General features: G+C 71.4%; 189 protein-coding genes, 4 tRNA genes, 1 rRNA gene, 1 other RNA gene and 6 pseudogenes (2 of these 201 running past the window's edge). 69 read left to right on the forward strand and 132 right to left on the reverse strand.

What is annotated here, in order from left to right; all coding sequences use genetic code 11:
- From ACZZ9K_RS04305 to otsA, 14 genes and pseudogenes are all read right to left on the reverse strand, one after another.
- Window positions 1-586: ribosomal RNA gene (locus tag ACZZ9K_RS04305) — 16S ribosomal RNA — on the reverse strand; it reaches 936 nt to the left of the window's first position.
- A 520-nt stretch (window positions 587-1,106) separates the two neighbouring features.
- Window positions 1,107-1,878: pseudogene (locus tag ACZZ9K_RS04310) on the reverse strand (fumarylacetoacetate hydrolase family protein).
- Window positions 1,879-1,908: 30 nt separating this feature from the next.
- A complete protein-coding gene (locus tag ACZZ9K_RS04315; protein WP_027466537.1) occupies window positions 1,909-3,018 on the reverse strand; it encodes a branched-chain amino acid aminotransferase in 1,110 nt (369 codons plus the stop codon).
- Between the two features lie 15 nt (window positions 3,019-3,033).
- Window positions 3,034-4,107 (reverse strand): 3-isopropylmalate dehydrogenase, encoded by a 1,074-nt coding sequence (locus ACZZ9K_RS04320; RefSeq protein ID WP_214525475.1) that lies wholly within the window; start codon window positions 4,105-4,107, stop codon window positions 3,034-3,036.
- 13 nt (window positions 4,108-4,120) lie between these two features.
- Window positions 4,121-5,710: a phosphoglycerate dehydrogenase gene (serA, locus tag ACZZ9K_RS04325; RefSeq protein ID WP_027466535.1), complete on the reverse strand. Its 1,590-nt coding sequence runs from the start codon at window positions 5,708-5,710 to the stop codon at window positions 4,121-4,123.
- Between the two features lie 157 nt (window positions 5,711-5,867).
- Window positions 5,868-6,206 carry a hypothetical protein gene (locus ACZZ9K_RS04330; RefSeq protein ID WP_463443405.1) on the reverse strand — a complete coding sequence of 113 codons (339 nt, stop codon included), beginning with the start codon at window positions 6,204-6,206 and terminating at the stop codon, window positions 5,868-5,870.
- Window positions 6,207-6,247: 41 nt separating this feature from the next.
- Window positions 6,248-6,712, reverse strand: a complete 465-nt coding sequence (locus tag ACZZ9K_RS04335) for a hypothetical protein (RefSeq protein ID WP_027466533.1) — start codon at window positions 6,710-6,712, stop codon at window positions 6,248-6,250.
- Between the two features lie 59 nt (window positions 6,713-6,771).
- Window positions 6,772-7,962 carry a mannitol-1-phosphate 5-dehydrogenase gene (locus tag ACZZ9K_RS04340; protein WP_111056057.1) on the reverse strand — a complete coding sequence of 397 codons (1,191 nt, stop codon included), beginning with the start codon at window positions 7,960-7,962 and terminating at the stop codon, window positions 6,772-6,774.
- Window positions 7,963-8,171: 209 nt separating this feature from the next.
- Window positions 8,172-9,197: a ketol-acid reductoisomerase gene (gene ilvC / locus ACZZ9K_RS04345; RefSeq protein ID WP_027466530.1), complete on the reverse strand. Its 1,026-nt coding sequence runs from the start codon at window positions 9,195-9,197 to the stop codon at window positions 8,172-8,174.
- 71 nt (window positions 9,198-9,268) lie between these two features.
- Window positions 9,269-9,769 (reverse strand): acetolactate synthase small subunit, encoded by a 501-nt coding sequence (gene ilvN, locus ACZZ9K_RS04350; protein WP_017888842.1) that lies wholly within the window; start codon window positions 9,767-9,769, stop codon window positions 9,269-9,271.
- The gene (locus ACZZ9K_RS04355) at window positions 9,766-11,589 is read right to left on the reverse strand and encodes an acetolactate synthase large subunit (protein WP_027466529.1); all 1,824 of its coding nucleotides are present in this window, start codon (window positions 11,587-11,589) and stop codon (window positions 9,766-9,768) included. Before ACZZ9K_RS04355 ends, ilvN begins: the two co-directional genes overlap by 4 nt.
- 45 nt (window positions 11,590-11,634) lie before the next feature.
- Window positions 11,635-13,329, reverse strand: a complete 1,695-nt coding sequence (gene ilvD / locus ACZZ9K_RS04360; protein WP_463443406.1) for a dihydroxy-acid dehydratase — start codon at window positions 13,327-13,329, stop codon at window positions 11,635-11,637.
- A gap of 70 nt (window positions 13,330-13,399) precedes the next feature.
- Entirely contained in the window at window positions 13,400-14,182 is a 783-nt protein-coding gene (otsB, locus tag ACZZ9K_RS04365; protein ID WP_027466527.1) for a trehalose-phosphatase, read from the reverse strand.
- The gene (otsA, locus tag ACZZ9K_RS04370) at window positions 14,175-15,767 is read right to left on the reverse strand and encodes an alpha,alpha-trehalose-phosphate synthase (UDP-forming) (RefSeq protein WP_071246399.1); all 1,593 of its coding nucleotides are present in this window, start codon (window positions 15,765-15,767) and stop codon (window positions 14,175-14,177) included. The genes otsB and otsA overlap by 8 nt, the downstream gene beginning before the upstream one ends.
- Before the next feature lie 235 nt (window positions 15,768-16,002).
- On the opposite strand from otsA, the gene ACZZ9K_RS04375 reads away from it, so the two are divergent.
- Together ACZZ9K_RS04375 and ACZZ9K_RS04380 are read left to right on the forward strand one after the other, a co-directional pair.
- Complete coding sequence (locus ACZZ9K_RS04375) at window positions 16,003-18,756, forward strand: hypothetical protein (RefSeq protein ID WP_463443407.1); 2,754 nt, start codon at window positions 16,003-16,005, stop codon at window positions 18,754-18,756.
- A gap of 99 nt (window positions 18,757-18,855) precedes the next feature.
- A complete protein-coding gene (locus tag ACZZ9K_RS04380; RefSeq protein WP_138803707.1) occupies window positions 18,856-19,827 on the forward strand; it encodes a magnesium transporter CorA family protein in 972 nt (323 codons plus the stop codon).
- A 45-nt stretch (window positions 19,828-19,872) separates the two neighbouring features.
- On the opposite strand, the gene ACZZ9K_RS04385 is transcribed toward ACZZ9K_RS04380, so the two are convergent.
- Window positions 19,873-21,024 carry an SLC13 family permease gene (locus ACZZ9K_RS04385; RefSeq protein WP_111056266.1) on the reverse strand — a complete coding sequence of 384 codons (1,152 nt, stop codon included), beginning with the start codon at window positions 21,022-21,024 and terminating at the stop codon, window positions 19,873-19,875.
- Window positions 21,025-21,117: 93 nt separating this feature from the next.
- On the opposite strand from ACZZ9K_RS04385, the gene ACZZ9K_RS04390 reads away from it, so the two are divergent.
- Window positions 21,118-21,306: a hypothetical protein gene (locus ACZZ9K_RS04390; protein ID WP_027466522.1), complete on the forward strand. Its 189-nt coding sequence runs from the start codon at window positions 21,118-21,120 to the stop codon at window positions 21,304-21,306.
- Between the two features lie 124 nt (window positions 21,307-21,430).
- On the opposite strand, the gene ACZZ9K_RS04395 is transcribed toward ACZZ9K_RS04390, so the two are convergent.
- Window positions 21,431-22,594, reverse strand: coding sequence for a mechanosensitive ion channel family protein (locus ACZZ9K_RS04395; protein ID WP_463443408.1), 1,164 nt, complete (start codon window positions 22,592-22,594; stop codon window positions 21,431-21,433).
- 138 nt (window positions 22,595-22,732) lie between these two features.
- Between ACZZ9K_RS04395 and ACZZ9K_RS04400 the strand changes: the two genes are divergently transcribed.
- Together ACZZ9K_RS04400 and ACZZ9K_RS04405 are read left to right on the forward strand one after the other, a co-directional pair.
- Entirely contained in the window at window positions 22,733-24,265 is a 1,533-nt protein-coding gene (locus tag ACZZ9K_RS04400) for an amino acid permease (protein WP_463443409.1), read from the forward strand.
- Between the two features lie 76 nt (window positions 24,266-24,341).
- Window positions 24,342-24,641 (forward strand): hypothetical protein, encoded by a 300-nt coding sequence (locus ACZZ9K_RS04405; protein ID WP_138803709.1) that lies wholly within the window; start codon window positions 24,342-24,344, stop codon window positions 24,639-24,641.
- A 79-nt stretch (window positions 24,642-24,720) separates the two neighbouring features.
- Here ACZZ9K_RS04405 and ACZZ9K_RS04410 read toward each other — a convergent pair whose 3' ends face one another.
- The 7 genes from ACZZ9K_RS04410 to ACZZ9K_RS04440 all read right to left on the reverse strand — a co-directional run bounded on the left by ACZZ9K_RS04410 (window position 24,721) and on the right by ACZZ9K_RS04440 (window position 29,741).
- On the reverse strand, window positions 24,721-25,377 hold the full coding sequence (locus ACZZ9K_RS04410; protein ID WP_463443410.1) for a PepSY domain-containing protein: 657 nt from the start codon (window positions 25,375-25,377) through the stop codon (window positions 24,721-24,723).
- Window positions 25,378-25,426: 49 nt separating this feature from the next.
- On the reverse strand, window positions 25,427-26,827 hold the full coding sequence (locus tag ACZZ9K_RS04415; RefSeq protein WP_463443411.1) for a sensor histidine kinase: 1,401 nt from the start codon (window positions 26,825-26,827) through the stop codon (window positions 25,427-25,429).
- Window positions 26,820-27,497: a response regulator transcription factor gene (locus ACZZ9K_RS04420; protein WP_110865386.1), complete on the reverse strand. Its 678-nt coding sequence runs from the start codon at window positions 27,495-27,497 to the stop codon at window positions 26,820-26,822. The genes ACZZ9K_RS04415 and ACZZ9K_RS04420 overlap by 8 nt, the downstream gene beginning before the upstream one ends.
- 48 nt (window positions 27,498-27,545) lie before the next feature.
- The gene (locus tag ACZZ9K_RS04425; protein WP_027466517.1) at window positions 27,546-27,758 is read right to left on the reverse strand and encodes an SCO4848 family membrane protein; all 213 of its coding nucleotides are present in this window, start codon (window positions 27,756-27,758) and stop codon (window positions 27,546-27,548) included.
- 161 nt (window positions 27,759-27,919) lie between these two features.
- On the reverse strand, window positions 27,920-28,846 hold the full coding sequence (locus tag ACZZ9K_RS04430; protein WP_463443412.1) for a hypothetical protein: 927 nt from the start codon (window positions 28,844-28,846) through the stop codon (window positions 27,920-27,922).
- The gene (locus ACZZ9K_RS04435; RefSeq protein WP_027466515.1) at window positions 28,843-29,304 is read right to left on the reverse strand and encodes an ImmA/IrrE family metallo-endopeptidase; all 462 of its coding nucleotides are present in this window, start codon (window positions 29,302-29,304) and stop codon (window positions 28,843-28,845) included. Before ACZZ9K_RS04435 ends, ACZZ9K_RS04430 begins: the two co-directional genes overlap by 4 nt.
- Window positions 29,301-29,741 carry a hypothetical protein gene (locus tag ACZZ9K_RS04440; RefSeq protein WP_051596928.1) on the reverse strand — a complete coding sequence of 147 codons (441 nt, stop codon included), beginning with the start codon at window positions 29,739-29,741 and terminating at the stop codon, window positions 29,301-29,303. The genes ACZZ9K_RS04435 and ACZZ9K_RS04440 overlap by 4 nt, the downstream gene beginning before the upstream one ends.
- Before the next feature lie 101 nt (window positions 29,742-29,842).
- On the opposite strand from ACZZ9K_RS04440, the gene ACZZ9K_RS04445 reads away from it, so the two are divergent.
- Window positions 29,843-30,493, forward strand: a complete 651-nt coding sequence (locus ACZZ9K_RS04445; protein WP_463443413.1) for a YigZ family protein — start codon at window positions 29,843-29,845, stop codon at window positions 30,491-30,493.
- Between the two features lie 105 nt (window positions 30,494-30,598).
- Here the strand turns inward: ACZZ9K_RS04445 and ACZZ9K_RS04450 are convergent.
- Window positions 30,599-30,671: transfer RNA gene (locus tag ACZZ9K_RS04450), tRNA-Lys, on the reverse strand.
- Between the two features lie 95 nt (window positions 30,672-30,766).
- Between ACZZ9K_RS04450 and bcp the strand changes: the two genes are divergently transcribed.
- Window positions 30,767-31,237 (forward strand): thioredoxin-dependent thiol peroxidase, encoded by a 471-nt coding sequence (gene bcp, locus ACZZ9K_RS04455; protein WP_111029495.1) that lies wholly within the window; start codon window positions 30,767-30,769, stop codon window positions 31,235-31,237.
- A gap of 79 nt (window positions 31,238-31,316) precedes the next feature.
- Here bcp and ACZZ9K_RS04460 read toward each other — a convergent pair whose 3' ends face one another.
- On the reverse strand, window positions 31,317-31,748 hold the full coding sequence (locus ACZZ9K_RS04460; protein ID WP_138803715.1) for a hypothetical protein: 432 nt from the start codon (window positions 31,746-31,748) through the stop codon (window positions 31,317-31,319).
- A gap of 261 nt (window positions 31,749-32,009) precedes the next feature.
- Here ACZZ9K_RS04460 and ACZZ9K_RS04465 point away from each other — a divergent pair, with 261 nt between their 5' ends.
- Window positions 32,010-32,258, forward strand: coding sequence for a WhiB family transcriptional regulator (locus ACZZ9K_RS04465; protein WP_017888820.1), 249 nt, complete (start codon window positions 32,010-32,012; stop codon window positions 32,256-32,258).
- 168 nt (window positions 32,259-32,426) lie between these two features.
- Here the strand turns inward: ACZZ9K_RS04465 and ACZZ9K_RS04470 are convergent, their stop codons facing one another.
- Window positions 32,427-33,926: a sensor histidine kinase gene (locus ACZZ9K_RS04470; RefSeq protein ID WP_138803716.1), complete on the reverse strand. Its 1,500-nt coding sequence runs from the start codon at window positions 33,924-33,926 to the stop codon at window positions 32,427-32,429.
- A 118-nt stretch (window positions 33,927-34,044) separates the two neighbouring features.
- Between ACZZ9K_RS04470 and ACZZ9K_RS04475 the strand changes: the two genes are divergently transcribed.
- A complete protein-coding gene (locus ACZZ9K_RS04475; RefSeq protein WP_138803717.1) occupies window positions 34,045-34,485 on the forward strand; it encodes an Rv3235 family protein in 441 nt (146 codons plus the stop codon).
- A gap of 68 nt (window positions 34,486-34,553) precedes the next feature.
- Here ACZZ9K_RS04475 and secA read toward each other — a convergent pair whose 3' ends face one another.
- From secA to mtrA, 6 genes are all read right to left on the reverse strand, one after another.
- Window positions 34,554-37,334 carry a preprotein translocase subunit SecA gene (gene secA / locus ACZZ9K_RS04480; RefSeq protein ID WP_138803718.1) on the reverse strand — a complete coding sequence of 927 codons (2,781 nt, stop codon included), beginning with the start codon at window positions 37,332-37,334 and terminating at the stop codon, window positions 34,554-34,556.
- A gap of 170 nt (window positions 37,335-37,504) precedes the next feature.
- Window positions 37,505-38,221: a ribosome hibernation-promoting factor, HPF/YfiA family gene (gene hpf / locus ACZZ9K_RS04485; protein ID WP_138803719.1), complete on the reverse strand. Its 717-nt coding sequence runs from the start codon at window positions 38,219-38,221 to the stop codon at window positions 37,505-37,507.
- A 158-nt stretch (window positions 38,222-38,379) separates the two neighbouring features.
- Window positions 38,380-39,042, reverse strand: coding sequence for a ComF family protein (locus ACZZ9K_RS04490; RefSeq protein ID WP_259409845.1), 663 nt, complete (start codon window positions 39,040-39,042; stop codon window positions 38,380-38,382).
- Between the two features lie 97 nt (window positions 39,043-39,139).
- Complete coding sequence (locus ACZZ9K_RS04495) at window positions 39,140-40,822, reverse strand: GerMN domain-containing protein (protein ID WP_138803721.1); 1,683 nt, start codon at window positions 40,820-40,822, stop codon at window positions 39,140-39,142.
- Window positions 40,822-42,579, reverse strand: a complete 1,758-nt coding sequence (gene mtrB / locus ACZZ9K_RS04500) for an MtrAB system histidine kinase MtrB (RefSeq protein ID WP_260678885.1) — start codon at window positions 42,577-42,579, stop codon at window positions 40,822-40,824. The genes ACZZ9K_RS04495 and mtrB overlap by 1 nt, the downstream gene beginning before the upstream one ends.
- A 5-nt stretch (window positions 42,580-42,584) precedes the next feature.
- On the reverse strand, window positions 42,585-43,259 hold the full coding sequence (gene mtrA / locus ACZZ9K_RS04505; protein ID WP_017888813.1) for an MtrAB system response regulator MtrA: 675 nt from the start codon (window positions 43,257-43,259) through the stop codon (window positions 42,585-42,587).
- A gap of 317 nt (window positions 43,260-43,576) precedes the next feature.
- Between mtrA and ACZZ9K_RS04510 the strand changes: the two genes are divergently transcribed.
- The 5 genes and pseudogenes from ACZZ9K_RS04510 to ACZZ9K_RS04530 all read left to right on the forward strand — a co-directional run bounded on the left by ACZZ9K_RS04510 (window position 43,577) and on the right by ACZZ9K_RS04530 (window position 49,049).
- The gene (locus ACZZ9K_RS04510; protein WP_463443414.1) at window positions 43,577-44,785 is read left to right on the forward strand and encodes a glycerophosphoryl diester phosphodiesterase membrane domain-containing protein; all 1,209 of its coding nucleotides are present in this window, start codon (window positions 43,577-43,579) and stop codon (window positions 44,783-44,785) included.
- Window positions 44,782-45,423, forward strand: a complete 642-nt coding sequence (locus ACZZ9K_RS04515) for a DUF4129 domain-containing protein (protein ID WP_463443415.1) — start codon at window positions 44,782-44,784, stop codon at window positions 45,421-45,423. The genes ACZZ9K_RS04510 and ACZZ9K_RS04515 overlap by 4 nt, the downstream gene beginning before the upstream one ends.
- Window positions 45,420-46,139: pseudogene (locus ACZZ9K_RS04520) on the forward strand (DUF4350 domain-containing protein); the annotation flags it as partial. The gene ACZZ9K_RS04515 and the pseudogene ACZZ9K_RS04520, both read left to right, overlap by 4 nt.
- 550 nt (window positions 46,140-46,689) lie before the next feature.
- A complete protein-coding gene (locus ACZZ9K_RS04525) occupies window positions 46,690-47,697 on the forward strand; it encodes an AAA family ATPase (RefSeq protein ID WP_463444734.1) in 1,008 nt (335 codons plus the stop codon).
- A complete protein-coding gene (locus ACZZ9K_RS04530) occupies window positions 47,697-49,049 on the forward strand; it encodes a DUF58 domain-containing protein (protein ID WP_463443416.1) in 1,353 nt (450 codons plus the stop codon). Before ACZZ9K_RS04525 ends, ACZZ9K_RS04530 begins: the two co-directional genes overlap by 1 nt.
- A 13-nt stretch (window positions 49,050-49,062) precedes the next feature.
- Here ACZZ9K_RS04530 and ACZZ9K_RS04535 read toward each other — a convergent pair whose 3' ends face one another.
- A complete protein-coding gene (locus tag ACZZ9K_RS04535) occupies window positions 49,063-50,061 on the reverse strand; it encodes a stage II sporulation protein M (protein ID WP_463443417.1) in 999 nt (332 codons plus the stop codon).
- A 42-nt stretch (window positions 50,062-50,103) separates the two neighbouring features.
- Between ACZZ9K_RS04535 and ACZZ9K_RS04540 the strand changes: the two genes are divergently transcribed.
- Window positions 50,104-50,973: an RDD family protein gene (locus ACZZ9K_RS04540; RefSeq protein ID WP_463443418.1), complete on the forward strand. Its 870-nt coding sequence runs from the start codon at window positions 50,104-50,106 to the stop codon at window positions 50,971-50,973.
- A 151-nt stretch (window positions 50,974-51,124) separates the two neighbouring features.
- On the opposite strand, the gene ahcY is transcribed toward ACZZ9K_RS04540, so the two are convergent.
- Both ahcY and ACZZ9K_RS04550 read right to left on the reverse strand, forming a co-directional pair.
- Window positions 51,125-52,603, reverse strand: coding sequence for an adenosylhomocysteinase (ahcY, locus tag ACZZ9K_RS04545; RefSeq protein WP_463443419.1), 1,479 nt, complete (start codon window positions 52,601-52,603; stop codon window positions 51,125-51,127).
- Window positions 52,604-52,706: 103 nt separating this feature from the next.
- Complete coding sequence (locus ACZZ9K_RS04550) at window positions 52,707-52,922, reverse strand: DUF3499 family protein (protein WP_027466499.1); 216 nt, start codon at window positions 52,920-52,922, stop codon at window positions 52,707-52,709.
- A gap of 59 nt (window positions 52,923-52,981) precedes the next feature.
- Here ACZZ9K_RS04550 and ACZZ9K_RS04555 point away from each other — a divergent pair, with 59 nt between their 5' ends.
- Window positions 52,982-53,422 (forward strand): metallopeptidase family protein, encoded by a 441-nt coding sequence (locus ACZZ9K_RS04555; RefSeq protein WP_071405768.1) that lies wholly within the window; start codon window positions 52,982-52,984, stop codon window positions 53,420-53,422.
- A 34-nt stretch (window positions 53,423-53,456) separates the two neighbouring features.
- On the opposite strand, the gene ACZZ9K_RS04560 is transcribed toward ACZZ9K_RS04555, so the two are convergent.
- From ACZZ9K_RS04560 to manA, 5 genes are all read right to left on the reverse strand, one after another.
- Window positions 53,457-54,860 carry a DUF5719 family protein gene (locus tag ACZZ9K_RS04560; RefSeq protein WP_463443420.1) on the reverse strand — a complete coding sequence of 468 codons (1,404 nt, stop codon included), beginning with the start codon at window positions 54,858-54,860 and terminating at the stop codon, window positions 53,457-53,459.
- Complete coding sequence (locus tag ACZZ9K_RS04565) at window positions 54,857-57,694, reverse strand: glycosyltransferase (protein ID WP_463443421.1); 2,838 nt, start codon at window positions 57,692-57,694, stop codon at window positions 54,857-54,859. Before ACZZ9K_RS04565 ends, ACZZ9K_RS04560 begins: the two co-directional genes overlap by 4 nt.
- Window positions 57,695-57,872: 178 nt before the next feature.
- Window positions 57,873-58,205 (reverse strand): WhiB family transcriptional regulator, encoded by a 333-nt coding sequence (locus ACZZ9K_RS04570; RefSeq protein WP_081827389.1) that lies wholly within the window; start codon window positions 58,203-58,205, stop codon window positions 57,873-57,875.
- 188 nt (window positions 58,206-58,393) lie between these two features.
- Window positions 58,394-59,356, reverse strand: a complete 963-nt coding sequence (gene galE, locus ACZZ9K_RS04575) for a UDP-glucose 4-epimerase GalE (protein WP_463443422.1) — start codon at window positions 59,354-59,356, stop codon at window positions 58,394-58,396.
- 55 nt (window positions 59,357-59,411) lie between these two features.
- Window positions 59,412-60,620 carry a mannose-6-phosphate isomerase, class I gene (manA, locus tag ACZZ9K_RS04580; RefSeq protein WP_463443423.1) on the reverse strand — a complete coding sequence of 403 codons (1,209 nt, stop codon included), beginning with the start codon at window positions 60,618-60,620 and terminating at the stop codon, window positions 59,412-59,414.
- 45 nt (window positions 60,621-60,665) lie between these two features.
- Here manA and ACZZ9K_RS04585 point away from each other — a divergent pair, with 45 nt between their 5' ends.
- Window positions 60,666-62,810, forward strand: coding sequence for an acyltransferase family protein (locus ACZZ9K_RS04585; RefSeq protein ID WP_463443424.1), 2,145 nt, complete (start codon window positions 60,666-60,668; stop codon window positions 62,808-62,810).
- A 17-nt stretch (window positions 62,811-62,827) separates the two neighbouring features.
- Window positions 62,828-64,207: an O-antigen ligase family protein gene (locus ACZZ9K_RS04590; RefSeq protein ID WP_463443425.1), complete on the forward strand. Its 1,380-nt coding sequence runs from the start codon at window positions 62,828-62,830 to the stop codon at window positions 64,205-64,207.
- Window positions 64,208-64,225: 18 nt separating this feature from the next.
- Here ACZZ9K_RS04590 and ACZZ9K_RS04595 read toward each other — a convergent pair whose 3' ends face one another.
- Window positions 64,226-65,617 carry a hypothetical protein gene (locus tag ACZZ9K_RS04595; protein WP_463443426.1) on the reverse strand — a complete coding sequence of 464 codons (1,392 nt, stop codon included), beginning with the start codon at window positions 65,615-65,617 and terminating at the stop codon, window positions 64,226-64,228.
- 91 nt (window positions 65,618-65,708) lie between these two features.
- Here ACZZ9K_RS04595 and ACZZ9K_RS04600 point away from each other — a divergent pair, with 91 nt between their 5' ends.
- The gene (locus ACZZ9K_RS04600; protein WP_138803737.1) at window positions 65,709-67,010 is read left to right on the forward strand and encodes an O-antigen ligase family protein; all 1,302 of its coding nucleotides are present in this window, start codon (window positions 65,709-65,711) and stop codon (window positions 67,008-67,010) included.
- A gap of 122 nt (window positions 67,011-67,132) precedes the next feature.
- On the opposite strand, the gene ACZZ9K_RS04605 is transcribed toward ACZZ9K_RS04600, so the two are convergent.
- A complete protein-coding gene (locus ACZZ9K_RS04605; protein WP_463443427.1) occupies window positions 67,133-69,844 on the reverse strand; it encodes a glycosyltransferase in 2,712 nt (903 codons plus the stop codon).
- Here ACZZ9K_RS04605 and ACZZ9K_RS04610 point away from each other — a divergent pair.
- Entirely contained in the window at window positions 69,767-71,083 is a 1,317-nt protein-coding gene (locus ACZZ9K_RS04610; RefSeq protein ID WP_395876667.1) for a glycosyltransferase family protein, read from the forward strand. The genes ACZZ9K_RS04605 and ACZZ9K_RS04610 overlap by 78 nt on opposite strands.
- Window positions 71,084-71,278: 195 nt before the next feature.
- Here ACZZ9K_RS04610 and ACZZ9K_RS04615 read toward each other — a convergent pair whose 3' ends face one another.
- Window positions 71,279-73,792 carry a hypothetical protein gene (locus ACZZ9K_RS04615; RefSeq protein WP_463443428.1) on the reverse strand — a complete coding sequence of 838 codons (2,514 nt, stop codon included), beginning with the start codon at window positions 73,790-73,792 and terminating at the stop codon, window positions 71,279-71,281.
- Complete coding sequence (locus ACZZ9K_RS04620) at window positions 73,792-74,358, reverse strand: hypothetical protein (RefSeq protein WP_463443429.1); 567 nt, start codon at window positions 74,356-74,358, stop codon at window positions 73,792-73,794. The genes ACZZ9K_RS04615 and ACZZ9K_RS04620 overlap by 1 nt, the downstream gene beginning before the upstream one ends.
- A gap of 207 nt (window positions 74,359-74,565) precedes the next feature.
- On the opposite strand from ACZZ9K_RS04620, the gene ACZZ9K_RS04625 reads away from it, so the two are divergent.
- From ACZZ9K_RS04625 to ACZZ9K_RS04650, 6 genes are all read left to right on the forward strand, one after another.
- Window positions 74,566-75,465, forward strand: coding sequence for an ABC transporter permease (locus ACZZ9K_RS04625; RefSeq protein ID WP_138803742.1), 900 nt, complete (start codon window positions 74,566-74,568; stop codon window positions 75,463-75,465).
- Between the two features lie 3 nt (window positions 75,466-75,468).
- Window positions 75,469-76,698, forward strand: coding sequence for an ABC transporter ATP-binding protein (locus tag ACZZ9K_RS04630; protein WP_463443430.1), 1,230 nt, complete (start codon window positions 75,469-75,471; stop codon window positions 76,696-76,698).
- Entirely contained in the window at window positions 76,617-77,732 is a 1,116-nt protein-coding gene (locus tag ACZZ9K_RS04635; RefSeq protein WP_463443431.1) for a glycosyltransferase family 2 protein, read from the forward strand. The genes ACZZ9K_RS04630 and ACZZ9K_RS04635 overlap by 82 nt, the downstream gene beginning before the upstream one ends.
- A 74-nt stretch (window positions 77,733-77,806) precedes the next feature.
- On the forward strand, window positions 77,807-78,958 hold the full coding sequence (locus ACZZ9K_RS04640) for a glycosyltransferase family 4 protein (RefSeq protein WP_463443432.1): 1,152 nt from the start codon (window positions 77,807-77,809) through the stop codon (window positions 78,956-78,958).
- Complete coding sequence (locus tag ACZZ9K_RS04645; protein ID WP_463443433.1) at window positions 78,955-79,809, forward strand: glycosyltransferase family 2 protein; 855 nt, start codon at window positions 78,955-78,957, stop codon at window positions 79,807-79,809. Before ACZZ9K_RS04640 ends, ACZZ9K_RS04645 begins: the two co-directional genes overlap by 4 nt.
- 69 nt (window positions 79,810-79,878) lie before the next feature.
- Window positions 79,879-80,958 (forward strand): hypothetical protein, encoded by a 1,080-nt coding sequence (locus ACZZ9K_RS04650; RefSeq protein ID WP_138803746.1) that lies wholly within the window; start codon window positions 79,879-79,881, stop codon window positions 80,956-80,958.
- A 31-nt stretch (window positions 80,959-80,989) separates the two neighbouring features.
- Here ACZZ9K_RS04650 and ACZZ9K_RS04655 read toward each other — a convergent pair whose 3' ends face one another.
- The 3 genes from ACZZ9K_RS04655 to ACZZ9K_RS04665 form a co-directional block, all read right to left on the reverse strand.
- Window positions 80,990-82,720: a glycosyltransferase family protein gene (locus ACZZ9K_RS04655; RefSeq protein WP_143882756.1), complete on the reverse strand. Its 1,731-nt coding sequence runs from the start codon at window positions 82,718-82,720 to the stop codon at window positions 80,990-80,992.
- A 118-nt stretch (window positions 82,721-82,838) separates the two neighbouring features.
- Window positions 82,839-83,702, reverse strand: coding sequence for a glucose-1-phosphate thymidylyltransferase RfbA (gene rfbA, locus ACZZ9K_RS04660; protein WP_138803748.1), 864 nt, complete (start codon window positions 83,700-83,702; stop codon window positions 82,839-82,841).
- A gap of 11 nt (window positions 83,703-83,713) precedes the next feature.
- Window positions 83,714-84,322, reverse strand: coding sequence for a dTDP-4-dehydrorhamnose 3,5-epimerase family protein (locus ACZZ9K_RS04665; protein ID WP_138803749.1), 609 nt, complete (start codon window positions 84,320-84,322; stop codon window positions 83,714-83,716).
- A 129-nt stretch (window positions 84,323-84,451) separates the two neighbouring features.
- Here ACZZ9K_RS04665 and ACZZ9K_RS04670 point away from each other — a divergent pair, with 129 nt between their 5' ends.
- The 5 genes from ACZZ9K_RS04670 (at window position 84,452) to ACZZ9K_RS04690 (ending at window position 91,555) form a co-directional block, all read left to right on the forward strand.
- Window positions 84,452-85,393 (forward strand): glycosyltransferase family 2 protein, encoded by a 942-nt coding sequence (locus tag ACZZ9K_RS04670; protein WP_138803750.1) that lies wholly within the window; start codon window positions 84,452-84,454, stop codon window positions 85,391-85,393.
- Window positions 85,383-88,376, forward strand: a complete 2,994-nt coding sequence (locus tag ACZZ9K_RS04675) for a hypothetical protein (protein WP_463443434.1) — start codon at window positions 85,383-85,385, stop codon at window positions 88,374-88,376. Before ACZZ9K_RS04670 ends, ACZZ9K_RS04675 begins: the two co-directional genes overlap by 11 nt.
- Window positions 88,373-89,359 carry a dTDP-glucose 4,6-dehydratase gene (gene rfbB / locus ACZZ9K_RS04680; protein ID WP_138803752.1) on the forward strand — a complete coding sequence of 329 codons (987 nt, stop codon included), beginning with the start codon at window positions 88,373-88,375 and terminating at the stop codon, window positions 89,357-89,359. Before ACZZ9K_RS04675 ends, rfbB begins: the two co-directional genes overlap by 4 nt.
- 11 nt (window positions 89,360-89,370) lie before the next feature.
- Window positions 89,371-90,222 carry a dTDP-4-dehydrorhamnose reductase gene (rfbD, locus tag ACZZ9K_RS04685; RefSeq protein ID WP_138803753.1) on the forward strand — a complete coding sequence of 284 codons (852 nt, stop codon included), beginning with the start codon at window positions 89,371-89,373 and terminating at the stop codon, window positions 90,220-90,222.
- A 190-nt stretch (window positions 90,223-90,412) separates the two neighbouring features.
- Entirely contained in the window at window positions 90,413-91,555 is a 1,143-nt protein-coding gene (locus ACZZ9K_RS04690; RefSeq protein WP_463443435.1) for a glycosyltransferase family 4 protein, read from the forward strand.
- A 13-nt stretch (window positions 91,556-91,568) separates the two neighbouring features.
- Here the strand turns inward: ACZZ9K_RS04690 and ACZZ9K_RS04695 are convergent, their stop codons facing one another.
- The 6 genes from ACZZ9K_RS04695 to ACZZ9K_RS04720 form a co-directional block, all read right to left on the reverse strand.
- Entirely contained in the window at window positions 91,569-92,336 is a 768-nt protein-coding gene (locus tag ACZZ9K_RS04695; RefSeq protein ID WP_138803755.1) for a glycoside hydrolase family 16 protein, read from the reverse strand.
- A 227-nt stretch (window positions 92,337-92,563) separates the two neighbouring features.
- Window positions 92,564-92,836: a hypothetical protein gene (locus ACZZ9K_RS04700; RefSeq protein WP_463443436.1), complete on the reverse strand. Its 273-nt coding sequence runs from the start codon at window positions 92,834-92,836 to the stop codon at window positions 92,564-92,566.
- 47 nt (window positions 92,837-92,883) lie between these two features.
- Window positions 92,884-93,396 carry a 5-(carboxyamino)imidazole ribonucleotide mutase gene (purE, locus tag ACZZ9K_RS04705; RefSeq protein WP_138803757.1) on the reverse strand — a complete coding sequence of 171 codons (513 nt, stop codon included), beginning with the start codon at window positions 93,394-93,396 and terminating at the stop codon, window positions 92,884-92,886.
- Between the two features lie 9 nt (window positions 93,397-93,405).
- The gene (locus ACZZ9K_RS04710) at window positions 93,406-94,521 is read right to left on the reverse strand and encodes a glycosyltransferase family protein (protein WP_463443437.1); all 1,116 of its coding nucleotides are present in this window, start codon (window positions 94,519-94,521) and stop codon (window positions 93,406-93,408) included.
- Between the two features lie 78 nt (window positions 94,522-94,599).
- Entirely contained in the window at window positions 94,600-96,255 is a 1,656-nt protein-coding gene (locus ACZZ9K_RS04715) for a glycoside hydrolase family 6 protein (RefSeq protein WP_463443438.1), read from the reverse strand.
- A 205-nt stretch (window positions 96,256-96,460) separates the two neighbouring features.
- On the reverse strand, window positions 96,461-97,597 hold the full coding sequence (locus tag ACZZ9K_RS04720; protein WP_463443439.1) for a 5-(carboxyamino)imidazole ribonucleotide synthase: 1,137 nt from the start codon (window positions 97,595-97,597) through the stop codon (window positions 96,461-96,463).
- Between the two features lie 113 nt (window positions 97,598-97,710).
- Here ACZZ9K_RS04720 and ACZZ9K_RS04725 point away from each other — a divergent pair, with 113 nt between their 5' ends.
- On the forward strand, window positions 97,711-98,181 hold the full coding sequence (locus ACZZ9K_RS04725) for a GtrA family protein (protein ID WP_463443440.1): 471 nt from the start codon (window positions 97,711-97,713) through the stop codon (window positions 98,179-98,181).
- A gap of 10 nt (window positions 98,182-98,191) precedes the next feature.
- A complete protein-coding gene (locus ACZZ9K_RS04730) occupies window positions 98,192-99,763 on the forward strand; it encodes a DUF2142 domain-containing protein (protein ID WP_463443441.1) in 1,572 nt (523 codons plus the stop codon).
- 179 nt (window positions 99,764-99,942) lie between these two features.
- On the opposite strand, the gene ACZZ9K_RS04735 is transcribed toward ACZZ9K_RS04730, so the two are convergent.
- On the reverse strand, window positions 99,943-100,974 hold the full coding sequence (locus ACZZ9K_RS04735) for a lysylphosphatidylglycerol synthase domain-containing protein (RefSeq protein ID WP_138803763.1): 1,032 nt from the start codon (window positions 100,972-100,974) through the stop codon (window positions 99,943-99,945).
- 105 nt (window positions 100,975-101,079) lie between these two features.
- On the opposite strand from ACZZ9K_RS04735, the gene ACZZ9K_RS04740 reads away from it, so the two are divergent.
- Window positions 101,080-102,318, forward strand: a complete 1,239-nt coding sequence (locus ACZZ9K_RS04740; RefSeq protein ID WP_463443442.1) for an acyltransferase family protein — start codon at window positions 101,080-101,082, stop codon at window positions 102,316-102,318.
- Window positions 102,319-102,344: 26 nt separating this feature from the next.
- On the opposite strand, the gene ACZZ9K_RS04745 is transcribed toward ACZZ9K_RS04740, so the two are convergent.
- Window positions 102,345-102,599 (reverse strand): hypothetical protein, encoded by a 255-nt coding sequence (locus ACZZ9K_RS04745; RefSeq protein ID WP_463444766.1) that lies wholly within the window; start codon window positions 102,597-102,599, stop codon window positions 102,345-102,347.
- A 148-nt stretch (window positions 102,600-102,747) separates the two neighbouring features.
- On the opposite strand from ACZZ9K_RS04745, the pseudogene ACZZ9K_RS04750 reads away from it, so the two are divergent.
- A pseudogene (locus ACZZ9K_RS04750) lies at window positions 102,748-103,385 on the forward strand (GH25 family lysozyme).
- A gap of 12 nt (window positions 103,386-103,397) precedes the next feature.
- Here the strand turns inward: ACZZ9K_RS04750 and ACZZ9K_RS04755 are convergent.
- On the reverse strand, window positions 103,398-104,621 hold the full coding sequence (locus tag ACZZ9K_RS04755) for a polysaccharide pyruvyl transferase family protein (protein WP_185974249.1): 1,224 nt from the start codon (window positions 104,619-104,621) through the stop codon (window positions 103,398-103,400).
- Window positions 104,622-104,669: 48 nt separating this feature from the next.
- Here ACZZ9K_RS04755 and ACZZ9K_RS04760 point away from each other — a divergent pair, with 48 nt between their 5' ends.
- Window positions 104,670-105,857, forward strand: a complete 1,188-nt coding sequence (locus ACZZ9K_RS04760; RefSeq protein WP_463443443.1) for a glycosyltransferase — start codon at window positions 104,670-104,672, stop codon at window positions 105,855-105,857.
- A gap of 73 nt (window positions 105,858-105,930) precedes the next feature.
- Here ACZZ9K_RS04760 and ACZZ9K_RS04765 read toward each other — a convergent pair whose 3' ends face one another.
- The 3 genes from ACZZ9K_RS04765 to ACZZ9K_RS04775 all read right to left on the reverse strand — a co-directional run bounded on the left by ACZZ9K_RS04765 (window position 105,931) and on the right by ACZZ9K_RS04775 (window position 108,663).
- On the reverse strand, window positions 105,931-107,238 hold the full coding sequence (locus ACZZ9K_RS04765) for a UDP-glucose dehydrogenase family protein (RefSeq protein WP_463443444.1): 1,308 nt from the start codon (window positions 107,236-107,238) through the stop codon (window positions 105,931-105,933).
- 71 nt (window positions 107,239-107,309) lie between these two features.
- Window positions 107,310-107,858, reverse strand: coding sequence for a PH domain-containing protein (locus ACZZ9K_RS04770; RefSeq protein WP_071244247.1), 549 nt, complete (start codon window positions 107,856-107,858; stop codon window positions 107,310-107,312).
- A gap of 4 nt (window positions 107,859-107,862) precedes the next feature.
- Window positions 107,863-108,663 (reverse strand): biotin--[acetyl-CoA-carboxylase] ligase, encoded by an 801-nt coding sequence (locus tag ACZZ9K_RS04775; protein ID WP_463443445.1) that lies wholly within the window; start codon window positions 108,661-108,663, stop codon window positions 107,863-107,865.
- Window positions 108,664-108,737: 74 nt separating this feature from the next.
- Here ACZZ9K_RS04775 and ACZZ9K_RS04780 point away from each other — a divergent pair.
- Together ACZZ9K_RS04780 and ACZZ9K_RS04785 are read left to right on the forward strand one after the other, a co-directional pair.
- Window positions 108,738-110,332: pseudogene (locus tag ACZZ9K_RS04780) on the forward strand (acyl-CoA carboxylase subunit beta).
- Window positions 110,332-110,586, forward strand: coding sequence for an acyl-CoA carboxylase subunit epsilon (locus tag ACZZ9K_RS04785; protein WP_051596908.1), 255 nt, complete (start codon window positions 110,332-110,334; stop codon window positions 110,584-110,586). The pseudogene ACZZ9K_RS04780 and the gene ACZZ9K_RS04785 overlap by 1 nt, the downstream one beginning before the upstream one ends.
- A gap of 635 nt (window positions 110,587-111,221) precedes the next feature.
- On the opposite strand, the gene ACZZ9K_RS04790 is transcribed toward ACZZ9K_RS04785, so the two are convergent.
- From ACZZ9K_RS04790 to ACZZ9K_RS04805, 4 genes are all read right to left on the reverse strand, one after another.
- Window positions 111,222-112,298: a hypothetical protein gene (locus ACZZ9K_RS04790; RefSeq protein WP_463443446.1), complete on the reverse strand. Its 1,077-nt coding sequence runs from the start codon at window positions 112,296-112,298 to the stop codon at window positions 111,222-111,224.
- Window positions 112,268-113,521, reverse strand: coding sequence for a sensor histidine kinase (locus tag ACZZ9K_RS04795; RefSeq protein WP_463443447.1), 1,254 nt, complete (start codon window positions 113,519-113,521; stop codon window positions 112,268-112,270). Before ACZZ9K_RS04795 ends, ACZZ9K_RS04790 begins: the two co-directional genes overlap by 31 nt.
- 5 nt (window positions 113,522-113,526) lie before the next feature.
- Window positions 113,527-114,246, reverse strand: coding sequence for a response regulator transcription factor (locus ACZZ9K_RS04800; protein ID WP_017888757.1), 720 nt, complete (start codon window positions 114,244-114,246; stop codon window positions 113,527-113,529).
- A gap of 176 nt (window positions 114,247-114,422) precedes the next feature.
- Window positions 114,423-115,682 (reverse strand): class I SAM-dependent RNA methyltransferase, encoded by a 1,260-nt coding sequence (locus tag ACZZ9K_RS04805; protein ID WP_463443448.1) that lies wholly within the window; start codon window positions 115,680-115,682, stop codon window positions 114,423-114,425.
- 14 nt (window positions 115,683-115,696) lie between these two features.
- Between ACZZ9K_RS04805 and ACZZ9K_RS04810 the strand changes: the two genes are divergently transcribed.
- A complete protein-coding gene (locus ACZZ9K_RS04810; protein ID WP_463443449.1) occupies window positions 115,697-116,476 on the forward strand; it encodes a Maf family protein in 780 nt (259 codons plus the stop codon).
- Window positions 116,477-116,555: 79 nt separating this feature from the next.
- A complete protein-coding gene (locus ACZZ9K_RS04815; protein WP_138803773.1) occupies window positions 116,556-118,343 on the forward strand; it encodes an acetyl/propionyl/methylcrotonyl-CoA carboxylase subunit alpha in 1,788 nt (595 codons plus the stop codon).
- Window positions 118,344-118,431: 88 nt separating this feature from the next.
- Here ACZZ9K_RS04815 and ACZZ9K_RS04820 read toward each other — a convergent pair whose 3' ends face one another.
- The 15 genes from ACZZ9K_RS04820 to ACZZ9K_RS04890 form a co-directional block, all read right to left on the reverse strand.
- On the reverse strand, window positions 118,432-119,358 hold the full coding sequence (locus ACZZ9K_RS04820; RefSeq protein ID WP_463443450.1) for a hypothetical protein: 927 nt from the start codon (window positions 119,356-119,358) through the stop codon (window positions 118,432-118,434).
- Window positions 119,359-119,530: 172 nt separating this feature from the next.
- Window positions 119,531-121,195, reverse strand: coding sequence for a phospho-sugar mutase (locus ACZZ9K_RS04825; RefSeq protein ID WP_463443451.1), 1,665 nt, complete (start codon window positions 121,193-121,195; stop codon window positions 119,531-119,533).
- Window positions 121,192-122,034: a purine-nucleoside phosphorylase gene (locus ACZZ9K_RS04830; RefSeq protein ID WP_027466461.1), complete on the reverse strand. Its 843-nt coding sequence runs from the start codon at window positions 122,032-122,034 to the stop codon at window positions 121,192-121,194. Before ACZZ9K_RS04830 ends, ACZZ9K_RS04825 begins: the two co-directional genes overlap by 4 nt.
- A gap of 53 nt (window positions 122,035-122,087) precedes the next feature.
- Window positions 122,088-122,810 carry a PTS sugar transporter subunit IIA gene (locus tag ACZZ9K_RS04835; RefSeq protein WP_463443452.1) on the reverse strand — a complete coding sequence of 241 codons (723 nt, stop codon included), beginning with the start codon at window positions 122,808-122,810 and terminating at the stop codon, window positions 122,088-122,090.
- 3 nt (window positions 122,811-122,813) lie between these two features.
- Window positions 122,814-123,926 carry an adenosine deaminase gene (locus tag ACZZ9K_RS04840; protein WP_071244264.1) on the reverse strand — a complete coding sequence of 371 codons (1,113 nt, stop codon included), beginning with the start codon at window positions 123,924-123,926 and terminating at the stop codon, window positions 122,814-122,816.
- Window positions 123,927-124,046: 120 nt separating this feature from the next.
- Window positions 124,047-125,345 (reverse strand): thymidine phosphorylase, encoded by a 1,299-nt coding sequence (locus ACZZ9K_RS04845; RefSeq protein WP_463443453.1) that lies wholly within the window; start codon window positions 125,343-125,345, stop codon window positions 124,047-124,049.
- A gap of 1 nt (window position 125,346) precedes the next feature.
- On the reverse strand, window positions 125,347-125,829 hold the full coding sequence (locus ACZZ9K_RS04850; RefSeq protein ID WP_138803778.1) for a cytidine deaminase: 483 nt from the start codon (window positions 125,827-125,829) through the stop codon (window positions 125,347-125,349).
- Between the two features lie 19 nt (window positions 125,830-125,848).
- Window positions 125,849-127,138 carry an ABC transporter permease gene (locus tag ACZZ9K_RS04855; RefSeq protein ID WP_111056109.1) on the reverse strand — a complete coding sequence of 430 codons (1,290 nt, stop codon included), beginning with the start codon at window positions 127,136-127,138 and terminating at the stop codon, window positions 125,849-125,851.
- Window positions 127,135-128,502, reverse strand: coding sequence for an ABC transporter permease (locus ACZZ9K_RS04860; RefSeq protein WP_173034510.1), 1,368 nt, complete (start codon window positions 128,500-128,502; stop codon window positions 127,135-127,137). The genes ACZZ9K_RS04855 and ACZZ9K_RS04860 overlap by 4 nt, the downstream gene beginning before the upstream one ends.
- Window positions 128,499-130,019 carry an ABC transporter ATP-binding protein gene (locus ACZZ9K_RS04865; protein WP_138803779.1) on the reverse strand — a complete coding sequence of 507 codons (1,521 nt, stop codon included), beginning with the start codon at window positions 130,017-130,019 and terminating at the stop codon, window positions 128,499-128,501. Before ACZZ9K_RS04865 ends, ACZZ9K_RS04860 begins: the two co-directional genes overlap by 4 nt.
- A gap of 141 nt (window positions 130,020-130,160) precedes the next feature.
- Window positions 130,161-131,225, reverse strand: coding sequence for a BMP family lipoprotein (locus tag ACZZ9K_RS04870; protein WP_027466452.1), 1,065 nt, complete (start codon window positions 131,223-131,225; stop codon window positions 130,161-130,163).
- 234 nt (window positions 131,226-131,459) lie between these two features.
- The gene (locus tag ACZZ9K_RS04875) at window positions 131,460-131,927 is read right to left on the reverse strand and encodes a hypothetical protein (protein ID WP_463443454.1); all 468 of its coding nucleotides are present in this window, start codon (window positions 131,925-131,927) and stop codon (window positions 131,460-131,462) included.
- A gap of 38 nt (window positions 131,928-131,965) precedes the next feature.
- Window positions 131,966-132,463 (reverse strand): hypothetical protein, encoded by a 498-nt coding sequence (locus tag ACZZ9K_RS04880; RefSeq protein ID WP_463443455.1) that lies wholly within the window; start codon window positions 132,461-132,463, stop codon window positions 131,966-131,968.
- A gap of 25 nt (window positions 132,464-132,488) precedes the next feature.
- Window positions 132,489-134,411, reverse strand: coding sequence for an alpha/beta hydrolase (locus tag ACZZ9K_RS04885; protein WP_463443456.1), 1,923 nt, complete (start codon window positions 134,409-134,411; stop codon window positions 132,489-132,491).
- A gap of 72 nt (window positions 134,412-134,483) precedes the next feature.
- Entirely contained in the window at window positions 134,484-135,599 is a 1,116-nt protein-coding gene (locus ACZZ9K_RS04890; protein WP_463443457.1) for a mannose-1-phosphate guanylyltransferase, read from the reverse strand.
- A 154-nt stretch (window positions 135,600-135,753) separates the two neighbouring features.
- Here ACZZ9K_RS04890 and ACZZ9K_RS04895 point away from each other — a divergent pair, with 154 nt between their 5' ends.
- The 6 genes from ACZZ9K_RS04895 to ACZZ9K_RS04920 all read left to right on the forward strand — a co-directional run bounded on the left by ACZZ9K_RS04895 (window position 135,754) and on the right by ACZZ9K_RS04920 (window position 141,286).
- Complete coding sequence (locus tag ACZZ9K_RS04895; protein ID WP_231495703.1) at window positions 135,754-136,989, forward strand: glycosyltransferase family 4 protein; 1,236 nt, start codon at window positions 135,754-135,756, stop codon at window positions 136,987-136,989.
- Between the two features lie 78 nt (window positions 136,990-137,067).
- Window positions 137,068-137,517, forward strand: coding sequence for a succinate dehydrogenase, cytochrome b556 subunit (sdhC, locus tag ACZZ9K_RS04900; RefSeq protein WP_017888739.1), 450 nt, complete (start codon window positions 137,068-137,070; stop codon window positions 137,515-137,517).
- Window positions 137,518-137,528: 11 nt separating this feature from the next.
- A complete protein-coding gene (gene sdhD, locus ACZZ9K_RS04905; RefSeq protein ID WP_071406401.1) occupies window positions 137,529-137,975 on the forward strand; it encodes a succinate dehydrogenase, hydrophobic membrane anchor protein in 447 nt (148 codons plus the stop codon).
- 49 nt (window positions 137,976-138,024) lie between these two features.
- Window positions 138,025-139,818: a succinate dehydrogenase flavoprotein subunit gene (gene sdhA / locus ACZZ9K_RS04910; RefSeq protein ID WP_027466445.1), complete on the forward strand. Its 1,794-nt coding sequence runs from the start codon at window positions 138,025-138,027 to the stop codon at window positions 139,816-139,818.
- 1 nt (window position 139,819) lies between these two features.
- Complete coding sequence (locus tag ACZZ9K_RS04915) at window positions 139,820-140,593, forward strand: succinate dehydrogenase iron-sulfur subunit (protein WP_071244286.1); 774 nt, start codon at window positions 139,820-139,822, stop codon at window positions 140,591-140,593.
- Between the two features lie 51 nt (window positions 140,594-140,644).
- Complete coding sequence (locus ACZZ9K_RS04920) at window positions 140,645-141,286, forward strand: TNT domain-containing protein (RefSeq protein ID WP_463443458.1); 642 nt, start codon at window positions 140,645-140,647, stop codon at window positions 141,284-141,286.
- A gap of 67 nt (window positions 141,287-141,353) precedes the next feature.
- Here the strand turns inward: ACZZ9K_RS04920 and ACZZ9K_RS04925 are convergent, their stop codons facing one another.
- From ACZZ9K_RS04925 to ptsP, 9 genes are all read right to left on the reverse strand, one after another.
- Entirely contained in the window at window positions 141,354-142,100 is a 747-nt protein-coding gene (locus ACZZ9K_RS04925) for a DUF805 domain-containing protein (RefSeq protein ID WP_463443459.1), read from the reverse strand.
- Window positions 142,097-142,621, reverse strand: coding sequence for a DUF805 domain-containing protein (locus ACZZ9K_RS04930; RefSeq protein ID WP_463443460.1), 525 nt, complete (start codon window positions 142,619-142,621; stop codon window positions 142,097-142,099). Before ACZZ9K_RS04930 ends, ACZZ9K_RS04925 begins: the two co-directional genes overlap by 4 nt.
- The gene (locus ACZZ9K_RS04935) at window positions 142,618-143,202 is read right to left on the reverse strand and encodes a DUF805 domain-containing protein (RefSeq protein WP_138803784.1); all 585 of its coding nucleotides are present in this window, start codon (window positions 143,200-143,202) and stop codon (window positions 142,618-142,620) included. The genes ACZZ9K_RS04930 and ACZZ9K_RS04935 overlap by 4 nt, the downstream gene beginning before the upstream one ends.
- Before the next feature lie 82 nt (window positions 143,203-143,284).
- Window positions 143,285-143,770 carry a DUF805 domain-containing protein gene (locus ACZZ9K_RS04940; RefSeq protein WP_463443461.1) on the reverse strand — a complete coding sequence of 162 codons (486 nt, stop codon included), beginning with the start codon at window positions 143,768-143,770 and terminating at the stop codon, window positions 143,285-143,287.
- Between the two features lie 121 nt (window positions 143,771-143,891).
- Entirely contained in the window at window positions 143,892-144,824 is a 933-nt protein-coding gene (locus tag ACZZ9K_RS04945) for an NADP-dependent oxidoreductase (RefSeq protein ID WP_138803786.1), read from the reverse strand.
- 90 nt (window positions 144,825-144,914) lie between these two features.
- Complete coding sequence (locus tag ACZZ9K_RS04950) at window positions 144,915-146,072, reverse strand: mannitol-1-phosphate 5-dehydrogenase (RefSeq protein WP_463443462.1); 1,158 nt, start codon at window positions 146,070-146,072, stop codon at window positions 144,915-144,917.
- A complete protein-coding gene (locus ACZZ9K_RS04955) occupies window positions 146,069-146,506 on the reverse strand; it encodes a PTS sugar transporter subunit IIA (protein WP_071244331.1) in 438 nt (145 codons plus the stop codon). Before ACZZ9K_RS04955 ends, ACZZ9K_RS04950 begins: the two co-directional genes overlap by 4 nt.
- Window positions 146,507-146,594: 88 nt before the next feature.
- Complete coding sequence (locus ACZZ9K_RS04960) at window positions 146,595-148,142, reverse strand: PTS mannitol transporter subunit IICB (RefSeq protein WP_027466425.1); 1,548 nt, start codon at window positions 148,140-148,142, stop codon at window positions 146,595-146,597.
- A gap of 68 nt (window positions 148,143-148,210) precedes the next feature.
- Window positions 148,211-149,869: a phosphoenolpyruvate--protein phosphotransferase gene (ptsP, locus tag ACZZ9K_RS04965; protein ID WP_463443463.1), complete on the reverse strand. Its 1,659-nt coding sequence runs from the start codon at window positions 149,867-149,869 to the stop codon at window positions 148,211-148,213.
- A 251-nt stretch (window positions 149,870-150,120) separates the two neighbouring features.
- Between ptsP and ACZZ9K_RS04970 the strand changes: the two genes are divergently transcribed.
- On the forward strand, window positions 150,121-150,891 hold the full coding sequence (locus ACZZ9K_RS04970; protein WP_027466423.1) for a DeoR/GlpR family DNA-binding transcription regulator: 771 nt from the start codon (window positions 150,121-150,123) through the stop codon (window positions 150,889-150,891).
- A 69-nt stretch (window positions 150,892-150,960) separates the two neighbouring features.
- Complete coding sequence (locus ACZZ9K_RS04975) at window positions 150,961-151,233, forward strand: HPr family phosphocarrier protein (protein WP_022905912.1); 273 nt, start codon at window positions 150,961-150,963, stop codon at window positions 151,231-151,233.
- 92 nt (window positions 151,234-151,325) lie between these two features.
- On the opposite strand, the gene ACZZ9K_RS04980 is transcribed toward ACZZ9K_RS04975, so the two are convergent.
- Window positions 151,326-151,658 carry a hypothetical protein gene (locus ACZZ9K_RS04980; RefSeq protein WP_463443464.1) on the reverse strand — a complete coding sequence of 111 codons (333 nt, stop codon included), beginning with the start codon at window positions 151,656-151,658 and terminating at the stop codon, window positions 151,326-151,328.
- 52 nt (window positions 151,659-151,710) lie between these two features.
- Between ACZZ9K_RS04980 and ACZZ9K_RS04985 the strand changes: the two genes are divergently transcribed.
- The 8 genes and pseudogenes from ACZZ9K_RS04985 to ACZZ9K_RS05020 all read left to right on the forward strand — a co-directional run bounded on the left by ACZZ9K_RS04985 (window position 151,711) and on the right by ACZZ9K_RS05020 (window position 159,948).
- A complete protein-coding gene (locus ACZZ9K_RS04985; RefSeq protein WP_138803790.1) occupies window positions 151,711-152,553 on the forward strand; it encodes an exodeoxyribonuclease III in 843 nt (280 codons plus the stop codon).
- Window positions 152,554-152,594: 41 nt separating this feature from the next.
- Complete coding sequence (gene trpS, locus ACZZ9K_RS04990; protein WP_071244338.1) at window positions 152,595-153,605, forward strand: tryptophan--tRNA ligase; 1,011 nt, start codon at window positions 152,595-152,597, stop codon at window positions 153,603-153,605.
- Between the two features lie 2 nt (window positions 153,606-153,607).
- Window positions 153,608-154,162: a GNAT family N-acetyltransferase gene (locus ACZZ9K_RS04995; RefSeq protein ID WP_463443465.1), complete on the forward strand. Its 555-nt coding sequence runs from the start codon at window positions 153,608-153,610 to the stop codon at window positions 154,160-154,162.
- A gap of 91 nt (window positions 154,163-154,253) precedes the next feature.
- Window positions 154,254-155,342, forward strand: coding sequence for a bifunctional diaminohydroxyphosphoribosylaminopyrimidine deaminase/5-amino-6-(5-phosphoribosylamino)uracil reductase RibD (gene ribD, locus ACZZ9K_RS05000; protein ID WP_463444735.1), 1,089 nt, complete (start codon window positions 154,254-154,256; stop codon window positions 155,340-155,342).
- Window positions 155,343-155,371: 29 nt separating this feature from the next.
- Window positions 155,372-156,001 (forward strand): annotated as a pseudogene (ribA, locus tag ACZZ9K_RS05005) (GTP cyclohydrolase II); the annotation flags it as partial.
- Between the two features lie 220 nt (window positions 156,002-156,221).
- Entirely contained in the window at window positions 156,222-157,601 is a 1,380-nt protein-coding gene (locus ACZZ9K_RS05010) for an MFS transporter (protein ID WP_138803794.1), read from the forward strand.
- 270 nt (window positions 157,602-157,871) lie between these two features.
- On the forward strand, window positions 157,872-158,087 hold the full coding sequence (locus tag ACZZ9K_RS05015) for a hypothetical protein (RefSeq protein ID WP_027466417.1): 216 nt from the start codon (window positions 157,872-157,874) through the stop codon (window positions 158,085-158,087).
- 7 nt (window positions 158,088-158,094) lie between these two features.
- Window positions 158,095-159,948, forward strand: coding sequence for an ABC transporter ATP-binding protein (locus ACZZ9K_RS05020; RefSeq protein ID WP_463443466.1), 1,854 nt, complete (start codon window positions 158,095-158,097; stop codon window positions 159,946-159,948).
- 47 nt (window positions 159,949-159,995) lie between these two features.
- Here ACZZ9K_RS05020 and ACZZ9K_RS05025 read toward each other — a convergent pair whose 3' ends face one another.
- The 16 genes and pseudogenes from ACZZ9K_RS05025 to ACZZ9K_RS05100 all read right to left on the reverse strand — a co-directional run bounded on the left by ACZZ9K_RS05025 (window position 159,996) and on the right by ACZZ9K_RS05100 (window position 174,643).
- A complete protein-coding gene (locus ACZZ9K_RS05025) occupies window positions 159,996-161,510 on the reverse strand; it encodes an NAD-dependent succinate-semialdehyde dehydrogenase (RefSeq protein ID WP_463443467.1) in 1,515 nt (504 codons plus the stop codon).
- Complete coding sequence (locus ACZZ9K_RS05030) at window positions 161,507-162,127, reverse strand: isochorismatase family protein (protein WP_463443468.1); 621 nt, start codon at window positions 162,125-162,127, stop codon at window positions 161,507-161,509. The genes ACZZ9K_RS05025 and ACZZ9K_RS05030 overlap by 4 nt, the downstream gene beginning before the upstream one ends.
- A 23-nt stretch (window positions 162,128-162,150) precedes the next feature.
- Complete coding sequence (gene dacB, locus ACZZ9K_RS05035; protein ID WP_463443469.1) at window positions 162,151-163,659, reverse strand: D-alanyl-D-alanine carboxypeptidase/D-alanyl-D-alanine endopeptidase; 1,509 nt, start codon at window positions 163,657-163,659, stop codon at window positions 162,151-162,153.
- A gap of 73 nt (window positions 163,660-163,732) precedes the next feature.
- A complete protein-coding gene (locus tag ACZZ9K_RS05040; protein ID WP_463443470.1) occupies window positions 163,733-164,728 on the reverse strand; it encodes a Gfo/Idh/MocA family protein in 996 nt (331 codons plus the stop codon).
- Window positions 164,729-164,780: 52 nt separating this feature from the next.
- Window positions 164,781-165,221 carry a BLUF domain-containing protein gene (locus tag ACZZ9K_RS05045; RefSeq protein WP_463443471.1) on the reverse strand — a complete coding sequence of 147 codons (441 nt, stop codon included), beginning with the start codon at window positions 165,219-165,221 and terminating at the stop codon, window positions 164,781-164,783.
- Window positions 165,222-165,410: 189 nt separating this feature from the next.
- A complete protein-coding gene (locus ACZZ9K_RS05050) occupies window positions 165,411-166,208 on the reverse strand; it encodes a glycoside hydrolase family 16 protein (RefSeq protein WP_463443472.1) in 798 nt (265 codons plus the stop codon).
- 181 nt (window positions 166,209-166,389) lie between these two features.
- Window positions 166,390-166,462 (reverse strand) — tRNA-Thr (locus tag ACZZ9K_RS05055).
- Between the two features lie 44 nt (window positions 166,463-166,506).
- Window positions 166,507-167,142 (reverse strand): TetR/AcrR family transcriptional regulator, encoded by a 636-nt coding sequence (locus tag ACZZ9K_RS05060; RefSeq protein WP_138803799.1) that lies wholly within the window; start codon window positions 167,140-167,142, stop codon window positions 166,507-166,509.
- A gap of 24 nt (window positions 167,143-167,166) precedes the next feature.
- Entirely contained in the window at window positions 167,167-168,309 is a 1,143-nt protein-coding gene (locus tag ACZZ9K_RS05065) for a DNA polymerase III subunit delta' (protein ID WP_027466411.1), read from the reverse strand.
- A gap of 25 nt (window positions 168,310-168,334) precedes the next feature.
- Window positions 168,335-168,971 (reverse strand): annotated as a pseudogene (tmk, locus tag ACZZ9K_RS05070) (dTMP kinase).
- A complete protein-coding gene (topA, locus tag ACZZ9K_RS05075; protein WP_463443473.1) occupies window positions 168,968-171,787 on the reverse strand; it encodes a type I DNA topoisomerase in 2,820 nt (939 codons plus the stop codon). Before topA ends, tmk begins: the two are co-directional and overlap by 4 nt.
- Complete coding sequence (locus ACZZ9K_RS05080) at window positions 171,763-172,242, reverse strand: hypothetical protein (protein ID WP_138803802.1); 480 nt, start codon at window positions 172,240-172,242, stop codon at window positions 171,763-171,765. Before ACZZ9K_RS05080 ends, topA begins: the two co-directional genes overlap by 25 nt.
- A gap of 1 nt (window position 172,243) precedes the next feature.
- Window positions 172,244-172,549 (reverse strand): TadE family type IV pilus minor pilin, encoded by a 306-nt coding sequence (locus ACZZ9K_RS05085; protein ID WP_463443474.1) that lies wholly within the window; start codon window positions 172,547-172,549, stop codon window positions 172,244-172,246.
- A 10-nt stretch (window positions 172,550-172,559) separates the two neighbouring features.
- Window positions 172,560-172,799, reverse strand: a complete 240-nt coding sequence (locus ACZZ9K_RS05090; protein ID WP_463443475.1) for a DUF4244 domain-containing protein — start codon at window positions 172,797-172,799, stop codon at window positions 172,560-172,562.
- An 84-nt stretch (window positions 172,800-172,883) separates the two neighbouring features.
- Complete coding sequence (locus tag ACZZ9K_RS05095; protein ID WP_185974197.1) at window positions 172,884-173,717, reverse strand: type II secretion system F family protein; 834 nt, start codon at window positions 173,715-173,717, stop codon at window positions 172,884-172,886.
- Entirely contained in the window at window positions 173,714-174,643 is a 930-nt protein-coding gene (locus ACZZ9K_RS05100) for a CpaF family protein (protein ID WP_463443476.1), read from the reverse strand. The genes ACZZ9K_RS05095 and ACZZ9K_RS05100 overlap by 4 nt, the downstream gene beginning before the upstream one ends.
- Window positions 174,644-175,430: 787 nt before the next feature.
- Between ACZZ9K_RS05100 and acs the strand changes: the two genes are divergently transcribed.
- Window positions 175,431-177,383 carry an acetate--CoA ligase gene (acs, locus tag ACZZ9K_RS05105; RefSeq protein ID WP_463443477.1) on the forward strand — a complete coding sequence of 651 codons (1,953 nt, stop codon included), beginning with the start codon at window positions 175,431-175,433 and terminating at the stop codon, window positions 177,381-177,383.
- Window positions 177,384-177,463: 80 nt separating this feature from the next.
- Here the strand turns inward: acs and ACZZ9K_RS05110 are convergent, their stop codons facing one another.
- Both ACZZ9K_RS05110 and ACZZ9K_RS05115 read right to left on the reverse strand, forming a co-directional pair.
- Window positions 177,464-177,925: a RidA family protein gene (locus tag ACZZ9K_RS05110; protein ID WP_138803817.1), complete on the reverse strand. Its 462-nt coding sequence runs from the start codon at window positions 177,923-177,925 to the stop codon at window positions 177,464-177,466.
- Window positions 177,922-178,080: a DUF4177 domain-containing protein gene (locus ACZZ9K_RS05115; RefSeq protein WP_017888699.1), complete on the reverse strand. Its 159-nt coding sequence runs from the start codon at window positions 178,078-178,080 to the stop codon at window positions 177,922-177,924. The genes ACZZ9K_RS05110 and ACZZ9K_RS05115 overlap by 4 nt, the downstream gene beginning before the upstream one ends.
- Before the next feature lie 50 nt (window positions 178,081-178,130).
- On the opposite strand from ACZZ9K_RS05115, the gene ACZZ9K_RS05120 reads away from it, so the two are divergent.
- The 5 genes from ACZZ9K_RS05120 to ACZZ9K_RS05140 all read left to right on the forward strand — a co-directional run bounded on the left by ACZZ9K_RS05120 (window position 178,131) and on the right by ACZZ9K_RS05140 (window position 183,618).
- A complete protein-coding gene (locus ACZZ9K_RS05120; protein WP_463443478.1) occupies window positions 178,131-180,695 on the forward strand; it encodes a transglycosylase domain-containing protein in 2,565 nt (854 codons plus the stop codon).
- The gene (locus ACZZ9K_RS05125; protein WP_418515574.1) at window positions 180,692-181,648 is read left to right on the forward strand and encodes a metallophosphoesterase; all 957 of its coding nucleotides are present in this window, start codon (window positions 180,692-180,694) and stop codon (window positions 181,646-181,648) included. Before ACZZ9K_RS05120 ends, ACZZ9K_RS05125 begins: the two co-directional genes overlap by 4 nt.
- 93 nt (window positions 181,649-181,741) lie before the next feature.
- Window positions 181,742-181,815 (forward strand) — tRNA-Pro (locus ACZZ9K_RS05130).
- Window positions 181,816-181,969: 154 nt separating this feature from the next.
- Window positions 181,970-183,004 (forward strand): sensor histidine kinase, encoded by a 1,035-nt coding sequence (locus ACZZ9K_RS05135; RefSeq protein ID WP_463443479.1) that lies wholly within the window; start codon window positions 181,970-181,972, stop codon window positions 183,002-183,004.
- Window positions 183,001-183,618: a response regulator transcription factor gene (locus ACZZ9K_RS05140; protein ID WP_463443480.1), complete on the forward strand. Its 618-nt coding sequence runs from the start codon at window positions 183,001-183,003 to the stop codon at window positions 183,616-183,618. Before ACZZ9K_RS05135 ends, ACZZ9K_RS05140 begins: the two co-directional genes overlap by 4 nt.
- A gap of 88 nt (window positions 183,619-183,706) precedes the next feature.
- Here ACZZ9K_RS05140 and ACZZ9K_RS05145 read toward each other — a convergent pair whose 3' ends face one another.
- The 13 genes from ACZZ9K_RS05145 to ffs form a co-directional block, all read right to left on the reverse strand.
- Window positions 183,707-184,756 (reverse strand): LLM class flavin-dependent oxidoreductase, encoded by a 1,050-nt coding sequence (locus ACZZ9K_RS05145; RefSeq protein ID WP_463443481.1) that lies wholly within the window; start codon window positions 184,754-184,756, stop codon window positions 183,707-183,709.
- Between the two features lie 120 nt (window positions 184,757-184,876).
- Entirely contained in the window at window positions 184,877-185,503 is a 627-nt protein-coding gene (locus tag ACZZ9K_RS05150) for a thymidine kinase (RefSeq protein ID WP_138803823.1), read from the reverse strand.
- A complete protein-coding gene (locus tag ACZZ9K_RS05155) occupies window positions 185,503-186,204 on the reverse strand; it encodes a response regulator transcription factor (RefSeq protein WP_035808846.1) in 702 nt (233 codons plus the stop codon). The genes ACZZ9K_RS05150 and ACZZ9K_RS05155 overlap by 1 nt, the downstream gene beginning before the upstream one ends.
- Window positions 186,191-187,375 (reverse strand): hypothetical protein, encoded by a 1,185-nt coding sequence (locus ACZZ9K_RS05160; protein WP_463443482.1) that lies wholly within the window; start codon window positions 187,373-187,375, stop codon window positions 186,191-186,193. Before ACZZ9K_RS05160 ends, ACZZ9K_RS05155 begins: the two co-directional genes overlap by 14 nt.
- Window positions 187,372-188,592 carry a sensor histidine kinase gene (locus ACZZ9K_RS05165; RefSeq protein WP_463443483.1) on the reverse strand — a complete coding sequence of 407 codons (1,221 nt, stop codon included), beginning with the start codon at window positions 188,590-188,592 and terminating at the stop codon, window positions 187,372-187,374. The genes ACZZ9K_RS05160 and ACZZ9K_RS05165 overlap by 4 nt, the downstream gene beginning before the upstream one ends.
- A 170-nt stretch (window positions 188,593-188,762) precedes the next feature.
- The gene (locus ACZZ9K_RS05170) at window positions 188,763-189,881 is read right to left on the reverse strand and encodes an Rv2578c family radical SAM protein (RefSeq protein WP_463443484.1); all 1,119 of its coding nucleotides are present in this window, start codon (window positions 189,879-189,881) and stop codon (window positions 188,763-188,765) included.
- A 58-nt stretch (window positions 189,882-189,939) separates the two neighbouring features.
- A complete protein-coding gene (locus ACZZ9K_RS05175) occupies window positions 189,940-191,427 on the reverse strand; it encodes a malate:quinone oxidoreductase (RefSeq protein WP_463443485.1) in 1,488 nt (495 codons plus the stop codon).
- A gap of 96 nt (window positions 191,428-191,523) precedes the next feature.
- Window positions 191,524-192,576 carry an aspartate-semialdehyde dehydrogenase gene (locus tag ACZZ9K_RS05180; protein ID WP_071405015.1) on the reverse strand — a complete coding sequence of 351 codons (1,053 nt, stop codon included), beginning with the start codon at window positions 192,574-192,576 and terminating at the stop codon, window positions 191,524-191,526.
- A gap of 43 nt (window positions 192,577-192,619) precedes the next feature.
- Window positions 192,620-193,885 carry an aspartate kinase gene (locus tag ACZZ9K_RS05185; RefSeq protein ID WP_017888681.1) on the reverse strand — a complete coding sequence of 422 codons (1,266 nt, stop codon included), beginning with the start codon at window positions 193,883-193,885 and terminating at the stop codon, window positions 192,620-192,622.
- Window positions 193,886-194,001: 116 nt separating this feature from the next.
- The gene (gene recR, locus ACZZ9K_RS05190; RefSeq protein WP_017888680.1) at window positions 194,002-194,601 is read right to left on the reverse strand and encodes a recombination mediator RecR; all 600 of its coding nucleotides are present in this window, start codon (window positions 194,599-194,601) and stop codon (window positions 194,002-194,004) included.
- Complete coding sequence (locus tag ACZZ9K_RS05195; protein WP_463443486.1) at window positions 194,601-197,384, reverse strand: DNA polymerase III subunit gamma and tau; 2,784 nt, start codon at window positions 197,382-197,384, stop codon at window positions 194,601-194,603. Before ACZZ9K_RS05195 ends, recR begins: the two co-directional genes overlap by 1 nt.
- Window positions 197,385-197,548: 164 nt before the next feature.
- Entirely contained in the window at window positions 197,549-205,150 is a 7,602-nt protein-coding gene (locus tag ACZZ9K_RS05200; RefSeq protein WP_463443487.1) for a choice-of-anchor G family protein, read from the reverse strand.
- Window positions 205,151-205,383: 233 nt separating this feature from the next.
- Window positions 205,384-205,480, reverse strand: an RNA gene (gene ffs, locus ACZZ9K_RS05205) — signal recognition particle sRNA small type.
- Between the two features lie 37 nt (window positions 205,481-205,517).
- On the opposite strand from ffs, the gene ACZZ9K_RS05210 reads away from it, so the two are divergent.
- Window positions 205,518-206,192 carry an SDR family oxidoreductase gene (locus ACZZ9K_RS05210; RefSeq protein ID WP_463443488.1) on the forward strand — a complete coding sequence of 225 codons (675 nt, stop codon included), beginning with the start codon at window positions 205,518-205,520 and terminating at the stop codon, window positions 206,190-206,192.
- A gap of 542 nt (window positions 206,193-206,734) precedes the next feature.
- Here ACZZ9K_RS05210 and ACZZ9K_RS05215 read toward each other — a convergent pair.
- Window positions 206,735-207,931: an acetate/propionate family kinase gene (locus ACZZ9K_RS05215; RefSeq protein ID WP_027466390.1), complete on the reverse strand. Its 1,197-nt coding sequence runs from the start codon at window positions 207,929-207,931 to the stop codon at window positions 206,735-206,737.
- Between the two features lie 49 nt (window positions 207,932-207,980).
- Window positions 207,981-210,089, reverse strand: a complete 2,109-nt coding sequence (gene pta, locus ACZZ9K_RS05220) for a phosphate acetyltransferase (protein WP_071405020.1) — start codon at window positions 210,087-210,089, stop codon at window positions 207,981-207,983.
- A gap of 121 nt (window positions 210,090-210,210) precedes the next feature.
- Between pta and ACZZ9K_RS05225 the strand changes: the two genes are divergently transcribed.
- A tRNA-Ser gene (locus ACZZ9K_RS05225) sits at window positions 210,211-210,295 on the forward strand.
- A gap of 1,029 nt (window positions 210,296-211,324) precedes the next feature.
- Here the strand turns inward: ACZZ9K_RS05225 and ACZZ9K_RS05230 are convergent.
- On the reverse strand, window positions 211,325-213,370 hold the full coding sequence (locus ACZZ9K_RS05230; RefSeq protein ID WP_463443489.1) for a helicase HerA-like domain-containing protein: 2,046 nt from the start codon (window positions 213,368-213,370) through the stop codon (window positions 211,325-211,327).
- A 41-nt stretch (window positions 213,371-213,411) separates the two neighbouring features.
- Complete coding sequence (locus ACZZ9K_RS05235; protein ID WP_111056161.1) at window positions 213,412-214,668, reverse strand: multidrug effflux MFS transporter; 1,257 nt, start codon at window positions 214,666-214,668, stop codon at window positions 213,412-213,414.
- A gap of 226 nt (window positions 214,669-214,894) precedes the next feature.
- On the opposite strand from ACZZ9K_RS05235, the gene ACZZ9K_RS05240 reads away from it, so the two are divergent.
- A complete protein-coding gene (locus tag ACZZ9K_RS05240; RefSeq protein WP_138803833.1) occupies window positions 214,895-215,476 on the forward strand; it encodes a TetR/AcrR family transcriptional regulator in 582 nt (193 codons plus the stop codon).
- A 153-nt stretch (window positions 215,477-215,629) separates the two neighbouring features.
- Here ACZZ9K_RS05240 and ACZZ9K_RS05245 read toward each other — a convergent pair whose 3' ends face one another.
- From ACZZ9K_RS05245 to ACZZ9K_RS05265, 5 genes are all read right to left on the reverse strand, one after another.
- Window positions 215,630-216,232, reverse strand: coding sequence for a substrate-binding domain-containing protein (locus tag ACZZ9K_RS05245; protein ID WP_463443490.1), 603 nt, complete (start codon window positions 216,230-216,232; stop codon window positions 215,630-215,632).
- 1 nt (window position 216,233) lies between these two features.
- Complete coding sequence (locus ACZZ9K_RS05250; protein ID WP_463443491.1) at window positions 216,234-217,676, reverse strand: MFS transporter; 1,443 nt, start codon at window positions 217,674-217,676, stop codon at window positions 216,234-216,236.
- Between the two features lie 55 nt (window positions 217,677-217,731).
- Window positions 217,732-218,877 carry a cystathionine gamma-synthase gene (locus tag ACZZ9K_RS05255; RefSeq protein ID WP_463443492.1) on the reverse strand — a complete coding sequence of 382 codons (1,146 nt, stop codon included), beginning with the start codon at window positions 218,875-218,877 and terminating at the stop codon, window positions 217,732-217,734.
- A gap of 13 nt (window positions 218,878-218,890) precedes the next feature.
- Window positions 218,891-220,255 (reverse strand): cystathionine beta-synthase, encoded by a 1,365-nt coding sequence (locus ACZZ9K_RS05260; RefSeq protein ID WP_027466384.1) that lies wholly within the window; start codon window positions 220,253-220,255, stop codon window positions 218,891-218,893.
- Window positions 220,256-220,422: 167 nt separating this feature from the next.
- Window positions 220,423-222,297, reverse strand: coding sequence for an ABC transporter ATP-binding protein (locus tag ACZZ9K_RS05265; protein WP_214560276.1), 1,875 nt, complete (start codon window positions 222,295-222,297; stop codon window positions 220,423-220,425).
- A gap of 126 nt (window positions 222,298-222,423) precedes the next feature.
- On the opposite strand from ACZZ9K_RS05265, the gene ACZZ9K_RS05270 reads away from it, so the two are divergent.
- Together ACZZ9K_RS05270 and ACZZ9K_RS05275 are read left to right on the forward strand one after the other, a co-directional pair.
- Complete coding sequence (locus ACZZ9K_RS05270) at window positions 222,424-223,848, forward strand: amino acid permease (protein ID WP_463443493.1); 1,425 nt, start codon at window positions 222,424-222,426, stop codon at window positions 223,846-223,848.
- Between the two features lie 191 nt (window positions 223,849-224,039).
- A complete protein-coding gene (locus ACZZ9K_RS05275; protein WP_463443494.1) occupies window positions 224,040-224,966 on the forward strand; it encodes a hypothetical protein in 927 nt (308 codons plus the stop codon).
- A gap of 145 nt (window positions 224,967-225,111) precedes the next feature.
- Here the strand turns inward: ACZZ9K_RS05275 and rplL are convergent, their stop codons facing one another.
- From rplL to ACZZ9K_RS05295, 4 genes are all read right to left on the reverse strand, one after another.
- Complete coding sequence (gene rplL, locus ACZZ9K_RS05280; RefSeq protein WP_027466380.1) at window positions 225,112-225,495, reverse strand: 50S ribosomal protein L7/L12; 384 nt, start codon at window positions 225,493-225,495, stop codon at window positions 225,112-225,114.
- 51 nt (window positions 225,496-225,546) lie between these two features.
- Window positions 225,547-226,062 (reverse strand): 50S ribosomal protein L10, encoded by a 516-nt coding sequence (gene rplJ / locus ACZZ9K_RS05285; RefSeq protein WP_017888663.1) that lies wholly within the window; start codon window positions 226,060-226,062, stop codon window positions 225,547-225,549.
- Between the two features lie 279 nt (window positions 226,063-226,341).
- Window positions 226,342-227,856, reverse strand: a complete 1,515-nt coding sequence (locus tag ACZZ9K_RS05290; RefSeq protein WP_463443495.1) for a sensor histidine kinase — start codon at window positions 227,854-227,856, stop codon at window positions 226,342-226,344.
- Complete coding sequence (locus ACZZ9K_RS05295) at window positions 227,853-228,593, reverse strand: response regulator transcription factor (RefSeq protein WP_138803839.1); 741 nt, start codon at window positions 228,591-228,593, stop codon at window positions 227,853-227,855. The genes ACZZ9K_RS05290 and ACZZ9K_RS05295 overlap by 4 nt, the downstream gene beginning before the upstream one ends.
- A gap of 103 nt (window positions 228,594-228,696) precedes the next feature.
- Here ACZZ9K_RS05295 and ACZZ9K_RS05300 point away from each other — a divergent pair, with 103 nt between their 5' ends.
- The gene (locus tag ACZZ9K_RS05300) at window positions 228,697-229,731 is read left to right on the forward strand and encodes an acyl-CoA dehydrogenase (protein WP_463443496.1); all 1,035 of its coding nucleotides are present in this window, start codon (window positions 228,697-228,699) and stop codon (window positions 229,729-229,731) included.
- On the forward strand, window positions 229,728-230,686 hold the 5' portion of the coding sequence (locus ACZZ9K_RS05305) for a PIG-L family deacetylase (protein ID WP_463443497.1). It continues 397 nt past the right edge of the window; 959 of the gene's 1,356 nt are visible here — the first part of the coding sequence; its start codon is at window positions 229,728-229,730; its stop codon lies beyond the right edge, outside the window. The genes ACZZ9K_RS05300 and ACZZ9K_RS05305 overlap by 4 nt, the downstream gene beginning before the upstream one ends.

A 230,686-nucleotide genomic window follows, 5' to 3' on the forward strand; every position in this document is an offset into this window, starting at 1 on the left:
TTTCACAGCAGACGCGACAAACCGCCTACGAGCTCTTTACGCCCAATAATTCCGGACAACGCTTGCACCCTACGTATTACCGCGGCTGCTGGCACGTAGTTAGCCGGTGCTTTTTCTGCAGGTACCGTCACTTTCGCTTCTTCCCTACTAAAAGAGGTTTACAACCCGAAGGCCGTCATCCCTCACGCGGCGTTGCTGCATCAGGCTTTCGCCCATTGTGCAATATTCCCCACTGCTGCCTCCCGTAGGAGTCTGGGCCGTGTCTCAGTCCCAGTGTGGCCGGTCACCCTCTCAGGCCGGCTACCCGTCGTCGCCTTGGTGAGCCATTACCTCACCAACAAGCTGATAGGCCGCGAGTCCATCCCCAACCAAAAAATCTTTCCACCACCAGACCATGCGGCCAGTGATCATATCCAGTATTAGACGTCGTTTCCAACGCTTATCCCAGAGTCAGGGGCAGGTTACTCACGTGTTACTCACCCGTTCGCCACTAATCCACCCAGCAAGCTGGGCATCATCGTTCGACTTGCATGTGTTAAGCACGCCGCCAGCGTTCGTCCTGAGCCAGGATCAAACTCTCCGTAAAAAAATACAGACCCAACACCCGAAGGCATCAGACCGAGTTGATTCTGACTGTTGACTGTCTACTGACAATCTTCAATCCAAAAGGAATTGCTTCATGACCCGGTCAGCAAGCCGACCAGGCACGAGGTCAATCAATAAATTGGCATTGACAATGTGCACGCTGTTGAGTTCTCAAGGACCAGACGCACTCCCCGCTCGACCCATCACAGGTTCCGCCAGAGAGGCATTCGTCTTGTACAACATCCTGTGCGCACAACCAAAGGTCGTGGTTCCGAGGAGTTGGTTGCCTGAGCGGGACCCCGTCCGGACTGCATCTCCAGGTGTTCAACCCGTTGATCGTCTCGGCCGTTCCGTTCTCCGCCTCAGCGGCAACGAGTGATTACTTTACGCAGAGGTGAACGGCAGCGCCAAGCCGGGCCACATCCCGGGCGTGTCGCCATCTGCGCCGCGCCTGGGCACTGCCCCGAGAACGACGAACGGCCCGCTCCCCACCTGGGGGAACGGGCCGTTCGGCAGCGCTGTCAGTGCCGGGCGATGACGGGGTTCTTGAGCGAACCGATGCCCGAGATGGTGATCTCGACGATCTCGCCGTCGCGGATCTGTCCGACACCGGCCGGGGTCCCGGTCAGGATGACGTCGCCGGGCAGGAGCGTCCAGATCGAGGACACGAAGCTCGACGAGCGACGGGATGTCGTGCACCATCTCGTTCGTCGAGGCCGCCTGCCGGAGGTCACCGTCGACGCGCGTCTCGATGCGGATGTCCGACGGGTCGATCTCGGTCTCGATCACGGGGCCGAGCGGGCAGAACGTGTCGAACCCCTTCGCCCGGGTCCACTGGCCGTCGCGCGCCTGCAAGTCACGGGCGGTCACGTCGTTGGCGATCGTGTAGCCGAGGATGACGCTCGCGAAGTCCTCGCGCCGGACGTTCTTCGCGAGTGAGCCGATCACGATGGCGAGTTCGCCCTCGTGGTCGACGCGTCCGATGTCGGCGGGGAGGCGGATGGGTTCGTCCGGACCGATCACCGAGGTGTTCGGCTTGAGGAACACCACCGGGTCGTCGCCGGCGCGCTCGTCCATCTCCGAGGCGTGCTCCGAGTAGTTGAGCCCGACGCCGATGACCTTCGAGCGCGGGATGACGGGGGCGAGGAGCTTGGCGTCGGCGAGGGCCACGCGCTCCCCCGTGGTCTCGAACCCCTGGTACATCGGGTCTCCCGCGAGCACCACCAGAGCCCGCTCGTCGAGGATGCCGTACCGGGGGTCTTCACCCTTGCTGCTGAACCGTGCGATCTTCACCGTTCGACCCTACCCACGCCCGCGGGTCGATCAGGACGCGTCGGTCAGCTTGGTCATCCACCCGTGCGGGTCGGGACGACGGCCGTACTGGATGTCGGTGAGCTCGTCGCGCAGGGACATCGTGAGCTCCCCCGCCCCGACGGTCGGCGAACCGATCGTGAAGCCGTCGCCCCGGAGTTCGGCGATCGGGGTCACCACGGCGGCGGTGCCGCACGCGAAGGCCTCGGTGATCGAACCGTCGGCGACGCCGTCACGCCACTCGTCGAGGGTCACCCGGCGCTTCTCGACGGTCAGGCCGCGGTCCTCGGCCAGCTGCAGGATCGAGTCACGCGTGATCCCCTCGAGGATCGAGTCGGAGTCGGGCGTGACGAGGGTGCCGTCGGACTTGACCAGGACGACGTTCATCCCGCCGAGCTCTTCGAGGTACTTGCCCTCCACCGAGTCGAGGAACATCACCTGCTGGCAGCCGTGCTCGTAGGCCTCTTGCTGGGGCAGCAGCGACGAGGCGTAGTTGCCGCCGGTCTTCGCCGCACCGGTCCCGCCCTTGCCGGCACGGGCGTACTGCGTCGACAGCCAGATCGACACCGGCTTCGGGCCCGAGGTGAAGTACGCACCGGCCGGGCTCGCGATGCAGTGGTACGCGACGGCCTGTGCCGCCCGGACCCCGAGGAACGACTCCGTCGCGATCATGAACGGCCGCAGGTACAGGCTGGTCTCGGGCGCCGAGGGCACCCAGTCGACGTCGGTCTGCACCAACTGCCGGATCGACTCGACGAACGCCTCGACCGGGAGCTCCGGCAGAGCGAGCCGTCGGGCGGACCGCTGGAACCGCCGGGCGTTGGCGTCCGGTCGGAACGACCACACCGAGCCGTCCGCGTGCCGGTAGGCCTTGAGCCCCTCGAAGATCTCCTGGGCGTAGTGCAGGACACTCGCGCTGGGGTCGAGGGACAGCGGCCCGTACGGGTGGATCGACGCGCTGTGCCAGCCGTCGTCGAGCGTCCACTCGACCGTCGCCATGTGGTCGGTGAAGTGCTTGCCGAAGCCCGGGTCGGCGAGGATCTGCTCACGCTCGGCGGCCGCGCGGCGGTCGGCGGACGGGGTGCTGGCGAACTCGAGTCCGAAGGCGGTGTCGGTGCTCATGGGGAGGACTCCTTCTCAGGCGGTGGTGGTGCGTGCCGTGGCCGCGGCGGCGATCGCGTCGCCGATCTCGGCCGTGCGACGCGGCGTGGTGCCCCGGTCGGCGAGGTCGGACTCCACCGCAGCCGTCACCGCGGCCGCCAGGTCACCGCGACCGATGTGGTCGAGCAACAGGGCGACGGAACGGATCGCGGCGGTGGGGTCGGCCAGCTGCTGACCTGCGATGTCCGGCGCGGAACCGTGGACCGGCTCGAACATGCTGGGGAAGGTGCCGTCCGGGTTGATGTTGCCCGAGGCCGCCAGACCGATGCCGCCGCTGATCGCGCCGGCCAGGTCGGTGATGATGTCGCCGAACAGGTTGTCGGTGACGATGACGTCGAACCGTGCGGGGTCGCGCACCATGTGGATGGTGACCGCGTCCACGTGCTGGTAGTCGACCGTGACGTCCGGGTACTCGGCGCCGACTGCCGCGACGGTGCGCTGCCAGAGGGCTCCGGCGTGCACCAGGACGTTGCTCTTGTGCACGAGGGTCAGGTGCCGGCGCGGGCGTCGGTCCGCCAGCGCGAAGGCGTACCGCACGACCCGCTCGACACCGAAGGCGGTGTTCAACGAGACCTCGGTCGCGATCTCGTGCGGGGTACCGGTCCGGATGGCACCGCCGTTGCCGACGTAGGGCCCCTCGGTGCCTTCGCGCACGACCACGAAGTCGACCTCGCCGGGGTCGGCGAGCGGCGTCGGGACGGCCGGGTGCACCGTCGTCGGCCGGAGGTTCACGTAGTGGTCGAACGCGAAGCGGAGCTTGAGGAGCAGCCCGCGCTCGATGATGCCCCCGGCGAGCCGCGGGTCACGAGGGTCACCGCCGACCGCTCCGAGCAGGATCGCGTCGTGCTGCGCGATCGCTGCCATGTCGTCGTCGGTCAGGATGTCGCCGGTCTCCAGGTACCGTGCGGCGCCGAGGGAGAACGGGGTCTCCTGCACCACGAGGTCGTCCGGCAGGACCGCGTGCAGGACCTTCAGGGCCTCGTCGACGACCTCGGGGCCGATGCCGTCACCACGGATGACCGCGAGTCGGATCGTCTGCGCGCTGCTCATGTCCGCCACTCCCCTAGAGCGTGATGTCGATCTCGCGGAGCGAGGACGCGTCGATCGCCGAGCGGACGTGCTCGAGGATCTCGGCCGGCACGGGCGAGTCGACCGTCAGGACGCTCAGCGCCTGGCCACCGGCGGCTTCGCGCGAGATCTGCATCGCGGCGATGTTGATGCCGGCCTGGCCGAACTCCTTGCCGTAGACCGCGACGATGCCCGGACGGTCGGTGTACTCCATCACGACGTGGTGCCGGTCGAGCGGCACCTCGACGTCGTGCCCGTTGATCTCGACGAGCTTCTCGACCTGCTTCGGGCCGGTGAGCGTGCCGGACACGCTGATCGCCGGGCCGTCGGACTGGGCGCCGCGGATCGTCAGCACGTTGCGGTACTCGGGGCTGTCGGTCTCGGTGATGAGGCGGACGGTGACCCCGCGCTGCTCGGCGATGAGCGGGGCGTTGACGTACGAGACCTGGTCGCTCACGACGTCGGTGAAGACACCCTTGAGCGCCGCGAGCTTCAGCACGCTGACGTCGTACTCGGCGAGCTCGCCGTGCACCTCGACGTCGATGCTCGTCACCGGCGAGGTCGCCAGGGCGGTGAAGACCTGGCCGAGCTTCTCGACGAGCGGGATGCCGGGGCGCACGTACGGGTCGATGACCCCTCCGGCGACGTTGACCGCGTCGGGTACGAGCTCGCCGCCGAGGGCGAGACGGACCGACTTGGCGACCGAGACGCCTGCCTTCTCCTGCGCTTCGTCGGTGGAGGCACCGAGGTGCGGCGTCACGACGACGTTCGGGAGCGCCAGGAGCGGCGAGTCCTTCGGGGGCTCGGCGACGAAGACGTCGAGGCCGGCGCCGGCGATGGTGTTCGCCGTGAGTGCACGGTGCAGGGCGTCCTCGTCGATCAGGCCGCCGCGGGCCACGTTCACGACGAACGCGGTCGGCTTCATCAGGGCGAACTGGGCGTCCGAGATCATGCCGAGGGTCTCCGGCGTCCTCGGCATGTGGATCGTGGTGAAGTCGGCCCGGCGCAGCAGGTCGTCGAGGGAGACGAGCTCGACCCCGAGCTGCTGCGCACGTGCCGTGGTGACGTACGGGTCGTACGCGATGACCGTCACGCCGAAGGCCTGCAGCCGCTGGGTGATGAGCGCGCCGATGCGGCCAAGGCCGATGATGCCGACGGTCTTCTCGTAGAGCTCGACACCGGTGTACGACGAGCGCTTCCACGCACCGGCGGCCAGCGAGGCGTGGGCGGCCGGGATGTGCCGCGCGAGCGACAGGATGTGCCCGACCGTGAGCTCCGCCGCCGAGATGATGTTCGAGGTCGGGGCGTTCACCACCATCACGCCGGCGGTCGTCGCCGCCTTGATGTCGACGTTGTCGAGGCCGACGCCGGCACGGGCGACGACCTTGAGGCTCGGTGCCGCGGCGATCGCCTCGGCGTCGATCTTGGTGGCGGACCGCACGAGGACGGCGTGCGCGTCGGACAGCGCCGCCAGGAGCGCCGGACGGTCGGTGCCGTCCACGTTCCGGATCTCGAAGTCGGGCCCGAGGGCGTCGACCGTTGCGGGCGAGAGTTCTTCGGCGATCAGGACGACCGGCTTCGACACAGCAGCTGTTTCCTCACTCGAGACGGTTGGTATCCCACCATGCTATCGACGCGAGCCGGTGGTGACGACCGCGGGAGCGGTCCTGTGGAGAACCACACGACGGCCGGGAGGCGCGGGGCGGGGCCGCACCGTGCCTCCTGGCCGTGGGCGGGGCGCGTCAGAAGTCCAGCAGCGTCGGGACGAACAGCTGGAGGTCGAGCCAGAGGGCGCCGGCACCGGCGAACGCGACCACGAACACCGCGATCGTGACGGGCAGGCTCGCGCGCCGGGTGACGACGATCGCCGCGACGAACGCGACCGGCGCGATGAGGATGTCGAGCACGAGCCACAGCCAAGGGGTGCTGGTCTGCAGCGAGTCGCCACCCGAGGTCGTCTGGAGGAACGCGTTGAAGGCGTCCACCCGCTGGTTGATCTGCGTCAGGTTGCCGACGGCCTGCACCGTCATGTACGCGAACAGCGCCGCGAACACGACCCAGACCACGATCTTCGCGACCACGGGGGCACTGTTCCGGCGGGTCGCCGCCGGCACCGCCCCGGTCACCCGAAGCTCCGCGTCAGGAGGAACGGCCAGGGGAAGAGCACGACGGCGCCGAGGAGCATCCAGAGCAGGCGGGTCCGCGTGCGGCTGCTGCGCGCTGCCCAGAGCACCACCGTGAACCAGAGTGCCGGCGCGAGGATCGCGAGGAAGCGGAGCACCTCGACGAAGAGCGTGAGGACGGTGTCGACGCCGGAGACGTACGCGGTCGACGCGGTGAGGAGCCAGGCCACCGTGTAGAGCAGGTAGAGGCCACCGAAGACGCCGAACCCGACGAGCGCGCCGGAGGTCTCGGGTGCTTCGGGGTCACGGGCTCCGCGGTCACGCACCGCCACCGGGTTGTGCGCCGCGTCGACGTGGGTGGCGTCGTCCGCGTCACCCCAGCTGAGGGCGGCGTCGTCGGTGTCGACGGCGTTCGGCACGTCCGGGTCGATCGACCCGTCTGGTGGGGATGCTGCCGTGGTCATGCCCCGATTCTACGAGGGACACGACCCCGGGGAGACCAGCGACGGCCGGGAGGTCGACGTCAGACGTCGGCCGGCTGCGTCGCGAGGACCTCGGCGACGACGTCGCGGACCGCAGGGAAGAGCGGGTGGCTCTCCATCAGGCCTGTGAGGATCTCGGTGAGCGCGTGCGCGGTCGCCCCGGAGCGCAGGAGTGCGTGCAGCTCGATCGACTCCGGGTCGTTCTCGTCGTCGAACGCGAGCGCCGCGCGGACCGCGCCGAGCAGGTGTTCGACGGGCAGGCCTCGCTCGGCGAGCTGCGACGCCGGGCCGACGAAGCGTTCACGACGGCCGAGCTTGCGGAGCGGGTTGCGGCCGACGCGTGCCGTGGAGTCCGGCAGGTGCGGGTTCGCGATGCGGGAGAGGTTCGCGGCGACGTAGCGCGCGTGGTCCTCGGGGTCGAAGCCGTGCTTCGCGATCAGCAGTGCGGTGGTCTCGGCGAGCACCCCGTCGACCTCGGCGCGGACGGCGTCGTCCTCGAGGGCTTCGCGGATGAGCCGGATGCCCCGCACGTAGCCGTGGTAGGCGGCGGTGGCGTGCGCCGTGTTGACCGTGTAGAGCTTCCGCTCGACGAACGGCTGCAGGTCGTCGACCCAGGTGACGCCCTCGATCGTCGGCGGTTCGGCGTCGGAGCCGAGGAACGGGGTGCGCTCGATGACCCACTCGTAGAACGGTTCGAGCACGACGTCGAGGCCGCCGGACTGCCCGAGCACACCGGACTGGTCCGGGACGATGCGGTCGATCGCGCAGTTCGCGAAGACGGCGGCGATGTCGCGGTCTTCGAGGATGGGGGCGCGGCGGATGCTGGCGTGCAGGGAGTCGGTCGCGTTGAACGCGTTCTCGCAGGCCACGATCGTGACGTCACCGCGCTCGAGCGGGCGTGCCGCGAGCCCTTCGGCGATGAGCGGCGCGACGAGCGGGAGCGTGCGTGCGCCCACGGCGGTGGTCACCACGTCGGCCTCGGCGATGGCCTGCACCACACGCTCGCGGTCGGTCTTGCTGCTGAGCGCACGGAACCCGTAGACGAGGTGCTCGACCGGCATCTCGCCGACCTCGTGCACCACGAACCGGCCGGCTTCGTTGAGGGCCGAAACCACGCGTTCGTCGACGTCGACGAAGGTGAGCTCGTAGCCGCTCGCCACGAGGAACTGGCCCACGAACCCACGCCCGATCTTGCCGGCGCCGATGTGGACCGCTCGCTTCGTCACCGCCATCGAACGATCATCCCATGCTGGTCGGGGCGGTCCTGACCGCGAGTGCGCAGCAGGGCCGACGGGTGTCGGGAATCGTCCGCGCGCACGGCGGAGGGACGCCGGTCCGCGGCGTCGGGGCTGGAGAAGAGCTGCTGCATAACGTTCGGGTCACATCGCGAGGCGGCGGTGCAGGTGCACCGCCGCCTCGACGTCGAGTGGTTCTCGGAAGACTACCGTGCGGCCGAGCCGTCCACGTAGTCGCCGTCGTTCTGCTTCCACGCGAAGAGCGCGCGGAGCTCACGGCCGGTGGCCTCGATCGGGTGGCCCTCGCCCTTGGCACGGAGCGCCTTGAACTCCGGAGCGCCGGCGTCCTGGTCCTCGATGAAGCGCTTCGCGAAGGCACCGTTCTGGATGTCCGCGAGCACCGCCTTCATGTTCTCCTTGACGTCCGGCGAGATCACGCGCGGGCCGGAGACGTAGTCACCGAACTCGGCGGTGTCGGAGATCGACCAGCGCTGCTTGGTGAGGCCGCCCTCCCAGATGAGGTCGACGATGAGCTTGAGCTCGTGCAGGACCTCGAAGTAGGCGATCTGCGGCTGGTAGCCCGCCTCGACCAGGGTCTCGAAGCCGTACTGGATGAGCTGCGAGGTACCACCGCAGAGGACGGCCTGCTCGCCGAACAGGTCGGTCTCGGTCTCCTCGGTGAAGGTCGTCTTGATGCCGCCGGAGCGGAGGCCACCGATGGCCTTGGAGTACGACCACGCGAGGTCCCAGGCGGAACCGGACGCGTCGACCTCGACGGCGACGATCACGGGGACGCCACGGCCGGCCTCGTACTCGCGGCGGACGGTGTGCCCCGGGCCCTTCGGCGCGACGAGCGACACGTCGACGCCCTCGGGCGCCTCGATGTAGCCGAAGCGGATGTTGAAGCCGTGGCCGAAGACGAGCGTCGCGCCCGGCTTGAGGTTCGGGCGGATGTCCTCGGCGTAGACGATGCGCTGGACCTGGTCCGGCGCGAGGATGACGACGACGTCGGCCCAGGCGGTGGCGTCGCCCGGGGTGTGGACCTCGAAGCCCGCCTCTTCGGCCTTCTGCCGGCTCTTCGAGCCCTCCTGCAGGCCGATCTTCACCTCGACACCCGAGTCACGGAGGTTGAGGGCGTGGGCGTGGCCCTGCGAGCCGTAGCCGATGACGGCGACCTTCTTGCCCTGGATGAGCGTCAGGTCGGCGTCGGCGTCGTACACGATGTCAGTCACGAGGGTGTGTCTCCTTGGTTCTGTGGTCTGTGCCGGGCACCATCGGCGCCAGGGAAGGGTGTGACGGGCGCTCAGCGCACCCGGTCGGTGATGCTCTTCGGTCCGCGGCCCATGCCGAGGAGGCCCGCGCGGGCGAGCTCCTTGACGCCGTAGGGCTCGAGCACACGGAGGATCGCCTGGATCTTGCCGGGGTCGCCGGTCACCTCGACGATCAGGGAGTCGGTCGCCACGTCGACGACCTGGGCACGGAACAGGTTCACTGCTTCGAGCACCGCCGAGCGCGTCTGGTTGTCGACGCGCACCTTCACGAGCATGTGCTCGCGCTGGACCGACTGCGAGAAGTCCAGTTCGACGATCTTGATGACGTTCACCAGCTTGTTGAGCTGCTTCGTCACCTGTTCCAGGGGGAGGTCCTCGACGTCGACGACGACCGTGATCCGGCTGAGGCCGTCCACCTCGGTGTTGCCGACGGCGAGCGACTCGATGTTGAACCCGCGCCGGGCGAAGAGTCCGGCGACACGGGTCAGCAGACCGGGTTTGTCCTCCACGAGGAGGGAGAGGACGTGGCTCATGCGGTTTCTCCCGTCATGTCGGCGTCCTCGTCGTCCCAGGTGGGCGCGAGTGCCTGGGCGTACTCGATGGACGAGTTGCTGACGCCCTGCGGGACCATCGGCCAGACCATCGAGTCACGGCTCACGACGAAGTCGATCACCACCGGGCGGTCGTTGGTCGCCAGGGCGAGCTCGATCGCGGCGTCGACCTCGTCGGCCTTCTCGACGCGGATGCCGAGGGCACCGTAGGCGTCGGCCAGCTTCACGAAGTCCGGGACGCGGCGCGAGGCGTGCCCCGTCTCGAGGTCGGTGAAGGAGTGCCGGCCGTCGTAGAACAGCGTCTGCCACTGCCGGACCATGCCGAGCGACGAGTTGTTGATGATCGCGACCTTGATCGGGATGTCGTTGATGACGCAGGTCGCGAGCTCCTGGTTGGTCATCTGGAAGCAGCCATCGCCGTCGATCGCCCAGACCACGCGGTCCGGCTGTGCGACCTTCGCACCCATCGCCGCGGGGACCGAGTAGCCCATGGTGCCGGCGCCACCGGAGTTGAGCCAGGCGTTTGGCCGCTCGTACTTGATGAACTGCGCGGACCACATCTGGTGCTGGCCGACACCGGAGGCGTAGACGGCCTCGGGACCGGAGAGCTCACCGATGCGCTTGATGATGCCCTGCGGCGCGAGGAGTCCGTCGGTCGGCTCGGCGTACCCGAGCGGGAAGTCGGTCTTGAGCTGGTGGAGCTTCGCCCACCACTCGTCGGTCGACGCGCGGTCCTCGACGGCGATGCCGCCCCAGGCGTCGAGCAGGTCGACCAGGACCTCGCGGGCGTCACCGACGATCGGGACGTCGGCGAAGCGGATCTTCGAGATCTCGGCCGGGTCGATGTCGACGTGCACGACCTTGGCGTCCGGCGCGAACTCGTCGGCCTTGCCGGTCACGCGGTCGTCGAAGCGGGCACCGAGGGCGACGATGAGGTCGCTGTCCTGCAGGCCGAGCACCGCGGGCACCGTGCCGTGCATGCCGGGCATGCCGAGGTGCTGCGGGTGCGAGTCCGGGAACGCGCCGCGCGCCATCAGGGTCGTGACGACCGGCGCACCGGTCGCCTCGGCGAAGCGGAGCAGCTCGGCGGTCGCGCGGGAACGGATGACCCCGCCGCCGACGTAGAGCACCGGTCGCTTCGACTCGGACAGCAGCTGCGCGGCCGCGGTGATCTGCTTGCCGTGCGCCTTGGTCACCGGGCGGTAACCGGGCAGGTCGATCTTGGGCGGCCACACGTACGGCGCCGACTTCTGCTGGGCGTCCTTCGTGATGTCCACCAGCACGGGACCGGGCCGACCGGTCGTCGCGATGAGGTGCGCCGCGGCGAGGGTCGCCGGCACGTCGGCCGGGTCGGTCACCAGGAACGAGTGCTTCGTGATGGGCATCGTGATGCCGACGATGTCGGCTTCCTGGAACGCGTCGGTGCCCATCAGCGTCGAGAACACCTGACCGGTGATCGCGATGAACGGCACCGAGTCCATGTAGGCGTCGGCGATGGCCGTGACGAGGTTCGTCGCGCCGGGGCCGGACGTCGCGATGGCGACGCCGACCTTGCCGGACGACGAGGCGTAGCCCTCGGCGGCGTGGCCGGCGCCCTGCTCGTGACGGACGAGGATGTGGCGGATCGTGGTCGACGCCATCAGTTCGTCGTAGAACGGGATGATCGCGCCGCCCGGCAAGCCGAAGACGTCGGTGATCCCGAGGTGCTCGAGCGTCCGGAGGACGGCTCCCGAGCCGGTCAGGATCTCCGGCGACCGGCGTGCACCGGCGGCCGCGGACAACGGAGTTGCTTCCGTGGGCATGAGTGGTCCTTGCCTGAGTGGTGGCGGTGGTGCGGGTGTCGGACGCTAGCCCGTGACCGCGCCCTGGGCGGCGGACTTGACGAGCTTGGCGTACTTCGCGAGGACTCCGCGGGTGTAGCGCGGGGGCAGCGGGGCCCAGCCGTCACGGCGGGCCTCCAGCTCGGCCGGGTCGACCAGTAGGTCGAGCGAGCGAGCCGCGATGTCGACACGGATGCGGTCGCCATCACGAACGAAAGCGACTGGACCTGCGTCCACTGCTTCCGGTGCGATGTGGCCGATGCACAGGCCGGTTGTGCCGCCTGAGAATCGACCGTCGGTCAAGAGTAGTACATCCTTGCCGAGGCCCGCGCCCTTGATGGCCGCGGTGATGGCGAGCATCTCGCGCATGCCCGGGCCGCCCTTGGGGCCCTCGTAGCGGATGACGACGACGTCGCCCTTCTGGATGCGTCCCTCGGTCAGGGCGTCCATCGCCGCACGTTCGCGGTCGAACACGCGGGCGGGGCCCTCGAAGACGGAGGCGTCGAAGCCCGCGGTCTTCACCACGGCACCCTCGGGGGCGAAGGAGCCCTGCAGGACGGTCAGTCCACCGGTCTCGTGGATCGGGTTGTCGAGCGTGCGGAAGACCTCGCCGTCGAGTGCCGGCGGGTCGATCTCGGCCAGGTTCTCGGCGACGGTCTTGCCCGTCACGGTCATGCACTCGCCGTGCAGCAAGCCCGCGTCGAGCAGCGCCTTCATGATCACCGGGATGCCGCCGTTGCGGTCGACGTCGACCATGACGTACTTGCCGAAGGGCTTCATGTCGGCCAGGTGCGGGACCTTGGAACCGATGCGGTTGAAGTCGTCCAGAGACAGCTCGACCTCGGCCTCGTAGGCGATCGCGAGCAGGTGCAGGATGACGTTGGTGGAGCCGCCGAGGGCCATCGCGACGGCGATCGCGTTCTCGAAGGCTTCCTTGGTGAGGATCTGGCGGGCGGTGATGCCGTGCTCGAGCATGTTCACCACGGCCTCGCCGGAGCGGTGCGCGTAGTAGTCGCGGCGACGGTCGGCGCTCGGCGGGGCGGCGGACCCCGGCAGTGACATGCCGAGGGCCTCGGCCACACTCGCCATCGTGTTGGCGGTGTACATGCCACCGCAGGCACCTTCACCCGGGACGATGGCGCACTCGATCTTCTTGAGCTCTTCCTCGCTCATGGTGCCGGCCTTGCAGGCGCCGACGCCCTCGAAGGAGTCGATGATCGTGACTTCCTTCATCGTGCCGTCGGCCTGCTTCACGTAGCCCGGCATGACCGAACCCGCGTAGAGGAACACGCTCGCCAGGTCGAGGCGCGCCGCGGCCATCAGCATGCCGGGCAGCGACTTGTCACAGCCGGCGAGCAGGACGGTGCCGTCAAGGCGTTCGGCGTTGACGACGGTCTCGACGCTGTCCGCGATGACCTCACGCGAGACGAGGGAGAAGTGCATGCCCTCGTGGCCCATCGAGATGCCGTCCGAGACGGAGATGGTGCCGAACTGGAGCGGGTAGCCGCCACCGGAGTGCACGCCCTCCTTCGCACCCTGTGCGAGGCGGTCGAGCGAGAGGTTGCACGGCGTGATCTCGTTCCACGAGGACGCGATGCCGATCTGCGGCTTGCTCCAGTCCTCGTCTCCCATACCGACGGCCCGCAGCATGCCACGCGAGGTGGTTGCTTCGATCCCGTCGGTGACGACCCGGCTGCGCGGCTTGACGTCGATATCAGGCATGGGATGAGTCTAGGACGCTTTGGGATACCAGCCGTGCACCCCCGTGCATTCTCATGCTCCGGGACCGTGATCAGCGGGTGGCGCGGAGCCTCGCCAGCTGCTTCAGGACCCCGGTCAGAGCCGCGGGGTCGGCGATGCGGTACCCGGCCCGGGTCTGGCCCGGCCCGACCTTCACCCCGACGTCGCCGTCGCCGAGCACGCGGAAGGCGTCCTCGTCGGTGACGTCGTCGCCGGCGAAGAACACCGCGTCGGCGCCGTGCAACTCGCGGAGCCGGGCGATCGCGTCGCCCTTCGTGACGTGGCGCACCGCGAACTCGACGATGTCCTTGCCACCGCGCTCGAGCACCTCGGGGTCGGCCTCGTGCGCCGCACGGCTCGCCGCCGCGTTCGCCTCGGCAGCGACCTCGGCGGACACTCGGCGCGTGTGCACCCCGTGCCCCGCGGGCTTGTGCTCGATGACGACGCCCGGGAACCGTTCGCCGACCGCGTCGAGCGCAGCGCCGATCCGTGCCACACGACCGACCTCGTCATCCGACAGCGCGGCCTCGTCGTGGCCGTCCACGCGCCACTCGACGCCGTGCGAGCCGACGAGCGCCATGTCCTCGGGTGCATGGGTCACCGCGGCCAGGCTGCCGAGCGGACGCCCGGACACGAGCACCACCTCGGTGTCCTTCGCGCGGTGCAGGGTCAGGACCGCGGCCCACGAGCCGGGCAGCGCCCCGACCTGCGAGGGGTCGTCGGCGAAGGGGGCCAGCGTGCCGTCGAAGTCGAGGGCGACGATCAGTCGCGGCGCAGCCGCGAGCGTCTCGAGGGCCGCGTCGATGGCGGTCTGGTCGGTGGTGGTCTCAGTCATCACGTGCCTCCCGGGTGTCCTCGGCAGCCCTGGCGGACTGGGCGTCCTGGTCGAAGATCGACATGTTGTCGGTCTGCGCCTCACGGTGCTGCTCGCGCGGGTCGGCGGCGGACGGGTCGATCTGGGCGTTCCGCGGCGCGTGCCGGTCGAGCGCCTCGAGGAACGAGCGCGACCAGCGCGCCACGTCGTTGTCGCGGACGCGCTTGCGGAGCGCGCGCATGCGCGTCGACCGCTCGCGACGCGGCATCTGGATGGCACGCTCGATCGAGTCCTTGAGCGCCCCGATGTCGTGCGGGTTCACGATCACGGCCTGCTTGAGCTCGTCGGCGGCACCCGCGAACTCGGACAGGATGAGCACCCCGTCGTTGTCGAAGCGGGCGGCGACGTACTCCTTCGCGACGAGGTTCATGCCGTCGCGCAGTGCGGTGACGAGCATGATGTCGGCGGCCAGGTACAGCGCCACCATCTCCTCGCGCGGGTAGCCGTGGTGCAGGTACGAGATCGGCTGGTGGCCGATGACGCCGAGGTCGCCGTTGATGCGGCCGACGCTCAGCTCGATCTCGTCGCGGAGTGCCGCGTACGAGTCGACACGCTCGCGACTCGGGCTCGCGACCTGGATGAGGGTGGCGTCCTCGACCGCGATGCGGCCGTCCTCCACCAGCTCGCCGAAGGCCTTGATGCGGTGGCGGATGCCCTTGGTGTAGTCGAGCCGGTCGACACCGAGCAGCACCGTCTTCGGGTTGCCCAGGCTCTCGCGGATCTCGCGTGCACGCTCCTGCACCTCGGGCTTCCGGGCGATCGCCTCGAAGCTCTCGGCGTCGATGGAGATCGGGAAGTGCCGGGCCTCGACGTGGCGGACCGTGATGCCCTTGCGGCTGCGCGGGGCTGCCGGGTCGTCCACCGGGACGTCGATCGTGGTGCCCTTGGTCGTGTAGCCCTTGATGTGCCGCACCGCACGCAGGAAGTCGCTGGCGTCGTCGTGGCGCTGGAAGCCGATGACGTCGGCGCCGAGCAGCCCGTCGAGGATCTGCGCACGCCACGGCAGCTGCGCGTAGATGCCGACCGGCGGGAACGGGATGTGGTTGAAGAAGCCGATGGTCAGGTCGGGACGCTTCGCACGGAGCAGGGCCGGCACGAGCTGCAGCTGGTAGTCCTGCACCCAGACGATGCCGTCCTGCTCGACGATCTCGGCGATCTGCGTGGCGAAGCGCTCGTTCACCCGCTTGTACGCGTTCCACCAGTCGCGGTGGTAGCTCGGGTGCTCGATGACGTCGTGGTACAGCGGCCAGAGCGTGTCGTTGCTGAAGCCCTCGTAGTACTCCTCGACGTCGTCGTCGGAGAGCGGGACGGGGACGATGTGGATGCCCTCGTTGTCGAACGGCGCGACCTCGACCTCGGCCTGCCCCACCCAGCCGACCCAGGCGCCGTCGTTCGCGCGCATCACGGGTTCGAGGGCGGTGACGAGGCCGCCCGGCGAGTGCCGCCAGCCCTCGTTGCCGTCCTGGTCGACGACGCGGTCCACCGGGAGTCGGTTGGAGGCGACGACGAACGAGTAGCGGGTCTGTTCGGTGCGGTCTGCAGGCATGGGGTGGTGTGATCTCCGTTCCGCCCGGCCGGGGCCGGGTGCGTCGGTGCGTCGTGCGTCGGGTGCGACGGGTGCGACGGCCGGCGTGGTGCGCCGGGCGCGATGCCGAAGTTACCAGCGTGGGGACAGCGTATTCACGGCGGATCGGCGGTTCCGCTACGCTGCAGGCACGTGTCGGGGGGACACGGGTGCTGGAGTGCGGCGCCGGCCTCCCGGTCGGAGAGGACCCCCAGTCGTGAGCGAGAACCCGCCCAACCAGCCCGTCCCGCCGTCGCAGCCTGGTCCCGGCCAGTCCGGTTCCGGCCAGCCCGGTCCCGGCCAGTACGCTCCCGGCCAGCCCGCCGGGAACGGCCAGCCCGCCTGGCAGCAGCAGCCTGGAGGCCCGCAGCAGTGGTCGGGTCAGCCCGCCCCCGCCGCACAGCCGTCCGATGCGTTCGGCCGCTTCCTGCGCTCCGTGTCCGGTCGCGACTGGCTGGCGGCCGTGCTCGCCGCCGTCGGCGGTTGGGTCGCGGCGTACGTCGTCGCGGGACTCTCACTGCTCATCACCGTGGGCCTGCTCGCATCCGGCGGCAGCGGTTCGGCAGCTCCGTCCACCGGGTCCGGCACCGACCTCGGCGCGGGCTCGGCCCCCGACGTGGAGTCACTGCTCTCCGGCGTGAGCGTCCTGCTCGGTGCGCCGGCGCAGCTCGTGGCCCTCGCCGACCTCGGCCGTCTGCACCTGTCCGGGTCCATCGGGTTCCTCGGTTCCGGTTCGGGCTCGCTCGCCGTGGTGCCCGCGCTGGTGCTCGCCGCGCAGGTCGTCGTGGCCGTCGTGCTCACCCGCCGGATCCGCACGCGTGGCCTCGGTCGCACGCAGGTGCTCGTCACCGCGGTGGTCTCCGGCCTCGTGACCACCGTGCTCACGAACGTCGCGGCCGCCCTGTTCGCGATCCGGTTCCCGTCGGTGTCCGGCGCGGTCATCGAGCCGGTGCACGCCGTCGGTGTCGGGAGCATCCTCGGCGCGTTCGTCATCGGTGCCCTGGCCGCGCTCCTCGCCCGGCCCTCCGTCCTCGCTGGTGGCAACGTCTTCGCCGCCCGGCTGCTCGGCACACTGCGTGTCGCCGCGTCGCAGCTCACGGTCCTCGTCGTGCTGGTCGCACTCGTCGTCCTCGTCGTCGCCGTCATCGCCCAGCCGTCCTTCGGCTCCGCGTTGCCGCTGCTGCTCGGCAACGTCGCGGTCGGGCTGACCGCGCTCGGGTTCTTCGGTGGTGTGGGGACCTCCGGCTTCGGGTCCGCCAGCGACACCGCCTCGGTGTTCGGCGGGGCCGGCGGCTGGACCTGGTTGGTCGTGCTGTTCGTCGTCGTCACCTCGGTCGTGGCCGGGCTCGCACTCGCCGTCCGCCGCAACGACCGGATCCGCACCACCCTCGACTGGGTCGTCACGCCGCTGGTGTGGTTCGCACTCGGTCTGCTCTTCTTCGTCCTCGGCACCGGCGTCGCCTCGTACCAGGTGAGCAGCACGAACTCCGTGGACGCATCGGGGTCGATCGGCGTCGCGCCGTGGACGCCGATCGTCTTCGCTCTGTGGGGCGGCGCGATCGAGGTCGTCGCCCGGTACCTCGCTCCGGTGCTCCTGCCCCGCCTCGGTGGTGCCGTGGTGCTCCGGACGTCGCGTCTGGTCGGTGCGGACCCCCGCCCCGTCGTGCCGCAGGCGTTCCCGGCCGGGCCCGTCGCCGGTCCGGGTGCCCCCGTGGCGCCCACCGCTTCGGTCGACCCGGCCGCTCCCGGTGCTCCCGCCGCGCCGAGCGCGCCGGTCGCCGCCGACGCTCCGGCCGCCGCCGCGTGGAACACTCCCCCGGCCGCCGGCCAGCAGGCACCGTACCCGCCGGCCGGGCCCGGCCAGGAGCCCGCGGACGGCGTGCAGTCGATCTCCGGTGCGCAGCCGTCGTACGGGTCGCAGCCGCCCTACGGCACGCAGCCCCCGTACGGCGCACAACCCGCCTACGGGTCGCAGCCGTTCATCGGCGGTGGTGCCCCAGCTCCGGCACCGATGTCCCCGCGGTCCAAGAAGATCCTGGTCCGTTCGCTCATCGCCGGCGGCGCCGTGATCGTCGTCGTCATCGCCGGCGCGGTCACGACGAGCGTCCTCCGCGCCAACGTGTGGGGTCCGGCCCCGACCGTCAAGTCCTACGTGCAGGCCATCGCCAGCGGTGACGCCGACACCGCCGCCGACCTGAGCGAGGTCCCCGACGACGCCGCGATGCTCGACTCGAAGGTGCTCGGGAGCGCGAAGGACCGCCCGTCGAACATCCGCGTCGGCCGGGTCGCCCGGACCGGTGACACCGCGATCGCCACCCTGAGCTACACGCAGGACGGCAAGAACCGCTCCGGCCAGGTGTCGTTGCGGCGCACGGGCACCTCGTTCCTGGTGAAGGACGAGTGGCGTGTCACGCAGCCGCTCGCCCAGCAGGTCACCCTGACGGCCTCCGACGTGCTCGAGGGTGCACCCGTGACCGTCGGCGGCAAGGAGATCGGGAAGATCAGCGAGGGCAAGTTCACGTCCCTCGCCTACCCCGGCACCTACCAGGTCTCGGTCGGCGGGACGAAGTACTTCACCGGCGGCACCGAGAAGGTCTCCGTGGGCGCGGCCACGTCCGGCTACGTCGACTTCGCACCGAAGGCGACCAAGGCACTCGAGCAGGACGCCGAGCAGTACGTGACCGATCTGATCGACGACTGCGCCGAGAAGACCGAGCTCCGGGCCCTGAGCGGTTGCCCCTGGTACGGGCCCTACGACGCCGACGGCGGCGTGCAGTACGACGTCACGTCGATGCCCGAGCTGGAGGTCGAGGCGTCCCGCGCCGGCACCGTGATGGTGACGAGCACGAAGGACGGGAGCGTCTCGTACAGCTACACCTCGTACCTCGGCGACAAGAAGCGCGGCGAGGACTCGTTCGATGTGAACCAGTACCTGAAGGTGGAGGACGGCAAGCTCGTCTCCGCCTACTGAGCAGGAGCCGGCTGAGCAGGAGCCGGCTCAGCGGCTCCGCAGCACCACGACGGCCGACCCGGGATCTCCCGGGTCGGCCGTCTCAGTAGGCTGACGAGCATGGTCAGGACACGGGCGTGGTGCAAGGGCGACACGGTCGAGCGGGACTTCCCCGTCGACCGGATCTCCGACCTCGTCGCCGATCCGGACACCTTCGTCTGGATCGACTACACCGACCCGACGTCGGCCGACCTCGAGCAGATCGAGGAGGAGCTCGGCATCCACGCGCTCGCGGTCGAGGACGCCGTCGAGCACGGACAGCGGCCGAAGCTCGACCGGTACCGGGACAGTCTGTTCCTGGTCGTCTACGACGTGGGCGGCACGGACGACGAGGGCGACCTGATCACGCACGAGGTCAAGGCCTTCGTCACCGAACGAGCGCTCGTCACGATCCACGGGTCCGACGTCGACACCACCCCGATGGAACACCGGCTCACCGCGAACTCCGACATCGCCGAACACGGCGTGCCCTGGCTCGTCTGGGCGCTGCTCGACGCCGTCGTCGATCGGGCCACCGACACCGTCGAGGACCTGGAGCGGCAGATCGACGCGCTCGAGGACGACCTGTTCGAGCCGGGCGACCCCCGCGAGCAGCAGATCCAGCGGCGGTCGTTCCGGCTCCGCAAGACCCTCGGGGTGCTCCGGCGGCTGGTCGTCCCGACGCGGGACAGCGTCGCCTCGTTGCTGCACGGTGACGCGGAGACGATCTCGAACGGCATCCGGCCGTACTTCCGCGACGTCGAGGACCACCTGGTCTCGATCGCCGACTCGGTCGAACAGCTCCGCGACACGGTGTCGAGCGTGCTCGACACGACCCTGAACCTGGCGTCGAACCGGCAGAACACCGTCATGAAGAAGGTCACGAGCTGGGCGGCGATCATCGCGATCCCGACGGGGGTGACGAGTTTCTTCGGGCAGAACGTCGAGTTCCCGGGCGAGGGTGCCTGGAGCGGGCTCTGGGCGTCGCTCGCGATCATCACCGCGTCGTCGCTCGTGCTCTACCGCGTCTTCAAGACCCGCGACTGGCTCTGACCACGGACGGCTCCGGCACCCGAACGGTCCGAGGCCCCGCCGACGTCAGAGCGCGAGTGCCAGGACCCCGGCGACGACGGTGAGCGGCGCGACGACGCACCCGAGCGCCATGTACCGGCCCCACGACAGGTGCACGCCCTCGGCCGACAGCCGTGCGTGCCACAGGAGCGTCGCGAGCGACGCCCACGGCGTGATGAGACAGCCGGCGTTCACGCCGATGAGCAGCGCCGCGTACCGCACTGCCTCGTGCCCGGCGGCCGGTTCGAGCACCAGGTACGCCGGCAGGTTGTCGATGCCGTTCGCCGCGACTGCGCCCGCACCGCCGAGCAGCAGCAGCGGGCCGGTCCCGGTGCCGCCCTGCAGCGCGTGCACGATCGGGTCGGTGATGCCCGTCGTGTGCAGCGCCTCGACCACCACGAAGAGCCCGGCGGCGAACAGCAGGGTCGACCACGGCACGCGGGACACCCGGAGCTCGGACGGGGAACGGAACGCCGCGACCACGACGAGCACCACGGCGGCCAGGACCGCAGCGATCCACACGGTCACCCCGGCCGTCAGGGCGACGACGAGCGCGACGAGCACGGCGGAGGCGGCCCAGAAGAACACGGGGTCGCTCGGCGTGCGGACGGACACCGGCGAGTAGCGGCCGAACAGCTTGCCCCGGAACACCACGAGCAGGACGACGCACGGCACGACCACCCCGGCGACCGCGGGCCAGGCCATCAGCCCGGCGAACGGCAGCGGGCCGCCGAGCCCCATCCGGTCGACGGCGAGCAGGTTCGTCAGGTTCGACACCGGCAGCAGCAGCGAGGCGGTGTTCGCAAGCCAGACCGTGGTCAGGGCGAACGGCATCGGGGGCAGGCCCACACGCCGTGCGAGCGAGATGACGATGGGGGTGAGGAGCACCGCGGTGGTGTCGATCGACAGGAAGACGGTGCAGAGCACGGCGAGCACGACGACCGCACCCCAGAGCCCGATGGTGCGTCCGCCACCGACCCGGGCGGCGACGTCGGCGAGGCGGTCGAACACCCCGGCGTCCGCGGCCAGCTCGGCGACGATGGTCAGTCCGAGCACGAACCCGAGGACCGGCAGGACCCGGTCGGCGAGCACGGCGAGGTCGTCGAGGGGCAGCAGCCCGAACACGACGCAGACCGCGCCGACCACGAGCAGGGCCGCTCCGATGACCGCTTGACGCACGAACACTCCTCCGTCGGACACCGCGGCAGGGTGACCGGCGGCGCTCCAATGTACGGGCCGGTAGCGTTGTCAGCACGACGACAGGAGGCCTCTGTGCGCAAGTTCATGTTCAACGGTGCGGTGTGGAGTTCGCTCATCAGCGGCTACAGCGTGCTGCAGACCACCCGCCAGGGACCGCGTGACTGGCGGCTCGCGCTGACCTGGGTCGCGTGGCTCGCCACGACGATCGTGGCGATCGGCACGGTCGTCGAGGACGACCGCGCGGTCAAGGCGCGCCAGTAGGACCAGACGCGGCAGGCGGTCGCAGACACGACCGACCTCGAGACCGGGAGGCACGGTGCCAGCTGGCACCGTGCCTCCCGTTCGTCGTCCTGGCCGTGCAGGGCACGCCGATCCGGTCAGCGGGTCAGCGCTCGGACTCCGGGATGCCGGAGGTCTGGATCGGTCCGGTGAAGAGCGCACCGCGCTCGTCGTCGCCGAACAGCTGCGAATCCCCCTCTGCCGGGCGTCCGCGTCGCCGCGGCGCCGTCGCGCTCGGCTCGGTGAGCTGTACCCGCTGGACCGGCAGGGCGTCCGGGTGGGTGCGTTGGATCCACTCGACCATCTCCTCGCGGACGTAGCAGCGGAGGTCGAACAGGCCACCGGCGTCGGGTGCGGTCACGAGGATGCGGACCCGGACGAGTCCCCCGACGGCGTCCGTGACCTGGAGCACCTTGACCCGGCGGTCCCAGATCGTCGAGGTGTCGAGGATCCGGTCGAGCTCCGCGCGCATGTCGGCCGGGCTCACCCGCCAGTCGAGGTCGAACTCCACGGCGCCGAGCAGTTCGCTGCCGGTCCGCGTCCAGTTCTCGAACGGCGTGCTCGTGAAGTACGTCGACGGCAGCACGAACCGACGGTCGTCCCACAGGTGGACCACGACGTAGGTCAGGGTGATCTCCTCGATCCGGCCCCACTGCTGCTCGACCACGACGACGTCGTCCACCCGGATCGACCCGGAGAACGCCAGCTGCATGCCGGCGAACACGTTGCCGAGCGTGGACTGCGCGGCGAGGCCCGCGACCACTGAGATGAGGCCGGCGCTGGCGAGCACGCTCGCGCCGGCCGCCTCGACCCCGTCGAAGGTCAGCAGGATCGCGCCGACCGCGATGATGACGAGCACGGCGACGGTGAGCCGCCGGATGATGAGCACCTGGGTGCGGATGCGACGCGCCTGCCGGTTGTCGGGCACGTCGATGCGGAAGCGGTGCAGCCCGAGGTCCTCGAGGAAGATCGCGACCTGGCACGCGAGCCAGCACCCGGTCGCGATCGTGACGATGAGGAAGGCGTGCGCGACCTCGTCGCGCCACGGGTAGGCGTCGGGGTTCCGCGGGATGCTCGACGTGAACGCGATCCAGAGCAGGACCACCAGCAGCACGGTGCGGAACGGGTGCTTCGTCCGTCGCGAGAGCACGCCGGCCCAGCGTTCCCGGCGCGCGATCGCCCGGAGGACCAGGTGCAGGACGAGGGCGACGACGGCGGTGACGAGCAGGGCGAACCCGATCGCGACGAGGAGTCGGAGGAGGATGTCCATCCCTCCATGCAAGCAACGGACGACGGTCGTCGTTCAGGTTCGGGCCGCCGTCGGCTGTGCGGACGTTCAGCAGCTGCGGTTCGCCCGAACCGGGGTTTGCGTGACGGCCCGGTCCGGTGCGCATGTAGGTTCTCTCGCATGACAGCGCAGAACGACACGGGTGGCAACCGAGCGCCGGCGAACGACTTCTCGCACGAGCAGGAGGGCTACCAGCACGGTCTGAAGCCCCGGCAACTGCAGATGATCGCGATCGGCGGCGCGATCGGCACCGGCCTCTTCCTCGGTGCCGGTGGACGCCTGCACACCGCGGGCCCCGCGCTCGCGCTGACCTACCTGGTCGCCGGGATCTTCGCCTTCTTCATCCTGCGGGCCCTGGGCGAGCTGGTGCTGCACCGCCCGTCCTCGGGGTCGTTCATCTCGTACGCCCGTGAGTTCTACGGCGAGAAGTTCGCGTACGCCGCGGGCTGGATGTACTTCCTGAACTGGGCGATGACCTCGATCGTCGACACCACCGCGGTCGCGATCTACCTGCAGTACTGGTCGGCCTTCACCGCCGCACCGCAGTGGCTGCTGGCGCTGATCGCCCTGATCGTCGTCCTCGCGGCGAACATGGTCGCCGTGAAGGTGTTCGGCGAGCTCGAGTTCTGGTTCGCCCTGATCAAGGTCGCCGCGCTCGTGGCGTTCCTCGTCGTCGCGATCATCTGGCTCGTCTTCGCGTTCCCGGTCGAGGCCGGCGGCGAGGCCGTCCGGACCGGCTTCTCGATCTGGGGCGACAACGGCGGACTGTTCCCGAACGGGCTGCTCCCCGCGGTCATCGTGATCCAGGGGGTCGTCTTCGCCTACGCCGCGATCGAACTCGTCGGCACGGCATCGGGTGAGACGCAGAACGCCGAGAAGGTCATCCCGCGCGCGATCAACTCGGTCGTCTTCCGCATCGCGGTCTTCTACGTCGGGTCGATCGTCCTGCTCTCCCTGCTGCTGCCGTACACGGCCTACAAGGAGGGCGAGAGCCCCTTCGTGACGTTCTTCTCGTCGCTCGGCAACCCGCACGTCGGCGCGATCGTCGGCGGCATCATGAACTTCGTCGTGCTCACCGCTGCTCTGTCATCCCTGAACGCCGGCCTGTACTCCACCGGACGTGCGCTCCACTCGATGGGGATGAACGGTTCGGCGCCGAAGTGGACCACGAAGATGTCGAAGGGCGGCGTCCCCTACGCCGGCATCCTGCTCACCGCGGCGTTCACCGTCGCGGGCGTCGTGTTGAACTACTTCGTGCCGAGCCAGGCGTTCGAGATCGCGCTGAACATCGCCAGCCTCGGCATCATCACCGCGTGGGGCACGATCATCCTGTGCCAGATGCGGCTGCGCCAGTGGGCCAAGCAGGGGCTCGCGAAGGAACCCTCGTTCAAGCTCCCCGGGGCGCCGGTCACCGCCTGGCTCACCCTGGCGTTCCTCGCCTCGGTCATCGTCCTGATGGCGATCGACTACCCCGTCGGCACGTACACGATCGCGTCGCTCGTCATCATCATCCCGCTGCTCGTCGTCGGCTGGTTCCTGCAGCGTGACCGCATCCTGCGCATCGCCGCCCTGCGCGAGGGCGTCACGGGTCCCTACCCGATCGGTGTCCGCAACCCCGCCGCCTCGGTGCGACGCGACGACGACGGGAGCTAGCGCTCCGCTTGTCCCCGGAACGCAAGGCCCCAGCGCCGAACACGAGCGGTCCGGCACCCGTCGCTACCATCAGCGGGTGCCGGACCGCTCTCCTTCTCCCACCCTCGACCTGCAGCTCAGCTGGCGAGGTGCCTACGGACGCCTCCGGGTGTTCGCGGATCGTCTCGAGGCCGAGACCGACTACCAGCGCGAGACGCGGACGACGGTGCCGATGGACGCGGTGCAGGGGTGGCGCCTCGGGCCGTGCGACGAGGACGCCGTCTGCGTCGAGTTCCTCGCCGGGCAGGACACCTACCGGGTGCTGCTCGACACCCCGGACGAGCAGCTCGCTGCGCTCGCGATCCGGAAGGTGCTCGGCCCGCCGCTGGAGTCCTGAGGACGCCGGTGCCGACCTCCCGGGTGCCGGGTGCCCGGCTGCCCGGGTCGCCGGGTGCCCGGGTGCCCGGGTGCCCGGGTCAGTCGTCGGTGTCGACGCGATCGGTGACGACGTCACCGGAGCCGGCGTCGATGCGCACGCTGTGCTTCGTGCCGGAGGAGTCGAGCACGTCGCCCTCCCAGACGACCGTGCCGACGTGGTCGTCGAGTCCGAGTTCGGTCACGGTCCCCGCGTGCAGGTCCTGGAAGGCGTCGACGGCCTGCTTGACGCTCAGGTCGGCGGCGGCGACGAAGCGCTCGTGCTTGGCCTTGTCGTCCGCGTCGGCGGCCTCGGTCTGCGGGGTGCCGGCGACCGAGGTGCCGTCGGCGTTCGTGTGCACCTCGTGCTCGGTGCCGTCCTTCGTCACGACCAGGACCTCGTAGGTGGAGGCACCCTGCTCCTGCTCGACCGAGATGACGGTGCCCGAGCCGACCTCGCCGCGTGCGGTGGCGACCGCTGCGAGCAGGGCCGTGTTCGAGCCGGTGGACGCGGCGCCGGACGCACCGGACGACGACGAACCGGAGCCCGACGAGTCCGTCGCCGACGAGCCGACCGAGCCGGAGCCGGCCGAGCCGGTGTCGTCGTCGGAGTCGTCGCTGGCGCAACCGGTGAGTGCGAGCGCCGCGACGATCGGCAGGGCGGCGAACGCGGCGATGCGGCGGGCGGAGGGCTTCTGGTGCTGGGTGCGGAAGTTCATGTGGACGAGCATCGCGTCGGGGTGCTGAAGCAGCCCTGAAGCCACCTGTTCAGCCGCCGAGTGCGATGCGGACGACGAACCGCGCGCCGCCGAGCGGGGACGTGACCACGGTCGTGTCGCCGCCGTGCGCCCGCACGGCGTCACGGACGATGGCGAGGCCGAGCCCCGCTCCACCGGCGTCCCGGCTGCGGGCCTCGTCGAGACGGACGAACCGCTCGAAGACGCGCTCGCGCTCGTCCTCGGGGACGCCGGTGCCGTCGTCGTCGACCGTGAGCACCGCGGACCCGTCGTGCTCGGTGAGCGACACGGCGACGCGTGCGCTCGCGTGCCGGACGGCGTTGTCGACGAGGTTCCGGACCACCCCTGCCAGCACGCGCTCGTCGCCGAGGACCCGCGCTGCCGAGATCGCCGAACCGTCCACCCGGACCGCCGGGGCGTCGCCGTCCCGCGCGGGTGAGTCACCGGCCGTCGAACGTGCTCGCGCGCGGGCCACCGCGTCCAACGCCAGGTCGTCGAGGTCGACGGGGCGCCGCGTGCGGATCCCGCCCTCGTCGAGGCGGGAGAGCTCGAGCAGCCCGGTGACCAGGTCCTGCAGGCGCACCGCCTCGGACCGGACGACGTCGGCGAGGTCGGCCGCCTCGGTCCGCTCCGGGTGCGCGACGGCGACCTCGGCGTGCTGCCGGATCGACGCGATCGGCGACCGGAGTTCGTGGGAGGCGTCGGACACGAAGCGCCGCTGGCTCTCGGCGGACCGTTCGAGACGGTCGAGCATCGCGTTCATGGTGCTCGCGAGCCGGGCGACCTCGTCGCCGGTGTCCGGCACGTCGACCCGGGCGTCGGGACGGGCCGCTCGGATCGTCTCCACCTCGGTGCGCATCCGCTCCACGGGCCGCAGCGAGCGCCCGGTGACGGCCCAGGTGACCGCGACGAGCACGAGCACCAGCACGGGCACCCCGACGGCGAGGAGCACGACGGCGGTGCGGACCGCGGTGTCGGCCTGGTCGAGCGTGGCACCGTAGACGAGCGTCGCCTCACCGCCGCCGGGCAGGTCCACGTCGTCCGCCACGAGCAACCAGCGTTCGCCGTCGTGGGTCCACCGGGACTCGTCGGCGGTGGGCAGGGCACCGCCGTCGGCGTCCTCGCCGTGCGCCAGGACCGCCCCGCCGTCGCCGATCACCTGCACCAGGACGTCCTCGTAGCCCGTCACCGCGGCCGCACCGTCCGCCTCGACCCGGGAGGACACCTGCTCGAGACCGGCCTCGGCCGAGGTGCGCACACCGTCGAGCAGCACGAGCCGCAGCACGACGACGAACGCGACGGCGCCGATGACCAGGGCCGCGAGGACGACGACCCCGGCGCCGAGGGTGGTGCGAGCCCGGACCGACCGGGGGCGCCGTGGCCTGCTTCGTGCGGCCCCGCTCGCACGGGGGTTGTCCGGCCGCTCAGCCACCGTCGGCCGCCAAGCGGTACCCGGCGCCACGGACCGTCTCGATCGCGGCACGCCCGAACGGCCGGTCGAGCTTCCGGCGGAGGTGCCCGACGTACACCTCGACGATGTTCGGGTCGCCCTCGAAGTCGACGTCCCAGACGTTCTCGATGACGTCGCGCTTCGACCGGACCTGCCCCGGGTGCCGTGCGAGGTACTCGAGCACGGCGAACTCGCGGCTGGTCAACTCGACGGGGGTCTCGCCCCGGGCCACGGTGCGCGCCGCGGGGTCGACCACCAGGTCGCCGAGGGTCAGCACGGTGGGGCGCTCGCGGGCACCCCGTCGGACGAGCGCCCGGAGCCGTGCGACGAGCACCGGGTGCGAGAACGGCTTGGTGACGTAGTCGTCGGCCCCCGCGTCGAGCGCCTCGACCTGGTCCCACTCGCCGTCCTTGGCGGTCAGCATGAGCACGGGGGTCCAGTCGCCGTCGGCGCGGAGCTGCGCGCACACGGCCCAGCCGCTCAGGCCGGGCATCATCAGGTCGAGCACGATCGCGTCGTAGCGGAACTCACGCGCGTGCCACAGACCGTCCACGCCGTCGTTCGCGACGTCGACCGCCCACCCCTCGGCCTCGAGGCCGCGGCGCACCCCGTCGGCGAGCCGGACCTCGTCGTCGACCACCAGCACACGCATGGGGTCGATCCTGCCGTGCCCCGCTGAAGCAGGGCTGAAGCGGCCGGCTCAGACCAGCAGCAGGATCCCTGCGATCACGGACGCGACCGCGATCGCGAGCGCGATGAGCAGGAGCACGAGGTGCACCGTGTAGAACGTCGTCGGCTTGCCGGCGGCGTCGCGGGCACGGGAGTCCTTCGCGACGCGCTGGAAGAAGCGCGGCCAGGTGACGACGTTGAAGACGGCGCCGATGAACAGGACGACTGCGGCGAAGACGAGCACGGGACGATCCTACTGACCACCGGGCGGGTGGTGCTGGTCCGGCGATGCCGGGCGGGTGGTGCTCGGCCGCCCCCAACGCGGCCGAGTCCCGACCCGGCAGGCCACAGGATCTGTAGCACCTGCTACAGACTGTACACGGCCTGTCCGGCAGCGTCGAGGGACTACGCCGTCTCGAGGGCCGCCTCGGCGTCGGCGAGGGCGGCACGCTCGGCGTCGGACAGTGACGCCCGCGCACCCCGGACGCCGTCGTTGATCTCGACGATGCGGCGGCTGAGCCGGGTCGCGGGGTCCTCGGTCGGCGGGTAGGCGTTGTCCACCCCGACCCGTCCGTGCAGCGGCGCCAGCCGGCGCAGCGCTTCGTCCACGCGGCGGGCCCGGCGTCGGCGGGAGATCCGGTGGCCGACGACGAGCAGCAGCATGCCGGACGCCACGCACAGCACGGCTCCCGGCGTGGTGACGTCGTACGGCAGCGAGAGCGCGTGCGTGACGTCCAGGTCACCGGCGACGTGGGCGACGTCCATCACGACGACCACGACCATGCGGACGACCCCGAGCACCCCACCGAGGACGAGGACCCACAGGCCCACCAGGTCGGTGGTCGTCCGGGCTTCGCGGAGCCGGAGCACGCAGATGAACCCCGTCGCGCCGAGCGCGACGCCGAGGTAGACGGTCTGCGCGATCGAGTAGACGGTGGCCGCCGGGTGGGAGCCGGCGTCGAGCATGAAGGTCGTCGTGGTCTCGGGCTTGTCGAGCACGGTGAACGCGACGACGACCACCACGACGACCACGGCGAAGGACACCACGACCGCGTTCCGGAGCCAGGGTCGCGCCGCGCCGACCGCCTTCGCCACGCCCCACAGCAGCGTGCTCGTGCCGGCCACCATGAGGCAGTCGCTGATGACGGTCACGACGTTGTACCCACCGAGCAGCGGGTCGAGCCACCGGTACAGCGGGTCGACGTTCGTCACGATGGTGGCGGCGAAGAGCAGGAACGTGAACGCCAGCGTTCGGTCCTGCCCACGTTGCAGGACCAACAGCACGATCGTCCCGACGATGAGCAGCACCGCCTGGACGACGGCGATGATCACCCGAAGACCCCTCGGAAGGCGCTCGGGCGGCCGCGGTGCTGGCGGATCACGGTGGCCAGGCGGTCGGCGAAGACCTCGGCCTCGTGCTCGTACGTGTTCGAGAACATGCCACGGGCCAGCGCACGCTCGACCTTGTACTCGGGCAGGTCGGGGATGACGTCACGGATGTACGCGCTCTGCGGGGCGTGCTCCTGGTGCCGGTGCAGGACGTGCCCGAGCTCGTGGCCGATGACGAACGACCGGAACGTCGGCGAGGCCGTCGGCGAGATCATCACGAGGTGCGCGTGCTCGAGCGTGGCCACGAAGCCGCACACGGGCTCGGCGGCCAGGAACGACTCCTCACGCACGACGATCGGCTTGCCGACGACGTCTGCGGCGGCGGCGACGGCCTGGTCGACGTCCGACCACCCCTCGGCGGCACCACGAGCCCAGAACGCCTCGACGAGGGCATCGGTCATGCGACGCTCCCCCGCTGCGATTCCTCCTCGAGCACCTCGGCGATGCGCCGCAGCGCGTCGGGTGAGAGTTCACCGGGGAAGGTCCGGGCCGCGAAGCCGCTCACGCGGGCGGACCGCAGGGACCGGACGAGGGCGAGCTGGGCACCGATCCGTTCCGGCACCTCGCTGTCCTCGAGCAGGAAGCGTTCGTCGACCTCGAAGTACCCGGCCAGCAGGCGCAGGAGCTCGGTGTCGCGGTTGCGGCGGCCGTCGCCGGAGAGCATGTAGGTCCACTTCGCCCGGGACAGCGACCCACCGTGGGCCGCGACGTACTCCTCGATCGAGGAGAACGGCACCGGGGCGCCGCGCTGGGACTCCTCGAAGTCGAGGAGCAGGTTGAGGCGGCGCGCGAGCTCGGCGGCGTCGAGCGCCCCGCCCTTCAGATCACCCGTGTCCATGTCGGACTCCTCCCCAGCCGTGTCCGCGCGAGGTGTGGGTCCGGCGCGTGGACGCCATGCTAGCGCGGGCGCCCGGCACGCGCGCCGCTACCCTCGTGGGCATGCCCCGCCGCTTCCCCGCCACCGTCGCGGCACCGGTCGAGCACGAGATCGTGATCACGAAGTCACGCTTCATCACCACCGTCGCGCCGGTCTCCGGCGTCGAGGACGCCGACCGCGTGATCGCCGAGGTCCGCCGGCGGTACTGGGACGCCCGGCACAACTGCACGGCGATGGTCACCGGCGTGCTCGGGGACCAGGCCCGTTCATCGGACGACGGGGAACCCTCCGGCACCGCGGGCGTCCCGATGCTCGAGGTCCTGCGACGCCGCGGTCTGACGGACGTCGTCGCGGTCGTCACGCGGTACTTCGGCGGGGTGAAGCTCGGTGCCGGCGGACTGGTCCGGGCCTACTCGACCTCGGTGTCCGAGACGCTCGACACGGCGGTCCTCGTCCGCCGCGAGGCCCTGACGCAGGTGCGCTTCGACGTCGACCACGCCGACGCCGGGCGGCTCGACAACGTGCTGCGCGACTGGGTCCGGCACCACCACGCGACGCTCGGCCCGACCGAGTACGGGCAGGCGGCGACCTTCGAGGTGTGGGTCCCCCACGAGGCGCTCGGCGCCCTGACCGCCGACCTCGCCGCCGCGTCGGCCGGTTCGCTCGAACCCGTCGTCGGCGAGGAGCGGATCGTCGACGTCCCCGCCGACTGAATCCGCGGTTCCTGCACACCTCGGGCGTGTCTCCGCTTCGGCGTGGAAACCTGCCCGGAACGCACGAACGCCCCGACTCGATGAGCCGGGGCGTTCGTCCTGCGGTGCACCCCCTCGGACTTGAACCGAGAACCCACTGATTAAGAGTCAGTTGCTCTGCCAATTGAGCTAGAGGTGCATGTTCCGGCTTCCGTGCCGCAACGGGAATCAACAATAGCATGGGTTTCGCGCGCCCACGACCACTCGTGGGCGCACGACGCGAACAGGAGCACCATGACCGACCGTCTCGTCCCCGGCGACACCGCCCCCGACTTCACGCTGCCCGACCAGGACGGTGTGGAGCACTCGCTCGCTGCCCTCCGCGGCAAGAAGGTCATCGTGTACTTCTACCCGGCGGCGTCCACCCCGGGCTGCACCACCGAGGCCTGCGACTTCCGCGACAACATGTCGTCGCTGCAGGCCGCCGGCTACGAGGTCCTCGGCGTCTCGAAGGACGAGCAGGCGAAGCTCAAGACGTTCCAGCACGAGCAGGCGCTGACCTTCCCGCTGCTGAGCGACCCCGACCTCGCCGTGCACAAGGCCTACGCGGCCTGGGGCGAGAAGAACAACTACGGCAAGATCGTCACCGGCACGATCCGGTCCACGATCGTGGTCGACGAGGACGGCGCCGTGCAGCTGCCGCTCTACAACGTCAAGGCGACCGGTCACGTCGCGAGCCTGCGGAAGAAGCTCGGCCTGGTCTGAGGACCGGCCACGCACCGGAGGCCCGGTGCCGGTTCCGAGAACCGGCACCGGGCCTCCAGCGTGTGGCGGACCAGACCGTCTACTCGGCCGGACGCGCGAGCGCGGCCGTCACCGACCGCGACAGCACCAGCGTGATGCCGAGCAGGGCCGGGACGAGCAGCAACCAGCCGACCGCGGCGACCCGGAAGACGCCCTGGAACGCCCCGATGGCGATGGCGCCCTGCAGCACCTGCCAGACGATGATCCCGGAGCGCACCCATGCCCGGCCCTGCCACAGGCCGTTCAGCAGCGCACCGAGCCAGAGCGCGGCGATGGCGACGAGGATCGTGAGGGCGATGCCGGAGGCGATGCTCGTGGCCGGGGCGACGAGCAGTTCGACCACCAGGACGACCGTCACCACCACCAGCGCGAGGAACTCGAGGCCGACCACGGCGAGCAACCCCAGCATCGCCGGCGACCGGCGCGCGACGGGTGCGGAGGGATCGGTGTCGTTCGGGGTGTCGTCGTGCACAGTGATCCTCCAGCATCGGAACCCTTGATTTGGCCCTACCAGTATGGAACGATATTGGAGGTCGTTTGGACGGCACGATGTGGTGTGCGTCTCCCGTGGTTCATCGCTCCTCCCCCGAGCGTCTCGCGGGCGTCAGACACGCTTCCTGCGGACTCCTCCCCACAGTTGTCCCCTCCATGCCGCATGCATGGTCAGCGTTCCGATCCCCCGAACCACGGCCCCGGCCTGCCGTTCGAGCATCGACATCAAGGAGCACCACACATGGACTGGCGTGACAAGGCTGCCTGCCTCACCGCAGACCCCGAGCTCTTCTTCCCCGTCGGGAACACCGGGCCCGCCGTCGACCAGATCGAGAAGGCCAAGTCGGTCTGTGCGCGTTGCACGGTCACCGAGATGTGCCTGCAGTACGCACTCGAGAACAACCAGGACTCGGGTGTCTGGGGTGGTCTCAGCGAGGACGAGCGTCGTGCGCTGAAGCGCCGCGCCGCCCGCGCTCGCCGCGCGTCCTGACCCCGGTCGTCTGACACCACGACGCCCGTCGTCCCCTCGGGGGCGGCGGGCGTCGTCGTGCGCGCGGGCGGGTTCTGCAAAACACCGGTGTTCACGCATCGAACACCGGAATGCGGGTGTTCGACCGGCGAACACCGGTGTTTTGCGAACTCGAACCGCCGGGCGGCGTCAGGCGGGGGCGGTCAACCAGCGGAACGGGATGGTGATCGTCACCTCGGTGCCGCTGCCCGTCAGGGTGTGCCAGTCGATGGTGCCGCCGAGCTCGCCCTGGATGAGCGTGCGGACGATCTGCGTGCCGAGGCCCGAGCCGACCTTGCCCTCGGGGAGCCCCACACCGTTGTCGCGGACCTCGATCTCCAGGTGGTCGTCGAAGCGGCGGGCGACGATCTCGACCTCGCCGTCACGGCCGTCCAGCCCGTGCTCGACGGCGTTCGTCACGAGCTCGGTGAGGCCGAGGGCGAGCGGCGTCGCGGCCTCGGACGGCAGCACCCCGAACTCGCCGGTCTTCTTCGGGTGCACGGTGGTGTTGTGCGACGCAGCGACCTCGGTGACGAGCTTGAGCACCGAGTCGAACACCTCGTCGAAGTCCACCGTCTGGCTGAGGCCGCTCGACAGGGTGTCGTGCACGACGGCGATGGCGGCGACGCGGCGCATCGCGTTCTGCAGCGAGGTCCGCGCTTCGTCCGAGTGCGTGCGACGCGCCTGGATCCGCAGCAGGGACGCCACCGTCTGCAGGTTGTTCTTCACGCGGTGGTGGATCTCGCGGATCGTGGCGTCCTTGGTAATGAGCTCGCGCTCCTGGTGCCGCAGCTCGGACACGTCGCGGCAGAGCACGATGGCACCGATGCGCTCACCGTGGTCGCGGAGCGGGATCGAGCGGAGCGACACCGTGACGCCCTTCGACTCGATGTCCGCCCGCCACGGTGCACGACCGGTGACGACGAGTGGCAGGGACTCGTCCACGTCGAGCTGGGCGCCGATGAGTTCGGTGGTGACCTCGGCGAGGGACTTCCGCTCGAGTTCCCCCTCGAAGCCCATGCGGTTGAACGCGCTCAGGCCGTTCGGGCTCGCGAACGTGACGATGCCGGCGGTGTCGAGGCGCAGCAGGCCGTCGCTGGCGCGGGGCGCACCACGACGCGGGCCCGCCGGTGCACCGAGGTCGGGGAAGTCACCGGTGGCGATCATGCCGAACAGGTCGTTCGCGCTCGCGGTGAAGTTGAGCTCCTGGCGGCTCGGGGTCCGCATCTCGTCCTGGTTGGAGTGCCGGGTGACGACGGCGATCGGCCGCTCGGTGGTCTCGGCGCTCTTCGGGCTCAGGCGGCGGAGCACCGGGATCGCGCGGACGCGGGTCGGGGTGTCCTCGTACCAGTCCGGCTCGGCCGAGTCGACGACCCGGGACCCTGCGAAGCTCTCGGTCACCTGGCCGCGCCACTCCTCGCGGATCTCCTGCCCGACGATGTCGCGGTAGAACAGCGTCGCCGCGGAGCTCGGCCGGGCATGCGCGACGGCCACGAACGAGCCGTCCTCGGCAGTCGGGACCCAGAGCACCATGTCGGCGAACGACAGGTCGGCGAGGAGCTGCCAGTCCCCCACGAGCAGGTGGAGCCACTCCACGTCTGCTTCCGAGGAACGGCCTTGCGCGAGGACGAGGTCACTGAGGGTCGACACCCCGCCAGTCTAGGTCCGCCGCCTTGTGGAGAACGTCGCCCTCTCCACAGGGCAGACCGGTTCGTATTTCGTATGTCGCACGCCCCCTACGCTCGCTCCAACGACGGAAGGGGCAGGGGTGGCAGAGCAGGCACGCCGCATCGATCACCAGACGACGACGGCGTACCCACCGCCACTGCGGATCGTCGAACCGCTGCCGGAGCCTGCCGCGGCCACCGGTCCCCCGGACCCGGCGACGACCGCACGAGCGCTCGGGCTCTGCGTCGCCGAGGTGCTCACCGGCGCGCGGGAGGTCGACAGCATCGCCCGGTGGATCAGCGACGACGTGCAGCGGCACCTGCAGCAGCGGGCCGCGGTGGCAGCGCACGCCCGGGGCTCAGGTCGGCGGGCACGCGGGCGCCCGGTGCTCCGGGTCGGCAGCGTCCTGGTCTGCCGCCCCGCGGCGGGCGTCGCCGAGGCGACGGTGGTCGTGCACACGCGCAGCCACGCGCGAGCGGTCGCCATGCGGCTCGAAGAGCGACACGGGCGCTGGCAGGCGACCGCGATCGGGGTCCTGTAGCCGGGTGGCGGACGGACAGGAGGCACGGTGCCAGCGGCACCGTGCCTCCTGTCCGTCCTGTGTGGACGCTAGTTCTTCTTGGCCGCCTGGCGACGCTCGGCGCGGTTGCTCGCCGCGGCCTGACCGGAGGCCGTGGCCGCGTTGCCGAACGCGGAGCCCTGCTCCGGCTCGGCGGCCGCTTCGGCCTCGGCCTGGGCGCGCTGCGCACGAGCGGTCGCGGCCTGCTCGAGGCGCCCCTTCTCGTCACGGACCTCGACCTCACCGTCGATCGACGGTGCCGAGTACTCGAGGCCGGAGACCTCGTCCTCGCCGAGACCCTTGGCCTCGATCACCGCGTTCTCGCCGTCGGACTGCACCTGGACCTCGAGGTTGAAGAGGTAGCCGACGGACTCTTCGCGAATCTGTCCCATCATCGTCTGGAACAGGGCGTAGCCCTCGCGCTGGTACTCGACCAGCGGGTCGCGCTGCGCCATCGCGCGGAGGCCGATGCCGTCCTTCAGGTAGTCCATCTCGTACAGGTGGTCGCGCCAGCGGCGGTCGATCACCGAGAGCACCACGCGACGCTCGAGCTCACGCATCGCCTCGTCGCCGAGGAGCTCCTCACGCTGCTGGTAGGCCAGCTTGGCGTCCGAGAGGATCTCGCGGGCCAGGAAGTCACGCGACGCCTTGCCCTTCGAGCCGGCCTCGGTGATGACCTCGTCGATGGAGATCGAGATCGGGTAGAGCGTGCCGAGCTCGGTCCACATGGCGTCGAGGTCCCAGTCGTCCGGGGAGCCTTCGCCGGTGTGGCTGTCGATCACGTCGTCGATGACGGCCTTGAGGAACGACTGCGCACGGTCGTGCAGGTCGTCGCCCTCGAGGATGTGGCGGCGGTCGCTGTAGATCGCCTCGCGCTGGCGGTTCAGGACGTCGTCGTACTTCAGGACGTTCTTGCGGATCTCGGCGTTGCGGCCCTCGACCTGCGCCTGGGCGGACCGGATCGCACGGCCGACGAGCTTGTTCTCGATCGCCAGGTCGTCCGGCACGTTCGAGCGGCCCATCAGGCTCTCGGCGGCACCGGAGTTGAACAGGCGCATCAGGTCGTCGGTCAGCGACAGGTAGAAGCGGCTCTCGCCCGGGTCACCCTGACGGCCGGAACGACCGCGCAGCTGGTTGTCGATGCGGCGCGACTCGTGGCGCTCGGTGCCGAGCACGTACAGGCCGCCGACGGCGCGGACCTTGTCGCCCTCTTCCTCGACCTCGGCCTTGACGCGGGCGAACACGTCGTCCCACTCGGCCTCGTACTCGTCCGGGGTCTCGGTCGGCGACAGGCCCTTGGCGTGCATCTCCTGCACGGCGAGGAACTCCGCGTTGCCACCGAGCATGATGTCGGTACCACGACCGGCCATGTTCGTCGCGACGGTCACGGCGCCGAAGCGGCCGGCCTGGGCGACGATCGCGGCTTCACGTGCGTGGTTCTTCGCGTTGAGGACCTCGTGCTTGACGCCCTGCTTGGCGAGGAGCTTCGACAGGTACTCGGACTTCTCGACGCTCGTGGTGCCGACGAGGACGGGCTGGCCCTTCTCGTGGCGCTCCGCGATGTCCTCGGCGACCTGCTCGAACTTCGCCTTCTCGTTCTTGTAGACGAGGTCCGTCTGGTCGATGCGCTGCATCGGCTTGTTCGTCGGGATGGGGACGACGCCGAGCTTGTAGGTCGACATGAACTCGGCCGCCTCGGTCTCGGCGGTACCGGTCATGCCGGAGAGCTTCTGGTAGAGGCGGAAGTAGTTCTGCAGCGTGACGGTGGCGAGGGTCTGGTTCTCGGCCTTGACCTCGACACCTTCCTTCGCCTCGATCGCCTGGTGGATGCCCTCGTTGTAGCGGCGGCCCATCAGGATGCGGCCGGTGTGCTCGTCGACGATGAGCACCTCGCCGTTCATCACGACGTAGTCCTTGTCCTTCTTGAACAGGGCGACGGCCTTGATGGAGTTGTTCAGGAACGAGATGAGCGGGGTGTTCGCCGACTCGTACAGGTTCTCGATGCCGAGGTAGTCCTCGACCTTCTCGATGCCGGGCTCGAGGACACCGACGGTGCGCTTCTTCTCGTCGACCTCGTAGTCCTCGCCCGGGGTGAGGCGCTTGGCGATCGAGGCGAACTCGGTGAACCAGCGGTTGGCCTCGCCCGAGGACGGACCGGAGATGATGAGCGGCGTGCGGGCCTCGTCGATGAGGATCGAGTCGACCTCGTCCACGACGGCGAAGAAGTGGCCGCGCTGCACCATGTCGGAGGCCTGCCACGCCATGTTGTCGCGCAGGTAGTCGAAGCCGAACTCGTTGTTCGTGCCGTACGTGATGTCGGCGGCGTACTGCTCGCGGCGCTCGGCCGGGCTCTGGTTCGCGATGATGCAGCCGGTGGTCATGCCGAGCGCGCGGAAGACGCGGCCCATGATCTCGGACTGGTACGACGCCAGGTAGTCGTTGACCGTGATGACGTGCACGCCACGCGACGGGATCGCGTTGAGGTAGGCGGCGGTCGTCGCGACGAGGGTCTTGCCCTCACCGGTCTTCATCTCGGCGATGTTGCCGAGGTGCAGGGCCGCGCCACCCATGAGCTGCACGTCGAAGTGCCGCATGCCCAGGGTCCGCTTCGCGGCTTCACGCACGGCGGCGAACGCCTCGGGCAGGAGGTCGTCGAGGGTCTCGCCGTTGGCGTACCGCTCGCGCAGCTCCTTGGTCTCGTCGTGGAGTTCCTCGTCGGTGAGGCTCGAGAAGTCGTCCTCGAGGTCGTTGATGGCCGAGGCGTACGCCTTCAGCCGGCGGAGGGTTCGTCCTTCGCCGATGCGGAGGACCTTCTCCAGCACGTTTGCCACGTGAACTCCTTACGAGGTCGTCGCGCGCGACCTGCACGCCCGATCGACCAGTCATGCTAGCAACCCGCGAACGCACGGCGCTGTGAGCGACGCGGCTCTCGCGGACACGGGTGTGCGCGGCCCGCGAACGGACCGCGCACACGGTGCGGGACCGGAGGCCCCGCATGGGATCAGGCGATCGCGGCTGCGCGCTCCGCCTCGGTGTCCGTGTCGACCGCGGCCGGCGCCTGGCCGGCGGGCACCTCGTCGATGCCGATCACGCCGTAGTCCCAGCCCTTGCGTCGGTACACGACACTCGGACGGCGGGTCTCGGCGTCGAGGAACAGGTAGAAGTCGTGCCCGACGAGCTCCATGTAGTACAGGGCGTCGTCGACCGTCATCGGGGCGGCCTCGAAGACCTTGTGCCGGATGACGACCGGGCTGTAGACCTCGTTCTCGTCCTCGGCGGTCTCCTGGTCGACGACCGGGACGGCACCGGTCGCGACGTCCTCGATGAGCTTGCCGTCGGCCGGGACGACACCCATGCCGTCGAAGCCGCTGCCGGCGGCCTCGGCGACCGAGGTGGGGCGGTGCCGGCCGTGGTGCACCTTGCGGCGGTCACGCGCCCGACGGAGGCGTTCCATGATCCGCGCGAAGGCGAGGTCGAAGGCGGCGTACTTGTCCGACGCCGCGGACTCGGCCCGTACGAGCGGCCCCGGTCCGATCAGCGTGAGCTCCACGCGGTCCTCGCCCTGGCTGCCGCTCGACTTCTCGTGGTGGCGGCTGATGCGCACCTCGAAGGCGAGGGCGCGGTCGGCGAGCACGTCGATCTTCTCGGACTTCTGTTCGACGTAGGTGCGGAAACGGTCGGTGACCCCGACGTTCCGGCCCGTGATCGTCACGTCCATGTGGCGGCTCCCATCCAGTGTCGGCGCGTCGCCTCCGTCCGGCGACCCGAACGCCTTGTCGCGAGGCTAGACCCGGCGCACCCTCGGCGTCACGGGGAGGCGGCGAGTCCGTCGGACACTCACCGGACACACAGCGGCCACCGGGTGTTCACCGAGCATCAGTCGTCGACGCTCGCCACGGCGACGCAGCGCGCCACCCGCCCGCCCGCTGCCCGCACGGCACGGACGCCCTCAGCCATCGTCACGCCCGTGGTGACGACGTCGTCCACGAGCACGACGTCGCGGCCGTCGACACCGGTCGCACGCAGGGTCCCGACGGTCGCGGCGACGCGTTCCACCGCCGACCGCTCCTTCTGCCCGGGTCCGGATCGCCGGCGTCCGGCAGGGGTGCGGACGAGGCGCCCCGTGTGCCGGACACCACCACGGGCGAGCAGCAGCACCACCGGGTCGAACCCACGCCGTCGGGCACCCGCCCGGGACGGCGGCACCCGGAGCACCACGGTGCCGTCCGGGGCCGCGGCGAGCGCCGCACGGACGAGTGCACCGAAGCGGACGCCGAGCGGACGGGCGACGTCGACCCGGCCCCGGAGCTTGAGTTCGAGGACCAGGGTGCGGACCAGCCCCTCGTACTCGAAGGCCGCGTCGAGCCGGACACCTGCGACCAGCCGGACCCGCCGGGGCCGTGCGGCGAGCGCCGCGCGGCACGGTGGGCAGAGCGCGCGGTCCGGGCGTCCGCAGCCCAGGCAGGTGACGGGCAGGACGAGCCCGAGCACGGCGAGCAGGGCGTCGCGCCACGGGGTGGGGGCGTCATCAGGGGGCATGCCCACGACCGTGGCGGTGACCGGACGACGGCGGTGGGCCGGTGCGCCGGACGGTGGACGGGCCTCCAGGCCGGGTGGGGTGTGGAGGACCGTCGTCTCAGCGCTGGACGCCGAGCACGTCGGCGGTGACGCCCGTCGTGTCCCAGCCGCCCCCGGTGGACTGCAGGACGTCGCCGTTCGACATCCGGAGCAGCAGCGCGCCGCCGCTGCCCCCGCTGATGGCGGTGGCGCGCCCGTCGGGCTTCGGCAGGGTGCTCGACTTGCCGCCGATGGTGGTGCGGACGATGTTCGGACCGGTGGGCGTCTGCCCGACCGAGGCGACGTCGGTGTCGTTCACCCACGTGGCGTCGACCGCGGTACCGCTGGCGGCCTGCACCCGGACCGGGGCGCCGAACGAGGTCGGTGAGCGGTCGGTCCCGCGGATGATCGCCATCACGTACAGGCCGGGGCCGTCCGCGGTCTCGATGAGTGCGAGCGCCCTGGTCGAGTCGCGGGACACCTGGAACGACACGAGGTCGCCGCGCGGCAGGGTGGTGCGGACCTGGTGGGGGTCGCCACCGAGACCGTACGCGGTGATGTGTCGGGTGTCGGACCGCTGCCCCGCCCAGACGAAGCCGAGGTCGTCGACGGCGGGGGCGATGAGGTCGTCGCGGGCATCGACGCGCAGACGGTCCTTGCCGCGCACGACGACGACGCCGTCCCGGTTGCCGACGGCCGCGGTGGTGCCGGACGCCGACAGGGCGATCGAGGTCGGGTCGAGGCCGGCGATGGCGTCCCCGACGCCGCTGCCGAGTTCGGCGACCTTGCCGGTGCCGGAGGCGGCGTAGCCGACGACACCGTCCTCGTCGACCAGGGGTCGGGGGTCGACGTCGGGGTTCAGCTGGGCGTCCGCTCCCCCGGAGTCCGGCACCGACAGCGTCGCGCCCTCGATCGTCATCGAGACCGAGGAGATGGTGGCGACCGAGGCGAGGGACTTGCTGAGCTGTTCGCGCATCCGGACCCTGTCGACGGTGCTCGCGCGCAGGGCGTCGCTCGACAGGTCGACCAGGGCGGTGCCGCTGTCGATCGTCACCGCGTTGAGGGACAGCTGGGTGCCCTCCGGGAACGACGAGACGACGGCGCCCTTCAGCCAGTCGGCGGGGCCGGCGAGCAGGGCGCTGGCGATGCGCGTGCTCGTGGAGGAGCGTGCGAGGAACCAGCGCTGGTCGGGCACGAGGAAGCGGTAGGTCGGGTCGTAGAAGTACAGCGCGTGCGACTGGAACACCGACTCGAAGCTGACCGGCGACAGGATGATGCCGTCCGGGGCGTAGGCGATGCGCCACTCGCCGTCCTCGCGGACGAACTGGAACGTCAGCGTCGACGAGGTCGGGCGGACCGCCTGGGTGTACTCCCCGTCGGAGTCCACCGTGGCGCTGGCGGTCATCGTGTAGGTGAGCTCGCGGTCGTCGGCGCGCTCGACGGTGCCGCTGCCGTCCCGGATCGTGACGCCCTGCCGCGGGTTCCACCGCTGGGCGAAGTCGGCGGCCAGGAACTGCCGGGCGATCGCGTAGTTGTCCTGGGCACCGGTGGCTGCGGCGATGAACCCGCGGAGGATCGCCGTCTGGTCGGACCCGGTGATCGGTTTGTCCGGCCGGAAGTCGACGCCCGAGAGCGACTCGTCCTTGATCGTCTGCCCGGTGCGCACGGCACCGTCGGTCGGGATGGCCGCGCAGGCGGTGACCGCGAACAGGCTGACCGCGGCGAGCGCGACGGCGAGGACGTGGCGGATCCGGTGGCGCATCAGGACTCCTCTCGCACGGCGCGGGGGCCGTCGTACGACTCGTCGAGCTCGGGCAGCGGGATGGCCGAGGTGGCGGTGGTGCCCTGCTCGTTGCGGGGCAGGGTGAGCACGAAGGTCGATCCCTCGCCCGGTCGGGACCACACGTCGATGCGCCCGCCGTGGAGCTTCGCGTCGCCGAGGCTGATCGCGAGGCCGAGCCCGGTGCCGCCGATGGTGCGCTTCCGGCTCGGGTCGGCCCGCCAGAAGCGGTCGAACACCCGTGCGGCGTCCTCCGGCGGCATGCCGACGCCCTGGTCGCGGACGGCGATGGCGACGGTGCGTGCGTCGCTGTCGACGACGACCTGCACGGGCTTTGCGTCGCCGTGCTCGATGGCGTTGCCGACGAGGTTGCGCAGGATGCGGCGGACGCGCTTGGCGTCGAGCCGCATCGTGGTGTGGCCGCCGGGGGTCGCCAGCTGCAGCTCGACGCCGGCGCGTTCGGCGAGCGGACGGAACTCGTCGACGATGTCCGCGGCGAGGGACGCCGGGACGACGGGTGCGGTGTCGAGCTGCACCGCCTGGGCGTCGTACCGCGAGATCTCGAGCAGGTCGGCGAGGAGCATCTCGAAGCGCTCCACCTGGGCGTGCAGGAGTTCGGCGGACCGGCCGACCGACGGTTCGAACGCGTGCCGGGAGTCGTAGAGCATGTCGCCGGCGAGCCGGATCGTGGTGAGCGGGGTGCGGAGCTCGTGCGACACGTCGGACACGAACCGCTGCTGCACGCGGGAGAGCTCGGCGAGCTGGGTGATCTGGCGGCTGACCGCCTCGGCCATCCCGTTGAAGCTCCGCGCCAGGGTCGCCAGGTCGTCCTGGCCGCGCACCGGGATGCGTTCGTCGAGGCGTCCGGCGGCGATCTTCCGGCTCGTCTCGGCGGCACCGCGGATCGGCACGACGACGAGCCGGACGACGAGCGAGGTGACGAGGGCGATGAGCACCATGAGCGCCACACCGCCGATGGAGAGCGTCTGGGAGACGAAGTCCAGGGTCTGCTGCGCGTCGGAGAGGTCGTAGACCAGGTAGAGCTCGTACTGGCCGGCGCTCGGGATCTGCAGCGTGGACCCGACGGCGAGCCCCGGCACCCGGCGCCCGTCGTCGTCGAGTTCGACGGGCTGCAGGCTCAGCCGACCGGTGTTCTGCGCGACCTCCTTGCGCAGGGCATCGGTGATCACCGCGTCCGGGAAGCCCTGGCTGGCGATGGTCTGCAGCGTCTGCGGGGTGGACTGGTCCGGGCTCCGCTCGATCGCGATGCTCGTGCCACCCGGGCTCGTCGTGTTCGACAGGATCGCCTGCCGTGCCTCGTTCTGCAGCGTCTCGAGCTCGGACTGGTTGTTGTCCTCGCCCGCGGTCGCCGCGTCGAAGATCCCCTGGGCGACGATGGTGGCCCGGGCCGACTCCGACTCGATCTGGTCACGGCGCTGCGAGTAGACGTTCGTCGAGATGCTCACCATGACCGCGGTGCCGATGATCCCCACCGCGAGCCCCGTCGTCATCACGGTGATGGCGACCGAGCGGAACATGAGCGAGCGCCGCCACAGGTACGCGATCGGACGCCAGGCGCGTCGGAGCCAGCGCCGCATCCGGCGGCGGCTGCGGTCGACGACGCCGATCGAGACGGTGGCACCGCCGGCCCCACCGGCGCCGCTGGCCCGGCCGGCCCGGTTGGCCCCGCCGGCCCGGCCCGAGCGTGCCGAGCCCGACGGGCGCGTCGAGGGCGGCACGGTGCTCAGGCTCCTCCGGCGCGGTACCCGACGCCGCGGACCGTGGTGACGGTCTTCGGGTTGTCCGGGTCGTGCTCGATCTTCGCGCGGAGCCGCTGCACGTGCACGTTCACCAGGCGGGTGTCCGCCTTGTAGTGGTAGCCCCAGACCTGCTCGAGCAGCATCTCGCGGGTGAACACCTGGTTCGGCTTCTCGGCGAGCGCCCGGAGCAGGTCGAACTCGAGCGGCGTGAGCGCGATCACGGTGTCACCGCGGCGCACCTCGTGCCCGGCGACGTCGACCGTGACGTCGCCGACGTGCAGCACGGTGGCGTCGGACGCGCTCGGACGCAGGCGGGTCCGGATGCGGGCGACGAGCTCCTTCGGGTTGAAGGGCTTCACGACGTAGTCGTCCGCACCGTTCTCGAGCCCGAGGACGACGTCGGCGGTGTCGCTCTTCGCCGTGAGCATGATGATCGGCGTGCCGCTCTCGGCACGGATGCGCTTGCACACCTCGATGCCGTCGATGCCGGGCAGCATGACGTCGAGCAGGACGAGGTCCGGCTTGGTGGCGTGGAACGCGTCGACGGCGTCGTTGCCGTCGGCGCTGAACTCGGGTTCGTACCCCTCGGAGCGGAGCACGATGCCGATCATCTCGGAGAGGGCCTGGTCGTCGTCGACGACGAGGATGCGCGGTGTCATGTGATCTGGACTCCGGGTGGCGTGCGGGTGCCGTGGTCGGCACGTGTCCCCACACGATAGCCGAGGCCCCGCCGCGCCGGGTTTTCCGCCAGGATGGAGGTGGACCGTGCATCGCTCGCTCGGTCCGACACGACGAGGGGGCTGGAGTCATGTCCGATTGGCACACACCGGGCGGTGGGCAGCAGGGTGCGCCGACGCCGCCGGCGTCCGGACCAGGACCCCTGTCTGGAGGCCCGCCCCGCTTCTCCGTGCCGCCGCCGCCCGCCCCGGGGCCGGGTCCAGGGCGACCGGGCGGCCCGTCCGGCGGCTCGCGTCCGGTGATCCCCCTGCGCCCGCTCGGCCTCGGTGACGTCCTGGCCGGCGCGTTCACGGTCTTCCGCCGGAACGCCCGCGTGCTGCTGCTCTGGAGCGTGCTGCTGAGCGGTGTGCTCGGCCTGCTCTCGACGCTGGCCAGCACATTCGGGCAGCAGGCGCTGCAGTCGCGGATGTTCTCGGCCCTCGACGGCGGCAGCGGTGCCGACTCGGTGGTCGCGGGCACGCTGACGCTCACGGCACTGCTCTCGGTCGTGCTGCCGTTCCTCGCCTACCTCGGTCGCGGGTTCCTGGTGGCGCCGGTCGCCGCGGACACCGGGCAGCGGGTGCTCGGCCGTCGAGCCACGTTCCGGGGGCTGTGGGCGCTGCTCGCCGGCCGCCGGTGGTCCGTCGTCGCGTGGATGCTCGTGCAGATCGGGGCTGGCGTGGTCCTCGCGATCCTGGCCGGGCTCGTGTTCTTCGGGGTGTTCGCGGCCATGGGTGCCGCCGACTCCGGCGCCGGGTGGTTCGTGCTGGCGCTCGTGCTGTTCGTGCTCGGGATCGGTGTCGTCGTCGTGTGGCTCGCCACGCGCTTCGTGCTCACCGTCCCGACCATCGCCCTCGAGGGCCGGCCGGTCTTCGCCGCTGCCGCCCAGTCGTGGCGCCTGACCCGCGGGGCCTTCTGGCGGACCTTCGGCATCCTGCTGCTCGTGCAGCTCATGTTCGGGTTCGCCGCGTCCATCGCGTCCATCCCGCTCACCATCGGGGCCGTGCTCATCGGGGGCACCTTCGACCCCCTCGGGCAGACGGGCGGCACGTCGGGTGCGGGTACCGGTGCGGTCATCGCCATCGTCGTCGGGAGCCTGCTCGCGATCGCGGTGCAGTGCATCACCGACGTGCTGAGCGCGTCGATCACCACGTTCCTCGCCATCGACCGGCGGATCCGCACCGAGGCGCTCGACCAGCGGATCGCGTCGCACCTCGACTCGGGGCAGCCGACCGACCCGTTCGCGCCGTCCGAGCCCGTCGCACGCCCACCGTGGCCGCCGCAGCAGCAGTGGGGTGGCCAGCAGTGGCAGGCGCAGCAGCAACCGTGGCCAGCGCAGCAGTGGCCCGGGCAGCAGCAGCCCTGGCAGCCCGGTCAGCAGCAACAGCAGCAGCCCTGGCAGCCCGGTCAGCAGCAGCAGCCGTGGCAGCAGGGTCCGGGCCAGGCACCGCCGATCGGCTCCGCGTGACGGCGGTCGACCCGGACGAGGCGCGTCGCCTGCTCGAGCGCGAACTCGACCGGTCCGCCTACGACGGTGCCCAGGCGACGTGGTGGGACCGTGCCTCGCGCTCCTTCCTCGACTGGCTCGGGTCGCTCCGCGCTGACGGCATCGACTCCCCCGCTGCGGCCCGCACGGCGCTGGTGATCGCGATCGTGGTCCTCGTCGCGGTCGTCGTGCTCGTCGTCGTCGCCCGCGGACTCCCCCGCCGGCGCGCTCGGGCCGGTGACGGTGAGACCGGCGGGGTGTTCGACGCCGACGACCTGCGCTCCGCCCGGGAACTCCTCGAGGCGGCCCAGGGCGCGGTCCGCCGCGCCGACTGGTCTGCAGCGGTGCTCGACGGGTTCCGCGCGATCGCCAGGGGCCTCGGCGAGCGCGACCTGGTGCCCGACGTGCCCGGAGCCACCGCGCGGACGATCGCCGCACGGGGTGCCGTGCCGTTCCCCGCGTCGGCCGGTGCACTCGACGCGGCAGCGACCGCGTTCGACGCGGTCCGGTACCTCGGTGGCGAGGCCGACGAGGCCGCGGCCCTCCGCGTGCTCGACACCGAGCGCTCTGTCCGGCAGGCCCGCCCCGCCCGGGCCGAGGGACCGGTGGTACCGGCATGACGACCGACACCGCCACGCGGACGAGCACCAGGCCGACTCCGGCTCCGGTTCCGGTTCCGGTTCCGGTTCCGGTTCCGGCCGAGGGACGCCGGTTCCGCGTCGTGTTCTGGGTCGCCATCGTCCTGGTCGGCGTCCTGCTCGCCGCCCTGACCGCCCTCGTGCAGGGCACCGACCCGGACGCACCGCGCGCGCTCGACCCGGCCTCGACGACGGCCAGTGGTTCGGCCGCCCTGGTCCGGGTGCTCGAGCAGCGGGGCACCGCGGTCTCCGTCACCGACACCGTCGACGGCGTCGGGGGGATCGACGGCGGCACGGTGTTCATCGACGACGCCGACGGGGCGCTCGACCCCGACGTCGCGGAACGCATCGCCCGCACGGCGCGGCACGTCGTGGTCGTCGGCACGAGCGGCGCCGGACTCGAGGCGCTGCTCGGGTTCCCGGTCGACCCGGCCGTCCAGGTCGACGGTGACGCCACCGTCTCGACGGCCTCGTGCGGGATCCCGGCGGCGGCCTCGGCTGCCCGCGTCACCACCGCCGGCTCCGGGTACAGCGTGGACGACGACGCCGCCGAACGGTGCGCGCCGACGGGTGACGGCGGCTCGCGCGTCTGGGGACTCGTGCGCACCGCGACGCCGGGCGGCGACGTCACCCTGCTCGGCACGACCTCGGCGTTCCGGAACGACACGATCGCCACCGCCGGGAACGCCGCGCTCGCCCTCGGGCTGCTCGGCGCCGACGAGCGGCTCGTCTGGTACACCCCGGCCGTCGGCACCCCCGACGCCGCCCCGACCCTCGGCGAGCTCGCCCCGCCGTGGGTCCCGAGCGCCCTCGCACTGCTCGCCCTCGTCGCCGTCGCGGCCGGCGTCTGGCGGGGCCGACGGCTCGGCCCGCTCGTCGTCGAGCGGTTGCCCGTCGTCGTCCGTGCAGCCGAGACCACCGAGGGGCGTGCCCGGATGTACGCCCGCACCCGTGACCGCACCCACGCCCTCGACACCCTGCGCGTCGCCGCCGTCCGCCGCATCGGCCGGATGCTCGGACTCCCCGATCGGCCCACGTCGACGAGGTCGTCCGGGCCGCGGCCCAGGCCACCGGCATCCCGCACACCGGTGTCGGTGCCGTGCTCGTCGGCGGGACCACCGACGACGACCGTGCACTCGTCGACGGCACCGCTGCGCTCGACGACCTCGAACGCGCCGTGCGCCGGGCGACCTCCGGCGACCGACCGACCTCTGACCCCGACCGACCAGGAGCACGACCGTGACCGACCTGCCCCCTGCCACCACCGAGCACACCGCGCCGGAGCACGACCCCACGACCGCGGCCGGCTCCGACCTGCGCGACGCGTTCGGCCGGGTCCGCACCGAGGTCGCGAAGGCCGTCGTCGGCCAGGAGGGCGCGGTCTCCGGCATGATCGTCGGACTCCTCGCGCAGGGGCACGTGCTGCTCGAGGGCGTCCCCGGTGTTGCGAAGACCCTGCTCGTCCGCAGCCTCGCCGCCGCGATGACGCTCGACACGAAGCGGATCCAGTTCACACCGGACCTGATGCCCGGCGACGTCACCGGATCGCTCGTCTACGACGCCTCGACCGGCACGTTCCCGTTCCGCGAGGGTCCCGTCTTCACGAACGTCCTGCTCGCCGACGAGGTCAACCGCACGCCGCCGAAGACCCAGTCGGCGCTGCTCGAGGCGATGGAGGAACGCCAGGTGAGCGTCGACGGTGACGCCCGGGCGCTGCCGGACCCGTTCTTCGTCGCCGCGACGATGAACCCGATCGAGTTCGAGGGCACGTACACGCTGCCCGAGGCGCAGCTCGACCGGTTCCTGATGAAGCTCACGCTCGACATCCCACCGCGCGACGTCGAGTGGCAGGTGCTCCGTCGCCACGCCGACGGGTTCGTGCCGCGCGACGTCAGGTCGGCCGGCATCACCCCCGTGGTCGGCGTCGACGAGGTGGTCCGTGCACAGCGTGACGTGCGCGCCGTCGGCGCTCGCGACGACGTGCTCGCCTACATCGTCGACCTCGCCCGGGCCACCCGGCAGGCACCGTCCGTCCGCGTCGGTGTCAGCCCCCGCGGTGCGACGGCACTGCTCGCGGCCGCCAAGGCCTGGGCCTGGCTCACCGGCTACGACGCGATCACCCCGGACCACGTGCAGGCCATGACCCTGCCGGTCTGGCGGCACCGCCTGCGGGTCGCCGCCGACGCCGAGCTCGAGGGCGTCGGCGCCGACGGCGTGCTCCAGCAGGTGCTCGAGCAGGTGCGGGTGCCGATCTAGTGGCGGTCTCCGGCCGGTTCGTCGCGCTCCTCGCCGTCGCCCTCGTGCCCACCGTGCTGCTCGGCAGCGGGTGGGCCGGTCTCGCGTGGGTCGGGGTGGTGCTGCTCGCCGCGGCGCTCGACGTCGTGCTCGCCGCCGACCTGCGACGGGTCCGCGTGGAGCGGCGGATGCCCCGGCTCGCTCGACGCGACAGCACCGCGGACGGCACACTCGTGCTCGCCAACGACGGCTCCCGGACCGTCCGCGGTGTGGTCCGCGACATGTGGGAGCCGTCGGCCGGCCACCGTCCCCGCCGGATCCGGATGGCGGTCCCCGCCGGGGAGCGACGGACGGCCCGGATGCGCTTCACACCGTTCCGTCGTGGTCGACGCCGCACCACCGGGGTCGCCGTGCGGTCCTTCGGTCCCCTGGGCCTCGCCGCACGGCAGCGGGTCGTCGCGGCACCGGGCGAACTCGTCGTGACACCGCCGTTCCGCTCGCGGCGGCACCTGCCGTCACGGTTGGCACGGCTGCGCGAGCTCGACGGCGAGACCACGCTGCAGCTCCGCGGGCACGGCACCGAGTTCGACTCGCTGCGCGACTACGTGCGCGGTGACGACGTGCGGTCCATCGACTGGCGCGCCACCGCGCGACGGCAGGACCTCGTCGTCCGCACCTGGCGGCCGGAACGCGACCGGCGCGTCGTCGTCGTGGTCGACGCGGGCCGGGCGGGTGCCGGCCGGGTCGCCGACGAACCCCGACTCGACACGTTCATCGAGTCGGCGCTGCTCCTCGGCGCCCTCGCGGCAGCCGCCGGTGACCGCGTCGACCTGGTGGTGCTCGACGACACGGCACACGACCGGGTGCACGGCGCCACCCGCACCGACGTCGTGCAGCGTTTCGGCGAGGCGCTCGCGATGGCCGAACCCGGGCTCGCCGCGACCGACTGGGCATCCGTGCCCGCACTCGTCGACTCGATCACGACCTCGCGCGCCCTGGTCGTGCTCGCCTCGAGCCTCGACTCCGTCGGTGCCTCGGGCGACCTGCTCGCCGTGCTCCCCCGGCTGTCCCGACGGCACGCGGTCGTCCTGACGAGCATCGAGGACCCGGCCGTCCAGCGGATGGCGCGCGGCGGGGTGGACCCGGCCACGGCGATCCGGACCACTCGAGGCGGACGGGTGCCGGGCCTCCCGACCGGCGCGGAGCGCGACGTCTACCGACGCGCCGCTGCCGAACGCACCCTGCTCGACGCGGACGGTGCGGCGGACGTCGCACGGCGCTCCGGCGCCGAGGTCGTGCGCGGCGCACCGGCGGACGTCCCGCCGCTCGTCGCGGACGCGTACATCCGGGCGAAGGCCACCGGCCGGCTCTGAACCGGGACGGACGCTAGCCGGCCACCAGGGCGGTGGAGCCGCGCTCGAACTCCTCGAGGTCGCCGCGCTCCCCCGCTCGGTACGCGCGGCCGCCGAGCACCCACTGGTAGGCGAGCACCGCGACCAGGGCGAGGGTACCGATGCCGATCCTGATCGGCCACGGCCAGTCCTGCCGCGTCACCACGCCCTCGACGATGCCGGACAGCAGCAGGGTCAGGGTCAGGCCGATCGCGATGGTGATGAGTGCACGGCCGTCCTCGGCGAGGGCCTGGGCGCGGGTGCGTCCGGGCCCCGGTGCCACCCACGACCAGAAGATCATCAGCCCCGCACCGCCGGCAAGGAACACCGAGTAGAGCTCGAGCTGCCCGTGCGGGGAGATGTAGAGGAAGAAGTCGGCCAGGCGCCCCTGGGAGTGCATGATCGCCGCGGAGACCCCGAGGCTGACGGCGTTCTGCATGATCGAGAACGGCACGAAGACGCCGGTGATGCCGAACGCCACCATCGTCGCGGCGATGTAGGCGTTGTTCGTCCAGACCTGCGCGGTGAAGGCCCCGAGGCCACGGTCGGAGTAGTAGTCGACGAAGTCCTGCGTGGCGTACCGGCGCAGGGCCTCGTCGCTGCCGAACGTCGCCGTCGCACCGGGGGTGGTGGTGATCCAGACGGCGACGATCGCCGCGATCGCCACCGTCGCGAGCGCGACCCAGATGGTCACCCAGCGGATCCGGTAGAGCGCCGCGGGCAGCTGCCGCGTGAAGAACAGGGCGACGGCGGTCAGCGGGTCGACGGGGGTCCCGGTGAACCGCAGGCGGGCGCGGAACAGCGTCAGCGAGAGCCGGTCGCCGGCCACGGTGCGCGGTGCGGCGCCCCGGATGCGGGCGAGGTCGGTCGCGGCCTCCTGGTAGCCGGCGACGAGCCGGTCGACGTCCGCACCGGACCGGTGCCGGGCACGCGCCAGACGGTCGAGCTCCTGCCACCGGTCACGGTGCACCTCGGTGTAGGCATCCAGGTCCACGTGTTCCCCCTCAGGTCGCGCGATCTCCGACAGAATGATCCCATGCCGAAGCCCCGCACGCCGCGTGACCTCGCCGACGCCCGGTTCTCGCGCGACCTCGACGAGACCGCCGACGAGCTGGTGGTGGGCGAAGGCGTCGCGCTCGACGTCCAGCCCGCCGGACTCGTGCTGCGGCTCGCGGCCGCGCTGCTGGACGGCCTGTGCGTCCTCGTCCTGTTCGTGCTCGCGCTGTTCGGTGTCTCGCGGCTCTGGCCCAGGGGCATCGACCCGGCCTGGGGCGCAGCGCTCGGCATCGTGCTGCTCGTCGTCGTGCTGGTGCTGGTGCCCGCGGCGGTCGAGACCGTGACGAAGGGACGGAGCGTCGGACGGTTCGCCACCGGCACCCGGGTCGTCCGGCTCGACGGCGGCGCGATCGGGTTCCGGCACGCCTTCACCCGAGCGCTCGTCGGCCTGTTCGAGCTCTGGATGACGTTCGGCTCGGTCGCCCTGCTCGTCGCGCTGTTCGGCAGTCGGCCCCGGCGCCTCGGAGACCTGCTCGCGGGCACGATCGTGCAACACGAGCGCCTGCCGAAGCAGCGGGACCCCGAGGTGCTGCTGCCCCCGGAGCTGACGGCGTGGGCCGTCGTCGCGGACGTCTCGGCGCTGCCGCAGCGGTTGGAGAACCGCCTGGGGGCGTTCTTCCGCGGGGCTGCTCTGATGCGCCCCGAACTGCGCGAGGCCGCGGCGCAGACCCTGGCGGCCGAGGTGTCCGCGTTCGCGCACCCCGTGCCGCCCGTCCCGCCCGAGGTCTTCCTGGCCGGGGTCGTCGTGCTGCGGCGCCGACGGGACGTCCGGGCGCTGGGTGCCCGCGCAGAACTGCTCACCGCCGCGGGTGCGACGGCGGCGGCGCCCCCGCCGGGCTTCCCGCGCTGACGCGCGGTGCGGCGGCGCCGGCGCGCGGCGCCGGCGCGCGGCGCGCGGCGCCTGCGGCTCGCAAAACACCGGTGTTCGCAGGCTGAACACCCGCGCGCAGGGGTTCAACGTGCGAACACCGGTGTCTTGCGGAAGCGCAGGAACGCCGCGCTCAGTAGCGGTAGTGGTCCGGCTTGAAGGGACCCTCGACGGGGACGCCGATGTACGCCGCCTGCTCCGGACGCAGGGACGTCAGCTGCACCCCGAGGGCGTCGAGGTGCAGCCGCGCGACCTTCTCGTCCAGGTGCTTCGGCAGCACGTACACGCCGGTCGGGTACTCCTCGCGCCGGGTGTGCAGCTCGATCTGCGCCAGCACCTGGTTCGTGAACGAGTTGCTCATCACGAACGACGGGTGCCCGGTCGCGTTGCCGAGGTTCATGAGCCGCCCCTCGGACAGCACCAGGATCGACCGCCCGGTCGGCAGCCGCCACTCGTGCACCTGCGGCTTGATCTCGACCTTCGAGACGCCGGGCAGCGCCTCGAGCCCGGCCATGTCGATCTCGTTGTCGAAGTGCCCCACGTTCGCGACGATCGCCAGGTGCTTCAGCCCGAGCATCTCGTCGACCCCGACGACGCCCAGGTTGCCGGTGCACGTGATGACCATGTCGACGGTGTCGACGACGTCCGCCAGGCGCGCGACCTGGTAGCCGTCCATCGCCGCCTGCAGCGCGCAGATCGGGTCGACCTCGCTGACGATGACCCGGGCGCCCTGCCCGCGGAGCGCCTCGGCCGCACCCTTGCCGACGTCGCCGTAGCCGACGACGAAGGCGACCTTGCCGCCGATGAGCACGTCGGTGGCGCGGTTCAAGCCGTCGGGCAGCGAGTGCCGGATGCCGTACTTGTTGTCGAACTTCGACTTCGTCACGGAGTCGTTGACGTTGATCGCCGGGAACTTCAGCTCGCCGTTCCGGAACAGCTCGTACAGGCGGTGCACGCCCGTGGTGGTCTCCTCGGTGACGCCCTGGACGTCGGCCGCGATGCGGGTCCAGCGGTCCGACGACGTCTCGAGCGACCGCGCGACGGTGTCGAGCACGATCTTCCACTCGGTGCTCGCGTCCGGCTCGGCGACCGGAGCAGCACCGGCCGCCTCGGCGTCGGCACCGGTGTGCACGAGCATCGTGGCGTCGCCGCCGTCGTCCAGGATCAGGTTCGGCCCGGTCCAGTCGGCGCCGGCCGCGGCGGCCTCGTCGCTCCAGTCGAAGATGCAGCTGGTGCACCACCAGTACTCCTCGAGCGTCTCGCCCTTCCACGCGAACACCGGGACACCGGCGGGGGCGTCCGGGCTGCCGGTGGGTCCGACGGCGACGGCGGCGGCGGCCTCGTCCTGGGTGGAGAAGATGTTGCAGCTGGCCCATCGCACCTGCGCGCCGAGGGCGACGAGCGTCTCGATGAGCACCGCGGTCTGCACCGTCATGTGCAGGGACCCGGCGATGCGCGCGCCGGCGAGCGGTTGCGACGCCGCGAACTCGTCACGCAGGGACATCAGGCCCGGCATCTCGTTCTCGGCGAGGCGGATCTGGTGCCGGCCCGCCTCGGCGAGGGACAGGTCGGCGACGCGGAACGCAGCAGCGGTGCGGGTTTCGGTGGGCATGCCCACAGTCTTCCATGCCGGGAGGCGCGGATCACCAGCCGATCCCGGTCACGTCCCACGGGCCTCCGGTCCGACCGCCGCGGCACGTCGCGGACGCGAGCCGTCAGTCGGCGTCGCGCGGCAGCGGCTCGCGCCGCACCACCTGCCAGCCGCGCGGGACGCGCAGGGTGGCCGCGTGGCGGGCGCAGAGGTCGTAGCCGTGCGGTTCGACCCGGGTCGACAGCGGACCGACGACCACCATGGAGTCGCCGTAGTCGTACGTCAGGGTCGACGAAGCGCTGTTGGCACACGCCACCTTGCTGCAGATCCGCACGTCCATCTCGTCAGGGAGCCTAGCGGAGCGTCCGGCGCGCACCGGTCCCCGCGTACGATGTGGGGATGCGTCGGAAGCCTCGCCTCGTCACCCCGGTCGACCGCGGTCGGGGGCGCTCCCGGCACGGCCGAGGCGGGCGTTCGAGCGTCACCGGACCGGAGCTCGCCCCGATCATCACCCGCGCCGAGGCGTTCGACCGGATCGTCGGTGACAGCGCGCACTACCTGCTCGGTCTCTGGCCCGAGGAGCTGTCCGGCGTGGTGTTCCAGGTGGCGGACATGCCGAGCGACACGACCCTGCCGGACGAGATGCCGCGCTGGCGCATCGACCGCGACACCCGCCGCGTGACCGTCTTCCGGATCCCCGTCGAACGGGTGAACCGGAGCCCCGAGAAGGACGACTCGGACCGCCGCATCATCATCGAGACCGCGGTGTTCCGCGCGGTCGGCGAGCTGATCGGCAAGGACCCCTGGGACCTGGCACCGGACCGCTACCGCCACTGGTGAGCCGCCGCCGACGACGGGCTCGCCGCACCCGGCGTCAGGGGTAGACGCGGACCGGGGTGGAGACGTCGGTCGCCGGGCGCACCGGGAACCCGGCGATGCCGTCGGACCCGCGGTAGGTGACCCCCGCGACGATGCCCTCCGTACCGGTCAGCGTGAGCTGCTTCGCGGTCTGCACCGGGAGCGTCACCGTCGCACCGGACAGCAGGACCAGGTTGAGACGCTCGTCGCCCGACTGCATCGTCACGGGTCGGTCCTGACGGGTGGGGTTCACGAGGTTCAGCCGAACCCCCTCGCCCGGGGCGACGGCGGTGATCGTCCGGTCGCCCAGCGGCTCCGCGGAGGCGAACCACCCGAGGTCCGTGCCGGCGTCGTCGGTGGGCGTCGTGGTGCGTGCACCGGTGACGACCGGCTCGGTCGAGGTGACGGTGAACGAGTACCGGCCGTCCGGGAAGTCGTCGAGCGCGACGTCGGTGACGACCCCGGGCTCCGCGGTGGCGTTGACGGTCGTGCCGCCGCCGTCGGCCGTGCTGATGCCGAGGGTGACGCGAGCCGACTTCGTGCCGGGCACGAACAACCGGACGATCGGCACCGCGTCCGCCGTGTCGTCGCCGCGCTGGGCCGCCTGCGCGTCGGCGAGGACGACGGCGGGGATGACCTGCGAGCGCGACGGGGCCGCACCACCGGAGACGATGTCGTAGCCACCGGGGGTGAGGGTGCGGACGACGGACTCCTGCATGTGCGCGACGATCTGTCCGCCGGACGACGTGACGTGCACGACGGTCGAGGCGGCGTCGGACACGAAGCCCGACAGCGGGACGACCTTCTGCGTGTTCGGCGCGACGACGATGCCGGTGGTCCCGGGCGCGCTGACGGTCCCCGAGCCGTCAAAGATCGTCAGGTCGACCGTGGCGTTCACGTCGGTGGGGTTCGACAGCGTGACGAGGCTCGTGCGACCGGTCTCCGTCGAACCGCCGACCAGCCACGTGGACTGGGTCGGGTCGTCGCACGAGGCAGCGCCGGCGCCCACCAGGTCGCCGCTGGAAACGCTCTGGAAGCTGCTGCCCGCGACCTGCGGGGTCGTCTCGCCAGCGGGTGCCGTCAGGAGCCGGGGGTCGCTGCCGCCGGTGGTCGAGGGGTCGAGCGAGGACCGCTCGACCGTCGAACCGGTCGTCGCCGTCGCCACGGTCGCGGTGCCGACGGTGCTCGCCTGCGTCGCGTCGTTGCCGGAGTCGTCGGACAACCGCAGTGCACTGCCGGCGCAGACACGTTCGGCGGCGGCGGGGACCGGCGTCACGGTGCGCCCGGCGGGTCGACCCGGTTCGGACTCGGTGCCGATGGCGTGGGCCGCGGTGACGGCACCCGCGGCGACGACGACGGCGACGGCCGTGGCGGTGCCGCGGACGATCCAGCGCCGGACCGAGGAGGGGTTGGTGCTCATTCGTCGCGCTCCTCGTCGAAGGTGGTGGCGGGTTCCTCGGCCTCGATGACGTTCGAGGTGGCACGGCGGCGGCGCGGTGCCGTCGGGACCGCGAGCAGGGCTGCGGCGCCGAAGACCACGCCGAGCACGACGAGGTACAGCACGTGGGTGGCCTGGGTCGCGGCGGAGCCGGAGCGGGTGCGGTCGACCTCGCCCTCGTAGTGGAACAGCTGCCCGTTGGTGGTCTCACCGATGCTCGTGAAGAGCGCGTTCTGACCGATCGCACCGGCGGCCCGGTCGTGCACCGTCTGCGCCTCGGGGTCGTCGCCGGCGTCGTCGATGAGCACGAAGCTCACGCCGAGCTCGCGGAGCGCCGGCCGGGGGTCGTACCCGCTGCGGCTCGCCAGGTTGCCGGCGAGCGTGGTCAGCCGCGCGCCGGACTCGCTCAGCCGGAGTGCGGTGGCGTCGAGCGTCGACTGGTCGTCGAGGGTCGAGCCCTGTCCGCGCTCGAGCGTGACGGCGAGCGAACCGTCGTCCTGCGGGACGACGACGAGCGTGCCGACGTCGGGGTTCGCCTGGGCCTCGGCGTTCACGTAGGCGCTGAGCACCCGGCCCGTGGTCGGCTCGATCGAGGCGGTGCCGAGGTAGAACGCCGCGAAGGCCGGTGCCACGGCGACCCCGGCGAGCACGGTCGCGACGAGTCCGCTCACCGGTGCGGCCTTCGGCAGCACGTCGATGCCGATGCAGGCCGCGACCACCAGGGCGAGCCAGTACACGGACAGACCGCTGCCTGGCCAGACGATGGTGGTGGTCGAGCCGACACCGGTGACGGTGACGTGGGTGGCGGCGAAGGCCGTCGCGAAGCCGAGGAGTGCGACGACGAGCGCCGAGCCCGCGACCGCCCAGCGGTGTCCGAGCATCGCGCCGATCGCGGCGACGGCCACGGGGAGCGCGAGGACGGCCATCACGACCGGCAGGACCGTCGTGACGAAGGCCAGTCCGGACGTCGCGGGGAGCCAGCCGCTCCAGTCGGGCAGGGGCTGTCCGATGGCCAGCTGGAGCGCGGACGGCGCCCGGGTCGCGGACGGCACGCCGGGGTCGGCGAACACGGCGAGCAGGTTGCCACGGGCCGCCTGCGCCAGGATCAGCGGCAGGAACAGCACCGCGGTCGGCACCGGGATGAACACGCGACGGTGGGCCCGACGCCAGCCGACCAGGAGCGCCACGAGCCAGCCGATGAGCAGGACCGGCAGCAGCGACGGCGCGGAGGCGGCGACGACGGCGAACAGGAGCGACGCGCCGGAGGCCCACGCCCACGAGCGGTGCGCCTCGAGCACGGCGACGAACAGCCACGGCAGGACCAGGTGCGCGATCACGGCGCCGAGGTGCCCGGTGGTCACCGCGCCGACGAGCGACGGGGCGATCGCGTAGAGCGACGCACCGATGACCGGGACCCACGTGCGGGTCGTGACCTTGCGGACCGCGAACCAGGCACCCAGGGCGGACAGCGGGAACGCGACGAGCATGACGAGCACGACCGCGGTGGACGGCGACCAGAAGACGATCGAGCCGAGCACGGCGAGGACCGCGGCGAAGGGGTCGGACGGCCCGGTGAAGCCCGTGCCGAGCGAGTGGAAGCCGTACCCGACGTTCTGCCAGAGCTGCCCCGGGGTCGCGGAGAGCGGCAGGAGTCCCCCGCCGGTCAGGGCCGGCGACCCGAGCAGGGGGTAGAGCGTCACGACGCTGAGCACCGCGGCGGCCAGGACCACCCAGATGCCGCCGTCGCTCAGGAACGACGCCCGCGCGATCGGGGCGTCCTCGACCCGGGCGAGCTCGACGTCGCGCGAGGTGGTGCGGTGTTCGTGCACCCGTCGCCAGCTCACGCGGAGCGGCTCGACGGCTGCCCACCCGAGCTTCTTGGTGCGGGCCAGGTTCTTGCGCGCGCGCACGGCGCCACCGCCGAACGCGACGGCGAACGCGGCGGAGAGCTCGGGGACCACGGCGGCGGGGTGCTTCGCGAGGAGGTGTCCGAGCGCGCGGCCGATCGCGAACGGCACGAGTGTGAGCCAGTGCAGCCAGACCAGCGCGGCCGGCGCGTAGGTCATCCGGCGGTGCAGCTGCGCCTGCCGGTGCATCCGGACGCGCCGCGCCTCGGACAGGCGCTTCCGACCGAACTCCTCGATGGGTCCGGCGCTGGTGACCTTTGCCTCCGGCACGAGGGCGACGCGGTGTCCGGCGAGGCGGACCCGCACCGAGAAGTCGAGGGCCGCGTCGACGTCCGGCAGCGCAGGGTCGAAGCCGCCGAGTTCGTTCCAGACCGAGCGGCGCACGAGCATCCCGCCGGCGGCGACGCCGAGCACGTCGGTGTTGCGGTCGTGCTGGCCCTGGTCGAGCTCGTCCTGCACCAGCACGATCGACCGGCCGAAGCGGGTCATGCTCTCGCCGAAGGCACGGATGAGCGACGGGTCGTCGTCGGCGACGAGCTTCGGACCGGCGACGACGACGGACGGTGCGATCTCGACGGCGGACAGCAGCTCGGCGAGCGCGGTCGGTGCCGGCGCGTTGTCGTGGCCGAGGACCCACAGCCACTCGTCGACCGGCTCGTCGGTCGCTGCGGGCGGCGCGCTGCGCTCGCCCTGTCGGACGGCGTCGCCGAACGCCCTGCCCCCGGGGAGCCGGACGAGCTGCGCGGACCCACCGAAGGACAGTTCGGCGGTCGATCCGTCGGTCGTGCCGACGTCGACGACCACCAGGTTCTCGGGGTGGCGGGTCTGGGCGGCGAGCGCGTCCAGGGTCCGGTCGAGGTGGGCCGCCCCGTTGGCGGCGACGAGGATCGCGGTGACTCTGGGCTGCATGACGGGCGTCACTCTACGGTCTGGAGGCGCGGTGTCGGCTGCGGACGGCGGCGCGCCGTGAACCTGTGGGCGCGCTCACTGCACGGTGCGGGACGGGCGGAGGTGGTCGCCTTCCGGCGCCTTCGTCGCACGCTCCTCAGGGGTGCAGTCGCACGGCGCTGGCGCGCCGTGGACGCTCCTACGCCCGTTTCCGCAGCTTGCGGCGTTCGCGCTCGGAGAGGCCGCCCCAGATGCCGAAGCGTTCGTCGTTCTCGAGCGCGTACTCGAGGCACTGTGCCCGGACCTCGCACGAGGTGCAGATCTTCTTCGCCTCGCGCGTGGAGCCGCCCTTCTCGGGGAAGAACGCCTCGGGGTCGGTCTGCGCGCAGAGCGAGTCGACCTGCCAGGCGAGCGGGTTCTCCTCGTCGTCGGTCTCCGGACGTCGGACACCCGGGACGCCGAGCGCCACGGGATCGACGTGCCAGTCCTCCGGAACTCCGGCGTGGAACTCGGAACCGTTCACCCTGATCACCCCTGCCGCCTCGACAACGAACCCCAACTCTTGCGGCCGTTGCCTGTAATTACAGCGGTGTCATTCGCCTGAGTCAAGTCGCGGATCATAGAAGGCACTGACCGCTCCAGCGTGTCATGTCCCCCGTTTGGGCGTGTCGCGCCGCGCGGGTGGGCCTTCCGGGGGACAACTGACGCGTCCTCAGGCGCTCAGGAGGCGCTGCGACGGGCCTCCCACGCGCTCGACACCATCTCGTCCAGGGAGTGCCGCATGGCCCACTCGAGGTCACGGGCGGCGGCCTCGCCGGTCGCGACGATGCGGGCCGGGTCGCCGGGGCGCCGGGGTGCGATCTCGGGGTCGAAGGCGATCCCGGTGCCCGCCACCATGGCGTCCATGATCTGCCGGACGCTCACACCGTCGCCGCTGCCGAGGTTGTAGGCGCGCTCGAGCGGCTCCCCCGCCTCGAGCTTCCGCGCGGCCACCGCGTGCGAGTGCGCCAGGTCGGCGACGTGCACGTAGTCGCGCACGCACGTGCCGTCCGGGGTGGCGTAGTCGTCACCGTTGATCCGCGGGGTCCGGCCGGCGAGCAGCGCGTCGAAGACCAGCGGGAACAGGTTGTGCGGGCTCGCGTCGTACAGGTCGGGCTCCCCCGAACCGACGACGTTGAAGTACCGGAGCGACGTCGTGGTGAAGCCCGCGGCGACCTCCATGTCGCGCAGCAGCCACTCGCCGATGAGCTTCGACTCGCCGTAGGGCGACTCCGGGTTCTTCGGGGTGGACTCGACCACGGTCTCGACGTCCGGCGTGCCGTAGACCGCCGCGCTCGACGAGAACACCGCCTTGGTGACGCCGGTCTCGGCCATCGCACGCAGCAGGGTCGCCATCCCGGTGACGTTCTGCTCGTAGGTGTGCAGCGGACGCTCGACCGAGACGCCGGCGTACTTGAACCCCGCGACGTGGACCACGCCGGTGACCTCGTGCTCGCGCAGGGTGCGTGCGACGAGCTCGCCGTCGAGGATCGTGCCCTCGACGAACGGCACGTCGTCCGGGACGAACGCGCGGAAACCGCTCGAGAGGTCGTCGAACGCGACCGTGTCGATGCCGGCCGAGCGCAGTGCTCGGACGACGTGGGACCCGATGTACCCGGCACCGCCGGTGACCAGCCAACTCATGCTCGCCACGCTAGCGGACGTCGGCGACGCCCCGGTGGCGGTGCCGGTGCGCGCCCTAGGCGCCGGTGGCGATGAACACGGTCGACGTGATGCCGTCGGAGGAGTCCGCCTCGACCGTCACGTCGCCCTCGTCCGGCGTGATGAAGCACGACTCGCCCTTGCGGAGCAGGATCGCCGACCGCGCGCCGACGAGCGTGACGACGCCCTCGGTGCACACGGCGATGGACGGGCCGACGAGCGGGGCGACCCCGCCCGTGCTCAGTCCGACCGGGCGGCCGTCGCCGTCCACCCGCAGCAGCGCGAACCCGACGCCGTCCGGCGCGAACCGGTCGACGCCCGGGGCGATGCGCTCGGGCTCGAGGACCGGGGCCGGGTACGCGGTGAAGTCGAGCACCCGCAGGAGCTCCGGCACGTCGACGTGCTTCGGCGTGAGCCCCCCGCGCAGCACGTTGTCCGACGGCGCCATCAGCTCGATGCCGAGTCCGTCGAGGTAGGCGTGGATGTTGCCGGCGGGCAGGTACATGGCCTGTCCGGCGGCGAGCGTCACCCGGTGCATGAGCAGGGAGACGACGATGCCGGGGTCGCCGGGCCAGCTGGTGGCCAGGTCGCGGACGGTCGCGGTGTTCGGGGTGAGCAGGTCGTCGTCGAGCGAGACGGCCAGGTCGCTCACGGCCTGCACCACGGCGAGCGCGGACTCGTCGGCGGTCTCGAGCCAGCGGACGGTGTCCTCGAGCCCGTGCAGCAGGTGCACCTCGAGCGGACCGAGCCGTCCGGTGCCCGCATCGAGCACGCGCACCTCGGCCAGGGTCTCCTCGACGGGGCGGAAGCCGCTCAGCGCCTCGAACCGCTCGCTCAGCGCGACGACGAGCTCGGGCTTCGGGAACGGGTCCTTGTAGTTGCGTGCCGGGTCGTCGAGCGGGATCCCCTCGCGCTCCTCGCGGGCGAACCCGTCCTCGGCCTGCTCCGGGGTGGGGTGCGCCTGCAGCGAGAGCGGTGCCGCCGCTGCGAGCACCTTGAGCAGGAACGGCAGGCCGGTGCGGTCGCCGCCCAGGGCGTCCTGCGGCTCGGCGGCGATCCAGTCGAGCAGCGTGTCGGCCCCACCGACCATGGCCGGGTTCACGACGACGCTGGGGCTGCCGGCGTGGGCGCCGAGCCAGAGCTCCGCCTGCGGGGCACCCGTGACGGTGCGGCCGAGGAGCTCCGGGATCGCGGTGACCGAGCCCCAGGCGTAGTCGCGGGGGGTGTTCGTGATGCCGAGGAACATGGGCCAGAGCCTACCGGCGCGGCGCGCGACACTAGAATCTCCGCGATGTCTGCAAGCACGGTGGAGTCACCGCCCCGAGGATCCCTGCGTTCCTCCCCCCGCCGCACGGCCGACCCCACGCGGTGGGACATCCAGGGCCTCCGGGCGTTCGCGGTCCTCGCCGTCGTGCTCTACCACCTGTGGCCGAACCGGCTGCCGGGCGGGTTCGTCGGCGTGGACGTGTTCTTCGTCATCTCGGGCTTCCTGATCACCGGGCACCTGCTGCGTGAGCTGACCGCCACCGGCCGGATCGGGCTCGCCGGGTTCTGGTCGCGGCGGGCGAAGCGGCTGCTCCCCGGGGCCTTCCTCACGATCGCCGCGACGGGGACCGCCGTGCTGGTCTGGGTCCCGAGCGCGCTGTGGGGCCAGTACGGCCGTGAGCTCATCGCCTCGACGGTCTACGTGCAGAACTGGCAGCTGGCCGCCGACGCGGTCGACTACCTGGCGCAGGGCAACCAGGCGTCCCCCTTCCAGCACTTCTGGTCGCTGTCGGTCGAGGAGCAGTTCTACATCGCCCTCCCGCTCCTGCTGCTCGGCGCGCTGTGGGTCGCACGGCGCGCACGGCGGGACGGCGTCTCCCCGGTCGTCGTCGCGCAGGTGCTCCTCGGCGCCGTCGTGGTCCTGTCCCTGGGGTGGAGCATCGTCCAGACCCACACCGCCTCGGGGATCGCGTACTTCTCGACGGCGACGCGGGCGTGGGAGTTCGCGCTCGGCGGGCTCGCGGCGACGATCCCGCTCGCGGCGCCGCGCACGCCCCCCGCCCGGACGGTGCGGGTCGTGGGAGCCTGGGTCGGCGCGGCCGGGCTCGTCGCGTCGCTCGTGCTGATCACCGGGTCCACGCCCTTCCCGGGCATCGCCGCCGCGCTGCCGGTCGTGTCGGCGACGCTCGTCGTGCTCTTCGGCGCGCACTCCGGGCTGCAGCGGGTCGGCAGGCTGACCCCGATCGCGTTCCTGGGTCGGATCTCGTACGCCGTCTACCTGTGGCACTGGCCCGCCGTCGTCATCCTGCCGATCGCGCTCCGCCACGAGCTCACCACCAAGGACAAGGTCGCGATCCTCGTCGGTGCGGTGCTCATCGGCGCGGTCACCACGATCTGCATCGAGGAACCGCTCCGGTTCTCCGGCTGGGTGCGGGCACTGCGTCCGCGCCGGGTCGCGCTCTACGGCGCCCTGAGCACCGTGCTCGTCGTGGCGCTCGGTGCCGCCTCGCTGGCGGCGCTGCACGTGCAGCAGGTGCAGGCGGCCGAGTTCCAGCAGCGCCTCAGCACCGGCGACGTGCGCTGCTTCGGTGCCGCCGCACGGATCTCGTCGTCCGACCCCTGCGTGAACCCCGATCTGGCAGACGTCCGGGTCCCCTCGGCCGCGAACGCGCTCGACGACGACTCGAACCGGGGGGCGTGCTGGTCGAACGACTCGAGCGCCTTCAACGTCTGCGAACTCGGGCCGAAGTCCGGCTACACGGAGCACCTCATCGCGATCGGCGACTCGCACAACAACGTCTTCGTGGACACCTACGCGGCGATCGCGAAGGCGAACAACTGGCGCATCGACGTGGCGGGACACCAGAGCTGCTACCTCACCACCGCGGTGCAGAAGGCGAACACGGTGAAGCAGGTCGACGACTGCACCGCGTGGAAGCAGAACGCGATGGCCTACCTGCGCGCGCACGGTGACCTGGACGGCGTGATCGTGACGCACTCCACCGGCAACGGCCCCGTCGCCTCGGTGCCCGGGCAGTCGGACAGCGAGACCGTCGTCGACGGCATGGTGGGAGCGTGGCAGGCGGCGGCCGACGCGGGCATCCCGGTCCTCGCACTCCGCGACAACCCGACCGCGCGGACCGACGTGGTGGCGTGCGTCGGCCAGATGTCGGGCCCGACGACGAGCGCGTGCGACTCGAGCCGGTCGTTCGGCTTCGGTCTGTTCGACGGCTCGGAGCAGGCTGCCGCCCGGATGCCCGGCAAGGCCCGGGTGATCGACCTGTCGCAGTACTACTGCACCGACACCACCTGCCCGGCGGTCATCGGCGGCGTGCTCGTGCACCGCGACCGCACCCACCTGACGAACACCTTCGCGACGACCCTGGCGCCGTACCTCGGCGACGAGATCGCCCGCACGCTCGCCGCCTTCCGCGAGGACGGACGCGGATGACCCCGTACCCTGACGTCGTGACGAACACCTGGCCGCTCTCGCGCGGCACCGTACCCGAGCGCGAGGCGTTCTCGTTCGGTGCGACGCTGCTCTTCGTCCTGTTCGCCGGCGACGCCTTCCCGAACACCCTGACCTGGTTCGGGGCCGCTGCAGTGTGGGCACTCGTCGCAGTGTGGGGCGTGACGATCCTGGTCAGGGCGAAGCCGCCGCTGGTCCGGACACCGTGGGCGCTCTGGTTCTTCCTCGCCTGGTGCCTGGTGTCCGTCGCCTGGTCGCACTGGCGCCCGGCGACGCTCGCGAGCATCGCCGCGCAGGTGATCTGCGCCGCGATGGCGTTCGCGGTCGCGTCGACCCTGACGTGGCGTCGGATCCTGGACGCGATGAGCCTCGCGTTCCGCTGGGTGCTGATGGGGTCGCTGCTGTTCGAGGCCGTGGTGGCCGTCGTCGTCCGGCACCCGATCGTCCCGGTCTGGACCGACTACGGCGACCGGGACATCCCCGACGCCTTCTACTTCTCCCGCGCCGAACTGCTGACCGGCGGTCGCATCCAGGGGTTGCCCGGCAACGCGAACCTGCTCGCGATGGTCGCCCTGCTCGCCGCGATCGCCATCGCCCTGCAGTTCGCCGAGGGCCGCATGAGCAGGAACCGCTCCGTCGGCTGGCTCGTCGTGGCCGGCGCGGTCCTGGTCCTCACCCGCTCGTCGACCGTGCTCGCCGCCGCGCTCGTCGTCGCCGCCGCACTGTTCGTCGCGCTCTGGATCCGACGCGTCCCCACCGACCGCCGGACGCCGCGGTACCTCCTCGCCCTGGTCGGCGCGGCCGTCGTCGGCCTCGGGGCGTTCGCAGCCCGTGGGACCGTGTCGGAGCTCCTCGGCAAGGGCACGGACGCGACGGGCCGCGGGGACATCTGGCAGCGCGTGCTCGAGCTGATCGACCAGCACCCGGTCCTCGGTTGGGGGTGGATCGGGTACTGGTGGCCGGACATCCCCACGCTCGCCGACCTCGCGCACCGCAAGGGTGTGACGTACCTGCAGGCCCACGACGCGTACCTGGACGTGTGGATGCAGACCGGCATCATCGGCTTGGTCCTGTTCGCCCTGTACGTCGTGACGACGCTCGACAGGTCGTGGTCGTCCGCGACCAGGATCGGGTACGACGCCGTCGGGACCCCCAGGTCGTTCGACCCGGTGTCGCTCCTGCCGCTCCTCGTCGTCGTGGCGCTGCTCGTGCAGTCCGTCGCCGAGTCGCGGTTGCTGTACCAGGGGAACTGGGTCCTGTTCGCCCTCGTCGCGATCAAGACCCGCATCGTCCTGGTCGGCGAGGAACCCCGGTCGGCCGGCGACGGCCCGCGCACCCCGCCGGCCCGGCGGGAGTGGCGACTGCCGATCGCACGCTGACCGCGGAGCACCCGGCGGTCAGCGCTCGAGCAGCCTCGCGCACGGCACCCTGGCCGTCCACGGCGCCTTCCGGACCTCGACGTCCCGCGTGGGGTCGCCGTCGCACGCAGCGACCGCGCCGGGGATCTGCGTCGCCCAGACCGGGCCGTCACTCCGCCGTGTCGCACCGGGGGCCAGGTTGCCCACCACCGCGACGACCAGGACGGCGACGACCGACCAGCCCGCCAGCACGCGGACGAAGCGGACACCGCCCGCCGGCCGTGCCACTCGACGCGACGGTCGTCCCGCCCGACGCGCCGGTCGTGCGTCGAGGAGCACACTCGCCGCGACGACCACCGCTGCCAGCAGGAGCATCCCCGACGCCGCGGCGTAGCGCAGTGCCGGGACGGCTGCGAGTGCCGGGATCGGGCGTGCCCACGCCTGTTCCTGTCCCCCGTTGGCGAGCAGCGCTGCCCACCACACGCCGCCGGACACGACGGCGAGCGCGAGGATCAGCCAGCGTGCGCGCCACGTCCCGACGACGAGTGCGCCCACCACCGCGACGGCGACCAGCAGGACAGGCACGAGCACGACACCCCAGCCGTGGGTCACGACGGCGCGGACGGCGGCACCGACGTCCGGTGTCCAGATCCCCGCGACGGGTTGCAGCAGCCACCCGGCGACCACGTCGGTGAACGCCGGCGTCCCCGACGGCTGCGATCGCTGGTCGGTGAGGGCAGCTGCCACCTGCGCCCCGGCGCCGATCAGGGCGACGATGGTCACCGGGACCGCGCGTGGCCATGCCCGGGCACCCGAAGCGTCCCGCAGGGGGAACCACGCGAGGAGCAGGAGCGGCAGGAACAGCACGGTCTGCAACTCCGTGAGGACCGCGAAGGCGGTCAGGACGGCGACCGTACCGGAGGCCCACCACGTCCGCGCGCGGTACGCGAACAACCAGGGGGCGGCGAAGAGCATGTACCAGTGCAGGTTCGCGGCGTTCCCGCTGATCTCGTGGGGGGCGAGCGGGAGCAGGGCCGGCACCGCGGCGAGCAGGGCTCGGAGCGGCCACTGCGGCACGACGTCTCGCGCGAGCACGAACACCGTGGTGCCCACCGCGCCCACGACGAGGCAGGCCCCAGCGGACAGTGCCCGGGCGTAGTCCTGGACCGGCAGCGCCCAGGCGACGTCGACGAGCAACCGGGGCACGAGGTGCAGGTAGCCGGCGTAGGGGTGCAGCAGGGAGTCGACGGCGCCGAGGGTGATGCGTTCCCGGAGGAACAGCCCGCCGTCCTCCGCCCACACGGTGCCACGTGCCGTCGGCCCGAGTCGCCACCAGGCGAGCGCGGCCGTGGCGATGCCGACCAGGACCGCCGCGGCGACCACTCGGAAGCCGTCGAGACGGCGGTGGCTGGCGCTCGCAGGGTGCTGCATCGTCCGACGACGCTAGCCGGTTCATCACACATCGTCGATATCGACGCTCCGCGATGACCTGGTACCGAGGTCCGTGCACCAAGATGGTGGGGTGACGGACGGACGGCTGACGAAGCGGGTGCGGGCACGCCGCTACCTCTCCGCTTGGATCGGGTTCTCCGCCGGCGGGCGGTTCAGCCAGGCGCTCGCGACGGTCATCGTGCTGTTCGCGTTCGGGCAGCCCACCGTCGGGGCCGTGGTCGGTACCGCCGGCACGTGGGCGGTGCTCGTCACGCTGTTCGTGCTCGCCGGCCTGAGCCTGCTCGGGCAGCGGTACCGGATCGAGTGGCACGGAGTGCTGCCGCTGTCCCTGCTGGCGTTCCTCGGGTACTGCGCCTTGAGCGTGCTCTGGAGCGAGTACTCGTGGGTCGCGCTGCGGGGGCTCGTCGCCACCGTGTGCTTCATGGGTCTGGGGCTGTACCTGGCGCTCGGACGCGACCTCGTCCAGGTGATCCGAGCGTCGGGTGACGCGTTCCGGATCCTCCTCGTGACCGCCCTCGGCCTCGAGGTGCTGTCCGGCCTGGTGCTCGACGTGCCGTTCCCGGCGTTCGGCATCCGCGGTGACATCGCTTACGGCGGCCCGATCCAGGGCATCGGCGGTACCCGCAACTTCATGGGGTTCATCGCCGCCATGGCGCTCGTCACCTTCGTGGTCGAGTTCCTCACCCGCTCCGTCACCCTCTGGCGGGCCGTCGCCTCCACTGCCCTGGCCGTCATCGCGCTGATGCTCGTCCAGTCCCCCATCACCGGACTCGCGATGATCGCCCTGGCCGTCACGGCGCTGGCGCTCTGGTCACTCCGGCACGCCAGACCGGCGACGCGCCCGGTGGTGAACGGCGTCCTCGGCGCCACCGTCCTGCTGGCCCTCGTCGTCGCGGTCCTCGCCCGCGGTCGGCTGCTGGCCGAGATGGGTGCCGCGGGGGGCACCGCCACGCGCATCGACCTGTGGTCGCAGATCCGCGTGCTCACCGAGCGCTACCCGATCCAGGGGTGGGGATGGGTCGGCACCTGGCCGCGCGAAGCCGTGGTGCCGTACGTGACCCTGATCGACCCGGCGGGGATGCGGTTCCACTCAGGGCTCAACGCCTTCGTCGACGCCTGGCTGCAGATCGGGCTCGCCGGCACGATCATCCTGGCCGTGACGGCACTGCTGGCGTTCGCGCGGGCCTGGGTGACCGCGACGACGTTCCCCGGCGTGGCGTACGTGTGGCCGGCCGCGGTACTGGTGCTGCTGGCCGTCACGAGCACCGCGGAGAGCTACCTGCTGCACGGCGCGGGCCTGATGGTCTTCGTGACGGTGCTCGTGATCGCTGCCCGGCGGCGCTCGTGGCGCCGCCACCTGCCGCGCCCCTGAACCGCAGCCCCCGCGCCGCAGCGCCCCTCCGCACCTCGGCTACGGTCGCCCGGAAGGAGTGCCCGTTCGAGTCGATCGACCCGGGGTCCGTGTGGGCGCGGGCGCCACGGCGCCCGCCCTCGTCACCGGCTCGTCAGGCGCCGCTTGATCTTGCCCGCGACGCTGCGCGGGCCCTCGGTGCGGAAGTAGTGCACCGCACGGCCGACGTCGTACCGGACGCCCGAGAGCTTCTTGCGCTCCGGCACCCGCACGCGCATCTGGTGGGCTTCGGCCACGGCCACCGTGTCCCGCACCGACTTGTCGGCGGCGCGGACGGGGTTCCGGCAGAACTCGACGAGCGGCGCGAGGACGTTCTCCCACGTGAACTGCTCGCGGATGCGGTCGACGTTCCCGATGAACTCGGCGCGCGCCTTCTTGTCGAACAGTGCCGTCTCGAGTGCGTCGGCGAGGGTGTCGATGTCCTGCTCGTGCACGGCGATGCCGAGCTTCTCCGCGGCGACGAGGTCGCCGAACGAGTCACCGGCGGTCGTCACGATGGGCAGACGGGCCCACAGGTAGTCGAGGATCCGGGTCCGGAACGAGAACGTCGTCTCGAGGTGCTCGTAGTGCGTCGAGACGCCGGCGTCGGCCTCGAGCAGGTAGGCGCCGCGTTCCTCGTACGGGATCCACGCGTCGTTGAAGAAGACGTTCTTGCCGGTCAGCCCCAGGGCGTCCGCCTCGGCGCGGACCTTCGCGACGATGTCCATCTCGGGCACGTCGGGGTTCGGGTGCTGCACGCCCATGAAGAAGAGCTTGACGTTCGGCTTCCGCTCGGCGAGCTGACCGATCGCCCGCACGAGCGTGATCGGGTCGAACCAGTCGTAGATGCCGCCGCCCCAGACGACGAGCTTGTCGTTCTTGCCGATGCCCGGCACGACGCCCTTGACCCGCGGCTGGTCGTGCACCGGCGGCGTCGAGGACAGGCCGAACGGCACGACGCCGATGAGCGACCGGAGGTCGGGGTCGCGGGAGTACGTGCGAGCGTTCACACGGCCGGAGCCGGCGAGCTGCCCGAGCCAGAACATGCGCTGCCGCTCGGACGCGCAGATGAAGTAGTCACCGAGTTCGAGCTGGTGGTTGAGCGTGTCCGAGGCGTCGAGGATCTGCCGGTTCCACTGGTCGACGTCGTCGCTGCGGCCCTGCTCGAGCTGCTCGAGGTGCAGCGGGTCGTACACGTCGACCACCAGGATCTTGCGGGTCGACTCGAGGACGGGGAACAGGCGCAGCGCGTGGCCCTGGACGATGATCACGTCGGCCCAGGCCTCGTGCTCGACCATCTGGCGCGGGTGTCGGTGCGGGACCGTGACGACGTCGTACGACGGGTCGATCTGCGTCGAGCGGGTGAGGCTGATCACGCGCACGTCGTGTTCGTCGGCGAGCTGCTTCGCCATCTGGGTGGCGCGGATCGCGGGGCCGGCCATCTTCTCGCCGATGGAGTCACCGGTGACGATGAGGATCCGGCGCCGTGCACCGACCTCGAGCACCCCGAGCGAGTGCACGATCTTGTCGTAGCCGGCCAGGTAGTTCTCGATCGGGTAGGCCGGCTCGTCGCGGTTGCCGAACAGGCGCAGGAGTTCGCGGTCGGTGCGGACGCGCGTCGCCTGGATCGCGCGGCGCGACTCGGTCATCGACGGCAGCTGCTCGACGAACTGGTCGACACCGTAGATCCCCGCCATGCTGGTCTTCGCCACCGGGATGGTCGGGACGCTGTCGTCACCGGGGTTGCGCAGGTCGAGCGACGTGGAGTCGAGCTCGCCGCGGCCCACGGCACGGCGGACCGCGAGCGCCAGCGACCCGGGCAGGGCCGCGGCCAGCTGCTCGTCGCCGAGGTTCTTGTAGAGCGTGAAGAGGGCGTTGCGTTCGAGCAGGTAGGTCTCACGGAAGTCGCCGAACTTGTTCATCGACGCGTGGTGCTTGTGGAACGCCACCGACTTCGGCTGGTACCGGAAGCGCCAGCCGAGCAGGTTGAGGCGCCACCCGAGGTCGACGTCCTCGTAGAACATGAAGTAGCGGTCGTCGAAGCCACCGAGCTGCTCGAAGAGCTCGGCGCGGATGAACATCGCGGCGCCGGTGCCGAACAGGACGTCGGTCTCGCTCTCCCACCGCCCGGTGTCCGGCGACCCGGCGAACGGCTTGTAGCCCATGCCGTACCAGGTCATCGCGGCCTCGGTGAAGTCGACGTTGACGCCTTCCCAGTCGAGGACCTTCGACGCCACGGCGCCGATGTCGGCGCCGGACGCGAACGTGGCCATCGCCTCACGCACCCAGCCGGCGTCCGGGCGGGCGTCGTTGTTGAGGAACGCCACGATCTCGCCCGACGAGTGCTCGACGCCCAGGTTGCACCCGCCGGTGAAGCCGAGGTTCGCGCCGGAGTCGACGAAGGTGAAGTCGAGGTCCGAGGCCTTCAGCCGCCCGACGTGCTCGGCACCGGAGCCGTTGTCGACGACGATGACCTCGAGCCGGTCCTGCGGCCAGTCCTGCTTGCGGAGCTCGGCGATGCTCGTCAGGGTGTCGTCGGTGCCCTTGTAGTTCACGAGGACGACGGAAACGACTCCTGGCTTGCGCTCTGTCACGACGAGTTCCTCCAGCTGCTGCCGCGCCTGCGGCACGGTTCGGTGATGCGGGCGCCGGGGATGCCCGGCGACCGACAACACCCTACAAGGCGCAGCACGGCGCTCGGCGGAGGTCGGGTGTGCTTCGTGCACAATGGCACCGTGATGCACCCCGCGATCCCGTCCTCCCCCGTCTCGTCCCCCCTCGCAGCCGAGTACGAGGCGATCGCCCGCGGCGACCACGCGACGGGGACCAGGGGCACGATCCGATTCGCGGTGTCGACCGACGACACGACCGAGGGCAAGGGCGACCTGTTCGTCGCCCTCGGGCTGGCCCGGGCGCTCCGCGCGGAGGGCTGGGGCGTGGACGTCTGGCCGATCCGGCGCTGGGCCGAGGACGTCCCCGAGGACACGACGGTGCTCGTCAGCATGATCGAGTCGTTCGTCCCCGGTCTCGTCCCGGCGAGGACCGCCACCGTCGCGTGGGTGCGGAACTGGACGGCCAAGTGGGCGTCGGTGCCGTACCTGGCCGAGTTCGACGCGGTGTGGGCGTCGTCGACGATCGCCCGCGACGAACTGTCGCGCGTGGTGGACGTGCCGGTCGAGGTGGTGCCGATCGGTGTCGACCTCGACCTGTTCACCCCCGACGCGGACGGGACGACGACGACGCCGCGGACGGGCCGCACCGTCACGACCGTCAACTTCTGGGGAGCGCGCCGCGGCGTGCAGGACGTGCTGCAGCGGGTCTCCCCCGCCGAGCCGATCGTCTGGTTCGCCGCGAACGCCGTGCACATCGACCCCGCCCCCGGCGTCGAGCTCCGCTCGGCGGTGTCGTACTTCGCCCTGCCCGCGGTGTACCGCGCCGCCGCGTTCGTGGTCGACGACGTCATCGAGCCCGCCGCGGCGTTCGGCACGCTCAACTCGCGCCTCTACGAGTCGCTGGCGTGCGGGGCACTGCCGGTCACCTCCTGCGCGCTCGGCCTCGACGAACTCGGACTGGCCGACGTCCCCGTCTTCACCGACGCCCCCTCCCTCGAACGTGCGATCACGATGCCGGCCGCCGAACGGGACGCCCTGGTCGCGCGGCTCCGCTCCGTCGTGGTGGAACGGCACTCCTACGCGGCGCGCGCTGCGCAGGTCGCCCCGTCGCTCGACGCGGCGATCTCGCACGCCGCGGCGAAGACCGGCGCCGGCCCGCTGCTCCGCTGGACCGCGCAGCAGCGCGAGCTGCTCCGGGCGACCGAGCAGGAGCGCGATGTGCACCGCGCGGGGGTCGAGGACATCAACCGGCGGCTCATCGTGTCCGAGGAAGCGGTCGCCGTCCTCGACCACGCACGCAAGGAGGCCGAAGCGGCGCAGCACGCCGCCGAGGCCGAACGCGACGCGATCGCGACCCGGTACGACGCGCTGACGCACTCGGCCGAGTTCCGTGCCCTCGACCGCCTCGGCGGCGTCGCCCGCGCGCTCCGCCGACGCGCCTGACGGCGACGGAGCGGCTTCGGGACCGGAGCAGCTCCGAGACCGGCCGCGCGCCCGGGACGGCGACGCAGACGGACGGGAGGCTCCCCCCGGGCACGGCCGGTCCACCGCCGGTGCGTCGGCCCGGGACGGCGGTGCAGACGGACGGGAGGCGCGGTGCCAGCTGGCACCGCGCCTCCCGTCCGTCTGGTGGACCCGCTACGAGACGGTGACCGTCTTCGAACCGAAGTCCTTGTAGACGCCACCGGGGAGCTCCTGGTACCAGACTCGCACGGTGTGCTTGCCCGGCTTCACACCGGTGAGCGTGACCGCGAGTCCGACGTCGGACCCCCAGCCTGGGTGGACCTTCTCGACGTCGGCGCGGACCGCGTTCGCACTGCCCGCTGCCGCGCCGACGCCGTCGACGTGGATCTTGTACTTGACCGGGTCGAACGTGTCCGGGTCGATCGCCCAGCCCTTCACCGCGACCGTGCCCTTGCCGCCGGTCGCCGCGTCGTAGGCGCCGTACACGGCTCCGGTCTTCCCCGTCGGTGCGGGGACGGCGTCCTGGACCGTCACCCGCTGCGTGCCGAAGCTGACGTAGTTGCCGCCGGGCAGGTCCTGGTACCAGACCGTGACCGTGTGGCTGCCCGCGCTGACGCCCTGCAGCGTCACCGCGAGACCGACGTCGTTCCCCCAGCCGGGCTTCGCGGCACCGATGTCCGTGCGGACCGCGTTCGCGCTGCCCGCCGCGGCGCCGACACCGTCGAGGTGGATCTTGTACTTGACCGGGTCGTACCGGTCCGGGTCGATCGCCCAGCCGGTGAGCGCGACGGTGTTCGGTCCGGCGGTCGCCTTCTCGAACGCGCCGGTGACGGCACCGGTCTTGCCGGTGGTGCCGGTCGACGGCGGGGCCGCCACCGTCACGGTCTTCGAGCCGGCGCTGACGTAGTTGCCGCTCGGCAGGTCCTGCCACCAGACGGTGACGGTGTGCCGACCGGGCTCGATGTCGGTCAGGGTCGCCGTCAGACCGTGCGCGGAGCCCCACTTCGGGTACGACTGCGACACGTCGCTCCGGGCGGCGCTCGCACTGCCGGCCGCCGCGCCGACACCGTCGACGTGGATCTTGTACTTGACCGGCGCGAACGTGTCCGGGTCGACCGCCCAGCCCTTGAGCGCGACCGAGCGGACCCCGGCGGTCGCTGACTCGAAGGCACCCTTCACCGCACCGGAGGTCCCGGTCGCCGCGGTGACGGTCGTCGTCTTCGAGGCGACCTTGACCCACGTCGCGCCGGGCTTGTCCTGGGTCCAGAGCGAGACCGTCCGGGAGCCGGCGGCGACGCCCTGGATCGTCTTCGAGAACCCGACCGTGGAGCTCGTGCCCGGGTACTTCGCAGCGATGTCGGTGCGCACGACGTCGGCGGTCGCGGCGATCGCGCCGACGCTGTCCACCTGCACCTTGTAGGCGGTGGCGGCGGACGAGTCGCGGTCGAGCGCCCAGCCGCTGACGGCGATGGTGCCGGTCCCGCCGGTGACGGTCTCCAGACTGCCGACCGGGGCCGAGGCCGGCACCGTCACGTCCCCGCAGTTGAGCAGCGTGTTCGCACCCGCGCCGACGTTGATGCCGAACACGCAGACGTTGTGCTTGCCGGGTGTGATGCCCGAGAGCGTCGTCTGGAAGCCGTGCGCCGTGTTGTTCGCACCGAGCAGCGAGGCCAGGTCGGTGCGGACGGTGTCGGCGCGGACCGACGCCTTGCCGACGCCGTCGACGTAGAACTGCGCCTTGATCGACTCGGTCGAGTCCGGGTCGGCCGTCCAGCCGCGCACCGTGATGGTGCCGCCGGCCGCGCCGCTCTGGGAGTCGACGCTGCCGATCGGCGACGAGCCGCCCGTGGGCGATCCGAACCAGTCGGTGTACATCCGCCAGAAGTTGCGGTTGCCGTAGGCCGAGCAGGAGTCACCGGTGCCGTAGAGGTTCGACATCGCAGCGCTGTTGGGGGTGTACGGCGTGTAGATGTACAGGGCCGCGGTCGCCTGGTTCTTGATGTTGACCGTCTTGCGGCCGCAGGCGGCGTTCGGGTTGTACAGGATCGCGTTGTTGCGGCCCGCCTGGTACGCCCACGACGTCGGGGTCGCCTGGTAGCGCTTGAACTGCAACGCGGCGGCGTACACCTGCTGGCCGAAGCCGTAGTACGCGGGGTCGCACGGAGCGGTGTCCGGGCAGGCGAAGCCCGTTGCGTGCAGGTACATGTAGCTCGTCGGCGAGCTCGTCGCGACGATGCCCTGCTCCTTCTGCAGCAGCACGAGCAGCACCTTCTGGCTGATCCCGCACGCGGCACCGACCTGCGCGATGATCGTCGCGGCCGACTTGCTGCCGCCGGGGATCGCCGAGCACCGGTTCGCGACGGCACCGATGGCGCTCATGTTCTGCGTGAAGTTCTTCAGGCAGGCCGGGCCACCGGACCGCGGCGTGCAGTTCGGGGCGACGCTGTTCAGGAACGACTGCACGGCCGACCCGCTCATCGCGCCGCCGTTGTAGAAGTTGGCGTCGCTGATGATGTTGCCAGGGTCGAAGTTCGCCGCGACGGCGGCCGACGCGGACTCCGTCGTCGTCTGCTCCGACACGATCGTGCCGATGGTCAGGCCGCTCACCGCGATCGCGAGCGCGGCGACCATGCCGAGCACCGAACGCAGGGGACGGCGTCGACCGCCGTCGGTCAGGATGGAACGCATCACGGCACCTCCGCCGTCATCGGGTCGGACGTGGTCGAGGCCGACCCGACCGAGTACTCGAGGGTGATCGACCAGGTCCCGGCGGAGAGCTGGCTCGCGGGGAACGACACCTGCGCGCAGTTCACCGACGACGCGCTCGCCTCGGCCGTGCTCGTCTGGGTGCGGGCGACGCCGCCCTTGCTGGCCCGGAACGTGCACTTGCCGGACGTGTCGGTCGTGCCCGACACGAGTCCGCCCGCCTGCAGGGTCTTGGTACCGGCGTCCCACCCGGAGAACGTCACGAGTGCCGTGGCCGGGAAGTCCGAGGGGTCGGTGTCGGGTTCGGGGGTCTGCCCGCTGCCGGGGAACGCCGAGGGCACGTCGTCGTCGGACGGCTCCGCACTCGCGGGAGCGGACGAGGACGACGAGGGTCCGGACGACGTACCCGACGCGCTGGGCGAGGGGCTGACCGTCCGCGAGGGGCTCGACGACGGGGTGGGGTCGTCGCCGGCGGAACAACCCGCCGTGAAGAGACTGAGAGCACCGACCACCGCGAGCGCAGCGATCGACCGTGGAGCAAGCTGCATGCTTTCGGGCCGTCCTGTGGTTGTTGACAAGGGTCCGGGTTGCGTCAACGGTAACCCGAAAGTGAAGGTTGAGGGTTGCTGCTGCGCACTTTCACCCCCGCACGGGGGTGGACGACGGGTGTCGTCCGGCTCACGGTGCGCGCCGACGACCTCAGCGGTCCAGTGAGTATGCTGTTCCGGTCCTGCCCCCACCGAACGAAGAGACGTATGGTCGACCAAGCCCGCATGACGGCGCTCGCGAACGAGCCCCTCGTCGTGATCGGCGCTCCGACGAGCGCCTTCAAGGGCACCTGGAGAGAACTGCGCGACGTCTTCCGTCAGCGCGAGATGCTCGGGATGCTCATCCGCCGCGACCTGAAGGCGCGGTACAAGGACTCGGCACTCGGGTTCGTGTGGACGCTGGTGCGTCCGCTGACCCAGCTGATGATCTACTACTTCGTGATGGGCAAGATCCTCGGCTCGTCACGGGCGATCGACAACTTCGCGATCTACGTGTTCACGGGCCTGACCGCCTACACGCTGTTCAGCGAGATCGTCGCCGGCTCCACCGGGTCGATCGTCGGCAACAGCGGTCTGATCAAGAAGGTCTACGTGCCGCGCGAGGTCTTCCCCCTCGCGAGCGTGGGCGCCGCCCTGGTCAACTTCCTGATCCAGTTCGCGATCCTCATCGCCGCGACCGTGGTGCTCGGGGTCTTCCCGTGGCACGAGGGGTTGATCTACCTCATCCCGTCGCTCCTGGTGATCCTGGTCTACGGCGCGGCGATCGGCCTCGTGCTGTCGGCGCTCAACGTCTACCTGCGCGACGTGCAGTTCGTCATCGACGTCGGGCTCATGGTGCTCCTCTGGGCGTCACCGATCGTCTACTCGTACTCGATGGTCGTCGCCGAGCTGAAGGTGCAGTGGCTGTTGGCGATCTACACGAACAACCCGCTCACCCTGTCGGTGCTGGGTCTGCAGAACGCGATCTGGATCCACCCGACCCCCGTCGACTACCCACCGCACCTGATGATGCGGCTCGGGATCGCGCTCGTGATCGGGCTCTTCTGCCTGCTCGGGGCGCAGCGGGTCTTCTCCCGTCTGCAGGGCAACTTCGCGCAGGAGCTCTAGACCATGGCCATCAGCACCCCCGTCGCCCCGTCGACCTCCGACACCGTCGCCGAGCGCCCCGACGTCATCGTCATCGACCACGTCCGCAAGCGGTTCGTCGTCCGCAAGGACAACACCATCCGCGAGCGGATCGTCACCCTGGGCCGTGCCGGCCGGAAGCACCGGCAGGACTTCTGGGCGCTCGACGACGTCACCGTCTCGATCCAGGCCGGCACCACCGTCGGGCTGATCGGCCAGAACGGATCCGGCAAGTCGACCCTGCTCAAGGCGATCGGCGGCATCATCCAGCCGACGTCCGGCACGGTCGCGCGCCGCGGTCGTCTGGCGGCCCTGCTCGAGCTCGGCGCCGGGTTCCACCCGGACCTGTCCGGCCGCGAGAACGTCTTCCTCAACGCGAGCCTGCTCGGCCTGACGCGCAAGGAGACCGAGGAGCGCTTCGACGACATCCTCGCGTTCTCCGGGATCGGCGACTTCATCGACACCCAGGTGAAGTTCTACTCATCCGGCATGTACGTGCGGCTCGCCTTCGCGGTCGCCGTGCACACCGACCCCGACGTCCTGCTGGTCGACGAGGTGCTGGCCGTCGGTGACGAGGCGTTCCAGCGCAAGTGCCTCGACCGCATCCGCTCGTTCCAGGAGCAGGGCAAGACGATCATCATCGTCACGCACTCCCTCAGCCAGGTGCAGGAGATGTGCGACCGGGTCGTGCTCCTGAACAAGGGCAAGGTGCTGCACGACGGCGACCCGATCGGTGCGGTCAGTCTGTTCCGCGACGTCCTCGAGGAGCGCCGTGCCGGTGAGCTCAGCGCCGACGTGGCGGTCGGCCGCGGCACGGTCATCGGGGCCTCGGTGCACGCCGACGGCAAGGGTCAGCGCGACGGCGTCACGCCGGGCGACGACCTGCTGGTCGACATGGAGTTCGAGCACCTGGACGGCGTCGAGGACTGGGAGGCCGCGGTCCAGATCAACAACACGGCCGGACAGGTGGTGTACGGCACCACCACCGGCATCATGGGCATCCACCTCGACCCGCTGCACGGCCGCAAGAAGCTCCGCCTCCGGATCGCGGACACGAACTTCGGCACCGGCAAGTACTTCATCAACGTGTCGATGATGGACTCGGCCGGCCGGCACCTGCACGACCTGCCCGAGTGCGACTCGTTCGAGGTCCCCTCGTTCGGCGACGCGGTCGGCAGCGTGTACGCGAAGCCCTCCATCGAGGAGCTCGGCTGACGCCGGTCGACGACGCATCCCGCACCGCGGTCGTCGTCGTCAACTGGAACCGTGCTGACCTGACCACCACTGCTGTCCGCGCCGTGCTCGCCGAGGGTGCGGCCGACCAGGTGGTCGTCGTCGACAACGGGTCGTCGGACGACTCCGTCGCCGTGCTCCGCCGTGACCTGCCCGACGTCACCGTCATCGCGCGGGAGCACAACGGCGGGTTCGCGGCCGGCGCCAACACCGGCATCCGGCACGCGGACGCCGACGTCGTCGTCCTGCTCAACAACGACGCGGTCCCCGCGCCCGGCTTCGTCGCGGCGCTCCGCGACCACCTGGCGCAGGCGGGGCCGGAGGTCGCGGCGGTGACGGGCCGCATCGTGCTCGCCGGACGCTGGACGGGCCTCCCGAGCGGCGTGACGCCCGCACCCGACCAGCGCGTCCTGCAGGGCCACGACGGCCGTCCCTGGACGCCGTCGGCCGACGGCGAAGTCCGCCTCAACTCGACCGGCGTGCGCGTCGACCGCGACGGGAACGGCATGGACCGCGACTGGTTCGCGCCCGTCGACCGGGTCGCCGACGTCGACGTCTTCGGGTTCTCCGGCGGGGCCTCCGCCCTGCGGCGGAGCGCCCTCGACGACGTCGGCCTGCTCGACGAGTCGCTCTTCATGTACTACGAGGACACCGAGCTCGCCTGGCGGCTCCGCCGACGCGGCTGGCGTGTGGAACACGCTGCCGCCGCCGTCGTGGAGCACGACCACTCGGCGTCGTCCGGCGTGCAGAGCGACCTGTTCCTCTTCCGCAACGCGCGGAACCGGGTGGTCGTCGCGCTCTGGCACGCACCGTGGGCCACCGTCCTGCGGGCGAGCGCCCGGACCCTCTTCCGCGGCCTGCGTGGGCTGCTCTCCGCATCCACCCGTCGGGAGGCCCGGCTCGTCCTGGCAGCGTTCGCGGACGTCGTCGGGGCGCTCCCGTCGCACCTCGCGCGGCGGTTCCGCGAGTCGCGGCGCGCGTCCGTCCCTCGTCGCAGCGTGGACCCGGGCGCATGAGCGCGGAGGGCTATCCTGGTCACTCCCCCGCCGACGGACCCGACCGTGGCGCCCCCGTTCGGAAGGACCCACGCGTGCCGCAGCTCACCGTCCTCGTCGACGGGACCGCGGTACCGCGCGAACTCGGCGGTGTCGGCCGGTACGTCGAGGGCGTCGTGTCACACCTGACCGACCCGGCGCTCGACGTCCACCTGGTCGTCCGACCCGTGCACGCCGAGCACTTCCGCGCCGTGGCGCCGGACGCCACCGTGCACACCGCGCCGGCGTGGACCGACTCCGTGCCGCTGCGGTTCCTGTGGGAGCAGACCGGCCTGCCGGCACTCGGCCGCAGGATCGGCGCGCAGGTGCTGCACTCCCCGCACTACACGTTCCCGTTCGGCTGGCGCGGCGGCTCCGTCGTCACCCTGCACGACGCCACGTTCTTCTCGAACCCCGAGTGGCACTCGCGGCTGAAGCGCACGTTCTTCACCTGGTGGAGCCGGCGATCGCTGCGCACCCGCCCGGTCGTCGTCGTGCCGAGTGCGGCCACCGCGACCGAGGCCGCACGGGTCGTCAACGGGATCCGCGCCGACGTCCGGGTCGCACCGCTCGGCGTCGACCGTGCCGTGTTCCACGAGCCGTCGATCGCCGAGGTCGAGGACGCCCGGATCGCGGCGACCCTGCCCGAGGGTGCACCCTGGATCGCCTTCCTCGGCACGATCGAGCCCCGCAAGAACGTCACGGCGTTGTTGGATGCCTACGCCACCGTGCGGGCGTCGCGTGCGGCCGCCGGTTCGGAGACCCCGTGGCTGGTGCTCTCCGGGGCACGCGGGTGGGACGAGTCCGCGATCGCACGGCTCGACGCCCTGCAGCCCGACGACCACGTGATCGAGGCCGGCTACCTGCCCCTCGAGGACCTGTCCGGTTACCTCGGCGGTGCGGAGTTCGTCGTCTACCCGTCGCTCGGCGAGGGCTTCGGTCTGCCGGTGGTCGAGGCGATGGCCTCAGGCGCCTGCGTCCTGACCACCCGGCGGTTGTCGCTGCCCGAGGTCGGCGGCGATGCAGCGGTGTACACCGAGCCGTCCGCACCCGCACTGGCCGAGGCGATGGCCGCGCTGCTCGACGATCCCGCACTCGTGGCGTCGCACCGGGCGGCCGCGCTGGCGCGTGCCGACGTCTTCACCTGGCAGGCCACCGCGGCCGTGCACGTCGACGCGTACTCCGCCGTCGCCGGGGGTGCACGGTGATCCGGGTCGCGGTGCTCACGGTCACCTACAACACCGGCGAGACCATCCGGCCGTTCCTGGCGAGCGTCGCCGCTGCGTCGTCCGAGCCGGTCGCCGTCGTGATCGCGGACAACGGCTCGACCGACATCGACGCGCTGCGGGCGATCGGCGAGTCCTACGGTGCCGTCGTGGTGTCCTCCGGGGGCAACCGCGGCTACGGCGGGGGCATCGACGCCGCGCTGACGGCCCTCGACGACGTCCTGCCCGACGTCCGTCCCGAGTTCCTGCTCGTCACGAACCCCGACGTCGTCCTCGCACCGGGATCGATCGACGAACTCGTGCGCGCCGCCGACCGGCTGCCGACCGGCGGGTCGTTCGGGCCGCGGATCCTGGACGAGCAGGGCGAGACGTACCCGTCCGCACGCCAGCTGCCGTCGCTCCGGACCGGACTCGGCCACGCTGCGTTCTCGCGGTTCTGGCCGGCCAACCCGTGGAGCCAGCGGTACTGGTCCACGACGCAGGTCATCGAGCGTGAGGCCGGCTGGCTGTCCGGCGCGTGCTTCCTCATCCGCACCGACCTGTTCCGGCAGCTCGACGGGTTCGACGAGTCGTACTTCATGTACTTCGAGGACGTCGACCTGGGCCAGCGCGTTGGTCGCTCCGGGCGCGCGAACGTGTACGTGCCGACCGCCGTGGTCACCCACACCGGGGCGCACTCGACGTCGTCGAACCGTCGCCGGATGGAGATCGAGCACCACCGCAGCGCGTACCGGTTCCTCTCGCGGAAGTACCGGGCGTGGTGGCTCTGGCCGCTCCGTGCCGTCCTGCACGCGGGTCTGTCCGTCCGCGCCCGCTGGGTGACACGGAAGTGATCCCCGCGGTGTCGCCGAGGTGACCGCCGGACGCCCGTAAGATGAACGGGCCGTGAACGGAAGGACACCATGGCCCCGCACCGCGTGCGCTCCAGCAGCACACTGACCTACCGCTTCTACGGCATCCTCGACGTCGTCCTCCACTCGGAACACGCCGGCTGGCGTCGGTACTTCGACAACGAGTACGCCCGCATCTCGGACGACGGTACGACGACGACGGCATCGCTCCGCGTCGACGTGCACGTCACCAAGCGGCCGCCGAAGCCGGAGCCCGGCGACATCGTGCGCACCGATCGCTTCAAGGGCCTGTTCCGGTACTCCTACATCGTCCGGGGCATCGACACCGACCACGTCTCGATCTGGTTCCGCCACCACCCGGTCGACCGCGTCTACATGAACGCCATCGGTGTGTACCTGCAGGCGCAGGTGCTCGAGCCGATCGTCTACGCCAAGCTCCTCGAGGAAGACGTCCTGCTCCTGCACGCCGGCGGGGTCGCGTCGACCGAGAAGGGCTTCCTGCTGCCCGCGTACGGCGGCACCGGCAAGACGACGCTCTCGATGTCCCTGATGGCGGCGGGCTACAAGCTGCTCGGCGACGACCTGCTGTTCGTCGAGCTCGCCACCGGCCGCGTGCACCCGTACGCGCGCCCCCTGCACGTCTTCACGTACAACATCCGCAACCTGGTGAACGCGCGGATCCCCACGAAGTACCAGGTCGCCGTTTACACCAAGAACGTCCTGCGATGGGTGCTCGAGCGCGTGCTGCGCCGCGAGTTCCTCATCTCGACACGGATCCACGCGGACGAGCTCTACTCGGGTGACGTGTTCGCGCACGCCGTCCCGTACACGGCCATCGGGTTCCTCCGGAAGACCGGACCCGCCGTCGAGCAGGTACGGATCACCACGGAGAACGTCGACGACCTCGCCGACGCGATCGCTGCGTCCGAGGACCTGAACGACAGCATGCTCGCGATCCTCGGGGACGACGCCGGCCGTGCCGCGGCGTTCCTGGCGCTCGAGCACGACGTCATCGTCCGTCTGCTCGTGCAGTTCGACCGCCTGCTCTACGTGAACACCCGCGCGATGGACCTCGCACACCCCGACCAGCTGGTCGCCGAGCTCGAGCGCGGGTCGTTGGCGAAGGCGTGAGCCGCGCCTGATCCGGAGCGCCGTCGGACGATCAGACCGCGCCCCGGAGCCTCCGGGAACCGACCCGTGCGGCGTCGAGCAGCACGCGTGCCCGGGCGTCGAACGAGTGCTCGGCTGCGATGCCGGCGGCGATGCGGGCTCGCTCGGCGGCCGACGGCCACCCACGGTCCGGGGCGAGCAGGGCGGCCAGGTCGCCGCGGTCCCGCGCGACCGCGAGCGTCGGCACGTCGAGGACGTCGGCGATCCCCTCCACCGGATCGGTGACCACGACCCCGCCCGCGGCGAGGACGTCGAACACGCGGTTGGACACGAACCCGCCGGCCGCCATGTCGTCCCAGTGGTCGTTCAGGACCACCTTCGCCGAGGCGTACGCGGTCGCCACCTCGGAGCGCGTCAGTGAGGGTTCCCCGAGTGAACCGGCCGGCACCAGAGCGTCCCACCCGGGGCCGTGCACGCGGAGGTCCGCACCGATCGCGACGGCGTCCGCCACGAGGGGCCGGACCACACCGCGGGTCGACCCGACGAACACGACGCGGCCGGCGTCCGGACCGTGCGCCGGGACCGGTCGGAACACGGCTGGGTCGGTCGCCTGCAGCAACGGGGTGACCGGCAGCCCCGCGCGCGCGGAGGCCGCCGCCGCCCACGCGGGGCCGGCCGCGAAGACACGGTCGAACGACCGGAGCTCGGTGTCCGACACGTCGTCGGGGTGGCTGATCACCCAGAGCAGGTTGACCGACGCGGGGTTCGGCGGCACGCGGTCGAGACCACGGATCACCAGGGTCACGTCGTCGGCCGCGTCGTCGTCCCGCACGTGCGCGTCACGTCGGTCGATCCGGACGCGCTGTCCCAGCCGTTCGAGCGCGCCCGCCAGCTCGGCCGCGAAGTACACGTCGCCCCAGCCATCGCCCCCGGGTCCGGCCGGCGCGGCGATCTTCAGCGACCAGAGGAGAGACTCGGTGCCACCGGTCGACTGCGTGGCCGGCGACACGGGGCGTGCCCCCCACGGCGGCAGCGGTGGGCCCGCCACGACGCTCCCTGCCTCGGGCGCGCGGTCGCGCCAGGTGCTGAACGCGTCGACGGTCGCGGCGTCGACCGTGCGACCCGGTTCCACGGAGCGGCTCGCCGCCGTGACCACGCGCACCGGCCCGCCGTGCACGTCCGCGACCGCGCGGGTCCAGGCGGTCAGCGTCATGCGTTCGTCCGGGAGGCACGGCGCCGGAACCAGGGCTGCCCCCGGTACCGAGAGCACCGGCTGGTCGAGCGCGAACACGGTGCCCACGTCGGGCACGGCGTCGGCGTCGACCTCGGCCTCGGCCTCGGCGCCGGTCCGGTCGTCCGACCACGGCAGCGCGCCCGGGCGGAGGAGCCGAGCGCCGGACCGGACGGTGCCGTCCGGCAGCCGGACCCGTGCGCCGGCGGCGGACCCCGCGTCCGCGAGCGCCCGGAGCGCGACGGCCCCGATGGTCACGGACGTGTCGACGAGCACGAGGGTGCGGCCGACCCCGGCGGCGACCCCGGCGTTGACCGCCGACCCGATCCCGTCGAGCGGGTCCGTGCCCAGCCACGGCAGTCCCGGGCCGAAGGGATCACGCGGCGAGGCGTCGGCGACGTAGCTCACCGCACGGACGTCGACAGCGGGGCCGAAGGCCTCGCGGACGACCGCGACGAGTCGCCCGACCTCGCCGTGCCGGTCCGAGCGCGTCGTGACGAGGACCGTGACGTCGTCGTCGAGCTGCGGCAGAGGCTCGTGGAGACCGGTCACCCGGACGACGGGAGCCGTCGTCGCGGGAGTGGGAGGAGCCTCCTGGTCGGGGCGGACGGTCGCCGTCGTCCAGCGACGACGGCGACCGAACCAACCAGGACCGGCGGTCACGCGCGGGTCAGGAGCCGAGCAGACGCTGGAGGTAGACGCCGTAGCCGCCCTTGACGAGCGGCGCGGCCAGCTCGGCGAGCTGCGCGTCGTCGATCCACCCGTTGCGCCAGGCGATCTCCTCGATGCAGCCGATCTTGAAGCCCTGGCGGTCCTCGATGACCTTGACGTACTCGGACGCCTGCATCATCGACTCGAACGTGCCGGTGTCGAGCCACGCCGTCCCGCGGTCGAGGACCTGGACGCCGAGCTCGCCGGCCTCGAGGTAGCGCTCGTTGACCGTGGAGATCTCGAGCTCGCCGCGGGCGCTCGGCTCGATCGTCTTGGCGATCTCGATGACCTTGTTGTCGTAGAAGTACAGACCGGGGACCGCGTAGTTCGACTTCGGCTCGGCCGGCTTCTCCTCGATGGAGACGGCGGTGAAGTCGTCGTCGAACTCCACGACGCCGTACGCCTTCGGGTCGGCCACGTGGTACGCGAAGATCGTCGCACCGTCGACCTCGGTGTTCTTCCGCAGGTTCGTGCCGAGGCCGGTGCCGTGGAAGATGTTGTCGCCGAGGACCAGCGCCACGCTGTCGTCGCCGATGAAGTCCTCGCCGATGACGAAGGCCTGCGCGAGTCCGTCCGGGCTCGGCTGCACCGCGTACTGGATGTCCATGCCGAGTGCCGAGCCGTCGCCGAGCAGGGCCTTGAACTGCTCGTTGTACTCCGGCGTCGTGATGACCAGCACCTCGCGGATGCCCGACATCATCAGCGTCGACAGGGGGTAGTAGACCATCGGCTTGTCGTAGATCGGCATCAGCTGCTTGCTGATGCCCTTGGTGATCGGCCAGAGACGGGTGCCGGAACCCCCGGCGAGGATGATGCCCTTCACGGTGCTCCCCTTTACTTCTTCGTGCGGAGGGACTCGGTGTAGGCCACCGCTTCCTCGTAGGTCGGCAGGAGGCCCGCGGCGGCGGCTTCCTCCAGCGTCGGTGCGGTGGTGTCCTTCTCGGACAGCACGGGCTCGCCGATGCCGTCCGGCAGCGTCAGCCCGACGGTGGGGTCGAGGATCGTGATCCCCTTCTCACGCTCGGGGTCGTAGTGCGCGCTGACCAGGTAGTTCACGGTCGACCGGTCCTCGAGCGCGACGATCGCGTGGCCGAGGCCCTCGGACAGGTACACGGCCTTGCGGTCGACGTCGTCGATGCGGACCGAGTCCCACTGCCCGAAGGTCGGCGAGCCCACGCGGATGTCGACGATGTAGTCGATGAAGGCGCCGCGGACGGCGGTCACGTACTTCGCCTGGCTCGGGGCGACGAGGGCGTAGTGGATCCCCCGGGCGACGCCGGCCGACGAGATCGACATGTTCACCTGGCGGAGGTCCAGCGGGTGGCCGACCGTCTCTTCGAGGACGTCGGCGCGGTACGCCTCGAGGAAGGCTCCTCGTGCGTCGCCGTGCTGGACGGGCGTGAACTCCCACGCGCCGGGGATCTTGAGTTCGCGGATCTGCACTGCTGCACCCTACCAAGCCGTCCGGACCGTCACCGGCGGCAGGCCGGACCTGCACCGATCCCCGTGGTCGCATAGGCTGTCCTGGCCTCGCGCACCTGCCGGAACCCAGAAACGAGACACTGCGTACCCGTGAAGCTCTTCATCCAGATCCCCTGCCTCAACGAGGAGAACACCCTCGCGAGCGTCCTCGACTCCATCCCACGGCAGATCGACGGCATCGACGAGATCGAGGTCCTCGTCATCAACGACGGCAGCACGGACCGCACCGTCGAGGTGGCGAAGGAGCACGGTGTGCGGCACTTCGTGCACCACACCACGAACATGGGCCTCGCCCGGTCGTTCCGTGACGGGGTGGACTACGCGTTGCTCCACGGCGCCGACATCGTCGTGAACACCGACGGCGACAACCAGTACCCGCAGGCGCAGATCGCCGAGCTCGTGCAGCCGATCCTCCGCCAGGAAGCCGAGATCGTCATCGGCGACCGCCAGACGCGCACGATCGAACACTTCTCCGGGTTCAAGAAGCTGATGCAGCGCTTCGGCTCCTGGGTGGCGTCGCGCGCAGCCGGACTCGACCTGCCCGACGCGGCGAGCGGCTTCCGTGCGTACTCGAAGTACTCGCTCATCCGTCTGAACATCGTGACGCGCTTCAGCTACTGCATGGAGACCATCGTGCAGGCCGGCTACAAGCGCCTGGCGATCGCCTCGATCCCGATCACGACGAACCCGAAGACCCGCGAGTCGCGGTTGTTCAGCAACATCTGGCAGCACATGTTCCAGTCCGGGTCGGCCATCGCCCGCGTGTACCTGATGTACCGCCCGATGGCGCTGTTCGCCTGGGTCGCCGCGATCCTCGGGGCGCTCGGCGCGTGGCCGCTCGTCCGCTACCTGGTGCTCCTGGCCATGCACACGGGCGGGAACCACCTGCAGTCGATCATCCTCGGCGTGGTCCTGCTCATCACCGCCCTGTTGGCGGTCGTCATCGGCGTCGTCGCCGACCTGACGCGGCTGAACCGCACCCTGGCCGAGGAACAGCTCGACCTGCAGAAGCTGCAGCGGTATGGCGACTGAGCGCGTGGTGGACCGCCTCGACCGAGGGACCCGCTTCGCGCTCTGGCTCCGCCGCCCCCAGGGATGGGTGGAGATCGTCGCCTGGGCCGCACTCGTGGCGTTCGTGGTGTTCACGATCGGCCCCGCGCTCATCGGCCACGGCACCTTCCTGAACACCGGTCTGCTGAACCGGTACACGCCGTGGGGTGAGTCCTTCGAGACGACCGCGGGTTCGACCAACATCCTGACGAGCGACACCCTGGACAGCGTGTTCCCGCAGACCACGCTGCTGGTGCGGAGCGCACACGAGGGCGTGTTCGCCGCGTGGAACCCGTTCGTCGCCGGTGGCGTCGAACTCGGCGGGGTGCCGAACTCCGGCGCGTGGTCACCGCTGTCGCTGCCGTGGTGGATCCTGCCGTTCAGCTACGCGCCGGGCGCCGTGAAGCTGCTCGAGATCGTCGCCGTCACCGTCGGCATGTCACTCCTGCTGCGCCGCTGGGGCATCCCGCGCGCCGCCTGGCCGATCGCCTCGCTGGTCTTCGCCTCGTCGGGCTTCATGGTGGCCTGGTCGAACTGGCCGCAGACCCGCGTCGCAGCCTTCATCCCCCTGCTCTTCTGGGCCATCGACCGTGCCGCCGTCGAGCTCCGTGCGCGTGACGTCATCAGCGTCGGAGCCGTCGTCGCCTCGATGCTGCTCGGCGGCTTCCCCGCCGTGGTCGGTTACGGCCTGTTCGTCGGCGGGATCTTCTTCCTCGCCCGCACGATCGTCGCGCACCGTGCACTGCGGGGCGTGGTCCTCAGCGGACTGATCGCCGTGGGGGGCATCGTCTTCGGCCTGCTGCTCTCCGCGTGGCAACTCGTGCCCTTCGCGATCAGCGCCTCGAACGTCGTCGACTTCGGCGGTCGCGGACAGCACGGCGGCAGCGGACTCGGGTCGCGCCCGATGGTCACCTCGTGGATCCCCGACGTCTCGTTCCTCGGCAGCTCCGGTGCCGCGTGGAGCAACCGCAACCCGGTCGAGGAGTACTCCTACATCGGGATCGCCGCGGTCGTGCTCATCGCCGCCGCGGTGCTCATCCGTCCGGCCACGAACCGGCTGTCAGCCGACCGCGGCGTGCTCGAGCGCCGTCGCACCCGTGGCGTCCTGACGATCGTCGCCGCGATGCTGGCCTTCAGCGTCGTCCTGGTGTTCCTCGGCGGCCCGATCCTCGCCGCGGCCCGGGAACTGCCCGTCTTCGACAGCAACCCGATCGGTCGTGCCCGGGTGGTCGTCGGGTTCTTCGCGGCGGCGCTCGCCGGCATCGGCTTCGGCCGGGTCGTCGAGCCGGAGAACCTGCGTGACGAACTCGCCCGCTTCCGTGCCGCGAGCCCGCTCCGCCGGACCGGGCGGATCGCCGCGATCGTCCTCGTCGTGCTCTTCACGCTGTCCATCGGGCTGCAGACGATGCTCGCGCTCGAGGCGGTCCCGACCGAGTACGTCCACCAGACCAAGGTCGAGGCCCTGACGGTCGGCATCATCGGCGCCGCCGTGGGTGTCGCCGTCCTGCTCGCCTGGTTCCTCCGGTCGCGCGTGGTCCACGTCCTCGTGGCCGTGGCGATCGCCGCGATGGTCGTCGTCCCGGCGATCTCGGCCACGCAGAAGTGGTGGCCGATCGCGTCGCTGTCGACGTTCTACCCGACGACGCCGGCGATCGAGTACCTGCAGCAGCACGTCTCCGACCAGGAGCGCTACGCGACCACGGGCAGTGCCACGCTGCCCGGCTCGGCGACGTACTACGGGGTCCGCTCGGTCACGGGGCACGCGTTCCAGACCCGGGAGTGGAAGCAGCTCATGCGGTCGCTCGACCCCGACACGTACCCGACCGCCACGTACCTGAGCTTCTCGCCCAACCTGATCCCGTCACTCGTCGAGTCGACGATCCTCGACCGCGTCGCGACGAAGTACCTCGTCGCCGACCCCTCGGCACCGCTCGCCGGGACGGCCGAGGACGGCGCCGCACAGACGAAGTGGTCCGACCTCACGGCGGACAACCCGTCGGTCGACTCGGCCTCGAACACCGGCCCGCTCAACGGCATCACGATCACCGGTCCCCCGGCCCTGACGACGTCGGACGGCGGCATGACCCTGACCGTCGCGGTGATCGCCGACGGCACCGGCAAGACGCTCGCGAAGACCGAGAGCTGGGTGCCGGCGCTCGGCGGCGGACGCAACATCGCCCTGCCCGGCTCGGACATCCCCGCCGACACGTCGTGGCACGTCCGGATCACGATCACGGGGCAGTCGAAGCTCGTGCCGATCGGCACCGACGACGACGGCCACGCAGTGATGAGCATCACCCGACCGGTCTCCGGCGACGGCGTGTCCGTGGTGCACACGGGTGACGCCACGGTCTACGAGCGTGACTCGGCGCTCGACCGGGTGCGCTGGGCGTCCGACCAGCAGGTCGTGACGACGGCCGCCGAGCGGATCAGCACGCTCGCGGACCCGTCGCTGCCCGACGACACGGTCGTCCTGAACCGCACGCCCGACCACACGGCCGCCGGCGGCGACGCCACCGTGGACCTGCGGGACGGCGACACGAACGAGACCGTGGCGGACGTCGACGCGTCCGCGGGTGGCTGGCTCGTCGTGGCCGACTCGGTGCTGCGCCCCGGATGGAGCGCCACGGTGGACGGCGAGCCCAGCGACCTGGTCACGGCGGACAACGCCGGTGGCGCGGTGTGGGTGCCGAAGGGCGAGCACACCGTTCGCCTGCACTACTCGGTCCCGGGCGCAGCGCCCGGTGGCCTCGTCACCGGCGGAGCGGTCCTGGTGGCCCTCGCGGCCTCGGTGCTCGTGTCCGTGACCGTCCGCCGACGGCGCCGCGCGGCAGATGCCGGCGACGACCCGCGGACCGGTCCCGACGGCCACGAGACGGACGAACCCGGCGACCGCCCGGCCGACACCCTAGAATCAGCAGTCGATCCAACGCCAACGGCAACGCAAAGGAACCAGACCACGTGAAGATCCTCGTCACCGGCGGAGCCGGATTCATCGGCTCGAACTTCGTCCGTCGCACCCTGCAGGACGCCTACCCCGGCCTGGAGGGCGCCGAGGTCGTCGTCTACGACGCCCTGACCTACTCCGGCAACGAGGCGAACCTCGCCCCGGTGGCGGACTCCCCGCGCTACACGTTCGTGCACGGCGACATCCGCGACGCCGCGAAGCTCGACGAGGTCGTCCCGACGGTCGACGCGATCGTGCACTTCGCCGCCGAGTCCCACGTCGACCGATCGGTCCGTGACTCCGGCATCTTCGTCGAGACCAACGTCGTGGGCACCCAGCGCCTGCTCGACGCCGCCCTCCGCCACGGCACCGAGCGCTTCGTGCACGTCTCCACCGACGAGGTCTACGGCTCCATCAGCGAGGGCTCGTGGGACGAGGAGCGCCCGCTCGAGCCGAACTCGCCGTACTCGGCGTCGAAGGCCGGCAGCGACCTGCTCGCGCGCAGCTACCACCGCACGCACGGGCTGAACCTGTCGATCACGCGCTGCTCGAACAACTACGGGCCGTACCACTTCCCCGAGAAGGTCATCCCGCTGTTCGTCACCAACCTGATCGACGACCAGCACGTCCCGCTGTACGGCGAGGGCAACAACATCCGCGACTGGCTGCACGTCGACGACCACACCCGCGGCATCGCGATGGTCCTGACCCGCGGCCGCGCCGGCGAGATCTACAACATCGGTGGCGGCACCGAGCTGACCAACAAGGAGCTCACGCAGCTGCTGCTCGACGCGACCGGCAAGGACTGGTCGTACGTCGACCGCGTCGCCGACCGCCTCGGCCACGACCTGCGCTACTCGGTCGACATCTCGAAGATCCAGGCGGAGCTCGGCTACGAGCCGCTCGTGCCGTTCGAGCAGGGCCTGGCCGACGTCGTGCAGTGGTACCGCGACAACCGCGCCTGGTGGGAGCCGCTCAAGCAGCGTGCGGCCCTGAGCTGAACCGGCACACCGTGACCAGGTACCTCATCACCGGCGCCGCCGGCATGCTCGGCCAGGACCTCCAGGCCGCTCTCGCCGGCCGCGACGTCACCGCGCTGTCGCGGGCGGACCTCGACATCACCGACCCGGCAGCGGTGGACGCCGCCGTCGCCGGGCACGACGTCGTGATCAACTCGGCCGCCTACACGAAGGTCGACGACGCGGAAGACCACGAGGACGACGCGTACGCCGTCAACGCGACGGGGCCGAAGCTCCTCGCCGAGGCTGCGGTCCGCCACGGCGCGAAGCTCGTCACCGTGTCGACGGACTACGTCTTCGACGGCAACGGCACCGCGCCCTACGCCGAGGACGCCCCGACCGACCCGATCAACGCCTATGGCCGCACGAAGGCCGCCGGCGAGGCGTTCGTCCGTGCGATCGCCCCGGACTCCTCGTACGTCGTCCGCACCGCGTGGATCTACGGCGCGCACGGGCCGAACTTCGCCGCGACGATGCTCCGGCTCGCCGGGTCGCACGACACCGTCAGCGTCGTCACCGACCAGGTCGGCCAGCCGACCTGGACGGGGGACCTCGCCGCCCGGATCGTCGAGCTCGTCGACGGGGACGCCCCCGCGGGCACCTACCACGGCACGAACGCCGGCCAGGGTTCCTGGTTCGACTTCACGCAGGCCATCTACCGCGAACTCGGGCTCGACCCGGAGCGTGTGCTGCCCACGGACAGCGCCGCGTTCGTCCGACCGGCTCCGCGTCCGGCCTACAGCGTGCTCGGGCACGACGGCTGGTCGCGCGCCGGACTCGCGCCGATGCGCGACTGGCGCGACGCGTTGCACGCTGCCGTCGCGGCGGGTGCGTTGACCGCGTAGACACGGCTCTCGACCCGGAGGCGCGGGTCGGGTCCGCGACGTCGCGGACCCGACCCGCGCCTCCTGTCCGACCACCGACCGCGCCCAGGAGGCGCCGGGACCACCCTGGTAGTGTCGGGCAGCCGAGCGCGGGGCCGGCCCTCGGCCCCCTGACCACGGGTCCACGAACCACGACGAGGAGCACAGCACCATGACCACCCTCCACGTCATCGTCGACCAGATCGTCGCGCCCGTACCGGGCGGCATCGGGCGCTACGCCGAGGAGCTCACGCGCCACCTCGTCGAGCACGCGCCGAGCGGCTGCGAGGTCGCTGGTGTGGTATCGGCCGTCGGGTCTGACGAGATGGCGCACCTGCGGACACTCCTGCCCGGGCTGTCCGACCTGCAGCGACTGCCGCTGCCGCGTCGTGAGCTGTCGCTCGCCTGGCAGGGCGGTTTCGTGGGCGGGATCGCGAAGGGCATGGTGCACGCGCCGAGCGTGCTCGCACCACTGGTCAAGCACGACCGCTTCCAGGACCCGGGACGCCAGACCGTGGTGACCGTCCACGACGTGGTGCCCTGGACCAACCCCGAGACGCTGACGCCGCGCGGCGTCCACTTCCACAAGGCCATGGTGAAGCGGGCCTGGAAGCACGCCGACGCCGTCGTGGTGCCGACCCACGCCGTGGCGGGTGCGCTGAACGAGATCCACCGGTTCGACGACCGGCTCCGCGTCATCGGCGGCGCTCCGAGCGGACGCCTTCGACTCCCCGTCGACGCGGATCTGCGCGCCGAGCGCCTCGGCCTGCCCGACCACTACGTCCTCGCGGTCGGCACGCTCGAGCCGCGCAAGGCCCTGGCGTCGCTGATCGAGGCGATGGCCCACCCGGATGCCCCGACCGACATCCCCCTCGTCATCTCCGGCCCCGACGGCTGGGGCGACGTGGACGTGTACGGCACCGCGGAACGCGCGGGCCTGTCACGCGACCGGGTGAAGGTCCTCGGCCGCATCGACGACGCTGACCTCGCGGTGGTCTACGATCGCGCGACGGTGTTCGTGTTCCCCAGCCTCGCCGAGGGGTTCGGCCTGCCCGTGATCGAGGCGATGAGCTTCGGCACCCCCGTGATCCACTCCGACGACCCCGCTGTCGCCGAGGTCGCGTCGGACGCCGGCGTCACCGTCGCCCGGTCACCGCGGGAGTCCTACCCCGCGCGGCTGGCGCAGGCGGTCTACCAGGTCGTGAACGACCCGCACCTGGCCAGTCAGCTCGCCGTGGCGGGGCCGGACCGCGCACGCATGTACGACTGGTCCGACTCCGCCGCGGAGACCTGGCAGCTGCACGCCGATCTCTGACCCTCGGTCCGCCTCAGGGCTTGTACGCGTACGTGCAGACCCAGTCGATGTACAGGTGGCCGGTGGCGCCCCAGTTGCCCACCTGGAACATGTAGCGGTGCGGCGTCTTCGGCACGTGCGAGGTGACCTTCTTGATCACCTTGCCGTCGAGGCGGTAGCTGACGGACTTCCCGGGCACCCAGTCGATCGAGTACGTGTGCCACGAACGCCAGGAGACACCGGTGCTCATGCTCACCGCGTTCGCCTCCTGTCCCGGGGTCATCAGGTGGTGGTGCAGCATCGGCTGCTGATCGAAGTTCGCCTCGGGGTAGTCGATCTCGCCGTCGGACCACTTGTCCGACGACGGCCAGAGCATGACGGCCGCACCGTTGCCGGCACCGCCCGTGGCCTTGGCCCGCATGATGAACTTCCCGCCCTTGTGCCCCCAGGCGCCGGTCGGCGTCCCGAACGTGCCGGCGGCACCGTGCTTGCCGTCGAGCTTGACGTCCAGGTACCCGTCGTGCGAGCTGATCTGGGAGCCCGAGTAGTACATGCCCCCGGTGCCGTCCGGGTACGGCTGCCACGACTGCGCGTAGGTCTTGGCGAAGGCCCCGCCAGCGGCGGCCGGGGTGCTGAACTGTTCGCGGTACGTCATCTTGAAGACGCCGTTGTCGGCAGTCGGGGCCGACGTGGCGGACGCGGCGGTCGCCGGGACGAGCGGTCCGGCGACGAGTGCTGATCCGAGGAGCACGACGGCGAGTGCGGCCCTCCTGGTGGCGCGTTTCTGCATGAGCTCGGTCACTCCCTGACGTGACTGTTCGCACCCGTTCCCGTGGGTACCGGGCGGCCGGATCTCGGCTACCCGGCGTTCACGGTAGTTGCTGTCCACAATCTGCGCCGGGGGGTTGACACTCCAGCGCACCCCCAGTAAAAGGGGCTTGCGCGAGGATCAGCCGTCGGGCAAGAAGCCCTGGTCAGTGCGCGTGGCGTGGGTCCGGGGCGGCTGCACGCGGACGTCTCGTCGCCGGGTCAGAGCCGTGCGCGACGACGCCGAGCCACCACCGCGACCACGACGGCAGCCACCGCGGCGACGACGGCGACCACGGCCGCAGCCTCGGCGACGTGCACCGACGTGCGCATCGACTCGTACTGCACCGCCGTCGAGACGAAGCCCCACTCAGCGGGGCCGAACCAGCCGGACACCGGGTTCAGCGGACCGGCCGCGACCAGGCTGTACCCGCACACCACCGCAGCTGCCACGGCGATCACCGAGAGGACGAGGACGGGGACGACGCGGCGCATCTCGTCACCGTAGCGTGCCTCCGGACGCCGCACCGCCGGCACACTCGTCAGAGCGAGTCGCGGAGACGCGTCGCCTTCTCCTCGACCAGGCGCTCGAGCCCGTCGGCGTACTCGGTCAGGCGAGCGGCGACCGCCGGCTCCGAGGAACCGATGATGCGCGCGGCGAGCAGACCGGCGTTCGCTGCACCGTTGATCGCCATCGTCGCGACCGGGATCCCCGCCGGCATCTGCACGATCGAGAGCAGTGAGTCGAGACCGTCGAGGCGTGCGAGCTGGACCGGGACACCGATCACCGGCAGGGTCGTCATCGAGGCCACCATGCCCGGCAGGTGCGCTGCCCCGCCGGCCCCGGCGATGACGACCCGGATGCCACGTGCGGCGGCACCGCGCGCGAAGCGGGTCATCTTGTCCGGGGTGCGGTGCGCCGACACGACGTCCGCCTCGAACGGGATCGCGAGTTCGGTGAGGATGTCCGCCGCGGCCCGCATCGTCGGCCAGTCGGAGTCCGACCCCATGATGATCGAGACGAGCGGCTGTGTGCGTGCGGCGGTGTCGGTCACGCGACGAGCCTAGCCGAGCAGGACCCGCCGCCAGCGGTCGCCGTCGCGGCCGATCGTCCGCTCCGCCGCGACCCAGCGCGCCGCGCGCTCGTCCGCCCGACCACGTTCGACCGCGGTCCGGACGGCATCCCGCCACGCTCGGACGTCGTCCGGCACGGCCACGGCGCCGTGGGCCCGTGCGACGGCGTAGGACGGACGGTCGGAGACCACCGCCGGCAGTCCGAGCGCGGTGTACTCCAGGAACTTCAGGTCGCTCTTGGCGCGGTTGAACTCGTCGTCGCGGAGCGGTGCGACACCCGCGCGCCAGCGCTCCCGGTGCGACACGAGCCAGCGGGAGAACGCGGGGTAGTGCCCGTCGGGGACCTCGACTCGGCGGAACCAGTCGGCGCCGCCCGCTTCGGTGACACCGATCACCTCGAGCCGGATCGGGGTGCCGTCGCCGGTGGTGAGGTCGGCGAAGACGTCCCGCAGGAGCTCGAGGTCGGCGGCGTGGGTGAGCGTGCCCATGTACAGCACCCGGTGCTCCCCCGCGGGCCGTTCGTCGTCGTCCTCGGTCGGGCCGGCGGTCCAGAGACCCGGGTCGAGCGCGTTCGGCACGACGACGACGTCCCGCGCCACCGGACGGACCACGTCGGCGAGTTCGGGCGTGCTCACGACGACGGTGTCGGCACCACGCACCAGAGCGTCGATCGAGGCGAGCCGGTCCGGGTCGTACTCGGCGCGGGCGAGGCGCGCGCGACCGGACTCGGTGAAGAAGTCGTCGTCGACCTCGGCCACGACACGGATGCCCCGGGCTCCGGCAGCCGCCAGGAAGGGCTGCACGCCGCCCCGGGGCAGGATGTCCCGCTGCACCAGGAGCGCCGCGTAGGGCGTCGTGTCGGAACCGTCGACGAACGCCGCCGGGTCCACCTGGCGCACCTCGGCGGTGCCGCTCGCCGCAAGGTGCTCGGTGCGGCGGACGACGCGGACGTGCGCCGAGGCGGGGTGTGCGCCCCCACCACCGGCGACGACGTACCCGAGGACGGGCAGGGGCACCTGCTGCGGCGGGTGCACCGGCTGCGGGGGCGCGCCGACGACGACGCGGCGCAGGCGTCGGGCGGCCCGGCGGACGAGATCACGCGGCATGCGCCCATCCTCTCGCACCTCGTGCCCCGCACCGCACGACGAACACCGCACGAAGAACACCCCACGGAGAACGCCGCCTCAGCGCACCGTCACCCTCCAGCACGGCGACGCCCTGCGGTCCGCTCCGCTCCCGGTGTTGTGGGCGATCGCGCAGACGGTGTGCTTGCCGACCGCCGCCCGCACCGTGCCCGCGAAGCCGTGCGACCCGCCGGAGCCCCACGTCGCGTCGACGTCAGCTCGCTTGCGGCCGGCGTCCAGCGACGTCACCCGCTTGCCGTCCACGGTGATCGCGACCCGGCTCGGCGAGCCCACCGTGTCACCGTCGAACGCCCAGCCGGACACGGCGATGCTCCTGCTCGCGGCCTTCGCGGACTCGAGCACGACGTAGGGGTCGTGCCGGTAGGCGCGGACGGTCGAGCAGCCGAGCGGGGCGTCCGATCCCGCACCGATGTTCACCGCGGTGACGCACACGCGGCGAGCGCCGGCTGCGGTGGGCACCACGACGTCGAAGCCGTGGGTCGCGCCGACCCCGGCACGGGCATCGACGTCGGGGCGGTCGAGCCCGGCGGTGGTGACTCCGGCAGCGACGCCGTCGACCGTGGCACGGACCCGCACGGGCTGCGTGGGGTCGTCCTCGTCGTACGCCCACCCGGACACGCGGACGCCGCCGCCGGTCCCGGCGACGGTCTCGAGCGAGCCGCGGGGCGCCAGGTCGGCGGCTGGTACTCCCAGACGGGCGTTCGCGACGAGTGCCTGCGCGTAGGCCGAGAACCACTTGCCGGCGGCCGGGGCACCGTTGCAGGTGCCGTCGCTCGCGCCGGGGGTCTTCACCCACAGCAGGGCGTCGAGCGCCGTGCCGTCGGACACCACCCGGGGCGAGGTGCCGAGCCCGGCGCCCGGCCCGTTGCACCAGGTGCCGCGCCAGCCCTGCCCGTTGCGCGAGGTGTCGATCACGTAGTGCGAGCCCCCGGTCGCGGCCGAGACCTTCTGCGCGTACGCCTGCTCCTGTGCGGTCGGGTAGTAGTTCGCGACGTTCGTGAAGAACCCGCGGGCCTGCTGCACGCCCGCGCTGTTCAGCCGCGACGCCATCAGCGCGGGCTGCACCCAGTTCGAGTTGCCGGCGTCCAGGTAGGCGGGGACCCCGGCGGCGGTCAGCCCGGCGACGGTGCGGGACAGGATGCGGTAGCGCTGCTCGTCGAGCGCGGTGCTGCACTTGGCGTTGCTGAGCATCGCGAGCGAGTCCGGTTCGACGATGACGGCTGCACGGTGCCCGGCGAGCGCCGCGGTCACCTGGTCGACCCAGGCGTCGTAGGACCGTTCGTCGAAGCCGCCGGCGGAGTACCCGCCGCAGTCACGGTCCGGGATCGCGTAGAGCACGAACACCGGGGTGGTGCCGGACTGCTCGGCCCCGGTGAGGGCGGTGCCGATCGTCTTGGTCAGCTGCGTCCCCTGGCTCCAGTCGCCGAGCCAGGTGGCGACGGGGTAGCCGGCGATGGTCCCCGCCGCGGCGGCTCCGGCCGGGTCGGTGGCGGCGAGGGCGGCCTGGGCCTTCGCGGCCTCGCTCGTGGGCGACCGGTACGGTCCGGCGCCGTAGAGCGACGCGGACGTGGCCGAGCGGATGGTGGCGGCCGAGGTCGCTGCGGACGCGGACGCGGTCGGCAGCAGGCCGGCGACGGCTGCGACGAGGGCGACGGCGGCGCCGCAGACGGCGGCACGGCGCGGACGGCGGCACATGGGGACTCCCTGGACGGTGGGCACGGACCGTTCCAGGGGAACACGCGCTCCCGTCCCCCGCCAGCCTCCCGAGCGGGTGCCACCCGAGGGGGTGTCCGCAGAGCGGCCGACAAGTGTGTCCCGCTCCCGCGACGCCACTGGAGGCCCGTGGCGGCGTCGCCACGGGCCTCCAGTGGCGTCATCCGGTCACGTCGAGGACGCGACCTCAGTCGTCGAAGTGCGCTGCGGCCGCGCGGGCGCGGTAGACGACGTCGTCGACGTCGTCACCGAGCACCGTGACGTGCCCGATCTTCCGGCCGGGCCGGGGCGCCTTGCCGTAGAAGTGGTACTTCGCTTCGGGGAAGGCCTCGAGCGCTGCGGGGTACCGGGCGGCGAGGTCGCCGTCCACGGGTCCGCCGAGCACGTTCACCATGACGGACGCCGGGGCGAACGAGCCGGTGGCTCCGAGCGGCAGGTCGAGGACCGCCCGCAGGTGCTGCTCGAACTGGCTCGTGGTGGCGCCGTCGATGGTCCAGTGCCCGGTGTTGTGCGGACGCATCGCGAGCTCGTTGATCAGGATGCGTTCGTCGTCGGTCTGGAACAGCTCGACGGCCAGCACGCCGGTCACCCCGAGTGCTTCGGCGATGCGGACGGCGATCGACTCGGTCAGGTCGGCGATCCGGCCGGCGCTGTCCGGGGCCGGTGCGATGACCTCGGCGCAGACCCCGTCGCGCTGCACGGTCTCGACGAGCGGCCAGGCGACCACCTGCCCCGAGGGGCGGCGGGCCACGGACTGCGCGAGCTCGCGGGTGAAGGGGACGAGCTCCTCGACCAGGAGGGCCTGGTCGCCGCCGGCCTCGGCCACGGCGATGAACCAGTCGTCGACGTCGGAGGCGTCCGAGACGACCCGGACGCCCTTGCCGTCGTAGCCGCCCCGCGGCGTCTTGACGACGGCTCGGCCACCGTGCTCGGCGAGGAAGGCGCGGAGTTCGTCGGGACCGTGCACGGCGGCCCAGTCGGGTACCGGCAACCCGAGGTCGCTCAGCTGGCGGCGCATGGTGATCTTGTCCTGCGCGACGGCCAGCGCGTCCGGCCCGGGGTGGACCGCCACGCCCGCGTCGACCAGGCTGCGCAGGACGTCCTGCGGCACGTGCTCGTGGTCGAAGGTCACGACGTCGACCTGCCGGGCGAACTCGAGCACGGTGGCGGCGTCGTGGTAGTCGCCCTCGGCGGTGGCGGCGATGTCCGCGGACATGCCCGGCCCCTCGGCGAGCACCCGGATGTCGATCCCCAGCTCGACCGCCGCCGGCACCATCATCCGTGCCAGCTGTCCCCCACCGATGACCCCGACGCGCAACGCCATGCTGTGTGATCCTTCCGGCGTTCCCACCGCATGGTGTGAACGCGTTGTCTACAATCGCTGTTCGGGTCGCGCTCTGCACGACCGGTCACAACTCTACGGATCCTGGAGGGCTCGTGCGGCGCCTCATCGCCCAGCTGGCACGCTTCGGCGTCGTCGGTGCCGTCGGCTTCGTCGTGGACACCACGGTGTTCAACGTGCTGCGCATCACGGTCCTGAACCCCGAGGACGTCCACTCGGGGCCGTTCTGGGCGAAGGTCGTCTCCACGGTCGTGGCGATCTTCGTGAACTGGATGGGCAACCGGTACTGGACGTTCCGCGAGCAGCGACGGGCGGTGGCCACCCGCGAGGGGGTCGAGTTCGTCGTCGTGTCGCTCGGCGGCATGGTCATCGCGCTCGCCTGCCTCGGGGTGTCCCACTACGCGATGGGACTCACCTCGGTGCTCGCCGACAACGTCGCGAACATCGTCGGCCTCGTGCTCGGCACGGTCTTCCGCTTCTGGCTCTACAAGGTGTGGGTGTACCACCCCGAACGCACCGCCACGGTGCCCGCGGACGCCGACGCCGCACGTCAGGACGCACTCTAGGATCGTTCGGGTGACGGCCCACGAGACCACCACCCGCACCCGCGACAGCACCCCCACCACGGCGCCACCCCGCATCGCTCGCTGGGAGCGTGTGGCGATCGCGGTCGTCACCGCCACCTTCGGCCTGTGGCTCGTCGCCTGGGCGCTGGTCGTCCCGGTCTTCCAGGCCCCGGACGAGACCGCCCACATCGACGCCGCGGTGCACCTCGCAGTCGGTGACGCCTGGGCCGCTCCCGGTGACCTGCACGTCACGAACGCCGTCGAGGCCGCGAAGACCGAGCTGGCCACGAAGCCGTCCAGCCAGTGGTCGACCGTGAGCGAGCTGCTGCAGAACGCCCCCGGGCCGTCCGCGACCGTCAACCAGATGACCCAGCACCCGCCGACCGCGTACCTCGCCGGTGCCGCCGTGCTCCGTGCCGTGGACTTCGGCGACCTGCGGTGGGACCGGGCGTTCATCGCGCTCCGACTCGCCGACGTCCTCGCCGTCACCGCCCTGCCGCTGCTGGCGTGGGCGTCCGTCCGCCGGGTGACCCGGTCTCCGCGCGCCGCACTCGTCGGCGGGCTGGCGGTGTTCGCGACGCCCGAGCTCGCCTCCATCGGGTCCTCGTTCTCGAACGACGCCCCCGTACTGCTCGTCGCCGGCGTCGTCGTGTGGCTCGCCAGCAGACTGCTGACCGGCGACACCCGGTGGCGCACCACGATCGCCCTGGCGGCGGTCCTCGGTGCCCTGGTCTGGATCAAGGGGACGGGGCTGCCCGCGGTGCCGTTCGTCGCCGTCGTCGTGCTCTTCGCCGGTGCCGGGGTGCTGTCCCTGCGGCAACGGGTGGTACGCACGGTGGTCGCGATGGCCGTGTCCGGGGGCATCGGCGCCTGGTGGTGGCTGCACAACTGGTTCGCCTACGGCCGGATCCAGCCGAACGGCTACGCGTCCATCCGTCCGCCGAAGGACTTCCCACCGGGCGAGCACCCGACGCTGGGACACTTCCTCGACGTCAGCTGGGGAACCCTGGCTCGCACGTTCTGGGGCAGCTTCGGCGCCCGGGCCCAGGTGAGCATGGGTGACATGCTGACCGCCGTCCTGACGATCGTCGTCCTGGTCGTCCTGGTCGGCTGGGCGTTCCGGCGCGGACCGGACCTGCGGGTGGCCCTGTGCCTGGCGGTGTTCCCGGCGCTGCTCATCGGCATCCAGAACGAGACGAGCGCGGGAGCCTACCTCCGGACGACCGAGGTCGCCGCCACCCAGGGCCGGTACTACTTCCCCGCGATCGTCTGCCTGATCGTGCTGAGCGCCCTGGCGTGGCGTCGCCTGGTGCCCGCCGGACGCGCACGCTCGTGGGTCGCGGTGGGACTGGCCGTGCTGCTGCCCGCGGTGGGTGTGTACGGGTTCGCGGTGGCGTCGGCCTGGTTCTGGAACGCCGCCCTGTTCCCCGTGACGGGCCGCGGGCTGCTCCGCTACACCGAGATCGGGCCGGTGCCGCCGACGGTGCTCGTGGTCGTCGTGGCCCTGGTCGCGGTCGGGCTCGTCGTGTCGGTCGTGCAGGTCGCCCGTGCCGACCGTCGAGTGGCCGGGCTCGCGACGTGACCACGCGTCGGACGTGCGGCTGACGGGGTGGACGCCCCACGAGACGGACGGGAGGCCCGGTGCCAGCTGGCACCGGGCCTCCCGTCCGTCGTCACGCGCGTCGGGTGCACCCGGATCGTGAGCAGGAACGGTCGGGTCGCGCACCGCGGACCCGACCGTTCCTGCTCACGAAGTGCGCGTCAGGCGGCGGGGACGCCGCCCTCGACCGCGGAGGGGTCGTCGGTCGGGCGGTTGCGCCGGAACCACGTGGGGGCTGCGGCGCAGAGCAGGAACAGCCCGTCGACCGCCAGGCTCCAGACACGGGTGACGACCACCACGACGAGGGCGATCGGCACCGGCATCACGATGGCGAGGAGCAGTGCCTGCACGCCCTCGCGGACGCCGAGCCCACCGGGGGCGAACACGGCCAGCATGCTGATCGCCGAAGCCATGCTCGCCGCACCGATCACGAACGCCGCGTCGGTGAGCTTGAGCGACGGGTACACGGCCAGCGTGATGAAGTAGTACGCCGTCCCGGACAGGACCGCGCCGGCGATGTACAGTCCGGCGCCGCCGAGGACCGTGCCCAGGTTGGGGCGGACGTCGGCCTCGAGCGGCTTGCGGCGCAGGATCTTCAGCGCGATGCCGATCAGGAAGACGAAGACGCGCGGGATCAGGCAGACGACGCAGCCGACGAACGCCGCGATCATGAGCGCGATGAGCCACGGGTTGAGCGAGTGCGTGCGGGGGTCGATGAGCAGCAGCACGAGCGCCAGGGCCAGGGTGGCGGCGATCTGCAGCGCACCTTCGAGCAGGCCGCTGACGCCGAGCCGGGCCTTCGAGACACCGTGCTTCGAGGCGAAGTAGACCTTGCCGATGATCCACGTCGCGGCCCCGGGGATGTAGCGACCCATCCAGGACTTGGCGTAGACGTAGGTGAGCGTCACACCGGAGCCCTTGAGGCCGGTCGCGCCGAGCCGTCGCAGCAGGTAGAACCAGATGCCGACGCCCCAGTAGCGGAACCCGAGGCTGATCAGCGTCGCCACGACGACCCAGGACCACTGCCAGTCCAGCCCGGCGAGCTGCCCCCAGTCGACGCTCCGGACGTAGAGCAGGAGGAAGACCGCGAGGAGCACGTAGAAGACGATCGGGACCGCCTTGCCGAGGAGCCGTCGCCAGGACGGCGGACGCTTCCCCTCGGGGGTCGGGGCGTCGCTGGTGGTTCCTGACAAACGGGTCTCCTGCCGGTGCTGCTGAGCTCAGGTCATGCTAGCCGCTCCGGTGTGTGCGAAACTTGCCGCCGACACGACCGACCGATCACCGACCCGAGGATGCCGTTGCCCCACCAGCCACGGGAGAACGCCCGACTCGAGTTCACGTACCTCGACGGGCTTCGAGGACTCGCAGCCTTCGCCGTCGTGTTCCACCACACGTACCTGTTCACCGGCCTCACCGACGCCGCGAAGACGGACATGCCGTGGATGCGTCCGATCATCGGGTGGGGCTACCTCGGCGTCCCCCTGTTCATCGTGCTCTCCGGGTACGTGCTCATGCTGCCGGTGATGACCCGCTCCGACGGCTACCGGGTCCCCGGCGGCTTCTGGAAGTTCATCTGGCGACGTGCCCGACGGATCCTGCCGCCGTACTGGGCGGCGCTGGTGCTGTTCGCCCTGGTGGTCCTGTTCGTGCCGGTGATGCACAACCCGCACGGCACCCAGTGGGACACGAAGCTCCCGATGGGGTGGGGCGCGTTCCTGACGCACCTGTTCCTGGTGCACGACTTCTTCCCGACGTACATCGGCAAGATCAACGGGCCGATGTGGAGCGTCGCGATCGAGTGGCAGATCTACTTCCTCATGGCGCTGCTCATCCTGCCGATGTGGCGCCTGCTCGGCGGGTGGGTGACGACCACCGTCCTCGTCGCGGCCGGGCTCTGGATGGGCGTCGAGAACCGGTACGCCTCGATGCACCCGTGGTTCGTCGGGCTCTTCGCCATCGGCATGCTCGCCGCGGCGATCACCGTGCGGGCGCGCGACGCTCACCTCGAGGGACGGCTCCGGTTCCTCGCGCCGCGGTGGACCGGCTGGGTGACCGGCGCACTCGTCGTCGCAGCGACCGCGGCGATGGTCCTGATGTTCGCGTCGCGTCGTCTGTACTTCCAGCAGCAGACCTGGCCGTCGGAGATCTCCATCGGCGTGCTCTCCGGCATCGTCCTCACCTGGCTCGGAGTGGCCGCCGTCACCGGGCACCACACCTGGCTCTCGCGGTTCCTCGCCTGGAGACCGTTCGTCCTCGCAGGGCTCGTCTCGTACTCGGTCTACCTCTTCCACAGCCCCTTGCTGGCGCTCGGCAACCTGCTCCTGCTGCCCCTGGGGCTCTCGACGAAGTGGCAGTTCCTCGTCATGGTCGTCGTCGTGGTGCCGGTGACGATCGCGCTCTGCGTCGGCTTCTGGTGGCTGGTCGAGCGGAACTTCCTCAACCAGCGGCAACGTCACGCCGCCGCCGAGGTGGCTTCGCGGGAACCGATCCCCACCGTCGAGACCGTCCAGCCGGCGGGCGGGTCCACGGTGCGCTGAGCGGCCAGTACGCCGTGGGGCGGCGGCTACCATGGCTCGGACGCGACGTGGGCGACAGGGCTCCACGCATCTCGACAGGGAAGACGAGACGGCATGCGCAGATCCAGCAGAAGGTTCCTCGGCCTGGGCACGGCGACGGTGGTGGCCGGAGCGATGACGCTGGTGGCCGGTCCGGCGTGGTCCGAGACGCCGGGCACCACGACGGCCAGCACCAGCACCAGCACCAGCACCAGCACCACGAGCTCGACGGCGAGCGGGCCGTCCGTCGCCGAGATGGACACCACCGGCAACCACGTGATGGGCGCCGGCATCGCGGCACACACCGGGCAGACCCGGGTGGCGGCCGACCTGCCCGTCGGGCCGACCTCCCTGCGCACGACCGCTCAGGCCGCCGCTGCCGCGAAGCGCCCGACGGGCAAGATCAACGGCATGGACGTCAGCGCCTGGCAGCCGAACGTCGACTTCACGGCGGCCTACGGACTCGGCGCCCGCTTCGCCTACATCAAGGCGACCGAGGGCGTCTCGTACGTCAGCTCGACGTACGCGTCGCAGTACCGGAACGCCAAGAACGCGGGCTTCATCCGCGGTGGCTACGTGTACGCCCAGCCGAGCAAGGCCAGCGGCGCGGCAACCGCGAACTACTTCTTCGCCCACGGCGGGCAGTGGACGGCCGACGGCGTCACGCTCCCCCGCTGCTCGACATCGAGTACGGCACCGCGGCCCAGGGCGTCTGCTACGGCAAGAGCTGGCCGCAGATGCGGTCGTGGATCGCGGACTTCTCGGCCACCGTCTACAAGAAGACGCACCGCTACCCGGCGATCTACACCACGACCGACTGGTGGAAGCGCTGCACGAACAACAGCATCCGGTTCTCGAAGAACCCGTTGTTCGTCGCGATCTACCCGGTCAAGGACTTCTCGGGCCCCGGCACCCTCGGTGCCAGCTGGAAGTCCACCGGGTGGCGCTTCTGGCAGTGGGCGGCCAGCGGGACGCTCCCCGGCGACCAGGACGTCTACCGCAGCGCCGACGGCGCGAACCTCCGCGCGTTCGCGAAGAAGACGGAGTAACCCCGCCCGACGTCAGCGCGTGCGGCGGGTGGCCTCGGCGAAGTCAGCGTCCAGGGCGGTCGCCATCCGTGCGACGCCGTCGGCGAGCTGCTCGCGGACCGCGTCGCGGTTCGCGTCGAGTGCCTCGAGCTGGGCCGTGACGTCGTCGACGAACGTCGGCTCGAGCGCTGCCTCGATCGGCTTCGAGAACTCCTGCTGGCCCATCTGCTCGAAGAACAGCCGGCCCTTGTCGACGTAGTAGAGCACGGCGGCCGGGACGCCCGCGATGGTCGCGACGATGGCGGAGTGCAGGCGGCTCGCCAGGAACAGGCGGCTGCGGGACATCAGGCCGGCGTACTCGGCGGGCGAGAACTCGTCGGCCTCGACCACGTGGGTGCGGTCGCCGTGCTGCATGCGCGCGATGACCTCGCGCGCGAAGGCGGCATCGCCCTCCGAGGCCTCCATGTGCATCGGGTAGAACACGACGTCGGCGTCCCAGCGCTCGATGACGCGGTCGGCCAGGTCCGCGACGGCCTGGCGGTACGTGACGAGCCGGTCGCTGTCGACGCCGGTCTCGCGGAAGCGCTTCGGCAGGAAGCGGAACGGGATCCAGCCACTGCGCTTGTAGTGGAACCAGCGGCGGACGCCGAACCCGATCGACCCGTCGAGCCGCTCGGCGGTGAGGCCGGTGGTGCGCTCCAGCCGCTCGAGCACATCGGCGTCGGGCGCCGTGACCGTCCCGACGACCGCCGGGTCGAACGACGACACGATCGGCGTCCTCACGCCCCAGGACAGGAGCTTCTCGCGCGACTCGTCGTCGCGCACGGCGAACGCGCTGCAGAGGTCCACGGTGGCGCGGATCAGGCGCTTGCTGACCCCGGCGGTGGTCGGTCCGATGCCCTGGAACGCCCCGACGAGGTTCTTGTTGACCGCACGGACGAGCAGCATCTTGCCGAACCAGTACACGAGGCCGAGCTTGTTCGTGTAGTCCTTCAGGATCTCGCCACCGCCCCAGAGCACCACGTCGGCGCTGCGCGCGGCACGGAGCAGGGCGAACAGGTCGCCGATGCCGGTGCTGTACGGGGAGACCGGCAGGAACCGGATCCCGAACCACGCGGCGTCCCGCTCGGGGTACTGGGACAGGGAGACGATGTCGGCGTCCGGCCACCGTCGGCGGACGAGCTCGACGTTGCCGGCGAGGATCGCCCGGTCCCCGCGGTTGTGGGGCGAATCGCTATTGTGGATCAGAACGCGCACGGGTGGAGAGCCTACCGGACCGTCCCCCGCCAGCCCCGGAAAGGCACGATGTCCCGCCCCACCCCCTCCGCCCGTCCCCGTCTGCTCGTCCTCGGCTCGACGTTCCCGGCCCGTCCGGACGACGGTGTGCCGGCGTTCGTGCTCGACCTCGCCCACCAGGAGGCGCTCGAGTTCGACACGATGGTGCTCACCCCCCGGGTGCCCGGCGGTGCCACCACCGAGCGCATCGGCGACGTCGGTGTCCGGCGGTTCCCGTACTTCCCGAAAACGTTCGAGGACCTGGCCGACGGCGCGATCCTCGACAACCTCAAGGAACGTCGCTCGCGCATCGTGCAGGTGCCGGCGCTGGTGCTCGCGCAGTGGTTCGCGATCCGGCGCGTGGTCCGCTCCGCGAAGCCCGACGTCATCCACGCCCACTGGGCCATCCCGCAGGCACTCGTCGCGACGCTGGCGGCCCCGGGCGTCCCGATCGTCGTCACGACCCACGGCGGGGACATCTACGCCCTGCGCGCCGCTCCCCTGGTGCGGCTGAAGCGCTGGGTCTTCGGCCGTTCGGCGCACGTCACGACCGTGAACTCCGAGATGCGCGACCGCCTGACCGAGTGGGGTGTGCCCGAGGCACGCTCCACCGTCATCCCCATGGGTGTCGACCTCGGTCCGGCCCGTGACACCCGCGCCCGCGTCCCCGCACAGGAACACCACGTGGTGGCGGTCGGGCGACTCGTCGAGAAGAAGGGCTTCGGCAACCTGATCGCCGCACTCCGGGGACTCGGCGACGACGTGCCGTGGCGACTCACCGTGGTCGGCGACGGCCCCTACCGGGCGCAGCTCGAGCAGCAGGCCGCCGGGCTGCCGGTGACGTTCCTGGGCCAGCGCGGGCGCACCGAGGTGCTCGAGACCCTGGCTGCTGCCACCGTCGTGGCCGTGCCGTCGGTCCCCGCGGCGAACGGCGACCAAGAGGGACTACCGGTCACCCTGCTCGAGGCCGCGGCCGTCGGTGCCGCGATCGTCGCGAGCGACCTGCCCGGCATCCGGGACGTCGTGCAGGACGACGTGTCCGGTGTCCTCGTGCCCCCGGGCGACGTCCCCGCGCTCCGGGCAGCGTTGCAGCGCGTGCTCACCGACGACACCGCACGGGCGCGGTACCAGGAGCAGGCCGTGGTGTCGGCGGCGGAGTTCTCCACCGAGCGGATCGGCGAGCGCTACCGCGCGGTGCTGCGCGCCGCCATCGGCTGACGACGCAGCGCACACGCACAGCAGGCCCGGTGCCGGTCCGTGGGACCGGCACCGGGCCTGCTGTCGGTCGCGGTCAGCGCCCCATGCCGCGGTACGTGAAGCCCGCGGCGGTCCAGGCATCGCGATCGAGGCAGTTGCGGCCGTCGACGACGACGGGCGACGCCACGAGCGCCGCAGCGGCGGTGGCGTCGAGCTCGCGGAACTCGGTCCACTCGGTGAGCACGAGCACCAGCTCCGCTCCCCCCAGCGCCTCGGCAGCGCTCTCGACGTAGTCGAGCTCCGGGCGCACGCGGCGCGCGGTGACGACGGCCTCGGGGTCGTACGCCGAGACGACGGCGCCGAGTTCGTGCAGGCGGGCCGCGATGTCGAGGGCCGGCGAGTCGCGGACGTCGTCGGAGTTCGGCTTGAAGGCCAGGCCGAGCACCGCGATGCGCTTACCGCTGACGACCCCGCCGAGCAGCTCCTGCGCCAGCTCGACGACGTGGGCGCGACGGCGCAGGTTCGTGGCGTCGACGTCGGCCAGGAACGCCAGGGACTCCCCGACGCCCAGCTCGTTCGCCCGCGCCTGGAACGCTCGGATGTCCTTGGGCAGGCAGCCGCCACCGAAACCGAGGCCGGCGTTCAGGAACTTGCGGCCGATGCGGGCGTCGTGGCCGATCGCGTCGGCGAGCGCCGTGACGTCGGCGCCGGCGACCTCGGCGATCTCGGCCATCGAGTTGATGAACGAGATCTTCGTCGCGAGGAACGCGTTGGCGCTGATCTTCACGAGCTCGGCGGTGGGCAGGTTGACGACGAGTCGGGGCGTGCCGGTGGCCAGCGCCTCGGCGTAGACCTCGTCGAGGGCGGCGACGGCCTGTTCGCCGGCCTCGCCGTCGGGCACGCCGTAGACGAAGCGGTCCGGCGCGATGGTGTCCTGCACGGCGAAGCCCTCACGCAGGAACTCGGGGTTCCAGACGAGCGTCGCACCGGGGACGGCTTCGCTGACCTCGGCGGCCAGGCGCGCGGCGGTGCCGACGGGCACGGTCGACTTGCCGACGACGAATTCTCCGGCGGACAGGTGGGGGGTCAGCGCGGCGACGGCGGCGTCCACGTAGGTCAGGTCCGCGGCACCGGTCGGACCCTGCGGGGTGCCGACGGCGAGGAAGTGCACGCGGGCACCGGCGACCTCGGCCATGTCGGTGGTGAAGCGGATCCGACCGGACTCGAGGGCCTCGGTCAGGATCTCGGGCAGGCCTGGCTCGAAGAAGGGGGCCTCGCCCGCGGCGAGCCGCTCGATCTTGGTGGGGTCGACGTCCACGGCGACGACCTCGTGTCCGAGTTTGGCCATGGAGGCGGCGTGCACGGCACCGAGGTAGCCGCAGCCGATCACAGAGATACGCACGTCGAAGAAGGTACCGGTTCCTCGCCGGAATTCTCCTCACGACGCCCACAGCGACGCTCGGAGCGGCCGGGTCAGGCCCGCACGTCGCCCCACGGTGGACGGTCCGGGCCGCCGACGATCTCGTCCCAGTCCGGCTCGCGATGCCGTCGCCTGGCCTCGTAGGCCTCCACCAGGTCGTGCAGGACGGCGACGACGAGGTCGGCGTGCGGCACGTCGGCGAGGACCACCGCCGGGTCGTCCCCGGGGAACACGAGCACGTCACCGGAGCGGAACAGCCCCTGCAGCCCGCGGCGCCGCACGGTGACGTCGTAGCCGCGGGAGTGCAGGAGTTCCCGTCGGGTCCGGGTGCCGAGTCCGTTGACCACGACCAGGCGACGGGTGGTGACGACGTACCGCTCCGACATCCAGCGGAACAGCGGGACGGCGCCGCCGAACACGACGAGCACCACGACCACGAGTGCGACGACGGCGTTCAGCCACGCCAGCTGCGCCTGGAAGACACCGAAGCCGAAGCCGCCGGCCGCGGTGACGAGCACGACGAACACCGCCGGGCGCACCAGCCGACGGGCGTGCGGTCGCAGGCGCGCGACGACACGTTCGGGCGGGGGCTCGGCGGTCATGCCGTCATGCATACCGCAGGTGGGTGACGTCTCCCACCGCGACGCCCCTGGTGAGCCCCGCCTGGTCCCGGATCGTGATGCGACCGGCGTCGTCGATGCCGGTCGCGTCGGCCTCCTCGACGGTGCCGTCCGGCAGCTCGAGGCGGATGCGGCGACCGATGGTGCCGCACGCGGCGCGGACGTGGGACCGGACCGTCTCGGCGGCTGGACCACCCGTGACCAGGCCGGCCACCGCCTCCAGGACGGACCGCAGGAAGGCGGACAGGACCGCGTCGGCCAGGGCGGGTGCGTCGTCGACCGCGCCGGCGAGCAGGAGCGAGGTGGACGTCGGGGTGGGCAGCCGATCAGCCGGGATCGTCAGGTTCACGCCGGCCCCGACCACGACGCTGCCGTCAGCGGCGACCTGGCAGAGGATCCCGCACACCTTGTCCCCGGCGACCTGCACGTCGTTCGGCCACTTCACGACGACGTCCGCGCCGACCGGCAGGACCGACGCGATCGCGTCGCGCATCGCCGCGCCGGCGACCAGCGGCAGCCAGCCGCGGTCGTGGTCGTCCAGGTCCGCACGGACGAGCACGCTGGCGGCGAGCGTCTCACCGGCCGGAGCGGTCCAGGTGCGGTCGAGCCGACCCCGGCCCGCGGTCTGGTGCAGGGTCGCGAGGACACCGCCGTGCTGCTGCTCCGGGGCGGCGGCGAGCAGGTCCGCGTTGGTGGACCCGGTCTCGGCGGGGGTGGTGATCGTCGCGCCCGCCGACCGGACCGCCTCGCTGGTGGCGGGGAACGACGGCGACGGGGATGTGGACATGCACGCAAATGTACGGGCAGGAACCGTGGGGGTCCTCCAACCGGCAGCGTCCCACCCGCCGGTAGGGTGAGCGGGTGACTTCAGGAGACACCCCCGATCTGTCGACGACGGCCGGCCGGCTGGCCGACCTCCGCGACCGGTACCACGAGGCCGTGACCGCCGCGGGCGAATCCGCCATCGCCAAGCAGCACGCGAAGGGCAAGGGCACCGCGCGCGAACGCATCGAGCAGCTGCTCGATCCGAACTCCTTCGTGGAGTTCGACGAGTTCGTGCGCCACCGCACCACGTCGTTCGGCATGGACGCCAAGCGCCCCTACGGTGACGCGGTCGTCACCGGCGTCGGCACGATCCACGGCCGCAACGTCGCGGTCTACGCCCAGGACTTCACGGTCTTCGGCGGATCCCTCGGCGAGGTCGCCGGCGAGAAGATCATCAAGGTCATGCAGCACGCGCTGAAGACGGGTGTGCCGATCATCGGCATCCTCGACTCCGGCGGCGCCCGCATCCAGGAAGGCGTCGTCGCGCTCGGCAAGTACGGCGAGATCTTCCGCCTGAACACCCAGGCCTCCGGCGTCATCCCGCAGCTCTCCATCGTGATGGGCCCGGCGGCCGGCGGTGCGGTGTACTCCCCGCCCTGACCGACTTCGTCATCATGGTCGACAAGACCAGCCACATGTTCGTCACCGGTCCGGACGTCATCAAGACCGTCACGGGCGAGGACGTCGGCTTCGAGGAGCTCGGCGGCGCCCAGACGCACAACGCGGTCTCCGGCGTGGCCCACTACCTGGCCGAGGACGAGACCGACGCGCTCGACTACGCGCGCTCGCTCATCGGGTTCCTGCCGGACAACAACCTGTCCGACCCGCCGGCCTACGACGTCGCCCCGGAGCTCGAGACCACCGACGCCGACCACGAGCTCGACCTCGTGATCCCGGACTCGACGAACCAGCCGTACGACGTCACCACGATCATCGAGCACATCGTCGACGACGGTGAGTTCCTCGAGGTGCAGCCGCTCTTCGCGCCGAACATCCTGATCGGCTTCGGCCGGGTCGAGGGCCGCACGGTCGGCATCATCGCGAACCAGCCGCAGGCGATGGCCGGCACGCTGAACATCGACGCCGGCGAGAAGGCCGCCCGCTTCGTGCGGTTCTGCGACGCGTTCGGCATCCCGATCCTGACCCTGGTGGACGTGCCCGGCTACCTGCCCGGCACCGACCAGGAGTGGACCGGCGTCATCCGCCGCGGCGCGAAGCTGCTGTACGCCTACGCCGAGGCCACCGTCCCGCTCGTCACCGTCATCACCCGCAAGGCCTACGGCGGCGCGTACATCGTGATGGGCTCGAAGCAGCTCGGTGCCGACATCAACCTGGCGTGGCCGACCGCCGAGATCGCCGTCATGGGCGGCCAGGGTGCCGTCAACATCCTGTACCGCGCCGAGATCAAGCGCGCGGAAGAGTCCGGCGAGGACGTCGCCGCGGTCCGCACGAAGCTCGCGAACGAGTACACGTACAACGTCGCGTCGCCCTACCTGGCAGCCGAGCGCGGTGAGCTCGACGGCATCATCCAGCCGCACGCCACCCGGGTGTCGGTCATCAAGGCCCTCCGGTCGCTGCGGGGCAAGCGCGCCACGCTGCCCCCGAAGAAGCACGGGAACATCCCGCTCTGATGGGCCGACACGCAGCAGCCGTGCCCTCGGACGAGCCCGCCTCGGTGGCGGACGTCCGGGTGGTCTCCGGCGACCCCACGCCCGAGGAGCTCGCCGCCGTCGTGGCCGTCCTGCAGCGCCAGGCCGACGAAGCCGCAGCGGCCGGACGCGCCGCCGTCGTCGTCGAGCCCCGCACGGGGTGGGACGCGGCGGCCCGCGGACTGCGCCGCCCGCTCGACCACGGACCGGGCGCCTGGGGCCGATCGCTCCGCTGATGTACCCCTGGCGCGCACGCGACCGGAACGGTTGCAGGGCGCACTTCCCGGTCGGTATCCCCTCACTCGGGGGACACGTTCAGCGGATACGGACCGGAACTGCCGGAATTGTCCCCCATAATGACGACTGACACGCAGCTCGTGCGTGGGCATAGTAGTTGGTGTTCGGTGTCCTTCAACGAAAGACATCGCAGGACGGTGGCCGACTAGGGTACGAAGCCACCGCCCGCTGCGAGGCAGGGCGACATTCGGGTTGTCGCTCAGCCTCGGGTCGTGAACGGGCCGGTCGGTATCCGACCGGCCCGTTCCCCGTTTCCGGGGCGTGTGGCGGGTGCTGCGGCGGCTGCGGGGGGCGACACCGAGCCGATGCGGAACGGCATCGTCGCTGTCGTACGACAGCGACGTGGTCGCTTCCACGCACGCGCCAGCCCGGCGCACCCACGTGACGGCCGGGAGGCCCGTGCCGGGGCCGCCACGGGCCTCCCGGCTGTCCCCCATCGCGTCCACTGCCGCCCGCACGCCCGGCGCACCACGCGCGTCCGCAGCACCGTGCGCACCACGTTCGCGACGATCCACCTGTCGATCACGTGGTGCATCGTCGCAACACGCGCGCAGCGTGCCGCGCGCAGCGTGCGCTACGCCGGCTCGTGCCGCGGGATCTCCAGCCAGAGTGCGACGGAGTCGTCCTCGTCACCGTCGTCGTCGTCCAGCCCCGCTCCGAGCGCCGCGGACTCGCTGGCTGCGCCGTCGAGGCGGAGTCCGACGACGGTCACCGCGGAGTCGGACCCCTCGCCGACCGTCCGGACGATGACGTTGTCGGCGTCGCGGGCCTGCCGGAGCGCCTCGGCGACGCGGGCGTGGATGCGGCGGATGTCCGGGGCGTCCAGGTCGTCGAGCCCGCCGTCGTCGTGCAGCTGCACGGTCGCGCCGCGGCGACGCAGGCGCATCACCTCGTCGCGGACGTCGTCGGACAACAGGGACCGGCCCCGGATCTCGTCGCGGATGGCCTGCTCGAGGTGCAGGCACTCGGCACGGTCGGCGTCGTCGAGGTCGCCGCAGGAGTCGATGATGCGCTGCAGCATCGGCAGGGCCATCCGGGTGGTCTGGCTCAGCCGGAACTGCCGCTCGAACACGTGGGCGTCCTGCGCGGCCTGCCAGTCGGCGGTCTCCTGCTCGGCGAGGACGAGCTCACGGGTGTTCCGGGTGGCGCGGCTCATCGCGGCGGCGAAGACCGTGGCGATCGCGACCCAGGCGACGCTGCCGACCACGCCGAGCCCACCGAGCGAGCCGAGACCGGCCCAGGCGACGGTGTACACGGTCAGGAACAGCACGCCGGCCCACGCGAAGGGTCCGCGGCCGCGCACGACGAGCACCACCATGAGCGTGCCGATGGCCGCGATCCACCAGGTGGCGGAGCCCGGACCGCGACCCTCGACGAGGACGGGGGCGGCGATCACCGGCATCACGATCGCGGTGGCGAGCGAGAAGCAGGCCGTCCAGACCGGCAGGACCCTGCCGGGGACGAACAGTGCGAGGCCGGTGGCCGCGGCGTACAGGACCATGCAGGCGATGATCGGGGCGACCTGGTCGACGCGCGGCAGCGTGGCCGCCGCGAGGACCAGGTGGTAGACGGAGAACAGCGACGCCAGGCCGAGGGCGATGCTCGCCGGCAGGGAGACCTTCACGCGGTCGTCCTCGCGGCCGGCGACCACGACAGCACGATGCGGGTGCCCTCGCCCGGTGCGGTGTGCACCTCGGCGCGACCGTCGACGGTCGCGACCCGCTCCACGATGGAGCGACGGACACCGAGCCGTTCGGCGGGGATGGCCGCGACGTCGAACCCGCGGCCGTCGTCACCGACCTCGACGAGCACCCCCTGGCCCTGCTGCTCGATGCGGACCCAGCGGGAGACGTCAGCGTCGCCGGCGTGCTGCACGCTGTTCACCGCGGCCTGCAGCGCCGCCGAGGCCAGCGCGTCGGCGACCGACGCGGGCAGGCGGACCGACCCGGTCGGCGTCGGGACGAGGCGGACCGGGGCGGGCAACGCACCCACCCCCTCGCGGATGCGCGCCCGGAGTTCCCCGAGGGCGACCGGCGCGACGTCGCCGGGACCGTCGGTGGCCGCTGCCTCGAGGTGGTCGATCGCGTTCCGGGCCATCCGCGCGGCGAGGGTCTTGGCCTCGAGCGTGTCGGCACGGGCGGCGGAGAGCAGCGTCGTGAGCACGCTGTCGTGCACGATGGCGTCCACCTGGACCCGCTCGACCTCGGTCGCGTGTTCCCGGATGGCGAGCGAGTACCGCCGCACGGCCGTGGACTGCGCCGTGTCGACCGACGTGGCCGCGCGCCGCAGCACCACGGCGATGACGAGCACCGCACCGCTGAGCAGCGCCGTGTAGACGCCGTCGAGCAGGACGGCGAGGACCCCGACGTCGCCGCCGAGCGGGCTGAGCCGGATGACGACGTACACCGCCGGAACGAGCGCGGTGTAGACCGTCGCACGCCACGTGGCGAAGCCCATCGCCGCCGCCGTGCAGCCGACCGTGCAGAACCACCACGGCCACGGCTGCTGCGCCGACGGGATGGGCTCCTGCACGGTCGCCGTCCACGTCACGAGCACGACGAGGAACAGCAGCGCGCAGACGATCTGCGCCAGCTGCGCGACCCGCTGCACGAAGGCCGAGACCCCGATGAACACGAACGACGCCGCGAGGGCGAGCATCAGCGTCGGCCCCCAGAACGGGTCGAGGTACGGCAGCTGCTGCAGGACCGCGGGCGCGTCGACGATGCCGAGGCCGATCGCCGCCATCGCGAGGAGGATCGCGAACGCGCGCTCGACCGACGCCTGCGTGATCGAGGCACGGACGCTGCGCGCCGGATCGGCGCCGAACGGCGCCGGTTCGACGACCGTCCGCGCCGACTCAGCCGCGGTCGCCATCCGTGTCAGCGACCGTCGCCGTCGGGGTCGATGCCCGAGTCGAGTCCGGGGAGGATCCCGTCCTCGACGGCTCGACGCAGCAGGTCGACCTTCGTCGGGGCCGGGCGACCGACCTCGACGTACTTCACACGGATCCGGTCGAGGTACTCACGAGCCGTCGAGTAGCCGATGCCGAGCTGCTGGGCGGCGAGCTTGAGCGGGAGACCCGAGGCGTAGAGGTGCAGGATCTCGCGCTCGCGGCGGCCGAGCTGCGCCTTCGCGAAGTCGCGGTCGGCGTCGATGGCGCTCGCCCACTCGAGGTTGTTGAGCACGTCACCACGTGCGACGGTGGCGACCGCGGCCATCACGGTCTTGGTGGCCGAGGACTTCGGGATGACGCCAGCAGCCCCTGCTGCGAGCGCCTCACGCACGTTGGCGACACGGTCCGCGATGGAGTGCACGAGCACCGCCGATCCCGTCCCCTGCACGCCCTTGACGTTCTCGGTCACGGTCGAGCCGTCACCGAGGGACAGGTCGAGGACGACGACGTCGACCTCTCGCCCGTCGAGGTTCTGGACGTACTCGGGGACGCTGGCGGCGGTGAGCACCACCTCGAACCCCTCGTTCTGGCACGCCGCCTGGATCCCGAGTCGGACGGACTCGTGGTCGTCGACGATCGCGACCCGGACCGGCCTGGTGGCCGCCCCTGACGTCTCGGTGCTGGTGGTTGTCGTTCCTGCTGCCACAGTGGCCTCTCGTTCCGATGCGCGACGCCGGCCCCTGAAACCGGAGTGCCATCAACGACCCAGGATACCCAGCCCGGACTCAGGTGCGGGGCTTCTCCGCCGCGCCACGCTGGCCGGTCCGCCGATTGGTGGACACCCCGACACGCAAGGACACGTGGTCGCGCGACCACCCGACCTCAGCGTGCGGGGACCAGGCGCGCGACGGCTTCCAGGTGGTGGGTGTGCGGGAACAGGTCGAAGGCCCGCAGTGCTTCGAGCCGGTAGCCGAGGTCGGCGAACGTCGCGACGTCGCGGGCGAGCGCCACCGGGTCGCACGCCACGTAGACGACCTGCTCCGGCTGGAGCGCGGCGATCTGCACGACCACGTCACGACCGGCACCGGCGCGGGGCGGGTCGAGCACGATCGTGCCGGCGCGGAAGCGGTCCTTCTCGGCGCGCGAGGCGTTCGCCACTGTGTTCGTCAGCCAGCGGTCCACGCGGCCGGTCTCCGCGCGGGCGCCGAGCCACTCGGACAGGTTCTCCTGCGCGTGCTCGGTGGCACGGGCGGCGCTCTCGACGCTCGTGATGCGCGCCTTCGGGCCGACCAGGTCGCCGAGGGCGGCGGCGAGCAGGCCGACACCGCCGTACAGGTCCAGGTGGGTGCCCTCGGGGTCGAGGCGGTCGCGGTCGACCAGGTCCTGCACGGCCTCGGTGAGCACGGTCGCCGCGGCGCGGTGCACCTGCCAGAACCCGTTGTCGTCGACCTGGAACGTGCGCTCCCCCACGACCTCGGTCACCACGGTGGGCTTCTGGTCGTCGATGACCAGCCGCGCACCCTCGGAGCCACTCGGCGCGAGGACGTCGACGACCGACGAGCCCGGCAGCGCACCGCGGCCGAGCGGGGCGCTCTGCTGCACGACGGCGGTCGCGAGCGGCAGGCCGGTCACCGGGATGACGGAGTGGGAGCGGGCCGCGAACGGGCCGGCGGTGCCCTGCTCGTCGACGTGCAGCCGGACGCGGGTGCGCCAGCCGAGGCCGTTCCCCGCGTCGTCGCCGGGCGCGGCCTCGACGACGACGTCGTGGCCGAGCACCTCGGCGAGGTCCATCCGTGCGAACCGCGCGAACGAGTCGACGAGGACGTCCTGCTTGAGCGTGCGCTGGTGTGCGAGGGCGATGTGCCCGAACTCGGCACCACCCGGGCGCGTCTCGGGGTCACGCTCGAGCGCGGCCTCGGGCCAGACGTGGTCGACGCGGTGCTCGCTCGGCGTGATGACGCTGACCGTGTCGGCGCGCCAGAACGACTTCTTGCGGTCCTCGGTCACCCGGGCGACGACGCGCTCCCCGGGGATCGCGTCCGAGACGAAGACCACCCGTCCTTCGTGTCGTGCCACCGAGATGCCGCCGTGGGCGATCCCGGTGACGTCGAGTTCGAGCAGCGTGCCGACGGATTCACCCATGGTGAGATGGTCCCATGCGTCTGTACCTCGCGAGTACATCCCCCGCCCGCCGAGCACTCCTCGCCCAGTCCGGGATCGAACCCGTGCTCGTGTCCCCCGGGGTCGACGAGGACGCCGTCGGCGCCGCCGCCGCGGCATCGCTCGGCCGTGCCCTGACCGGGCCGGAGCTCGTCTCGCTGCTCGCCGTCGCCAAGGCGTCCGCAGTCGCCGGGTCCCCGGTCGACGGGGTCGTGTTCGGCGGCGACTCCGCGTTCGAGGTCGACGGACAGCTGTACGGCAAGCCGCACGACCCCGCGGTCGCCCGGGAGCGCTGGCGGCAGATGCTCGCCGCCGGCGGCGGGACGCTGTGGAGCGGACACTGCGTGATCGATCGACGACGCGACGACCGGCACCGGGACCCGGAACCGGCCACGGGACGGCCTGGAGGCGCGGCACCGGCCCGCACCGTGCCTCCCGTCCGGTCCCTGGTCACGTCCACCGCCGGCGTCCCGCAGCTGGGCGACGTCGCGCCCGGCGGGTCGGCGCTGGCCGCCGGCGGCGACCGCGTGGTCGCGGTCGACAGCGCGGTGCTGACCTTCGCCGACGACGTGTCCGTCGACGAGATCGACGCGTACGTCGCGACCGGGGAGCCGCTCGAGGTGGCGGGTGCCTTCACCATCGACGGTCGGGCCGCGGCGTACATCACGCGGATCGACGGAGCACCGTCCGCCGTGATCGGGATGTCGCTGCCGGTGCTGCGATCAATGCTCCTCCGGGGCTTCGGCATCGCCTGGCACGACCTCTGGGCACTGTAGACATCCGCACCTGTTCCGGGTGGTTCTTTGTGGGTGCCAGTCAAAACGCACTCCCGCCGCACGAATACGCTGATGTGTCATGCCCCGTATCAGCAAGGTCCTCATCGCGAACCGCGGCGAGATCGCCGTCCGCATCATCCGCGCGGCCCGCGACGCGGGCAAGGCATCGGTCGCGGTCTACGCCGACCAGGACCGCGATGCCCTGCACGCCCGCCTCGCCGACGAGGCCTACGCGCTGAACGGCACCACGAGCGCCGACACGTACCTCGTCATCGACAAGATCATCTCGGTCGCCCGCCGCTCCGGCGCGGACGCCGTGCACCCCGGCTACGGGTTCCTCGCCGAGAACGCCGACTTCGCCCGCGCCGTCATCGATGCCGGGCTCGTCTGGATCGGCCCGTCGCCGGCGTCGATCGAGCGCCTCGGCGACAAGGTCTCCGCGCGCCACGTCGCCGAGAAGGTGGGCGCGCCGCTCGCCCCCGGCACCATCGAGCCCGTGCAGGACGTCTCCGAGGTCTTCGACTTCGTCGACCAGGTCGGTCTGCCCGTCGCGATCAAGGCGGCGTTCGGCGGTGGCGGTCGTGGTCTGAAGGTCGTCCGCGACCGTGCCTCGGTCGAGGAGCTCTTCGAGTCCGCCACGCGTGAGGCGATCGCCGCGTTCGGTCGGGGCGAGTGCTTCGTCGAGAAGTACCTGGACAAGCCGCGCCACGTCGAGACCCAGTGCCTGGCGGACGAGCACGGCAACGTCGTCGTGGTCTCCACCCGCGACTGCTCGCTGCAGCGACGCCACCAGAAGCTCGTCGAGGAAGCCCCGGCGCCCTACCTGACGCCCGAGCAGCAGACCGCGCTGTACGAGTCGTCCAAGGCGATCCTGCGCGAGGTCGGTTACGTCGGTGCCGGCACCTGCGAGTTCCTCATCGGTGCCGACGGCACCGTGTCGTTCCTCGAGGTGAACACCCGCCTGCAGGTCGAGCACTGCGTCTCCGAAGAGGTCACCGGCATCGACCTGGTGCGCGAGCAGTTCCGCATCGCCGAGGGCGGCGTGCTCGACTACTCGGACCCCACGCCGCGGGGGCACTCGTTCGAGTTCCGCATCAACGGCGAGGACCCGGGTCGCAACTTCTTCCCCGCGCCCGGCCCCGTGCACGCCTTCAACGCACCGTCCGGCCCCGGTGTCCGTGTCGACTCGGGCGTCGTCTCCGGTGACGTCGTGTCCGGTTCGTTCGACTCGATGCTCGCAAAGCTGATCGTCACCGGCGCGACCCGTGCCGAGGCGCTGGAGCGTTCGCGACGTGCACTCGCCGAGTTCGAGGTCACCGGCCTGCCGACCGTGCTCCCCTTCCACCGTGCCGTGGTGTCGGACCCGGCGTTCGCGACGGCCGACGACGAGCCGTTCAGCATCTACACGCAGTGGATCGAGACCGACTTCGTCAACGACATCCCGGCGTGGAGCGGCTCCCCCGAGGAACTTCCGGCCCCGGCTGCGCGCGAGAGCGTCGTCGTCGAGGTGCAGGGCAAGCGCATCGAGGTCACCATGCCGTCGATCGTCGGTGGCGGTGCTGCCGGTGCCGGTCTCGCCGGTCGTCGTCCCGCCGGCCCCACCGCTCCCCCGAAGCGCCGTTCGTCGGCCGTCCGCGGGGGCCTGGCGAAGTCGGGGTCGTCCGTCGCGTCGCCGATGCAGGCCACCGTGGTGAAGCTCGCGGTCGCCGAGGGTGACACCGTGGTGAAGGGCGACCTGCTCGTCGTGCTCGAGGCCATGAAGATGGAGCAGCCCGTGCAGGCCCACAAGGACGGCGTCGTCACCGGCCTGAACGCCCCGGTCGGCCAGACGGTCTCGTCCGGTCACGTGCTGCTCGAGCTCGCGTAGCGCGGGCGCTTCTTCTCGCAAAACACCGGTGTTCGCCGGCTGAACACGCGCACACCGCGGTTCGACTCGTGAACACCGGTGTTTTGCTTCATCGAACACGATGCACTCCGGCTGCCTCGAGTGCCACGGGGCCGTCGCCGCCCGGCTCGACATCCGGCCACGTCACGCGGACGACCCTTCGGACGGAGCGGTGCGCACGGAGCCGGTCCTCTCGGAGCTTCTCGTCGATGACGACGCGCTCAGGGGTCCGACCAGCGCGCATCGTCCGGTCGCGGTACTTGACCAGCCCGTCGAACTCCACGACCACGCCGGCGTCCTCGAACCAGAAGTCCACCCGGCCGATCAGGCCTGCCGCATCGCGGAACTCCTGCTGCAGCACCGGCGCCGGGAACCCCGCTTCTGCCCAACACAGCCGTGCCACCGACTCACCGGGCGAGTCAGCAGCCGCGTCCGCGAACTCGATCGCCCGTCGCGCGCGGGTGGACGCCCGCGGACGAGGCTCCCGGCTGCGCAGTTCGGCGAGCAGCGCTTCCTGCGACACTCCTCGGGCCAGCACCGCGTCCAACACGACCACCGCAGTGCGGAACGACGCTCGGAGCGCGACGTCGACCCCGGTGACCACGAGGGTCGTGACGGGCAGGCCGCCGACGCTCGTACGAGCGATCGGACGACCCGCCCCTCCGACCTTCTGCAGATGGGCGCGACGTTGACCGGTGGCTCGACGCGGATCGGTGGCGACGACGTGCTCGGGGAACTCTCCGAGCCACGGGAGTCCGAGCATCGCCACAGCCGACTCGTGGGAGATCACGAGGGCGGGGTGGATGTTCGGCGCGACCGCTTCGACCCGTGCACGATGGCGCTCCGCTGCAGTCGCTGCTTCGAAGGCGTCTCGGTCGACGTACCGGCCGGCCGTGAGGCGGATCAGGGTCCCTCGGCGCGCGGCCTCCGCGAGCCGTCGGTGCGCTCTCGGATCGGGATCGCCCGGAGCCGCGCCGAACACCGTGATGTGAGCCATGGCCCCACCGTCACGGCTCCCGCACGGCCCACACGACGACGACCCTCTCTTTGTGATCAGCCCTCGCTCCCCCACCCCCTGTGGAGGAACAGCAAAACACCGGTGTTCGCGCTCTGCACCGCGTTGTGCGGGTGTTCAGAGCGCGAACACCGGTGTTTTGCGGACCGGTGCCCTACGACACCAGGGGGCGCACCGCGGCGGCGAGGGCGTCGACCAGGCGCTGGGCCTCGGCGGGGGTGTCCGCGACCGTGTCGATGTAGACCTTCACCTTGGGCTCGGTACCGCTCGGACGGACGATCACCCGGGCGTCGCCGGACAGGTCGTAGCGCAGGATGTCCGAGGGCGGGAAGCCCGCCACCCCGTCGGCGTAGTCCGTCACCGTCTGCACGGACAGTCCGCCGAGCGAGGTCGGCGGCGTGGCCCGGAGCGACGCCATGATCTCGCCGATGCGCGACAGGTCGTCGACGCGCGTCGCGACCTGCCCCGAGGCGAACGCTCCGAACTCGGCAGCGAAGGCCTCGAGGTGGTCGGCGATCGTCGAGCCCGACGCGGCGAGCTCGTCGGCGAGGGACAGCAGCTCCAGCGCAGCCGAGATGCCGTCCTTGTCCCGCACGACCGACGGGTCGACCAGGTACCCCAGGGCCTCTTCGTACCCGAACAGCAGCCCGGGCACCCGCGACACCCACTTGAAGCCGGTCAGGGTGTCGCGGTACTCCAGCCCGTGGCGTGCAGCCACCCGGGACAACGCCGGCGACGAGACGATCGACGCGGCGAGGGTGCCGGTCGCGCCGGACTCCGACGCCCGTGCGGCGGCCCGCCACCCGAGCAGCCAGCCGACCTCGTTGCCCGACAGTCGACGGTAGGAACCGGAACCGTCCGGGATCGCGAGTGCGAGCCGGTCGGCGTCGGGGTCGTTCGCGATCACCAGGTCGGCGCCGACGGCGAGGCCGCGGGCGATCGCCAGGTCCATCGCGCCGGGCTCCTCGGGGTTCGGGAACGACACCGTCGGGAACGCACCGTCCGGCTCGATCTGCTCCGGCACGACCGCCGGCTCGGCGAACCCGGCCGCCGCGAACACCGCGCGAGCGGTCTCCCACCCGACGCCGTGCATGGCCGTGTAGACGACCTTCGGCTGCGCATCGCCCGCGAGTGCGGGAGCGGGCACGATCGCGGCCGTGGCGGCCACGTAGGCGTCGACCAGTGCCGACGTCGCGACGGTGTAGTCCGTGCCGCGCGGCAGGTCCGTGACGGACCCTGCGGCGACGGCGTCGATGGCGTCCGCGATCTCGCCGTCGACGGGCGGCACGATCTGCGAGCCGTCGTCGTCCTGACCGAGGTAGACCTTGTACCCGTTGTCCCGCGGCGGGTTGTGGCTCGCCGTGACCATGACGCCGGCACCGACGTCGAGGTGCCGGACGGCGAACGCGAGCACCGGCGTCGGCAGGGCCGAGGGCAGCAGGGTGACCTCGAGCCCGAGGCCGCGCATGACCTCGGCCGAATCACGTGCGAAGACGTCCGAGTTCACCCGGCCGTCGTACCCGATCACGACGCTGCGCGAGCGCCCGGTGTCGATGAGGAACCGTGCGAGCCCCGCAGCAGCCTGGGTCACGACGACCCGGTTCATGCGGAGCGGGCCCCAGCCGAGCTCCGCGCGGAGTCCGGCGGTGCCGAACTGCAGCCGGCCGTCGAACCGCTCGGCGAGCGCCCGGACAGCGGGACCGTCACCGTCGGCCGCCGCGTCGATCGCCGCGGCCAGCTCGTCGCGGGTCTCCGGGTCGGGGTCCTGCGCCAGCCACGCCCGCGCGATGCCGAGCACCTGGTCGAGGTCGAGCTTCACGACGCCGGCTGCCCGAGTGCGGCGACCACGCGTGCGAGCAGGTCGGCGATCACCGGCTCGGCCTGCTTGCCGGCCTCGAGCACCTCGGTGTGCGACAACGGGGTCTTCTGGATGCCCGCGGCGAGGTTCGTGATGAGCGAGAACCCGAGGACCTCCATGCCGGCCTGACGAGCGGCGATGGCCTCGAGCGCCGTGGACATGCCGACGATGTGCCCACCGATGGTCTTCGCCATCTGGACCTCGGCCGGGGTCTCGTAGTGCGGGCCGCGGAACTGCGTGTAGACACCCTCGTCGAGCGACGGGTCGACCGTCCGGGCCAGCTCGCGCAGCCGCGCCGAGTACAGGTCGGTGAGGTCGATGAACGTCGCGCCCTCGAGCGGGCTGTCCGCGGTCAGGTTGATGTGGTCGCTGATGAGCACCGGCGTGCCCGGGGTCCAGTGCTCCTTGATGCCGCCGGCACCGTTGGTGAGCACCATGATCGAGGCACCGGTCGCCGCCGCCGTACGGACGCTGTGCACGACCCGACGGACCCCGTGACCCTCGTAGTAGTGGGTGCGGGCACCGATGACAAGCGCGTGGCGGCCGTCGGCGAGGCGGATCGACCGGATCGTGCCGGAGTGTCCGGGGACGGCCGAGGCGCTGAACCCGGGGACCTGCTCGGCCGGGATCTCGGAAACGGTCTCACCGATGATGTCGGCGGCCTTGCCCCAGCCCGAGCCGAGGGTCAGGGCGATGTCGTGCCGCTCGATGCCGGACTGTTCGGCGATGGCGGCTGCGGCGTCCCGCGCGACCTCGAACGGGTCGGCAGCGGGGTCGTTCAGCGGGTTCTCGGTGCTCATGCCCCAACTCTAAAGGGCGGACGCCCGCCCCAGCGGCCGCCGCCGCGCCCGCCTCAGTGCTCGCCGAGCGCCCGGTCCACCGCCGCCGTGATCTCGCCCTGGTCGAAGTGGTTCGCGATGACGATGACCTCGGCGTAGGTGTCGCCGATCGCCTCGACGAACTCCTGACTCGTCAGGATCACGTTGGCGTCGTCGGAGACGTCCCGCACGGACGCGACGTCCGCTGCGACGACGGACGCCGAGAGCCCGAGGGCGTCGAGCGCCTTCTCGGCGTTCACCTTGAGGATGCCGCTCGAACCGATGCCGGCGCCGCAGATGGTCACGATCTTCACGCGGAGACCCCCCATGATCGCGCGGACCTCGTCCGCCGTGGTCGCCGCCGCGATCCGCCCGGTCACGGTGGCGTCGTTGAACAGGTTCGCGATCTCGCCGATCGACTCCAGGTGGGTGCCGACCTCGGCCACCGCGAGCCCGAGCACCACACGGACGGGGTCGTTGTGCGGGTGGCCGAACGCCACCGGAGCAGCCAGCGTCACGATCGCGAGTCCGTCCCGCACGACGGCACCACCCGGCCGGGCGTGCGCGAACGCGAGCCCCGGCGAGATGACGATGTACGGCCCGTGCTCCTCCACCATGCCGATCATGGCGTCGGTGTACTCGTCGGTGGTGGCGCCCGAGGCGACGAGCGCACCGCCGACCAGTCGCATCGCGTCACGCCACGCGGGCGCGTCCGCACCGAGGAGGACGGCGGTGTCCGGCAGCGGTGGCAGTCCCATGCGTCAGGCCTCCTGGTACCCGGCCGTGATGGTGGCGATGATCTCCTCGCGGTCCTCGAGCGGCAGGAACGACCCGAGCGCGGCGTTGATCTGGAACGCGGCCAGGTCGTCGAGGTCGTAGCCGAACGTGCCCGCGAGCAGCGCGAGCTCCTTCGACAGCGAGGTCCCGCTCATCAGGCGGTTGTCGGTGTTCACCGTGACGCGGAAGCCGAGCTGGTAGAGCACGTCGAACGGGTGGTCGGCGAGGTCGTCGCCCCACGCGGCGATCGCACCGGTCTGCAGGTTGGACGACGGCGAGACCTCGAGCGGGATCTCGCGGTCACGGACCCACGAGGCGACCTCGCCCAGGGAGGCCAGCGTCGAGCCGTCCCCGGCGTCGGACAGGGCGACGTCCTCGAAGATGCGGACGCCGTGCCCGAGGCGGAGCGCCCGGCCGTCGACGAGGGCGGACCGGATGGAGGCGAGCCCGTCGGCCTCGCCCGCGTGCACGGTGACGGGGAACAGTTCGGAGGCCAGGTAGTCGAAGGCGGCGCGGTGGTTCGAGGCGGGGAACCCGGCTTCGGCACCGGCGATGTCGAAGCCGACGACCCCGGCGTCACGGTGGCGGACGGCGAGCTCGGCGATCTCGAGCGACCGGTCGGCGTGCCGCATCGCGGTGACGAGCTGGCCGACGCGGATGCGCCCGCCGGCGGCGTCGACGGCTTCCTCGATGCCGGCCTGCACGGCCTCGACCGTCTGGTCGAGGGTCAGTCCGCCCTGCAGGTGCTGCTCCGGCGCCCAGCGGACCTCGCCGTAGACGACGCCGTCGGCGACCAGGTCCTCGACGAACTCGCGGGCGATCCGGGTGAGCTGCGGTGCGGTCTGCATCACCGACGTGGTGACGTCGAACGTCTTCAGGTACTCGACCAGCGAGCCGGAGTTCGACTGGTCGGCGAACCACTGCCCGAGCTCGGCCGGGTCGGTGGTGGGGAGCGACACACCCGCCGCCGCTGCGAGCTCGATGATGGTCGCGGGACGCAGGCCGCCGTCGAGGTGGTCGTGCAGCGAGACCTTCGGCAGGTCGTTGATGACCGCCCCGGCGTCGGGCAGGCGGTAGGTCGGGGCGTCGGCGCTCATGCCCCCAGGCTATCGGTGGTCACCGCCGCCGCGCAGGCACCTGTGCACAACCCACAACGGAAGACACTGGAGGCTCCCCACAGGTGTGCAGGGAGCCTCCGGTTCGTCGGGTGGCCGGGTTCAGGACCCGATGCGCTCGCGCACGATCGGCCCCCGTGCTGCGGCCGCGGAATCCGCCGGGCCGATGGTCCACGCACCCTCGAGCGACTCCAGCGCGCGCGGGATCCGAGACGCGTCGTCGGAGTGCAGCGTCCAGAGCGGCTGTCCCTCGGTCACGGTGTCCCCCGGCTTGACGTGGAGCTCGATGCCCGCACCTGCCTGCACCGGGTCCTGCGCGCGGGCACGGCCGGCCCCGAGCCGCCAGGCCGAGACGCCGAACGGCAGCGCGTCCTGCTGCGTGAGGACCCCCGACGTCCCAGCGGTGACGACGTGCTGTTCGCGGGCCACGGGCAACGCGGCGGACGGGTCCCCGCCCTGCGCCTCGATCATCCGACGCCAGGTGTCCATGGCGCGGCCGTCCGCGAGCGCCGCTGCGGGGTCGGCGTCGGGCAGTCCGGCCAGCGTGAGCATCTCGGTCGCGAGCGCCACGGTGAGCTCGACGACGTCGGCGGGGCCGCCGCCGGCGAGCACCTCGACCGACTCCCGCACCTCGAGCGCGTTGCCGATCGTCAGCCCGAGCGGGACCTCCATGTCGGTCAGCAGCGCCGAGGTCGCGACCCCGGCGTCGTTGCCGAGGTCGACCATGGTCTGCGCGAGCTCCCTGGACGCCTCGTAGGTCGGCATGAACGCGCCGGACCCGAACTTGACGTCGAGCACGAGCGCACCGGTGCCCTCGGCGATCTTCTTCGACATGATGCTCGACGCGATCAGCGGGATGCACTCGACCGTGCCGGTGATGTCGCGGAGCGCGTAGAGCTTCTTGTCCGCGGGGGCCAGCCCGGACCCGGCGGCGCAGATGACCGCGCCGACGTCCTGCAGCACCTGCATCATGCGGTCGTTCGAGATGGACGCCTGCCACCCGGGGATCGACTCGAGCTTGTCGAGCGTGCCGCCGGTGTGGCCGAGTCCGCGGCCGGACAGCTGCGGCACCGCGACGCCGAACGACGCCACCAGGGGTGCCAGCGGCAGGGTGATCTTGTCGCCGACCCCGCCGGTGGAGTGCTTGTCGACCGTCGTCTTGCCGAGCGACGAGAACGACATCCGCTCCCCCGACGCGATCATCGCGAGCGTGAGGTCCTTGATCTCACGCCGCTCCATCCCGTTCAGGAAGATCGCCATCGCCATCGCGGCCATCTGCGGGTCCTCGACGTAGCCGCGGGTGTACGCGTCGACGAGCCAGTCGACCTCGGCGGTGCTCAGGGCCCCGCCGGAGCGCTTCGTGCGGATGAGGTCGACGGTGTCGAACGGCTCGACGGCCATGTCAGTGCTCCTGCTGGTAGGTGGCGAGGGTCCGCGGCCCGAAGGCGTCCGGCAGGACCTCGTCGATGGTGCGGATGCCGGAGAGCGTCTCGAGGAGCATGCCCTCGGTCGAGTGCTCGAACAGCAGCTGGCGGCAGCGGCCGCACGGCATCAGGGTGGCCCCGTCTCCGTCGACGCACGTGAACGCGACGAGCTTGCCGCCCCCGGTCATGTGCAGCTGCGACACGAGGGAGCACTCCGCGCAGAGCGTCACCCCGTAGCTCGCGTTCTCGATGTTGCAGCCGGAGACGATCCGCCCGTCGTCGGTGAGCGCCGCGGCGCCCACCGGGAACGACGAGTACGGCGCGTAGGCGCGCCGCATGGCGGCCGTGGCGGCGTCCCGCAGGACGCCCCAGTCCACGTCGTCGGCCGGGAGGCCCGTGGCGGCGTCCGTCGGGTCGGTGGCGGTGACCGCCTGGTCACCTGGTTGCTGCGTGTCGGTCATGTGTCGTGCCTCCAGGCCGTCAGCTCTTGATGTAGGGCTTGCCGGACGCGGCGGGGCCGCGCGACTGCCCGACCAGGCCGGCCACGGCGAAGATCGTCACCACGTACGGCAGCATCAGCAGGAACTCGCTGGGCACGGGTGAGTCGATCGCTCCGAGCGTGTTCTGCAGGTTCGACGCGAAGCCGAACAGCAGCGCCGCGAGCGTCGCCTTGATCGGGTCCCATCGGCCGAAGATGACGGCGGCCAGCGCGATGTAGCCGGCGCCCGCGGTCATGTCCTTCGTGAACGGCCCGACCGCGTCGAGGGTGAAGTACGCCCCACCGAGACCGGCGATCGCACCGGCGAGGGAGACGTTCCAGAACCGGGTGCTCGTGACGTTGATGCCCACCGTGTCGGCGGCCTGCGGGTGCTCGCCGACGGCGCGGAGGCGCAGGCCCCAGCGGGTCTTGAACAGCCCGAAGGTGACGACCGCCACGGCGATGTAGGCCAGGTAGACGACGACCGTCTGCTCGAAGAACACCGGACCGATGACCGGGATCTGGTGCAGCAGCGGGATCTCGACCTTCGGGAACCGGATGCCGATGTTGAGGGTCTCCTCGTTCGGGGAGAGCACCTGCGAGTACAGGAAGCCGGTCAGGCCGGAGATGAACGCGTTGATGACGACACCGACGATGACCTGGTCGACCAGGTACTTGATGCTGAACGCCGCGAGGACGAACGACACGAGCATGCCGGCGACGAGTGCGGCGACGAGGCCGACCCAGGGCGACCCGGTGATCGACGCGACCATCGCGGAGCTGAACGCACCGGCGAGGAACTGGCCCTCGATCGCGATGTTCACCACGCCGACCCGCTCGGAGATGACGCCGCCGAGGGCACCGAACACGAGCGGGACGCTCAGGCTCAGCGCGCCGAGCAGCAGGCCGGGGATCGGCAGGGACGAGCCGGCCGCGGCCCAGGTCAGGAACCCGATGACGAAGACGACCGCGAACACCGACGTGACCCACAGCGGGACCCGGCGGAGTGCCCGCGTCTCGATGAACGCGTACACGGTCAGGATCGCGAGCAGGACGATGACGACGATGCCCGTCCCGAGCGCGGGCAGCGGGACGTTCGGCAGCGCGAAGAAGTCACCGGCGTTCGCGAGACGGAACGTGGTGGTGCCGGAGCGCGGCAGCAGGCCGAACAGCACGATCGCGATGAGCGTGAACACGCCGTACCCGATCGGGAGCTTCCAGCTCCTGGTGGTCTCGACCGGACGGTCCGCGAGCGGCGACGCGGGGGCCGCGGTGGGGCTGATGGTGCTCATGCGGCGACCGCCTTCTTGCTGGTCTTGCTCGTCTTCGTGCGCTTGCGTGCACCCGGCTGCGGGATCCGGAAGATCGCGCGGACGAGCGGCGGAGCCGCGATGAAGAGGACGATGAGGGCTTGGATGACCCCGACGATGTCGATCGGGATGCCGTTGGCGGCCTGCATGGCGTAGCCACCGTTCTTCAGCACGCCGAACAGGATGGCCGCCCAGAAGACGCCCCAGGGCTTGGAGCGGCCGAGCAGGGCCACGGTGATGGCGTCGAAGCCGATGCCGGCGTCGATGCCCGAGGTGAAGCCCGAGGTGACGGCGCCCTGCACCTGGTAGGCGCCGGCGATGCCCACCAGGGCACCGGAGATCAGCATCACCCAGATGGTCAGCGACGGGACGCTCATGCCGGCCACGCGGGCGGCACGGGGGTTCTCACCGATGGTGCGGAACCGGAAGCCGAGCGACGACTTGTTCACGAGCCACCAGACGACGACGACCGCGATGATCGCGACGATGAACCCGAGGTCCACGCCGTACCGCACGCCGAAGAGCTGCGGCAGCAGGGCGCTCTCCTTCGTGGCGGGCGAGATCGGGTTGCTGCTGCCCGGGGCCTGCAGCAGGCCCGGGGTGCGGAGCAGGTAGCTGACCAGGTAGAGCGCGACGTAGTTGAGCATGATCGTGACGACCACCTCGTTCGCACCCGTCCGGGCCTTGAGCACCCCGACGATGCCGCCCCAGACCGCGCCGCCGACGATGCCGGCGAGGATCGTGAGCGGGATGTGGATCGCGGCGGGCCCGTCGAACGAGAACCCGACCCAACCGGCGGCAGCGGCGCCCATCAGGATCTGGCCCTGGCCGCCGATGTTGAACAGCCCGGCGCGGAACGACAGCGCGATCCCGAGCCCGGCGGCGATGAGCGGCACCGAGTAGTCGACGGAGCGCGTGAGCGGCCCGATCGCCTGCTGGAACGAGTCCGCGCCGAAGTTGAACACCGAGCCCTGGAACAGCGAGGCGTACGCGCCGCCGACCGCGGTGCCGACCGCCTGGAGCATGTCCGTCGGGCGGGCGAAGAAGTACCCGGCCGTGGCACGGACGTTCTCGTCCGTCACCGCGATGAGGATGCCGCAGGCGACCAGCGCGAGGACGACGGCGAGCACCGTGACGAGCACGGAGCCGTTCAGGATCCCCTGCAGGGCGGCCTGCCAGCGGTCACCACCGGCACCGTTGCGGCGCTCGGTGTCCTCCGCCGAGTCCGTCATCAGGTGCGGGGTCGACTCGACCTCCTGCAGACGGTCGTCGGTGAGCGGGGCGTCCGCGGTGCCGTGCGCAGCCGGGGTCGGCTGCTGCGTGTTGTCTGGCGGTGGGGTGGTCACGCGGCCAGCTCCGTTCCTTCTGGGATCTCCCCGGCCATCATGAGGCCGAGGACGTCGCGGGGGGTGGTCGCGGGGACGATGCCGACGATGCCGCCGCGGTACATCACGGCGATGCGGTCGGCCAGGGCGACGACCTCGTCGAGCTCGGTGGAGACGACGATGACCGGCACCCCGGTGTCGCGGGTGGCGACGATGCGCTTGTGGACGAACTCGATCGAGCCCACGTCGATGCCGCGGGTGGGCTGCGCGGCGACGAACAGCCGGAGTTCACGGCTCAGTTCGCGCGCCAGGACGATCTTCTGCTGGTTCCCGCCGGACAGCCGACCGGCCGCGGTGGTGCGACCGGGCGTGCGGATGTCGAACTCCGCGATCTTCTCGTCGGCGAAGGCGTCGCGTTCCGCCGACCGGATCGTGCCGGCGCGGACGAACTCGGCGTGGTCGGCCCGGTCGAGCATCAGGTTCTCGGCGATGGTGAACTCGCCGACCAGGCCGTCCTCCTTGCGGTCCTCGGGGACGAAGCCGACGCCCGCGTCGAGCACCTGCTTGACGCTCCGGCCGGTGAGTTCCCTGCCGTCCAGGGTGATCCGGCCGGCGTGGGCGGGCTCGAGGCCCATGATCGCCTCGGTGAGCTCGGTCTGGCCGTTGCCCTGCACCCCGGCGATCGCCAGGACCTCGCCGCGACGCACCGTGAAGGAGACGTCGTCGACGAGCACGATGCCGGACGGGTCCGTGACGGTGAGGTGCTCGACGACCAGGGCGTCGTCGCCACCGGTCGAGGGTTCCTTGTCGACCACGAGCGAGACGGCACGGCCGACCATCAGCGCGGCCAGCTCGTTGTTCGTGGCGGTCGGCGAGGCTTCGCCGACGACCTTGCCGAGACGGATGACCGTGATGCGGTCGGCGACCTCGCGCACCTCGCGCAGCTTGTGGGTGATGAAGACGATCGCGGTGCCGGCTTCGCGGAGCTGGCGCATGATGCCCATCAGCTCGTCGGTCTCCTGCGGGGTGAGGACGGCCGTCGGCTCGTCGAACACCAGGACGGAGGCGTCGCGGGACAGCGCCTTGATGATCTCGACGCGCTGCTGCACGCCGACGGGCAGGTCCTCGACCTTGGCGTCGGGGTCGACGTCGAACCCGAAGCGGTCGGAGATCTCCTGCACGCGCTTGCGGGCACCGGCCAGGTCGAGCCGCCCGCCGAAAGTGGTCTGCTCCTGCCCCAGCATCACGTTCTCGGCGACCGTGAACACGGGCACGAGCATGAAGTGCTGGTGCACCATGCCGATGCCGGCGCGCATGGCGTCACCGGGGCCGTCGAAGTCCTGCACCACGTCGTCGAGCAGGATCTCGCCCTCGTCGGCGTCGTACAGGCCGTACAGGACGTTCATCAGGGTGGACTTGCCGGCGCCGTTCTCACCCAGGAGGCAGTGGACCTCACCCGGCTCGACGGTGAGCGAGATGTGGTCGTTGGCGACCAGGGCGCCGAACCGCTTGGTGATGCCGCGGAGTTCGAGCTTCATGTTCGGGAGTCTATTTCTGTCTCGCGCGCGCCACGCGGGCGCACGGTGTCGCGTGCACCCCGCGGATGCACGATGTGGTGTGCGCCACCCGGGCGCACGAGAACGCGGGCGAGGGATGTTCCCCCGCCCGCGTTCGCCGGGTCAGGACTGGGTCTTGACCTTGATCGAGCCGTCGATGATGCCGGCCTTCACGTCGTCGAGCTCGCCCTGCAGGCCCTTGTCGACCTTGGACTCGAAGTCGTGGAACGGCGCGATGCCGACACCGTCGTTCTCGAGGGTGCCCACGTACGGGTCCTTCGAGAACTTGTCGTCAGCCGCCTGCTCGACGACGTCCTTCACGGCCGGGCGCATGCCCTTCTCGACCGAGGTGAAGGCGATGTCCTTGTAGCGGGGGTCGGCCTCGTAGAGGTCGCTGTCCGCACCGATCAGGACGGAGCCGTTGTCGGCGTCCTTGATGGCCTCGGCAGCGGACTGGTAGATCGGGCCACCGACGGGCAGGATGACGTCGGCGTCCTGGTCGAGGAGCGTCTGCGCGACCGACTTGGCCTGCGTGCCGGCCTCGAAGCCACCGGTGAAGGAGCCCTTGCCGGTGTCGACGTTCCAGCCGACGACCTTGACGTCCTTGTCCTTCTGCTCGTTGTAGTACTTCACGCCGTCCGCGAAGCCGTCCATGAAGATGGTGACGGTCGGGATCTGCATGCCGCCGAAGGTGCCGACGACGCCGGTCTTCGAGTAGGACGCCGCCGCGTAGCCGGCGAGGAACGCCGCCTGCGAGGTGTCGAACGTGATCGGCTTGACGTTCTTCGCGTCGATCGAGTTGTCGTCGATGATCGCGAAGTCGGTGTCGGGGTTCGCAGCGGCCTGCTTCTTCGTGGCGTCGGCCAGGTTGAAGCCGACGGTCACGACGAGGTTGCAGTTCTGGCCGATGAGCTGCTCGATGTTCGAGTCGTAGACGGTGGCGTCCTTCGACTCGGCCTCCTTGTAGGTGGCACCGAGGTCCTTGGCGGCGTCCTTCATGCCCTCGTAGCCGAGCTGGTTGAACGACTTGTCGTCGAACCCACCGGCGTCGGAGACCATGCAGGGGCGGAAGTCGGTCTTCTTCGCCGAGTCGGTGGTGGACGGCGCCGAGGCGCAGCCGGCCAGGACGGCGACGGTGCCGGCGAGCGCGAGGCCGCTGAGGACGACCTGTCGGGTACGAGATGTCACGGGTTGGTTCCTCCGGGGAGCGTGCCCGGACCACGTGCGTTCCGGGCGATCGTGGCGACAGTACACGACCGTCGGGCCGGTACAGGACCCGTTGCGGGGGTCCTGCGGATCGGTTACGGGATCGCGACCCCGCCGAAACGCGCCCGTAACGCAGGGTCGCACGCAGACCCCCAGTTCGAGGGGTTTGTCGGTGGAGCGCTACAGGGCGTCGTCGGCGGGGCGGATCTCTGCAGGTCAGCGTTCGTCGGGGTCACCCGGGAAGCACAGTGAGACGGCCTGGACGGTGTAGTTCCCCGAGTGGGCGTAGACGCTGATCGAGGTGACCTGCCCAGCGCCGTCGCCGAAGATGGCGGGCCCGTCGCTCGAATCACGCTGGGTGACCCGCATCCCCTGCGCTTCCCAGTGCTCCGTCACCCAGGCGGCGTCGGCATCGGGTCGCCCGGCCAGCGTGCTCCCGGTGAGGTAGCGCCAGTGCGCACCCCGCTCGCCGTCCGCGAGGACGCAGCCCTCCGAGTAGTCCGGCCCAGTGCGTGCTTTCCATTCACCGCCGAGTCGCTCTGTTGCGTCATCGACCGCTTCGACCATCTGTCGCTTCGCGGCGTTCTCACTCACCTGGAGCTCCGCCCGCTCAGATGAACCGGTGCCGGTCCTCTGCGCGGCGCAACCGGTCAGCCCCACCAGCAGCATGCCGAACAGGAGCACGGAGCCGACGAAGCCGCATCCCACGTCACGTCGGTGTGTCACAAGCTGTCGGCGTCACCCGGGAAACACAGCGAGATGGCTTCAACGGTGTAGTGGCCCGGAAACGCGTACAGGTTGATGGAGTCGATCGAGCCGCCGCCGCGGCCGACGATCGCGGGCCCGTCGGGGTCAGCCCAACGCTCGACTTCCATGCCCTGGGATTCCCAGCGGTCGAGCGTCTCCCTCGCGTCCGGTTCCGGGTCCTCCGAACCGACGTTGGAAGTCCGGCCGGTGAGGTACACCCAGTGCGCCCCCTTCTCCCCTCCGGACAAGCTGCAACTCTCGGCATAGTCGGGCCCAGTTCGAGGCTTCCACTCGCCGCCCAGACGTCCAGTGACGTCGTCGATGGCGTCGATCATCTGCTGTTTCGCGGTGTCAGGGTCCACGGATGCCTTCCTCTCCTCTGGGTGCCGGGCGCAACCGGCGAGCACCGCGATCACCATCACGAATGCGAGAGCGCACCCTGCCACGCTCCGGACGGGCGTTGCGACGATCATCGTTCTCCTCATTCGTTCCGTGCGTTCATCTGGCTCGGGCCGGAGTCAGTTCGTCATCGCGACCATTGATCGCGAGTCCGACGTTGTGCAGCGTCTCGGTGCCGCGATCGAGATACCCCCGCCGGTCGCTGTTCAGCGGGTCGTGATGCAAGACCGAGTTCAACTTCTCGCCCCCCTTCGTCGTCGTGCCGTCGGCGCCGAACACCGTCGCATCGAACGCTTCCGACGTGGGGTCTACGCGATGCCCGACGCTGTGGTCTCGTCCGAAGGAAGCCCACTCGTCGCCCTTCCCGGTCTGTCCCACCGGCGCATCCTCGGCCTGCGACGCGTAGACGCGTCCAGCGTGCAGATCGTCCGACGAAGTGACCTCGTCTGGCAAACCCGCCGAACCGAGTGCCACGAACCGGTCGACGTGGACGCCCCTCTTCGACAGTGCAACCGCCGCTGTGGTCGTGCCGTAGGAGTGCCCGACGATGTTCGTCTCCGGCATCCGCCCAGCACGCACGGCGTCCAGCCCTCGGATCGACGCGGCGAGGTTCTCGCCACCCCGCTCGGCCTTCCCCATGAGCAAGACATCCGCTGGGTTCGGAGTGTCATACCCGATCCAGGCGATCACCGCTCGACCAGCAGGGTCGCCACGACGCAACTGCTGGTCGTAGATGTTCTGCGCTGCCGAGGTCCACGAACTCATGTCCGCGGTCGTGGTGTCCATCCCGGGTACCGCCCACGTCACGGAGTCGGCCGTGTCGAGATCTCCGATCGAGACGGCGGCCAACGGCGGCTGGCCGTCGGTGAGCGCGATGAGGTACCGAGGGCTGTCCGTGCCCGCCTTCGCCATCGTCGCGTTGATGTTCCGCAACGACTTCATCTCTTCTTGAAGCGACGCCAGCCGCCGCGCCATCGCGCTCGCACCTTCCCCAGCGGAGGCGACCCGGCCCTGCAGCGTCTCGATCTCGAGCTCGACGTCGCCCAGCCGCTGGTTCAGCACCACGACGTTGGCGGTGCTCCGCGCCCAGTACGGGATGCCCTCCAGGTTGCCGAGCTCGGACAACACCGACGTCGGGAACGCTCGGAGGGCGTCGGCGTCAGACTTGGTCAGACCGAGCGAAGCCCACCTCGCCGCGACCTGGGCCGGCGTCAGGTGATCAGCCAGCAGCCTCTGGACAGCGGGCGCCTCCCGCCCCATGGCTGCGATGTCGAGCACCGCGTCGGACAGCGCACCGCCGCCACCAGCATCTTCGAATGCCTGAGCGGTCTTCGTGATCCAGGACCTGTCTTCGTCGTTCTCGGCCACGTACCGCTCGAATCCGGCCGGCATGCTGCCACGGTCGACCTGCACCCAGGCGCACGACGACCGGAACGACGACCACGCCGAACGCACTCGCGTTGCCTCCGCCGACGCCGCGGTGTCCAGGCCCGCCACAGCGGACACGAAGCCCCGTAACGCCGCCGGATCAGCGGAGCTCTTGCCCCCGCTCGCGCCGTTCCCGTACCGCGCACGCTCGCGTCCACGGAACTCGGCGTCGACGACGGGTGGACGAAGTGGCTCATCCGAGGGTTCCCGGTCCACGAACGTGTCCCACACCCCGATCGCGACGCCGGAGAACGGTCCGGCCAACGCCTCGTTGGCGGCGCGCTGGCGGTCGGCGTCTCGGAGCTTCCAGGCGGCGTGCGCCCGCACACGCTCGCGCTCCTGCTCGGCGAGTTCAACCGCGCGATCGAGGGCGGACGCCAGGTCGGTCAGCACGCCGACCAGCCTGCCCCGGTCCTCGGCCTCGATCACAACCGCGTCGTTGAAGCGATCCGCGTACGACCCCGCGAAGTCGGCGAGCGCCGCCTCAGCCGACGCCGAGCGGGTCCCACTCTGGCCCCGCAGGGTGTCGGCTGCCGACCGTGCCGCCTTCGACAGCGCCTTCGCGTCCCCCGCGTCGAACTCGATGTCCGCCATGTCCTCCCCCGACGTCGCTCCCCAGCGACCCTACACCTGGAACATCACCGGCCGGTTGGCCGATGCTCGAACCTACAGGACGTCGCCCCGGCCGCTGATCTTCAGGGCGTCCACGACACCCTTCACCCGCTGCGCGTTCGCGCTGGTGGTGACGAGCAGGGCGTCCGGGGTGTCCACGACGACGATGTCCTCGACGCCGATGAGCGAGATGAGTCGCTGACTGTGCGAGATCACGATGCCGCTCGACGAGTCCGCCAGGATGCGGGCACCGTCCCCGAGCACGGCGAGGTTGTTCGGCCGACCGCCGGACTGCAGCTTGGCGAGGGAGGCGAAGTCCCCCACGTCGTCCCAGTCGAAGTCACCGGGGACGACGGCCATGCGTCCGGCCGCGGCGGCGGGCTCGGCGACGGTGTAGTCGATCGCGATCTTCTCGAGCACGGGCCAGACGGCGTCGACGACGGCGCCGCGGGCCGAGGTGTCCCAGGCGTCGGCGAGTTCGTTGATGCCCGCCAGCAGTTCGGGCTTCGTGCGGCCGATCTCGGCGAGCAGCACGTCGGCGCGCGCGATGAACATGCCGGCGTTCCAGAGGTAGTTGCCCTGCTCGACGTACGAGCGAGCGGTGTCGAGGTCGGGCTTCTCGACGAACGACTTCACCGCGTGTGCGGTCGGAGCACCCTCGATGCCGAGCGCGACGGTGTCGGCGTTGATGTACCCGAAGCCGATCGCGGGTTCCGTCGGGGTGATGCCGATGGTGGTGACGTAGCCGGCGCGGGCGACGGCGACGGCTTCGCGGACCGAGCGGCGGAAACCGCGTGCGTCACCGATGACATGGTCGGCGGCGAACGAGCCGATGATGACGTCGGGCTCGCGGCGCACCAGGATCGCCGCTGCCAGGCCGATGGCGGCCGTGGAGTCCTTCGGCTCGCTCTCGAGCACCACGTTGTGGTCCTCGACGCCGGGCAGCTGCGACTCCACCGCGACCCGGTGCGCGCGGCCGGTGACGACCATGATCCGCTGGTCGCCGGCGAGCGGCGCCAGGCGGTCCCAGGTCTGCCGCAGCAGCGAGGTTCCGGAACCCGTCAGGTCGTGCAGGAACTTGGGTGCGTCCGCGCGCGACAACGGCCACAGGCGCGATCCGATGCCCCCTGCGGGGATGATCGCGTAGAAGTCTTCGAGAGCGTCAGCCACGCGCTCACCGTACCGGTCCCACCGGGCGGATCCTGGGTGGTCTCCGCACGATTCCCGCATGCGGGCTCCCGCAGCGTTGTTCACCCGGCGCGCGCGTCCCGTTCACGTCGTCGGCCCCGCCGGGTCACGTCACGCCCGGAGCATGGGCAGCACCATGAGCGCACGCAGCGTGGAGCGCGGCACGTCCCCCCGGACCGTCGCCGTCGTGACCGAGAGCTTCCTGCCCACCCTCAACGGCGTGACCACCAGTGTCCTGGCGGTCCTCGACCACCTGGAACGACGGGGTCACCGCGCGGTCGTGATCGCCCCGGACACCCCGGGCCTCGCGCAGTTCCGGTCGCGGAGCGCCGTCGAGCGCTACCGGTCCTTCGACGTCCACCGCATCCCCGCCGTCGCCTACCGCCAGTTCCCGGTCGCACTCCCCCACCCGGTGCTCGACACGATCCTCGCCGCCTCCGGCGCCGACGTGCTCCACGCCGCCAGTCCGTTCCTGTTGGGTGGGCGCGCGATCACGGCAGCCGGGAGGCTCGGCATCCCCTCCGTCGCCGTCTTCCAGACCGACGTGGCCGGTTTCGCCCGCCGCAACGGCCTGACCGCGACCGTCCCGTTGGTGCGGAAGATCCTCGGACGCATCCACGCCGGCGCCTCGCTGACGCTCGCCCCGTCGAGCGCGACGGCCGCGATGCTCGCCGAGGAGGGCGTGCCCCGCGTCGCCCGCTGGGGCCGCGGCGTCGACACCGAGCTGTTCCACCCCGCGCGCCGGTCGACCGGGCACGTGCGGGCACTCCGCCGCCGCCTGGCCCCGAACGGCGAGACCATCGTCGGCTACGTCGGACGCCTGGCCCCGGAGAAGGAGGTCGAGCGGCTCGCCGAACTCGGCGGTGTCCCCGGCATCCGGGTCGTCGTGGCCGGAGGGGGTCCGTCGCGGGCGATGCTCGAACGTCGGCTCCGGCACCTCGACGTCACCTTCACCGGCCCCCTGCGCGGCGACGCCCTCGCCGATGCATACGCCGCGCTCGACCTGTTCGTGCACACCGGTCCAGCCGAGACGTTCGGGCAGACCCTGCAGGAGGCCCACGCCTCCGGCCTGCCCGTGATCGCGCCGGCGTCCGGCGGCCCGCTCGACCTGGTGGCCCCGGGACTCGACGGCGAGCTCTACGACGCCGATGCCCCGCAGGCCCTGCGGCACGCGGTCCTGCGGCTGCACCACGACCGCGCGCTGGCGGAGCGGATGGGTTCCGCCGGTCGGCTCCGGGTCGAGGGAACCACCTGGGAGGCCGTCGGCGACCAGCTCCTCGACCACCACGACACGGCCCGCACCATCGGCGCGCCGCCCGTCGGACGGGGCCTCCGGGCCGGTCGGGACGAGAAGGTCAGCGCCCGCGCATAGGATGGGTCGTGTTCCACACGAACACGAACGGCAAGGGCTCGCCGATCGGGCGAGCCCGTCCTATGGAAGGACGAGCTCATGGCTGAGCACACCGGCGGGGGTACGGCGACCGCGGTGCCCGACGTCTCGATTGAAGCCCCGAGGGCTTCTCGGACGCCACAGGGCACGCTCTACCGCGGTTCGATCGGGATGTGGTCGTGGGTCCTCCACCGCATCACCGGCGTCGCGATCTACTTCTTCCTGCTCGTGCACATCCTCGACACGGCGCTCGTGCGGCTCTCCCCCGAGGCGTACAACGCGGTCATCGGCACGTACAAGACCCCGATCATGAACCTCGGCGAGATCGCGCTCGTCATGGCCATCGTGTTCCACGCCTTCAACGGCCTGCGGATCATCCTGATCGACTTCTGGTCGAAGGGCCCGAAGTACCAGCGGGCCATGTTCTGGATCGTCATGGTCCTGTGGGCGGTGGCGATCGCGGGCTTCCTGCCCCGCCAGCTCATGAACCTCGTCGCGGACTTCAACTGAGGGGCACGAACATGACCACGCAGATCGTCGAACCTCCCCGCTCGGCCGCAGCCGCCCGCAGCACCACCAACTGGGAGAAGTGGGGCTGGATCTACATGCGCGCTTCGGGCGTGCTGCTCGTCGTGCTGATCTTCGGCCACCTCTTCGTCAACATGGTGGCGGGCGAGGGCGTCAAGCAGATCGACTTCGCCTTCGTCGCCGGCAAGTGGGCCAACCCCTTCTGGAAGGTCTGGGACTCGCTCATGCTGGTCCTCGCCCTCATCCACGGCTCGAACGGCATGCGCACGATCGTCAACGACTACGTGTCGAAGCCCGGCATCCGCAAGACCCTCCTCGTCGCGATCCTGGCCGCCTGCGTCGTGCTGATCGTGCTCGGGCTCCTCGTCTGCTGGACCTTTGACCCGTGCCCCGCCGGCGCCGCTGCCGCCGACCTGCCGTCCTTCTGCCCGGCGCAGTAGCACCACCACCGTTGCTGCCCGCGTTCCCACCGTCTACGGAAAGACCCCTGTGACCGAGACCACCGTCCACCACCACCAGTTCGACATCGTCATTATCGGCGCCGGAGGCGCGGGCATGCGAGCCGCGATCGAAGCCGGCCCGAAGGCGAAGACGGCCGTCATCTCGAAGCTCTACCCCACCCGGTCGCACACCGGTGCGGCCCAGGGCGGGATGGCCGCGGCCCTCGCGAACGTCGAAGAGGACTCGTGGGAGTGGCACACCTTCGACACGATCAAGGGCGGCGACTACCTGGTCGACCAGGACGCCGCCGAGATCCTGGCGAAAGAGGCGATCGACGCCGTCATCGACCTCGAGAACATGGGCCTGCCGTTCAACCGCACGCCCGAGGGCAAGATCGACCAGCGCCGTTTCGGTGGGCACACCCGCGACCACGGCAAGTCCCCGGTCCGCCGGGCCTGCTACGCCGCCGACCGCACCGGGCACATGATCCTGCAGACGCTGTTCCAGAACTGCGTGAAGCTCGGCGTCGAGTTCTACAACGAGTTCTACGCGCTCGACCTGATCATGGTCGACGTCGTCGGTGACGACGGTGTCACCCGCCAGCAGCCGGCCGGCGTCGTCGCGTTCGAGCTCGCGACCGGTGAGCTGCACGTCTTCCACGCCAAGGCGATGATCTTCGCGACCGGCGGCTTCGGCAAGATGTACAAGACCACCTCGAACGCGCACACCCTGACCGGCGACGGCGTCGGCATCGTGTGGCGCAAGGGCCTGCCGCTCGAGGACATGGAGTTCTTCCAGTTCCACCCGACCGGGCTCGCCGGGCTCGGCATCCTGCTGACCGAGGGCGCCCGCGGCGAGGGCGCGATCCTCCGGAACGCCTCGGGCGAGCGCTTCATGGAGCGGTACGCCCCCACCATCAAGGACCTCGCACCCCGTGACATCGTCGCGCGCTGCATGGTGCAGGAAGTCGCCGAGGGCCGGGGTGCCGGACCGAACAAGGACTACGTGCTGCTCGACTGCACGCACCTGGGGGCCGAGGTCCTCGAGACGAAGCTGCCGGACATCACCGAGTTCGCCCGGACCTACCTCGGCGTCGACCCCGTCGTCGAGCCGGTTCCCGTCATGCCGACCGCGCACTACGCGATGGGCGGGATCCCGACGAACGTCAAAGCCGAGGTCCTGTACGACAACACCACCGTCGTCCCGGGCCTGTACGCCGCCGGTGAGTGCGCGTGCGTCTCCGTGCACGGCTCCAACCGCCTCGGCACCAACTCGCTGCTCGACATCAACGTCTTCGGCAAGCGCTCGGGCAACAACGCCGCCGAGTGGGTCCAGACCGCCGAGTTCCTCCCACTGCCGGAAGACCCGGCGGCCGGCGTCCGCGGCATGCTCGACCAGCTCCGTGCCTCGACCGGTACCGAGCGCGTCTCCGCCCTCCGCAAGGAACTGCAGGAGGAGATGGACAAGAACGCCCAGGTGTTCCGCACGGACGAGTCGCTGGCCCGCGTCACCGAGACCCTGCACACGCTCCGCAACCGCTTCATGCAGGTCTCCGTGCAGGACAAGGGCAAGCGGTTCAACACCGACCTGCTCGAGGCCGTCGAGCTCGGGTTCCTGCTCGACCTGGCCGAGGTCGTCGTCTACTCCGCGCGCAACCGCAAGGAGAGCCGTGGCGGCCACATGCGCGACGACTACCCGAAGCGCGACGACGAGAACTACATGCAGCACACCATGGCGTACCTGACGGGCGACCCGCACTCGTCACTCGCCGACGACCACATCACGCTCGACTGGAAGCCCGTCGTCATCACGCGGTACCAGCCGATGGAGAGGAAGTACTGAGATGACCGACACCCTGGTCTCCGACGCACCCCGCACCGACACCGTGCAGGACGCTCCTCCCGGATCCTTCTCCGTCACGGTCATCGTCCGTCGCTTCGATCCCGACGTCGACGACGAGCCGCGCTGGCAGGACTTCGACGTCATGATGCTGCCGACCGACCGCATCCTCGACGCCCTGCACAAGATCAAGTGGGAGCAGGACGGGTCCCTGACCTTCCGCCGCTCGTGCGCACACGGCGTCTGCGGGTCCGACGCCATGCGCATCAACGGCCGCAACCGCCTGGCGTGCAAGACCCTCATCAAGGACCTCGACGTCTCGAAGCCGATCTACGTCGAGGCGATCAAGGGCCTGCCGCTCGAGAAGGACCTCGTCGTCGACATGGAGCCCTTCTTCCAGAGCTACCGCGAGGTGCAGCCGTTCCTGCAGTCCTCGTCGGCCCCGACGCCCGGCAAGGAGCGCGTGCAGTCCGTCGCCGACCGTGCCCGCTTCGACGACACCACGAAGTGCATCCTCTGCGCCGCGTGCACGTCGTCCTGCCCGGTGTTCTGGACCGACGGGCAGTACTTCGGCCCCGCCGCGATCGTGAACGCACACCGGTTCATCTTCGACTCCCGCGACGACGCCGCGAACGTCCGCCTCGACATCCTCAACGACAAGGAAGGCGTCTGGCGCTGCCGCACGACCTTCAACTGCACCGACGCGTGCCCCCGTGGCATCCAGGTGACGAAGGCGATCTCCGAGGTCAAGCAAGCGATCATGCGCGGCCGGGCGTAGTCCCGGCTCCGTCCAAGGCCCAGCACCACGCCGACCGATAGGCTCCCGACCATGACGTTCGCGGACACCCGCCCCATCCTCGACCAGCTCGGCTACACGACCCGGTACGTGCAGCTCCCCGGCGAGACCCTGCACGAACCGCCGGTCGAGGGGGCGCTCCGCATCGTCCAGACCGACGCCTCCGGCTACGCGCTCGAGGTCGTCGACTACGGCACGGCTCGTCGTCTCGCGCAGGCCACGGGCGAGGACGACGCGGTCGAGATGCTGCGCCGGTTCCTGAACCGTCCGTTCCCGGAGCCGCGCGACATCCCCCGCCACGAGCTCGAGGGGCTCCGCGACCGCGCGGCGTCGACCTACCCGCAGCTCGCGCAGCAGGTCGCGCAGGCCGGCGAGCAGGGGCTGGCCATCCAGATCCCGGCCGGTGTCCCCGTCGACCGCATCGGTGGCCCGGACGGCTACCTGCTGCACCCGCTCGACACCCCGCTGCCCAGCCGGTCGCTGCCCCCGCACGTGACCTCGTCGCCGGAGACCCACCGGTACGTCGTCGACCGGCCGTTCCTGGTGAACGTCCGCTTCGTCCAGCCGTGGTTCGAGCAGCCGGGCGGGGCCCTGCGCTTCCAGATCGCCGACCCGTCGGCCACCGTGCGTGACCTGGTCGTCGACGGTGCGCTCGTCCGTCTCCGGGTGGTCTGACCCCTCCGACACACGAACAGCCCGCCCCACGCTCGACGCGTGGGGCGGGCTGTTCTGGTCCGTGGAACTACCGCAGGTCGGGGCGGTCGTACTGCGCACCGGCCGGGTTCGACGGCAGGCAGCCGAACACGATCGCGGCGGCGCTGACGAAGAGCGCGATGAGCCAGAACGGACCGGCCAGGTTCGCATCGTGCACGCGACGCCATCCCAGGGCGATGCTCGGCACGAGGGTCCCGAGCGACCACAGGAAGTAGAGCCCGAGCAGCAAGAAGGCGAACGGCGACGGCGCACTGCTCCCCGTGGGGTTGCCGTACTCGTCGACGGCACCGCTCGCCCCGACCGTCGCGAAGAGGACGGCGTAGAACCCGCCGAACAGCACGACGGTCACGATGGCGTTGGCGAGCACCGCGTACCAGAACTCACTCCGGCTGGCGCGGCCGTCGAACCGGGCGTACTTCTTGAAGAACCGGGTGAACGCATCGAGGAACCCGATGCCGTACCAGGGCGCCCAGAGCGGCGGGACGCCGTCCGGACCGAGCGGGATCGGCTGCGCGAACTGCGGGTACGGGTCGGCGTACGGCTGCTGGTACGGCTGCTGTCCGGAGCCCGGCTGCTGCCCGTACTGCGGCTGCTGTCCGGAGCCCGGCTGCTGCCCGTACTGCGGCTGCTGCCCGTACTGCGGCTGCTGCCCGTACTGCGGCTGCTGCCCGTACTGCGGCTGCTGCCCGTACCCAGGCTGCTGCCCGTGGCCCGGCTGCCCCTGCGACTGGTCGCCGTCCGGCTGGCCCCACTGGGGCGTCCCGCCGTTGCTCATCGGTTCGTCTCCGGCCGGTCGTACCGTGCGCCCTGCGGGTTCGACGGCAGCAGGCCGAAGACGATGCCGGCGACGCCGATGAACAGCGCGATGATCCAGAGTGCCCCGGAGAGGTTCGCATCGTGCAGGCGTCGCCAGCCGAGGGCGAGCGACGGCACCAGGGTCGCGAGGCCCCAGAGCGCCAGCAGGACGAGCACGACCCAGAAGACCGGCGGGACCGGGTCGACGACGGTGATCTCGTTGCCGTAGTAGTCGACGGTCCGGCTGTTGAGCGTGGTGAGGCGGATGACGGTGCCGATGGCCACGAGTGCCCCGGTGACGATCGTGTTCGCCAGGAACCACCACCAGAACTCGCTCCGGCTCGCACGGCCGCTGAACGTGGCGTACTTCGCGAAGAAGCGCGCAACTGCCTTCGGGAACGAGATCCCGTACCACGGGGCCCATCGCGGCGGCGTCCCCGCGGCGTCGGTCTGCCGACCGGGCTGCTGCGGGGGCGCCCACTGCTGCGTGCTCTCGGTCATCGGGCGCCCTGCGGACGGTCGAAGCGCGCACCCTGCGGGTTCGAGGGCAGCAGGCCGAAGACGATGCCGACGATGCCGACGAAGATCGCGATGATCCACAGCGCGCCCGTCAGGTTCGCGTCGTGCAGGCGGCGCCAGCCGAGGGCGAGCGTCGGGACGATGATCGCGAGGCCCCAGAGCAGGAACAGGATGCCCGAGATGACGAACAGCGCGGACGGCTCGGTGACGGTGGACTGGACGCTGGCCGACGTCGAGGACGACATCGACACGGTCGAGCGCTCGGACGTCGCGAAGCCGATGCCGTACAGGATGCTGAGGACGATGCCGACGATCGCGTTGGCGAGGTACCACCACCAGAACTCACTCCGGCTGGCACGACCGCTGAACGTCGCGTACTTCTTGAAGAAGCGGCCGACGGCCTTGCCGAACGAGATCCCGTACCACGGTGCCCAGAGCGGCGGTTCGCCGTTCGGTCCGGTCGGCGGCTGCTGGCCGTACTGCGGTGTTCCGCCGTACTGCGCTGCGCTGCCGAACTGGGCGTTCGGCTGGTTGTTCGGATCCTGCGGGTACTGGTCGCTCACGTGGTCCCCCTCGAGTGTTGGCCGATGTTCACGGTCAAGTGAACCAGAACTCCTGAGGGGCCGTCAGAAACGGTACCGCGCGTCAGCCCTGCAGCGGACGGTCGTACTGCTGCCCCTGCGGGTTCGACGACATCAGGCCGACGATCAGCGAGAACAGGATGCCGATCGGCGGGATGACGAACACCAGCGCGAGCAGGCCGCTGAGGTTCACGTCGTGCAGCCGTCGCACGGTCAACGCGATGAAGCCGAGCGCGCAGGCCAGGCTCCAGAGGCTGCCGAGACCGTCCGAACCGTCGTCGACGAACGGCAGCACGTTGAACCCGTTGCCGATGATGCCCGCTGCCGCCGAACCGATGAGGTACCAGAGCGCCCAGAACCAGTACTCCGACTGGCTGGCCCGGCCGTCGAACCGCACGTACTTCTTCCAGAAGCGCACGAAGGCCTGGGGGAACGGGATGCCGTACCAGGGTGCCCAGAGCGGCGGCTCGGACCTGCCGCCGCTGGGCCGGCCCGGACCGGGCTGCGCGGACTGGGCGTACGGGTCCCGGGTCGGGTACTGGTCGCTCATCGGTGGGTTCCTTCCGGCTGTGGCTGTCGGTCCACACAGAGTGTGGCACTCCCCCGAGCCGGCGAGCGTCATCCGTGCGGACGACTCCTCTCCCGGCCGTGCACCTGACCCGACCGTGCGGTCAGGGCAGGAGCGCGAGCTTGCCACCGGGGTGCCCGGACTCGAGCAGTTCCGCCGCCGCCTTCGCCTCAGCCAGCGGGAAGGTCCGCGCCACCGGGACCTCGAGCTGTCCGGCGCCGGCGAGGTCGATGAGCCGCTGCCGCACCGAGTCACGGAACGCCTTGCTGGCCGGCTGTGCGCCGCCCACCGCGGCGATGCCGTCCGATGCGGCCCGCGCCTGCGCGGCGATCGTCACGATCCGTGACCGGTCCGCGACCAACGCGAGCGAGACGTCGACGGCCTCGTCGGTGCCGACGCAGTCCAGTGCCACGTCGATCCCGGACGGTGCGAGGTCACGGACACGCGCCTCCAGGCCGTCGCCGTACGCGACCCATTCGCCACCGAAGCGTCGCACGACGTCCGCACCACGTTCCGACGCGGTGCCGATGACGCGGGCGCCGAGCAGCCGCAGCTGCTGGAGCAGGCTGACGCCGACCGCGCCCGAGGCGCCGTGCACCAGGACGGTGTCGCGCCCCTCGGCGCGGGTGACGCGGAGCATGTCGGCGGCGGTCGAGCCGGCGAGGAGCAGGTTCGCGGCCTCCGGGAAGCCGAGCGACGCGGGTTTCGCGAAGACGTCGGCCGCGGGCACCGTGACCGACTCGGCCCAGCCACCGCTGATGCGGAACGCGAGGACCTCGTCACCGACCGCTCCCCCGCCGGACGCGATCTGCGTGTCGGGGCCGACGGCGGACAGGACGCCGGCGACCTCGTACCCGACGGCGATCGGCAGGTCCGCGGGGTCGCCCTGGCGGGTGTGCTTGGTGTCGGCCGGGTTCATGCCGGCGGCGCGGACGGCGATCGTGACCTCGCCGGGGCCGGGCGCCGGCACCTCGGTGTCGACGGACTCCAGGACTTCGCTGCCGCCGAACCGTGGGGCCACCCAGTGCTTCGTCATGCGGGCGACGGTACGCGTCGCGACCCCGGAACGGACGGGAGGCCCGTCACCAGCTGGTGACGGGCCTCCTGTCCGTGGGCACAGACGTCGTCAGGCGCGCGCGGACCGGATCCGCTCGGTGAACGCGGCGTGCAGCGGGTGTTCCGCAGCGAGACCGGTGATCTGCGTGGCCACGTCCGCGTCGGACGCGTCCGACGCCAGCAGTGCCTGCAGCTCGACGCTCTGCTCGTCGTCCGCGACGTCGAAGCGGAGCGCCGCGGCCATCGCGTCGAGGAGCGCGGTGGGCTCGGTGCCGTCCTCGGCCAGCGCGGCGGCGGGCGAGACGAACCGCTCGTCACGCGACAGCTTGCGGAGCGGCTGGCGGCCGACGCGGGTCACCGTGTCGGGCAGGTGCGGGTTCTCGAACCGGCCGATGATCGCCTGCACGTACGCGCGGTGCACCTCGGGGTCGAGCTCGTGCCGGCGGATGAGCAGGTCGCTCGTCTCGGCGAGCACGGACTCGAGCTCGGAGCGCACGGCGGGGATCGCGATGGCGTCCGAGATCTTGTCGGCCCCGGCGACGAAGCCGTGGTACGCGACGGTGGCGTGCCCGGTGTTCACCGTGAAGAGCTTGCGCTCGATCGACGCGGCGAGGCCGTCGACGTAGTGCGCGCCGGGGATCTCCGGCTCGTTCCCACCGAACGGCGTGCGGTCGATGGCCCACTCGAAGTAGGTCTCGACGGTCACGTCGAGTCCGCCACCCTCGGGCTGCGCGGGCACGATGCGGTCGACGGCGGTGTTCGCGAAGACGGCCTTGGCCAGGGCGGCGTCGCGGCCGTCCTCGGGCAGGGCGGCGACGATGAACTCGCGCAGCCGGTCCGTGGCGTTCAGCGCGTTCTCGCACGCCATGACGGCGATCGGTGCGGCGTCCGCGTCACGGGCGACGAGCGCGCGCGCGATGACCGGGGCGATGAACCTCAGGACGTTCGGGCCGACGGCGCACGTGACGATCGCTGCGGTCGCGACCTCGGCGACCACGCCGTCCTCGTCCTGCGCGCTGTTCAGTGCGCGGAAGTTCGTGACCTCGTGGTCCTGGGCACCGGCCCCGACCTCGTGCACGGTGTACGAGTCGGCTGCGGCCAGGGCGTCGATGAGCGGGGCGGCGACGTCGGCGAAGACGACCTCGTACCCGGCCTCGTGGAGCAGGAGCCCGACGAAGCCGCGGCCGATGTTGCCGGCGCCGAAGTGGACGGCGGTGCTGGTGCTCACTCGTTGACCTCGCCGAGGATAGACAGGATCGCAGCGGTGTCGGCGGCGTCGGTGAGCTTCTGGACCTCGTCCTCGTCGGAGAACACGATCGCGATCTTCGACAGGATGTCGAGGTGCTCGTTGTTCACACCGGCGATGCCGACGACGAAGCGCACGGGGTTGCCGTCCCAGTCGATCGGGCTGGCGTAGCGGATGAACGACAGGGCGGACGACTTGATCGCGTCCTTCGCGTCGTTGGTGCCGTGCGGGATGGCGAGGAAGTTGCCCATGTAGGTGGACACGCTCTTCTCACGCTCGAGCATGGCCGGGTAGTAGTCGGCCGTGACCGCGCCCGCAGCCTCGAGGATCTCGGCCGCCTCCTTCATCGCTTCCGACTTGGTCGGCGCGGTGTCCTCGGTGTGGATGCGGATCTGGCTCTCCTGCAGGACGGGCATCGGGGGTTCTCCTTGTGTTGAGGACGAGATGGAGGGGACGGGTCAGCCCCGTCCCCTCCGATACTGCACTTCGTTACTGGTTGTGGCGTTACTGGTTCTTCAGCTGCTCGACGACCTGGTCGTACTGCGGAGCGTTCATGAAGTTGCCGACCGACACGTGCTGCGCGTTCGGGTTCTTCTGCTTCGCGCGGTCCGTCAGTTCTTCCTGCGTGATGATCAGGTCCTCGTCACCGGACAGGTTCGCAATCGCCTTGTTGGAGACCGTGACCCCTTCGATGCCCGCCTTCTTGATCTTGTTGCGCAGGACGCTGGCGCCCATCGCGCTCGAGCCCATGCCGGCGTCGCAGGCGAAGACCAGGTTCTGGACCTTCGTCGCCGTCGCCGTGCTCGCCGAGCCGACGCCGCCGAGGGAGGCCTCGGCCTCTTCCTCGTTGGCCGGGGAGTTGTTGCCGAGCAGGCCGGCGGTCGCCGCGTTGACGTCGCGGCCCTTGTTGGCCTGGAGCTTCGCCATGGCGGCGCTCATGTCTCCGTCGTTGCCTGCGGCGCGGTCGCGCTTGCGGGTGGCGAGGAGGAAGAACGCGGCGACCGCGAACGTCACCGCCGCCGAGAACACGACCGACAGGATGACGCCGACGAAGCTGTCACGGGGCGTGTTGCCGAGCACCGCGATGATCGAGCCCGGAGACGCCGGAGCGGTCAGGCCCGAGTTGAAGATGACGTTCGTCAGCACGCCGGTGCCACCACCGAGGATGACGGCGATGAACAGGACCGGCTTCTGCAGCACGTACGGGAAGTAGATCTCGTGGATGCCACCGAAGAACTGGATGATGATCGCGCCGGGAGCGGTCGAACGGGCGATGCCCATGCCGAAGAAGGAGAAGGCGAGCAGGATGCCGAGGCCCGGACCGGGGTTCGCCTCGAGCAGGAAGAGGATCGACTTGCCCGACTCCTTGACCTGGTCGACGCCGAGCTGGTCGAGCACACCGTGGTTGATGGCGTTGTTCAGGAAGAACACCTTGGCCGGCTCGATGAAGACACTGGCCAGGGGCAGGAGGGAGTGCGTGATGAGGAACTCCACCGCGACACCGAGCGCGTCGGCGATACCGGTGAAGACCTTCGACAGCCAGAAGAACCCGGCCAGGAACAACCCGAACCCGAGGATGCCCGCGGAGTAGTTGTTGACCAGCATCTCGAAGCCCGGCTTGATCTTGCCGTCCCACAGACGGTCCATCTGCTTGACCAGGTAGGCACCGAGGGGGCCACAGATCATCGCGCCGAGGATCATCGTCGTGCCGGAGCCGAGGATGACACCCATCGCGAAGATCGAACCGACGACGGCACCGCGGGTCTCGTAGACCATGCGGCCACCCTGGATCGCGATCGCGAGCGGGATGAGGTACGTCAGGATCGGGCCGACGACGCCGACGACGCTCCCGTCGCGGGAACCGCCGAGCGCCGCGACCGGCGTCCAGCCATCCGGGATGAAGAAGGCCGTGATGATGCCCCACGCGATGAAGATCGCGATGTTGGGCATGACCATGCCGGAGAGGAACGTGCCGAACTTCTGAACGGCGACGCGTGCGCCGCCCCGCGACTTCGCGGGTGCGTCGGGCGCTGCAACGGACGACGTTGTCATGTGCGGTGACTTTCTGTGTGGTGGAGCTGCTGCGTGGTGATGGGAGGGGTGGTGCTGGGGGTGGTGGCTCAGGCGGCGTGCACCGCGGACGCGGCAGCGGACTTCGCGGCCGCCGCCGTGCTCGCGGCGAGTGCCGCCGTCGCCATCTCGCGGGCCTGTTCGAGCGTGTAACGACCGAGTTCGGCGCGCACGTCGGCCAGAGCCGCGGGGGTCATCGACAGAGTGGTGGCGCCGAGACCGACCAGGACGACGGCGAGCAGCGGGTCGGCTGCTGCCTCACCGCAGATCCCGACGGCCTTGCCGGCGGTGGCGCCCGCGGTGCCGAGCTGCGCGACGAGGCGCAGGACGGCGGGGTGCCACGGGTCCTGGTAGGACGCGACGGTACCGAGCATGCGGTCGGCGGCCATCGTGTACTGGGTCAGGTCGTTCGTGCCGATCGACACGAAGTCCGCGTTCTGGAAGACCTGCTCGGCCATCAGCGCGAGCGACGGCACCTCGGCCATGACCCCCGCGGTGCGGATGCCGAGTTCGCGGGCCAGGGTGACGAAGTACTCGGTCTCCTCGGCGTCGGCGACCATCGGGGCCATGACCCACAGGTCGGCCTCGGTCGCGGCGTCGGCCTGCGCGAGCGCGGTCAGCTGGTCACGCAGGACCTCGGGGTGGTTCCGCAGGGCACGGAGACCGCGGCGCCCGAGGGCCGGGTTCTCCTCGTCCTTGTCCGTGAGGAACGGCAGGGGCTTGTCGGCGCCGGCGTCGAGCGCGCGCACGACGACCTTCTTGCCGGGGAACGCCGCGAGGAGCTGGCGGTACGACTCGGTCTGCTCGTCGACCGTGGGGGCCTTGGGCGAGTCGAGGAAGAGGAACTCGGTGCGGAAGAGCCCCACGCCCTCCGCACCGAGAGCAACGGCGCCGGCGGCGTCGGCGGGACTGCCGAGGTTCGCGAGCAGGGGCACGACGTGGCCGTCGGCGAGGGCACCGGCGGTGAGCGGTGCCGCTGCGGCGGCGAGGCGGTCGGCGATGCGCTGGTCGACCTCGGCCACGAGCGCGTCGGACGGGTCGGTCGAGACGGTGCCGGCCACGGCGTCGACGACGACGTGGACGCCGTCGGCCAGGTCGTCGGCACCGGTCACGCCGACGATGGCGGTGATGCCCTTGGCGCGGGCGAGGATCGCGGTGTGCGAGGTCGGGCCGCCGTCACGGGTGACGAGCGCCAGGACCTTCTCGAGGTCGAGCAGCGCGGTGTCCGCCGGGGCGAGGTCGCGGGCGACGAGGACGAAGGGGGTGTCCGACTCGGGGACACCGGGGGCGTGCACGCCGCGGAGCTTGGCGATGATGCGCTGGGCGACGTCGTCGAGGTCGGCCGCGCGCTCCCCCATGTAGCCGCCCATGCCGACGAGCAGGTCGCGGAACTGGGCGAACGCCTCGTACACGGCGCGCTCGGCGTTGGTGCCGCCGTCGATGCGGGTGTGCACGTCGTCGAGGAGCGTCGGGTCCTGCGCCATGAGCGCCTGGGCCTCGAGCACGGCCTGCGCGTCGCCACCGGCCAGCTGCCCGCGCTTGTTGAGGTCGTCCGCCACGGCGGCCAGCGCGTCGTGCACGGCCTGCTTCGCGTCGTCGGCCGAGCCCACCAGGGCATCCTTCGACGGTTCGCCGAGCGGGTCAGCCATCCGGAGCACGGGGCCGTGGGCAACGCCACGGCCGACGCCGGTGCCGAGCAGTTCGGACATTCGAGACTCCTTCATCTCACACGCGCTTGCGGTGGGGTGGATCGTTCGGTGCACACGACACGGGAACGGACCACGCCCGTGCGGCTGAGCAGCACACTACCCCGCTTCGCGTTGACAAACAAACACATCCGGGGATAAAAATACAGAAACAGATGCCCGTTTGCGTCTGGCGGATCGAGTGCAGGGGGCGACATCGCGGATGTCGTGCCCGAGCATGTCCGTTCCGTTCCGACCCGAGACGACGAGGTCCGATGTACGCTCCAGAACGCCACCAGCGCATCGTCGAGCAGGCGCGCGCGCAGGGCCGGGTGGACGTCAAGGACCTGGCCGAGTTGCTCGCCGTCACGCCCGAGACCATCCGCCGCGACCTGACGAGCCTCGAGCGCCGCGGCCTCGTCCGTCGTGCGCACGGCGGTGCGATCCCCGTCGAGCGGATCACCCTGCACCCCGGCGTCGGCGACCGTGGCGGCATCAACCAGACCGAGAAGATGGTCATCGCCGAGGCCGCCCTCGCGGAACTGCCCGAGAACGGCTCGATCATGATCGACGCCGGCACCTCGACCATCTGCCTGGCCGAGCTGCTGCCGACCGACCGCGGGCTGACCGTCGTCACGCACTCGCTGCCGGTCGCCACCGCCGTCGCGAACCGCCCGGGCATCGACCTGCACCTGCTCGGCGGCAACATCCGCAGCGACTCCCTGGCCGGCGTCGGCACCTGGACGCACCAGCTCATCGGCATGGTCAGCGTCGACGTCGCCTTCATCAGCATCAACGGCATCACGCCGGAGCGCGGCCTGACGACCCACAACATGGCCGAGGCCGCCGTGAAGAGCGCGATGATCAAGTCCGCACGACGGAGCATCCTGCTCGCCGACCACACCAAGTTCGGCCGCGAGGAGTTCGGTCGCGTCGCCCCGCTCGCCGCGATCGACACGATCATCACCGACCCCGCCGTCAACCTCGACCTGGTCCGCGAGGTCGAGGCCGCCGGCACCGAGGTCTTCTGGCCCGGCCGACCCTGACCGCGCCCCGTTCCCGCCCACCCAGCGCTCGCTAGCATGAGCCAACCACCCATCGACAGGAGTACATCGATGTCCGAAGCCACCCGCACCGTGACCGTCGCCAGCGCATCCGGCCTGCACGCTCGCCCCGCATCCCTCTTCGTCCAGACCGTGACGGCGTCGGGGCACCAGGTCACGATCGCCAAGGGCGACAAGTCCGGGAACGCCGGCAGCATCCTCGCCCTGCTCGGGCTCGGCATCGAGAACGGCGACGAGGTCACCCTCACCGTCTCGGGCGACGACGCCGAGACCACGGCGGACAGCCTCGTCGAGTTCCTGAAGACGGACCACGACGCGGCCTGATCGCGCAGGTCGCGTCCTGCACGCGACCACCACACGGACGGGAGGCCCGTGGCTGCGCAGCCACGGGCCTCCCGTTCGTCGTCCGGTCGCCGCTACGGCGCGGTGGGCGGGATCGCGCGCAGCTCGCCCCAGGCGAAGGAGCTCTCGGCGATGAAGTCCTGCAGGTCGTCGGCGAGGTCGTGGAGGAGTCCGGGCAGGTCGTCGACGTCCTCGACGAGGCTCCTCGTACCCTGGGTCTCGCCCCCGATCTCCCAGACGACGCTCATCGAGCTGTCGATGAATTCGTCCTCCTCGTGGTCGAGTTCCCAGTCCCCGTGCGGGCTCACCCAGAAGCGGGCGGAGCGGAACTCGTCCGGACGGAGCATCTGCGCTGCCACGGGTCGGAACGCGGCGAGCAGCTCGCCGACGGTCATCACGACGGTCATGGGCAGATCGTACGACCGAGGGCTGTCGGCACCCGCCGATAAGGTGTTCTGCATGACACGCCTGCGCCTCGCATCCGTCAACGTGAACGGCGTCCGCGCCGCCTTCCGCAAGGGCATGGGCGACTGGCTCGCCACCCGCGACGTCGACGTGCTGGCCCTGCAGGAGGTCCGCGCGTCGAGCGACGACCTCGCCGGTCTGCTCGGTGACGAGTGGGACGTCGTGCACGACCCGGCGACCGCGAAGGGCCGGGCCGGGGTGGCGATCGCCTCGCGGCACTCCGCGCAGATCCACCGCGTCGCACTGGGCGCCGACGACTTCGACTCCGCCGGCCGCTGGCTCGAGGCCGACTACGAGATCGGCGGGACGACCGTCACGGTGGTCTCCACGTACGTGCACTCGGGCGAGGTCGACACCCCCAAGCAGGACGAGAAGTGGAAGTTCCTCGACGCGATGACCGAGCGGCTGCCGGCGCTCCGCGAACACAACCCGCTCGCCGTCGTCGTCGGGGACCTGAACGTCGGGCACGACGAGCGCGACATCAAGAACTGGAAGGGCAACGTCAAGCGAGCCGGCTTCCTGCCGCGTGAGCGCGCCTACTTCTCGCGGTTCTTCGGCGCCGACGGCGAACCGGTCGAGGGTGCCGACGGCTCCACAGGCCCCGGGCTCGGATGGGTCGACGTGGGCCGCGCCCAGGCCGGCGACGTCGACGGTCCGTTCACGTGGTGGTCGTGGCGCGGTCAGGCGTTCGACAACGACACCGGCTGGCGCATCGACTACCAGATGGCGACGCCCGACCTGGCCGCCAAGGTCACGGAGTACACGGTCGACCGCGCCGCGGCGTACGACCAGCGATGGTCCGACCACGCCCCCGTGGTCGTCGACTACGAACTCTGACCCCTCTTCTCTCGCTTCACCTGACGCACCGGAGCACCACCATGACCAAGACCCGCATCTTCTCGGGCATCCAGCCGTCCGCCGGATCGCTGCACCTCGGCAACTACGTCGGGGCGCTCATGCAGTGGAGGACCCTGCTCGACGACTACGACGCCATCTACTGCGTCGTCGACATGCACGCGATCACCTCACCCCAGGACCCGGCCGAGCTCCGCGCGAACACCCGGGCCACCGCTGCGCAGTACATCGCGTCGGGCATCGACCCGTCCAAGGCGACGCTGTTCGTGCAGTCACACGTGCCCGCGCACGCCGAACTCGCCTGGGTGCTGAACACCCTGACCGGCTTCGGCGAGGCGAGCCGGATGACCCAGTTCAAGGACAAGTCGGCACGCCAGGGTGCCGAGGCCGCGTCGGTCGGGCTCTTCACCTACCCGATCCTGATGGCCGCGGACATCCTGCTCTACGACACCAGGGTCGTGCCGGTCGGCGACGACCAGCGCCAGCACGTCGAGCTCACGCGCGACCTGGCCGGACGCTTCAACTCGCGGTTCGGTGACACCTTCGTCACACCCGAGGCACGGATCCTGACCGAGACCGCGCGCATCTACGACCTGCAGGACCCGACCAGCAAGATGAGCAAGTCCGCAGCGTCGGACAACGGCCTCATCCGCCTGCTCGACGACCCGAAGCGCACCGCCAAGAAGATCAAGTCGGCCGTCACCGACGCCGAGCGGGAGATCCGCGCCGACCGCCAGGCCAAGCCCGGCGTGACGAACCTGCTGTCGATCCTGTCGGCGTTCACCGGCACCTCGATCGCCGCGCTCGAGGAATCGTTCGCCGGCAAGGGCTACGGCGACCTGAAGGGCGAGGTCGCCGACGCCGTCGTGGCCGAGCTCGAACCGGTCCGCGCCCGCACACTCGAACTCCTCGACGACCCGGCGGAGCTCGACCGGCTGCTCGCCGTCGGCGCGGACCGCGCCGAGTCGATCGCGCAGGAGACCCTGGCCCGCGTCTACGACCGCATCGGGTTCGTCCCGCGGTCGCGCGGCTGACCGTGCAGCCCGTCACGCTCGAGTCGGCGCGGGTCCGGCTCGACCTGCCCACCCGCGCCGACACCGCGGCGATCACCGAGGCCTGCCAGGACCCGGAGATCATCCGGTGGACGACGGTGCCGACGCCGTACCGCGAGCAGGACGCCCGCACCTTCGTCGACGCCCTGGTCGGACCGGGGTGGGCCTCGGACCGCGAGTACACGTGGGCGATCCGACCGGCCGGTTCGACGTGGCTGGCGGGCATCATCAGCTACCGCACGGCCGGTCGTGACCTCGGGTTCTGGCTCGCACCGTCCGCGCGCGGTGCCGGGCTCATGCACGACGCCGTCCGGCTCGTGGTCGACTGGGCGTTCGAGCAGGGCGCGCCGGACGTCTACTGGGAGTGCTACGAGGGCAACACGGCCTCGGCGGCGGTCGCCCGCGCGGCCGGGTTCTCGTACACCGGCCTCGGCGCAGCCCGGGTGCCGGACCGGGACGGCGGCCCGACCACGGCGTGGACCGCACTGCGACGCGCCGACGGTGTTCCCACCTCCGAGCTCCCGTGGCCCAGCGCCTGAACGCGCTCACAACCGTGGTGACGTGTCACCCAACCACCGCCGGTAGGCTCGGCCCGTGAGCGACACGGCACGACCCACCGAGGTCCGGGCGATGCGCCGCGGGCTCGAACTCGCGGCCCTCGGGCCCGCCGTCGGCGACCACGCCCGCGTCGGCGCCGTGATCCTCTCGCCCACCGGTGAGGTCCTCGCCGAGGGGTGGCACAAGGGCGCCGGCACCCCGCACGCCGAGGTCGACGCGATGGCCAAGGTCGATCCGGCACTGCTGCGCGGCGCGACGGCGGTCGTCACCCTCGAACCCTGCAACCACGTCGGGCGCACCGGACCGTGCGCCGTGGCACTGCTCGACGCCGGGATCGCCCGGGTCGTCTACGCGATCGACGACCCCGGAGCCGACGTGCACGGCGGCGCCGACCGACTCCGCGCCGCCGGGGTGCAGGTCGTCTCCGGCGTCCTGGCCGACCAGGCCGAGGCGTTCCTCGAACGGTGGATGCTCTCGGTCCGGCTCGGCCGACCGTGGGTCACCGTGAAGTGGGCCTCCAGCCTCGACGGGCGCGCCGCCGCTGCCGACGGCACGAGCAAGTGGATCACCGGCGCCGCCGCACGACAGCACGTCCACGAACAGCGCGCCGCCCACGACGCGATCCTCGTCGGCACCGGCACCGTCCTGGCCGACGACCCGAGCCTGACCGCCCGCGGGGACGCCGGCGAACTGCTCGCCGACCAGCCGCTCGCCGTGGTGCTCGGTGACCGCCCGGTGCCGGCCGACGCCGCGGTCCGTCGGCACCCGCGCGGGCTCGTCACCCTGCCCGGACACGACCTGGCCACCTCGCTCGGTGCGCTGCGCGGGCACGGCGTGCACTCGGTGTTCGTCGAGGGTGGCCCCACGGTCGCCTCGGCGCTCATCGCCGCCGGACTCGTCGACGAGTACCTGGTGTACCTCGCCCCGGTGCTGCTCGGCGGACCCCGTGTCGCCCTCGACGACCTGGGGGTGGGAAGCATCTCCGACCGTCGGCGGTTGGACGTACTATCGACCACCAGCCTCGGCCCCGACCTGCTGGTCCGAGCCCGACCGCACCGTCCGCAGCACCAGAACCAGCACCAGCACGACCGCCAGCAGCAGCACGACGCGACACCCGGGCTCGGGAACGACGGGCCCACGAACGACCGGAGCACCCCATGACCGATGCGCTGACCTCGCCCACGCCGGGGAGCCCGGTCAAGTTCGAGGTGTCGACGAACGTGCCGACCACCCACGGCACCTTCCAGATGCGCGCCTACCGCGACCTCGTGACGAGCGCGGAGCACGTCGCGATCATCGGCACCCTGCCAGACGGATCGATGCCCACCGACGGCGCGCTCGTCCGGGTGCACTCCGAGTGCCTGACCGGTGAGGCCTTCGGGTCGCTCAAGTGCGAGTGCGGCCCCCAGCTCGACGCCGCGCTCGACACGATCGCGGCCGAGGGCGGTGTGGTCATCTACCTGCGCGGGCAAGAGGGCCGCGGCATCGGTCTCATCAACAAGCTCAAGGCCTACCGCCTGCAAGAGGACGGTCTCGACACCCTCGACGCCAACCTCGCGCTCGGCCTGCCCGCCGACTCCCGCGCCTACGGCGGCGCCGCGGGCATCCTCGCCGACCTCGGGATCACCCGCGTCCGGCTGCTGTCCAACAACCCGGAGAAGCGCCGCCAGCTCGAGGAGCACGGCATCACCGTCGCCTCCCTCGTGCCGCTCGTCGTCGGCATCTCGGCACAGAACGCCGGGTACCTCGACACCAAGCGCGACCGGATGGGCCACCAACTGCCCGAGCACCTCGAAGCGGGTGCCGGCGCGGGTGCCTGAGCACGCGCCGGCAACGGACGCTGCAGCCAGCTGACTCTGGGCTGATTCGCAGGCAGACGACATCTGTCGTATGATCGGGCTTCCGTCACAAGCGGTCCCCCCTCAGCCGAACGCACCCGATCGGTGCCCGCGCCACCCCGCGCGAACCGATCGGTGTCCGCCGTTTCGGATCCTCGTGTTCCCCGTCGGGAGCACGCAGCACGGAAGACCCCGCACTGTCATGACCGCCGCCCCGGCACCCGCAACCCCCACCTCCGCTCCGGCACCCGCCGGCAACCCGCGCTCCCGCGTCGTCATCGCGAGCCTCGTCGGCACGTCGATCGAGTTCTACGACTTCTACGTCTACGCGACCGCCGCGGTGCTCGTCTTCCCGACGCTGTTCTTCCCGAACGAAGACCCGACGGCCTCGCAGCTGTCCTCCTTCGTCACGTTCGCCCTGGCGTTCTTCGCCCGGCCGGTCGGGTCGATCGTCTTCGGACACTTCGGCGACCGGATCGGCCGCAAGACCACCCTCGTCGCATCGTTGCTCGTGATGGGCACCGCCACGTTCCTGATCGGCTGCCTGCCGACGTTCGACACCATCGGGGTCTGGGCCCCGGTCCTGCTCGCCGTGATGCGCTTCGCCCAGGGCGTCGGGCTCGGCGGCGAGTGGTCCGGCGCGGCCCTGCTCGCGACCGAGAACGCGCCGAAGGGCAAGCGCGGCGTGTTCGGCTCGATGCCGCAGCTCGGTGCCCCGATCGGCTTCCTGCTCGCGAACGGCCTGTTCATCGCGATCAACGCGGCGATGCCCGCCGGCGCAGACGGGACCCCGAACGCCGACTTCCAGGCGTGGGGCTGGCGCATCCCGTTCCTGCTCTCCGCCGTGCTCGTCATCATCGGCCTCTACGTGCGCTTCAAGCTCGTCGAGTCGCCGGTGTTCCGCGGTGTGCAGGAGTCCGGCACGGTCGCGAAGGTCCCGCTCGGCCGGGTGTTCCGCACCTCGTGGCGGGCGGTCATCATCGGCACCTTCGGCATGGTCGCCACCTACGTGCTCTTCTACTTCCTGACGACCTTCACCCTGCAGTACGGCACCACCGGCACCGAGAACAGCCCGCTCGTCCCGAAGGTCGGCCTCGGCTACACCCGTGGCGAGTTCCTGACGCTGCTCATGATCGGCGTCGTGTTCTTCGGCATCTTCACCCCGATCGCCGGGCTGCTCGCCGACAGGTTCGGCCGCCGCAAGACCCTCATCCCGACCACGATCGGCATCGCGCTGTTCGGCCTGACGTTCCAGTTCTGGTTCGCGGCGTCGAGTGGGCCGATCACCGTGGTGACGTTCCTCGTCGTCGGGCTCTCGCTGATGGGGCTGACCTTCGGTCCGATGGGTGCGCTGCTGCCCGAGCTGTTCCCGACGAACGTCCGGTACACCGGCTCGGCCATCGCGTACAACGTCGCGTCGATCCTCGGTGCGTCACTCGCCCCGACCATCGCGTTGGCACTCTGGAAGCCGGACGGCAACATCTTCCTGGTCGGCCTGTACCTGACGATCGCCGCGGTCGTGACCCTGGTCGCGCTGCTCTTCGTGCGCGAGACGAAGTCGAAGGACTTCGCCGACGCCTGATCGGCGACCACCTGACGAACGGGAGGCCCGGTGCCAGCTGGCGCCGGGCCTCCCGTCCGTCATGTGCGCGCCTCGCCCCCCCCCCCCCGCAACACGCCGTCGTGTCAGCGGGACGCCGCATGCCCTCCGAGACGCCGCCGGATTCGGCGGCGTCTCGCGCGCGTGGCGGCGTCGAACGAAGACGCCGGCGTCTGCGCACCCGATGCAGCGCGGCGAGACGCCGTCAACGTAGGTTGACGGATGTCGGTGCGTCAATGTAGGTTGACAGGCATGGACCGACCGACCATCACGAGCCTCGCGGCCGGAGCATCGGGGGACGACCCGTTCTCCGCCCTCGCCAACGTGCGGGAACTGCGCCGTGAGCTCGACCGGACCGAAGAGCTCGCCGCGCGACGTGCACGCACCGCCGGCGCCTCGTGGCAGGAGATCGCGACGCTGCTCGGTGTCAGCCGACAGGCAGTGCACAAGAAGTACGGCAGAAACTAGGAACACGATGAGCTTCCCCTTCGCACGCCCGAAGACCTCCGACGGCCCCCGCGCCACGTTCGGTCGCCTGCTGTCCTACCTGTTCGAGAACAAACCCGCGATGGTCGTGATCATCGTGCTGAGCGTCCTCGGTGCGGGGGCCTCGCTCGCGCAGCCACTCCTGGTCAACCAGGTCATCACCGCCGTGCAGCAGGGCAACACCCTCAGCACGCTCGTGTGGCTGCTGGTCGGGCTCGTCATCGTCGCGGGGGTGCTGAACGGTGTGCAGCACTTCCTGCTGCAGCGCGCGGGTGAGGGCGTCGTGCTCTCCACCCGCCGCAAGCTCATCGCCCGCATCCTCAACCTGCCGATCTCGGAGTTCGACACCCGCCGGACCGGTGACCTGGTGTCCCGCGTCGGCAGCGACACCACGCTCCTGCGGGCCGTCCTGACCCAGGGACTGATCGAGTCGATCGGCGGCGCGCTCACGTTCGTCGGTGCCATCGTCGCGATGGCGATCATCGACCCGCTGCTGCTCGGCATCGTGATCGTCATCGTCCTGGTCGCCATCGTCGTCGTCGGCGGGCTGAGCCGTCGCATCCGGGTCGCCTCGAAGCGCGCGCAGGAGAAGGTCGGCGACCTCACCGCCGCCGTCGAACGCGGGATCGGCGCGGTCCGCACCATCCGAGCGGCCGGCGCCACCGAGCGCGAGGTTCGCGAGGTCGACGGCCACGCGACCGAGGCCTACAAGCGGGGCCTCGACATCGCCAAGATGTCCGCCTTCGTCGTCCCCGTCGCCAGCATCGTCATGCAGGTCGCGTTCATCGCCGTCCTGGGCGTCGGCGGGGCACAGGTCGCGGCCGGCACCATCACCATCGCGACGCTCATCACGTTCATCCTGCTGCTCTTCATGATGATCATGCCGCTCGGCCAGGCGATGGGCGCGGCCGTGGCCGTCGCCCAGGCACTCGGCGCGCTCGGCCGGATCGAGGAGATCCTGCACCTGCCGACCGAGTCCCAGGACGACGAGTCGGTCCGACCCGCCGCAGCGGTCGCCACCGACGACGCCATCGCGTTCGAGCACGTGTCGTTCCGCTACCGCGCTCAGGCGGACGCCTCGGGTGCCGACGGCGCGGTCGCGTCCGACCCCGCGGACCGCCCAGGAGGCCCGGATCACGTCGACGACGAGCGCCCGGCCGACGACGTGGTGCTCCATGACGTGTCGTTCCGGGTGCCCCGCGGCTCGCGAGTCGCACTCGTGGGCCCGTCCGGTGCCGGCAAGTCGACGACCCTGGCGCTCATCGAGCGGTTCTACGACCCCACCGACGGCGTCATCCGCCTGGGTGGCATCGACGTCCGCGGGATGGACCGCGACGAGCTCCGTGCCCAGATCGGCTACGTCGAGCAGGACGCCCCCGTGCTCGCCGGCACGATCCGCGCCAACCTGCTGCTCGGGTCGCCGAACGCCACCGAGGACGACTGCGTCCGGGTGCTCGAGGCGGTCAACCTCGGCGAGGTCCTGCACCGCGATCCCCGCGGTCTCGACGCGCAGGTCGGTGAGGACGGCGTGATGCTCTCCGGTGGGGAACGGCAGCGCCTGGCCATCGCCCGCGCGCTGCTCGCCGCTCCCCCGATCCTGCTGCTCGACGAGTCGACGTCGTCACTCGACGGGGTCAACGAGCAGAAGATGCGGCTCGCGATCGACGCCGTCGCCGAGGACCGCACGCTGCTCGTGATCGCGCACCGGTTGTCGACGGTGGTCGACTCCGACGTGATCGTCGTGCTCGAGCACGGCCGCGTCGTCGGCAGCGGCACGCACTCCGAGCTCGTGGAGTCGACGCCGCTCTACCGCGACCTGGCGAAGCACCAGCTGCTCGTGTGAGTCCGGGGACGGCCGCGTGCACCGCGGCCGTACCCGGCGACTCGGGCTCAGGCTGCGAACGGGTCCGGCGTCAGCACGTAGACGGTCTCGAGGTACTCCTCGATGCCCTCGTGCGATCCCTCGCGGCCGAGGCCCGAGGACTTCACGCCGCCGAACGGGAACGCCGCGTTGGACACGACGCCCGTGTTCAGCCCGAGCATGCCCGTCTCCAGACGCTCAGCGAGTCGCTGGCCGCGCCGGAAGTCGGTCGTGAAGGCGTAGGCGATGAGTCCGTACTCGGTGTCGTTCGCGAGCCGGATCCCCTCGTCCTCGGTGCTGAAGCGCGTCACCGAGGCGACCGGTCCGAAGATCTCCGTCGTCATGATCTCCGAGCCGGGCTGCACGTCGTCGATCACCGTCGCCTCGTAGAAGGTGCCCGGGCGGTCGATCCGGTGGCCGCCGGTGACGAGCCGGGCACCGCGGCCGAGGGCGTCGTCGACGAGCGACGCGGCCTTGTCCACGGCCCGGTCGTCGATGAGCGGTCCGAGCGTCGTGCCGTCCTCGGTTCCCCGGCCGACGCGCAGGGCGTCCACCTTCGCGGTGAGGGCCGCGACGAACGCGTCGGCGATGCCGTCCTGCACGAAGAACCGGTTCGCAGCGGTGCAGGCCTCGCCCGTGTTGCGGAACTTCGCGAGCATGGCCGCGTCCACCGCCGCGTCGAGGTCCGCGTCGTCGAACACGAGCAGCGGGGCGTTGCCGCCGAGTTCCATGCTCGTCTTGAGCACGTTGTCCGCCGCCTGCTTGAGGAGCGCCGAACCGACCGGGGTCGAACCGGTGAACGTCAGCTTGCGCAGGCGCGGGTCGGCGATGATCGGCTCCGACAGCCCCTTGGCGTCACTCGACGGGATCACGTTGAGCACACCGTCCGGCAGCCCGGCACGGCGGAACAGCTCGACCAGGAACAGGGTCGTCAGCGGGGTGAGGTCGGCCGGCTTCGCGACCACCGTGCAACCGGCGGCCAGGGCCGGTCCGATCTTCCGGGTCGCCATCGCGAGCGGGAAGTTCCACGGTGTGATCGCGTAGACGGGGCCGACCGGACGCTTCAGCACGATCGCGCGGCCGGTGCCCTCGGGGTTCGTGCGGTAGTCGCCGGTGATGCGGACGGCTTCCTCCGAGAACCACCGCAGGAACTCGCCGCCGTAGACGACCTCGCCGCGGGCCTCGGCCAGCGGCTTGCCCATCTCGAGCGACATCAGGGCCGCGAGGTCGTCGGCGTGCTCGTGCACCAGGTCGAAGGCCCGGCGCAGGATGTCGGAGCGCGTGCGCGGGGCCGTCGCTGCCCACGACTCCTGCGCCGCGGCGGCTGCGTCGAGGGCCGCGAGGCCGTCCTCGGGAGTGGCGTCGGCAACCTCGGCCAAGACGGCCCCGGTCGACGGGTCGTGCACGGCGAAGGTGGACCCGCTGGACGAGGCGCGCCAGGTGCCCCCGATGAAGAGTCCGGTGGGGACGTTCTCGACGCGGACGTGATCGTCGGCGACGGTGGTGGTGGTGGTGCTGGTTTCGTTCGTGGTGGTGTCGGTCACAGTCGTGCTCCTCCTGGGTTCGCGAGGCCCTCGTCCATGTCGCTGCGGTCGACGTGTCCGCCGGCCGCCCGGATCTCGTCGAGCGCCCGGGCGCTGTGCTCGGCGTCGACACCGGCCACCAGGTCCTCGTACACGGCGACGTCGAGGCCCGCGGCACGGGCGTCGAGTGCCGAGGCTCGGACGCAGTGGTCGGTCGCGATGCCGACGACGTCGATCGTGTGCACGCGGCGCTCGGCGAGCACGTCGGCCAGGGGGACGCCCGCTTCGGTCACGGCCTGGAACGCCGAGTAGTCCGGCGTGCCCTGGCCCTTGAGGACGTCGACGTCGATCAGTGCGGTGTCGAGATCGGGGTGGTAGTCGGCACCGGGCGTCCCGGCGACGCAGTGCACCGGCCACGTGTCGACGAAGTCCGGTCCTTCGGGTCCGGCGAAGTGCCCCCCGTTGTCGTCGTCCCCGTGGTGCCAGTCGCGGGACGCCACGATGAGGTCGTACTCGTCCCCGTGCCGACCGAGGAACGCGGTGATGCGCTTCGCGAGCGCCGCTCCCCCGGTGACCGCGAGCGCACCGCCCTCGGTGAAGTCGTTCTGGACGTCCACGACGAGCAGTGCTCTTGCCATGGACCCATCCAACACCCGTCGGCTCAGGAGCCGGTGAGCTTGCTCCCGCACGAGTAGGTCGCGGCGGTCACCGCGTCGAGTGCCGGCAGTGCCGCCGCGCGCGGCGAACCGATGGCGTAGAAGGCGAAGGTCAACCGGGACCCGTCGGCGGCGTCGATGTAGCCGCCGAGGGTGTTCGCGCTGTCGATCCAGCCCGTCTTCGCGTGCACCTTGCCACGGGCGACCGCGTTCGCGCCGGTGAACCGGCTCGCGAGGGTGCCGGACTGCCCGGACACCGGCAGGGCGTTCGCGAGCGTCCCGAGGCCCTTCGCTCCGGAGGCGACCTGCACCATCAGGTGCGCGACGAACTCCGGCGACACCGCGTTCGAGGCGCTCTCGCCCGAGCCGTCCTTGATCACGATGCCGGCCGGGTCGAGGCCGTACGAGCGCAGCGCCGACTGGTACACGGACGACAGGGACGCCGCCGAGCCGTTCGACCCGGACTCCTTCGAGGACACCCGGGCGAGCATCTCGGCCAGGGTGTTGTCCGAGTTCGGGATCATCTGCCCGATGAGCGTCGACACCGGCTGCGAGGACACCGTGGCGATCGTCTCGGTGCCCGTCGTCGCCCGCTTGACGATCTGCGCGGAACCGGCGCCCGCGACGCCCGCGTTCGCCAGTGCCGTGCGGAAGGCGACGCCCGCGCGTCCGACCGGGTCCTCCGACCGTGGTGACGTCGCCGCTGCGGGGTTCGCTCGGTCGCCGTCGACCATCAGCGCGGTGACCTCCGGCTGGTACCCGATGGTGCGCTCGGAGACCGGCCACGTGGGGTCCCAGGCGTCGGCATCGCTCCAGTAGGAGTCGTCGGTGACGATCGTGGTGACCGGGGTGGCGCCCACCTTCGCCTTCACCTGCTGCGCGAGCTGGGCGAGGGTCGGGGCGCCCGGGTACACGGTGCCGCCGCCGGCGGACAGCGTCGCGTCGCCGTGCCCGACCAGGGCGACGGTGTTCGCGGACTCCCGTGTGACGGTCGTCGGGATGCGGTGGTCGCCCCCGAGCACGGAGAGCGCGGTCGCCGAGGTCAGGGTCTTCATGACGCTGCCCGTCTGGGCGGCCCGCTCGCCGTGCTTCGAGAACAGGACCTTGCCCGTCTCGGCGTCCATCACGTACCCCTCGAAGTCGCCGAGGCCGCTCGCCGACGCAGCCGGCGCGATCGAGCAGGTCCGCAGCGCGGACGGGCCGGCGAGGTCGTCCGGCACCGCACGGGCGTCGGCGGTCGGCGTCGGGGACGGCTTCGCCGTCGGGCGCTTCGTGGTGGTCGCCCGGTCCGGAGCCGAGGACGCGGTCCGGGTCGAGCTCGGCGCGGCAGACCGGGAGTCGGGGGTCGTGGCCGCTGCGACGGCGACGGCACCACCGGAGCCGACCACGAGCAGCGCCGCGAGACCACCCGCGATCCAGGGGACCGGGCGTCGTGCGGCGGAGGCGCGCGCCGCGGTGACGGCGGCGCGGAACCGCTCCGGGACGGAACGCGGGGTGGGCTGCTGCTCGGACATCGTGACCGATCCTACGGAACTGCGGCAGGAGCCTCCAGGCCGGGGGCGGGATCCGTCGAGGACGGGCGCCGGATCAGGGATCCGTGACGGGACCGTCGGCGGGGTACCGGACCCCGACCTGGCGACGTGCCTCGTCCAGCACCGCCATGATCGCGACGGTCTCGTCCGGGTCCATCGGGCCGCCGTCGAGGCGGCCCGATGTGATCATCGTCTCGAAGGCGCGTGCCTCGTGCTCGTAGCCGGCGAGTTCCTCGCGTCCGTCGAACTCCTCGACCACGGCACCGTCGCGGTCGCGGATCCGCCAGGTGGTCGGCGTGTACCAGGTGGAGTCGAGGTCGATGCGGCCGGTCTCGCCGATGATCGACGCCGTGTTCGGGCTCCGCAGGTCCATCCCGAAGTGGATCATCGACTGCGCGCCGCCCGTGTGCGTCATGACCAGGCCCATCTGCTCGTCGACGCCCTGCTCGCTCAGCGTGCCCGCTGCGACGAGCGCGGTCGGCACGCCGAGCACGTCCACCGCGAAGGACACCGGGTAGATCCCGAGGTCGAGCATCGCTCCACCACCGAGTGCTGGGTCGCGCAGCCGGTGGTCGGGGCCCGTCGGGAGGGCCTGGTGGTGGGTCGCCTCGACGACCATCGGGCGGCCGATCCGCCCCTCGGCGACGATCTCGCGGATCATCGCCATCTGCGGCAGGAAGCGGGTCCACATCGCCTCCATCACCGCGACGCCCGCGTGCCGAGCTGCGTCGACGACCGTCCGGGCCTCCGCCGCGGTCATCGTGAAGGCCTTCTCGACCAGGACGTGCTTGCCCGCCCGGATCGCGAGCAGGGCGTCCTCGGCGTGCCGGACGTGCGGGGTCGCGACGTAGACCGCGTCGATGCGCTCGTCCGCCACCAGGTCCTCGTAGGAACCGTGGGCCCGCTCGATGCCGAACTCCGCGGCGAAGGCCTCGGCGTGTTCGCGGGTGCGGCTGCCCACGGCGGTGAACACGATACCGGCCGCGGAGCAGTCACCCACGAAGGACCGTGCGATGCCGCCCGTGCCGATGACTCCCCAGCGAACCGTCATGGGTCCTGTCTACCAGCGTGGGGTGCGCTGCGGCGTGGCCTGTCTCGGGTCGTCAGCGGCGGTGCTTGCCGAGCGCCGCGTCCGGGGCGGCCATCGGGTGGTTCCGGAACCAGCGCAGGAGCTCACGGGCGCGGCTCGTGTCGGCGCTCGCGTCGCCCTCGGCGAGGAACGAGTCGAAGCCGTCGGGCAGGTCGGCGTCCGGTTCGCGGTGGAACGCCATCGTCCACTCGCCGAAGCGCCGGGTGTGGATGCGCTCCTCCACCAGCAGGCCGACGTCGGTGTGCCGCGGGTCGTCGATGATGCGCTGGTACGTCTCGAGCACCGCCGCCTCGGGCCCCTCGAGCAGCTGCATGAACCGGCCGTCCTTGTAGACGAGCAGGCCGGACAGTCCGGACGCGGTGTTGCGGACCCGTGCGTGCTCGAGCAGTGCGTCGAGCCGCTCCTGGTCGAACACCTCGTTCGCCGCGCTCATGTAGACCAGGGACAGCAGCATGACGACCTCTCGGTGACGACGGAACGGGTTCGTCTCTCATCGTGGCCCGAGCCGACCCCGGCGGGCAGCCCCAGAACGGGGATCGTTCCCGCCCGCGCACCCGCGTCGAGGTTCGGGTCATCGACGCGAGCACACGGGTGTCGGGTCGTACGACCGGACTGATTCGGAGCCCCCGTCCGGGGGGATTGGTCACTCTGCGTCGTAGGTGCGGACCCAGTCGATCTGCACGTGCCCCGGGTCGCCCCAGTTGCCGATCTGGAACATGTAGCGGTGCGGGGTGGTGGGCACGTTGCGCGGCACCGTGAACACGAGCTTCCCGTCGAGGTAGTAGCGGATGATCTTCCCGGGCACCCACTCGGTCGTGTAGGTGTGCCAGTCCTTCCAGGCCACCCGGGTGTTGTAGTGCTCGGAGCGGCGCTCGAGCCCCTGCAGCATCGAGTGGTGGAAGACGCGCGGCGACCCCGCGAACTGCCCCTCCGGGTAGTTCAGCTCGCCGTCGGCCCAGGCGTTCGACGTCGGCCAGAGCATGACCGCGATCCCGTTGCCGTCTCCGCCGGTCGCCCGCGCGCGGATGCTGAACGTGCCGCCGACGTGTGACCAGGCGCCGGTGGGCGTGCCGAACGTCCCGGCAGCACCGTGCTCCCCGTCCATCGCGACGTCCAGGTAGCCGTCGTGGGCGCTGATGAGCTTGTCCGAGTAGTACTTGCCACCGGTGCCGTCGGGGTACGGCTGCCACGAGTTCCGGTACGTCTCGGCGAAGGGGCCGCCGGCGGCGGCGGGGGTGTCGAAGTCCTCGGAGAAGGTCGGCTCGCGGTCGGCCAGGTACGCGGGGCCGGCCGCGGACGCCGTCGGGGTCGCGGACGGACCGGTGCTCGGCGACGAGGTCGACGCGGACGTCGCGCCGGACTCGGGCACGGCTGCCGCGGTCACTGCGAGAGCTCCGGCGGTGGCGGCGACCACGACGATGACGAGGACTCGCTTCAGCACGGCGTCACCGCCGGTGGAGCGCTGGGCTGGTGGTCGGTCATCGTGTCCCCCGTATCGCGGACAAGGCTAGCCCGCGGACACGCCCGACGTCTGCCCCTCGGGCGAGGGACACGGCTTTCGTCCGGAATACGAAAACCCCGGTCAGAGCCACTTCGCGTGGGCCTGACCGGGGTGTTCACGGAGCCGCCTGTCGGAATCGAACCGACGACCTATTCATTACGAGTGAATCGCTCTACCGACTGAGCTAAGGCGGCGCACACTCCATGTCCGGAGTGGCACGAGCAATGACTATACAGGTTCAGACGAGTGAACGCGAAACCAGCACGCCGAGCTCGGAGAAGGACCGTTCGAGCTCGTCCACCAGGTGTGTCCCTGCTTCGGAACCCGACCACTCCCACCATGCGTGGCGCAGGGCGGCGAGGGCGACGATGGCCGCGAGACCCGCGCGACGACGGAGTGCCTCGGGGTCCGCGGCGAGCTCCGGGTCGGCGTGCTCGAGACGCCGTGCGACGGCCGCCTGCAGCTCCGCCTGGAACTCCTTCATGGACGCCATCCGACGGCTGAACAGCTCCGGGTTCGCGCGGAGGACCTGCTGCCGCTCCTCGATGAGCCCGCGCTCCTCGATCAGTTCGCGCGTGGAGTGCACGAGCAGCGTGCCGATGTCCGCGAGCAGGTCCCCGCTCGGGCCACCGTCGACGAACGCCTGCAACGCCGCGTCGTCGGGCAGCTGCGGGTCGTCCCCGAGGATCGCCTGCTCCTTGCTCGGGAAGTAGTTGAAGAACGTCCGGGGCGAGACGTCGGCCCGCCGGGAGATCTCGTCCACCGTGACCGCGCCGAGGCCGTCCTCGATGGCGATCCGGAGCGCGGCCTGCTGGATGGCGCGCCGGGTGGCGCGGCGCTTCCGTTCGCGCAGGCCGGGTTCAGCGTCGGGCATGCCGTGATTGTCGCACGCCGTGCCTCAGCGGCGGGCGCGGGCGATGGTGACGAGCAGTGCTTCGAGCGCCAGGAGTGCCGCCACGTTTGCCGCGATGCGCTGGCGCGCCAGGGCGACGGCGTCGAGGACCTCGAGCGCGGCAGCGGGCGGTGTCGTCGGCAGCGCGTGCTCGAGCTGGTCTCGCATGGCCAGGTTGACCGGTTCCGCCGGGGCTCCGAGCCCCAGCAGGAGCAGGTCGCGGTACAGCGAGGAGACGTCCACCAGGATCCGGTCGAGGCCATCGCGCAGGCTGCGGGTCGCACGGCGTTTCTGATCGTCCTCGAGGGCGCGGAGCTGCGACCGGAGCGCCGGCGGGATCGTCCCGCCGGGTTCGACCCCGAGCGAGCGCAGGGCCGCGTCGCGCTCTTCGGAGTCCCGCTGCTCGGTGATGGACTTGGCGTCTTCGTCGGCGACGGCGAGGAGCTCGGCGGCCGCCATGACGGCGTCACCCACGCTCCGCACACCGAGCACGGTCGTCAGGGTCCGGCGGCGGCGGTCACGTGCGGGCTCGCTCGTGGCCAGGCGCTGCGCCATGCCGATGTGGCTCTGCGCCTGACGAGCAGCGTCCATCGCGAGGGCGCGGTCCACACCGGTGCGGGCGACGAGCAGGTCGGCGACGGACTCGATGCCGGGCACACGCAGACGGACCGAGCGGACGCGCGACCGGATCGTCGGCAACAGGTCGGCTTCACTCGGGGCGCAGAGGATCCAGACCGTGCGCTCCGGGGGTTCCTCGAGCGCCTTGAGCAGCAGGTTCGAGGTGCGCTCGGTCATGCGGTCGGCATCCTCGATGATGACGACGCGGTACCGCCCGACCGACGGCGAGTAGTACGACGAGGTGACGAGCTGCCGGATCTCGTCGATCGTGATGATCACCCGTTGGGTGGTGAGCACCGAGACGTCGGGGTGGGTCTTCGCGGTGATCTGCCGCAGGGTGTGGTCGTCGTCGGGGCCGTTGCCCACGAGCGCCGCGGCGAAGGCGGTCGCCACGTTCGACCGACCCGACCCGGGCGGGCCGGTGATGAGCCACGAGTGCGTCATGCCACCGGTGCCGTCGGTCGACTCGGCCGCGTTGCGCAGCGACGCGACCGCTTCTTCCTGCCCGGTCAGGCCGTCCCACACGCTCACGGGACCATCCTGTCAGTGACCACCGTCATGCCGGGTCGATCCCGACGAGCGGGGCGACCGCTCGACGGACCGCGTCCTGCACGGCGTCGGTCGGGTCCGAGGCATCGACCACCAGGAAGCGCGCCGGCTCGGCCTCGGCCATCTCGAGGAAGGCCTGACGGACGGACTCGTGGAACGCCGCAGCCTCGGACTCGAGGCGGTCGAAGGTGTCCCCCTCTTGCTGCTGCCACCCGGGCACGTCCGACGGTGACGTCGAGGTCGAGCAGGATCGTGAGGTCCGGTGCCAGACCGTCCGCTGCCCACTCCGAGACGGAGCGGACCTGCTCGGCGCCGAGCCCGCGCGCGACACCCTGGTAGGCGACGGACGAGTCGATGTAGCGGTCCTGCAGGACGACCTCGCCACGGGCGATCGCCGGACGGACGACCGTCTCGACGTGCTGGGCACGGTCGGCCGCGTACAGCAGCGCCTCGGCCCGGGGAGCGACGTGGCCCCGCTCGTGCAGGACCATCTGCCGGATCTGGACGCCGAGGTCCGTTCCGCCGGGTTCACGGGTGCGCACCACGGTCCGGCCGTGCGCACCGAGCCACGCCGAGAGCAGCTCCGCCTGGGTCGTCTTGCCCGCGCCGTCGCCGCCCTCGAGCGTGATGAAGCGACCGGTCACTTCTTCTTGGCCGCCGTCCGACGAGCCGGGGTCTTCTTCTTGACCGGCCCCTTGGCACGCTTGTCGGCGATGAGCTGCACCGCGCGGGCGTGGTCGACCGCCTCGACGTCCTCGCCCTTCGGGATGGTCGCGTTCGTCTCACCGTCGGTGACGTACGGGCCGAACCGGCCGTCCTTCATCTTGATCGGCTTGCCGGACACCGGGTCGGCGTCGAACTCCTTGAGCGCGGCGCTCGCGGTGCGGTTGCCGCCGTACTTCGGCTGCGCGAACAGCTCGAGTGCACCGGGCAGGTCGATGTCGAAGATCGCGTCCTCGCCGGGCAGGGTCCGGGTGTCGGTCCCCTTCTTCAGGTACGGCCCGTACCGGCCGTTCTGCGCCGTGATGTCGTTGCCCGTCTCCGGGTCCTGGCCCACGACGCGGGGAAGGTCGAGGAGCTTCAGCGCGGTCTCGAGGTCGACGGTCTGCGGGTCCATCGACTTGAAGAGCGAGGCGGTGCGTTCCTTCGGCGCCGCGGCCTTCTTCGTCGTCTTCTTCGCGGGCGCCTTCTTGGCGGGGGCCTTCTTCGCCGTCGCCGTCTCGCTCGTCGCGGTCGCAGCAGCTGCCTCGGCCGCCGGGGCCTCTGCCGCTGGGGGTGCCTCGACGACCTCGCCGGTCTTCGGGTCCACGGTGGGTTCGGGCTCGGGGGTGCGCTCCGTGACGTAGGGACCGAAGCGGCCGTCCTTCGCCAGGACCTCTTTTCCGGTCTCCGGGTTGATCCCGACGACGCGGTCGCCGATCACCGGGGCGTCGACGAGTTCCTTCGCCTTCTCGACGGTCAGTTCGTCGGGAGCGAGGTCCTCGGGGACGTTGACGCGCCGCGGCTTCTCGGGGTCGTCACTCGGCACCTCGATGTAGGGGCCGTACCGGCCGATCCGGAGCGTGAGGCCTGGAGCGAGCTCGACCGAGTTGATCTCGCGGGCGTCGATCTCACCGAGGTTGTCGATGACGGTCCGCAGGCCGCGCTGGTCGTCGTCGCCGCCACCGAAGTAGAAGCCCTTGAGCCAGTCCACCCGGTCGGCGTCGCCGCGGGCGATGCGGTCGAGGTCTTCTTCCATCTCGGCGGTGAAGTCGTACTCCACGAGCTCGCCGAAGTACTCCTCGAGCAGGCGCACCACGCTGAACGCGATCCAGTTCGGCACCAGCTGCGTGCCGCGGAGCGAGACGTAGCCGCGGTCGATGATCGTCGGGCTGATCGTGGGGTAGGTCGACGGACGCCCGATCCCCAGCTCTTCCAGCGTCTTGATGAGGCTCGCCTCGGTGAAGCGCGGCGGCGGGGTGGTGTCGTGCCCCTTCGCCTCGACGTCGGTGACCGCGAGGTGTTCGCCCTGGGCCACGTTCGGCAGGGCGACGTCCTGACCGGCACGCTCGGAGGACTCGTGGCGGTCCTCGTCACGGCCTTCTTCGTAGGCGCTGAGGAAGCCGCGGAACGTGATGACGGTGCCGGAGGCGGTGAACTCGGCGTCGGTACCGTTCGCGGTCGAGGCGATCCCCTCGACAGACTCGGTGGAGGAGATGCCGAGCACGATCGACGCGGTCGAACCCTTGGCGTCCGCCATCTGGGACGCGATGGTGCGCTTCCAGATGAGGTCGTAGAGGCGCCACTCCACACCGGTCAGGGTTCCCTGCAGGTCCTGCGGGGTGCGGAAGGAGTCGCCGGCGGGGCGGATCGCCTCGTGCGCCTCTTGCGCGTTCTTGCTCTTGCTCGCGTAGAGCCGCGGCTTGTCGGGCACGGTGGCCGAACCGTACAGGTCGGCTGCCTGCTTGCGAGCGGCGTCGATGGCCTGCTTCGAGAGCGAGACCGAGTCGGTACGGATGTAGGTGATGTAACCGTTCTCGTACAGGGTCTGCGCAGCACGAGCGGTCTGTCGCGGGGACAGACGGAGCTTGCGCGCGGCTTCCTGCTGGAGCGTCGACGTGGTGAACGGGGCGGCCGGGCGTCGCGTGTACGGCTTCGAGTCGACGCTGCGGACGGTGGCGTCACCGGCGCGCTCGAGGACCGTCGTCAGCGACGCGGCAGCGGCCTGGTCGAGCCGGACGACGTCACCGCTGAGCGTGCCGCGGTCGTCGAAGTCACGACCGGAGGCGACACGGGTGCCGTGGATCCGGGCGAGTCGCGCGGAGAACGAGGACTCGCCGGCCTTCTCGAACCGGGCGGAGAGGTCCCAGTAGTTGGCGGAGACGAAGGCCAGGCGTTCGCGCTCACGGTCGACGACGAGACGGGTGGCGGCGGACTGCACACGGCCGGCGGACAGACCGGGGGCGACCTTGCGCCACAGGACCGGGGAGACCTCGTACCCGTAGAGACGGTCGAGGATCCGGCGGGTCTCCTGCGCGTCGACGAGGGCGGTGTCGAGCTCACGGGTGGCTTCCTGCGCGCGCTGGATCGCCTCCTTCGTGATCTCGTGGAAGACCATCCGCTTGACGGGGACCTTCGGCTTCAGGACCTGCAGCAGGTGCCACGCGATCGCTTCACCCTCGCGGTCTTCATCTGTTGCGAGGTAGAGCTCGTCGGCGTCCTTGAGGGCGCGCTTCAGCTCGGAGACGGTCTTCTTCTTGGCGTCGGACACGACGTAGTACGGCTCGAAGCCGTTGTCGACGTCCACCGAGAACTTGCCGAGGGAGCCCTTCTTGAGCTCGGCCGGCAGGTTCTTCGGCTCGACGAGGTCGCGGATGTGTCCGACCGAGGCCTGGACTTCGTATCCGTCACCGAGGTATTGCGCGATCGTCTTCGCCTTCGCAGGGCTCTCGACGATCACGAGCTTCTTCGTGCCTGGCACGTGTCTCCTTGATCGATGGTGCTGATCGGCCCTGTCCACGAGCGTGTCCGGGTCGACCGGGACATCGGTGACCGCGGGCCGACAGGCACACCATACACATAGTGTTCGGGCGGGTCGCCTGCCGGACCGGCCACCGCGAGTGCGCCGACGACGAACGGACCGGTGCCCACGACCACGCGGACCCGGGCCGTGGTGGCGACGAGTTCGCAGGCGTCGAGGGTGGCCCCGTTCGCCGTGGCGATCCGGGTGGCGAGGGCGCAGGGCGCCCCCGGTACCAGTCCGGTGGCGGCAGCCGCGGTGCCCACGGCGGCGGCGTCGGCAGCGCCCTGGGCGCGGATGGCCTGTGTCCGGTGACCAGCTGCGGCGAGCGCCGACGACCCGACGAGGACTCCCACGCCGAGGACCGCCACGAGCAGCACGGTCGCCGAGCCGCGCTGGCCGTCGGCACTCGTCACGTCAGCCCCCTCGGGCCACGGCGCACCCCGTCGCGGCCAGTGGGAGCGCCGCGAAGGGTCCGGTCCCGCCGCGCGTGGCGTCGACGCAGACCAGGTCACCGTCCGACCGGACGACGAGCGAGACCCCCGGAGCGATCCGGTCGGCCGCGGACCGACCCTGGCTCTCGTCGTCGCGCCCGATCGCCCGGGCGGCGGTGGCTGCGGCGAGTTGCAGGCGGCCCCGCGCGTCGACGACGAGGACCGCCGCGACCAGGGCGGTCAGCACGAGCGCCACAACGGGGAGCGCCACCGCGAACTCGACGGTCACTGAGCCGCGCTCACAGCGAGAGCGCGCCACGGACGAGGTCGGTGAGGATGGTCTGGACCTCGCCGGAGCGCATGACGGCGACGAGCACACCGGCGAAGGCCACGGCGGCGAGGATGACGACCGCGTACTCGGCGGTGGCCGATCCCCGGTCGTCCCGCAGTCGGGACCGCCACCGGGCGACGGGGGGACGCGGGTGACTCTGGCGGATGGCCCGACTGGTGCGGCGGTCGGGGGATGACGTGGTGCTCATGGTGTCCGTCCTTTCTGTTCGGTGGGACCAGCGTGTCCGGGATGGGGTGTCGACGAGGGGGTCCCGGTGGCATCTGTGGAGAGCTCACGCGGTACCGCCCACCGTGGAGGAGAGGACCCCCACCACCACGGGCACCACCCCCACGAGCACGAACGCCGGCAGGACGCAGACCCCGAGTGGCAGCACCAGCCGGACGGCCAGTCGTTCCGCCGCCACGAGCCCGTCGGCAGCGGCCTCGTCGCGCACGTCCTCGGCGGCGCGGCGGAGCAACCCTGCGGCGGGGACCCCGGCCCGCCGTGCGAGGTCGAGGACGTCCCGCAGGCGGTCCAGGTCGCCAGCGGGCGCGGCGGCCCCCGCGGACGCCTCGGCGACGGCTTGCCCGGCGGTGGTCCACGACCCGCCTCCGGCGACCGCCACGGCCCAGGCGTCGAGGAGCACCCCGGGGACGCGGCCGTCGGGCGTCGCGGAACGGACCAGCCGGGCGGTCCACCTCCGACCGGCCAGGACGAGGGCCGCCGCGGTGCACGAGCACGCCCAACCGGCCGGTGAACCGACCAGGACCTCGACGGCGCCGGCACCCCAGGCCGCACCGAGGCCCAGCCCGAAGAGCGGTAGCGCGAGCACGACCCGGGCGCTCGTCCGCGGACCGGCCAGGGCGACCCGGATCGCGCGGTCCGAGGCGGCGGCGCGTCGGAGCGCGCCGGCGAGCCCGCGGAGGGTCTCCGCGACGGGCGCTCCCGTCCGGTCCGCCACGCGGAGGACGACGACGATGTCCTGCTGGGCGGGTCCCCCGGCCCCGGGCAGTCCGCCGACGAGCCGCCAGGCGCGCGGCGGCGGGACGCCCGCCGCGACCAGCGTCGCCACCCGGTCGAGTACCCCGGCCACCCGCGCCGGGCCGTCGGGTGTGGGTCGGCTCACCGCAGCCCGTCCACCGGGCGCACCTCGAGCCTCCCGTCCGGGCCGACGCACAACGTGCCCACGCCGCCGAGCCGCCGCTGTCCTGCTCGTCGCTCCACGTGCAGGACCAGGTCGAAGGCGCTGACGGCCTGCCGGGCGAGCGCCTCGGCGCCGAGGCCGGCGAGTGCGCCGAGTGCTTCGAGGCGAGCGGTCACGTCGGCGATGCCGTTGGCGTGCACGGTGCCGGCTCCTCCGTCGTGCCCGGTGTTCAGGGCGGAGAGGAGTTCGCGGACCTCGGCACCGCGGCACTCCCCCACGACGATCCGGTCGGGCCGCATCCGCAGCGCCTCGCGCACGAGCCGGTCGAGGCCGAGCGCACCGACCCCCTCGGCGTTCGCCTGCCGCGCCTCGAGCGCGACGACGTGCGGGTGGGCGATCCGGAGCTCGGCGACGTCCTCCACCGTCACGATGCGCTCGTCGACGGGGACGTTCCCGAGCATCGCCGCGAGCAGGGTGGTCTTGCCGCTGCCGGTCGCACCGGTGACCAGCACGTTCCGGCGGGCGGCGACCGCGTCCTCGACGACCGACCGCGGGACGAACGCGAAGGCCCCACCGCGCTCGAGGGCGGCGAGGGAGGGTCGCTGGACCTGTGGCAGCCGGATCGACACGGCGGTGCCGCCGACGGACACCGGAGCAAGGACGACGTGGACCCGGACGCCGTCGCCGTGCCGGACGTCCGCGCACGGGGTGGTCTCGTCGACGTGGCGACCGCCGAGCGCGACGAGGCGGGTCGCGAGCTCGCGGGCGCGCGCTTCGGTCAGTCGCGGCTGGACGGCTTCGAGGCCGGTCCCGCGGTCGACCCACGTCCCCACGCCGCCGAGCACCAGGACGTCCGTCACGGTGGCATCGGTCACCAGGGCGGCGAGTTCCTCGAACTCGACGACCACGGCGGCTCGGCGACGCGCCGGCGGCGCGGCCCCCGGAAGGAAGGGTGCCGAGGCATGAGACGGCGACGCGGCGGACACCGAGGCCGAAGGGGACTCCGACGCCGACGCGCGGGGAAGAAGAGGAGCACGGTGCAGGGGCATGCCGCCGACGGTAGGGAGCGACCGACCGCCCCGATGAGACGGTCCCCACTTCTGTGGACAACGTCGGTATGCCCCACCAACGGACCGGTTTGTCCCCCGAAACGGAAAGCCGTACCCCGGTCGATGATGCGACACCGACGCGCTCGGGGTGACCCACCACCCCCGCTTCCCACGGCCGGACTGTGCGTAGCACCTGCTACGCAAGAACATGCAGAATGCATGCACGAGCATGGACCGGTCTGTCCACGCGACCGGCGTCCCTGCGCGGATCGGGGCACACGACGGAGCCCGACGAGCAACCGTCGCTCGAGTCGGACCCCGGGAAACAGAAGAGGCGGCACCGGTTGGGGGGAACAGGTGCCGCCTTGACATCGAGGGATTGGGGGGAATCCGATTCGATGCCGCCGGAAACGAGTCCAGCGGGAACTACTGTACCCCACGATCGGCCCTCGAGGGCAACCCCGGACACGACCTCCGGGCGTGCCGCGCCCCGACCCGGCCGAGGGGTAGTCTCCGGATGCACGCAGGCACCGGCGACGGATGCACGCACGCAACCGCCGCGGATGCACGCACGCGCACGCCGCGGATGCACGCACGCAACCACGACGGATGCCACCAGAGGCCGCAACGACGCGAAAGGACATCGATGTCCACTCCGACCCAGACCGACCCCCGAGGCGACGACGGAGCGACCTTCGCACCGCCGCCCGAGTTCGTGGCCGACGCGGTCGCCGGCGAGGACCTCCACCACGCGGCAGCAGCCGACCGCGAGGCGTTCTGGGCCGAGCAGTCCCGCTCCCTGCTCGACTGGCGCACCCCGTTCACGCAGACCCTGGACTGGTCGGGCGCCCCGTTCGCGAAGTGGTTCGCCGACGGCACGCTCAACGTCGCCGAGAACTGCCTCGACCGACACGTCCGCGCCGGCAACGGCGACCGGGTCGCGATCCACTTCGAGGGTGCTCCCGGCGACACGCGCCGCATCACCTACGCCGAGCTGACCGCCGAGGTGCAGCGCGCCGCGAACATGCTCACCGACCTCGGTGTGGGCCAGGGCGACCGGGTGGTCGTGTACCTGCCGCTCATCCCCGAGGCCGTCGTGACGATGCTCGCCGTCGCCCGCATCGGTGCCGTGCACTCGGTCGTCTTCGGCGGGTTCAGCGCGGAGAGCCTCCGCGCCCGCATCGAGGACGCCGGCGCGAAGCTCGTCGTCACCGCGGACGGCGGGTGGCGGCGGGGTGCCGTCTCACCGCTCAAGCCCGCCGTCGACGAGGCACTGACCGGCGAGGGCACCGACACGGTGGAGCACGTCCTGGTCGTCAAGCGCGGCGGCAACGACATCGCGTGGAACGACCGAGACCTCTGGTGGCACGACGAGCTCGCGAAGGCGGCGCCGACCCACGAGGCCCAGGCGTTCCCCGCCGAGACGCCGCTGTTCATCCTGTACACCTCGGGCACGACCGGGAAGCCGAAGGGCATCGTGCACACCTCCGGTGGCTACCTGACGCAGGCGGCCTACACGCACAAGAACGTCTTCGACATGCACCCGGAGAAGGACGTCTACTGGTGCACCGCCGACATCGGCTGGATCACCGGGCACTCCTACGTCGTCTACGGCCCGCTCGCCAACGGCGTCACCCAGGTGCTCTACGAGGGCACCCCGGACGAGCCGAAGCCCGGCCGCTGGTGGGACCTCGTCGACGCCTACGGCGTGACCGTCCTGTACACCGCACCGACGGCGGTCCGCGCGGCGATGAAGGCCGGCCGCGAGATCCCCGAGGCGCGCAGCCTCGAGACCCTCCGACTGCTCGGCAGCGTCGGCGAACCGATCAACCCCGAGGCGTGGCAGTGGTACCGGCAGGTCATCGGCCACGACCGCACGCCGATCGTCGACACGTGGTGGCAGACCGAGACCGGCGCGATCATGATCTCCGCGCTGCCCGGCGTCACGAAGCTCAAGCCCGGCGCCGCGCAGACGCCGCTGCCGGGCATCGTCGCCGAGATCGTCGACGACGACGGCAACCGCGCCGACCCGGGCGAGAGCGGCTACCTGACGATCACCGAACCGTGGCCGTCGATGGCCCGCGGGATCTGGAACGACCCGGACCGGTTCGTCGAGACCTACTGGTCGCGGTTCCCCGGCCGCTACTTCGCCGGCGACGGCGCGCGGCTCGACGGGCAGGGCGACATCTGGGTGCAGGGGCGCGTCGACGACGTCATGAACGTCTCGGGGCACCGCCTGTCGACGGCCGAGATCGAGTCCGCCCTGGTCGGGCACGAGGGCGTGGCCGAGGCCGCCGTGGTCGGTGCCGCCGACGAGACCACCGGGCAGGCCGTCGTCGCCTTCGTCATCCTGACCGCCGAGGCCGCCGCCGACGTCGACCGCGACACCGCTTCCGCGGAGCTCCGCAACTGGGTCGGCAAGCGGATCGGCGCCATCGCGAAGCCGCGCCAGGTCGTCATCGTGCCGGAGCTGCCGAAGACACGCTCCGGCAAGATCATGCGTCGGCTGCTCCGCGACGCGGCCGAGGGCCGCCGCATCGGCGACACGACGACGCTGGCCGACCCGACGATCATGGCGACCATCGCGGAACTCATGTAGTCCCGCCAGACGGAAGCAGGGCCTCCAGTCAGATCCAGACTGGAGGCCCTGCTCACGTCCTGCGTTCGACTGACGGTCCGTCAGGCGGTGAGCTCCACCACCAGCTCGACCTCGACCGGCGCGTCCAGCGGGAGCACCGCGACGCCCACCGCGCTCCGCGCGTGGACGCCGGCGTCACCGAAGACCTCGCCGACCAGGGTCGACGCCCCGTTCGCGACACCGGGCTGCCCGGTGAACGACGGGTCCGACGCGACGAAGACCGTGACCTTGACGACCCGCGCCACGCGGTCGAGCGACCCGGCGACCGACTGCACGGCGGCCAGGGCGTTCAGCGCGGCCACACGGGCCTGGGCGGCGGCGGTCTCGGCGTCGACGGCGGTGCCGACCTTGCCGGTCACGGGCAGGGCGCCGTCGACGAACGGCAGCTGGCCGGCCGTGTAGACGTACTGTCCCGTCACGACGGCGGGCACGTACGCGGCGACGGGCGCGGCGACCGCGGGGATCGTCAGGCCGAGCGCGGCGAGCCGGTCGGAGACGCTCATGCGTCGGCCTTGGGGCGCTTCAGGTAGGCGACGAGACCGCCCTCGGGTCCGGTGACGATCTGGACCAGCTCCCAGCCCTCGTCCCCGTAGTTGTTGAGGATCGCGGTGGTGTTGTGGATCATCAGCGGCGTGGTGAAGTACTCCCAGCGAGTCATGCGGTTCCTTGCCAGCCTTTCAGTCGGGGGTGTCGTTTAGGCTGCATCCTATGTCTGCCCAGAAGACGTCTGCATCGCGGACCAAGCCCGTCTCAGCAGTCGGCGCCTTCATCGGATTCGTCGGGTTCAGTGCCCTCGCCGGCCTGCTCGTCACGATCGGCGTCACGCCGGCCATCGCGGTCGCCGGTGTCACGACGACGTCCACGATCGGGGTGTTCGAGTCCCTGCCGGAGTACATCGAGATCGGTGACCTCCCCCAGCGCAACGAGCTGTACGCGTACTCGGGCGGCAAGTCGACGCACTTCGCGACGGTCTACGACCAGAACCGCCAAGAGCTGAAGTTCGACCAGATCAGCGACCAGCTGAAGAACGCCGCGATCGACGGCGAGGACAAGCGCTTCTACGACCACGGCGGCGTCGACATGACCTCCCTGGTGCGTGCCGGTGTGGGCAGCATCGCCGGTGGCCTGGGCGAATCCGGTGGCGGATCGACGCTCACGATGCAGCTCGTCCGCAACATCAAGATGCAGCAGGCACTCGAGCTCCCCACGAAGAAGGAGCAGGTCAAGGCCTACAACGAGGCCGTCGAGCAGACCATCCCCCGCAAGCTCGAGGAGATGAAGCTCGCGATCGGCCTGGCGAAGAAGTACTCCAAGAAGGAGATCCTCACCGCCTACCTGAACATCGCCTACTTCGGCGACCAGACGTACGGCGTGCAGGCGGCGGCACAGCACTACTACAACAAGAGCGCCACCGACCTGACCCCGGCCGAGGCCGCGTCGCTCATCGCGATCGTGCAGTACCCCGAGGCGCGCAACCTGTCGAACCCGAAGAAGTACGAGGCCAACGTCGCCCGACGCGACGTCGTGCTCCGTTCCATGTACGACCAGAAGAACCTCACCGAGGCCGAGTACCGCACGGCCCGCCAGTCGAAGCCGGCGGACTACGTGCACCTGACCGAGCCCTCGCAGGGCTGCCGTGCCTCGGTCGGTGACGGTTCGCAGTTCTTCTGCGACTACGCGGTCAAGGTCGTCAAGGAGATGTCGCAGCTCGGCTCGTCGCAGAAGGCCCGCGACACCGCCTGGCGCAACGGCGGCTACAAGATCCAGACGACGCTGAACATCAACCTGAACGCCGAGCAGAAGCGCCTCGTCAACACGTACGACAACAAGGCCGAGACCAACCTCGCCCTCGGTGCCACGCTCAACTCCATCGAAGCCGGCTCCGGACGCATCATCACGATGGCGCAGAACAAGGACTACGACCAGTCCCTCAAGTCCGCGCCGACGTCGACGAGCATCAACTACAGCGTCGACTACAAGTACGGCAACTCCGGCGGTTTCCAGACGGGATCGACGTACAAGCTCTTCACGCTGCTCGCCTGGCTGCAGGCCGGACACGGTCTCAACGAGGTCGTGAGCGGTGCGCCGCGGAACATGTCGACCGGCTGGACCGCGTGCGGGCAGCCCGTCTACGCGGGCGACTACAACCCCAAGAACGACAGCCCGGGTGAGAGCGGCAACTACACCGTCGCAGCAGCGACTGCCGGATCCATCAACCTGGCGTTCCTGAACATGGCGCAGAAGCTCGACCTCTGTGACATCCGGGACACCGCCGAATCGCTCGGTGTGCACCGCGCGGACGGCGGCGAGCTGCAGTACAACCCGTCGGCTGTCCTCGGGACGAACGACATCGCGCCCATGACGATGGCGGCCGCCTACGCAGCCGTGTCCAACAACGGCATCTACTGCAAGCCGATCGCCATCGACGAGATCACCTCGCCGTCCGGCAAGAAGCTCGGCGGCCAGACGAAGGACTGCAAGCAGGCCATCGACCCCGAGGTCGCGCACGCAGCGGTCTACGCGATGAAGGGCACCATCACGAGCGGTACCGCGCGTGGCGCCCAGACCCCGGACGGCACGCAGCTCTTCGCGAAGACGGGCACGACGGACACCGCGAACCAGATCTGGCTCGTGGGCGCGAGCTCGCGCGTCGCGACCGCCTACTGGCAGGGCAACACCGACGGCAAGCTGAACAACCTCCGTCACTACAGCAACGGGGTGAACGGCACGTACGCCGGTGTCCGTGCCGACGTCTGGAGGCAGGCGATGACCCCGATCAACGCCACGTACCCGGCCGGCGCGTTCACCGACCCGAACAGCTCGGCGCTGCGCGGCAACGCAAAGGCGCTGCCGAACCTGCAGGGCAAGACCGCGGACGAGGCCCGTGCGGCCATCTCCGGCGCCGGGTTCACCTACGTCGACGGCGGTGCCCGACCCGGCCCCGGCAACCCCGGTTCCGTGACCTCGACGTCCCCGGCGGCCGGTGCACTCCTGTCCTCGGGTTCGAGCGTCACCGTCTACACGTCGGACGGCACCCAGGCGACGGTTCCGGAGATCGGCGGCGACTCCCTCGGGGATGCCCGCTCGGCCCTGAACGACGCTGGCTTCACCAACGTCAGCATCACTGAGGACTACGCCAAGGGCGGCGGTGACAAGACCTGCAAGGTCGCCGCGGTCGACCCGGCGATCAGTGCCACGGCGAACAAGGGCGACCAGGTGCGGATCAAGCTGTACGGCGACAAGAACGGCAAGGCGCCCAAGGACTGCAAGTGACCCGCGGGCGCGCCGCACTCGGGGTCCTCGCAGCCGGTGCGGCCGTCGGAGCTGCTTCGGCAGCCTGGGGTTCGCTCGTCGAACGCCGTCGCTTCGGGATCCGGTGGGAGACCGTCCCGGTGCTCCCGCCGGGTTCCCGTGACGTCACCGTCCTGCACCTGTCCGACATCCACATGGCCCCGTGGCAGGCCGACAAGCAGCAGTGGCTGCGCGACCTGAGCCTGGTCGAACCGGACTTCATCGTGAACACCGGGGACAACCTCGGCCACGCGACCGCGAACGCCGCCGTGGAGTACGCGCTCGAGCCGTTCCGCGGGGTGCCCGGGGTCTTCGCCTACGGGTCGAACGACTTCTTCGGGCCGTCCCCGCGCAACCCGCTCAAGTACTTCTCCGGGCCGAGCCGGATGCACAAGGCCGCGGAGCCCGTCGGGCTCGACATCGATCGGCAGACGGCGTTCTTCGAGTCGCTCGGCTGGCTGGACCTCAACGACCAGGCGCACGCGATCGAACTCCGCGGCTCCCGCTTCGAGCTGTTCGGCACCTCGGACGCGCACCGCGACTGGGACCGCCTCGACCTGCTGCCCACCAACGTCGACGAGATGCGCAGTGACGTGCCGTGGTCCGAGGACGAGGACGGCCCCGCGCCGGTCGCGATCGGTGTCACGCACGCCCCCTACCGTCGCGTGCTCGATGCCTTCGTGACCCAGGGCGCCGACGTCATCTTCGCCGGGCACACCCACGGCGGTCAGGTGGCGGTCCCCGGGGTCGGTGCGCTCGTCACGAACAGCGACCTCCCCCGCCGGTACGCCAGCGGGCTGCACAAGTGGGAGCACCGCAACCACTGGTCGTGGCTCGAGGTCTCCGCGGGTCTCGGCACCTCGATCTACGCCCCCGTCCGGTTCGCCTGCCGGCCCGAGGCCGTCGTGGTCACCCTCACCGCCCGGGCTTCCTGAGCCGACGCGCCCGGGAGTTCGCCGGATGGTCGTGAGCACCCTGGATCATCGGATAGTATTGTCGGGTTGCTCCGGTACGGAGTGATCACACCGCGGGGTGTGGCGCAGCTTGGTAGCGCGCCTCGTTCGGGACGAGGAGGTCGCAGGTTCAAATCCTGTCACCCCGACACTGTGTTGAGACAGTACGAAGAAGGCCCTGGTTCTCCGGAACCAGGGCCTTCTGCTTTCCGGTACAGCTCGTCCGTCCGATGGGTCGCACGACCCACTCGGTCCGTTCGTCCCCCGCTGTGGACACCACCTCCCGCTACGCTCGCAAGCGCCATGCAGAACGACCATCCCCTCGCCGCCGTGCTCACCACGATCGCCGCGGAGTTCCCCGACATCGCGGACGACCCGGTGCTCGCGAAGAACCTGACGGACAACGTCACGTCGATGATCGCCGAGGCCCACGAGCGCTACGCGGCGGGGACCGACGGCAGCGTCGTGAGCCACGCGTTCCTCGACCCCGAGCACCTGGCGACCGGCAGTCTGCACGCCGAGCACGCCCAGCACCCGGCCGGCGCCATGCTCGCGGCGGAGATGCTCTTCGACGCCTACCTGCCGGTCTTCGTCGACGAGGTCGGCGCGGAGTCCACTGCCGAGGTCCTGCGTGCCACCAGAGCCCTGCACGCCGGCATCTGGAGCCGGTTCCCGGCCGGGGCGGTCGCGTACACGGAGGCACTGCGCCAGCGCGTCACCACGGCACACCTGGACTCCCGCACGCAGATCGCGCGAGACCTGCACGACCGCGTGGCACACGGGATCCTCGCCGGGTTGCAGCGCCTCGACCTCGTCCTGCTGACGGACCCGCCCTCGGACGAGCGTGCCGCGCAGCTCGACGACGCGGCACGGTTGCTCCGGAGTGCGCTCGGCGACGTGCAGGACCTCGCAGTGAGCCTGCACGCCCGCGTCGGTGACGCGCTGCTGGACGACGCGCTCCGCCGGCACGTGCACGACCTGTTCCCCGACGACGACCGCCTGTCCATCGAGTCGACGGGCACCTCCGGTCCACTGCCGAACTGGCAGGCCGAGGAAGCGCTGACGATCCTGCTCGAGGCGCTCACGAACCGCGGCAAGCACGCACCGGGGTCGACGACCTCGGTGCACTTCGCGTGGTCCCCCGCTGCCGTGGTGGTGACGGTGACCGACGACGGCCCGGGCTTCGACGTGCACAGCGATGCCGACGGTCGCCTCGGCCAGCAGACGATGCGCGAGCGCGCCGCGGTGATCGGCGCTCGGCTCGACGTCGAGAGCACCCGCGGCAGCCGACAGCACGGCACCACCGTCCGCCTGAGGATCCCGAGGGGCACCCTGTGACCGTCACCCACGTCGCCATCGTCGACGACCACCGGCTGTTCCGTGAAGGGCTCGCCACCATCCTGGCTGCGGTCCCCACGATCCGCGTCGTCGCACACGGCGAGCGACCGGCCGAGGTGCTCGACTCCCCCGAGGCCGCCGCGGTCGACGTCCTGTTGCTCGACGTCGAACTGGACGGTCCTCCGGCACGGACGACGATCGCCACGATCCGCCGCACCCGCCCGGACATCCGGGTGGTGGTGCTCACGATGCACCGTGACGCGGTCCTCCGCCGCACCCTGCTCGACGCCGGTGCGGTCGACTTCGTCACGAAGGACACCCCGAGCCGCGAACTCGTCGACCGGATCGCGCGTGCAGCACATGCCGACGCGGCTCCGGTCACGTTCCCCGTCGACCTCGTCACCGAGGCCCGTGCCGGCTCACCGCTGAGCGACCGCGAGCTCGAGGTCCTGCGACTCATCGCCGCCGCACGCAGCAACGCCGAGATCGCCGGCGACCTGCAGCTCGCGATCGGCACCGTCAAGCGGCACGTCTACAACGTGTTCCGCAAGCTCGACGTCGGCTCCCGCGTCGGTGCGGTCGCCGCGGCCACGCGCCTGGGCTTGCTCACCTGAGCCTCCGCGGAACTCCGTGAGCAGCAATGGTCGGGTGCCCAGTGGACACCCGACCATTCCTGCTCACGAAGCGAACGAACTCGACTGACTAGCCGACGGACGCAGCAGCCGCGCCCGCGGGCACGAGCCTGCCGGCGGCGTGCAGCCCGGCCACGACGTCGAGCGCCTGGTGCCGGTACCGCGCCTGAGCAGCACCGGGCGACACGATCACGCCGTTCGCGCCGGTCGACGCCACGAGCGCGTTGATCTTCTCGGCGACCTGCTCGGCGTTGCCGTAGGCCTGACGTTCGGTGCGGGCCGCGATGAACCGACGCTCGAGGTCGTTGAACTCGTACGCACGCGCCTCGTCCATCGACACCGGCTCGGGCTTCCGGCCCGAGCGCATCCGGATGAACGAGATCATGCCCGGGGCGCTCTGCTCGTCGATGACGGCGGGGTCCTCGTCGGTGACGACCTGCACGCCGATCAGCGCGTTCGGCGTCTGGCGGAAGCGCGACGGACGGAACGAGTCGCGGTACAGGGCGAGTGCGGCCTCGGTGTTGTCCGACGCGAAGTGGTGGGCGAACGCGAACGAGATGCCGAGCGCACCGGCGACCTGTGCGCTGTAGCCGGAGGACCCGAGCAGCCAGAACTCCGGCACGTCGCCGTAGCCCGGCACGGCGCGGATGCCGGCCAGCGGGTTCTCCGCGCCCATGCCGGTGAAGAACCCGATCAGGTCGGCCAGGCGGTCCGGGAAGTCGTCGACGTCGAGTCGGTCCGTGCGGCGGAGGGCCATCGCCGTGGCGCCGTCGGTGCCGGGAGCGCGCCCGAGCCCGAGGTCGACCCGGTCGCCGTACAGGGCGCGGAGCGTGCCGAACTGCTCGGCGACGACGAGGGGCGCGTGGTTCGGCAGCATGACGCCGCCCGAACCGATGCGGATGGTCGAGGTGGCCGCACCCACGGCGCTCAGCAGCACCGCCGGGGCCGAGGACGTGATCCCAGGCATCCCGTGGTGCTCGGCGACCCAGAACCGCTCGTACCCGAGCTGCTCGGCGTGCACGGCCATGTCGATGGACCCCTGCAGGGCCTCGGTGTTGGACTGGCCGTACTCGCGGGTGGCCAGGTCGAGGACGGACAGGTGCAGGGTGTCGTCGGTCATGTGGTCACCAACGCGCGCGGGCGCGCGCGCATTCCGGTGCACGCGACGGACTGGAGGCCCGTGGCGGGGCCGCGCCGCGCCTCCAGTCCGCCCTTCGGTTGCGTCTCGGGCGCCGCGCGGTCAGGCGCCGTCGAGGCGGCCGCCGGACTCCGTCAGGTAGCAGTTGGCGCAGAGCGACTCGTAGGCGACGTCGACGCCGTCGATCGCGACCTGGGAGCCGTCGAAGACGAACCGACCGTCGACCGTGCGGGCGTTGAAGACCGCCTTGCGGCCGCAGCGGCAGATGGTCTTCAGCTCTTCGAGGGAGTGCGCGACCTCGAGCAGGCGGGCGCTTCCGGGGAACGCCTCGGTGCGGAAGTCCGTGCGGATGCCGTACGTGATGACCGGGATCTCGTCGAGCACCGCGATGCGCAGCAGGTCGTCGACCTGCCGCGGGGTGAGGAACTGCGCTTCGTCGACGAGCACGCAGCTGACAGGCCGCACCATGCCGTCCAGGCGGCCCGACTCGGGGTCGACGGCGCCGGCGGCGGTGACGGCCTGGCGCACGTCGGCGTCCGGGGAGAAGACGATGTCGACGGTCCGGGTGACGCCCAGGCGCGAGACGATCTCACGGTCGCCCTTGGTGTCCACGGCAGGCTTGGCGAGCAGCACCCGGTGCCCGCGCTCCTCGTAGTTGTAGGCGGCCTGCAGCAGGCCCGTGCTCTTGCCGCTGTTCATCGCGCCGTAGCGGAAGTAGAGCTTCGCCACTACGCGAGGAACCCGTCCTCGGCGGCCCGCCGGATGAGGTCGGACTTCTTCGAAGCGGGGCGGCCCACCTTGCTGTACTTCTCGCGCACGCGACGCAGGTAGGTCTTGGCGGTCTCGTACTGCACGTTCATCTGCGCGGCGACCTCGTTCGTCGAGTAGCCGGACACGTAGAGCCGCAGCGCCTCTTCTTCACCGGCGCTGAGCTTCGGCCGCTGGTGGGCTGCGGCACCCGTCGGCAGCGGACGCCATTCCCGGGGCTGCGGGGTCTCGCGGGCGACGCCCATGATCTCGCGGGCGACGTCCATGACCTCGCGCATCGGGAGCGACTTCGACAGGAACGCCGCGGCGCCGGCGGCCAGGGCACGGTCGCGGGACTCACGGCTGTCGACGCTCGAGAGCACGATCACCTTCGCGCCGGCGGCACGGCAGGTGCGGACGCGTGCCTCGATCGAGACGGGTTCCTTGAGCTGGAAGTCGAGGAACACCAGGTCGGTCGGGAAGCTGTCGCTGTGGACCATCTCGAGCCAGGTGTGCGCGGTCAGGGCCAGGTCGAAGTCGAACGCGTTCACCGCGATCCAGCTCGACAGGCTGTCCAGCAGCACCTCGTGGTCGTCGAGGATGGCCAGCCGCACACGTCGTGCTCCCGGGTTCGGGAGGGACGGCGACCCCTCCGAGAGCCTGTTCGGGTCAGTGCTGGTCATAGGAGAACCTTAGTGCGAGGGCGGAAGGGCGGACCGCGACGTCGAGGTCGGGGAACGTCACGCGGAGGACGGCGAAGTAGGGGTCGAAGGTGCGGTGGATGCCGATGTCGGAGTCCGCGACGGCGAGTTCCACGTCGACGGACACACGAGCGGGTGCGGGTGCCTGGGCTGCTTGGTCCGCCACCGTGTGTGCGCGTCGCACGGTCGCGCGGAACCCGGCCGGGTCGACGGTCGACGCGCGGAGGGCCGCACGGACGAAGGTGCGGACGACCGCCCGCTGGTCGGTGTCGAGCGTCGCGATGAGGCCGTCGGGGTCGTCGACCACCGGTGCCTGGCCGCCGTCGACCCGGACGGCGTGCTCGAACCAGGTGCGATCGGCGTCGGCGACCATGGACGCCCGGATGCCGTCGGCGATCGCGCGGGCACGGGCACGGTCGGCGTCGGTGATGACGTCGCGCGTGCGGAGCTCGGCGAAGAACGGGGCGACGTCGCGGGACAGGATCGTCGAGCGGTCCTGCTGCACGCTCGCTGCGATGCCGTCCCGCTCGGCACGCGCGACGGAGTACGACCCGGCACGGATCTGCACCCGTTCGGCGAGCCCGGCGAAGGTCCAGGCGAACACGGCGGACGCGGCGGTCAGCACGAGCGTCGGGGCCGCGGCCAGGAACGCCGCGACGGCGACCGGCACCTCGTGCGGGAACTCGGCTGCACCAGCGCCCCAGGTCACGGCGTTCACGGCGGCCAGGACGAGCCCGCCGATCGTCAGGTCGGTCCACGGACGGTACGGCGCGACCATGACGATGCCGGTCGCGGTGATCAGGGACATGAAGTCGTTCAGGGCGCTGCGGTCCGGCCCCCACTGCGCCGCGACGCTCGTGACCGACGCCAGGCCGAGCAACCCGACGTGCGCGACGAACGCCGACCGCGGGAACGGCGCACGGAACGGGCTCGAGGCAGCGAGCACCACCACCGCCGAGGCCGCGACGAGCAGCACCGTGAGGGCGCTGAGTGTGGGGCTGCCCACGACGTCGCGGTCGAAGATCGACACGAGCAGGGCCCAGACGACGCTGCCGGCCCCGAGCACGAGGGCCAGGGGCCGCGACCCCATCGCGCCGAGCGGGTCGTACTGCTGCGCGGTGCGGCGGGATCCGCGCTGCCGTGCGGCCGTCATCGCTCGGTCCCCCGATCGTCGCTGACCACCGGCACGGTGACCGCGCCGGTGACCGGTCCGTACGGCACGGTCATCATGACGCTCGTGCCGGAACCGGGCGACGACCAGATCTGGACGTCACCGCCGACCCGGCCGATCCGCTCACGCACCGAACCGCGGAGGCCCATCCGGTCGGCTCCGGTGGCGTCCTCGTCGAACCCACGACCGTCGTCGACGACCATGACCGTGCAGGACGCGCTGTCGTCGAACACGCTGACCTCGGCGGCGTCGGTGCCCGCGTGCTTCCGCACGTTGGCCAGGCACTGGCCGACGGCCCGGACGACCGCCGACAGTGCACGCTGGTCCAGTCGTTCGAGCGCGGAGGTGTCCCCGGTGACGGTCACGTCCAGCCCGAGCGTCCGGTGTTCGTCGACCATGGCGCCGAACGCCTCGGCCGCGGCCCCGGGACGCGGGCGGGCGGCCGGCGCGAGCCACCCCTTGCCGGTGAGCACCGCGACGTCGGCGTCGACCGTCTCGGCGAGGTGCGGGTCCATCGGGCCGTCCGGCGCGAGGGTGATCGCGCCCAGGTGGTTGAGCACGGTGTCGTGCAGGATCGCGGACGCCTCGGCCTCGACCCCGGCGCGGTAGGCGGACACATGTTCTTCGCGCGCGGAGCGCAGGAGTTCGGGCTGCACCCGTTCGCTCCGGCCCGTGCTGCGAGTCGTGAAGAGCACGAGCGCGACCACGAAGCCCAGGGTGACCCAGGCCAGGATGAGCGGACGGGGCGATTGGTCGGCCTGCACGATGGCGATCCAGGTCGCGAGTCGTCCGGTCAGGAAGCCCACGAAGGACCACAGCACGACGCGGCTCGGCACGGCCCCCGCTCCCCCGACCAGGATGAGCGGGATCACGACGAGGGACATCAGGTACGAGGTCACCCACCCGGTCGGCACCTGCTGCTGGACCCCGACGGCGAACCACCAGGCGCAGACACCGCCGACGGCCAGGAACGCGATCGCCGAGACCCGGGTGCCGAACTGCACGTGCACACCGATCATGGCGAGCATCGGGACGACCGCCAGCGCGGTGCCGACGACCTGCACCCCGGGCTCGGACAGGCCGTAGAGCACGAGCGTGATGGCCGCGGCCGACAGGGACCCGATGGCACCGGCGTGGAATGCGCGCACGGTCGACCACGCGTTCACTCGCGGTGCGAGGTGCGTGGGGATGCCGAGCACGAGGTGGATCCTTCCGGGTGGCGAGGGCGCCGTCCACGATCCAACCACCGGAGCAGCGGCCGTGTACCCCGAATCCGGGGCCGTGCGGCGACCCGCACGATGATAGCGGCCCGGACCGGGGTCTTGCTGTCCCCCGAACGTGGACCGGACACGACCCGGACGGACACCCCTCAGAACAGCGTCTGTGCCGCCGCCGGCCGGAGCAGCCGCTGGTCGAACCCGGGGTCGGCGCGCTTCAGCGGCGACACCGTCGGCACCGACTGCTCCTGCGGCACGCCCGACTGCATCGTTCGCGGTTCGGAGAAGCCCATCGAGCCCGTCGCCGGGTCCACCCGCCCCAGTCCGACACCGTGGGCCGCCAGGATCGGGCGGATGCGCTCCGACAGCCACCGTCGGTAGTCCTTCGGCGCGTAGGTGTTGTCGAGGTACATCGCGCGGTACCGCTGCACCAGGTCGGGTCGCTCGCGGCCGAGCCACTCGAACCACCACGGCTTGACGCCGGGTCGCAGGTGCAGCGCCGAGTACATGATGCTCGTCGCGCCGGCCGCGGTCGCCCGACCGATGGCGTCGTCGAGGTGTGCGCGGGTGTCGGTGATGTACGGCAGCACCGGCATGAGGAACACCGCGCAGTCGAGCCCCGCGTCGCGGATGGCCCGCACGGTCGCCAGCCGGGCCGACGTCGTCGGGGTGCCGGACTCGACCGACTGCTGCAGCGAGTCGTCGTACACGGCGATCGACATCGCGAGGTCGACCGGCACCACCTTCGCCGCCTCGGCCAGCAGCGGGAGGTCGCGGCGCAGCAGCGTGCCCTTCGTCAGGATGCTGAACGGGGTGCGCGACTCCGCCAGCGTCTCGATCACACCGGGCATCAGGCGGTACCGCCCCTCGGCCCGCTGGTACGGGTCGGTGTTCGTGCCGAGCGCCACCGGGTGGCGGTCCCACGAGGGCTTGCCGAGCTCACGACGCAACACGTCGGCGACGTTCGTCTTCACCACGATCTGCTGGTCGAAGTCGGCGCCGCCGTCGAACTCCAGGTAGGTGTGGGTCGGGCGCGCGAAGCAGTACACGCACGCGTGGCTGCACCCGCGGTACGGGTTGATCGTCCAGCCGTACGTGCCCGAGCCGTCCGCGCTCGGCACCCGGTTCAGAGCGCTCTTCGCCAGGATCTCGTGGAAGGTCACCCCGGCGAACTCGGGCGTCGTCACGCTCCGGACGAACCCGCTGTTCGACTCCATCCCGGGCAGCGCGTCGCTCTGCTCGGCATTGATCGCCTGTCCACTCCACCGCATGCCGTCATTCGAACACACGTTCGAACAGACTGCAAACCGGAGCGGTCCGGTGCAGTCCTCAGTGGTGCAGGCCGAGCACCTTCGCGGTGCGCTCGAGCGTGGCGTCCGCCAGCTCCGGGTCGTCCCCGAGGTCCTGCCCGTAGGTCGGCACCATCGCTCGGACGTCGTCCTGCCAGGCGTCCCACCGGTCCGGGAAGCACCGGTGCAGCATCGTGAGCATGATCGGCACGGCGGTCGAGGCACCCGGCGACGCCCCGAGCAGCCCCGCGATCGAACCGTCGGCGGCGGTGATGACCTCGGTGCCGAACTGCAGCACACCGCCCTTGTCCTTGTCGGGCTTGATCACCTGGACGCGCTGCCCAGCGGTGATGCGGTGCCAGTGCTCGGGCTCGGCGCTCGGCATGAAGTCACGGAGCGCCTCGAACTTGGTGTGCTTCGACGCGAGGAGCTGGCCGACCAGGTAGCGGACCAGGTCGAAGTTCGAGAACGCGACGCTCAGCATCGGGCGGAGGTTGTGCGGCCGGATCGAGCGGAACAGGTCGAGGACCGAGCCCTGCTTCAGGAACTTCGGGCTGAACCCGGCGTACGGCCCGAACATCAGCGACGAACCACCGTCGACGATGCGGGTGTCGAGGTGCGGCACCGACATCGGCGGGGCGCCGACACTGGCCTTGCCGTAGACCTTGGCCGAGTGCTTCTGCACCACCTCGGGGTCGTCGGTGCGCAGGAACTCGCCCGACACCGGGAAGCCGCCGTAGCCCCGGATCTCCGGGATGCCGGACTTCTGCAGCAGGTGCAGGGCTCCGCCACCGGCGCCGACGAAGACGAACTTCGCGGCGATGCGCTGCGTCGACCGGCCGATCTCGTTGCGGACGTTGACCACCCAGCCCTCGGACACCTTCGAGCGGGTCAGGTTGGTGACCTGGTGCGAGGGTTCGAACTCGACACCGTCGATCTCGAGCTGGTCGAAGAGCTGGCGGGTGAGCGACCCGAAGTCGACGTCCGAGCCGGCCGCCGAGTACGTCGCCGCGATCGGCTGGTCCTTCTTGCGGCCCGGGATGAGCGCCGGCGCCCACTTCCGGATCTGCGCCGGGTCGTCCGAGAACTCGATGCCGGCGAAGAGCGGGTGGTCACGCATGGCCTCGTACCGGGCACGCATGTAGGCCACGTTGGCCTCGCCCCAGACGAACGAGATGTGCGGCGTGGGGTTGATGAAGTTCGACGGCTCCGGCAGCACACCGGTCTCGACCAGGTGCGCCCAGAACTGCCGCGAGACCTGGAACTGCTCGTTGACCGTGACGGCCTTCGCGATGTCGACACGGCCGTCCGGCAGTTCCGGCGTGTAGTTCAGCTCGCACAGTGCCGAGTGCCCGGTACCGGCGTTGTTCCACGGGTTCGAGGACTCCTGCGCAACCGTGCCGAGCCGCTCGTACACGCGGATCTTCCAGCTGGGCTCGAGCTTGTGGATGATGGCCCCGAGCGTGGCACTCATGATGCCTCCGCCGATCAGGACGACGTCGATGGGGTCCACCTGCTGCTCTGCCACCCGTCGATCCTACCGGCGGCATCCGACAGACGGACAGGAGGCCCGTGGCGGTGTCGCCACGGGCCTCCTGTCCGTCTGCTGGTCGCGCTCGGCGCGCTACGCGTCGACGGAGCGGCGCGCGACGATCGTCTCCGCGATCTGCACCGCGTTGAGCGCGGCGCCCTTCCGTAGGTTGTCGTTGCTGACGAACAGGACGAGGCCGCGACCCTCGGGCGCGGACTGGTCCGCGCGGATGCGGCCGACGAACGCCGGGTCCTGGCCGGCGGCCTGCAGCGGGGTCGGGACGTCGGAGAGCTCGACTCCGGGTGCGCTCGACAGGATCTCGGTCGCACGCTCGGGCGACAGCGGGCGCTCGAACTCGGCGTGCACCGAGATCGAGTGCCCGGTGAACACGGGGACGCGCACGCACGTGCCGGCGACGAGCAGGTCGGGCAGCTCGAGGATCTTCCGGCTCTCGTTCCGGAGCTTCTTCTCCTCGTCGGTCTCGCCCAGGCCGTCCTCGACGATGCTGCCGGCGAGCGGCACGACGTCGAAGGCGATCGGGCGGACGTACTTGACGGGCTCGGGGAACGTCACTGCGGATCCGTCGTGCGTCAGCGCAGCGGTGTCCTGCTCGAGTGCGGCCTTCGCCTGGCCCAGGAGTTCCTCGACCCCGGCGAGCCCGGAACCCGAGACCGCCTGGTAGGTCGTCGCGACCAGACGGCGGAGCCCGGACTCGGTGTCGAGGACCTTGAGCACCGGCATGATCGCCATGGTCGTGCAGTTCGGGTTCGCGATGATGCCCTTCGGCGCCTGGTCGATGGCGTGCGGGTTCACCTCGCTCACGACGAGCGGGACGTCGGGGTCCATGCGCCAGGCGCTCGAGTTGTCGACGACGAGCGCCCCGGCGGCGGCGAACTTCGGCGCGAGGGCCCGGGAGGCGGTGGCCCCGGCGGAGAACAGCGCGATGTCGATGCCGGACGGGTCGGCGAGCTCGGAGTCCTCGACCACGATCTGCTCGCCCCGGAACGGCAGCGTCGTGCCGGCGGAACGGGCGCTCGCGAAGAAGCGGACCCGGTCGGCCGGGAACGCGCGCTCTTCGAGCAGGCGACGCATCACGGCGCCGACCTGGCCGGTGGCGCCGACGACGGCGACGGTGAGGGTGCTCATGCGGTGCTCCTGGTGGTTCAGCGGATCGACGGTTCAGCGGGCGTCAGCGGCCGGTGCCGGCGTAGACGACGGCCTCGGCGTCGGCGTCGAGGCCGAACGCGCTGTGCACGACGCGCATCGCCTCGTTCAGGGTGTCGGCGCGGGTGACGACCGAGATGCGGATCTCGGAGGTGGAGATCATCTCGATGTTGATCGACGCGTCGTGCAGGGCGCGGAAGAGCTGCGCCGAGACACCGGCGTTCGTGCGCATCCCGGCGCCGACCAGGGCGAGCTTGCCGATCTGGTCGTCGTACTGGATGCTCTCGTAGCCGATGTCGGCCTTCGCGACCTCGAGCGCCGTCAGCACGGTCTGGCCCTGGTCCTTCGGCAGGGTGAACGAGATGTCCGTCCGCCCGGTCGACGCCGCCGACACGTTCTGGACGATCATGTCGATGTTCGCCCCGGCGCGCGCGACGTTGGTGAAGATCTCGGCGGCCTTGCCCGGCTGGTCCGGGACCCCCACGACGGTGATCTTGCCCTCGGAGAGGTCTCCGGCGATCCCGGTGATGATCGGTTCTTCCACGGTTTCCCCCTCGGCAGGGTTGTAGACGATGGTGCCCTCGTTGTTGTTGAACGAGGACCGAACGTGCAGGGTGACGCCGTGCCGCCGGGCGTACTCGACGGCGCGGATGTACAGGACCTTGGCACCCGAGGCTGCGAGCTCGAGCATCTCCTCGCTGGTGACGCGGTCGACCTTGCGGGCCTTCGGCACGACACGGGGGTCGGCGGTGAAGATGCCGTCGACGTCGGTGTAGATCTCGCAGACGTCGGCGTCGAGTGCTGCGGCGAGGGCGACGGCCGTGGTGTCCGAGCCGCCGCGGCCGAGCGTGGTGATCTCGCCCGTGGTGCGGTTGAAGCCCTGGAACCCGGCGACGATCGCGACGTGGCCGGAGTCGAGCGCCTCGCGCACGCGCTTCGGGGTGACGTCGACGATGCGGGCTTTGCCGTGCTGGGCGTCGGTGAGCATGCCCGCCTGGCTGCCGGTGTAGGAGGACGCTTCGACCCCGAGGCTCTTGATCGCCATCGCGAGCAGCGCCATCGAGATGCGCTCCCCCGCGGTCAGGAGCATGTCGAGCTCACGGCCGGCGGGGATCGGCGTGACGGAGTGCGCCAGGTCGACGAGTTCGTCGGTGGTGTCGCCCATCGCCGACACCGCCACGACCACGTCGTTGCCGGCCTTCTTCGTCTCGACGATCCGCTTCGCCACGCGCTTGATGCTCTCGGCGTCCGCGACGGATGAACCACCGAACTTCTGCACGATCAAGGCCACTGGCTGGTACTCCCGGAGACGGCGACACCGCGAGGTCACGCGGTCTCACAATGGTAGTCGGTGTTTCGGGGATGTTGCGTGCGAGCGGGCCCCGACGCAAGGATCCTGCGTGGGGGTCAGCCGCCGACGACGCGGCGCCCCTCGAAGGCACGACCGAGCGTGACCTCGTCGGCGTACTCCAGGTCGCCGCCGACCGGCAGCCCCGACGCGAGCCGCGTGGTGCGGATGCCCATCGGGACGAGCAGCCGGCTGAGGTAGGTCGCCGTCGCCTCACCCTCGAGGTTGGGGTCGGTCGCGATGATGACCTCGGCCACGGTGCCGTCGGCCAGGCGCGTCATGAGCTGCTGGATGCGGAGGTCGTCCGGTCCGATGCCGTCGATCGGGCTGATCGCCCCGCCGAGCACGTGGTACAGCCCACGGAACTCCCGGGTGCGCTCGATCGCGGCGACGTCCTTCGCTTCTTCCACGACGCAGATCGTGGCCGGCGAGCGGCGCGGGTCACGGCAGATGCTGCACTGGACGTTCTCGGTGACATTGCCGCAGATCTCGCAGAAGCGGACCCGCTCCTTGACGTCGGCCAGCAGTTCGGACAGACGACTCGGGTCGAACGACTCGGTCTGCAGGATGTGGAAGGCGATGCGCTGCGCAGACTTCGGTCCGATGCCGGGCAGGCGGCCGAACTCGTCGATGAGGTCCTGGACGATCCCGTCGTACATCAGGCACCGTCCTGGTGGAGAGCGGTCTCCTCGATGAACTGGGCGTTGAGGATCTCACGCACGACGGCCTCGCCGTACCGGCCGGCGACCGGGGCGCGGCGCGCGGGCGGTGCGGTGCGTGCGGGAGCGGCGGCGGGCTCGGCCGCGCGCTGCGGTGCGGCCTGCTGCGCCGGGGCTGCCGGCGCCGCGGCTGCGGGCGCTGCGCCGCGCCCGATCCCCGGGTCGGGGAACGGTGCGCCGTCGTCGTACGGTTCGTCGTCGAGCGGGTAGTCGTCGACCGGTACGCCCGGCGCGACGGGACCGCCGGGAGGCACGGCTGACGCTCCGGACGCCGCCTGCGGACCCGGGGCGGTCGGCTGTTCGGGCTGCCCGGCCGTGGCACCGGCCGGTCGCGCGGGTGCGGCCGACGGTGCCGACTCGGTCGGCTGGGGCGTGCTCGTCTCGGCGGGAGCGACCGGCGCGGACGCCGGCACGGTGCCGAAGGGTGCTGCCCAACTGGGCTCGACGGACTCCGGGACGGCGTCGGTGGTGGGGTCGCTGGCGGGGATGGTCGCGACCGCCCAGTCCGTCACCGGCGCACCGGAGGGAGCGGGGGTCGGCTCGGCCGGTGTCCGCTCGCGCTGCGGCGCGGGCGCGGTCGGCGCTGCCTTCGGCTCCGGCGCGGACTTCGGCGCCGGTGCGGACTTCGGAGCCGCCGCTGCCGTCGGCGCAGGGGCCGCCGTCGACTCGGGTGCTGCCGTCGCGGCCTTCGGCTCCGTGGCAGGGGTGGCCGTCGGTGTGGGGGCGGCAGCGGACGCCGGCGCCGGGGCTTCCGGTGCTGTGGGCTCCGGAGCCGGGGCCGGGGTCGGGGCAGCGGCGGCGGGCACCTGCGTGGGGGGAGCCGGACGCTGGGCCGGCGCGGCCTGCTGCGCCGGAGCCGGCTGCTGCTGCTGCTGCTGGGGACGCTGCTGCTGTCCGGGCCCGCGGGCGACGAACTTCACGCGCAGACCGAGGACGTCCACGATGGCGGCACGGAGCAGTTCGCTGACGCTCGCCGAGGGGTCGGACATCTCCTTGAACGAGGCGACGTCCTGCTGGCTCGGGAACGTCAGCGTCAGCACGTCGTCTCGGAGCGCGGTGACCTGCGCCGTGACGACCACCGACCACGCCGAACGCTTGGCGTGCTGCACGTGCTCGACGATCTGCGGCCAGGAGTCGCGCATCTGCTGGAACCCGACGGCACCGACGGTCCGGACGGCGGGCTCGTCACCGATCGTCGTGCCCTGACCGGTGGACGACGGACTGACCGGCTCAGCAGCGGGCGTCGAAGGCTCGGGCTTCGAGGGCTCGGACTTCGCGGGCTCCGTCGACGTCTGCGCGGGCGCTCCAGGAGCGCTCGGAGCGACCGCTGCCCACGACGCTGCGGCGTCACGAGCCACGGCTCCGGAGTCGGCCTGCGGCGCGACGGGCTGCTCGACGGGACGCTCGGGCGTCGTGCGAGCCGCTGCCGGAGCGGGCGTCGGGGCAAGCGAGGGAGCAGGCGCTGCAGGAGCCGCGGCTGCCGGCTGCTCACGACGCGGTGCAGCGGCGACGGCGGGAGCGGACTGGTCGCCGGCCCCGGCCTGGTGTCCACCGGCGTCGCCGACCCCGACACGACGCTCCAGCCGCTCCACCCGGGCGAGGGCTCCGCGCTGGGTGTCGTCGGCCTCGGGCACGAGCATCCGGGCCGTCATGAGTTCGAGGTGCAACCGGGGCGAGGTCGCGCCGGTCATCTCGGTGAGGGCCCGGTTCGCGATGTCGGCGGAACGGGAGAGCCCGGTCGCGCCGAAGACCCCGGCCTGGCGGCTCATGGTGTCGAGCTCTTCCGGCGAGACCCCGCGCAGGACCGCGGCGGCGCTCTCGTTCGTCGCCGCGACGACGATCAGGTCGCGCAGGCGCTCGAGCAGGTCCTCGACGAAGCGGCGGGGGTCCTGGCCGGTCTGCACGACACGGTCGATCGCGGCGAACGCGGACGCCGGGTCGGCGACGGCCAGGGCGTCGACGACGTCGTCGAGCAGGGCGGCGTCGGTGTAGCCGAGCAGGGCCACGGCACGCTCGTAGGCGATCGCACCGTCTTCGCTGCCGGCCATCAGCTGGTCGAGCAGCGACAGGGTGTCACGGACGGATCCGCCGCCGGCACGCACCACCAGGGGCAGGACGCCGGGGGCCACCGACACGGACTCCTGCGTGCAGAGCTGCTCGATGTACTCGAGCATGACCGCGGGCGGGACGAGCCGGAACGGGTAGTGGTGGGTGCGCGACCGGATGGTGCCGATGACCTTCTCGGGCTCGGTCGTCGCGAAGATGAACTTGACGTGCTCCGGGGGTTCCTCGACGAGCTTGAGCAGCGCGTTGAAGCCCTGCGGCGTCACCATGTGCGCTTCGTCGAGGATGAAGATCTTGTAGCGGTCGCGAGCCGGGGCGAACACGGCACGGTCGCGCAGGTCACGGGCGTCGTCGACACCGTTGTGGCTCGCGGCGTCGATCTCGATGACGTCGAGCGAACCGCTGCCGTCGCGGGCGAGTTCCACGCAGCTCGGGCAGACACCGCAGGGGGTGTCGGTCGGGCCCTCGGCGCAGTTCAGGCAGCGCGCGAGGATGCGGGCCGACGTCGTCTTGCCGCAGCCACGCGGGCCGCTGAACAGGTAGGCGTGGTTGACGCGGTTCGTGCGGAGCGCCGTGCGGAGCGGGTCGGTGACCTGCGACTGCCCGATCAGCTCGGCGAAGTTCTCGGGCCGGTAACGGCGATACAGGGCGGTGACCACGCGACAAGGGTAGCCGTCACGACCGACAACCCGCGTGCCCGTCCACAGGTCGTCCCGCCGGGCCGGACCACCCACCGGCGGTGGGCCGAGCGCCCGGACGGCACCGCGCCTCCCGTCCGTCTGGTCGACGGGCGGGAGGCGCGGTGTGTGACGCTGGTGCGGACTCAGCCGCGGGTGCGGCGACGGAACCCGCGGGCGAGGCGGGAGAGCCCCAGCAGCAGGAACCCGAGGACCACCAGGCCCGCCGCGGTGCCGGCGATCGGGACGACGTCCGCGCCGGTCCAGGCGAGGTCACCGGTGCCGTTGCCGGAGCCACCGATCCCGGTGCCGGAGCCGTTCCCGGAGCCACCGCCGATGCCGTTGCCGGTCCCGATGCCGCTCCCGGAGCCCCCGCCGGTCCCCGGCGTGCCGGGCAGTCCGGGCGTACCGGGCGTTCCGGGCGTACCGGGCGTCCCCGGGGTCCCGGGCGTGCCCGGCTCCTCCGGGTCGACGGCGTCGTCCATCACCATGACGCGGAGCATCTGCGCCTGCGACGTGAACCCGCCGATCGACTGGGTGACCCGCAGCATGTGGCCGCCGACGGGCAGCCCCACCATGACCCACCACGTGCCGTCCTCGTCAGCCGTCGTCGCGACCGCGTCGCGGCCCATCGGCTGCACGGTGACGGTCGCGCCGGGCTCGGCGGTACCCGTGACCATCAGGTCGTGGTCGCCGTCCTCGTCCGCCGTGTACTGCGAACCCGGTGTCGGCGAGGTGACCGCGAGCGGCTCCAGGGTGTCGACCACGATCGGCACCCGGGGCGCCGCCGAGGTCGTGCCGTTCACCGACTGCGTGGCGCCGATCGTCCACTCCCCCTCGGGGACGCGCTCGAACACGACGCTCCACGCGCCCTCGTCGTCCGCGGTGGTGGTGCGGACCTGCCCGGTGGACAGGGTCACCGTCACCGCGGCGCCGGGGGTGGCCTGACCGGTCACCGTGAACGAGCCGGTGTCACCGAACCCGTCCGCCGTGATCAGCTGCCCGGGGTCGGGGCTCGTGATGACGATGCCCGTCTCCTGCGCGGCCACGACCGTGACGTCGGCGGTCACCGGGTTGGAGGTCCGACCGCCGACCGTCTGCGTCACCGACACCGTGTGCTCCCCGACGGGGACCCCACCGATCGTGACCGTCCACGAGCCGTCGTCGCCGGCGGTCGTCGAGGCGGTCCGGCCGTCGACGTCGACCCTGACGGTCGCTCCCGGCTCGGCGGTGCCGCTCACCGGGACCGACCTCGTCGACCCCGAGGTCGGGAACGCCTGGCCGTCGGTCGGGCTCGAGATGACGACCGGCGTCGCGGCCGTCACGGTGAAGCCGACCCGCGGGGCGTCGGTGGTGGCACCGTCGACCGTCTGGCTGGCGGCGATGGTGTGGGACCCCTCGGCGACGTCCGGCACCGTCACGGACCATGCACCGTCGTCGTCCGCGGTCGTGGTGACCGCGGTGCCGTCGTCGAGGCGGACCGAGACCGCGGCGTTCGGTGCGGAGGTACCGGTCACGCGCACGTCGGTCGAGCCGCCGAGCACCCGGTGGTCGGCGCCGTCGGCCGGGCTGGTCACGACGATCGCGTCCGCGGCGGCGACCACGACGGTCACGTCACGCTCGATCGCATCGGACGTCGTGCCGTTCACGACCTGGTTGACCACGAGCGTGTGCTCGCCCGCCGGCACGTCGACCAGCGTGGTCTCCCACCGTCCGTCGGTGCCGACACGGACCACGACCGGGTCGGCGTCGTCGAGGACGACGCGGACCGTCGCGCCGGGCTGGCCCTCGCCGCCGACCGGGACGGTCGCGGTGGGGTCGGTGCTCGGCACGGTGAACGTGGTGTCGTCAGCCGGGGCGGTGACCGTCAGCGCCGCACCGGGTGCGACGGTGAAGGTGCTGCGCACCGCTGCGGACGTCGAGCCGTCGACCGTCTGGGTCGCACGGATCGTGTGCTCACCGACGGCGGTGTCCGGCAGGTCGACGCTCCAGGTGCCAGCGTCGGTCGCGGTCACGGTCCGGGCGTTGCCGCCGTCGATCGTGACACGGACCTCGGCACCGGGCTCAGCGGCCCCCGCGGCGGTGAGGGTCGCGAGCGAGTCGCGCTGGGCGACCCGGATCGTGGTGCCATCCGCCGGGGTGGCGATCGTGATCGGGTCGGCGACGAGGACGCGGACGTCCACCGTCACCGGCGCGGACTCGGTGCCGTCGATGCGCTGCGTGACGCTGACGGTCGTGGTGCCGGCCGGCACACCGGGGACGGAGACGCTCCAGGCGCCGTCGTCGTCCGCGGTGGTCGACTCGGTGCGACCGTCGCCCAGGTCGACCACGATGGTCGCGCCCGGCTCGGCGGTGCCGGCGACGTCGACCGTCGTCGTGCCGTCCCCGTCGGCGACCGTGTACTCCTGGTCGGCCGTCGGCTCGGTGATGACGACGGGCGCGCCCGCCTCGATCTCGAACGTCGTCCCGACCGGGGTGGTCGAGGTCGAGCCGTCCACGGTCTGCGTCACCGCGACGGTGTGTTCGCCGACACCGAGGTCCGGCACGTCGACGCTCCACGAGCCGTCGTCGCCGGCGGTGACCTCGACGGGGTCGCGGTCGTCGACGGTGACCGTCACCGTGGCGCCGGGCTGGGCGTCACCCGCGACCGTCACGGTCGTCGTCGCGTCGCCGTCGGCCACCGTGATCGGGTCGTCGCCGGGCTCACGGATGACCAGGTCGGCAGCGGCGACCACCGACACCGGTCGTTCGACCGCAGCGCTCGTGGTGCCGTTCACGGCCTGCGTGACCGAGGCCGTGAACGAGCCGGTCGGCACGTCCTCGACCGTGGTCGCCCAGCGGCCGTCCTCGTCCACGGTCGCCGTCGCGGTCCCGCCGTCGCCGAGGTCGACCGTGACGGTCGCGCCCGGTTCACCGGTACCCGCGAAGTCGACCCCGGTGGTGGCGTCGTCGTCCGCCACCGTGACGGTGGTGGCACCCCGCGGCGTGGACACGACGAGCGGGGCTCCGGCACGGACCGACACCGCCGCCGTCACCGGCGCCGAGGTCTGCCCGCCGACGACCTGCGTCGCGGTGACGCGGTGGTCACCGACCGGGACGTCCTGGAAGGTGGTCTCCCACCGGCCGTCCTCGTCCGCCGTCACCGTCTCGGTCTCGCCGGTCGAGATCCGGACCGTCACCTCGGCGTCGGGCTGCGCCCGACCGGTCACCTCGACGTCGGCGGTGCCGGACGTGTCGGCGACCGTCAGGACGTCGCCGTCCTCCGGGGTCACGATGGTGAGCGCGGTCCCGGCCCGCACCGTGACGGTCTGGTCCGGACCGGAGGCGGTGGTCCCGCCGACCGTCTGGCTGGCGGTGAGCGTCGGGGTGCCGACACCGACCCCACCGAACGTGACCGTCCAGTCGCCGTCCGCGTCCGCGGTGGTGGTCGCCTCGTCGTCGCCGAGTCGCACCGTCACCGGCGCGCCCGGCTCCGCCGAACCCGTGACCACGACGTCGCGCGTCGCGTCGGCGTCCGGCACGAGCAGGACCGCGTCGGTCGCCGGTGCGGTGATCGTGACGGCTTCGGCGGCCTCGATCGTGATCGTGCGCTCGACCGGGTCGGAGGTGCGCGGGTCGGAGACGCTGCCTGCCAGGGTCTGGGTGACCGTGACCTGGTGCACGTCGACGCCGAGGTCGGGGAACGTGACCGACCACGTGCCGTCGGCACCGACCGTCGTCTCCTGGTCCTCGGAGCCGGCGAGGGTCGCCGTGACCGCGGCGCCGGGCTGGCCGGTGCCGGTGACCGTGACGTCGCGCTCGACGTCGGGGCCTGCGACCGAGATCGGGTCCGTGTCCGGACCGGTGATCGTCAGCGCGTTGGCCGTGACGACCTCGAAGGTGATCGGGACGGCGCTCGTCACGACGTCCTCGACCTCCTGGCTGGCCGACGCCGTGTACAGGCCGGTCGGGGCGAGACCGGTCGCGTCGACCGCCCACCGCCCGTCGTCGTCGGCCGTGGTGGTGAACCGGGTGCCGGGTCCGACCGAGACGGTCACCGCGGCACCGGGCTCGGCCGTGCCGGTGATCCGGACGGTCGCGGTGGCATCGGCGTCGACCGCGACGAAGCGTGCGCCGCTCGCCGGGGTGTCGATGACGATGGCGTTGCCGGGGACCACGGTGAAGTCACGCGTGACCACCGGGCCGTCGGTGCCGTTCACGGTCTGCACGGCCTCGACGGTGTGCTCGCCGATGCCGAGCTGCGTGGTCGGGAGCTCCCAGTTGCCGGCCGTGTCCGTGACGACCTCGACGGGGTCGCCGTCGTCGATCGTGACGGCGACGGTCGCGCCGGGCTCCGCGGTGCCGCGGACGACCACGTTGGCCTGGCCGCCGGTGCCGGCGGGCACCTGCTGGGCGTCACCCGGTGCCACGATGACGAGCTCGTCGCCGGCCTCGACCGCGAAGTCACGGTCCACCGGTGCCGAGGTCGCACCGTCGACGGTCTGGGTGACCGTCGCGGTGTGGTCGCCGGTGCCGGCGTCGGTGAGGACCACCGACCAGGCGCCCTGCGGGTTCGCCGTCGTGGACACCGCGTCGCCGTCGTCCAGGACGACCTCGATGCGAGCGCCGGGCTGCGCGGTGCCCCGCACGGTGACGTCGACGACCGAGTCGTCGGTCGCGACCGTGACGGTGGCGTCCTGCGCCGGAGCGGTGACGGCGAGCGGGGCGCCCGCCTGCACCGTGACGACCTGGCGGACGGCCGGCGAGGTGGTCCCGCCGACGGTCTGCGTCGCCGAGATCGTGTACCGACCGACCGGGACGTCGGTGACGGTCAGCGTCCAGGTGCCGTCGTCGTCGGCCGTCGTGGTCGCGGTCAGCCCGTCGCCGAGCGAGACCCGCACCTCGGCACCGGCCTCGGCCGTGCCGGCCAGGTCGAGGTCGGTGGTGGTGTCCGCGTCGAGGACGGTGACGACGTCGCCGTCGTCGGGCGAGGTGATCGCGAGCGGGTCACCCGCCTCGATGGTGAAGGTCGTCTCGACCGGGCCGGACGTGGTGCCGTCGACGGTCTGCCGCGCCGTGACGGTGCGCTCCCCGACCGGGACGCCAGCGAAGATCGTCGTCCAGGCGCCGTCCTCGTCCGCGGTGACCGCGGCGGTGAAGGATCCACCGATGCCGACGGTGACCCGGGCGTTCGGGGCCGCCGAGCCGGACACCGTCACCGGGGTGGTCGAGCTCTCGTCGGCGACGGTGATGGTGCTGCCGTCGGCCGGCTCGTCGATGGTGAGCGCGGGGGCCGCCGTCACGGTGAAGTCCCGGGTGACCGGGGCACTCGTCGTACCGCCGACGGTCTGGGTGACCTCGGCCGAGTACTCCCCGGCCGGGACGTCCGTGACGCTCGTCGACCAGGTGCCGTCGGCGTTCGCGCGGGTGGTGGCGGTCAGGCCGTCACCGAGGTCGACGTCCACGCGGGCACCGGCCTGGGCACTGCCGGAGAACGGGACGGACCGGGTGTCGCCGGCGAGCGGGAAGTCCTGGTCCGCCGTGGGGGTGTCGACGGTCAGGCCGGCCGCGGCCACGACCCGGAAGGACCGGGTCACGGGTGCCGAGGTCGTGTCGCCGACGGTCTGCGTGACGCTCGCCGTCTGCTCGCCCACCGGGACCTCGGGGACGGTGACGCTCCAGGCGCCGGCGTCGTCCGCCGTGCCCGTCGCGGTCACGCCGCCGCCCAGGTCGACGCTGATGCGCGCGTTCGCCGTCGCGGTGCCCGTCAGGGTGACCGGGGCGGTCTCCCCCGTCGTCGTGAAGGTCTGACCGGCCGTGGGGGTGGTGATCGTCAGGGCGCGCTGGGCCACGACGGAGAAGTCCTGCGTCGCGGTGCCGGCCGCGGTGCCGCCGACCGTCTGGGTCGCGGTCGCGGTGTACGAACCGGTGGGGACGTCGGCGATGGTCGTCGTCCAGGTCCCGTCGGCAGCGACGGTCGCAGTGCCGGTCCGGTCCCCGCCGAGGCTGACGGCCACGGCGGCACCGGGCTCCCCGGCCCCGCTCACGACGACGCTGCGGGTCGAGGTCGCCGACGGCACGGTGAACTGCTGTCCGGCCGTGGGCGCCGTGATGGTCGGGGCCGCGAACGCCGTGGCGCGCACGGTCGAGGTGGCGAGGTCCACGGTGGCGACGTTCGCCCCGGGGAGCACGGAGAGCCGCAGGGCGTGCACGCTCCGCGATCCGGTGTCGTACCCGCGGGGGTCGCGGAAACCGGTGGTGTCCTGCGCGTTCACGGTGAGGTCGACGACCTGACGGAGCAGCAGCACGACGGGGCTCAGCAGGGTGGAGACGGCCGAGGTCGTCGCCGTGAGCGTCGTGCCGAGGTTCGTCAGGGCCGTGCCCGTCACCAGGGGACGCACGATGGTCTGCAGTGCCGGGATGACGACGGCGTTGACCGCCGGGGCGAGCAGGGTGCCGAGCACGTTCAGCCCGAGGGGGCCACCGGTCGCGGTCACCGTCGCGCTGGCGGGCGACGTGCCGGCGAGGGCGCCGAGCGTGGTGTCCGCGCGGAGGGCCAGTGCGGTGAGCGGGATGCCCGCGAGGTTGACGTTCGCGGTGACGTTCACCCGCACGGCGGTCGAGTTGATCGTGTTGACGACCGCGGTCTGCAGCGCCGTCGGCAGCTGCGTGCCGAGGATCGTCGTGATGCTCCGGTTGATCGAGCTCACGGCCGCTTCGGTCAGCACCGACGTGTTCGCCGGCTGACCGTTCAGCGTGGTGAGCCGGTCGAGGTCGACCGTGATCGCGCCGGTCGACGGGGTGATCGTCACCGCACCGTCCGTGAGCGGCTGCTGCAGCACACGGGTCAGGGTGTCGTCGAGGTTCAGGTCGACGGTCGCGGTGACCGTCGTGCCGTTGACGTTCACGAGTCCGAGGCTCGTCGTGCGGAGGAGCCGCTGCAGCTCGCTCGTCAGCGCCGTGGTCGTGCCGGACAGCGCCCCGTCGGCACCGACCGCGGAGTTCACCGTGCCCGAGAAGGTGCGCAGGTCGTTCCGGAGCGCCGTGCTGAGTCCGGCGACCGCCGGGCTCGTCAGGTTGAGGTCCGCGCCGGCGATCCGGTAGTCCGTCGTCGTCCCGACCGTGGTGCCGCGCGTCGCCTGGATCCGGGACGCCAGGGCCCCGATCCGCAGCTGCGCGTTCGACAGCACCGTGGTGTCGGCGCCGACGCGCGAGAACAGCGGGTTGAGGTTGACCGTCGCAGCGCCGGTGCCGGACCCGGTGCCGACCCCGATGCCGCCGTCGTTCGTCAGGAGTCCCGACGACGCGGTCGCGCCCGTGGCCGAGGTCGTGGCGTACTGACCGTCGACGCCGAGGGTCAGGATGCCGTTCGGGCCGAGCAGGTCGACGTCGTTGCCGAGGTCCACCCCGACCGTGTTGAGCGCTGTCAGGTTGAGCGGCTGGTTCGTGGTGCCGCCGCCGGAGCTCGCGCCCCGCACGGAGTACGCGCCGCCGAGCTGGGCGACCGCGTCGGCGTCCACGATGCCGGAGCCGCTGAGCAGCAGCCCCTCGGCCTCGGTGACGTCGGTCTGGGCGGCCGCAGCGGGTTGGATCGCCACGGTGGCGGCGATGAGCGCCGTCACCGTGGCGATGACGCCGCCGCGCAGGAGGAGCCGCCGACCGTCCGTCGCTCGTCCTCGAGCTCGGCCGTCGGCGCGGGTGATCCGTCGTGTCCGTTCGTCCGCTGCGGAGGGTACGGGGGTACCGGGCAGCGACGCGTGCCTGCGCATGCGTGTCTCTTTTCCTGGCGGGCGCGCCCGCCACCTGATCCTCGGAATCCACCGCTGGTGAGGCGGCGGAGGCTCCTCCGCTGGTGAGGCGGTGGAGGGTCGGAACCCTGGTTGGGGATTCCTGAGGCAGATCTTTACACATGATCAGGAAGCTGTCCGCAAGCATCGACGAAAAAGGACGCGAGACCTCCCGAACGGGGGGGCGACACCGGGGAGCTGACTCGACCCGGAACGAAGAAGACTCCTCACGCACCCGCCAGAGCCTGGTTACCCTTGCTGCGTTTCCGCCCTGGGGGAGTTGGCCTGGATGGCGTCACGTGAGGAGCCGCCGAGAAGTCTACCGGACGCGACGGGCAGACTCGAACACATGAAGATCGCCATCGCCGGAGGACACGGCCAGATCGCCCTGCTCCTCGCCCGCCAGATCACCGACGCCGGCCACGACGCCGTCGCGATCGTCCGCAATCCCGCGCACGTGGCCGACGTCGAGCAACAGGGGGCGCGTGCGATCGTCGCCGACCTGGAGCAGCTCGGCGACGACGACCTCGCGCTCCGCCTGCGCGGTGTGGACGCCGTGGTGTTCGCCGCCGGCGCCGGGCCGAACAGCGGCGCCGAGCGGAAGCTCACCGTCGATCGTGACGGTGCGATCCTGCTCGCCGACGCCGCCGAGCGTGCCGGCATCGAGCGCTACGTGATGATCTCCGCGATGGCGGCCGACACCTACGACCCTGAGCTCGCCGTCGTGCCCGCGCAGGACGACGCCGCGGTGTTCCAGGTCTACCTGCGGGCGAAGGCCGAGGCGGACGCGAACCTGCGGGCCCGACACCTCCGCTGGACGATCGTGCGTCCCGGCGGTCTGCTCGACACGCCGCCGCAGGGCACGGTCCACGTCGGCCGGACGGTGCCGCGCGGCTCGATCCCCCGCGCGGACGTCGCGACCGTCGTCCTGCACGCCCTGCTCGACGACGCCGCGGTGGGCGTGCAGTTCGAGGTCACCAGCGGCGACACCCCGATCCCGGCGGCGCTGGGCGCCCTCACCTGAACGGTCCGCGAACGCCGCACCGTGCGCGCTTCGTCGCCCCGTGCGGTCTCCTCGCCGAAGGTGCCGGGCCGCGCACCGTGCGCACCTGCTCACCCCGTGCGGACTTCCGCGCCCCGTGCCACGCTGCAAGCGCGCACCCGACAAGCAGCCCCGCACCCACCGACGAACACCGCACCGTGCGGTGGACGTACCCCACAGACGGACGGGAGGCACGGAGCCAGCCCGCCCCGCGCCTCCCGTCCGCACCGTGCGCACCTGCTCACCCCGTGCGGACTTCCGCGCCCCGTGCCACGCTGCAAGCGCGCACCCAGCAGGCAGCCCCGCACCCACCGACGAACACCGCACCGTGCGGTGGACGTGACCCGCGGACGGACGGGAGGCACGGAGCCAGCCCGCCCCGCGCCTCCCATCCGCACCGTGCGCACCTGCTCACCCCGTGCGGACTTCCGCGCCCCGTGCCACGCCACAAGCGCGCACCCGACAAGCAGCCCCGCACCCACCGACGAACACCGCACCGTGCCGCCGCGACGCGGCGGCACCCGTCAGAGCGCGACCGCAGCCGACTGCCGAGCGATCTCGAGCTCCTCGTTCGTCGGGATCACGAGCACCGCGACCCGTGAGCCGTCGGTGGAGATGCGGCGGGCGTCGCGCGACGCCAGCTCGTTGCGGTCCGGGTCGATCTCGATGCCCAGGTGCTCGAGCCCCGCGAGCACGCGCCGCCGCAGCAGGGCGTTGTTCTCGCCGACCCCCGCGGTGAACACGACCGCGTCGAGCCCGCCGAGCTGTGCCGTGTAGGCGCCCACGTAGCGCCGGATGCGGTGGCGGTACACGGCGAGCGCCGCCTCCGCCTGCTCGTCGCCCTTGGTGGCGGCGTCCTGCACGTCCCGCATGTCGCCGTTGCCGGTCAGGCCGAGCAGACCGGACCGCTTGTTGAGCATGGTGTCGAGCTCGTCGAAGGTCATCCCGGCCTCGCGGTGCAGGTGGATGAGCACCGCGGGGTCGAGGTCGCCGGAGCGGGTGCCCATGACGAGCCCCTCGAGCGGGGTCAGTCCCATCGAGGTCTCGATGGACTTCCCGCCGTCGATCGCCGCGACCGAGGCGCCGTTGCCCAGGTGCAGCACGATCGTCTTGAGCTCGGCGAGTGGCCGGTCGAGGAACTCCGCGGCCTGCTCGGAGACGTACTTGTGGCTGGTGCCGTGCATACCGTAGCGGCGGATCCCGTACTCGGCGGCCAGGTCAGCGGGGATCGCGTACGTGTACGCGTGCGGCGGCATCGTCTGGTGGAACGCGGTGTCGAACACGGCGACGTGCGGGACGTCCGAGAAGACCTGCTTCGCGGCGCGGATCCCCTCGAGGTTCGCGGGGTTGTGCAGCGGCGCGAGGCTGTTGAGGTCCTCGATCTGCTGCTCGACCTGGTCCGTGACGACCGTCGCGCGGTCGAAGGTGGTGCCGCCGTGCACGACACGGTGGCCGACGACGGCGGGCGGGTGCTCGTCGAACGACGGGCCCACCTTCGCGAACGCGTCGATCATCGCCTGGAACCCGGCCGCGTGGTCGGGCACCGACGCGGCGTCGTTCGACGACGACTCCCCCGTCAGCGCGTTGGTGTGCTTCCAGGCCCCGGCGGACTCGCCGATGCGCTCGACGAGCCCCGAGGCGAGCGTGCGCTCGTCCTCGAGTTCGATGAGCTGGTACTTGAACGAACTCGAGCCGGAGTTGACGACGAGGGCTGCGGTCACGGGGTGGTCACTTTCTGTCGGGCCTGGAGGCGCGGTGCGGGTCGGGCGGTCAGGCCGCGTCGGTCGCGGTGCCGGCCTGGATCGCGGTGATCGCGACGGTGTTCACGATGTCGCCCACCAGGGCGCCGCGCGACAGGTCGTTGATCGGCTTGCGCAGGCCCTGCAGGACCGGGCCGATCGCCACGGCGCCGGCCGAACGCTGCACGGCCTTGTACGTGTTGTTGCCGGTGTTGAGGTCCGGGAAGATGAACACCGTCGCACGGCCGGCGACCGGGGAGTCCGGCATCTTCGTCGACGCGACGGTGGGGTCGGCTGCGGCGTCGTACTGGATCGGGCCCTCGACGAGCAGGTCGGGCCGCCGTTCCCGCACGAACGCGGTGCCGGCGCGCACCTTGTCGACGTCGGCGCCGGAGCCGCTGTCGCCGGTGGAGTAGCTGAGCATCGCGACGCGGGGGTCGATGCCGAACTGGGTCGCGGTCTCGGCGGACGAGATCGCGATGTCGGCGAGCTGCTCGCTGGTCGGGTCCGGGATCACCGCGCAGTCGCCGTACACGAGCACGCGGTCGGCGAGGGCCATCAGGAACACACTCGACACGATCGAGGTGTCCGGACGCGTCTTGATGATCTCGAACGACGGCCGGATGGTGTGCGCGGTGGTGTGCTTCGCGCCGGAGACCATTCCGTCGGCGAGCCCGAGCTGCACCATCATCGTGCCGAAGTACGAGACGTCGGTGACGGTGTCGCGGGCGAGCTCGATCGACATCCCCTTGTGGGCACGGAGCCGGGTGTACTCCTCGGCGAAGCGCTCACGCAGCTCGGGGTCGAACGGCGAGACGAGCTGCGCGGCCTCGAGGTCGAGGCCGAGCTCGGTCGCCCGCGTGCGGATGGCGGCGGGGTCGCCGAGGATCGTCAGCTCGCAGACCTGGCGCTGCAGCAGGGTGGAGGCGGCGCGGAGGATGCGGTCATCCTCGCCCTCGGGCAGGACGATGCGCTTGCCGTAGCTGCGCGCCCGGTCGAGCAGGCCGTGCTCGAACATGAGCGGGGTGACGACCCCGGACGGGGCGAGCTGCAGGCGGTCGCGCAGGGCCTCGGCGTCGACGTGCTGCTCGAACAGGGCCAGCGCGAGGTCGGCCTTCCGGGGCGAGTCGGCTGCCAGGCGCCCCCGGGTCTGGGTGATCCGGAGGGCGGTGTCGTAGGTGCCGAGGTCGTTCTGCGCGATCGGCAGCGAGCTCGACAGGCCCTCGAGCAGCCGGGACACCTGCGGGGCGATCTCGAACCCGCCGTTCAGGATGACGCCGGCCAGGCTCGGGAACGTCTCGGACTGGTTGGCGAGCAGCGTGGCGATGAGGACGTCGCTCCGGTCACCGGGGACGACGACGATGCCGCCCTCGATCAGCCGGGGCAGCACGTTCTCCATGCTCATGCCCGCGACGACGGTGCCGAGGGCCTCACGGTCGAGCAGGGCGTCGTCACCGCGGACCAGGGTGGCGCCGGTGGCCTGCAGCAGGGCGCGGACCGTCGGGGCGACGAGCACGCGGTCCTCGGGGATCGCCCACACCGGGACGTCGGGGTGGTCGTCGTGCACGGCCTGCTCGACGCTCGTCACGATGGCGGCGAGGGCGTCCGGGTCGGCACGGTTCACCACGACGCCGAACAGCTGCGCGTGTGCCGCCCGCAGCTCGCTCGTCGTGACGTCCGCCACCTGCGCCATGCCCTCGGGGGTGCGGGCCGCTCGTTCGGCGGCGTCGCGGCCACCGAGCACGAGGAGCACCGGAGCGCCGAGGTTCGCGGCGACCTTCGCGTTGAAGGAGAGCTCGGTGGGGCTGCCCACGTCGGTGTAGTCGGACCCGAGCACCACGACGGCGTCGCACTGCCGCTCGACCTGGGCGAACCGGGTGACGATGGTGCCGAGCGCCGCCTCGGGGTCGGCGTGCACGTCGTCGTAGGTGACCCCGACGGCGTCGTCGTACGAGATGCCGACGGCCGTGTGCTGCAGCAGCAGCTCGAGCACGTAGTCGGGTTCGACGACCGAGCGGGCGACGGGCCGGAACACGCCGACGCGGCCGACGGACCGGGCGAGGGTCTCGAGGACACCGAGGGCGACGGTGCTCTTGCCCGTGTGCCCTTCTGCTGACGTGATGTAGATGCGGGTCGACACGAGGCCCAGGGTAGTCGCCGCACATGTCACGACATCTGGGAGCACCGTCGCCGACGACACGCGGTCGTGAGCACCTCGGAGAACCTGTACCATTGGGTGTCGCCGTCGAGAGACGGCGTCAGGAGAATTCGCCTAGTGGCCTATGGCGCACGCTTGGAAAGCGTGTTGGGTGCAAGCCCTCGGGGGTTCGAATCCCCCATTCTCCGCAGCGAGCAAGACCGCAACACCCACGAAGGACCCGCACCGATCGGTGCGGGTCCTTCGTCGTTCCACGGTCGATCGGTCCCCCACCCTGCGGACGAGCGCGTGCCCTGTTCCCCCTCGGTTGGCCGGGAAACGCCGACCAGGGGTGGAACGGGCTGTCCCCGGTACCCGTCGGTCGCCTATGCTGGCCGAGCGAACGGCTCCGGGACGAGCCGACCGCGGTGCATCGAGCGGCAGGGGCGTCGCTCGGAGGGCGTGCTGGTCAGCGTGCCCGGAACACCCGAGGGGACGAGGAGACGCGCCATGGGGGACACCACCGTGCCCGCAGTGCCCGTGCGGCCCGCCGTCTTCGACACGGTCCTCCGTCCGCGCCGGTCCCTCGTCCGTTCCACCGCGCTGAGCATCGCCTTCTCGGCCGTGCCGCTCGCCGTCGCCCTGGTCTGGGTCTCGTTCCCGTTCCGCACGTGGGCCGTGTTCGCCGGCATCGTCGTCGCGATGGCCGCGGCCGTCGGCATCGTGTTCGTCCGACTGCACACCGCGTTCATCGGGATCGACGACGACGGCCTGACGATCCGTGGCGTCCTCACGGCGCACCGTCGGATCCCCCGCGACCGCGTGCACAGCCTGGTGCTCGCCACGACCTTCGGCTCGTCCGTGGACCGGACCGTGCGGGAACTCGTCGCGTTCGACCGGACCGGCACCCACCTCTTCCGGCTCCGCGCCGACGTGTGGGGCGACGACGGGCTCGACCGAGTGGTCGACGCGCTCGGCGTGCAGGTCGTCGAAGAGTCGCGGCCGGTCTCCGCCCGCACCTTCGCGAAGCGCTACCCGACGAGCCGCGCCTGGTACGAGCAGCGGTCGGCGTTCCTGCTCATCGGCGGCCTCGTCGTGCTGGTCGTCGGCGGGTTGCTCGCCGTCGAGTTCGCCGGCCTCAACGCCCCCCTGACCCACCGGCGGACGGGCCAGCGGCCACCGCACGGCCCCGGTCACCGCGGCACCGGTCAGCACAGAAACGGTCAGCGCGGCACCGGTCAGCGCCGACGCCGCAGCGTCGAGAAGATCCCGCGCACCACTTCCTTCGCGATGGTCCCGCCCAGCCCGGAGCCGAGCAGGTCCGACAGCGGGTCCCCCGCGGATCGCCGCGTGCCGGACCGCTGTGTCCCGCCCGACCGACCGGAGCCGCCGGACCGACCGGAGCCGCCGGATCGACCGGACCGCCGGGCGTCCGACGCTCGCTCGGCCCGCTCGAACTCCCGCTGCTGCCGCTCGTACTCCTGCTGGGCATCCGCCGATGCGTCCGCCGCGGCGGCAGCTGCCTCGTCGGCTGCGGCAGCGGCGTCGGCTGCGGCGGCCGCCGCCTCCATCCGGCGCGCGAGCACCTCGCGCGCCGAGTCCGGATCGACGCGGGTGCCGTAGGTCGACAGGAGCGGTGAGGCCTGCACCCGCGCGGCCATCTCGTCGGCCGGCATCGGGGCCATCGACCCCTGGGGTGCACGCAGCCGGGTCCACGCGACGGGGGTCGGTGCGCCCCGCTCGTTCATCACCGTGACGATCGCCTCGCCGGTCGCGAGCGACGTGAGGACCTCGCCCAGGTCGTAGTCGCTCGTCGGGTAGGTCGACACCGTCGCCCGGAGCGCCTTCGCGTCGTCCGGGGTGTGGGCGCGGAGCTGGTGCTGGATGCGCGACCCGAGCTGCGCCAGCACGTCGTTCGGCACGTCCTTCGGGGTCTGTGTCACGAAGAAGACCCCGACGCCCTTCGACCGGATGAGCCGCACGGTCCGCACGATCTGCTCGGTGAAGTCCTTCGACGCCCCGTTGAACAGCAGGTGCGCCTCGTCCAGGAAGAACACGAGCTTCGGCTCGTCCTGGTCGCCGACCTCGGGCAGCTCGTTGAACAGGTCCGCCAGCAACCACATCAGGAACGTCGAGAAGACCTCCGGCCGGTCCTGCACACCGGGCACCTCGAGCAGGCTGACGATCCCCCGCCCGTCCGCCGCCGTCCGCAGGAACACCTGCGTGTCGATCTCGGGCGCCCCGAAGAACCGGTCGGCGCCCTGGTCGGCGAAGGTGACGAGCTCGCGCAGGATCACCCCGGCGGTCTGCTTCGACAGGCCCCCGAGCTCGGCGAGCTCCCCCTTGCCCTGCTCGCTCACCAGGAACGTCAGCACGCTCCGCAGGTCGTCGAGGTCCACCAGCGCCAGACCTTGCTGCGTCGCGTAGTGGAACACCAGGCCGAGCGAGGACTCCTGCGTGTCGTTCAGGCCGAGCACCTTCGACAGCAGCAGCGGCCCGAACCCGGAGACGGTGGCACGGATCGGCACGCCGGTACCCTGCCCGCCCAGCGAGAACAGCTCGGCCTGGCTCGCGACGCCCTGCCACTGCTGGCCGATGCCCGCGGTGCGGTCGAGCAGCTTGTCGGTCGCCTGCCCCGCGACGGCCAGGCCGGACAGGTCGCCCTTGATGTCGGCGGCGAACACCGGCACCCCGTTCGCCGCGATCTGTTCGGCGAGCACCTGCAGCGTGCGGGTCTTGCCGGTGCCGGTCGCCCCGGCCACCAGCCCGTGCCGGTTCAGCATCGCGAGCGGGATGCGGACCTGCACCTCGGGCACCGCTGCGCCGTTGACCAGGGCACCGAGTTCGATCGCACCGCCGGCGACGGCGTAGCCGTCACGGATCGCCGCGACCGCGTCCGGTCCGAGCGGGCCGATCCCACCCCGGACGGGAGGCACGGCGCCGGTCGCCGCCGTCGCCACCGGATCCGCGGCGGTCGCCTCGACCGCCGCGGCAGGGGTGGTCGGAGCCGGTGCGGCCGCCGCGGCAGGGGTGGTCGGAGCCGGTGCGGCCGCAGGGGCGGGCTCCGCGTCGGGCGTGAGCCGCGCCTCCAGGCCGGTGGGTGGTGGGGACCCGACGACCGCGGGTTCCGCGTCGGCGGTGCGCTCCGTCTGCTCCTCCACCGCCAGTGCGGCGGCGAGCTCCTCGGCTCGCCGCGCCGCTTCGTCGGCGAGCCGACGAGCCTCGTCGGCAGCCTGTCTCGCTGCCTCGGCAGCCGCCCGTGCCCGCTCCGTCGCGTCGCTCATGGGCTCAGCCTAGGGACCGGAGCGCGCGGCGGTCCGGGTCGTCAGTGCGTGAGCGCGGGGACCGTCCGGGGGCGGACCACGAACCAGAGCATCAGGATCGCGACGGCGGCGGTCGACGCCATCACCATCGCCATCGGGGTGGCCGTCGTGATGCCGAGCCAACCGACGACCGGCGAGATGAGCCCGGCGACACCGAAGTTCAGGGCACCGAGCACCGAGGCGGCGGTCCCCGCTTCCTTCCCGTGGGCGGCGAGACCGATGACCTGGACGAGCGGGAACGAGAACCCGCACGCGGCGATGAAGAACCACAGCGGCACCAGCACGCCGACCAGACCGGCCCCGAGCTGGTCGAGGACGATGATCGCGACCGACGCCAGCAGCAGGGTCGCGGTCGAGCACGCCAGGATCCACTGCGGACCGACGCGCTGGGCGAGCCGCGACGAGATCTGCACGCCGAGGACGACCCCGACCGAGTTGACGGCGAAGAGCAGTCCGTACTGCTGGGCGTCGAGCCCGTAGACCTGCTGGAACAGGAACGGCGACGCGCTGAGGTACGAGAACAGCCCGCTGAACACCATGGCGCCGATGAGCGCGACACCGACGAAGATCCGGTCGGAGAACAGCGCCTTGTAGCGCTGGCCGATGGTGGAGTGCCCGGCCTCGTGCCGGCGGGCCGGCGGCAGGGTCTCGACGATGAGCAGGATCGACGCGATCACCACCGCCAGGCCGTAGCAGGCGAGGAAGACGAAGATGCCGCGCCAGCTGGTGAACTGCAGCATCTGCGAACCGATGAGCGGCGCGAGGATCGGCGCGAGGCCGTTCACCATCGCCAGACGGGACAGCATCCGCACCAGCGGCTTGCCGCCGAACAGGTCACGCACCGTCGCCATCGCGACGACACCACCGGCTGCGGCGCCCATGCCCTGCAGCACGCGGAACACCGCGAGCAGCTCGATGTCCGGCGCGGTCGCGGCACCGATCGACGCGGCGATGTGCACCGTCGTCGCGATGATCAGCGGCAGTCGGCGACCCACCTTGTCGCTCCACGGGCCGACCAGGAGCTGCCCGATGGCGAAGCCGAGCGTGGTCGCGGTGAGCGTCAGCTGGACCGCACCGTCGGTGACGCTGAACTGGTCCTTGATCGCCGGGAACGCCGGCAGGTACAGGTCGATCGTGAACGGACCGAGCGCCGTCAGGGCGCCCAGGACGAAGACGTAGACGAGTCGCTGCCCGCGGGAGAGCGAGTCTCCCGGGTGCAGGACGACCCGGAGCGAACCGGTGGTGGCGGGCGCGGTCACGAGACAGGAGTCCTTCGACGATGAGGGGGCGGGGGTGATCGCGGGTCGATCGAATCGATTCGTCCGCGGAACCATCCTACGGTCGCCGGTGCGTGCTCGGCGCCGCCGGTGCCGGCCGGCCGCGTGAAGCGGCTCGTGCTGCCCCTCGGCCGTGCGCGGACCATGCGGTAGCGTCGGACTGCTCGGGGGCCTTCCGGGTGAAGCGGATCAGAAGGGGGTGGGCGTCATGGTGGATGCCCGGATCCTGCACACCACTGCAGCGCTGCGCGAGGCGATCCTGCGACTCGCCGCGGACCGACCGGTCTCGGAGATCACCGTCGCCGACGTCACGCGTGCCGCCGGCATCAACCGGGCCACGTTCTACTCGCACGCCGTCTCCCCCGGTTCGCTGCTCGCCGACGTCCTGACGCCGGAACTCGACCGCATCCGGCAGGACGACGCCGACGAGCGCCGAGCCGCCGCCGACCGGGGCGCCGGAGCCGACGAGCTCGCAGCCATCACCCGGCGCGGCATCAACGCCGTCGTCGAGCACGTGACCACGCACCGCGACATCTACGGCAAGGCGCTGCCGGACCCGAACGACGCGTCGCTGCACCGGCTGCTCGTCGAGCACTTCACGGTGTCGAGTGCCCTGCACATCCGCGAGCTCGACCCCGCACACCGGCCCGACCTGCTCGACGACGTCGCCGCGGGGTTCGTGGCGCAGGGGTTCGTCGGGGCGATCGAGGCCTGGCTCGCCGGGCCCCGTCGGTCGCGGAAGGCACTGGTGGAGACGATCACGCTGTCGTTCCCGGCGTGGTGGAGCTGAGCGGGTCGTTCGTTCCGATCGCGTGATCGTGTGAGCGCGTGATCGCGTGGGTGCTGGCCTGCTGCCGTGCTCGTGGTGCCGTGCTCGGGCTGTTCGTGCTCGGGCTGTTCGTGCTCGTGCTGCTCGTGCTCGTGCTGCTCGTGCTGCTCGTGCCTACTCGGCGTCGGTCGTGTCGCCGTCCGACGGGTCGGTCTCCGGCTTCTCGCCGCGCTGCAGGGACTGCACGACCTCGACCGCCGTCGCCGCGGTGTCGGCGTCGTCGCCCTCCGACGGCACGCGGTAGTCGGCGGAGACCCCGTCGCCCCCGGTGCCGGTCGCGGGCAGCGGATCGCCGAGGGACACCACGACGACCCCGGCGTCGTGGGCGGTCTGGATCACACCGGTCAGCGTGGACGGTCGGGCGGCGTGGACGAGCAGGGCCTTGGCGCCCTTGCGCACGAGCTGGGCGACCGCGGTCCGCTGGGACGCCGCCGCGCCCGATGCCGGAGCGACTCGGACGTCGGGTCGGAACCCGGAGTCGGCCAGGTCGGTGCGGAGCCGGTCGGCGAGGGCCGCGTCGTCGTGGAGCAGGACGACGCCGATCACGGCCTGCTGGTCGAAACCGCCGTCGGAGCTCGTCAGGTCGGTGCTCTGCACCGGTGTGGGGGCAGCCGACGTCGTGCCCTGGCACCCGGCCAGGGTCAGGGCCGCCACCAGGGCGAGGGTCACGGCGACGATGCGCAGCACGGTGGTCTCCTCTTCGGTCCGGTCTGCCACGCTACCCGGCGGCCGGGCCGTGCGACGACGGAGTCCGCGACGGGACGGATCCGCCCGGGCCTGCCGGGGCCGTCGTCGCCGGCGCCGGCACGGGGCCGAGCCGTCGGACGGCCGCGATCGCCAGAGCAGCGAAACCGATCATCGCCGCGAAGACCAGGGGGAACGACACCGTGCCGTCGGCACCACCGGTCGCGGTGAAGAGCAGACCGGTCACCGCGAGACCGATCACGCTGCCGGCGGCGTCCGCGATCGTCAGGGCCGAACTCGCGAAGCCGTCGTCGCCCTCGCCGGAGAACCGCAGGGTCAGCATCGAGGCGCGCGGGTAGATCGCACCCATGCCCGCACCGCCGACGAACCAGCCGGCGACCAGCACCCACCACGACAGGTCGAACGTCGCGACCGCGAGCGCGGTCACCAGGCTGACGAGCACCAGCGTGAGCCCGACCCCGAAGGTGCGACGGGCGGTGAGCCGCTGCTCCCCCAGACGACCGTGCGCCCAGCTCGAAGCGGCCCAGCTGAGCGCCGCCACCGTCAGGGCCAGCCCCGCAGCCGACGGCGACAACCCGTGTTCGGCCTGCAGCAGGAACGGCACGTACGCCTCGCTCCCGAAGAACGACGCGGCGACGAGCCCGCGCAGCAGCACGACCGACGGCAGCCCGGCCGCGGCCCGGAACGTGCCGGTCGGCAGCAGCGGCCGCAGGGCGAACCAGGTGCCCACCAGCCCGACGAGCACCGCCGCGACCATGCCCCACGGGGTCAGGTCGGGCGCGACGTTGAGCAGCAGGATCGACACGGCAGCGGCCACCGACCAGCCGATCCGGACCCGCTGCCACGGCGGGCGGAGCGACGCGGCCGGGGCGTGCACCCGGCCGAGGGTCGGCACGAGCAGGGCGAAGGCGACCAGCGCGATCGCCAGCGCCCCGGCGAACACCCAGTGCCAGTTCCAGGTGTCGGTGACGATGCCGGCCAGGGCGGGGCCGATCAACGCCGGCACGACCCAGGCGGCGGCGAACCCGGCGAACACCGGTCCGTGCAGCTCGGCGGGGAAGATCCGGGCGACCAGCACGTAGAGCACCACGTCGATGGCCCCGGCGCCGAACCCCTCGATGAGTCGACCGGCCAGGAACACCTCCATGGTCGGCGCGAGCATGACCACGGCGGTCCCCACCGCGAAGAACGCCGCCGACACCCACGCCACGATCCGGCCACCGGCGCGATCGGTCCAGTTGCCAGCGAGCACCATCCCCGGCACCCCGGCGGCGAGCGGGGCGGCGAAGGCGAGCGCGTACAGGGTCTCGCCGTCGAGGTCGCGGCTGATCACCGGCATGATCGTCGTCATCGCCAGGTTCTGGAACGCCGCGACGCCGACGATCGCGACCATGCCGATCGTCGCGAGGGCGTACGGCCCGCTCAGCAGGCTGGTCCGCGACGCCGTTGTGCTCACCTACGACATCGTAGGGGCGAGGGGTGACGGTGTGGCAGCGTCACCGGGCCACGCGTCAGCTCGTCAGCGCCTGCTCCAGGTCCGCCACCAGGTCGCCGGCGTCCTCGATGCCGACCGACAGCCGCACGACGTTCTCGGGCACGGCCAGCTCGGTGCCCTTCACCGACGCGTGGGTCATCTCGCTCGGGTACCCGATGAGCGACTCCACGCCACCGAGCGACTCGGCCAGGGCGAACAGCTCCGTCGACTCCGCGAACCGCTTCGCGGCCTCGGCACCACCGGAGAGCGCGACCGAGAGCATCCCGCCGAACCCGCGCATCTGGCGGGCGGCGACGTCGTGCCCCGGGTGGTCGGGCAGGCCCGGGTAGTAGACGCGCTCGACGCCGGGCGCGCCGACGAGCGCCTCGGCGACGGCCTGCGCATTCCGCGAGTGCCGCTCCATCCGCACCGCGAGCGTCTTGATGCCACGGGTGGTCAGGTAGGCGTCGAACGGCGACGAGATCGCGCCCGCGCCGAACTGCAGGAACTGCACCTTCGCCGCGAGCTCCTCGTCCGCGAGCACGACGGCTCCGCCGACGACGTCGGAGTGTCCGCCGAGGTACTTCGTCGTCGAGTACACGACGACGTCGGCGCCGAGCGACAGCGGCTGCTGCAGGTACGGCGACGCGAACGTGTTGTCGACGACCACCAGGGCGCCCGACTCGTGCCCGAGGGTCGCGAGCGCGGCGATGTCGGCGATCTTCATGAGCGGGTTCGTCGGCGTCTCGACCCACAGCACCGTGGTGGCCGGTGCCCCCTGCAGTGCCGCGCGGACCTGGTCGAGGTCGCTCATGTCGACGACGACGAGCTCGACACCCCACGGAACGTGCAGCCGACTCACCAGCCGGTGGGTGCCGCCGTACACGTCGTTGCCCATCACGACACGGCCACCGGGGACCAGCGCCGCGCGGAGCAGAGCGTCCTCGGCGGCGAGCCCGGACGCGAACGACGACGCCGCGACGCCACCGTCGAGGTCGGCGAGGAGCACCTGCAGCGAGTCGCGCGTCGGGTTGCCGGCGCGCGAGTACTCGTAGCCGTTGCGCATGCCGCCGACGCCGTCCTGCACGTACGTCGACGTCAGGTGGATCGGCGGGATGACGGCGCCGGTGGTCTCGTCGGGCTCCTGGCCGGCGTGGACGGCTCGGGTGCTGAACTCGGTCATGCTCGGTGGTTCCTTACTCGGAGAGGTAGGTGAGGAGGTCGTGCCGGGTCAGCACGGTGACGGGCTTGCCGTCCTCGACGACGAGGAGCGCGTCGGCCGACTCGAGCGCACGCCGCGCCGCGGAGACCGACTCGCCGACGCCGATGAGCGGCAGCGGGTCGCCGACGAAGCCGGTGAGCGCGTCCGACATCTTCGCGGTGCCGGTGAAGACCTGCTCGAGCAGCGCCTTCTCCTCGACGGCGCCGACGACCTCGCCGATGACGACGGGCGGCTCTGCGCTGAGCACGGGCATCTGCGAGACGCCGTACTTGGTCATGATGTCGACGACGTCGCGCACGGTGTCCGCCGGGTGTGCGTGCACCAGGTCGGGCAGGCGGCCGTCCTTGCCGGCGATGAGCGACCCGACGGTGCGCTCGTCGTCGGTCTCGGCGAAGCCGTAGGAGCGCATCCACCGGTCGTTGAAGATCTTGCCGAGGTAGCCGCGGCCGCCGTCCGGCAGCAGCACGACGACGACGTCGTCCTCGGTCAGGTCACGGGCGGCGCGGAGCGCCGCGACGACGGCCATGCCGCTCGAGCCGCCGACGAGCAGTCCTTCTTCACGCGCCAGGCGCCGGGTCATCGCGAAGGAGTCGGCGTCCGACACGGCGATGATCTCGTCCGGCACGCCGGCGTCGTACGCGCTCGGCCAGAAGTCCTCGCCGACGCCCTCGACCAGGTACGGGCGACCGGTGCCGCCGGAGTAGACGGAGCCCTCGGGGTCGGCCCCGACGATGCGGACGCCGCCGTCGGACGCCTCCTTCAGGTACCGTCCGGTGCCGGAGATCGTGCCGCCGGTGCCGACGCCCGCGACGAAGTGGGTGATCTGCCCCTCGGTGTCGCGCCAGATCTCCGGACCGGTGGTCTCGTAGTGGCTGCGGGGACCGTTCGGGTTCGCGTACTGGTTCGGCTTGTAGGCGCCGGGGATCTCCTGCACGAGCCGGTCCGACACCGAGTAGTAGGACTCGGGGTGCTCCGGCGCGACCGCGGTCGGGGTGACGACGATCTCGGCGCCGTACGCCGTCAGCACGTTGCGCTTGTCCTCGCCGACCTTGTCGGGCAGCACGAAGACGCACCGGTAGCCGCGCTGCTGTGCGACCAGGGCCAGACCGACGCCGGTGTTGCCGGAGGTCGGTTCGACGATGGTCCCGCCGGGGCGCAGATCGCCAGAGGCCTCGGCCGCGTCGATGATCCGGGTGGCGATGCGGTCCTTCGACGACCCACCGGGGTTCAGGTACTCGACCTTCACGAGGATGGTCGCCCGCACCCCCTCGGTCACCCGGTTGAGCTTGACGAGCGGGGTGTCGCCGACGAGGTCGACGACGGAGTTCGCGTAACGCACGCCGTCGAGTCTAGGACGCGGTCCCCGCGTCCCGCTGGGATGTGTCGTGTGCGGACAGCGCCCCGGCATCCCGCGGCGGACGGCGAGCCCTGGTCGCGCTGCGCGCCGGACGGGAGGCCCGTGCGGACGCCGCCACGGGCCTCCCGTCCGGCGACCGGTCGCGACCGTCAGGGGCGGACGACGTCCGCCGACGAGTTCTGCTGTCGGTGCAGCTGGGCGTACGTGCCGTCGAGGGCGAGGAGTTCGTCGTGCGTGCCCTGCTCGACGATCTGGCCGTGGTCGAGGACGAAGATGACGTCGGCGTCGCGGATCGTCGACAGCCGGTGCGCGATGGAGATGGTGGTCCGGCCGGCCGCCGCCGTGTCGAGCGCCGTCTGCACGACGTGCTCCGAGATGGAGTCGAGCGCGCTGGTGGCCTCGTCGAGGACGAGCACCGGCGGGTCCTTCAGCATGACCCGGGCGATGGCGATGCGCTGCTTCTCACCACCGGACAGGCGGTAGCCGCGCTCCCCCACGACGGTGTCGTAGCCGTCCGGGAACGAAGCGATCGTGTCGTGGATGTTCGCCGCACGGGCCGCACGCTCGAGCTCGTCGTCGGTGGCGTCGGGCTTGGCGTACCGCAGGTTCTCGCCGATCGTGGCGTGGAACAGGTACGTCTCCTGGCTGACGATGCCGACGTGCCGCATCAGGTCCTCGTGCACCAGGTCGCGGACGTCCTGCCCGGCGAACCGTACCGATCCTTCGGTCGCCTCGTACAGCCGGGGCACCAGGTAGGACACCGTCGTCTTGCCCGCGCCGGAGGGACCGACGAAGGCCGCGAACTGCCCGGGGCGCAGCTCGAACGACACCCCGCGCAGGGTCGGCTTGTCGGCTTCGCCGTCGGGGTAGGTGAAGACGACGTCGTCGAAGGCGACGTGGCCGACCTTCGACTCGTCCACGGGCCGGGCGGTCGGCGAGTCGGTGATGGCCGGCTTGAGGTCGAAGTACTCGAAGATGCGGGCGAAGAGCGCACCGGAGGTCTGCAGGTCGAGGACCACGCGCAGCAGCCCGACCGTCGGGAACAGCAGCCGGGACTGCACCGTCGTGAACGCGACGATCGTCCCGGCCGTGATCGGGACGTCGCCGATGATCAGGTACGCGGCGACGACGTAGATGATCGCCGGGATGATCGACAGGAATATCTGCACGATCGCGAAGAACCACTGCCCGGACATCTGCTGGCGGACCTGCAGGGTGATCTGGTTGCGGTTCTCGTCCCCGTAGCGGCGGGTCTCGCTGGCCTGCTGGTTGAAGCTCTTCGCGAGCAGGATGCCGGAGACGCTCAGCGCCTCTTGCGTGATGGCCGTCATGTCGGACAGCGACTCCTGCGTCTGCGCGGCGATGCGGGCCCGGACCTGGCCGACGCGGCGCTGCGCGATCACGAGCAGCGGCAGCAGGACGACGGCGACCAGCGTCATCTGCCAGCTCAGCAGGAGCATCGCGACCACGGCGGCGATCACGGTCACGGTGTTGCCGAGCACCGACGAGATCGTGTTGTTCAGCACGCTCGCCACACCGCCGACGTCGTTCTGCAGGCGTGACTGGATGACGCCGGTCTTGGTGCGGGTGAAGAACGCGAGTTCCATCCGCTGCAGGTGCGCGAACAGGCGCATCCGCATCGCACCCATGACCTTGTTGCCGACAGTGGCGGTCAGGTACGTCTGCCAGACGCCGACCCCGGCGCTCGCGATCCAGAGCAGGACCATCGCGGACACGAGCTCGATCAGCACCGGGACGTCCGGGCGACCCGACGGCGGGAACAGCCCGCGGTCGAACGCCTGCTGGGTGAGCAGTGGCGGCACGACCGAGATGGCCGCACCGACCAGCACGAGGACGACCGTGAGCATGATCGCCCGACGGTGCGGCTCGAACAGCGCGGCGATGCGCCGGACCAGGTGCGGGATCCTCGGCGCCTCGGCGTTGGCGGCCTTCTGCGCGCGGAAGTCGCCGCTCGAGATGCGCCCACCCCCGCGCGGACCGCCGCCTCGCCCGCCGTGTCCCATGCTCATGGAGCCACCGTAGCCCCGCGCTCGGACATCGACCGCCCGCTCCACAGCACCGCAGTATTTGACCCCGTTCAGGGGGCGTGCGAGCATGTGCCGTCCCCGTCCCCGCACCACCGAGGTCCCATGTCGTCCGCGCCGTCACGTCCCACGTCCCTGGGGGCGCAGCTCGCCCGCCGCAAGCCGATCGAGCAGCTGCAGGCCGAAGCGTCCCGTGGTGTGAACGGTGAACCGCTCCGTCGGTCGCTCGGGGTCTGGCAGCTGACGATGATCAGCGTCGGGGCCACGCTCGGCACCGGCATCCTGGTCGTCCTCGGCACCGCGGTCCCGCTCGCCGGTCCCGCCGTCTGGATCTCGTTCGTCGTCGCGGGGATCGCCGCGCTGCTGTCCGCGCTGTCCTACGCCGAGATGGCGGGCGCCGTCCCGACCTCGGGGTCCAGCTACTCGTACACGTACGCCACGATGGGCGAGGGCATCGCCTGGATCTGCGGCTGGTGCCTCGTGCTCGAGTACGCCGTCTCGGTGGCCGCGGTCGCGGTGGGTGCCAGCGAGTACGTCGACGAGACCCTCCGCGTGTTCGGCCTGCACCTGCCCACCGCGCTCGCCGCTCCCCCGGTCGACGGCGGCGTGGTCAACCTGCCCGCGGCCGTCCTGGTCCTGCTCGCCACCGTCGTGCTGCTGCCCGGTGCCCGCGAGAGCGCCTGGGTGAACACGGTCATGGTGATCGTGAAGATCGCCCTGCTGGTCTTCTTCGTCATCGTGGCGTTCACGGCCTTCCGGGCGCAGAACTTCGAGCCGCTCGCCCCGATGGGCGCCGCCGGGGTCACCGCCGCCGCATCACGGCTGTTCTTCTCCTACATCGGCTTCGACGCCGCCTCGACCGCCGGTGAAGAGGCGAAGAACCCCCGCCGTGACCTGCCCCGGGCGATCATCGGCTCGATCGCGCTCATCACCGCGCTGTACATCCTCGTCGCGATCGCCGCCGTCGGGGCCCGCTCGTGGACGGCGTTCTCGTCGTCCGAAGCGTCACTCGTCCGCATCGTGGTCGACGTCACGGGGCAGCCGCTCGTCGCCCTCGTGTTCTCGATCGGCGCCGTCGTCGCCATCGCCAGCGTCGTCCTCACCGTCCTGTACGGCCAGACCCGCATCCTGCTCACGATGTCTCGCGACGGCCTGGTACCGAAGGTCTTCGGGCGGGTCTCCCGTCGCACCGGCACCCCGATCGCGAACACGCTCATCATCGGCATCGCCGTGACCATCGTCGCCGCGCTCGTGCCCCTCGGTGAGCTCGCCGACGCGACGAGCATCGGCACCCTCGTCGCCTTCGCCCTGGTGAACGTGTCCGTCATCGTGCTCCGCCGCTCGCAGCCCGACCTGGAGCGCTCGTACCGGGTGCCGCTGTTCCCCGTCGTGCCGGTCCTCGGCACCCTGAGCTGCGTGCTGCTCGCGGTGTTCCTCGGCGCCACCACCTGGATCGCCTTCGGCATCTGGATGGTCGCCGGCGCCCTGCTCTACCTGGCCTACGGCCGCCGCCACAGCACCCTGCGCTGACGCGCCGCCGCGCACGCGCGCCGACCTCACGCGCTCACCGACACCTCACGCGCGCCGTCAACCGTGAGCTGTCGCTGAGCGCGTGAACTCGCGACGCGGTTCCTTGTGCACAGCGGCCACGTGGAGACCGCCTCGTCCACAGATGCCCTGTTCGGACACCGGCGGCGGTCGCCGTCGACGAACATCGCGGCATGAACGAGAGCACCCACCGCCCGCACCTGCTCCGTGCCACCGCACGGGACCCGACCCACGCGAGACTCCTGCAACGTCGGCACGCCTCGGGATCGTTGGTCCGCCTGCTCGCGGGCGTGTACATCGTGACCGAGGAGTGGGACGCGCTGAGCGCTGTCGGCCAGCACCTCGCCCGTGCGCGGGCCATCGCGCCACGGCTGCGTGCTGGCTCGGTGTTCTCCCACGTCACCGCCGCGCTGATCCACGGCTGGCCACTGGTCGGGGACGCACCGGATCGGGTCCACGTGGTCGACCCGGCAGTCTCGGTCATCCAGCACCGAGCGGGTCTCATCCGACACCCGACTGGCCGGATGCCGCGGACCGCTGCCACGGCGTTCGACGGCGTACCGGTCACGGCTCCCCTGGACACCGCGACGGCGCTCATCACCACAGGGTCGCCCCACGTCGCCGCCGTGGCCGTTGATGCCGGCATCCGCCAGGGGGTGCTCACGCTGGACGACCTCCGCGGCGTGGTGCCCGTCCGTCCTGCACGCGGCTCGGTGCACGCCGAGATGGTCCTCTCGGCGCTCGATGCCCGGCACGAGTCCGTCGGCGAATCGTTCGCCGCGATCCGGTTCGTGCAGGTCGGGCTCCCGTCGTGCAAGCCGCAGGTCGAGTTCCGGCACCGCGACGGCACGGTCGACCGCGTCGACTTCTGGTTCCCGTCACTCGGCGTCGTCGTCGAGTTCGACGGCCGGCAGAAGTACGTCGACCCGTCGATGCTGCAGGGGCGCGATCCCGCGGACGTCCTCTGGGCCGAGAAGCGTCGTGAGGACCGGCTCCGCGCGCTCCCCGCAGTCAGGGCCGTCATCCGTGTGACGTGGTGGCACCTCGTCGAGCCCGACCGCCTCCGTGCGCTCTTCCGCTCGCACGGCATCTTCATCTGAGCGGTACGACCTCACGCGCTGACGGACACTTCACGGACCGGAGCGCGCGTGAAGTGTCGGTCAGCGCGAAACTTCGCCGCCCCCCGCACACGACGAAGGCCGCCGCCCCGAGGGGCAGCGGCCTTCGTGACCGGAACGGTCGAGACTACGCGAGCTCGATCGTGGCGCCAGCGGCCTCGAGGGTCGCCTTCGCCTTGTCGGCGGTCTCCTTGTTCGCACCCTCGAGGATCTTGGCGTCGGCGGTCTCGACGAGCGCCTTGGCCTCACCGAGGCCGAGCGACGTCAGGCCACGGACCTCCTTGATGACCTGGATCTTCTTGTCACCAGCGGACTTGAGGATGACGTCGAACTCGGTCTTCTCCTCAGCGGCCTCGGCCGGAGCAGCTGCGCCGGCGGGGGCGGCAGCGGCGACCGGGGCGGCCGCGGTGACCTCGAAGACCTCTTCGAACTTCTTCACGAAGTCCGAGAGCTCGATGAGCGTGAGCTCCTTGAAGGCCTCGATGAGCTCGTCCTGCGAAAGCTTCGCCATGATTTTCTCCTACTACTAGCTAGTACGTGTGGTTGATGAACGCGAGCCTGATCAGGCCGCGGACTCCTGCTTCTCGCGAAGGGCGTCCACGGTGCGGACGGCCTGCGAGAGGGGTGCCTGGAACAGGTACGCAGCACCGAACAGCGAGGCCTTGAGTGCGCCGGCGAGCTTGCCGAGCAGCACTTCACGGGACTCGAGGTCGGCGAGCTTGTCCACCTCGGTCGCGGTGAGCGGGTTACCGTCGAAGTAACCGCCCTTCACCACGAGCTCGGGGTTCGCCTTGGCGAATGCACGCAGCGACTTCGCGACGGCGACGGTGTCACCGTGGACGAAGGCGAGAGCGGACGGACCGGCGAGCTCGTCGTCGAACGACGAGATGCCGGCGTTGTTCGCCGCGATCTTGGTCAGCGTGTTCTTCACCACGGCGTACGTGGCGTGCTCACGGATCGAGTTGCGGAGCTCCTTGAGCTGCGCGACCGTGAGACCGCGGTACTCGGTGAGCAGAACGGCGTTCGAGCTACGGAAGGACTCCGTGAGCTCGGCGACCGCAGCTTCCTTGTTCGCCATGGTTCTCCTTGGGGGTCTTGCCGGCAGCCCCAGGTCCACGAACGAAAAAAGCTCCGGCGCAGAGGCTCGGAGCTGCTCTCACCAGATGGTGGGAGTGGTTCGGAACACCTGCGCGGGATGCCTCACGAGTGAGGACCTTCGGTCACGATGTTCACAAACACGTTGCGAGCAGCATGACATCCGGCGGTCTTTGGCTTCGAGAACTGTACCAGACGCCGTGGGCGTCACCAAACACCGGTCTGGAGGCGCGGGGCGGCCCCGCCCCGCGCCTCCCGACCGTCAGTGGGCGCCGTCCACCGCAGCGGGTGTCGCGGACCAGTCCGCGGACCCGGCAGTGTCAGCCGACGACGACGCGACGGCCCCTGCAGCGGCGGCAGCCGCAGCCGGGTCGCGCGGCAGGTGCACCGTGAACACGGTGTCCCCCGGCTCGCTCGTGACCTCGACCCGGCCGCCGTGCGCCTGCACGACCGCGTCCACGATGGCGAGCCCCAGGCCGGTCGACCCGACCGTGCGGGACCGCGAGCTGTCGGCCCGGGCGAAGCGCTCGAACAGCTTCGGCAGGAACTCCGGGTCGATCCCCTGGCCGGTGTCGCGCACGGTCAGGTCGACTCCGCCGTCGACCGGCGCGAGGCCCACCGTGATGCGGGTGCCCTCGGGCGTGTGGGTCCGGGCGTTGGTGACGAGGTTCACGATGACCTGGTGCAGTCGTGCGGCGTCGCCCGTGATGGTCACCGGCTCCGGCGGGACGTCGACCTCGATGGGGTGTTCCGGCGAGGCGGCGTGTGCGTCGTTCACCGCGTCGAGCACCAGGCCGGTCAGGTCGACCTCGGCGAACTGGATCTCGCGGCCTTCGTCGAGACGGGCGAGGAGCAGCAGGTCCTCCACCATCGAGGTCATCCGGATGGACTCGGACTCGATGCGGCTCATCGCGTAGACGACGTCCTTCGGCAGGTCGCCGCCCATGCGCCGGGTGAGCTCGGCGTACCCGCGGACCGAGGCGAGCGGGGTCCGGAGCTCGTGCGAGGCGTCGGCGACGAACTGCCGCACCTTCTGCTCCGAGCGTTCCCGGGCCTGCATCGCACTGCCGATGTGCCCGAGCATGCGGTTGAACGCGCTGCCGACCCGGCCGACCTCGGTTCGGGGGTCGGTGTCGGGCACGCGGACACCGTCGAGGGCGTCGCTGCGGTCGAGCGGCATGCGCGCGACGGTGGACGCGGTCTCCGCGACGCGCTCGAGCGGTCGGAGCGACTGCCGGACCACGAACGCGGCGACGACCGACCCGGCGACCAGTGCGGTCGCCACGACGGCGAGGACGACCCCGAAGAGCTTCCAGACGCTGTCGTAGACGGGGGCCATCGGGAGCCCCACGACCAGGACGGCCGGGCCGACGTTGACGGCGGCGAGGCGGTAGCGCCCGACGTCCGAGCCGAGGTCGATCGTCTCCGGGTCGGCGTCCACACGGACGGACCCCAGTGCCTCGGCGCTCGTCTGCGGGACCCCGCTCGGGCGGCCGTAGTCGTCGAGCACGTTCGCGATGACGACCTGCCCGTCGACGAAGTACGCGGTCAGGGTTCCGGCGGCCTGCCCGGACGGTCGGGACAGGTCGATGCTCGGCTGCCCCGACTGGTTCTGCTGCAGGTACCGCTGCGCCCGGTGCGTGGCGCTCGTGATCTGCTTGTCGATCGCGCTGGTCTGGATCGAGGCGAGCGCGATGATGCTGGCCGCCCCGATCACCGCGCTGACGGCGACGACGAGGGCGACGATGCTCAGGACGAGCCGGCGCCGCAGGGTCACGAGGTCGGCTTGATGACGTACCCGACGCCGCGCACCGTGTGGATCATCGGGGTCTCACCGGCGTCGATCTTCTTGCGCAGGTAGGAGATGTAGATCTCGACGACCGACGACTTGCCGCCGAAGTCGTACGACCACACGCGGTCCAGGATCTGCGCCTTCGAGAGCACGCGGCGCGGGTTGCGCATCAGGAACCGGAGCAGCTCGAACTCGGTGGCGGTCAGCTCGACGGGCCGGCCGGCACGGGAGACCTCGTACGACTCCTCGTCGAGCACCAGGTCGCCGACGACGATGCGGGAGTCGCCAGCCTCGGAGATCGAGATCTGCGAGCGGCGGATGAGCCCGCGCAGACGCGCCACGACCTCCTCGAGGGAGAACGGCTTGGTGACGTAGTCGTCACCGCCCGCGGTGAGTCCGGTCACGCGGTCCTCGACGGAGTCCTTCGCGGTGAGGAACAGCACGGGGGTGTCGTCGTTGTTCTGCCGCAGCCGGCTGAGCACCTGCAGCCCGTCGAGGTCCGGCATCATCACGTCGAGCACCATGGCGTCGGGCTTGAACTCCCGCGCGGTCGTCAGGGCGTCCTGGCCGCCGTTCGCGCTCTTGACGTCCCAGCCCTCGTAGCGGAGCGCCATGGACAACAGGTCGGTGAGGCTGGCTTCGTCGTCGACGACCAGGATGCGCAACGGGGTTCCGTCGGCACGCGTGAGGCGCGGGGCTGCTGCGGGCTGGGAGATGGTCACGTCTTCGAGTATCGAGAAGTTCCTATGAGTCGTCTGTGGCACGGCCCAGTGCGTTCTGTGGATCGAGGCCACGTCCGCGTCCGCCGCTCCGTACGTTGGGAGCATGTTGCGATCTGCAGCCTGGCCCCCGTCGGCCCGGCACCTGGACACCGCGCGGATCGAACGGACGACCGGGAGGCCCGGCTCGACACCGACGGACCGCCTCGCGGTCGCGCGAGCGGTCGCCGCCACCACCCCACCCCTGTCCGCCGGGACGGCCGGCGGGTTCTTCGGCACGCTCGCCGCGGTCGCCGCGGCGGACGTCGCCACCGCCCGCACCGTCGAACCGCACCTGGACGCGCTCGGGATCCTGGCACAGGCCGGGGTCGACGCGCCGGAGAACTCGACCTGGGGCGTCTTCGCCGCCGAGGGGCCGGGCCTCCGGCTCGATGCCGCGCCCCAGCACGACGGCACGGTCCTGCTGCACGGCACGAAGCCGTGGTGCTCGCTCGCCTCGACGCTCTCGCACGCCCTGGTCACCGCGCACCTGGGCGACGAGCGGGTCCTCGTCGCCGTGGACCTGCGACAGCCCGGCGTCACCGTGCACGACGACGCCTGGGTCGCACGCGGCATGCCGGACGTGCCGAGCGGACCGGTCGACTTCGACGGCGTCCGGGCACGACCCGTCGGCGCTCCCGGTTGGTACCTCCGCCGTCCCGGCTTCGCCTGGGGCGGCATCGGCGTCGCGGCCTGCTGGTGGGGCGGTGCGGTCGGGCTCGCCCGGGTGCTCCGCGACACCGCGGCCGCGCACCCGGAGTCCGAGCTGCTGCAGGCCGCCCTCGGCGCCACCGTGGCCGACCTCGCCGACGCCGAGGACGCCCTCGCCGACGCCGCAGCCCGGATCGACGGGTCCGACACGGGTCCTGACGACACCGACTGGCGGTTGCTCGCCCAGACCGTCCGGTCGCGGGTGCGCCGATCGGTCGACGCCGTGCGTGAGCGGGTGGTCGCCACGATCGGCCCGGCTCCGCTGACCGCCGACGCCGCAGTCGCCGCGCGGGTCGCCGACCTCGAGCTCTACGTCCTGCAGGACCACAGCGCCCGTGACCTCGCCCGCATCGGCCGCATGGTGCTCGAGCGGGGCGGTGTCGCGTGGTGAGCTTCGACCACCGTGAGCCGGGCACCGACCCGGCGGCGTGGACGGGGTTCCTCGACGGCCTGGACGCACCGGCGATCGACCTGGCCGGCACCGGGTCGGTGGTGGTCGTCGCACCCCACCCCGACGACGAGACCCTCGGCGCCGGTGGGCTGATCGCGGCCGCAGCAGCGGCCGGCGTCCCCGTGCACGTGCTGCTGCTCACCCGCGGCGAGCGCTCCCACCCGGACTCCCCCACGACGACCCCGGAGGCGCTCGCCGCCGCCCGTGACGACGAGTTCGCGGCGGCCCTGCGCACCCTGCACCCCGACGTGACGTCGACCTCGGTGGGGATCCCGGACGGCGCGACCCGCGAACACCGGGACCGTGTCGTCGACACCCTCGACACGGTGCTCGCCGGCGCCGCCCGCCCCGTGCTGCTCGTCGCGCCGTGGCGCGGGGACGGGCACCGCGACCACCGCATCGCCGGCGAGGTCGCCGAGGCCGCCGCGGCGAGCGCCGCCGACGTCGACCTGCTCGCGTACCCGGTCTGGGCCTGGCACTGGGACGACCCGGACCGCTCCGTCGCGCCGTGGGACGACGTCCGGGCCCTGTCGTTGCCCGACGACCTCGTCGCCCGGAAGCGTGCCGCCCTCGACGCCTACCCGTCGCAGACCCGTCCCCTGTCGCCCGCCGCGGGGGACGAGGCGATCGTCGACGACCGGCACGCCGCCCACCACCTGCGGACGACGGAGTGGTTCTTCGCACCGGGGCCCGCCCCGTCGCGGTCTCGCGAGTCGTTCGACGCCCACTACGACCGGAAGCCCGAGGGGTGGGACTTCGACGGGTCCTGGTACGAGCAGCGCAAGCGGGCCGTGACGCTGGCGGCGCTCCCCCGCCCGCGCTACCGGTCGGCGCTCGAGCTCGGCTGTGCCACCGGGGTCCTGACGGCCGCCCTCGCCGAACGCGCGGACGACGT

This window comes from Curtobacterium sp. AC268 (genome assembly GCF_979258745.1).

Coding starts and splice junctions, on each gene's coding strand:
- ACZZ9K_RS04340 (WP_111056057.1), bottom strand. CDS start 7,962: ATGGCGGTGACGAAGCGAGCGGTCCACATCGGCGCCGGCAAGATCGGG.
- ACZZ9K_RS04980 (WP_463443464.1), bottom strand. CDS start 151,658: ATGACCGTCGTGATGACCGTCGGCGAGCTGCTCGCCGCGTTCCGACCC.
- ACZZ9K_RS04895 (WP_231495703.1), top strand. CDS start 135,754: ATGAGCGCACGCAGCGTGGAGCGCGGCACGTCCCCCCGGACCGTCGCC.
- ACZZ9K_RS05160 (WP_463443482.1), bottom strand. CDS start 187,375: ATGACGGCCGCACGGCAGCGCGGATCCCGCCGCACCGCGCAGCAGTAC.
- ACZZ9K_RS04630 (WP_463443430.1), top strand. CDS start 75,469: ATGGCCATCAGCACCCCCGTCGCCCCGTCGACCTCCGACACCGTCGCC.
- ACZZ9K_RS04335 (WP_027466533.1), bottom strand. CDS start 6,712: ATGACCACGGCAGCATCCCCACCAGACGGGTCGATCGACCCGGACGTG.
- galE (WP_463443422.1), bottom strand. CDS start 59,356: ATGAGTTGGCTGGTCACCGGCGGTGCCGGGTACATCGGGTCCCACGTC.
- ACZZ9K_RS04440 (WP_051596928.1), bottom strand. CDS start 29,741: ATGGACACGGGTGATCTGAAGGGCGGGGCGCTCGACGCCGCCGAGCTC.
- otsB (WP_027466527.1), bottom strand. CDS start 14,182: ATGACTGAGACCACCACCGACCAGACCGCCATCGACGCGGCCCTCGAG.
- ACZZ9K_RS04970 (WP_027466423.1), top strand. CDS start 150,121: ATGTACGCTCCAGAACGCCACCAGCGCATCGTCGAGCAGGCGCGCGCG.
- trpS (WP_071244338.1), top strand. CDS start 152,595: ATGACCAAGACCCGCATCTTCTCGGGCATCCAGCCGTCCGCCGGATCG.
- ACZZ9K_RS04770 (WP_071244247.1), bottom strand. CDS start 107,858: ATGACCGCCGAGCCCCCGCCCGAACGTGTCGTCGCGCGCCTGCGACCG.
- ACZZ9K_RS04945 (WP_138803786.1), bottom strand. CDS start 144,824: ATGACGAAGCACTGGGTGGCCCCACGGTTCGGCGGCAGCGAAGTCCTG.
- ACZZ9K_RS04400 (WP_463443409.1), top strand. CDS start 22,733: ATGACAGCGCAGAACGACACGGGTGGCAACCGAGCGCCGGCGAACGAC.
- acs (WP_463443477.1), top strand. CDS start 175,431: ATGTCCACTCCGACCCAGACCGACCCCCGAGGCGACGACGGAGCGACC.
- ACZZ9K_RS04760 (WP_463443443.1), top strand. CDS start 104,670: ATGTCCCGCCCCACCCCCTCCGCCCGTCCCCGTCTGCTCGTCCTCGGC.
- ACZZ9K_RS04625 (WP_138803742.1), top strand. CDS start 74,566: ATGGTCGACCAAGCCCGCATGACGGCGCTCGCGAACGAGCCCCTCGTC.
- ACZZ9K_RS04865 (WP_138803779.1), bottom strand. CDS start 130,019: ATGAAGCTCGAACTCCGCGGCATCACCAAGCGGTTCGGCGCCCTGGTC.
- rplL (WP_027466380.1), bottom strand. CDS start 225,495: ATGGCGAAGCTTTCGCAGGACGAGCTCATCGAGGCCTTCAAGGAGCTC.
- ACZZ9K_RS04775 (WP_463443445.1), bottom strand. CDS start 108,663: ATGTCCACATCCCCGTCGCCGTCGTTCCCCGCCACCAGCGAGGCGGTC.
- ACZZ9K_RS04710 (WP_463443437.1), bottom strand. CDS start 94,521: ATGCCGCGTGATCTCGTCCGCCGGGCCGCCCGACGCCTGCGCCGCGTC.
- ACZZ9K_RS04955 (WP_071244331.1), bottom strand. CDS start 146,506: ATGCCCGTCCTGCAGGAGAGCCAGATCCGCATCCACACCGAGGACACC.
- ACZZ9K_RS04560 (WP_463443420.1), bottom strand. CDS start 54,860: ATGAGCACCAACCCCTCCTCGGTCCGGCGCTGGATCGTCCGCGGCACC.
- ACZZ9K_RS05020 (WP_463443466.1), top strand. CDS start 158,095: ATGAGCTTCCCCTTCGCACGCCCGAAGACCTCCGACGGCCCCCGCGCC.
- ACZZ9K_RS04620 (WP_463443429.1), bottom strand. CDS start 74,358: ATGCAGCTTGCTCCACGGTCGATCGCTGCGCTCGCGGTGGTCGGTGCT.
- ACZZ9K_RS05240 (WP_138803833.1), top strand. CDS start 214,895: ATGGTGGATGCCCGGATCCTGCACACCACTGCAGCGCTGCGCGAGGCG.
- ACZZ9K_RS04690 (WP_463443435.1), top strand. CDS start 90,413: ATGACCACCCTCCACGTCATCGTCGACCAGATCGTCGCGCCCGTACCG.
- ACZZ9K_RS04585 (WP_463443424.1), top strand. CDS start 60,666: ATGTCTGCAAGCACGGTGGAGTCACCGCCCCGAGGATCCCTGCGTTCC.
- ACZZ9K_RS04915 (WP_071244286.1), top strand. CDS start 139,820: ATGACCGACACCCTGGTCTCCGACGCACCCCGCACCGACACCGTGCAG.
- ACZZ9K_RS04565 (WP_463443421.1), bottom strand. CDS start 57,694: ATGCAGCCCAGAGTCACCGCGATCCTCGTCGCCGCCAACGGGGCGGCC.
- ACZZ9K_RS04465 (WP_017888820.1), top strand. CDS start 32,010: ATGGACTGGCGTGACAAGGCTGCCTGCCTCACCGCAGACCCCGAGCTC.
- ACZZ9K_RS05275 (WP_463443494.1), top strand. CDS start 224,040: ATGAACGAGAGCACCCACCGCCCGCACCTGCTCCGTGCCACCGCACGG.
- ACZZ9K_RS04925 (WP_463443459.1), bottom strand. CDS start 142,100: ATGAGCAACGGCGGGACGCCCCAGTGGGGCCAGCCGGACGGCGACCAG.
- ACZZ9K_RS04595 (WP_463443426.1), bottom strand. CDS start 65,617: ATGCAGCACCCTGCGAGCGCCAGCCACCGCCGTCTCGACGGCTTCCGA.
- ptsP (WP_463443463.1), bottom strand. CDS start 149,869: ATGTCCGAACTGCTCGGCACCGGCGTCGGCCGTGGCGTTGCCCACGGC.
- ACZZ9K_RS04410 (WP_463443410.1), bottom strand. CDS start 25,377: ATGAACTTCCGCACCCAGCACCAGAAGCCCTCCGCCCGCCGCATCGCC.
- ACZZ9K_RS04975 (WP_022905912.1), top strand. CDS start 150,961: ATGTCCGAAGCCACCCGCACCGTGACCGTCGCCAGCGCATCCGGCCTG.
- ACZZ9K_RS04675 (WP_463443434.1), top strand. CDS start 85,383: ATGGCGACTGAGCGCGTGGTGGACCGCCTCGACCGAGGGACCCGCTTC.
- ACZZ9K_RS05300 (WP_463443496.1), top strand. CDS start 228,697: ATGTTGCGATCTGCAGCCTGGCCCCCGTCGGCCCGGCACCTGGACACC.
- ilvD (WP_463443406.1), bottom strand. CDS start 13,329: ATGCCTGATATCGACGTCAAGCCGCGCAGCCGGGTCGTCACCGACGGG.
- ACZZ9K_RS05155 (WP_035808846.1), bottom strand. CDS start 186,204: ATGACCAGCACTGACCCGAACAGGCTCTCGGAGGGGTCGCCGTCCCTC.
- ACZZ9K_RS05040 (WP_463443470.1), bottom strand. CDS start 164,728: ATGACGGTTCGCTGGGGAGTCATCGGCACGGGCGGCATCGCACGGTCC.
- ACZZ9K_RS04940 (WP_463443461.1), bottom strand. CDS start 143,770: ATGAGCGACCAGTACCCGACCCGGGACCCGTACGCCCAGTCCGCGCAG.
- ACZZ9K_RS05270 (WP_463443493.1), top strand. CDS start 222,424: ATGTCGTCCGCGCCGTCACGTCCCACGTCCCTGGGGGCGCAGCTCGCC.
- ACZZ9K_RS05135 (WP_463443479.1), top strand. CDS start 181,970: ATGCAGAACGACCATCCCCTCGCCGCCGTGCTCACCACGATCGCCGCG.
- ACZZ9K_RS04490 (WP_259409845.1), bottom strand. CDS start 39,042: ATGCCCCCTGATGACGCCCCCACCCCGTGGCGCGACGCCCTGCTCGCC.
- ACZZ9K_RS04420 (WP_110865386.1), bottom strand. CDS start 27,497: ATGCGTGTGCTGGTGGTCGACGACGAGGTCCGGCTCGCCGACGGGGTG.
- ACZZ9K_RS04845 (WP_463443453.1), bottom strand. CDS start 125,345: ATGGCCGTCGAGCCGTTCGACACCGTCGACCTCATCCGCACGAAGCGC.
- ACZZ9K_RS04835 (WP_463443452.1), bottom strand. CDS start 122,810: ATGGGACTGCCACCGCTGCCGGACACCGCCGTCCTCCTCGGTGCGGAC.
- ACZZ9K_RS05115 (WP_017888699.1), bottom strand. CDS start 178,080: ATGACTCGCTGGGAGTACTTCACCACGCCGCTGATGATCCACAACACC.
- ACZZ9K_RS04880 (WP_463443455.1), bottom strand. CDS start 132,463: ATGATCGTCGCAACGCCCGTCCGGAGCGTGGCAGGGTGCGCTCTCGCA.
- ACZZ9K_RS04610 (WP_395876667.1), top strand. CDS start 69,767: ATGCACCCCGCGATCCCGTCCTCCCCCGTCTCGTCCCCCCTCGCAGCC.
- ACZZ9K_RS04650 (WP_138803746.1), top strand. CDS start 79,879: ATGGCCCCGCACCGCGTGCGCTCCAGCAGCACACTGACCTACCGCTTC.
- hpf (WP_138803719.1), bottom strand. CDS start 38,221: ATGGACGTGACGATCACGGGCCGGAACGTCGGGGTCACCGACCGTTTC.
- ACZZ9K_RS05180 (WP_071405015.1), bottom strand. CDS start 192,576: ATGAGCACCCTCACCGTCGCCGTCGTCGGCGCCACCGGCCAGGTCGGC.
- ACZZ9K_RS04355 (WP_027466529.1), bottom strand. CDS start 11,589: ATGCCCACGGAAGCAACTCCGTTGTCCGCGGCCGCCGGTGCACGCCGG.
- ACZZ9K_RS04985 (WP_138803790.1), top strand. CDS start 151,711: ATGACACGCCTGCGCCTCGCATCCGTCAACGTGAACGGCGTCCGCGCC.
- ACZZ9K_RS05255 (WP_463443492.1), bottom strand. CDS start 218,877: ATGACCGAGTTCAGCACCCGAGCCGTCCACGCCGGCCAGGAGCCCGAC.
- ACZZ9K_RS04820 (WP_463443450.1), bottom strand. CDS start 119,358: ATGGCTCACATCACGGTGTTCGGCGCGGCTCCGGGCGATCCCGATCCG.
- ACZZ9K_RS04540 (WP_463443418.1), top strand. CDS start 50,104: ATGCCGAAGCCCCGCACGCCGCGTGACCTCGCCGACGCCCGGTTCTCG.
- ACZZ9K_RS04795 (WP_463443447.1), bottom strand. CDS start 113,521: ATGGCGACCGCGGCTGAGTCGGCGCGGACGGTCGTCGAACCGGCGCCG.
- ACZZ9K_RS05030 (WP_463443468.1), bottom strand. CDS start 162,127: ATGGCAAGAGCACTGCTCGTCGTGGACGTCCAGAACGACTTCACCGAG.
- bcp (WP_111029495.1), top strand. CDS start 30,767: ATGACCGACCGTCTCGTCCCCGGCGACACCGCCCCCGACTTCACGCTG.
- ACZZ9K_RS04920 (WP_463443458.1), top strand. CDS start 140,645: ATGACGTTCGCGGACACCCGCCCCATCCTCGACCAGCTCGGCTACACG.
- ACZZ9K_RS05210 (WP_463443488.1), top strand. CDS start 205,518: ATGAAGATCGCCATCGCCGGAGGACACGGCCAGATCGCCCTGCTCCTC.
- ACZZ9K_RS04815 (WP_138803773.1), top strand. CDS start 116,556: ATGCCCCGTATCAGCAAGGTCCTCATCGCGAACCGCGGCGAGATCGCC.
- ACZZ9K_RS04810 (WP_463443449.1), top strand. CDS start 115,697: ATGCGTCTGTACCTCGCGAGTACATCCCCCGCCCGCCGAGCACTCCTC.
- ACZZ9K_RS05015 (WP_027466417.1), top strand. CDS start 157,872: ATGGACCGACCGACCATCACGAGCCTCGCGGCCGGAGCATCGGGGGAC.
- ribD (WP_463444735.1), top strand. CDS start 154,254: ATGCGCCGCGGGCTCGAACTCGCGGCCCTCGGGCCCGCCGTCGGCGAC.
- ACZZ9K_RS04805 (WP_463443448.1), bottom strand. CDS start 115,682: ATGGGTGAATCCGTCGGCACGCTGCTCGAACTCGACGTCACCGGGATC.
- ACZZ9K_RS04550 (WP_027466499.1), bottom strand. CDS start 52,922: ATGGACGTGCGGATCTGCAGCAAGGTGGCGTGTGCCAACAGCGCTTCG.
- ACZZ9K_RS05265 (WP_214560276.1), bottom strand. CDS start 222,297: ATGGGACACGGCGGGCGAGGCGGCGGTCCGCGCGGGGGTGGGCGCATC.
- ACZZ9K_RS04445 (WP_463443413.1), top strand. CDS start 29,843: ATGCCCCGCCGCTTCCCCGCCACCGTCGCGGCACCGGTCGAGCACGAG.
- ACZZ9K_RS04495 (WP_138803721.1), bottom strand. CDS start 40,822: ATGCGCCACCGGATCCGCCACGTCCTCGCCGTCGCGCTCGCCGCGGTC.
- manA (WP_463443423.1), bottom strand. CDS start 60,620: ATGTTCCTCGGCATCACGAACACCCCCCGCGACTACGCCTGGGGCTCG.
- ACZZ9K_RS04715 (WP_463443438.1), bottom strand. CDS start 96,255: ATGTGCCGCCGTCCGCGCCGTGCCGCCGTCTGCGGCGCCGCCGTCGCC.
- ACZZ9K_RS04615 (WP_463443428.1), bottom strand. CDS start 73,792: ATGCGTTCCATCCTGACCGACGGCGGTCGACGCCGTCCCCTGCGTTCG.
- ACZZ9K_RS05110 (WP_138803817.1), bottom strand. CDS start 177,925: ATGAGCGTCTCCGACCGGCTCGCCGCGCTCGGCCTGACGATCCCCGCG.
- ACZZ9K_RS05170 (WP_463443484.1), bottom strand. CDS start 189,881: ATGCGGTGGAGTGGACAGGCGATCAATGCCGAGCAGAGCGACGCGCTG.
- ACZZ9K_RS04840 (WP_071244264.1), bottom strand. CDS start 123,926: ATGAGCGCCGACGCCCCGACCTACCGCCTGCCCGACGCCGGGGCGGTC.
- ACZZ9K_RS04315 (WP_027466537.1), bottom strand. CDS start 3,018: ATGAGCACCGACACCGCCTTCGGACTCGAGTTCGCCAGCACCCCGTCC.
- ACZZ9K_RS05145 (WP_463443481.1), bottom strand. CDS start 184,756: ATGACCGACGACACCCTGCACCTGTCCGTCCTCGACCTGGCCACCCGC.
- ahcY (WP_463443419.1), bottom strand. CDS start 52,603: ATGCCCACCGAAACCCGCACCGCTGCTGCGTTCCGCGTCGCCGACCTG.
- ACZZ9K_RS05230 (WP_463443489.1), bottom strand. CDS start 213,370: ATGAGCGACGCGACGGAGCGGGCACGGGCGGCTGCCGAGGCAGCGAGA.
- ACZZ9K_RS04785 (WP_051596908.1), top strand. CDS start 110,332: ATGGGCCGACACGCAGCAGCCGTGCCCTCGGACGAGCCCGCCTCGGTG.
- ACZZ9K_RS05200 (WP_463443487.1), bottom strand. CDS start 205,150: ATGCGCAGGCACGCGTCGCTGCCCGGTACCCCCGTACCCTCCGCAGCG.
- sdhD (WP_071406401.1), top strand. CDS start 137,529: ATGACCACGCAGATCGTCGAACCTCCCCGCTCGGCCGCAGCCGCCCGC.
- rplJ (WP_017888663.1), bottom strand. CDS start 226,062: ATGGCGAACAAGGAAGCTGCGGTCGCCGAGCTCACGGAGTCCTTCCGT.
- ACZZ9K_RS05045 (WP_463443471.1), bottom strand. CDS start 165,221: ATGCTGCTGTCCCTGGTCTACATGAGCGCGGCGAACGAGGTGTTCGAC.
- ACZZ9K_RS04830 (WP_027466461.1), bottom strand. CDS start 122,034: ATGAGCACCGAGAACCCGCTGAACGACCCCGCTGCCGACCCGTTCGAG.
- ACZZ9K_RS04930 (WP_463443460.1), bottom strand. CDS start 142,621: ATGACCGAGAGCACGCAGCAGTGGGCGCCCCCGCAGCAGCCCGGTCGG.
- recR (WP_017888680.1), bottom strand. CDS start 194,601: ATGTACGACGGGATCGTCCAGGACCTCATCGACGAGTTCGGCCGCCTG.
- ACZZ9K_RS04960 (WP_027466425.1), bottom strand. CDS start 148,142: ATGACAACGTCGTCCGTTGCAGCGCCCGACGCACCCGCGAAGTCGCGG.
- otsA (WP_071246399.1), bottom strand. CDS start 15,767: ATGCCTGCAGACCGCACCGAACAGACCCGCTACTCGTTCGTCGTCGCC.
- dacB (WP_463443469.1), bottom strand. CDS start 163,659: ATGTCCGAGCAGCAGCCCACCCCGCGTTCCGTCCCGGAGCGGTTCCGC.
- ACZZ9K_RS04885 (WP_463443456.1), bottom strand. CDS start 134,411: ATGGCGGACATCGAGTTCGACGCGGGGGACGCGAAGGCGCTGTCGAAG.
- ACZZ9K_RS04850 (WP_138803778.1), bottom strand. CDS start 125,829: ATGACCGACACGCAGCAACCAGGTGACCAGGCGGTCACCGCCACCGAC.
- ACZZ9K_RS05010 (WP_138803794.1), top strand. CDS start 156,222: ATGACCGCCGCCCCGGCACCCGCAACCCCCACCTCCGCTCCGGCACCC.
- ACZZ9K_RS04395 (WP_463443408.1), bottom strand. CDS start 22,594: ATGGACATCCTCCTCCGACTCCTCGTCGCGATCGGGTTCGCCCTGCTC.
- ACZZ9K_RS04555 (WP_071405768.1), top strand. CDS start 52,982: ATGCGTCGGAAGCCTCGCCTCGTCACCCCGGTCGACCGCGGTCGGGGG.
- sdhC (WP_017888739.1), top strand. CDS start 137,068: ATGGCTGAGCACACCGGCGGGGGTACGGCGACCGCGGTGCCCGACGTC.
- mtrA (WP_017888813.1), bottom strand. CDS start 43,259: ATGACACCGCGCATCCTCGTCGTCGACGACGACCAGGCCCTCTCCGAG.
- ACZZ9K_RS05060 (WP_138803799.1), bottom strand. CDS start 167,142: ATGCCCGACGCTGAACCCGGCCTGCGCGAACGGAAGCGCCGCGCCACC.
- ACZZ9K_RS04855 (WP_111056109.1), bottom strand. CDS start 127,138: ATGAGCACCATCAGCCCCACCGCGGCCCCCGCGTCGCCGCTCGCGGAC.
- ACZZ9K_RS04720 (WP_463443439.1), bottom strand. CDS start 97,597: ATGGCGTTGCGCGTCGGGGTCATCGGTGGGGGACAGCTGGCACGGATG.
- ACZZ9K_RS04320 (WP_214525475.1), bottom strand. CDS start 4,107: ATGAGCAGCGCGCAGACGATCCGACTCGCGGTCATCCGTGGTGACGGC.
- ACZZ9K_RS04380 (WP_138803707.1), top strand. CDS start 18,856: ATGGTCAGGACACGGGCGTGGTGCAAGGGCGACACGGTCGAGCGGGAC.
- ACZZ9K_RS05090 (WP_463443475.1), bottom strand. CDS start 172,799: ATGAGCACCACGTCATCCCCCGACCGCCGCACCAGTCGGGCCATCCGC.
- ACZZ9K_RS05120 (WP_463443478.1), top strand. CDS start 178,131: ATGTCTGCCCAGAAGACGTCTGCATCGCGGACCAAGCCCGTCTCAGCA.
- ilvN (WP_017888842.1), bottom strand. CDS start 9,769: ATGAGCCACGTCCTCTCCCTCCTCGTGGAGGACAAACCCGGTCTGCTG.
- ACZZ9K_RS04435 (WP_027466515.1), bottom strand. CDS start 29,304: ATGACCGATGCCCTCGTCGAGGCGTTCTGGGCTCGTGGTGCCGCCGAG.
- ACZZ9K_RS04700 (WP_463443436.1), bottom strand. CDS start 92,836: ATGCGCCGCGTCGTCCCCGTCCTCGTCCTCTCGGTGATCGCCGTGGCA.